Below are 230,686 nucleotides of genomic sequence, written 5' to 3'. Positions count from 1 at the left end.
CGGGAAGATAAAAGTTCCAAATTATGAAGCACCGCCGGATGCTGATACATGTGCACATTCATTGCAGGAGCTAACATAATAGGTGCTTCTGTAGCGAGTAAGGTCGTAGATAACATATCATCGGCAAGCCCGTGGGCCATTTTGCCAATGATATTAGCGGTTGCGGGTGCAATCAGAATGAGGTCAGCCCAATCTGCAAGATCAATATGTGCGATAACGGAGGGATCTTTTTCATCAAACGTATCCGTATAGACGGGATGTTTCGATAAGGATTGAAGGGTCAGCTCGGTAATGAACCTTGTTGCGGATTCGGTCATGATGACCCTAACTTCCGCCCCAGCCTGCGTAAGCTTGCTACATAACGAAGCTGCTTTAAAGGCGGCAATCCCGCCACTTACCCCCAGCAGAATCTTTTTGCCAGTTAACATGATATCCCCTCGCATTTCATTTCTGTATATAGAAAAAAACAACAACCTTGCGGTTGTCGGATTTCAGCCCAAGAGGCTAGCTTTTATTATTTGTCTAAGTTATCTAGATTGGCCAAGCTTTGTCCGTCACGCTTGATACGCACAAGGTCGGTATAAATTTCTTCTAAAGCCACACCAACCTGCTTGTGAGACTTAGGCTGTCTCATATCAGTGGTACCGCCTTCTCTTAATTGTCTTGCTCTACGGGAAGCGGCTACTACTAGCGAATATTTGCTGTCAACTTTCTCCAGCATTTTGTCAATTGACGGATATAGCAATACAGACACCTCTTCTAGTTGGAACGCTGCTGTAGACCTAAATGGCATCTACGCTTGATTCCTTATTTTAAACATGTCGTCCTACCTTACCTATTTCCTTACCTTACAATGTTCGGCAACAATAATAGATTCTATTCTTGTACAAGCCAAGTCAATCTGATCGTTCACTACAGCATAATCATAATATTCCAGTAGATTAATTTCGTCTACCGCTACAGAGAGTCGATGATCTATAGTAGCCTGATTCTCTGTACCCCGACCTTGTATTCGATCTTTCAACTCATCCAGCGAAGGAGGAAGCAGGAATACGAAGACGCCATCCGGGAATTTTTCCTTGACCTTCAGGGCTCCCTGAACCTCAATCTCCAGAATAATGTCTCTGCCGCTATTCAGCGTCTCTTCTACGAAATCACGTGGAGTACCATAATAATTATCTACATACTGAGCATACTCGAGCAGTTGATCTTGTTCTATCATATTCAAAAATTGTTCACGGCTCTTAAAAAAATAGTTCACACCGTGTTCTTCACCAAAACGAGGTACACGTGTAGTAGCAGATACAGAATAAATTAATTCTGGCACGCGCTGACGCAGTGCACTACATACCGTTCCCTTACCTACACCGGAAGGCCCGGACAATACAATCAATAACCCTTTTGCCATTGTTCTCTCCATTTTATTCGTCGTTGTCATCGTCTTTCGTAGATAGCCTGTGGGCCACGGTCTCAGGTTGAACAGCGGATAAAATCACGTGATCGCTATCTGTAATAATAACCGCACGCGTCCGGCGTCCATACGTTGCATCAATCAGCATATGCCGGTCTCTCGCCTCTTGAATAATCCGCTTAATCGGTGCGGATTCAGGACTTACAATAGAAATAATCCGATTCGCTGATACGATATTCCCGAAACCAATATTAATGAGTTTAATGGCCATCTTCAGGTGATCCCCCTATAAATACTTCCTCGTGTGTAACCTGACAAGCTCATTCCAAATTTGCTGCTTGCTCACGAATCTTCTCCAATTCCGCCTTCATCTCCACCACACGGTTGACTAGAGCCAAGTGATTGGCTTTAGACCCAATCGTATTGACTTCCCGGTTCATCTCCTGAATGAGAAAATCCAGCTTGCGTCCGATGGGCCCTTGGGAATACAGCAAACCTCGGCACTGCTCGAAATGACTTCCGAGTCGGGTCAGTTCTTCATCTACGTTGGAACGATCGGCAAAGACCGCTACCTCCATACTGAAACGTTGCTCGTCCATTGTTCCATCAAGCAGTTCCGACAAACGCTGTTTGAGTCGGTTACGATAATCCGTAACTACAGTTGGCGCAAGGACCACCAACTCTGCATGAATGTCCTCAAGCTTCAATAATCGATCTTCCAAATCTTTGGCCAGATGCTGTCCTTCTTTCTCGCGCATCGAGAGCAAACCCTCTAACGCCTGCTTAAGACCAGCTAAGAGGACCTCTTCCCACTCCAAATCAGGATGGACATGATCACTAGATGCATCCGAAGGGACTAAAACATCGGGAAGTCCCAAAATTTGATGTGCTGATAATTGATCATCCACATTCAATCGATTACCGAGCATACGTGCAGCATCCAGATAAGCTTGAGCTGCTGCCATATTCACTACAAACGGCCTAGAAGACTCGTCTTCCCTCTCTTTACTTACGTGTACATCAACCCGCCCTCGCTGAATATAGCCTTGTACCATTCGTTTCATCTCGTCTTCATAGCAATTCCATTCCCGCGGAATACGCAGGTTCATCTCGGAATATCTATGATTCACAGATTTAATCTCGAATTGTATCACATAACCGCCAAAACGCTTAGTGGATTGACCGAATCCGGTCATACTGTATGACATCGGCATCACATCCGTTATCCTATTGTAATTGATAATTATAAGTGAAACAAGTGGGCCTTCTGCTCTTTCGACTTCTCCATTGCATATTTCGTCAGGGTTGCGGTCATCTCATAAAACATAAAGGGTGTCATGAGGTAGATTCCATTGAAATGCTCCATGGCAGCATCTACCAATTCACGAGCAATCTCTACCCCTTCTTTTCTCCCCTCTTCCCCTTGAAGTCCTTGCATCCGGGTCAACACTTCTTCAGATAGCTGAATTCCAGGAACTTCATTATGAAGGTACTCTGCATTCTTTCCACTTGCCAGTGGCATAATGCCTATAAATATAGGAATCGTAATATGTGCGGTAGCTCTGCGAATCTCTTTAATCAAATTCTTGTCATAGACCGGTTGGGTCATAATGTAATCGGCACCCGAAGCAATTTTTTTCTCCAGACGCTGAACGGCTTTGTCTAAATATTTTACGTTCGGATTAAAAGCAGCACCGACGACAAAGCTTGCTTTTTGTTTGAGCGGTTTGCCCGAGAAGGCGATGCCTTCGTTCAGTTGCTTGATCATCCGAATAATCTCAAACGAAGTCATATCATACACCGAGCTCGCTCCCGGTAAATCCCCAAACCGAGCAGGGTCTCCAGTAACAGCTAGCACATGATCTATACCTAGAGCGTCAAAGCCCATCATATGAGACTGAGTTCCAATTAAATTGCGATCTCGACAAGCAATATGAATAAGGGGTCTAAGACCTGTTTTAGAATGCACAAGATGGCCTAAAGCCATATTGCTCATTCGTGTAACCGCTAACGAGTTATCCGCTAGGGTGAGAGCATCTGCACCAGCTTCTTTTAAGGCCGCAGCGCCCTTCATAAACTTCGTAATATCTAAGTCTCTTGGAGGATCAAGCTCTACGATAACAGTATGTCTCTCCTTAACCAAGTCCACGATCGAAGGGAAACTCCGATGTCTTTTAGGTATATCTTGCTTTTCCTCCTTATGCTCATGAACGAGTTTGTCCACTGGGTCATAGGAAAGCGGGGAGACTTCAGCAAGAGGAACAGGGACATAACCTCTAAGTGCGCTCGCAACAGCGGCAATGTGTTCCGGCGTTGTACCACAGCACCCTCCAATTAATCTCGAACCCATATCAGCAAAAGATAGTGCGCTTTCCCCAAAATACTTCGGAGTTGCCCCATAAATATATTCACCATCTACGTAATCAGCTAGCCCCGCATTGGGATAGACGGACATTGGAACTTGAAGCGGACCGTGCAGCCTGTCCATGACACTATGTATTCCTTTAGGTCCGGAGTGGCAGTTAAACCCGACCACATCGGCGCCTTCTTGAATTAAGATAGCAAAGGCTTCCTCTATCGCATATCCATCAATAGTACGACCGATATCATCGACAGCAAATTGACAGATGACCGGAACGTCCTGAAGGTTACGAACTACGTTTAAGCCAATACGCATTTCCTCTAAGTCAAAAAATGTTTCAAATAAAATTCCATCCACGCCTTCAGACAAAAGAGCGCCAATTTGCTCTTCGAAATACATTTTCAGCTCTCTAGAAGAAATATTCATTCGCTTTCCGCCTTGAATCGATCCAACCGTACCTAGCACATATCCGTCACTTCCAGCAGCTTGACGCGCGATCCGGACACCCTCCCGATTGATATCTTCCACCTTGTGTTCCAAACCAAATTTGGATAATTTATAGTAGTTAGCTGAGAACGTATTCGTCTCAATTACTTGTGCTCCTGCTTCTACATAGCGACGATGAACATCTCTGATGACATCGGGACGAATCAAGTTGAATTCCTCGAAAGAAATACCTACTGGAAATCCTAACGTGTATAAATACGTCCCCATAGCTCCATCGCCAACAAGAACTTCATTTTTCCACTTTGAACGTAAATCCTGCTTCATGGTTGGTCCCCCCCAGCTAAAGCTTACAAATTCACATTATTCCATCTAATCATCCTATTTTGCAGTGCGGTAAGAGCAAAGATTGTCCTTCAAAGAAACAGCCCTTTCTCCTCAGAGAAGGGCTGTATACTCAGAGCAATGACTGCCTTGCTTAAGCTTCGATATAACCTTGATATACTTCCGCAGCAGGGCCACTCATATAGACATGATTATCTTGCTCATCCCATTCAATATAGAGGTCCCCCCCCTTTAGCCCTACCCATGCTGCTCGATCAGTAAATCCATTCAGTACAGATGAGACGAGAGTAGCACATGCGCCCGTTCCACAAGCAAGCGTCGGACCAGCTCCCCGTTCCCATACGCGCATTTCTACCCGGTCGCGGGACGTAATAGTAGTGAACTCCACATTAATTTTCCTTGGGAAATAAGGGTGTACTTCTAACAAAGGCCCCCAAGTTGCTAGATCAAAGTGTGGCGCATCTTCTACGTAAATAACACAATGCGGGTTACCCATAGACACCGCGGTAAAATGAAACTCTCTCCCATCTGCCTCAATAGGCTGATTCTGTACAGGATTAGCATTTAGCGTGGTAGGAACAGTTAAGCCATCCAAAATAGGCTCTCCCATGTCTACACGAACCGTTTGCACTTTCCCTTGGTCTATGCTCAAACTAACTTGCTGTACACCTGCACCTAACGTCTCGATTGTAATGTGCTCTTGATTCGTTAAGCCTTTATCATATACATACTTGGCTACACAGCGAATAGCATTTCCGCATTGTTCAGCTTCAGTTCCATCGGAATTAATAATTCGCATCCGGAAGTCTGCCTGCTCAGAGGGAAGAATAAACACTAACCCATCTGCTCCTACGCCAAAATATCGATTACACCAATCTATCGCAAGTTCGGATACGTTATCCGGTAATGTCTCATGACCATGAAAGACTAGGAAGTCATTCCCGAGTCCGTGCATTTTTGTAAATTCCATAGCTATCCCTCTCTCTTACGTCTTCATAGCCTTTAGTCTATAATTTTCAGAGAGGAAAAGCTATTCATTTTATGCCCGAATATTTGTACTTTTCACCGATACCGTTCGGCCCGTACCCGTTCTACGTCTTCTTCCAGACCATACGCTACCTATTCCTAATAAGAATGTTGGAATTCCGCCCGCCACAAATGCAAGGCACCATTCCCGTACACCTAAAGGAACCGTCTTAAATATAGGCTGTAAAGGTTCAATGTAAAATACAGCTAGCATTAATAAGAGTGACGAAAGTACAGCGAAGACTAAATATTTATTTTGCAGCATATTCCGGTGAAAAATGGATCTTGAGCTCCTGCAGTCAAATACATGAATAAGCTGGGCTAGCACAAGTGTGGCAAAAGCTACCGATTGGGCTAGCTTAAGCTGAGTCATATTATCCGGATCTATCCGGAGTGTAATCCAAAATGCCCCTAGCGTGCATACGCCGATAAGAATACCACGGCTTATGATTTTCCAGCCTAATCTTCGTGCAAAGATATTCTCATTTCGCCCTCTTGGCTTATGTTCCATTAAGTCTTTCTCGGGCTGATCTACACCAAGTGCCATAGCAGGAAGGCCATCCGTAACCAAGTTCACCCATAAGATCTGAATCGGAAGCAGCGGCAAGGGAAGACCTGCCAACATAGCAAAAAACATGGTCAGAATCTCTCCGACATTGGAAGCCAGCAAGTAGCGGATGAATTTCCGTATGTTCTCATAGATGTTTCTTCCCTCTTCTATAGCTGCCACAATAGTTGAAAAATTATCGTCATTCAGGATAAGTGCCGAAGCTTCTTTGGAGACGTCCGTTCCGGTAATACCCATCGCTATACCTATATCCGAAGCTTTGATCGCTGGCGCATCATTTACCCCATCACCCGTCATTGCTACAACATGCCCTTTGCGTTGCAAAGATTTCACGATGCGTAATTTATGCTCAGGTGAGACCCGTGAATACACATAAATATTGTCTACTTCTTTATCAAGTTGATCATCGGTTATACTCTCTAGTTGTTGTCCAGTAAGAGATTTCCCGCCTCGCACTAAAATGCCCAGTTCTTGTGCAATCGCTTCGGCTGTAAGTCCATGATCTCCTGTAATCATAACCGTCTTAATGCCTGCTCTACGGCAGATGGAAATGGCTTCTCTAGCTTCCCGGCGAGGTGGATCGATCATACCTGTCAGACCCACGAACACCAGTTGAGATTCCATTTGATCCATGGACGACACATTGTCCTGTGGACGGACATCGCGGTATGCTAGACCCAATACACGTAGGGCAGAACGCGCCATATCTTCGTTTGCCTTAGCTACCTTTTGTCGAAGCGTTCCCGTAAGAGGGACAATATTCCCATCCCATAACATATAAGAACAACGATCTAAAAGCACATCTGGAGCGCCCTTCACATAAGACAGTCGTCCTCCCTGATGACTCACAACGACGGACATTCGTTTGCGATCGGAATCGAACGGATATTCCATATCTCGTTGATATAACCCTTCAAGAGACTGCGGGGTGAACCCAGCTTTGGAGGCGAGTGTCACAAGAGCTCCTTCCGTTGGATCTCCTTTTAGCACCCAGTGAAGTATGTCCTCCTCCTTCCCTTTCTTTTTACCACTCTCTTCTGTCACATTAGATTCATAGATCTCTGCATTATTACAAAGCGCACTGATCTGGAGCATGCGGCGCAGACTAGAGTCTTTTTTGAGATCAGTAGATTTGCCGTGTGATAAAATGTGGCCTGACGGTTCATACCCATCTCCGGTGACTTCCAAAATGCGTCCTTCCAGCCAGAGCTGTTTTACAGTCATTTTATTTTGGGTAAGTGTCCCCGTCTTATCTGAACAAATGACAGAGGCACATCCTAAAGTTTCTACCGAAGGCAATTTGCGAACGATGGCTTTCCGTTTGATCATCCGCTGTACGCCAAGCGCTAGTGCAATCGTAACGATGGCTGGAAGACCCTCAGGAATAGCCGCTACAGCCAAGCTCACTCCTGCAAAGAACATGCTAGCCGGAGGCTGTCCATGCAAAATACCTGCCAAAACCACAAGCACAGTTAACGCAAGAGAAAGACCAATTAATATTTTGCCTAGTTGTTCTAAACGATGTTGCAGCGGAGTTTCTTGCGACTCTGTGTTCTGAATAAGGTCGGCTATCTTCCCCATTTCGCTATCCATCCCTGTGCGAATGACCACACCCTTACCACTGCCACGGGTAACCATCGTTCCCATAAAACCTAAATTTTTCTGATCGCCTAGAGGAACTTCAGCTTCACGAATCGCCGTTATTATTTTGCCCGATGGATGTGACTCACCCGTGAGTGCTGATTCTTCGACGTCACAACCACTTACCTTAAGCCAACGAATATCCGCAGGAATGCGGTCCCCACTCTCCAAGATGACAATATCACCAGGTACTAGGAATCGAGCAGGAATACTTTGTTCCTCCCCCCCTCGTATGACGGTCGCATTAGGAGCCGATAATTGCTTTAAAGCGCGAAGCGATCGTTCTGCACGATATTCTTGGATGAATCCAAGAACCCCATTTAACACAATAATAGCCACAATCGTAATAGCATCTAGGTATTCACCTAGTAGCCCAGAAATGAGCGTTGCGCCCATAAGAACAAGCATCATAAAGTCTTTGAACTGGTTCAAAAAGAGGATGAATGGAGAGATTCGCTTCGCTTCAGATAACTCGTTGTATCCGCTGACCTCACGCCTTACATCCGCTTCCTCTGGCGTTAAACCTTGATTCCGCTCCACGCTGAACCGTTGCAAGAGTTCCTCCGCACTCCACTGGTGCCAGTTTTTTTGTTCCATGTCCGCATTTCCCTCCCGTAATGTTCCGCGTTTTTTTGCAGTATGACGGCTTATCCAACCTCTACTAGGGTAAATGTATTCAGACAAGTCTTAAATTATCACAGCCCGAGCTTAAGTTTTTGCTCGAACTTATGTATCATAGAGACTACGGACTCACCGTGTTAAGATTTCAGCAATTACTATTCAAGCAGTGTAGACAGGAGAAACGACTATGGCATTAGATGGCATTGTAACCCGTGCGATTGTGCATGAGCTTCAGATCTGCGTCGGCGCACGTATTAATAAAATTCACCAACCCTCTCCCCACGACATCATCTTTAACTTGCGAGCAGATCGAGAAAATCGTAGATTGATTCTTTCCGCCAATCCCACCTATCCAAGAGTTCAATTAACGGATCAGACCTTTGTAAATCCTCAAGAAGCACCGATGTTCTGTATGTTGCTTCGGAAATACTGTGAGGGCGGAGTAATTGAGGCTATTACACAAAGTAGTCTGGAGCGAATTATTCATATAGATATTCGCCAGCGCGATGAGCTAGGAGATATCTCGAACAAACGAATCATCATTGAACTTATGGGCCGTCACAGCAACATTATTCTTGTAGACCCTGCAACAGGAGTACAGCTCGATGGCATTCACCATGTAACGCCATCCATTAGTAGCTACCGCATTGTTATGCCTGGCTTCCAATATACAGAGCCTCCAGAGCAGCATAAGCTGAATCCTCTAGAAACAGATGAATCGACTTTTTTAGAATCGTTCCGTGGAGTAGATCCAGAACCTTCTCCTTCGGAACAAGGAAGTTGGCTTGTTAGTACGTTTAGCGGATTCAGTCCTTTAATTGGACAAGAAATTCAGCTATTAGCTAGAACTATGGAAGACTCTTCTCCTGAACAAGATGCAGGGGTCTTACTTTGGACAGCATTTGAGCAGTTGATGACAAAAGTCAAAGCACATGATTACAATCCTGTCATTGGCGATAATGCGAAAGGAAAAAGCATCTTCTCCGTGCTTCCCTTAGCTCAAATCGTGGGAGAGACGGCTCACTATAATTCCATTAGTGAATGTCTGGAAGATTATTACGGACATAAAGCAGAACGGGATACCGTAAAGCAAAAAGTCAGTGACTTAATAAGATTTCTACAGAACGAACGCAGCAAAAATGTGAAGAAGCTTACGAATTTGGCAAAAGATCAGGACGAAGCTAAGGATGCCGAACATTTCCGCATCTGGGGCGAATTGCTACTCCCTGCATTACATCAGCTCCATAAAGGCGCTACAACGGCAGAGTTAGTCAATTACTATGATGAAGATCAAAAGACAGAGACGATCCCTTTAGATCCGCTCCTGACGCCCTCAGAAAATGCACAACGTTATTTCAAAAAATACAATAAATTCAAGAACAGTCTTGTAGTGATTGATGAGCAACTGATCAAAACCCATGAAGAAATCGCTTATGTAGAGGGGCTGCTCCAGCAGCTTGCTTTTGCTTCCTTAAGTGATGTCGATGAAATTCGGGATGAACTGATTCAACAAGGCTACTTACGTGATCGGAGCAAGAAGACTAAAAAGAAGAAGAAAAATGATCGCCCAACCCTTCATGTGTACACCTCATCCGAAGGGATCGAGATCTATGTAGGAAAAAATAATCTTCAAAACGAATATGTGACGAACCGACTAGGAAATCCCAATGATACCTGGTTGCATACCAAGGATATTCCTGGATCACACGTACTCATTCGCAGTGTAGAATACGGAGAAGACACGCTGGAAGAAGCCGCACAGCTTGCTGCCTATTTCAGTCAGGCTAAAGAATCAAGCAGCGTTCCTGTAGACTCCACTCGCATTCGCCACGTGCGGAAGCCAAGTGGAGCCAAACCAGGTTATGTCATTTATGATCATCAAAAAACGCTCTTTATCACTCCAAACGAACAACTTATCAAACGTCTTCCGCACACTTTAAAAAATGGCTAAATAACATTTAAAAGACTTTAGATAAGACTACGTGTATATATACATGCTTCCTAAAGGAATTCTGCTAATATGCTAATTTGGTTTTAAAGACCTCTTAAAGACAAAGAGATACTCTAATCGCCTCTATCTAGAGAAGTGGAGTATCTCTTTGCTTTGCTAAGGCTGAATTTAAACTTATGTGTGATGCTAATTGTTTACTATCTATTATGATATTTGGGGTGCATATTGTTCTATAAGGGTGCATCTTATCACTTAGCTTAATAGTATATTTCTTGTTGTATCTAAAGTACTTACTTAGTAACTTTTTAGAAACTCACCTTAACCTGTTAACAATTGCTCATCTCATTAGTTAGTGGGTAATAGTAGCCAAAAAATCCCCTCTGCTAGACTTGTCGGTTTGGTAGAATACCACATCACCATCTTGTAAATGAAATGTATTCCCATAAGGATCTATGAACTCTCGCTGAAACCCCTCAAGCAGCCATTGATTCATATGATAGGCATGAATATATTGCAAGCGAGGGGTCTGTTTATTTCCTCCCTCCAACGTCTCTACATTGAAATTAACAACAAAGTACCCTTTTTTGAGGAAAATCGGACTCTTATCGGTTAATCCCTGATGGGTTCGCCCATACTCAGCTAGATTCGTCCCACTAGGAACACCGTACAGATCTGAAGGCAGGCTATATTCGCCATACCATTTCTGAATAGAAGCGCTTGCCCGATCAATTTCAACGTTATTTGGAATACTGTCCTTCGGTCCCACTAACGTCCGTATAGATGAAGGCAGTTCAAGCACACTAAATTTCCCTACAGGCGTTTTTTTGCGAGTCAGTACATTAGCATATTGACTTACATACAAATTACGGCTAATATTACCAATCTGTCCAAAATGAAAATTATGATCGTATTCATAAAGCGCCGTATCGTTCAGCTCTTGTGAAGGTACATTTCTCAATCGATCATTAAGAATAACATATCGCTGCACCACATCAGCAGGAGAACCAATTCGGACAAAATTCTGATCACGAGAGCGATAATAGAGATCTACTGGTATTCTCGTTTTCCCATCTTCACTCATGTAAAAGAAGCGTGGTGTTATGCGAATGTGATCCGCTACATCGAACATATTCCCTTTTGTTTTGACATCAAATTTGAAGTGATAGCCTGTCTTTATGGCTATATTTTTGAATCCAATGAACGGATGGCTCCCTTGGCGGATAGGTAGCATATAAGGGAACAAGTTCCCTCTTGCATCCCCGTCTATCCCGTCTGCGCCGACCCAATAAGAATTCCCGGTAGACATGGAACGGCCTGTCTGTGTACGGAACACATTTTCCCATAAATAATCGCCCACATCCGTTATATGAAAATCATATAGACGTCCAATGACTTCAACATCCGCCGTATCCGATGCCGCATGATTCAACAAACTCAGATTGGCATTTTGCTCTGCATTAAAAGAATTAGGCGCATTCTCCGCAACGCTTCTAAACTCTACCGTATAGTTTCCTTCATCTACCCAAACAGGCATAAAAAAATTACTTGTCTGTTCTTCCACAGGGATATCGATCCAGTTACCTTTAGTAATATAACTACGCTTACCTTCTGTATAGACATCAAAGGGGAAACGCACTTGCTTCATGCGGGTGTATTTAGCATAATCTCGGTTTCCATAGCCTGAGTAATCTGTATGTTTTCCTGTGGTAGGAATATGGATCGAAAACGGGCGATCCAGAACAAATGCCGAGCGATTTGCCAGAGGGATCGTCTTTTGATTATGTGCTGTATCGTCTGACACGGATGAATCATTTACAACAGGAGTATGGACAGTTACCGAGTTGATTCCCTCTATTGCATATTCTTTATCACCTCCTCCATTAATTTGTTCAGATAAGAGATTGTATTTGATGATACCCGTACTAAGATTGTTAGCTTGATTCAAGAGATGACTACTGACAAGCTGATGATCCTGATATAGTGTAGCGTCACCAATTAGAGATGCTGGAGGGATGGACCCGGGATCTGGACCAGATGAGCTTACTGTAGTACTATCCATAATCGTCTGACCATTAAATGAAAAATAATCGTTTTTCACATCAGGTTCCTTAGTCTGAGCCTCTGCTAACCCTATAAGCTTGCTCGTATCATCTGGAACCGAGGGCTTAACATTTCCTCCATCAATCACAAGTGGAGTATAATTAATCGTGCCTGAAGCTTTTGGGAATACATGTTCATCTACTTCATTGCTGTATACAAAATCAACGGATGGAGTATTGTATCCTTGGGGAAATAAGGTTACGGACCCTCCAGGAAGCGCATAATTATGTAATTCCGCTTGTTCTATCCCATATATGTCCAATTGTTCCATCTGCCAATACGCATAGGACCTTGGCGTAAGATTAAATTCATAAGTCTTCGGAACGATCATGGACATATCTTTGTCGGGTTGTGGGATTGGCTTTCCATCCGCTCCAGGTATGGGATCTTGTTTCTCTTTCCAGATAAGATGATAATTCAGATCTACACGACAGCGATAGTCTATCGTCCCTCTCATATTTGCGAACGTATGCTGATACAAATAACTAAGAGCACGAACTTGTGAATATAGATACTCACTGGTTGGAATAGCCGTTTGGGCATTAAAATGACGTCCATTCGACGCATCATCCCCCAAAATTGATCCGGTCACCTTGGGATCCATTGCGGTAGTTATAGGTTTGGCAGCTGGAGAAGGCGAGTGAATTGTCGGTTCGCAAGCTCCTCCTGATGGAGAGATAGGCCCCGTCCCTCCTCCGTTCTGACTCACACTTATTTTAGTCATAGCCATCAGGGTATAAGGGCCTTTGGTCCACTTCACTTTGATTTCTGCGGTGCCTGTTTTTTTGGCTGTCACTATGCCCGTATGCTCTTCAACTTTAATCACAGACTCATTACTAGATTCCCACTGGGATTCTGCACGAGTCGTAATATCCGTATTTGAAATTGAAGTAGTATTTGTACTAACGTCCACAGGCTCCGTGGTAGCAATCATCCCTTTTAGATTAGCAGTTGCCCCTACCTTTAAACTATTGACGCCGACAATAGAAATTTTCTTTTTCTCGACATACTCTCCCCGCCACGTCACATTGACTGAAGTCGTATATCCTACGTTAAACTTTTCATTATTAGCGCCGAATCGGTTGTGGCTGTTGGGTTCATAAAAAGGTGACCTTCCATCTGCATTACCTCCAACTTCTGAATCAATTATTAAGTTGGCTTCATCTGGAATGGTTAACTTTAATGTTGTACTAGTCTTACCTTCATTTTTAGTTGCATTATTTGCTCCTACTAATTTAACATTTGCCATTTGATTTAGAGTCCTACCAATTGTTTTATCGACTAACGTAAAATAGGTTGTTGGTCGATACACAGGAAGATTCAAATTTATCTTATTTTCAAAACTATCTATGCCAGGATAATCACTTTTAGGTACAGTATTAGGAAATCTTTTATCTCCACGCCAACTTTCAGCAATCCATGTATGATTTGAATCATTATCTTGATATAAATACACACCTGGATTTGCTTGTGCAACGGTTTCTCCCTCTCGGATCCAAGTTTGCTGACTAACATATATACCTTTATTTGTTATTTTTTCACTTAAAGGCACTAAACCTTTTAGCGTTGCACTCTGTTCACTTTTATAAGCTAATATTTCATTGCTGGGCATTATTAAGAGCAATAAGAATAATAGTATTAATGAAATGTTAGTTATAACAATTTTTAACTCTGTTTTCATATTGACTAGTTACCTAACCCCTTTTCTGGGACATACATATAAAAAGACTTGTTCTGAACTGTTGCAGTAGCTCCATTACTTGTTATGCTATTGATATAGTTATTGTTTATAGAACCTACAGTCCAAAATGTAGTTTCCTTATCTTTCTCCAGAAATGCTCCAGATATATCTTTGAACCTTGGTAAAACTCTTATTCCATTCTTAATAACTGCTCCACTCTGAAAACCTGGGAGTACAAACATCCATTGTGTGGATGCATTTAAGTATTTTGAGGAATCCATATTAACTATATGAGATGTATAAGAGATTTCTTCGAATACCTCAAAATGTTCACTACCCATCTGTCTTCCAAAACTATAATCTTTGTCTATAAAAAATTTTCCATATAAATTAACTATTTTTTTAGGATTTGTGCTCATAGCTACAATAAATCGATTTATCTTAGCGGTAGCTATATTATTGTATAAAATTTCTGGTTTATTTCTTATAGATTTAAATGAGGATTCATTTCCCTGTTCATCCAGCCCATATTTATACCCCATACTAATCGCATTAGTCCCTGTCAACCCTACTTCTCGGAACTCTTTTAGATCTTGAAAGCTGTTAGCTTTCTTGTCTTGAATCGCTTCAAAACGTCTGAGAATTACCGCTGCTTCGGCGCGTGATGTAGTCTGCCCGGGTCCAAAGGAACCATCGGGATAACCCGTCATGAGTCCTGTTCCCATTGCAACGGATACGTAGGGGTAATCCTCTTTTTCTAATCCGCCTTTATAATATTCAGCAACAGGAACGAGCGTGTCCGCCGTATCAGACAATGCTGCTTTAAAGTCCGCATCTTTTGCTGCTAATCCAGAAGCTACCCACTTAGCTAATTCTCTTCGAGTTAAGGGCGCATCTGGATGAAATCCCCCTTTGTAATCAGATACTGAAATAAATCCTTTACTAACCGCTGCATTCACTTCCTCCTTGCTCCATCCAGAAAGGTGCTCAAATCCTTGCCTCGCAGCATCTGGGGTATTATCTGAAGCTCTTGCTAAAATAGCGGCAAACTCCGCCCGACTAATTGTTGCATTCGGATTGAACTTACCCTGTTGATCTCCTTTCATGTATCCTTTACTTGCTACATAAGCAATATCTGATTTAGCCCAGATAGGAAGACTATCTGTAAATCCTCCTTCAGCACTTGCCAAGCGGGGAATAGATCCCCATGAGCCGCTAACAACTAATCCTAATAATGCTGCATACATGAACTGTTTTTTCATTTAGACACCTTACTTTCTTATGTATAGTCTTACTTCTTTAGGCAGACCATTTCTCACCTCACATGGAAAAAATAGGTTTTTATATCGTGATTAACGTTCTACATTCTAGGTATTGAGTCCTTCTTTTCACTTAGAAAAAGACAAAAAGAGCCGCATCTTTAAAAAAATAAAGACAGCGACTCTTTCACTGTTAAGATCAAATATTCAGTTATGCTCAGTTAAGTCTAAGTATGAAGAAGAAGGTCAATGACCTCTTTGCTAACCGTGATACTTCCTATATCGCCATGAAATACATGACCTTGTCTCACTCCATGATAATCCGAACCACCCGTAATAATCAAGTTATTTTCTCTCGCCATTGCAAAATATCTTTCTTCGTCTTCCTTCTGATGATCAGAATGATAGACTTCAAGACCTGCGGGTCTTGCTTCTTCAATCAAGTTCTGTATCAGCCAATCCTGATGATACAGCCCCGGATGAGCAATCACAGGAGCACCTCCTGCCTCTCGAATCCACTGACAAGCCTCCGTTGGACTTAACGGAGACAATGAAATGTAAGCAGCCGCGCCTTCTCCAAGATAACGATCAAAGGCATCTCTCAAATCAGAAGCATACCCTTTTTTAACTAATGTATCTGCAATATGGGGTCTTCCTATGCTATTATCGCTATTTACCTTAGCATTCCCCCCAGTTTTTGTCTGAATCACGTCTTGCATAACTATATCTATGCCGAGCTCCCTGAGCTTGTTCAATATCTGATCATTTCGCTGATCTCTAGCCCCTCGAAGACCTGCCAATCTTGTTAGAAATCTTGAATCTTCGTATTGAACCCCGTATCCTAACACATGAATATCATGACCTTCCGAACGCGTACTAATCTCAACACCTGCCACAACCCTAATTCCATACTTTATTCCAGCTTCCATGGCCTCCGCGATCCCCGCTACGGTGTCATGATCAGTTATTGCAAGTCCCGCTAGTCCTTTTTGACTGGCCAGACGTACATTTTCAGTGGGAGAGTTCGTTCCATCAGAAGCTAGCGTGTGAGTATGTAGATCACATCGGCCCTGCCTTTGCATATCATTCATTTCTCCCTATCTATGCATGTAATTTTTGCGATCTCAAAAAGCTCAAAAATGTCACTGCAGACAAAGGCAAAATCGCCGACTTCGAGTGAATCGAATAAAATTTCCGCTTAAAACTAGCATCTTTAATGTCTATAACTTTTAAAAGGCCCAGAGCCACTTCATGCTTGACAGATGAAGGAGATAACATAGTTATTCCCAATCCAGCCTCCACCGCTGATTTAACGGCCCCTGTACTGCCGAGTTCCATTACGGTGCGAATCGCTTCAGGTCTGACGGATAATTTACTGAGCCCATCTTCCATGACCTGACGAGTTCCTGACCCTCTCTCCCTGAGCACAAAAGGATATCCCATAACATGTTCTAGTCCGATAATTTCTTTATTAGCAAGAGGATGATCTGTAGGGACAATGAGTTTCAGTTCATCTTCCATAACGGGTTCCAATACCATATCTGGATGTTCCACTGGTGCTTCTACTAAGCCAAAACTCAGTTGGTTCTGGAGAATTTGTTCTACAATCTCAGCAGTATTCATTACCTTAAGTACAACATGAATATGGGGATATTGCTGCCCAAAAGGTCCAAGTAGTCTCGGCAGTACATATTCTCCAATGGTAAGACTTGCTCCTAATTGAAGCCTTCCTTCAAGCATCTGCGTGTAGTTAGCCATCGTTTCTTCGGTCTCACGCATTAACTTTATACTCATTTTAGCGTAAGGGATGAGCATCTTCCCGGCCTCTGTGGGTTCAATTCTTTTTGTTGATCGAAGTAATAGCTTAGTTCCGAAATATTCTTCAAGTGACTGGATTTGCATAGTAACTGCGGGCTGTGTCATGTGAAGTGCCTGCGCTGCTGCCGAGAAACTGCCTTTCTCTGCAACTGTATGAAATATATGTAGCTGGTGAAAATTAAGCGCCATACATCTTCACTCCTTCTATTTCTTTAACAATAGCATGGGAGCGCACACAAAAAAAGACACGCAGGAAGAGTTCCTAGTGTCCGTGTTACCCCATTTAGTTAGTGAAAGCCGATTATCGCATCTTGCGGCTATTCTTCATTAGTGTCATTCGGCGGGAGTGACGCAACCATGAATAATAAGATTTCAAATCTCTTAGCTCCATAGTCTCGGACATCTTACCCAAGAAAGTAACAACAATCATTTTGTGCAGTGGGTTACCCATAATATCAATCTCACCAGGTAAGTCCGTGAATTCAGCTACAACTACAATATCTTCATCAATAAGATAGACATCTTCTTCATTTCGATAATAAGGTTCTATTCTCCCTTGCTTAAGACATTCCCAGATAAAAGATGCAATCGCATCGGAATCATTCGTCTTCTCCACAATACGATCATTGTAACGAATTTTGGCATGGTTCGTAATAACGATATCGGCGACTTTTTTATCTCCTAGTTGAACATAGAAAGCCTCATAGGTATTCCATCGCTCTGTTATCTTATCTCTCACTACCCCACACCTCCGTTCACAAATAGGTCTTTCTATCTAAGCACATTTACCCATTATATTACAACATTCCGCAAAGAACTACAAGTTACTAAATAGTCATAATTCGTGAAGCATAATATAATTACGCAAGCACGATGCAAATGGTTTCCTTAGTCTATGAATTCTAGAACTAAACTATGACTAGTTTGTTCATAGATTAAAGATTTTATAATATAGATTCAGAATAATTGTATGGAATGAGAGACGAGTCTAAGCTGAAAAAAGCTTCAGGTGAAGTGCATACAGCTTATGGTAAAAGAAGTCTTAAGGTGCGAGGGTATATCCGTTCGATATATACATGTAGTAAAAATATAACATTAGCAGTAAATTAAAGTCAAAACTTTTTGTGCAATTTGTATACTTAATCAAAAAAACCTTATCCTATAGGATAAGGTTTGGGGATAAAATATAACATCGTAGTTCCACTAGACAATCTATAATCCCCCGTAATATTGGGTCTGATCAGGGATATCTTTTGTATATTCTGTCTTGATTTCAGTACGGTAAGAACGCTCAATTTTGCGTACGTAGGAAAGTTTGCGAACATTCTTCATAATATCTTCTGCTCGGTCTGCATTCACATACATCACAACATAATGCATTCTTCTAGATAAGTAGTGTACGCTTCCATACTTCTCCAGATTTCTTGCCGCCTTTAAGTCACTGACCCAAATAATATAACCTGTTCTTTCCGGAAACATGACCCTTTTCCCCGCTTTCTATCGTTCACCTTCCGGTAAAACTTAATAATATACTACTTAGCCGCAGCCACAACTACCACCACTGCCGCAGCCGCCACCTTTGGGACTTGGATCATTACTTGGAACTTTAATGGTGTCTGATACGGAAAAAGCGATCGTCTCCGACATTTGGAACAGGAGATCATCCAATTCTCTCTCTGCCTGCTTAAAACGGCTTACGGCTTCGATCTGTTCCAACTCATGTTCAACTTCAGATACTTTATCCATCGCTTCATGGTAGTTAGGATGAAAATGTCCAAACCGCTGTGTCTCTTCCCACAGTTCCTTGCGAGCATTCAATTTCTTAACCAAAAGCTGTGTATTCTGATCGTTCTCGACTTGTCGCTTCCAATGTAAATAATCTGCGACACATTCTGAACTGTTAATCATATCGCCTAACTCATAGGCGTAAGTAAGCATCTCGGCCATATCGACCGATTTCTTCTCTGATACGCTCATGATATTCAACTCAATTCATTCATGGAGTTCTACCTTCTTGGTAGACCCAATAATCATATCATAAAATAAACAGCAGCAGAAGATAAAAACTAAGAGTTACCCAGTCACCTCCGTAGGCAAAAGTAACTGAATTTGGTCTATATCCTGCTCTTCCAGCCACATTTTTGTTAGCTTGTCTAATGGCGTAATTTCCACTTTCCATTCATTCTCTCCCTCTATAGTTCGTGGAATAGCATCTACGATCTCGCCCTTTTTATCGCTAATTCGCAGCTTAGTTCTCCAGATTAACGCCTGCTCAATAATAGACTTTGCGGTAGAACTATGAACGCGCCTTAATTCTTTCCACCAAACAGCAGGTACCTCCTGAAATCCAGGGAACAATTCTTCATATGCAACAGGAATTTCCGTACTCTGTTTATACACATGGATAGGTACTCCATTATGAATCCACCCTCTTTGTCCACCTTGAATTTCTGCCTCTACGTCTTCGTCTATATGCTTCAGCTCATTTGACGACGCTAAAGCTCTATGGCGCCAATCATTCTCTAATCCTGCTTCAGGATAGAATCCAACTATAGAATGGTCAAGAGTGTCAAGTGGAGATAGATCCATTTGCGTTAGAATCTTTGACATGGCTTTAATGTCCTTTAATTGAACGATGAAATCCTTGGACCCTATAGGCTCTAAGACAATGGCCTCATGATTCGACATATATGTACTAATCGTTCTAGCTGTCGCATCATCCGAACATCTAAGCATATGGACTTCTGCAAATTGTGTTCGTCCCAGTTCCAGTCCCCACTGCTTGATTGCAGATTCTACATTCTCTGGAACTCCGCCTGCTGCATATTTCTCCAAGAAATCTAAGATATCTTTGCTATTTCGCCCGTGCTTTAAAGCTTCACCAATAGATGCGCGACTAAATTTATAAACGGACATTGTATCGTATGTCGAGTTCTCTGCACTGATTTCTAGCTCCCACCTTATAGCAAGAGAGGTCTCAGGGGGGACCAGTACTTCGAAATCAGATTGAATATATAGCATCTGTGAAGATATCGTAGGCATGGAGGATGCTACATCAACGCGCTCTACCTTAGATGTAACTTGGGAGGTAACTTCAGAAGTAATTTTAGAAGTAACTGCTGAAGTAATATCCGGTTTCAGCTTCCAGCGAAACCCGATGATTTTAGAATCTTCAAGTATCAAATCCATAAAGCCCGTTCCATTCAAAAAGTCCAGCCAGCCTTCAATCCATTCTGCTTGCCGCTCATCATACAAGCCTACCCGATTTGATAGGTATAGTAGTTGTGATACATCCTCCACCCTGTACCAAATATCCTGTTCTATAGAATCACTGACTATGCCTATGGCCCACTGCTGAAGCCAGACATCAGGCGGAATATATCTTAATACCATCTGCGTGTATAGCTGATCCTGAAGTTGTTCTGAGCGGGTATTTAGCCAGCGGCGGACTTGACCCTCTTGAATGCTCCAGACACCGCCTGTATTGATAATTAAATCTAAGGCAAATAACATATCTAGAACAATTACAATCGATCCAGTATATAGATCCGAATGTGGATATCTAAGTTTAAGACGAGCAAATTGTTCAGGTTCGAACCCAACTAAAGCATTTAACTTACGAAGCACTTTTTGATGAATGGTCCCTTTTGAAGTTAAAGGAATTCCAGATTTAGCTGTGAATACAAGTGTACGAAATATATCCATTACAAGGCTACCTCCGGCCTCTTTTACAATTTCATTTTGGGGCACATAGCTGGGCACATCTTTTTCGCTCCACAATATCGACTGCAGCTCCGTACAGATAGGAATAGGGACGTAATATAAGTGTTCCCCCCATGCCTTTACAACAGAGGATAGGAGACCCGCTCCTAGTAAAGTCATACAACCAACCCGGAGTTCAGCTCCGCTTAAGTGCACGTTCTCCTTCGCTTGTAGTGCATCCAATGTAAATGGAATTCCGGCATAACTTTTCATGATATATTCAAATGTCTGATGTCCTAGAGGGGTTAACTGTTTCCATGCAGTTACGCATGAGCTATCCTGAACCGTCATCCTTTCAGAACCTCCCTTTCTTTTACACGTACTTCATCCAAATCCCGCAATTCATCCAAACCTCGGCTTATGTAATAATGATATCCTTGTTCTATAAGAAACAGTTGTCTACGCAGCGCAAATTCTTGTTCTTTCGTTCCCTCTGTGACAAGCGTATAAAAATAAGCCCTGTTCTCACCTGATTTTGGCCGTAACAAACGTCCAAGACGCTGAGCCTCCTCTTGACGAGACCCAAAACTACCTGATATTTGGATGCCCACTTTAGCATCAGGCAGATCTACAGCAAAATTCGCTACCTTAGATACAATCAGAACGGGTTCTTGACCTGCTCGAAAGGCATCATATAGACGTACTCGCTCTTGTTGAGGAGTACTGCCTGTAATCAGAGGGACTTGGAGGATGTCTGCTAATAGGATTAACTGGTTGACGTATTGTCCGATAATTAATGTCTTCTCCCCAGCATGAAGTTCAAGAATAGACTGTACGCAAGGAATCTTTGCATCGTTCTCGGAAGCCTCTCGAAACTTCTCTCGATTACTCGCATGAACATATCGTTCTTGAAGCTGCGATGACATGGGAACTCTGACCTCATAACAATCTACAGAAGCAATCCACCCTGCTTGCTCGAGTTCTCTCCACGGCATCTCGTAGCGCTTAGGGCCAATGAGAGAGAAAACATCTTTCTCACAACCATCCTCGCGAATCAAAGTAGCAGTTAGTCCAAGACGACGAGTGGCCTGGATATCGGCTGTTGCACGAAATACAGGAGCAGGTAGCAAATGTACTTCATCGTAAATAATCAGTCCCCAGTCCCGTTCATTGAAAAGACTCATATGGGTGAACGCTTCTTCCTTCGAATTCCGATGAGTCAGGATTTGATAGGTAGAGACCGTTACAGGGCATACTTGCTTATATTCCCCCGAATATTCCCCAATATCGGTATTCAGTAGCGTAGTCTTGTGCTCCAGTTCCTTAATCCATTGCCTTACGGAGGTCACGTTCGAGGTTAGAATCAATGTCTCACATTGAAGAGATTCCATGGCGGCAATCCCAATGATGGTCTTACCTGCTCCGCAAGGGAGAACTAACACCCCACTTCCGCCAAGCCCTGACTTCTCGCCTAGAAAAGCCATGACACTTTCTCTTTGATAAGGTCTCAATTGAAAGCTTGAATCGGGCTTGCTAGGCTCCCCGGATTTTAAGGCGAAGGAGAGCATGCTCCCCTGATGATAACCCGCTTCGTCTAAGACAGGGTATCCCTGCCGAGTAAGTTCTTGTTTGATGGTTCCGCGGTAGCGGGCGTGAAATTTAATCGTATTTGCGTTACTCCGGCGCAAGGCGAACTTCTTCATCGCTGTTATTTTCTCAATCTGATCTAGATCTTCAGAGGCATCACTAATAAGCTCCAATGTAGTTGGATCATAAGGATTTTCCCGAAGATACAGTCTTCCATAGCGCGACAGCCAAAGTGTAACCTCATTTACTACTTTATCAGGGATAGGAAATCGGGATAAACGCCGTAGCGTCTCCGTCACTTCTTGGGGTTGCCAACCTGCAGAAGCTGCATTCCATAAAGACAAGGAAGTAATGCGATAGGTGTGGAACCCTTCCGGGCTTTTAATAAGTTCTGCGAATGCGTTAAGCTGACTCCGAGCTTCCTCAAACCCCTTATGATTCTTTTCTAGAAGCACCGTGCCATCTCGCTGCACAATACAAGATCCTTGATCCATCCTTGCGTCCCTCCTTCACGATAAAAAAAAGCCCGCTCCGCAGCGGACTTGTCACCTTATTTTCACTGCCTCTTTAGATTTCCATAAATCGGAGTGATTATTCGTGGGTATCATTAAAATAAGTCTCTGTCATTTGGACTAACAATTTTGCCGCAAGCAGCATCGCTTCTTCGTCCATATCAAATTTAGGATGATGATGAGGATATATAGCGCCCTTCTCAGGATTCCCAGCTCCAACTAACACAAAGCAACCAGGTACTTGCTGTACATAATAGGCAAAGTCTTCTGCTGGCATAATCGGTAGTGTCTCGACCGCTTTTAGATTAGGTACTTCGGCAGCGCTTCTAAAGAAACGTTCTACTTCGGATACATGATTAACAAGGGGCGGATAACCCATCACATATTGAATATTGGCTTTAGCCCCATAGGTCTCGGCTGTATGATTGGCGATTCTTTCAATTTTTGTTCGAATAAGTTCACGGGTCTCATCACTGAAACATCGCACTGTACCCGATAAATGGCAATGTTCAGCAATCACATTTTGCACCGTTCCCCCATGAATGGAGCCGATCGTCACGACGGCAGGATGTAGAGGATCTACAGATCGACTCACAATACTTTGTAGCTGCATAACTAACGATGCACCAGCCACAACGCTATCTACGGCTTGATGTGGCATCCCTCCGTGTCCACCTTGGCCTTCAATATCTATGAAAAACTCATCTGTAGAAGCCATCATAGGCCCTGCTGTGCTCGCAGCTGTACCAATGGGAATCGGAGTCCATAAGTGAACACCATAAATCACATCTACCCCAGCTAATACCCCATCTTTAATCATTGCGGATGCACCACCAGGGCATACCTCTTCTGCGGGTTGAAATATACATCTCACTTCTCCCGCAAGATCATTACGATGAAGGGAGAAATATTCTGCGACAGCCAGAAGAACAGCAGTATGTCCATCATGCCCGCAAGCATGCATCACTCCGGGAACCTGAGAAGCATACGATGTTATCTTTTCATCCTGAATAGGTAAGGCATCCATATCTGCCCTTATAGCTACAGTCCGCCCTGGCCTAACTCCTTTAATTGAAGCAACCAGTCCGTGTCCACCTACGTGGGTAAGGATGTCTATATTTAGAGGTTCAAGTTGTTCTTTTATATAAGCTGATGTACGTTCCTCTTGGTAAGATAATTCTGGATTTTGGTGCAGATGGCGGCGTCTTTCCACCATTTTCGGGAACATCGAATGAAGTCGTTCCTGATTTAGCATGTTGCCACCTCCCTTAAAGGTATGAATTGGTTCGTAGCTTAGAATAATTGTTCTCATTGTAACATACCCTTGAATTCCCTCTAAAGTCTTTTCCGTCAAGCTTTGGGAGTGCTTGCACAAGTTCCAGAAACATACTATCATGAATGAATATACAGTATGTTAAGGAGGACTTTAACGTAATGATTTTTGAGAACACGGGATTAGATGGATTGAAAAGTGACCTCGTCTTTTTGGATGAGTCTGCAGAGAAAGTCGGATTTGTACGCTGGCAATGGGAATATTACCGCGCTACATATGATTACAAGATCCAAGACAATGACAATGAATACTTCCTTCGCATCAACACGCGTGCCCTTGAAGGTAAGCTCGAACAACCCGACACCGTTCTTGCTATTGAAGCGGTATATCTTGGACGAGCTACTTTCCCGCACGGATTGGAATACGAATCACCGGTGCCATCCCAAGTAATTAGCACAGCGAATGAGAAATTGAATCAACTCAAGAAGCTTCTTGAAGCTTAAGGTCTTCTAACAAATGAGTGATCACAAATCCCAGTCCAAGAAAGGCACCCCCGACTTTCAGCTGCTCATCCTGACCCTGCTGATTGTGGGATTCGGCTTGGTGATGGTGTTCAGTTCAAGTTCAGGCATTGCCGTAGTGAACAAAAAATTTAATTATGATTCCATGTATTTTACAAGCAAACAGATCATTTTTGCTTTTATAGGTCTGATAGCTATGTTCATAACAATGAATATTCGCTATGAGAAATATAAAAAGTTATTTGTCCCTCTGTTTATAATTTCTATTATCTTATTAATACTTGTTCTCATCGTTGGTAGCAAACTTAACAATGCACGAAGTTGGTTTATATTAGGCCCTATTGCATTACAACCTACAGAACTTGCAAAAACAGCAGTCATCTTATATTTAGCCGCTCTTATCTCCAAAAAAGGGGAGCGGTTCCGTGATCTTCGTACAGGTTATATCCCTGTGATGCTAGTAGTAGGCCTCGTTGCTGGCCTAATTATGTTACAACCTGACTTTGGGTCCTGTATGGTACTCGTGGGTACGGCAGGACTTGTTATTTTTGCCGGTGGTGCGAATCTTAAGCATATTCTCGGTTCGTTAGCTCTTCTGATTTTAGGCATCAGCCTTGTACTGGGTACCAAATTTTTGTTTGATAAGATCAGTCCTACTGTAACGACTTCTTCCACCAACTATCAAACAGACCGGATTCAAGCCTATCTGGATCCTATGAAAGATCCGCAAGGGGCAAGTTACAATCTTCTACAATCCCTAGTGGCTATTGGAAATGGGAGCTTAGGTGGAATGGGCTTCGGTCAGAGTATTCAAAAACTTCACTACTTACCCAACCCTTATAATGACTTTATATTCTCCGTCATTGGCGAAGAATTTGGATTCATTGGCACAATGCTATTCCTCTTAATCTATGTATACTTTATCTGGCGAGGTATTTTAGTGTCTTTACGTTGTCCTGACATTTATGGAACTCTCGTAGGTGTAGGCATTATGGGCTTGATCGCCATTCAAGCTTTCATTAATATTGGTGGGGTCACGAACACGATACCTATTACGGGCGTTACCCTTCCCTTTATAAGTGCAGGTGGGTCTTCACTTGTGGTCTTAATGGCAAGTATGGGAATCGTGCTAAGCATTTCTAGGCAAGTGGATGCTCCCGTTCAGCAGGAACGTACAAAATCTGTAGTGGTACGAGAAGCACGCTCCATGGATGAAGGTCCACGCCGCAGATTTTTTGCTAGACGGTAAGCTATATGACAACTTTATCTAACAACTAACAAAGGCTGTCCACTCGCACATCTATGCGAAGGGACAGCCTTTGTTGTATAAAATAAATTAGGTTGTTATAAAATATGTAATCATCTGCACACAACGCTATGTGTCCTATTGCTCGTCATCCTTGAAAGCAACACTCTCTACCTTCACATTGACTTCAACTACACGCAGACCTGTCTGTGACTCTACAGCTACACGTACATTTTGTTGCAACATCCGACATACTTCATGAATGGGTGTCTCATATAGAACAATAATTCGCAAGTCAATGGCCGCTTCTAACTGACCTACTTCAACCGTCACACCACGTTGTACATTTTTGCCACTAAGACGCTTTGCCCAGCCTTCTGAGAGGCCTCCGGTCATTGCTGCAATACCCGGTGTCTCTAAAGCGGCCATGCCCGCAATCTTGGAAACGACATCGTCCGAGATTCGAATGGTTCCCAATTCAAGTTGCATCTGCTCGGTCATGGTCAAACCTCCTCCAAAATTCTCATTATTTCTCATTGTAAACGCTGCCCGATATGAAAGCAACTCTAGACCATTTATTGGGTAAGCGTTTATAATGTCCAAAGTATACATGGAACGTTTATATTGGGCACTATAATGGTTAATTGAGTTAAGTAAAGTGATAAGTCCATTAAATTTAGAAGAGCAGAGGTGTCCCGTTTGAAAAAGTATTGGTTCGAAATTTTGTTAGTTCTTACTTTTGTACTGAGTGCTGTCGGCCACTATGGTCACTGGAACAGTACGCTAGAGTTTATCATGTCTGCCATTTCTGTAGTTTTTGTTGCCGGCTTTTTAGGAAAAGCTACGGAAAGTGTAGCCCATTATGCTGGGCAGCGTCTAGGTGGCTTCCTAAATGCGACGTTTGGGAATGCAGCTGAGTTAATTATAGGCATTATGCTTGTAAGAGACGGTCACTTTGATATGGTAAAAGCAAGTATTACAGGCTCTATTATGGGCAACTTGCTCCTCGTATTAGGTTTAAGTCTTTTCGTTGGAGGTCTGAAATACAAAATTCAGAACTTTAATGTAACCTTGGCTGGCCTGAACGGCTCACTTATGATTTTGGCAGTCATTGCCTTATTCATTCCAGCGATCTTCCTTCAGACCCACGCAATTAACAATGAAGATAAGAATATGATTAGCTTAGTCGTATCTGGCATATTAATCGTAGCCTATCTCCTATGGTTGGTCTTCTCTATGGTTACCCACAAGAAATATTTAGCGGATGTTAGCGTGGATACCGATGAGGAACTTGCCCACGAACATGCTCCAGTATGGTCCAAGGGTAAATCCATTTTATATCTTATCATTGCTACAGTGATGGTTGCTTTCGTAAGTGAGTGGCTTGTGGATACGCTTGATACTTTCACAGAACGATTTGGCTTAACTGAGATCTTTGTAGGGGCATTTGTTGTTGCTATAGTAGGTAACGCAGCAGAACATAGTGCAGCGATTATGCTTGCGCTCAAAAATAAGATTGGGGCTTCTGTTGAGATCGCTGTGGGAAGCAGCCTTCAAATCGCATTGTTCGTTGCTCCTGTACTTATTTTCGTCAGTCATATCTTTGGGCGCCCTATGGATATGGTTTTCTCTGTAATTGAGCTTGCAGCCATCGGGGTCGCAGTTTTCATAGCCAAATCTATTACCCAAGATGGATCTACGAACTGGTATGAAGGACTTCTTTTGCTGGCTGTCTATGCTATTCTAGGTGTCTCCTTCTATCTTGTCTGACCTGCTACATAAGAAATAAACAAAAAGCGTATGGAGAAATGCTCCATACGCTTTATTTCGTTCCTCTTTTTAGTTACGTGTAACTGAGATTCTATGTATGCCTATCCGGAGACAGGCTACTCTTTTGTATTCAATGCTTCATAGAGAAGTGCCAAAGTCCGTTCAAGTTTGCTTAAGATCTGCTTACCTACAAGCGGATTTACTAATCCTGCTCGAACTGCAAAATCTACCTCTTTGGAGAATCCAAACATTTGTGTATCCAATACTTCTTCATACAGAGGGCAGTAACGAGTTGCCAAGTTCTCCATCTGCACTTCTATCAGCTTTTCTATTTTATCTGCGTCTTCTTGCAAAAGACTCAGCGCTTTCATATTCAACTGTTCCTGCAAATCAGATGAAGTCATGCATCTTCCCCCTGTCTACAAAATCTTCGACCACTTCTTCCTCTAATATTAGACGAAATCGCTTGTCAATACAAGAACCTAAACGAAAAACACTCCTACAAATGTAGGAGTGTTCAATGAATGTTATTATTCGCCAACTACGCGAACATGCAAACCATGTTTTGCGAAGACTTCAGATACTGCTGCCTTTGCTTCTTCTTCGTCTGGACCATGTACATGAAGTTCATAGCTCTCAGAATTCACCAAAGTAGTGAATAATCCTAAAATACTTTTCACATCAATATATTTGCTGTCTGCTTGTAGAACGATAGATGAAGTGAATTTACCCGCAGTCTGGGCAATTTCAACTACTGCTGCGTTATTGTTCGTCATGGAAAAGTCCTCCATTTTCTGAGTTTGATATATGTCCATAATACCTTGAATCCGTTTTCGAGGCAACTAAAATATGGATAGATTAGATCAATTGCTCGGGATTCAGAGCCTCTAACTCTGGAATGACGAACAAGCCATCTTTACGAATGAGGCGATCATCAAAATAAATTTCTCCGCCACCATAATCTGCACGTTGAATCAATACCAAGTCCCAATGAATGGATGAACGGTTGCCGTTATCTGCCACTTCATAAGCTTGACCTGGAGTAAAATGGAAACTTCCCGCAATTTTCTCATCAAATAATGTATCTTTCATCGGATGAAGAATATACGGATTAAAACCTATTGCGAATTCACCAATGTAGCGAGCGCCTTCATCAGAATTTAACAACTCATTGATACGCTCTGTCTCATTACTTGTCGCTTCAACAATTTTTCCTTGTTCAAAACGGAATTTAATATTATCAAAAGTTATCCCATTATAAAGGGAAGCCGTATTAAAGCTAATGGTTCCATTTACAGAATCTCTTACTGGAGCAGTATATACCTCACCATCTGGGATATTATTTTGACCCGAACATTTAATAGCAGGAATATCTTTAATAGAGAACTGCAAGTCTGTGCCTGGAGCTACCAAACGCACTTTGTCTGTACGGTTCATCAAATCAGCCAATGCATCTTGGGCACGGTCCATTTTAGCATAGTCTAGATTACATACGTTAAAGTAGAAGTTCTCAAATGCCTCGGTACTTTGATTCGCCAGTTGAGCCATACTCGCATTAGGATAACGAAGCACGACCCATTTCGTATGCTTTACCCGTTGTTCACTATGTACAGCATGGTTATAAATGGAGTTAAATAACTTCATATTCTCATCAGGAACATCTGCTAGCTCATTCACATTCTCTCCAGCACGAATGCCTATGTAACAGTCCATTTGCTTCATTCGGCTCACATCTTGATCTGCCCATGTCTGAATTTGTTCCCGGTTAGCATATTTCAAAATAGAACGTTGCACCTTCCGGTCCGTCAATTGTACAAAAGCATGTCCACCGCGGTGTGCTACTTCTTCCAGAATAGCGTTAACTAAATCGCGTTCTGTTCCGATCATTTCAACAAGCACATTTTCGCCCGGCTGAACATTGACCGAATAACCTACTAAATTTTGAGCTAATTGCTGAATTCTTGGGTCTTTCATAGATGTAACCTCCTAATAAATACGCATATAATAATTGAACTATGGTTAATTCCTTATTATTGTAGCATTTTGAACTATCCAAGTCAGCAAGCTCTGTAACCTGCTGTTATTTATCATAGGAGTGGAATCGGCAGTTTGTTATCATCGTCTCCGCGTTTCCTGTTGTCCCGCTCACATGTGTCTCTGATGTAATACTCTGTGGAAGCCCCGAGCGTGAATTAATGGTAAGATGATAAGTTGTTTTTACTTTAACGGTGTTAAGCCTTTCTTCCATTTTCTGTTTCCCTTCATTCCAGATGGCATAGGCTTGCTCTTTTCGCTTGGTTTTTTGAGCAGAGGACTCCTTCAGATGAATCTTCTGTTGCTGTCCCTCCCAGTTCACAAGAACTTGGTTCATTTCAGACTCCAGTTCACGTTGGAGCGCAGCTTTCGCCTCTGTTGCTCCAAGTTCTATACGAAGCACTTTCGTTCCTCGAGCCGCCATACTCTCAAGGCTTATCTTTTTATCTTTAGCTTGGTGAATCTCCTCCAGTTGGGAGAGCGGATTAATTCTCTGCACAGGATGACTTTCTTGCTCATCGGAAGGCTTGCTGAGCAGACTCCACTTTCCCATTCTCCATTCCATATGTGATTGCTGCGCCGCATCCGTTGCAGAAGCCATACCCACTTGTCCAACTGCAGAGTGATCAGAATACTGCGTAGTCATTGTCAAAAGTTTATGATTTTGTAGTTGACCTTCATATTGAACAATTCCTTCTGCTTGCTGTTGATTCCCCGCCACTAGTGAGGCTTCCCCGTCAAAACTTAACGTATCACTTCCGGCTAACCCTGCCCATGTAAAATCGAACCATTCCGCGCCAGACCGTGAGTTACCACAAGATGCAAGAAGAAGAGTGCATAGAAGAACACCACATATAGTCAAGCGAATTTTAGTCAAATGCATACTACTAGCCCCCTGCTCTTTTCTATATCTTTGGTTCCTCTTTTAGTTTTTCCTCCCAGTATCTACTTATGCACCCTAGATAGCAAAAAAAGAACATCCATGAATGGATGCTCCTTTTGCTCCTCACACTTTACATTAGGTATTTAAATGATGCTCCCCTATGCGGGTCTGGTTCCGCCCATTGTTTTTAGATTGATACAACGCCATATCTGCACGATAAAATAGAGATTCCACGCTAATCTTATCATCTCTGCGGTTCCACTCCGAAATTCCACAAGATACGGTAACCGATGGGCTCGTCTCAGCCTCTACACGAACTCTAATATCCTCAGCGATATCTCGAGACTTCATAATATCTAGCCCAGGCAAATACACGGCTAATTCTTCACCGCCCCAGCGGGCTGGAATATCAATTTTTCGGATGGCACTACGTATAATTACGCATACTTGCTTAAGAATTTTATCGCCAATTTGATGTCCATAACGGTCATTGATCTGTTTGAAATGATCGATATCCACTACAATAAGAGACCCGTTGGCATCCCGACTTTGTAACTCCTGCACAACATCATCTAAATAATGACGAGCGAACAGGCCTGTAAGCATATCCCGATTGGCCATCCGCCTAACTTCAGCATGTAAAGAGGCATTAGCGATTGCTAGACCAATATGGATGGACAATAATTGTAATAATTTATAGTTATCATAAGAAAAGAAGTAGGGCTGACTGTGAACTAGCAAGATCGTTCCAATAACTTCGCCACGTACAATTAGAGGAGCTCCAATTAATGAACGTGCTCCCGAGAACTCCATAAGCTTTGAATACACTCTGCCATATTCTCTGTAATCGGATAAAATGATAGGTTCCTTGGTTGCATATACTAACCCGTTAAATCCATAATCTCGTGGGAAGACTTCTTTTGCCAACTCAGGAATATTACATGAGACCATCTCAAAAAATTCTTTATCTTTATCTAATTGAGAAATACAACAATGTTCGGCATCAAAGATATGGAGTAACTCTTCCGTTGCAAACTTGAATACTTCTTTCAATTGAAGACTTTGACTAAGCTGCTGAGTAAGTTCATTAATTAAACGAAGTTCATGAATTAGCAGATTAGATTGTTCATACAGTTTGGCATTCTCAAATGAAGTTCCCGCTGTGTCTGCCAGCATATTGATTAATTGCATATCTACCTCTTCGAATTGATCTCTAGGAATATATAGGTGAAACACCCCATATACGCCTTGTTTACCAGACAATGGAACAGCAAGTTCTAGATAAGCTTGCCCATCATCGCCTACATAATCATTACGAAGCATAATTCCTTCCATAAAAGCACGAACACACAGCTGCTCCTCATCATCTTGAAGAGAGAGGGGCTTCACTCTTGCGTTTTTGCTCTGATGATCTTGTGACATGAAAATCTCAAGCTTTGCATTAGGATAAACACCAGCTAAGCTATCGAGAACCTCATTGATGACAGCATCCACATCAATTTTATCTTGTAAACGCTGTATAACCTGAAAAAGAAAAGTACGACGCTGTGTCTCTTTACGAGATTGTACCTGAATACCCAACAGATCTTTAACGAACATATTCTCAAGCTGCTTATAAAAGCATGCCGTAAAGTGTTGACCCACCATTTTGAGAGCGGTAGGCATCCATCCCAGATCAGGTGCTTCTTGAGAATAGACACATCCTAAATAAGCATACGTCTCTTGCTCTTGCCGCGTTCTCAGCGGGATGGTAGAGATCAGCCAATCTTTGCTGTCATGGAGAACCCTCAAAGGTTCCAGTACCGCAATGGACATCCACTCAGAAGATGTGGTAATTGTATCTGAGCATTTAATTGGTCCTTCTGAGGAATCCGCACAATCCGATTGGATCATATCTCCTCTTACATTCGTGACAAACCAAAATCTAAGTTCTTCATGATATGTAGAAGCTGCATGTTGCCACTCTTCAAAAGCTGCTTTTAAAAAATGATCTATGTAGATGAAATCATGAACATTAATATCCATCTGTTCCAACCAGTTCATTTGTGACTCAGGTAAAGTGGCCGGGATGTGATGAACCAGTGGGACCTCTCGTGGATGTTCTGCCATAGGGGGCTCCTTCTGCACCGTGTCTCCGACGGCGTAATAGTAACTTTTATCAACTTCCTTACTTTAACATATTACATAACCAGAATTCCTCAGTCCCAATAATTAAACCTCTACGTTTAGTATTCTACTATGTTAAAATGGATTTTGCATCAAAATTTCAGATTTTAGGCCCATATTTTTAGTTCAAAAGCCCTATCGACAAAATACCCGTTTTTTAAACAAATATAACACCTTGACTTTAACCCTATACTTCATATAGAATTTATTATTGATGAAGACTGGATAGAGTCCTCAATATCGGGCGTAAAAATGTGTCACCCTCACGGCTTTGTTGCTTACTGGACAGCGGCTGAACTCTCCAATAAGTAGTACGGACAACCTATCCCTTCCGTACGACAGACAAACTCGGCGCAAATTGTAGCCCCCCCTCAAAATTCAAATTACGAAGGAGTCTACTATACAATGGCACGTTACACAGGTCCTAAATTTAAACTCAGCCGTCGTCTCGGCATTTCTTTGAGCGGCACAGGAAAAGATTTGAAACGCCCTTTCCCTCCAGGTCAACATGGTGCAAACCAACGGAGAAAAGTAAGCAACTACGGTATGCAACTTCTTGAAAAACAAAAACTTCGTCATATGTACGGTTTGGGCGAAAAACAATTTAAAACATTGTTCACAAGAGCACAAAAAATGCAAGGTATTGCTGGTGAGAACTTCATGTTCTTGCTTGAATCCCGTTTGGATAACTTGGTATACCGTCTTGGATTTGCTAACTCCCGTGCAGGAGCACGTCAGTTGGTATCCCATGGTCATATCACACTTAACGGCAAGAAAGTCAACATTGCTTCTTACCTCGTGAACACTGGTGATGTTATCAGTCTTCGTGAAAGAAGCCTAAGCCTATCTTCTGTTAAAGAAGCTGTGGAAAACCGTTCCCATCTTCCAGCTTACTTGGAATTCAACGATACTTCCCTTGAAGGTAAGTTCATTCGTCTTCCTGAGCGTTCAGAGCTTTCCCAAGATATCGATGAGAAACAAATCGTCGAGTTCTACAACCGTTAATAACATCAATCCCGGAGATTTTATCTCCGGGATTTTTTGTGTACACATTATATATAAATCCGTGAAGCTGCAATAGAATTCGTGCCTTCTCTATACTTTACTTAAGTAAACACTCGCATTGCCCTCCATTGTTCCCTCGAACAAAGCCCTTTTCTCAATTACAATAATATCCCAATACATTCCGAATTCAACAGTATAATCAGATATATTCTAGCTAATTACACAACCTTATTGACCAATTCCATTCGTTAATTTCCCCCATTTTTAGTATGTCATCTTCTGTATTTATAAATGAACCCTTCTTGATATAAGCAGAATAATATAAAATCAAGTACTTCTTAAACAAATGAAAACAGACTAGTAAACCTAGTGAATTCACAGTTCTATACATTTAAATTAAAATTTATAGAGTTTATTTACCACCTTCTACTAGTGTTTCCAAACCTTTATCTTTATGAATATGTAGATAGCAGTATATGTTATATGGTGTAGGCTTATCAAATTGAATGCAATGAATTCCATATATTGTTGATCAGCGAACAGCTGTATGGCGAAAAGAGGTTCAAATTGTCGTTTTTGTGCTATAATGTTGCTGTTAAAAAGGAGGATACCCATGGTTGAAAAAAACGAAAAGGATCCTGGAGAACAGAATCGCCCTCGCGGGAGTTGGGGCAAAACAACCTTGAAAGCGGTTCTATGGTTGGGTCTGGTCGCCTTTGCTGGGATTCTGTTTGTTGGAGGCGTCGTATTAGGTTACGTCTCTTCCATCGTTAAAGATGATCCTGTACGCTCACGTGTGAGCATAGAACAAAAAATTAGCACGAACAATATTACGGGATTTGCTTATTTTCGAGATGGAACTCCGATTGGTCAGCTTAGATCTGAAGAAGACCGCAGACCCGTTACCTTTGACAAGATTCCTCGAAATGTCATCGATGCTGTGTTATCCATTGAAGATAATGATTTTTATAGCCATCCTGGAGTAGATTTTAAAGGCACAATGCGGGCAGTCAAACAAAAAGTGTTAAATGAAAGCACGCAAACTGGAGGAAGTACATTAACTCAACAGCTTGCCCGCCGAGTATTCTTAAATCTAGATCGAACTGACAATCGAAAGGTAAAAGAAATACTACTTTCTTTACGTCTAGAACGATTTCTGAGCAAACAAGAAATACTAACTGCATATTTAAATAAAGTCCCTTTTGGTAATGGTTCCAATGGGTACAATGTATTCGGCATTCAAGCCGCTGCTCGAGGAATTTTTGGTATTGCCGATTTAACGAAGTTAAATACAGCTCAGTCAGCTTATCTAGCTGGCCTGCCGCAGCTTCCTTCTGCCTATTCCGCTTACAACGGGAAAGGTGAGTTTATGAAGGATAATTTTAAGCGTGCTATGAAGAGGCAACATCTTGTATTGCAACGAATGCTAGAAGAGAACAAAATCAATCAAACTCAGTACAGCAAAGCACTTTCTTTTGATATTAAGTCTTCCTTAGCTCCACAAACCAAAAAAGCATATGATACTTATCCGTACCTTATGCTTGAAACCGAGCGCCAAACTGCTCAAGTCCTTGCTTTACTCAAAGATCCCAAACTAGATAAAAATAACATTCCAACTCAAGCGATTGATGAAGCGAAGCAGCAATTAATGGTGGGTGGATACCGGATTTATACAACTATCGATCCTAAAATTTATAGTGCTATGCATAAGGTCTCAGATAACAGCAATAATTTCTCCCCTGCAAGTAAATCTAAGGGACTTGAGCAAGTCGCTGGCATGATGATTGATCATCGCACAGGCGGGATACTAGGCATGATTGAAGGCCGCAGCTTCTATACAGAGCAGATGAACTATGCCACACAAATGGTTAGACAGCCAGGTTCCACAATGAAGCCTATCGCTGCTTATTTGCCCGCTTTGGAGAAAGGTCTTATTCAACCGGCTGGCATCATTGATGACTCCCCTATGATCTTGAGGGATTATCAAAAGGGATTCCATATACCAGTCAACTCCAGCGGTGGCTATAAAGGTTTGGTTACAGCACGTACAGCCCTGAATGAGTCCCGTAATATTCCAGCCCTTAAATTATTCAATCAAGTTGTAGGCATTCCGGATGCATGGGCGTTTACTAAAAAGTTAGGCATCACTACAATACAGAAAAGTGACTATCAATCACAGACAGGGGTTCTTGGAGGGCTCAAAACAGGTGTATCCGTGCAAGAGCTAACTAATGCCTATGGCTCTATTGCGAACCAGGGAGTATACAACGACTCGTATATGATTGATAAAATCACCGACTCCAATGGTAATGTCGTGTATCAACACCAGCTTAAACCTCAGCAAGTGTTCTCCAAACAAACAGCTTTTCTTATGACAGATATGCTTAGAACTGTCATTTCCGAGACAGGTTCTACAGGTCATACTGTAGCCAAAGATTTTAATAAATATGGGCAAATTCCAATCGTAGGAAAAACCGGAACAACACAGAACTACGGCGATGTCTGGTTCATGGGATATTCTCCTGACGTTACGCTTGGGGTCTGGGTAGGCTACAAAGAACCTAAAAATACTTTAGAGACCAAAGCAGCTAAAGGGAGAGCCCGATCGATATGGGCCTTAGTTATGAATGAAGTAACAGCTGCCAAACCCGAGATATTTAAAACGCCTGCATTTAACAAGCCTGAAGGAATTGTAACGCGAACCGTGTCAGGATATAGTGGATTGTTACCCACAGCCTTAACTCGCCAAGCAGGTAAAATGGTGACGGATGTATTCAATATTAAATACGTTCCCACCAAATCAGACAATGTTCTGGTGAGAGCCAAATATATTACTTATAATGGCGTGAATTATATTCCACATGATGAGACACCTTCGGATATGGTTAAAGAAAAAGTTGTGATGCGGCGCGACACATCCATTAAGGACTTGGTAGATGAACTCCAAGCAGCTTTCTCCAAAATGAAGGGAAATCATAAACCTATTAGCTTCTATATGCCAAAAGACGCCGGGGAGGATGCACCTAGCAAGGTAGATCCTAGGATGGACGATGGGCATGCTCCCTCAGCTCCCACTAGTGTCAGAGTCTCTGCGCGTGCAAGTAGTCATACCATTACGTTTGGCGCTAACCCTGAGCGAGACGTAGTAGGCTATCGCGTCTACAAGTCGCTAGACGGTAACGGATTCCAATATGTGAATGCTGTCCTAACTGGAGAAGCAACTCGATTCAATGTGGGGACATCTTACGGACATAATTATTCATTTTATGTTACTGCAGTCGATGTAGGAGGACATGAGTCCGCTCCTAGTACAGTCGTGACCTCTAATGGCATTACATCGCCTCTTCCTGATCCTATAGATCCAGTAGTTCCTGATACAGATTCACCGAATGAAATGCCAGTTGAAGGGACAGGAAATGGTCAGACAGGTGGAGATACAAATGGAGATACCGAAGGAACACTATCTGCTCCTTCAGTTCCCCATCAATTACAAGGTCAAGTCAGCACAGATGGGATACGGATCACTTGGGAGGCCAATAAAATCGCTGAAAAAGTAACCGGATATAATATCTATTTTGCTGACAAAGATAAAGGAATATATACCTTAGTAGCTACCGTTCGAACCAATCAATACAGCTTCATAGCTCCCTCCATTCACGGAAATGTTCGTGTCACTGCCGTCAATAGCTCGGGAGAATCGGTTCCAACCTCTTCATTGACAGTTGAAAAATAAAAGATTTGCACTAACTAAAAATGGCCAACATAATGATGAAGATCATTAGTTGGCCATTTTGGTGTATCTTATGAAAAGATTTACTATCAAATTTGTTGTCATTCACTTCATCTCTACTCCAAATATAACAATGACAAAAGACGAACGGATATCATAGTCCACTCGTCTTTTGTCGTATTCATAAATTATAGATTAGTCCTCAATTGTAGATAAATCGCCTACCGGAAGCTGGAGCTCCCAAGCCTTTAGTACACGGCGCATAATCTTGCCTGAGCGTGTCTTTGGAAGCTTATCCTTAAATTCAATCTCACGAGGTGCTGCATGAGCAGACAGCCCGATTTTGACGAACTTTGCAATTTCTTCTTTCAGTTCATCAGAAGGTTCATATCCTTCACGTAAAGAAATGAAAGCCTTGATAATCTCTCCTCGTGTAGGGTCAGGCTTACCAATAACACCTGCCTCCGCAACAGCTGGATGTTCAACCAACTTACTTTCGACTTCGAAAGGACCAATTCGCTCTCCTGAGGAGTTGATTACATCATCAATACGGCCTTGGAACCAGAAGTAACCATCTTCATCTTGATAAGCAGAATCACCAGAAATGTACCATCCATCAATTCGGAAATACTCTTCATATTTGGTTGGGTTATTCCAGATTTTACGCATCATCGATGGCCATGGCGTCTTAATTGCCAAATTGCCCATTCTATAAGGAGGAAGTACTTTACCGTTATCATCGACGATGGCGGCCTCTACTCCAGGGATAGGTCGTCCCATTGAACCCGGCTTCATGGGAAGGGACGGGTAATTACAAATCAGCTGAGCACCCGTCTCAGTCATCCACCATGTGTCATGTATTCTTTGACCGTAAACTTTAACTCCCCAGCGAACGACTTCAGGGTTAAGAGGTTCTCCTACCGAAAGAATATGACGAAGGCTAGAAAGGTCATATTGCGCAATTATATCTTCTCCTGCTCCCATAAGCATGCGGAATGCTGTAGGTGCACTATACCACACAGTAACTCCATATTTTTGAATCGTCTGATACCAATCAGCTGGACTAAATCGTCCACCCCGCACAACATTCGTAGCGCCGTTAAGCCAAGGAGCAAATATACCATAAGACGTACCCGTTACCCACCCTGGATCTGCTGTACACCAGTATATATCATCCTCTTTAAGGTCAAGGACAACCTTTCCCGTATAATAGTGTTGTATCATATTATTCTGAACATGATATACACCTTTAGGTTTGCCTGTAGATCCTGAGGTATAGTGAATGATAAGACCATCTTCCCGTTCTAGCCATTCAATCTCCGTCTCAGAAGAGGCCTCACTCATTGCCGAACGATAATCCGTTAATCCATCATCCGTAGGCACATCGTTCCCCACGACAATAATATTCTTTAGCTCGGGAAGTTCATCCCGCTTGACTCGCGCAAGCAAGGTAGGCGTAGTAATTAAAGCCACCGCACCACTATCCTCAAGTCGGTCTTTTACAGCCGTCTCCATAAATGCTTCGAATAACGGACCTACCACAGCTCCTACTTTAATGGTGCCTAGAATACTAACATAAAGTTCTGGCGTCCGTGGCATAAAGACGAATACTCGATCACCTTTGCTAACTCCTAAATTACGCAATACATTAGCGAATTTGTTCGATTGTAATTGAAGATCTTCATAAGTATAAGATTCATCACGTTCTGCATCGCTATACAGCAGTGCCGTCTTCCCTCCGCGTCCTGCATCTACATGACGATCAATGGCTTCATAAGCCAAGTTAAGTCGTCCTGTAGTAGACCAAGAGAACTCTTTCTCAACATCTTCCCATTTAAACTCATTATACGTTGTTTCGTAATCACCCAAATTGGATGAGGGTGCCACTGCAGCAATGACTTCCCCTTGAAGTTGATTCATCATTTCATCCTCCTTTAATCCTGTTTGTACTTTGGATAGTGGCAAGTTTGAATTCATGAAAATAGAAACAAGTCGGATTTTAGGACAGCGCTTACAAGAATTTTGTCGAAAAAAATCGAATGCCGTCTTTTTGTGATTCCAACCCTGTCAACAATTTAAATGTGAAGGTTTTATGTCAGAAAATATTATAGCATATGCACCTGAAAGCGGCTACACTTTTCAAATATTGTTTTTTCTGCTATAAGTGAGAGGAAAGAGGAAAGGAGAACGACGATGGAACATCGTAAAGTGTACCACGCCCAGATCCTGTCCCGTCCACCTTATGAAATTACGGTGGAAGGACCCGTATCATCCGAAGAACTCCGTCGTCTTAGCATGCATCCTCAATTGGATGCTTTTCGCAGGCCCTTAGATCAATTCGAAGCGCTTATAGAGATTGCTTCCTTACCAGAAGGACGCATGATCATCGCCCGTCATCATGATGTTATCGTGGGTTATGTAACTTTTCATTATCCGGATGAGATGGAACGCTGGTCACAAGGCGGCATGCAAGACCTAATTGAGCTTGGCGCTATTGAGGTAGCTGATGATTACCGATCTTTAGGACTCGGCTCTAAGATGATTCGCACGGCCTTTAAAGAGGACCAAATGGAGAATTATATCGTATTTACCACAGAGTATTATTGGCATTGGGATTTGAAAAGCAGTGGTCTTGATGTATGGGAATATCGTAAAATGATGGAAAAATTGATGCAAACTGTTGATATGGTTTGGTATGCCACGGATGATCCAGAAATTTGCTCTCATCCTGCCAATTGCTTGATGGTTCGTATTGGTAAAAATGTGCCGCTCGAATCAAAAGAAGAATTCGACCGAATTCGATTCCATCAACGATTCATGTACTAACTCAAGGAGAGGGGGGAATGAACCGTCATGTCCGGGAAGGCCGTATTTGTTCATCATGATCAAAACTTAAATTATCATTTTCATGACAGTCATCCCTTCCATCCCATTCGCCTGCAACTCACGATTGATTTGTTATCTGAAGTAGGTGCTTTACCTTTGGAGGCCAAAATTCTGTCTAGACCTGCGAATGAGGAGGAACTCCTTCGCATCCATCATGTGGATTACATCAAAGCTGTTCAAGAACTCAGTGCTGAAACACCTGCTTCGGAGTGGATTGCTAAAGCAGAGCGCTATGGGCTATTAGATGAAGATACCCCCTATTTCACAGGGATGCACGAAGCCTCCTCTTATATAGCTGGTGGTACACTTACTGCTGCTGAAGCTGTCATGTCTGGGAAGGCAGATCATGCTTTACATCTTGGCGGTGGACTTCATCATGCGCTCATCGGTAAAGCCGCTGGATTTTGTGTCTATAATGATGCAGCTGTAGCTATCGCCCATATTCGTGAAAAGTATCAAGCTCGAGTACTTTACATTGATACAGATGTGCATCATGGAGATGGGGTGCAGTGGAGCTTCTACTCGGACTCAGACATCTGCACCTACTCCATTCATGAGACAGGAAAGTATTTATTCCCGGGAACCGGTTTTGTTCATGAACGCGGTGAACATTTAGGCTTTGGCCACTCCGTCAATCTCCCTCTTGAACCTTATACAGAAGATGCGTCTTGGATGGAGTGCTTCAAAGAGTCTATTACTCGGCTTACTGCTCATTTTAAACCGGATATCATTGTAAGCCAGCACGGATGCGATGCTCATGCTTTTGACCCGCTCTCTCATATGCACTGTAGTATGAATATTTATCAACAAATGCCTGCAATCATTCATGAATTAGCTCATACTCACTGTCAGGGGCGCTGGGTTGCCGTCGGTGGCGGGGGATATGACATTTGGAAAGTTGTTCCTCGGGCTTGGAGTCTGCTTTGGCTAGAGATGAGTTCGGATCCCCTAGTAGAGCAAATCAAACAAGAACCCTTAACCTTGCTGCCTAAGGCATGGATTCAGCGATGGACAATACAGGCTCCTGTCCCCCTCCCAACACAGTGGATGGATGACTTAAGTCAATGGGAACCTATACCACGCAGAAGTGAAATTACAGCAAAAAACCGCGAGATTCTCGCGGTTGCACTACAAGATATCGGATGATATTACGCCTGTTCAACAGTTGAATTCCAATGAACTAGCATGTCATTTACAATTTCATAGGAACGACGGGAAGCCTCTACGGTAAACTCAGCAAAATTCACATGTGCGCTCCCGTCCGCCTTATCGGACATCGAACGAAGAACAACATAAGGAATGTCATTCAAGTAACTCACTTGAGCTAGGGCGGCACCTTCCATTTCGACGCATGCCCCTCCCATTTCCTCATACAGTCTACTTACTACACTATGATCTGCGATGAATTGATCACCTGATAATACTTTGCCTATAATATAGTTATGATTATGACATACTCGGCTGCACGCATCTTTCGCAAGCTTCATCAACTGTGCATCTGTTAGGAAATCAGAGACGGCTTGATAGGGTATAACGCCTCGCTCAAACCCAAGGGCCGTAACATCCATATCATGTTGCTGACAGGAAGAAGAGATGACAATATCTCCAATATTCAACTGAGGATCTACAGCTCCTGCAACTCCTGTAAATATAATAGCCGACACTTGAAAACGGTCCACTAAGATCTGAGTAGTTACAGCGGCATTCACTTTTCCTACGCCTGAACGACATACCACAACGGTAAGACCATGAAGTTGTCCCTCAGTAAAAGTAACGCCCCCTACCACAACGGCTTTCTTCTCTTCCATCGCTCCAAGCAGCAAAGCAATCTCTTCATCCATAGCGCCCATTAACCCTAATTTAATTGTCATCTTCCTTCTCCTCTCATTAAAAAAGCCCCCGTTAAGGAGCTTTTATCCGTTCTATACCCTTTTGACTATATCTCTTTATAGTTCTCTATCTAAACTTCCTTGTTCTCAAGGTGGTTCACCGATAAACGAAGAATTGTCTCATGCGGAAGAATAACTCGGGCATTCTCCACATGTTCCTTTTTCATCAGCTTGGTTAGTAGACGCATAGCTACAGCTCCCAAATCATACATCGGTTGTGCCACTGTAGTGAGCTGAGGACGAACCATTGAAGCCATGCGAATATTATCTACACTAATCACCGAGAAATCATCCGGTACTTTGAGGCCTTCATCTTGAATGCTGTGAATGGCACCTATAGCCATCTCATCTGTAGCTGCAAAGACAGCCGTTGGGCGCTTCTTCAATCCTAAGAAGTATTTCATTGCTTCTACGCCAGATTCATATCTGTAGTTCCCAATTCGAACAAGATCTTCTTGATAATGAATACCTGCAGCTTCAAGTGCACGTTTGTAACCTTGAAAACGAGCAAATCCATTTGCCGGGTCTTGCAACGTGCCACTAATCATCGCAATTTCACGGTGTCCATGGCGAAGCAGAGTATTCACCGCATCAAAAGCAGCAGCTTCATGATCGATGTCCACAGAAGGAATGGTTCCATTTTCTTCGCTAGTAGCGCACAGCACAATCGGTACCGATGAGGTCTGGAATGCTTGAATGTGTTCATCTGTAACGGTTCCACCCATGAAAAGAAGCCCGTCCACTTGTTTCTCAAGCAAGGTGTTAATTACGCGAATTTCTTTCTCTTTACGCTTATCTGCATTACACAAAATAATATTATAGTGATACATATTCGCTATATCTTCAATACCTCTTGCGATTTCTGCAAAAATCGAATTCGATATATCAGGAATAACTACGCCTACAGTAGTTGTCTTCTTACTAGCCAAACCTCTGGCTACAGCATTTGGGCGATATCCTAGACGCTCAATTGCTTCATATACCTTCTTCCGGGTCTGAGGCTTCACGTTCGGGTTGTTGTTCACTACCCTCGAAACCGTAGCCATTGAGACGCCAGCTTCACGTGCCACATCGTAAATGGTAACCGTCACATTATTCTCTCCATTGCCAATAAATTTTTCATTCTGATCGCGTGAATGGCTGATGTATCCGAACGAACTAAAAATCAGCAGCGGCTCTTGATCATGTCGGTCAAAATAGTTATTTTGGGCTGTTGACTTTAGTATACTCTTTAGATTAGTTAGATTTATGATACGACAATTCTATACATTGTGCAATGATAACGCCATCATCTATAAGAACCTAACCTTATTATAAAGGCAGGTAATACTAATCTTGCGATCTCTATATTCCCTAACTCCTAATTTCAAATCGCTATATGCTAATTTAAAATTTAATTACCGATTGTCATATCGTAACAAAAAGTAAGGAAAAAATCCACGATTCGTGAAAATTCCAGCTTTTTTTTCATAACAGAGGCTCAAGGAGCCTGAATCTTTTGTCGATTTTTTGCAAATTGTGTTAACTGACAAAGCCTTCCTTTTACATCTTCCATCCAAAAATCGTCCTTGTTATCTTTAGCATAGCCATATAAATCTAAGAGAAGATTAATTCGTTCTTGTCTACGCTCATTCAACATACCTTCCAGATTATCCATGTCCAAGTCAGGAACTTGTCTGAAAATTCCATAGAGCAAATCGGCAATTTCATTGTATTCATTGAAGTAAATCAGTTGTGAACCTTCTGCAGTTCTCCAATCTTTCAAAAGAGTAAGCAAATGAGGCTTCACTTCAGAAATCACTTCGTAATTAGAGCAATATTCACACTCCAATATTGGCACATTCTCAATTTGAATTCGTCCTTCGAAGATGACATGACGAAATCCAAGGTTCATATCTAGTCCGCAATCACAGACTTTGCGCACACCAATCACCTCATTCATATTATGTACACTGCATGAAACCGTATAACAACAACATGCAGAATGTGAAAAAAGTTTTGGTTTTTGATACAATTAAATAATTGAAATGACTTTTCGTCAAGACTTGTCATGCAGAGGAGGAACTTCATTTGAGACTAACTGGTAAAAAGATCATTGCTTTAGTAGATGAAGAATTTGAGGATCTTGAGCTATGGTATCCGATCTATCGCGTCCGAGAAGAAGGAGCAGAAGTTCATCTAGCAGGTGCGGAGAAAGGCAAAAAATACATCGGAAAATATGGCGTTCCCGCCATCGCAGATTATGCTTTTGATGAACTGAATGCTCAAGATTATGATGGAATTCTAGTTCCAGGTGGATGGGCACCAGACAAGCTGCGTAGATATCCCAAGGTTCTTGAACTCGTTAGAGAACATCATGCTTCCAAAAAGCCAATCGGTCAAATCTGCCACGCAGGATGGGTGTTAATCTCCGCTGGCATTCTAGAGGGAATTACAGTAACCTCAACCCCAGGTATTAAGGATGACATGGAGAATGCAGGTGCAATTTGGGAAGACAAAGATGTCGTTATTGATGGGCACATCATCTCCGCTCGTCGTCCACCGGATCTTCCCCCTTATGGTAAAGCATTCTGTGATGCATTGGCCAAGCATTAGAAGCATAAAAACATTAAAATAAATAAAACCGCTGAAAGCTTTATGCTCTTCAGCGGTTTTTATTATGGCTAAATACATTTCTGAATAGTGGGTGTATTAGAAGTCACTTGAACGGAAGCTTGCTCTAGATAGGCCTCGACTTCTTGACTTGTACGTAACCGATAACACTGTTCTCCAATGATTGCGGCTCCTGTCGACTCGGTGTTCAAAATACGATGCTTCACACGGAGTAACGACTGAGGCGACATGCTCAGGTCCCTAATGCCTAAATGTAACCACAGGGGTACCGCTCGTTCGTCACCGGCCATCTCCCCGCATACGCTCACAGGAATGTGCGCCGCATTAGCGGCTTCTACTGTAGAGCGAATCATTCGTAACACAGCAGGATGATAAGGAGTATAGAGATGAGCAATTTGTTCGTTCATGCGATCGACAGCCAAAACATATTGCACCAGATCATTTGTTCCAATACTAAAGAAATCTGCTTCCTCTGCTAATAAGTCAGCGATGGCCGCAGCAGCAGGAACTTCAATCATAATTCCTACTTGAATATCTGGATCATAAGGTAGACCTCTGTAGTCTAAATCTCTCATTACTTCTCGAAGTATTCCATTCGCGGTTTGAAGCTCTTCGACAGAAGAGATCATGGGATACATCAGTTTTACATTCCCAACTGCGCTCGCTCTTAGAATAGCCGACAACTGCGTACGAAACAAATCTGTACGATCCAGACTAATCCTTATTGCGCGATAACCGAGAAATGGATTGTCTTCTTCTGAAAGAGGAAGATATTCTAATTCTTTGTCTCCTCCGATATCCAGCGTACGAATGACTACAGGGTGTCCCGAAGCTTTTTCAGCTACTTGACGATAGGCCTCATACTGTTCTTCTTCATCTGGTAGTGATGAACGGTGCATATAAAGGAACTCCGTGCGAAATAACCCCGCACCCTCTGCCCCATGCTTAAGTGCAGCATCAAAATCTTTGAGCGAGCTAATATTGCCAGCTAATCGAATCTTGACCCCATCCAACGTGCGACCTTCCTCAGAAGCTAGAAGCTGAAGTTGCTCTTTGCGCTTAGTTTGTTGTTTTAAGATTATTCCGTATCGTTCAATCATTTCTACATCTGGATTCTGAGATAGTTCTCCACTATCCCCATCGATAATTAGCATATCCCCCGTCTGAACCGGAATTTCTAGCTTGTTATCCAAACCAGAAATAAGGGGGATTCCTAAAGCTCTAGCCATAATGGCTGAATGAGAAGTCTTCCCCCCCGTCATCGTGACCATGCCAAGTACGTTGCTTGGATTCAAATGCACTAGTTGCGAAGGAGATAACTCTTTGGCAACTAGAATATAGGGCTGCGTATCCGCAGGAAGTGTAATATCGGGTGTCCCCAATAAATGTTTTAGTAACCTGTTCCCTACATCTTTAATATCTAAAGCACGTTCTTTCATATATTCATCATCGAGTAAATCAAACATCGTAACAAAATGATCAATGGCTTCTTTTACTGCAACTTCGGCCGCTTTGTATTGACGTTCAATAATACCCTGAATTTCGCTCATAAATACAGGATCTTCAAGAATGGCTAGATGGGCATCAAAAATATTAGATTCTTCCGTACCTACCATCTCTCTAATCTCGTTCTTAATCATCTCAATTTCACTCTTCGAGGTGCGTATGCCTTCATTTAACCGTTCGAATTCTTTGGTGAGGTCCATACTCTCCATTCGGCGATCTGGAACATCCCACTCCCACGAAGGCAGTACAAAAGCTTTACCGATGGCAACCCCGCTTGAAGCGCCGATCCCTTGAATCATATAGCATCCTCCAAATCCCTAGCAATAATCCTCTCTATCCTGTTAAACATGGTAATCGTCACCCTTAGTCTTGTCAAAGGAAAAAAAACTTTTCTATCTCTCTAAGGAAGATCTATCCATCATTTTAGCTCCATATGGAAGAAAGGGTACTCCTAGGAGTACCCTTTCCAAAATATGATGGACTCATGCTTATTTATTACTTCGATTGGGAGCAGTTACTGCATCCTCCACTTTGATACAGCGATCCATAATGACGGTTAGCCCTTGATCTGCAGCAATTCGATTTGCCTCATCACTGAAGACACCTAACTGCAGCCAAAGCACCTTAGCTCCAATCTCTGTAGCTTCTTGTGCTACTTCAGGTGTGAATTCACTTCTACGAAACACGTTGACGATATCTACTGGCTCGGGAATATCTTTAAGGGAGGCATACGTCTTCTCGCCTAAAATATCGGCCTTTACGGTAGGATTCACCGGAATGATACGATATCCTCTAAGTTGCAGTGCTTCAGACACCATATATGAAGTACGATCACTTTTATCAGATAACCCGACCACAGCAATGTTACCTGCTGCTTCTAGAATGGCCTTAATTTCCTCGCGACTTGGATTCTCAAAAGATGACATGGATACAACCCCTTTCAATACTTAGATAAATAACATGGTTCTCAACCATACCTTTCTTTATTCTTGTACCCATTCTACCAAAGCTCCAAGCGCAGTCATATGTTCAAAGAACTGCGGATATGATTTAGCCACATGATGAGCATCTCGAATACGAAGAGGTTGCTTAGCACCCAGACCCACAATTGTTAAGGCCATAATTACGCGGTGGTCATAGTGAGCATTGATCTCTACGCCACCTTCGACCCCTTCCGGACGACCATGTACAATAATCTCAGCTTGGCGCTCCTCGACATGAGCTCCTGCCTTCTTGAGTTCATTTAAGTAATCTGTGATTCGATCACATTCTTTGTATCTTAAATTCTCTACATTATAGAATCTAGAAGTGCCTTCAGCAAATACAGCAGCCGCTACCATAGCAAGTACTGCATCTGTAGCAGCATCACCATCAAACTCTATAGCTTTAAGTTTCCCTTGGCTTTGAATACGTACAATTCCCTTGTCATGCGTAAGCGGAACCTCCATCATGCGCAAGACATCTACTATAGCCCGCTCCCCTTGCTTGCTCTGCTCTTCCAGACGGTGTACGGTTACATCAGATCTAGTCACTGCAGCGGCCGCTAGAATCGCTGCTGACCCCGGATAGTCTCCTTGAACGGTGTAAGTCGTTGGCTGATAGGCCTGCCGCCCTTGAACATGGAAGTGAACATAATCATCTTGGAACTCAATATGAATACCCGCTTGCTTCAGAACTTCTAATGTCTGTCCTACAACTACTTTAGACTTCAAGTCACCAAGTACTTCAATATGACTGTCTTCTTGCAGCAAAGGGGTGAGAAAGAGGAGTGCACTAAGATATTGAGAACTGACTTCTCCCGAGACCTGAATATGTCCACCTTTAGGTGATCCACCTTGAATCCGAATTGGCAGACGTCCTTGCTCATGCTCTACGTGCACCCCAAGCTGCTGAAGTGCATCAATAAGATCATCATGGGGACGTTTTCCTAAAGAGTCAGGATAAGTATTTACAAAGGTAACATCTGGGCTTAATGCTGTTACGGCCATTAAAAATCTTAGAACCGCCCCCGCATTTCCCACATTGAGTTCTTTCACATCACGAGGATGAGCACCAAAACCAGTAATCACAATTTTCTCTTCATCTTCATCTAGGGTTGCACCTAGGTCCGAAATACACCGACGCATGGCATCGCTATCTTCACTATGTGCGGGATAAAAAATAGTACTTGTGCCCTCGGCTAAAGCCGCTGCAAGCAAATAACGTGTCGTATAATTCTTAGAAGAAAGAGCCTGAATTTCACCCTTAAGTTCAGGTGTAGGCCTAACTAGAATATCCATATGTACACTCCCTCAATGCGCTCGATTATTTAATGAACGTTTAATATTTTAAGTATAACACTTTTATAATGTTTTGGCACAAAGCTTAGACGCGGTAATGCATTAAAATATTCATTGTGACTTCTTCAGCACATAACCCTGCAGTATCTATGGACTGATGAGCAAAATTATAGGAAGACTTTCGTTCCTCCAGCAGCTCAATAATGCGTTCTCTAGCTCCCCCAGCTAAAAGCGGCCGATTGGGGTCCTCTCCTACACGTCTCATTATACTTTCAGCATCCGCCTGTAAAGCGACGACCCAGCCCCGATTCAACATAACTGTACAGTTCTCATGTCTCAGCACTGCGCCACCTCCTGTGGCTACAACTAGACCATCCTGTTCCATCAGTTCGGCAAGCACTTCACTTTCTAAATCTCGGAAATATAACTCGCCTTCGTCTTCAAATATCTCAGGAATGGATTTCCCAGCCTTGACTTGAATAAGATGATCTAAGTCTACCATGTGGTGCCCTGTCTGCCTTGCAAGCAACTCACCTACGGTTGATTTTCCCGTTCCCATCATCCCAATTAATATGATATTGCCTTTGGGTTGGTTCATGTTCATCACCTACTTTATTAACTTTTGCATTATCATATCATATTCTTTTGGCGGCCAAAAGACAGGTTGTGTCAACAAAAAAAGGCAGCTCTTTTAGGGCTGCCTTGGTTAAATCGTTCAATCCATATGGAAAAGCTATTCGTTAGAACCAGTGATGATGGAACACGCCTTCTTTGTCCACACGCTTGAAGGTATGAGCACCGAAGTAATCCCGCTGAGCTTGCAACAAGTTCGCAGGCAACCTCTCTGTACGGTAGCTGTCGTAATAGGACAAAGCGCTAGAGAAACCTGGAACAGGAATGCCATTTGTCACTGCTGACGCGATAACTTTACGCCATGCATCTTGATAATTCTCTACAACGTCTTTGAAGTATTCATCTAATAGCAAATTCTTCAGCGCCGCATCGCGATCATAAGCATCCTTAATATTTTGCAAGAATTGGGAGCGAATAATGCATCCACCACGGAAGATCATGGCAATATTGCCGTATTTCAAATCCCAACCATATTCGTCAGAAGCAGCACGCATTTGAGCAAAACCTTGTGCGTAAGATACAATTTTACTTGCAAATAGCGCTTTACGTACATTTTCAATGAATTCCTCTTTGTTGCCATCAAATGAAGGCGTAGGACCTGTAAGGATCTTGCTAGCCGCTACACGCTCTTCTTTCATAGCGGATAGGAAACGAGAGAATACGGATTCCGTAATCATAGATAGCGGCACACCTAAATCTAATGCGCTTTGGCTTGTCCATTTTCCAGTACCTTTTTGTCCAGCCGCGTCAAGAATCACATCGACCATTGGTTTGCCTGTCTCTTCATCATATTGCGAGAAGATGTCTGCGGTAATCTCGATCAAATAGCTATCAAGTTCCCCTTTATTCCACTCTGTAAAAATGCTGTGCAGTTCTTTGGCATCTAGATGAAGAACATCTTTTAGCAAATGATAAGCTTCACCAATAAGCTGCATGTCTCCATATTCAATTCCATTGTGCACCATTTTCACATAATGACCGGCACCATCTGGCCCAATATATGTGCAACATGGGTCACCGTTAACTTTAGCTGAAATTGCTGTAAAAATAGGTTTTACAATTTCATATGCACTTTCTTGCCCCCCTGGCATAATGGCAGGTCCAAGTAAAGCGCCTTCTTCCCCACCGGATACGCCTGTCCCAATGAATCGCAAGCCTTTGGCTTCCAAATCCTTGCTGCGACGCTGTGTATCCGGGAAAAAGGCATTACCGCCATCAATAATGATGTCGCCTTCATCCAAATGAGGTACCAGTTGATCAATCGTTGCATCCGTAGCGGCACCCGCTTGAACCATAATAAGAATTTTACGCGGCTTCTCTAAAGATTCAACAAATTCCTCAATTGAGAATGTGCCGTGCATGTTTTTGCCTTTTGCTTCATTCTCCAGTAAATCATGTGTCTTTTGCGGGGAACGATTAAATACAGATACCGCAAAACCTTTGCTTTCAATATTCAGTGCCAGATTTTTGCCCATAACGGCTAATCCAACGACACCAATTTGTTGTTTTGACATCGGTTCTTCATCCTTTGCAGACTATATTTTTGACAATAATATCATTTTAACGCTTTTGAGGAAGAAAGTGAATAGCACCGGGTAGCTCTCACGGAACCTTCACCCAATCTTCACTAAGAAACCACCTCATTTCTATGAAATAGAGGTGGTTATAAAAGAGATGGGGGAGCTTACCACTCTAGCTCAAATAGTTGACGGTGGAGCTTTCTCAGCTTCTCTTTGATTACATCTACTTGTTCTGCATCTCCTGCCTGTATCGCCGCATGGAGTCTTAATAATTCCTCATCGAGTTCTGCTTGTATGGCTTCCATTTGATGCTCCGCTGATCTAGAATTATACATATGTGACATCCGCTCCGAACTAGGCTCCGCCCCTTTTTGATATAATACCCGGTGCTCCAAGCCTGAAATTTCAACCATTCGAATCACTTCACCAAATAATATATTCTCAATTAAAATCTGGCGGTCTTTGAAACGCTTAACTACGGCATGACCTCTTAAATCTCCGATTAATTTCTCCAACCATTCTGCTAACTTTGCATCTTTAATAATATAATCTCCCACTAATTTATAGCTCTGTCCGGATTGTTGAAATCGCAGTTTGGTTAGTTTGCGGCCCGTACGAACAGATACAATAAAGATGGATTCACTCTCACTCCAATATAGAGAATACCCGTCTTGGATTAAGTCACGGATCAATTGCTGAATATGCTTGCGTTCAAAACGAAGTTCCAGATTACAGTACTCCACTTCGTAGCTTTTGTTCATGGCACTCCCTCCTTCAAGTGTTGCTTGGTAAAACTGCTTGAAAGTTTGGCTTTACAAGCTGTGGAACGCTGATTGTCCTCATCGTCCTGGCTACTGTTTACAATATCTTATACTTCATCCTATGTAACGGTAACTTGGATTATGGATTATTTTTACTTGAAAGTGGACAGCTCTTAGACAGTGCTGATCAGATTTTGATATAATTAAATCTAATGCATCTCACAGAATGAATAATGATGCTGACCAGGAGGCTTAATCATGACGTTTCAAGGATTTACTTCACAAGATTTTGATGTGTTTACCGTTCCAGGTCTTGAAGCCAGAATGGAGGTCCTGATCTCAGAACTTCGGCCCAAGCTTACTGAACTCGGGACAACACTTACCCCATATCTTTCTGCCATCTGTGGCGAAGAGATGTATCCCCATGTAGCCAAACATGCGAGAAGAACGGTGAATCCTCCCCATGACAGCTGGGTAGCTTGGGGCAACAGCAAGCGTGGATATAAAGCACTACCTCATTTTCAAGTAGGACTCTTCTCCTCTCATGTGTTCATCATCATGGCCGTGATCTATGAGAGTTCCAATAAGCTTATTCTCGCCAAATATTTGAAAAAACACGCAGATGAACTGAAAAAAAATATACCTGATTACTTTTATTGGTCCATGGATCACATGGACGCCGGGGGCACATTGCATAAGGATCTATCGTCTACAAATTTCAAGGAATACGCAGAGAAGCTGCAATCTGTGAAGAAGTCAGAACTATTGTGCGGTCTACGCATTGAACGAGAGGACCCCATTTTAAAAGATGGTACACAACTTTTAGAGCGAATCGAACAAACATTCGAAACCTTGCTTCCTTTATACAAAGCTTCTTTCTAACCTATGTGATTGTCAATTAAGAAAGGCACGTTGTACAGCTGCTATAAGCAGATGTATAACGTGCCTTTCTTGCAAAACAAATATTATATTAAGCTTGAATATGGAGCTTAGCCGCTTCTTGCCGGGTCAACTGCAAATGAATTACGAACAAGATCACCATAACGATGGCACTAGTCATAAAAGGAGCCGTAGGGCCGAACAGATCCCATAGACCTCCAGATACCATCGGTCCAAATACCATACCTGTACCTTGAACAGTTAGGAAAAGGCCCCACACCGCTCCTTTTTCCCCCTTAGGCAGCATATGAGAAATCATGGTATCCCATGTAGGCAAGATGAAAGAATAACTGATCCCAATCATAATGACAAGAACCCACAAAATTGGCACTGAGCGATTAACAGCGAAACACCCAATAGAAATGGCGGCCATAATAAAGCCGATATGAAGGAACCATTTTGTCCCGTGCCGATCCGCTAGCTTCCCAATCGGAATTAAGCCGAGCACAGTGATACCTCCTCCTACAATTAGCAAAATACTGTAACTAGCCGGTGAGAGATGAAGTACGGTCCGAATAAACAAAGTAATGACTGGTGTTAACAGACCTATAGCAAAGGATTGAAGGAATAAAGCTGGATATAGGAGCCAACTTACATTGAGATTTTTACGAATTTCCCCAATCGTATGCTTGAGGTTGGTCAAAATATGGGTAATTCCGCCTTTCATCAGGGCAGATTCGCCTTCAGGATGAAGCACTTTCGCATCTAATTTTCCTGTCTTATTCCGTCCGGGTAGGAAGAGAGATACGATGATAACTAGAGCCATACATCCTAGCAGTGTCAAAAATACTGGGCGATACGATCCCCCTACAAAGAAATTGATGACAATGGGGCCGCCTCCAGCTCCACCGAGACTTGACATCTGAATAATACCCATACTAGTAGCAAAGTTTTTATTTTCCCCGCTATTTGCAGACAAACCCATCATAATGCATGGCCACAATGGTGCCGTGCCCATACCTAACAGAGCACAACCGAGCACAATCCACAGCGTCTGACTTGTAAAGGCAATAAGTGCCACACCTGCGAACATAATTACTAAACCAATTGCCATCGTGAGCCTAAAACCAGCTCGCTCTATTAACCAACCCGAAGGGCTTCTAAATAAATTGTCTCCTATGTACTGCATGGAAATGGACAGACCTATAGCAAAGGTAGTCAGATGTAGTACATCCCCCATATATACAGGAAGGATAGTTACTAACATAGCTCCTTTTACAAATTCAACCAAGAACATGATGATCCATAGGTAAATAAATATCGGGGTAATAAGTTTTTTGGATCCATCCTTTGAATGTGTAAGTTCCATATTCAGCCTCCTCATTCGTATATATCCAGAGATTCTTCTATAAAAGCAATCTAAAAACACTCTAAAGTATGTTCATCGTCGCAGACTTTGTCGATTGTATGCTTGCATTCCCCTCTCGATTTGCTATACTCAACCTTGTTTATATATTACACAAGAAAGGCTGTGACGGCACAACATGGATCATAACCGTACGCCGCTTTTTACGGCTCTTAAGCAACATGCGGCAAACAATCCGGTTCAGTTCCATATTCCTGGGCATAAAAAGGGAGTAGGATCCGACCAAGAATTTCGAGAATTTATAGGCGATAACGCATTATCCATAGATCTCATTAATATCGCACCCCTCGATGATTTACATCAACCTACCGGAGTTATTGAAGAAGCACAAAAACTTGCTGCGGATGCGTTTGGCGCAGATTACACCTATTTCTCTGTTCAAGGGACAAGCGGTGCCATTATGACTATGATTATGTCTATTTGTTCGCCCGGTGACAAAATTATCGTTCCCCGCAACATTCACAAATCTGTTATGTCCGCTATCATTTTTGCCGGGGCCAAACCTGTATTTGTATCCCCAGCTCAGGACGAGAATCTTGGGATAGATCACGGGATTACAACATCGTCAGTGCATCGGGCCTTGAAGCGGCATCCTGATGCCAAAGCCGTTCTTGTTATTAATCCTACTTATTTCGGAGTTAGTGCTCATCTTGAAGAGATCGTAGAACTTGCCCATAGCTTCCATGTTCCTGTCCTTGTAGATGAAGCACATGGCGTGCACATTCATTTCCATGATGAACTCCCCATCTCTGCGATGGAAGCCGGTGCGGATATGGCTGCAACCAGCGTGCATAAGCTTGGTGGATCGATGACCCAAAGTTCTGTGCTGAACTTAAATGTAAAAAATGGTTACGTCAATCCTCAACGTGTACAGACTATTATTAGTATGCTGACAACCACGTCAACATCATACATTTTACTGGCATCTCTAGATACAGCACGTCGTAATCTAGCCTTAAATGGTAAGCAGATGATCAAAGAGACTCTGGAGCTTGCTCATTATGCAAGAGAAGTCATTAACACCATAGACGGACTTTATTGCTTCGGCAAAGAAATTCTTGGAACAGAGGCTACCTATGCTCATGATCCTACGAAACTTACCATTCATGTGCGCCATTTAGGCATTACAGGTTACGAAACGGAAAATTGGTTACGCGAACATTACAATATTGAAGTTGAACTAAGTGATATGTACAACATTCTCTGCTTTATTACCCCAGGGGATAGCCGGGAAACCGTAGATATCCTTCTTACCGCACTTCGTGAACTTGCAGCTAAGTATTATATTGAGAACAATGCTAATGAACTTGTAGTCAAAACACCGGAACTGCCTCAGCTTTCGCTTATTCCACGCGATGCATTCTATGCAGATACCGAAGTTATTCCATTCAAAGAATCGGCTGGACGGATCATTGCAGAGTTCATTTATGTATATCCACCAGGTATCCCTATCCTTCTGCCCGGTGAAGTTATCTCCCAAGAGAATATTAACTATATTGTAGATCACGTGGAAGTTGGACTTCCTGTAAAAGGGCCTGAGGATCGCTATATTAATCAGGTTAAAGTTATCGTAGAAGCAGATGCCATATTCTAGAAAACAAAAAGGCTCCCCTAGGGGAGCCTTTTTTGTTTTGATCTATCTTAAGATTCTTCGTGTTGTGCCACAAGTTCATTGTAAGCTTCTTCCACTTGTGCCCATTCTTCTTCGTCTTCGATATTGTAGAGCACCATTTGCTCGTCTTCTTCTTCCAGACGAAGAATGATACCATCAGCTTCAGGATTGTTACGCTCAAGTAAAAGAGCATAGACTTTCTCATTGACGTCAAAAGTTTCAACAAGAACCATTTCTACGTCTTTACCATTCTCATCGGTCAAAGTTAGCACAAACTCTTCGTGTTCGTGATCATGGTCATGGCCGCATGTGTCGTCATGTTCATGTTTGTGATCGCTCATGTAAGATACCTCACTTCGGATTGATTTATAGAAAAACTGTCATATACCCTCGTATCGTATCATTTTAGCTCATATAGGTCAATTTGGAGACTACCTTAACAAACCCTAATCTTGAGTGGAAACGACCTTTTCGGATACGAGAACGTAATCTGCGTTTTTCCCTTGCTTCATATAGAAACCAATCGAGTATTTACCTGAGGTCTTGAATTCATACGTGTAATCATTCGTAATGAACCAGAAATTATCCTTCTGATTCGTAATATCCTGGGATTGTATCGATTTGATTGATCCATCTGGTGCTTTGATAGCCACTTTAACCGATGAGATGTCGGCTTTGAGACTATCGATTTGACAGAAGACTTTGAATTTCAACTTACCTGTATTTACAATGCCAAATGGCGTGTCACCTTTGAACAAAAACATACTAACATTAGGCAGATTATAGGTCACTTTTTTGCTAGAATCATCATAATTGATTAATCCATTCAGCTCTCGGACTGGAACATAGGTCTTACCGTCAATCATTACGCCGCCATCCTCAACTTCTTTTCCGTTCAAAATTAGCCTAACCTTTTGCATGGCTCCATCCGCAAACATCATCGTCCCGCCTAAGAGGGAAAATGTAAGAACCAACACAGCAACTTTTTTCCATTTCATTTTCGTAAATTCCCTCCCACTTCATCATGTTGTTATATATGTATACTTCTATTTTTCGAGCAAGTTGCGGTAGATTTCCATGAAAATTATTAAAATGTAAGTTTTGGATTTGCATCTTGGACATGGTACATTAAAAGAAAAATTCGCTTTCATAACAGGAGGTTCATAGTGACACTGACTCTACAAATGCTGGGCACAGGCAGTGCTTTTGCAAAAACGTATTTTAACAACAATGCCCTTCTCCATCAAGGCGACTTTACTCTAATGATTGACTGTGGAATTACCGCACCTCTTGCTTTACATCAGCTAGGCTATGCATGGGAGGATATCGATGCAGTCCTCATTACCCATCTTCATGCCGATCATGTGGGTGGGCTTGAAGAATTTGCTTTCCAGATGAAGTATCGATATCATCGTAAACCTGTGCTGTATATTGCCGAACCTCTTGCTACCCCCCTCTGGGAGCATACGCTTAGCGGCGGTCTATCCCAAGATGAGATCCGTGTGTTAGATGATGCTTTTGAGGTAAGGAAGATTACAGAGGGAACAATCGTTACTCTTACGGAAAATTTGGATGTCGAGTTGATTCAGACTCCACACATTGAAGGCAAGCTCAGCTATTCACTATATATAAATGGTGGCATTTTCTATAGTGCAGATCTTAGATTTCAACCTGATCTTCTTCATAAGCTTGTGAATGAACGCTCTTGCCACACAATACTGCATGAAGTTCAGCTTACAGGAGAAGGATTTGTACACACTACGCTGAATGAATTACTTACTCTGCCTGTTGCCTTGCAGCAACAGATTTCTCTTATGCATTATGGGGATGAGAAAGAAGACTTTGTCGGTAAAACAGGCCCTATGCAGTTCTTGCAGCAGCATCAACTGTATGAGCTATAAAGCCTACAGTAAAGAGAGGCCATCTCCAAATGGCCCCTCTTTTTCTATATTAATTATATCGAATTCAACCTATTCAAAAGAAGGTAATGCATCCAAATTGTTGCTTGGATCGCCATCTGCATCGCCCCGCAAGTAAGTCTCTCCATCTTTGCCTTTAAAGGCATTTACGCCTGCAATTGATCCAGCCTGAACTTCCTGAAGGGCCTCTTGATAAGATAACGTTCGTCCAGCAGATGTTTTGAACGCGTGCAGGTCCCCGTCTCCATCTTTCTGTACGGCAACAAACGTTTCTCTTGCTGAATTCGCCATGGTCTCACAGCTCCTTTTGAGTTTGCCTGATGCTCATCCTCTGTAAGGATATGAGCTCAACTATAGCATGCCCATTAAGCTGCAATGTCATGAGGCCGTCTTACAATTACAATTTTTTCTCCATTCGTACATGGAGAATCCCTGCGTCGTAGAATGGCTCTTTGGAGATCACTTCGTATCCAAGCTTACGGTAAAATTCCTCAGCTTGACACTGACCATCCAGTACCGCTTTTTCAAACCCCAATTCTCTTGCCGTCTGCTCTAAAGCTAGCATAAGCACACGCCCTGTTCCCTTGGAGCGATAAGCACTACGTACGGCTACTCGTTGAACTTTTGCCGCATTATCCTTGTAATATGTAATTCGGCCAGTTGCCGCTGGCAAACCTTCTACTTCGAGCAAGATGTGATTGACATCCGGACTAATGACATCAAATTGATCTACTTCTTCTTCTAATGGAACATTCTGTTCTCCTACAAAAACTTCTTTGCGAATCTCCAGACATTGCTCCAATTGCTCTGCCGTCTGCACTAGTATAATTGTTGCTGCCACTGTAGTTCCCCCTCTATTCATGTTACATCCTCGGCTGCAATAGTATACAAAAAAATGAGGGGTTCGTATACCTTATCTGCATAGAGATTCACAATGTTTTATTGATCTGTCCCGTACACATCTTCCTGAACGGACGGTGTGTCATAAACGTCTTCATTAACAGGTAGGTCAAATGAAGTCATTGGTGCGGGGGACAACATGACCTCTTGTTTTTGCAACGTCTCTGGGGATTGTGTAAGCCCACATCCGGATATCAACAAAATACAACTTACTCCTATTGAAATCTGAGCGATATATCGTGGATTCAACTTTCTCAAAGTCATTCACCTCCGGTTAAGATCATCAATGAACCGTTTTCTAATTTTGTCCAAAGAAATATTAATTATACAAAAGACCTTACTCTGCTAAGCGAAAAATAAGGTCTCATTCCTATTGTTACTTTCAATTACTTGTTAAAGTAATATCGCCTTCATAGTCTTGTTGTTCAAATAGTAGGTTGGCATCACCACGATGATAGACTAGGGTTGTATTTTCGATACTGTCCCGTACGTTTTTCGATCAATTGGCATCTACTATAGGAATCCTAGAAAAGAGGTGATTTCCATGGCTCGCATTAAGGCTACTCGTCAACCGGACCTGGTATTGATTCAATGGACACGCAATCCTTTGATTGCTGGCTCTTCACGTAGAATTACTGCTGCACGATTAATTGGCAATTCCTCACCTTGTCAATTTGATCTCAAACCGAAGGCCTTGCTTAGCACAGCGTTAGCCTGTCTACAAGACAACGACGTTGGCTTTCGGATTGTGTATAGAAAAAGAACTTCTGCGATTAGTGGATATTTGTTGTTACAGCGGTAGAGAGGTAGGAGGAGGCTTATAGAAGTCTTCTCCTCTTATTCATTTTAATACTGGATACCTATATCGGATATCCAACATGAAACAATATTATATCCTTTAAATGAAAAAGACCACTTTGGCTATTCGGCCTTTGTGTTTCATATCTTTTAATTTGTTTTTTACATGCGGTAATATCTTCTATAGATTTAATAGAAATTTTATCAGAATGAATACTATGTAAAATATTACAATTATCTCTTATAATGACTTGCTTATCGTTTTCGTAAACTCTAATACCTTCTATAGTTTGATTACCGTTTACCTCATAATTAACTTGAACATAGTCAATATCATAATTTGCTAAACTTTTCCCAAGGTTACCCGGCTCAAAAATGGTATGTAAAATTATTATGCAGAAAACTAGAGAGAATAAAGCAATTAAAAATGTGCTATATATCACCGCATTAATTTTCTTTTTAATTATATAAATAGATTAAGTAAAAGATTTTCAAAAATAACTGAATACTTTACTCTATTAAAAAAATAATCGTAACTTATATACTGAATATTGTTTGGAATTTCTTCTCCACTTAAATATCTTATGCTTAATTCAATTAAACTTTGAAATTTGGATTGATAAAGCATTAGATAAGGAACATAAGGTCCATACTTTATTAAGAATAAGGAAGAGCAAATAATTATTACTAAAAACATAAAAAATAAAATTATCAAGTTTGATATCCTTTTTTGTTTATTTTTTAAATGTATCATCACCCAAGTAAGTAGCGCGAGAATAATGAAAGGAACTAAACATATAAATAATAGAAAAAAATAAATTAAAGAATAGCTATAAACAAGAGCACCAGAAATTTATGGGATTATTATATACAGTTATTAAAGATAGAATCTCATTTTTAGCTTTACTTTGCAGAACTATAAAACCAACCATATACATTAATTTTGCTGTAAGTAGGCCTATTGACAAATTGAAGCCTAATCTAATGTAGAAAGGTACCTTTAAATAAAATATTAATAACTTTGAAAACGGTATGTAGTTACGTTTATCTTCAAGAAATACAATTAATCTTTCAATTTAACCTTTGTATAAATTTAATATAACCATGAAAAACCATCCATTCATTCATTCATTCATTCATTCAAAAGTTTAAGCCTTAATACTATAATAAACTAAATATTGGAATTATATTAGTGCATATTACTATAAATATATCCTGAATAATCCAACAAATCATTCCTACCAACTGAAATCAGTAGGGCTTATTATTATCCCTTCTATTACGCTTCTCTTGATCAAAGACAGCTTAACCAACCCTGTAGCTAAACCCTCTATTCCTGACAACGTTTTATAAGCGAAATATTTTTGGGAATTTAATTAATATTTTAATAATTATTTACATTTTAGTAGTTTACTTACATCATACGCTGTGATAGCTTTATATAAGCTGGCCAGCTAATTAATCTATTGGAGGTAACGAGAGATGAAGAAAAAAATTTCTATTGTGACTCTACTTACTGCAATACTGTTATCTTTAGCTGCTGGATCTGCTTCTGCTCAATATGGATATGGTGATACCTTTGAAAGTCCAATGGAGATTTGGAATCCATACACATCTAGTACGAATACCGTAATCCTTCCCATTGACAGTCCAAATGATAATGATTGGTATGTTGTTAATAATGCAAGTGGTTCTAAATACATTAATTTTTCTGTTGCTGTAACTCCTCCATCTGGCATCGATCTTACTTTACAATTAGTAAGAACTGATTCGAATAATAATATAACAGGCACCAGTTATATTAATTATAATGGTAAGGGAGAAGTTGAAGCTGTTGGCACAGATGTTCAAGCTGGTAAAAAAGTGTATATCCGAGTGATTTCTACTGGTAGAGATGATTATGATCCTAACAGACCTTACACATTGCAATTCACTAAATTTTAAAATTATAACAAGCCCCATCTTAACACAGGTGGGGCTTGTTACAATTAATTATTCTTGTTATCCCATACCTCTTGCTAAACGCTAGCACGAACAACTCCGTCAATCCTCCTGACCAAAGTCTGTGGATCAAATCTAGATAGTAAAAGGTCTGCCGCAGCACCAACCCCTAATCCAATAAATAAGTCAATTACAGGTAATGCATTTTTAGGAACATTGACAGTCTGCTTTAATAATTTGGACCTCAGCCAACTCGGAAACGAAGGACAATTTATCTATTAAATTGGTGTTTTTTACTTATTTACCTTCTTTGTGATTAAGCGGTTTTTGTTTTGCTATCCCATTCAACACTTGCTCCCAGCGTATCGGCAACAGCCTGTAGAGGTACATAGGTTACTCCTGCCTTTTTTCCTAGTAGACCATCTGCAATGATTTTACCGTCTACCTTTACGCTCACCTTGTCCATGTTTTCATCATCTTTTTCAACTTTTGGAACATCAAGCACTTTATCCGTATAATAGCCTTTTTACTTAAATTCTAAATTTGGCTTACACTAGCTTCCCGATTTCTTTTGTCATATCTCATCTCAACCCCTACTTTCCTAAAGACATATTGGCTACCATTAAACCGATTGTAATTCCAAGTACATATTTAAGTAGTTCAAGTCCTATCTTCCGTTCAGCACCGCTATCTTGCCTACTTGTTGAAACAATGAAAATATTTTATTATCGATCTCCATTTTTATTGTGGACTCTTTAATTTGTTTGATGTCTCTTCATGTCGTAGGTCGTTTTTTTCCAGAAGCTTGATTTTAGTAGAAGTAGCTCTATTTTCTGTTGCAATTCTTGCGGATATCTTCAATCCGCTCTATAGGCATTTATCTATCAGAGAGCAAAATAGAGCAAAATAAAAAGCACCCCATGTAATGAGTGCTTAATTTCTTTTAATATTGATAAAAATCTAATTCATATGATTTAGATGATACAAATCCTACTGTATCTACAACGGTATACACTGTAACTCCAGGCGGTAAACAAAAATTAAATAATGATTGAACCCCAGGTTGTCAAAAATCCGAATAAAAAATACTTGTTAAAGGTGTTCCGTCATTATAATTTATCTGCAAACTCAGTCTATAGGAATTTTGACCATCAGCTCCAGTTACTATATGTGTAGTTATCTTTTTTGCTGTTCCAGATGTATTTTTCCACGTAGACCAATCTTTATAATTAGAGGATTGCATGAACAAAGTATAAAAATAATTACCACTTTTTGTGATTATTGACTTAAAAAAAGCAAAAACCCCTTGATAATCAAGGGGTTTTCAGTATAGGACGGATGGGGATCGAACCCATGACCCCTACCCTGTCAAGGTAGTGCTCTCCCGCTGAGCTACCGTCCTGCAACGAATTTCATTCTACCATCGTGAAACATATTTAGCAACAAAAAAAAGGAGAATTCACATCCATTCTCCTTTTTTTTCCTTTTACCTTGTAGGTTCTAGAAATAGATTCTAATTAGAGAAAGACACTAAAATATCATTGGTGAAATACAAATAATCATTTGCATAACTTGAATGCTCATATACCCACATGTCTGCCGATCCCCAACTGTAGTAATCTTTATAATGTTGATCATAATCACCCCAAGCCAGATAGACCATATCGGTATTCATTCCAATTTTTTCATCTAAATAGATGCAATTTCTTTACATGATTATACCAAATAGTACTCTGTCTTGAGCATTTCACATAGGTACGATACACTACAGGGAATGAGTATGAATACATAAGACAGAATCGGGAGGCATACGTTTGAACAAAAAATGGATGATTATCTTATCCAGTATTGCATTATTATTTATTGTTATAATCGTAGGAGCTACGTTTTATTTCTATGGGGTAGCCATTGCAAGGGCAGATAAAGGCTTTTTGGACGACAATCCAGATCTTAAAGTGGACCCCGCCTTGCAGACCTCAGAACAGGAACGTATGGCATGGTGGAACACCCAACCTTTTGAAGACTGGATACTGACTTCGGGGGATGGTTTGAAGCTGCATGCTTATTTTTTGAAATCCAAATCTTCTTCCGCCAAAACGGTCATTCTAGCTCATGGGTACGCTGGTAAACCCGAACAAATGGGCGATCTTGCTCAAATGTACAGTGAAGATCTTGGGTATAACGTTCTCATCCCTGACGCCAGAGGACATGGAAAAAGCGAAGGTAACTATATAGGTTTTGGGTGGCCGGAGCGTAAAGATTATGTACAATGGATCCATCAGGTCCTTACAACCTTAGGTAACGAACAACAAATTGTTCTACATGGAGTCTCTATGGGTGGTGCAACTGTCATGATGACTAGTGGCGAAGACCTCCCTTCTAATGTAAAAGCTATTGTAGAGGATTGTGGCTATACCTCAGCAGAAGATGAACTGAAGTATCAACTCAAACGGATGTATCATTTACCTACGTTCCCACTCGTACAAACCACAAGTCTGATGACCCAAATTAGGGCTGGCTATTCCTTTGCCGAGGCTTCAGCCTTAGAACAAGTGAAGAAATCAAAAACACCAATGCTATTCATTCACGGGGATGCCGACTTATTTGTACCCTCTGAAATGGTCTATGAACTCTATAAAATTGGTCCCGAACCCAAGAAGCTTTATATTGCTAAGGGAGCTGGACATGGATTAGCACGTAAAGTAGATCCCACCGCTTATGATGCAGAAGTTACAAATTTCATCGCACACTATGTAAAATAATCGTTATTCGTGAAAGGTGACAGACAAATGATCGAAGTGAAAATTTCTAATCTTAGCAATGGAGAATTCAACCGAGGCGTATTTGCCACACAGGATATTGCGAAAGGGACCTTGATCCATGAAGCTCCCGTAGTTCCTTATGAGAATGAAGATCACGAGCATATAGAGAAAACTATTCTTGCGGATTATGTGTTCCAGTATGGGGCGAATCACACAGCCATTCTGCTTGGGTACGGAAGCTTGTTCAATCATTCCTATACGCCTAATGCTACTTATGATATTAGTTTTGAGAAGCACACCTTTGATTTCTATGCTTACACTGATATTAAGGCTGGTGAAGAGATTCTTATTAACTATAATGGCGATGTCGATTGTGATGATATTCTGTGGTTCTTGGAGCAAGACGAAGATATTGAGTAAAGAAGGCTATTGCTCTTCTAAACAAGTTAACAAGATTACTTTACACTTTGTGGCATGCCCATTGCTCTATATGACATTCAATCATTTGGATGTCATTTTTTTATATCTAGAACCATGTATTGCTCTAACTAATCTGAATTAAGGAGTGTATACAAAATGAAATATCCATTATTAGAACCAGGAGCAACCATAGGGATAACTGCATCCTCCTCTGGCGTAAAGCCGGAATTGCATGATTTGCTACATCAAACCTCTAATCGTTTGAGGACACAAGGATTCAATGTGATTTACGGAGACACCGTTTGGAATCAACACAAGTCTACATCAGCGCCAGCCCTTGTGCGTGCATCTGAATTTAATGAAATGATGCTCGATGATGATATTAATATCATTATCCCACCTTGGGGCGGAGAACTATTAATTGAAATCTTAGAATATGTAGATTTTGAACATATCCCTATGAAATGGATTTTAGGTTATTCAGATATTAGCTTATTATTGTTAGCCATCACGTTAAAGACAGGCATTGCCACTGCCCATGGCACGAATGTTATGGATCTTAGGGGAGAATTTTCAGATCCTACAACTGCAATGTGGCTGCCTACATTATCTACAAGGACTGGCGAAGCAATCAGGCAACATTCCTCATTAAATTATCAAAAGGAGTGGAATTTTAATGATCCTTCACCATCTATATTCCATTTAACAGAACCGACCTTTTGGAAGATCATTTCGCAGGCCTCTGTGAACATACAAGGTCGTCTGCTTGGAGGGTGTATCGATGTTATCAGACATGTAATCGGTACCCCATATGGAGATGTCCAATATTTCCAGCAGACTTATATCCATAATGAACCCATTCTATGGTATTTGGAGAATTGCGAATTATCCACCACAGATTTGCGAAGAACGTTAGTTCAAATGAAATTAGCAGGTTGGTTTGAGCATTGTTCAGGAATTATGTTCGGTAGAAGCGAAGCAAATCAGCCGTTCGACGGCTACACGGTAGAGGACGTATACACTGAACTTTCAAATGAATTAAAGCTTCCTATTATCTATGATATAGACTGCGGTCATCTCCCTCCACAGAACACTCTCATTAACGGTGCATGGGCTGAGGTACACGTGGAAGCTGACGGCACAGCATCCGTAACGCAATATTTCAGACCTTAGTGAGCTTCTTCATCTAAAAGTAAATTTACTTCTTCACAGTATAGAATGAAGAGCCCCTCTCATCTTTTTAAAGAAAGGGGCTCTGTCTGCTACTATTAAAGTTAAATCAAAGCTAAAGCTAACAAGGAAAACAAACTAAGCGATAGAATTCCAGCACCGGCACCATAACCATACCCATATCCATATCCCGGATAAAATCCAGATGTCTGAACTGTTCTACCCTCTCCCCGTGTATCTAAATATACATTTTCACGGTCCACATTGGTAATTACACCTTCATAATGATTCCCATCCACGGTCATAATTCGAACTCTCTTATTCATACATCGCATGCAATTATAATAAGCCTCCATCTTCATCACTCCTCTCAACTAATGTATAGTATGAGGAATCCGTAGCTCTTGAAACGGCAAACATACCTATCTTTTCAAAATATATACTAGGAACATAAGCTTATGAATGAAGTAGGACATCCCATCATATCTATGAAAAGGTCCTAGTAAAGGAGGTTTCCTGTGATTCCACTCGTCTTGTTTCAGATCGCTCTGGTTATCATTATTATTCGTTCTATCTATTCCATAGCTCAGCTTAGTAATAGCTTTGATCGAAATTGGCTGGAACTTCTTTACCATCTTGCTGTCATCATTGTAACCTTGCGCTTTTTGTTCTAGCAAGTTACAAAAAAGGTGTTCCTAAAGCCCGTAGACGGGCAGTAGAAACACCTTTGTTTGTTAATGATCTTTCTTCTGTTCACTTAATTTCTTGAGAGCATTGCGAAAGTCCTGATCTTTCGATGCCGAATTAGGAGCATCTACAGGTTTTTCTTGAGGAGGCTCCAAGAGCCGCTGAATAGCTGCTCGGTAATCTTGATCCGTAATGGAAGCTGCTGGTTGAGCAGAAGGCGTTTTTGCCAGCTTTTCTTGATCTATTGTGATCCGCTGCGATGGCTCTACAATAGACGCTTTCTGTAAGCCAATATCTGTCTGTGTGTGTTCTGTAGATTCTGAATGATGATGCGCAGCCAGTTGTTCTGAAAGAATGTAAGGATCTGAGACAGGTTCCTCCAGATGATCATGCATAGTATCAGATACTTTTGGAGCATCCGTTTCTTGTTCTGGTTGCTCCGTTACTTGTTGCTCCTCGTTCGAGCTTACACGCTCCTTGGCGAGGTTTGCCGATTTGTTACGGACATTTAAGGATATAAGAATCGCTAAGACAATAATCGCAGTGATTGCAAAGGTAATGAAGATCATAACGGCTTCCTCCTTGATTTAGGACTGCTGAACAAAAGTTGCAGTCAAGTTGGCTACCCGTTCTCCCAGCGCCATACCTAGAACTCTACCTTTTTCGCTTAGAAGTTCTGTACTGTCAATTGGACATGAGATACCTACGCCGTAATAAGAACCATAGGTGGCATTCTCAGGAATGTTACCGGGCAGACCCGCAATAATCATCCCTTGATGGAGCATAGGGGTAATCAGATTCAAGAGAGTAGCTTCAAGACCCCCATGTTCTGTTGCCGTTGTGCAAAAGACGGCTCCAATTTTATTTACTAACTGGCCTGCAGCCCATAAATAACCGAGTTTATCAATCCACTGTTTGAGTCCAGAACTAATCGTACCAAAATGTCCTGGAGATCCCCATATAATAGCATCCATTGTAGGAAGAGTATACACATCGGCTTCTGCAACAGAATGAAGGTGAATCGTTGCCCCTTCCACCTTTGCAGCCCCTTCGGCAATCGCCTTAGCCAAGGCTTCTGTATGTCCACCTTCTGAATCATATACGATGCAAATATTCATTAAAATCATCCCTTCTCAGCTGCTATGACCTGCTGTGGTGCAGGAAGCATCAGAAGTTCCACATTCTCATCCTTCTTCGCTTGCCGCACCTTGTCTTTCCGCACATCTCTTAAGAAGAAGCTCAGAACAAGACCTACGACCGAAATCATCGTTGCCCAGAAGAAGGCATCATTAATTCCTTGAACCGAAGATTCCAGTTTCACTTGCCCCGCTAGAGCGGTAGCTGCCTGCGTTTTGGCTTGTGCAAGTGGAATATGTGCTGCGCTTGCTATCTTATTCACAAGTTCCATGAATCCCTGCATAAATCCAGGATCTGTAGTATCCATACGATCGGTTAAAGCTGCCCCATGAAAGCTGGCCCGCGTCGTAAAAATGGTCGTAATAATACTTGTACCGATGGATCCACTCACTTGTCTTAACGTATTAGACATGGCCGTACCATGCTTATTCAAATCTCTTGGAAGCTGATTCATCCCTGCAGTCATAATAGGCATCATTAGGAAGGACATCCCAAAGTAACGAATCATATATACTACCAGAATATAATTGTACGAAGTGTCCAGAGTTAATTTCGTAAATTCCCAAGTGGTAAGGGTTGTAATAATCATCCCGGTTATGGCTAGCGGTCTAGGCCCTATTTTATCAAATAGAATCCCTGAGATCGGAGACATAATCAGCATCACTAGTGCACCCGGGAGCATAAGCAGTCCTGAGTTAAGCGGAGTGATTCCGCGTAAGTTCTGCAAGTAAATCGGAAGCAAGAGCATCCCTGCAAACATACTCGCCGTAACAAAAATATTAATGACATTGGACAAAGAGAAAATACCGTAACGGAATACACCCATATTAAGCAAAGGATTCTTACTCCGCATCTCCCAAATAACAAAGAACGTAACAAGAATCGCTCCTGCTACAATACAGGATACAACCTCCATATCTCCCCAGCCTTTAGATCCTGCTTCACTTAATCCATAAAGAAGCAATCCTACCCCAGCTAAAGAAGAGAAGGTTCCTAAGTAATCGAGTTTGATCATCTTAGGTTGCTCAATATTGCGCATTTTAAATAGGGCAACAAAGAAAATAATCACGCCAAAAGGAATCATACCTGTGAACAAGATATGCCAGTCGTAGTTCTGAACCACCCAACCTGAAAGCGTCGGACCTACAGCTGGAGCAAACATCATGGCTAAGCCGAAGATGCCCATTCCTTTCCCCCGCATTTCTGGAGGGAATATAAATAAGATAACGCTCATGACCAGTGGAGAGAGTACGCCCCCACCTACGGCTTGAATTAGACGGCCAATAAGAAGAACAGAAAAGCTATCTGCCAATCCACAAATTAGCGCACCTAAAGTAAAGCTAAACATGGCAGCAAGGAACAGAACCCGAACGCCAAATCGTTCAATGAGGAAAGCAGAGAGCGGGATAAGCACCCCGTTCACTAACATGTATCCTGTTAAAAGCCACTGAGCTGTATTCGTTGTAATTCCGTATTCGTTCGTAATATGTGGTAGTGCCACGTTCAACAGCGTTTGATTAAGAATGGCTAAAAATAAGCCCACCATTAATACGATAAGTAGCGGTAAATGCTGCTTAAAGCTGGGCGTATCGGCACCCGTTGATACTTGCGCGGAGGCCATGGGCCCATCTCCTTTCTGCAAAAGCTGCAAGCTCTGCAGGGTACATCAGTAACCTGTTTTATTTCGTAATGACGATTTCTGCATTCATGCCCGGAAGGACATTTTTGGAATAACTGCTAATAGCAATTTTAAGTTGCACTTTTTGTGTTACTTTTGTGTAGCTTCCGCTTGTGTTGGTGCTAGCTAACAAAGAAAATACTGAGTTTGTTGCATAACCAATTTGTTCTACAGATCCTTGGATCTTAGTACCTGGATCGCCATCTACAACGACATCGACTTTGGAACCTACGCTGATGTCTTTAATCTGATCTTCATCCACATTGGCTACAATATATAGGTTCTTCATATCTACAATCTGTCCGAGCTGTGTGCCCGCTTGAACCAATTCACCATTCTTCGCCTGATTCTTAATCAGTGTTCCACCCATAGGTGCCGTAACTGGAACAGAAGTACCTGCCGCTGTTACTTGACCGAGTGTTCCTTTCTCATTCAACACTTCGCCTTCTTTACCTGTCCAAGAAGAGACAACCCCTGCTGCTGGCGCAGACACAGGAACAATATCCGCAGCTACCCTTGCGTCATCTGTCTTGATATATGTGGCACCTTGATAATAATAGTAGGCACCGCCCACAATCACTGCCGCAAGCACAATGATCCCTAAAACATTTGTTAAAATTAATCGACCTTTCATCTTCTCTCTTTCTCCCTCCACCAAATCCATGATTATTACTTTACTATAAAGTAATTTTAATATAAAGTTAATTTATCATATCCTGTTTCAACTTACAATCCTAAATTTGTGAAACAATTTTGTCCGTCATTCGTATATTAATAGGATTGAAATTTTTTGGGCGATACTGAAGTTAGATTACACATATCAGACAACCTACCGACCTGTAGAGGTCAGGATATGGCTGGGCAAGGTTGTTTCGACAAGGAGGGGGAACACGTGGAATCCCAAAAGGATGACATGGAGCAAGTCGAGGCCGTGGAACGCATTATGGAGACTTTTTATCGATTCAAAAATAAACTTTATGATAAACAATACAAGAAACGGAATGATAAGCTAAACAATACGAAGTGCCGTATGTTAATGATTATTTACCGTCAACACAAATCTATGGTCGTGCATATTTCGCGTCAATTAAGTCTTTCCAGTGGTGCAACGACAATTATGCTGAATCAACTTGAAGCGGATGGTTATATCATTCGTGTACGTAGCGAAGAAGATCGCCGGATCGTCTGGTTATCATTAACAGAAGAAGGCGCTCTACTGGCCAAGAGAATTATCGATTTCCGTTACCGTTTCACGGGGGACATGCTTGGTTTGTTATCAGATGATGAACAAGAAGACTTTTTGAGACTTCTTCGTAAGATCGAGACACGTATGGAAGAACGAATATCCTCCGATACGTTTGATGATAACGTTTACACTAATTCCTAATTACACCGTTTCAAAATGGTCCCATCGGGTTTATCCTACATATAGCGACTCTTTTGGAGACATTCTAAAGAAGAGTAAAAGGAGATGAACTCATGAATTCAGATCAAGACAAACGCGGATCCGGTGTTGATCCTATTCCAAGTGTAGATAAAGAGCGTCCAGCAGCCACCGATCATCTAGAAGATCTTGTCGGCGGGATTATGGACGGGCTTACCCAAGAAAATGATGACAAGACGGGTAATAAAGAACACAACAACGACTAAATTTATTTACACCAAAAAGCGCCCTGAGAAACCTCAGGACGCTTTTTTAATACGAGCAATTATATCTTATCTTTGCCGCGATACATAGGACGGTTCTCTAGAGCTCGCACTGGTGCGGACCAACTGCCACTTTCAGCAACGCCCATGACCGCATCTTCTGCCGCTTGAAGTTTGGCATCCATTTGATCAATCAGATGCAGCGCAATAGCCTCGGGAAGTTGAGGCTGAATCGGGCTCCCCCACTCCCCTAGATTATGATGCGAGAGAATAAGATGCTGAAGCATCACAAGCTTCTCGTCGTTCAGATCTATTCCTCGCTTTATAGCGGACTCAGTAATCCAGTTCACAGCTAGTGAAATATGACCAATTAATTTGCCAGTGAAGCTATATTCGGATACGATTCCTAGCTCTGCTGTAAGTTCTTCGGTTTTTGCAATATCATGAAGTATAATACCTGTAATTAAGAGGTCTCGATTAAGAAAAGGACGCTGGGTTACAATGAATTCAGCAAGTTCCAGCATACGCACCATATGATAGGCTAATCCAGCATAAAAGGCATGGTGCATCGTTTTGGCGGCAGGATAATGAAGTAGTTTATCCCCCACTTTAGCAAGACACTGATCTACAATCCATTTATAGTCTGCATCTTGAATTGTCGCAGCTGCGGCACTAATTGTAGAGACTAGATCGGTGGGTGCAACCGGTGCCGATCGAAGAAAATCAGTAATTTGATGACCATCTTCGGCGTTTGCAGGGCGAATCTGCACCACTTTAAACTGCAATTTATCTCTGTATAAATGTACATGCCCCTTAATTTTGACTAACATGGGTGCAAAAAACGTCTCTTTATCCGTAGCTGAAGCTTCCCAGAACTTAGCTACAATCTCTCCGGTAGAATCTCCAAGTATTAGATCAAAATAATCTTTGGGTGAATTCCCATTCGTTTGCTTGATATTTACTGACTTGAGCAAATAAAATCCAGTTACTTCTTCGCCTTCAATAAACGTGTTGATCGGTTTCATTAGACATCTCCCGTATCGATGTGGTAGTAGGAATTACAATAATAACATCATACAATAGTAAGCCTAAGTTATAAAGTTAACTAGTTAATCGATTCCCAACGCATGATGTTTTTGGAAAATTTTGCTTACTTGCTCCGCTTGCTCTGGTGGGCATTCAGCCATAACTAGCAAACGATCTTCCATTAAATGAGCTTCATAGGCCTTTGCATCTTCCTCAGGAATTCCTGCACCAACAAGCGCCACGACGAGATCATCTGATCCCGCTCCAATTTCAGCACCAGCTAATCTTTTTGATACTGGCCCTGTTGTAACTACTTCTTGAGGAACATCTTCCATAGTCCCTGCTACACTTTTTAGCAGACCAAAAATACTTTTGCCCGCGTTCCCTGCATCCGGTTTGGGTGTGCCTGCCGTTTCACTTAATCTATGTAGATGGCCGATTTTTTTGGATAAAATAGACACATGCTTATTATCTAACCCTTCTTTCTCTAATTCTCCAATCAAGATCGACACATCTTGTATAGCTCTAAAGACCCCTATAATTAATTTGGCCATAACCAAACCTCCTCAAATAAATTTTGTATACGCTCTTATTACACTAATCTTGGTTATTGTCAAACATATATCTATGATGTATGCTGATTAATATAACAAAAATGTAACTTAATTGTATTTATTAAAATTAATGTAATATTCCACTTGCAAGAAGCTTTATTTCGAACGACACACATAATTTACATAAATAAGGGTCCACATGCCAAATTCAAAAAAAGGAGTGGGAACACCTGTTAAATTATTGGTTACGGAACAACAAGGTTGCTATGGTGATCTTGACTATCATTCGAGTCTATTTAGGCTATGAATGGATCAAGGGAGGTTGGAGTAAGGTAACTGAAGGTTTTGATGCAAGTGGATTTCTTTCGGGGGCACTAGCTAAAAGCACGGGCGAATATCCTGACGTACAGACTTGGTGGGCTTCATTCCTGCAACATGTCGCAATACCCGGAGTTGGGTTCTTCAACGTATTAGTCTCGTACGGAGAGTTTCTTGTAGGACTCGGTCTCATTCTAGGAACTTTCACAACATTTGCTGCACTTATGGGATTTGTAATGAACCTAGCGTATCTGTTATCGGGAAGTGTTAGTACGAACGCGCAGATGCTTGTACTGGAAGTCATTATCATCGCTGCAGGTATGAATGCCGCCCGGCTGGGGCTCGATTATTGGTTAATTCCCCTTCTCTTCAAGCGTAAGCGGAACACGCTCGATTCTCCGTCCCTTGGTCTGAGAAATGACCAAAGCGAGGCCGTCTAAACCTTTGCTTGAATCATTGATCTTGTAATGAAATAACTTTTTCAGGGCTGTCCCTCATGGGTCAGCTTTTTTCTTTGGGCTTTAACGGAACCTCCACCTAGGCATTTGTATATAGTGTTATTAAGAAGGCTTTAATTTAAGGAGGAACTAGTATGACACTAAATACAGAGCAAAACAGTCAAATTGTGTATCAAGCACATCCAAACACACTGCAACATCTTCAAAATGTAAAAGATCAAATTCGTCAAGCTTGCGCCGTTCATGCCAATCGCCCTGTGTATGTGAAGACTTTAGATGGTCAATCTTTTGAAGGGGTTATTGTAAATACCGATGACAAATACTTGTATATCAGCATTTCACATGGACCGGCCAACAACCGCTATCTAGGTGGCCCAGGTGGATATTATTATAACAACAGTATCTTACCCTTGGTTTTGTATGAACTGCTTGTCATTTCCCTAGTATCTTAGTCCACCCAAAAAAGCCTGCGGACGAATTTCTCGTCTAGCAGGCTTATTATCCATCAAGCTTTCCCGTAGGGTGATGCTTCCATTTTGCTTCAGGACGTTCTGGTTGATACGCAGACATCATCTGAAATAGCGTATGAGCATCATTTGCTACGATTAACAAATTTTCACTCGAACTATGGGCAAAACCTTGCTCTACACTATGCTTAATCAGTTCAATTAAAGGGTCATAATACCCATTCACATTTAAAAGTCCAATCGGTTTCTGATGAATACCAATTTGTGACCAACATAATACTTCAAACAGCTCTTCCAGCGTTCCTAATCCACCTGGCAAAGCTATAAAGCCATCTGCCATTTCATTCATCATAGCCTTCCGTTCATGCATACTTTCGACTTCCACGAAAGCCGTCAATTCTTGATGGACATTCTCCCCACGCAGTAATCCCCTAGGCATAATTCCCGTTACACTTCCATTCAAACTCAACACCTCGTTCGCAATTTCACCCATTAGACCTAATCGCGATCCTCCGTATATAAGACGAACCTTGGATTTGGCAAGCACATTGCCTAACTGAATAGCTTGGTGCGTATACTCGGGATTATTGCCGGGTGCCGAACCTGCAAACACACATACAGCCTGCATTTTAAATCCCCTTTCTATTCTTATCACCTAAATCTACACCTTATTCTATTGTACTATGTCAGGTAAAACCTATGTAAGAATTTCCAAAGAAAAAAGCTACTTTTAAAAAAGTAGCTTGTGCGGTAATGTTCCCTGCCCTATTTAGCGATAGCCCACGCCAAAAACAACATAGGGACATACTATAGGATGATGATAAAAGTCATTTGTACACAAGGGAGGTCCTCTTCAATGAAACAAGTAAAAATTAAACAGTCAAATTCAGCCAAACTAACAAAAGCCCAAATCACTAATAATATCAATCTTTGGGCTATTGTTGCTGCTATTTTATCTCTTTTGGCCTCTATTATTGGTCTATATATTGCTTATGCTGCATTCATTACAGACACGGATGACATTGATGTACTAAATGGATCTTTAAAATAAAAGCTTTTTTTAATAATGTTAGTCTATTTATCCATGTGGAATGGAACAGTAGCTACTACAACATCCTTTCGGTTCAGTAGATATGCCCGAATCATAAAGCTGGACTGATTATGCAATAAATTTTGCCACCAGTGCTTCGTAATAAACTGTGGAATCAGGATCGTAATATGATCACTTTCTGCTTTTTTCCACTCTACTGTATCTATGAATTTACGAAGCGGCCCCATAATACTACGATATCTGGATTTCAAAATGATTAAACGTACGCCAGGGTTCCATTCATTCCAGCGCTGTTCGATCTTACGAACAGATTCATCATCAAATCCCACGTATACGGCGACTACATTATCGGATAATGTCTTCGCATAACTTACAGTGTTCAGGACTACACGGGTTACGCCCGCCACAGGAATAATAACAGTATTTCCCTTGGGGTTAGGTTTATCATGGAAAAGATCAATCCGAAGTTGGTCAGCTGTGTTCACATAATGCTGCTTAATCCTTATAAAAACATATACGACGATAGGTAAGAATATAAAAATGAACCATATTTGCGTAAACTTAGTAAAAATAAAGATGAGTGTAATGGATAAGGTGGTAAGCATCCCCACCGTATTAATGGTAAGTTTGATCACCCAACCTGAAGGTTTTAGTTTGATCCAGCGGATCATCATTCCTAGCTGCGATAAGGTAAAGGGTATAAATACACCTACTGCATATAACGGTATAAGATTACCCGTGTTCCCTTGGAAAATGACGACTAGCACAGCAGACAAGATACTTAAGAAGATAATCCCGTTAGAGAATCCTAGACGGTCACCACGCACCATGAAAGCATGCGGCATATATTTATCCTTGGCTAACATGAAAGCGAGCAATGGGAAAGCAGAGTAAGCCGTATTGGCAGCCAGAATCAAAATAATAGCTGTGATACCTTGAATAAAGTAATACAAAATACCACGTCCAAAAGTCGATTCAGCAATTTGGGACACGACCGTTTCTTTTAGCTCAGGACGAATACCGTACCAATATGCCAGTAAACTAATCCCGATAAACATACCTGCAAGCAAGGTACCCATCATAACAAGCGTAGCTGCTGCGTTTTTCTCCGCCGGCTTCTTGAAATTAGGAATCGCGTTAGATACCGCTTCAACCCCTGTTAAAGCTGAGCAACCTGAGCTAAATGCTTTGAGGAGTAAGAACAAACTTACGTTCGAAACAGCTCTCCCGAACTCGGGTGCGGCTGAATGGGCCCCACCCAGAATGAAATTAATTACACCCGAGAAAATAAGTACATAAATGGAAATAACGAACAAATAAATCGGAATGGCGAGTACAGAAGCAGATTCTGTTACCCCACGTAAATTCATAATCGTCAAGAGGAGAATCATTAATAAGGCAATCACTACCCGGTAATCATGCAAAGCGGGAAAGGCCGATATGATGGCATCTGTTCCCGCTGAGGAACTTACCGCTACCGTAAGAATATAATCGACTAATAAAGAGCCGCCGGCGATTAGACTCGGAGACAATCCTAGGTTGTCTTTGGCAACGATATAGGCGCCGCCTCCACCTGGATAAGCAAAAATGGTCTGTCTATACGATACAATGAGAATGACAAGTAGTCCGAGTACCGCAATTGAAATAGGGATGGAATACCATAGAGCCGCAAAACCAGCCGCCATTAAGACAAGTAAAATCTGTTCTGTACCATAAGCTACAGAAGATAATGCATCGGAAGATAGGATAGCTAGGGCTTTTAATTTGCCGAGTTTTTCATCTTCAAGTTGTGTTGATTTCATAGGTCTACCGATAAGCAGACGTTTTAACTTTCCAGCCATTGCTCAACTTCCTTTACGTGGATCAAAATGGGTGCAACCAAGACACAAACCGTATTGTATATCGTTCCACAAAATTTATCCAGTATGTATTAAAGCTTTTGTGATATTTTTTACCCCACTTATCGCTAGATGTAACAATTAACCAAAAAAACCCTCTTTCCTAAGAAAGAAGGCGATTGATTTTACACTTTTAATTCCGAGGACGTACTTCTTCTGTACCTTTTTTAGATAAATACGGAATGGTAAGAGCCACGATAAAACAAAATAGCATTAACAAGCGGAATGGCCAACTAGCGAAGTCTTTTATAGCTAATACAGGAGCAAGGACAGCTATCCGGGCTATAACAAGCAGCAGTTCACGCCAGACTAATATTCGAGACTTTGCCGCAGCGTCTAGGTGGTTAATAGCTATAAATTGACGTGCATTCCAAATCGTCATGAAAAAAAACATTCCGACGGTAGTTAATATATTAGATAAGATTAATATAGGAGCCTTTGGATATAACGCAATCCCGAACCCTATAGAGGCCATGATCATCCCCAACATAAGCCAAAAGGAATTATGGAACCTTCCTTCATTTCGTAGCCTTCTATACAGAACCATCGCAAGAATAGTACATACCGTATACGTGATTTGCAAGATCGCAATGATTAACTTATTCTCTGTGACCGAGAATGTGAAGATTAGGGAGAATAAACCCTGAAATTGCATGAAAAATCCTGCTGCAATAATGGACGGGATCATCCAGCGAAGTGTAGGTGTGAAGAATACGTTAGATATAGCATAAGAAGCTACAGATTTCGTCTGCTGGCTTGCTAAAGTCGCATTCGGGATAAAGAATGCGCAAGCCACCATAACGCCTACAAATCCAAGCATGACGGCGAAGGACCCAGTATACCCTATCGTCTGAATAACGATGGCAAACACAATGGGATTCACGATTTGTATAACTTGACCAATGATATTAGATGTAGAGAAATACGCTGCGAAATCATCACTTTTTCCAAATAAAGAAACACCTAAATTTTGTGCACAGGAGTTCAATCCATTAGTTATCCCTACGGGAAGCGCTAATAGGGCGAGGTACAAAAACTTAGGTTCAATATGAAGGACACTGACCACCCCAAAAGTGATTGCAGCGAATATAGCAGAAGCTAGAAAGACAAATCTTAATGAATACGAATTCAAAAGCTTTACACCCCATACAAAAGCAGCCCCCCAAAACAAAAATTGGACTAAATTGTACCAAGCTACATCAGCAATACTCTGCCCTTTCTCCCAGATAAATAGATTAATAAATAAATTAATATAATTAAAAATAATTCCTGCCGCAGTGTTCATCAGCAGAAGCTTGCGCATACTGTTCACGGGACAACTCCTCTTCACGTTAAAGTCTAGTCTGTAATGTTCTTATCTACCTTTGACACCTTAACAGATTATATGGCGAAGGAACATATACGATACAGCTAACGACATGGAGGATTTATTCAAAAGCCTGCAACCTCAAAAAAAAAAAAGAACTTACCTCAAGTAAGTTCTAACGCATACTACATTTTCACAGATTCCAAATCCTATACCAGATACTTCTCAACAATTATTTGATGATGATGGGCTGCATGACCTGCAATAATATAGGCTAGTGCTCTGAATGTTGTTATTCTTTCTCCCATACATCATTCATCAACGATTTAATCTCTTTAATCCTTGCTTCGGTCTGCTTATGATTGGTTAGCCAAGTATGCCCGTCCCATTCCACTATGTCTCCTGTTTTTACACCTGTCTGCACTTGATGTTTGGGTATATCCTTGGACTCTCCATTAATTTCAATAATACAAAATTCATCTTCAAAGCCATCTACGATTCCTTTCATTATCTCATCACCTCTCAGTTGTAATCTGTATGTTGGTACCATTGGAGGATAAATCAATAATTCCTTGTGTATCGTTCCTGTACACTATGATCCCAGCTTTCTTCAATCGGCCGAGAATGGTTGGTGTAGGATGTCCGTACTTATTGTCGACCCCAGATTGAATGATGGCATATTTAGGGGCAACCTGCTTTAAGAAAGCGGGAGTGGTTGAGGACTTGGAACCATGATGCCCTACTAGTAAAACATCGGCATGGAGCTCTTGCCTAGATGCTATCATATCTTTCTCGCTAACCGACTCTGCATCCCCTGTAAAAAGAAAAGATGTCTTACCGTAAGCAACTCGCATTACAGCGCTCATATTATTGTTGTCCTCATAGGTTTGCAAGGGAGCTAACATCTTGACCTCTACTTGCGGATCCCAATCTAGGATTACTCCTGATTTCGCGGTAGCTACCTTTAATCCCTTCTTTTGTATGGAACGAAGTACAGATTCGAAGGTTTTCGTTGTTGACGATATTCTAGGCATGTAGACTTTGCCTATATCTAATTGATCAATTACTTTGTCTAGACCACCAATGTGATCTGCATCCGGGTGGGTACCCACTACAATATCAAGTCTTTTAATTCCATAACGCTTCAGATCATCCAATACCACTTGTTCTTGATCGTTGTTCCCTGCATCAATTAGCATGGTCTTGCCAGAAGGACTGATTAATAACTGCGATGCTCCTTGGCCAACATTTAAATAAACAATGCGAAGTCCACCCTTTACAGGTGTGGGATCAGGTTTACTTGAGAATGTGCAGGAAGATAAGAGGATAGATACGAGGAGGAAGACGACAAAAAGAAACATTCTATTCCAAGTAGATTTGAACTTTACACGCGCGCCTAACGTTGAACCTTTTGGACCTATAAAGCTTGTCATAGTTGTAATTCCTTTACGATAAGATTTGGGAACGCATGTTCCAATTATAAACGGAAGCTGCATTCCAAATCAATCCAGGAATTATACACGTCGCTGCTTAGCTTTAAATTGCTTGTATTGAAAATAAACTGTACATCCGATGCAGTATCCTGACAGAGCAACGAAAGCCGCAATAAGCAGCATCGTGGCGAATATGTAGCCTAACGTATTCCAGCCCACTATAAATGCAAGAAGTGAACAAGTCAGAAAGCCGACAGCCAGACTATTGTTAAACCGCTGAAGTTCTAATGCCTGTGTGCCTTTACTCTTCTTAACCCAAGTTTTTGCAGTCCCTACAAACAGATTGAAGCCCGTGGTCAAACCAATCACCTGGATAAGCCAAAGAGCAAAAAGAATCCATGGCTGATGTGACACAAAAGATAAGATTACAAATAGAACAATCCCAGCTTGATTTATTTTTACATAAGATTCCGGTATTTCTCTCATCCTAGCCATCCCTTCGTCTTGAACTTATTTAAATCAATATAAAGCTTTATTCCGATAAATTCAATGAGGATTAATTCTTCTATACAAAAAAACCTCCTTTACAGGAGGCTTTATGTGTTCATTATTTTACGGTAATTGTTATGCTGATGGTTTTATTTAGATATTTGGCTTTAATCGTGGTGGTTCCTTTTGATATAGCTTCAATTTTCCCAGCAGATACAGTCGCCACAGAAGGCTTAGAGCTAGTCCATATAGCACTCCCTACAATAGAAGGTTCTGCTCCTGTATCATAAAGCGCCGTGAGCGCAACTGTCTTCACTCCACCTATCGCTAGCATTAGCTTTTTGTCCGGCGTAGCGATCTTAAGAAGCGTAGGTACTACTTTGATATCCAGCTTCACAGCCATATCTTGATAAGATCCTTTTAGTGTAGCCGAACCTTCTCCGATAGATTTCACCGTGGAACCCGATACCGTCACTACGTTCAGATCTGAGGAAACCCAATCGATTTTGTTACTAAGCGTTATTTTAGTTCCATTCGTATAAATCCCTGTAACTTTGATGGATTTTGTTTTTTTCAAGGCTAACTCCATTGAAATGGGTTCTACAATAATTTTGCTAATCTGAGGTTCCACCGTTACTGGGATTTTGATACTTAGATTCAGATACGTTCCCTTAAGGATCACGTTACCTTTAACGAGGCCTTTGATTTTATTGTTTTTTAGAACAGCACTTGTCCCGCTAAGACTCCATTCAATCTTATCTGTGATGTTCTCTTCGTCACCATTCTCGCGAACGGCGTTCACTTTGGGTAGATCATATTCTTTACCTATCACAACATTCAGCGAATCATCCGCCGGAAGAAGTACGAGTGCTTTCTCTTGCACCATCACCTCAACCACAATAGGACTTGCCGTACCGATCTTACCCGTAAGTGTTGCCTTCCCTGTTCCCACGGCAGTCAGTTTATTGTTATCGATCTTGATGATGTCCTGGTTGCTGCTTTTCCACTGCATTAATGACGAGATATCTTGCGATTTATCGTCGAGCGTAGTCCCCGTAACTTTAGGCAAACTTTCCGTTTCTCCCTTGAACATGTCGATAGAAGTCTTATCAGCTGTAATCTTCGTTAGCGTAGGGAAAACTGTTACTTTAAATTCCTTGGTAAGCCCCAAATATTTCACTTTAATGACTGCTGTACCTGCCTGCTTGGGAGTAACCACACCTTTGGTTACCGTAGCAGCTAGCGGGTTAGAGGAGGTCCAATCTGCTTCTTCTGTCACTACAAGACGCGTGTTCACATCATTTCTAACGGAAGCTTCTACTTTGAGAGGAGCATCACTTAGGAATAATGTCTGCTCTTCCGAAGGGTTTAGCAGTATTACTTCATATTTAGTACGTACTAATACTGTAACCTGAGCAGTTGCTCCACGGTAAGATGCTGTGATAATGGAGCTACCTGTGGATACAGCCGTAATCTTTCCTTTATCAACCGTAACTACACCCGGATCTGATGACTTCCAATCCGCATTTGCTGCAATATCTTGAACGGTGTCATCTGAAGCTAATTCCGCATTTGCTTTAATTTGAATAGGATTATCACCGACTAACATTTCTACATCCCCATCGGGTTGACCTACAGCTTCAAGATCCAGATCGCTATAAGGAGAGGATACTGTCAATTTGAAAGACGTAGCAAAGCCTTTGTACTTGGCCGTTATCGTTGTTTCACCTTTGCTTATAAGCGTTAGTTTGCCTGCTGAGATTGTGGCTACCGAGGTAGCAGAAGAGGTCCAATCTGCACTAGTGGTGACATCATTGCTTGTCCCATCGTTCTCAATGGCTTGAGCTTTAACTGTGAGATTGTCATCTCCTAGTTTGTATTCCACATTGTCCGGCTTATCAAGTTTGAGTTCCTTAAATAAATAAGCAGCGTCTGCTGTTAGACTTAAATTAAGATTTTTGTATTTCGCTGTAATGGTGACCTTTCCGTTCTTGAGTGGAGTTAGAAGACCCTTATCCACCTTAATAATGAGAGGATCAGACGAAATCCAAGTGGTATCGCTCGTGACATCCTTCTTGTCCGTAGTCCCTTCAATCTTAGCTAACACTTTCAATTGCTGCGTCGTCTCGGATACATACAGATGAACAGCAGATGCGTTATCGAATTCAATAGAAGTTACATCGCCGGAGGCGGCAAAGACGTTCGCTGGAAATACGGCTGCGGCTAGCAGCATGATGACAAGAAACCATTTACTTATTTTCCTGTTCCCCATAATTCTTTTTCTCTCCTTTGTTGGTCTTGATGATAATTATTAGTTCATAAATATGGCTTTCCCCTCTATGTATCGACACGATAAGAGCATTTGTTAACCTTTTACACGGAAAAGCCTTCAATATAAGTAAAAAGACCCATTCAGCCACGAATGGATCTTACAACAAATACGTGATTTGTTTTATCTAAAGTCTCGCCACTTGCTAGAACTACTTCTTGATCCGTATGAACATGAATTACGGTACGGAAGTATAGAAGCTTGTCCCCTTTCCATATCGTTACCGGAGATTTAAAATAGATGGCGTTATCAAATTGCACGTGATTCTTCATGACATAGCCTACTGAATGCGCAGATGCTTTATCCGTCTTGGACTTTATGGCTCTACGTGCATTCTTCCTTCCCCGGCTTCCGGGCTGGATACGAATAATATCATCAATGGGTATCGCCATAGGTCTGGGCCCTAATAAAAGTCTACGTGCTGCTCGATCCCAGCCTTCGATGGTTCCACTATAAATGTCATCCTGCTGCTGACAATACACAATGACGTCCTGCCCAATCCAATCTTCATAACGCATGTGAGGTCCCCCCCTTGGGCTAAATCCTAATAGAAGATAAGTATCTAAATATTCCACTGAATGGGCACTTGCCCATGGTGCTCTAGGAACCGATTCGTCGCTGAAAAAGGTCTACTTCCAAAAAAGCCACGTCTTGCTGACAGAGGACTAGGATGTACTGACTTAATTACCTCATGCCTCGTATTATCGATACTTGAGCCTTTTCTCTGAGCATGAGATCCCCACAGTATAAATACAAGAGGATTCTGCCTTGCATTCAAAGCTTGAATTACAGTATCCGTAAAAGACTCCCATCCTTTACCTTGATGTGACCCAGCTGCGCCCTCTCGCACAGTAAGCACATTATTTAATAATAATACGCCTTGCTCAGCCCATGGCGTAAGTGTTCCCGTATGCGGAACGGGAATACTCAGATCACTCGATAATTCTTTGTAGATATTCCTAAGTGAAGGAGGAATTCTAACACCAGGGCGTACAGAGAAGCTTAAGCCATGTGCCTGACCTTGACCATGATAAGGATCTTGACCAAGGATAACCACTCTGGTGTTTTGATGAGAAGTCAGTCGCAATGCTTCATACACACACTCTCGAGGTGGATATACCACATGTTCTTCATATTCCTGATTCAGCCATTGCTGAAGATGTATAAAATAAGGTTTCTTTAACTCCTCTTCGAGAACCTGATCCCAGTCATTTCCGAACATTTTATCCCCCCTAAGATGATGAATTTCTAAACTTATGCCTATGATAAATATAGTCCATTGATGCCAAAAATGCAGACTCCTATTAAATTTAACATCAGCCTGTATTTTACAGTATTATCCTCATAATTTATAGATGTAAATTAAAATAAGTTTAAGAAAATTACTTTGCCGTATAGATACATTTTTCTGAAAATTTGATGTAAAAGCAAAGACGCTCCCTCATTTGTGATGAGGAAGCGTCTTTGTGAAAAGTTATATGCCGAGGACCGGGATCGAACCGGTACGGTAGTCACCTACCGCAGGATTTTAAGTCCTGTGCGTCTGCCAATTCCGCCACCCCGGCAGAATAGTGAAGCTCTGATACAAATATGTACGTTGTGTTCAAGGCACTATTTAAATCATTGGCGACGAGATAGATCATATCATGAATATTGAATAAGTGTCAACACTATTTTGAAAATTAATAAAATAATTTATTAATCATCATACTATATCTTATATTAGGACGAGCCAAAGGAGATCAGCATGAACATAAAACGTATTGTTTCCCTTTTGCTCTTGGGCATGACAGCTAGTGGAATCTTTTCCTTCGCTCACGCAGATGCCATAAAACCTACGGGAAGAGATTATTATGAACCCCGAGGCGAGATTGTATGGGAAGTACCTACTGACAAAAAAGTGGTTGCTCTAACTTTTGATGATGGTCCTGATCCCAAGCAGACGCCAGCCATACTCCATTTGTTAGAACAGTATCATGCCAAGGCTACGTTCTTTGTTGTTGGCAATCGCGTCGAAAGATTCCCCGATATATTGAAGCTTACGGCCAAACAAGGCCACGAGATTGGCAACCATACTTACAACCACACTTATTTTAATAAGAATAATTCTGCACGTCTGGATCAAGAGATCCTATCTACTGAAGATGCGATCTTTAAAGTAACGGGTATTCACACCATGTTATTCCGCCCGCCCGGTGGCTTTTATAACAACCGTATTGTTCAAAAAAGTCATAGCAAGGGATATCAAGTGGTCTTATGGTCTTGGCATCAAGATACAAGAGATTGGGCACGTCCCGGTGTCCAACGTATCGTAAATAAAGTGCTCAACAACCTACGTAATGGGGACATTATTTTAATGCATGATCATGTAGAAGGTCCTACTCAAACTGTGGCTGCTCTGAAGGCAATATTGCCGGAGATTGAAAAACGTGGCTACACATGTATCACGGTAAGTGAATTAATAAAGTTGAAAAAACATGCAGAACCCGTAAAAAAATAAGAAATGATGGAAAGCCAGCAGTTTCTCCTTAGAACCTCTCTTTAGAACACTAATTATTTTAAATCGCATACACAAATAAGCGGTTTCGCTAAGAAAACCGCTTTTTGTGTATTCATTTACCTCAACTTAAGCAATTAATAAGAACCGAGACCCCGGCTTATAATTACAAGCAAAATAAATAAAACGAGTATATATCCACTTGAACCCCAGAAATCTTGTGAAGGTGGACAAGCTGGAGCATAAGGGGCAGGAGCTGGATAATGATGCTTATGGTGGTGGCTATACTGTGGAGCAATTTTGTGTGTAGGTATAGTGTACATATTACTGGTGTATACCTGCCCTGCTTCAATCTCAACTGTAGTGTTCGATGGTGCCGTATACGTCGTTTGAGGTGCTACCAAATGGGGAGTATGGGGCACCGACCCTGTTGAACTATTCATGAATATTCCTCCTTGAAATGGTTATATCCCACCTTATGCCTGCACCTCTGCATTAGGCTGGGTATATGCCTTGTTCTCAAAGAAATATATTAGAGATACATTCCATAGCTACATTTTCTTTGTTAAAAGTCGAACTGTATCTTTAATTCGATCTAGATAAATTACGATGATTGTATGGATATCTAGACTCTTCAAGCCTTACTTATTTCCTGAATGTTGATTAACCCGCTCGATAGAAATTCTGCCCATGCATTAGTATGATTCACAGTAGTATCATCAGATCCGTAGTTCTTAAAGTCTGACATGTGTGGGGCTTTCCTTTTTCTTATAAAAGAGACTAATCACCCATTCGATTTATTTTCTAATCCTCTATCAATTCCCATGATCTAGTCGTTCTTCGAGGTATAATCTTGCTTCAAATGCTTAACCATGTCCAATAACGGATTCATGAACCCCTCCCGCTCCCGATCCAATATGGCTTGAAGTCGATCCCGATCCTCTTCTGCTCGCTCTAACATACTCCGCGGCACAAGATCCCCTCTCACAATCATGCGAACCACCATGCCTACAAATAACAATAATATGAACGAAAGCACGACAGACAGGCCATATTTCTCCGCTAGAGGCAACCATTTCTCTAAATTCACCATGTCTGCTGTTCCCATCACCTGTCCTCCTCTTTTTCTATTTTTAAAATATATTCTCATTTTAAGGCAACAATTTGTTTCCTTATGCCCTCATTATACGCAGTTATAATATCCTGTCAATATATTACAGGAAACAAAATGTTGCATAAGCATTTTTTTGATATATACTTAATGTACCGGGGGTGTTGTAGTGTTAACGGAACGTTTAAGTAAGCTTAGGTTGGATCGTAATTTTACACATCAAGATATGGCCGACCAACTGGGCATGACTCGCCAAGGATATGGCCATTATGAATCTGGCAAACGAGCTATTGATTCCGACACCTTATCTAAACTCGCTGATATTTTACGTGTAGATACTGATTATTTGCTTGGTAGAACGGAGGTTCCTAAAGAACCCTCCGAAGAAAATTTAAATATAGGCCTTGCTTTTTATGGTGGGCCTGAATCGTATAGTGCTGAGGAAATTAAAGTTATGCAAGCGGCTCTTCGAGCCTATCGGGAACACAAAGAAAAAAGGTCTTAACACCGCCACACTTCTTTCAACTTTATTTATATGCCCTTCTAAAGAAGGGCCATATTTTTAATCATATAGCGAACATATATTCCTATTCAGAGGTGAATATGATGGATTTATCTTTATATCGAGAGACCGAGTTGGAACATTGGATTAGTATACGCTATCAACAGCATGGTATCCTCACTGCAAATGACTTAGAGATTGAACATGTCGCTGAAGCATTCGGGATCGATATCGTTATATATCAAGGGAAGCCTTTTTCATGCAATATATCGAATGTAATCTTTTTGCCACACTGCATCGATAAGGAGACTCAGCGGCTTATTTTTTTCCATGAACTATGCCATGTCCTTCGCCATGCCGGCGATCAAACTCAAATGCATGAACTTTTTCATCAACAGCAGGAAATGGAAGCCGAGAGATTTTTGGCTTATGCCGCGGCTCCCTTTTTTATGATTGCGGCTATTGACCTGGAGGAATCCTTAAAAGATGCCGTTGAACAGATTAGCTCAGAGTTCCATCTCCCTCACACCATTGCGCATGCTCGCCTGATTCAGATTCAGAATCGGATTCTGCACCATATTCTATGGATGGATGATTTCCAAAGGAACTTGGTCTCCAAAACATTAACATTGTCTGAGGCCACGCAAAGCTTATTACAAAAGTTACACACCCAATTGAATAAGGAGTGAACAATGATGCGTATCGGAGTTATCCATGAGTTTGCTACGGAACATCAAGCCCCTACTTTAGTATTAGTCAAGCTCTCGGGAGACGAGATTGATTACAGCCAGACGCTTCGCCTAGACATTCCTTTAGTTTGGAATTCATTTGATATGGAAGAGTATGGAGATGGCACTACGCTCAGCATTACGCTTGAAGATTTAATAGTTCCTAGATTAAAAGGACTAGGCCACAGTGTTGCCATTGATCTACCCCGAATTCTCGCACGTTATGGACCAGAACTTTCCCTTGATCAACTTGTAATTCGTTTACAGGATATTGAAGAAGTGATTGAAGCTTATACTAAGCAGTAGAAGATGATTTCTTTATACACAAAAAACAGAGACACAAAAAACAGAGACACAAAAAACCGGGAAAGCCTAAGCTCCCCCGGTTATCTTCCAAATGTGTTAACGGTGCTCAATTAAATCAATGGTACCGAGAACAATATGAGCTAGACCAAACCCTAATACGCCGGTTGCAGCCAACTTATACTTACTTCCGAGCAGTGAAGCGGCAGAAGCAGAGACAACAGTTCCTAGAACAGTTGGGATCAATCCTTCACGCATGCGTAACACTCCCTTAAGTGATTTGAAAGACCTGATTATTTTCCTACAAGATCCACTTATTTATGCATTGTGAATTAAATTCTAAAATCTACGTGGATAATTATGTGTTTTTTTGCTCCCGTAAATCATCTTTAGTTCACTAATTGCTTTAGGATCTTCATGATCCATTGCCCACTCCCGTAGTGCCTCAATGGCCTTAAGCTTGCCATGTCCTTCATCTCTCCACGTCAACAATTCGGCCACCTTAATCATCAGAGCTACAAGACTGGAATTGTCTTGATTCGATTTTTCGGCTTTTATTTTATGATAGAGTGCTTCTCTTTCCCAATCCAACAATATTTCTTCACCAATGGTGGGTTTTAGTAAAGAATATACCTTGTTACATTTGGAACAATGAATGGCCTCTACCTGTTGATTGTGAAAAATAACCTGAATTTCTTCATCGCAGTCTGGGCAACTGAACTGCACTTTAATTTCTGGAATTAGATTCTTCATACCTAGCCCCCTACCGTTCTATAAAAATGTCTTCAGTCAAAAGTAAAATATGTTTACCCAAATCTATGAAAAAGGAACCTTAAAAGATAAAACATGCAACGAATGAGTCAGGCATGAAATGGATAAATTATGACGAAACGGTTATAAGGAAAGGAATCCTTCTTATGCATATAGACACGAATGAGTATAAGGTGGCTCAGCTTCAACAATCTCCTCAAGCTTTAGAGCTTTTACAAAAAACTGAAGAAGCAATGAAGGAACTTACGGGACGCACCATTACCTTAATAGCTTACCAGAAATCAAGAGAAGACGAACAATATTCTAATCAATACTAGGCGGCAGCCTATACACCAAACTGGGCAATGGCATAGGTTAGGATATAACGAATTGAGGAGTGAAACTGTGAATAGCTACACGTATCCCATGAACTATGCGCCAGGTTCCCAATACCCCATTACTGTGAATCCTTCAGATCTATTTGTTGTGGAAGCCTTGAAGACTACGAAGGGCAAATGTGTCTTATTCGAGACTACTCGTGGACGTCTAGAAGGCGTTGTGTGTGAAGTAAAACCCGATCATGTCGTGCTTCAAAATCGAGGCAAAAACTTTTATCTTCGTATTGCTGAGATCGTATGGATCATGCCTGATTAGCCTAAAATATCCAAAAACAGACACCTTTCGAGGTGTTTTTTTGGCGTATACACTTCAATATTTTATTTTTTTGTTGTATTAGGTATTCAGCAAGCATTGGTCTGGGTAAACATACAATAAGAACTTAACTTAAAGGAGTGGTACACATGAGTAACACATTGCTAATTATCATTATTATTGTCATCCTCGCTGGTGGCGGATATGGTTTCTTCGGTAGACGTCGCTAGAATTCATTAACATCGAATAAGAAGCAGTCACTTCTCATGGGGAAGAGGCTGCTTTTTTGTGTATTCCAATACGCAACATGATCAGACTGGATACGGTACAATAGTGCCGTGATATGACCTCGCATTACATAGCATTACATTACATCACATCACATCACATCACATCACATCACATCACATCACATCACTAACATGCTACTCAGAAAAACTTAATCATTCAAGCCTTTGCCCTCAAGAATGTGCTGTATATATTTTTCTATCCTAGATTCTCTAGTCTTAGACTGCTTAGCTTCAGAAAAGTAGAACAAATAGGCCCTTTGTCGGCCAGGAGTTAATGCTGCAAAAGCAGTTTTGAGGGAAGTATTGGCATCCATTTTCCTTTGTAATTCTTCTGGAATGGTATACTCTGTACTTTTTTTCATATCGACCTTCAAGCCAGCTTGTTCTATTTCAATGGCTTCGTAGATATATTCTTTTATTTTAGATACTTGCTCTACAATATCCTGAAGATTCGTGAACCTGATTTGGCGCGCCGCTTGTACATTTTCCGTCTGCTGAATTAAAATGCCATGGGGATCTTTTAACAAAGCTCCTTTGGGGAAAAGAATTGCACAATATTCTTTGAATCCATGAATTAATACAATATTTTTCTTCTTAGATGTATAACAGGGGACGCCCCACTTCAGTTCTTCGGTTAAAGGACACTCCAGCATAATCATTCTTAATTTCTCAAATTCCCCTTGCCAGCTCTTAGCAGAGCTAAAAAACCAATCCACTTTAGGATTTGTACTTCCCTCGGACATCAAAGGCACACCCTCTTCATTGTAATTATAATGCCGTTGCTCATTGCTCTATTTTATAAGTTCTTCATGCTCGCTCAAATATCCTATACCATTTATTATTACTGTTTTTTTATTTATTGTACAGGTTATTAGACCCCTCAATTGTTAATGGATAACTTCGTAGTAAAATTAACTTGCCGTTTTTATAGTTCTTAAAAAACAATGCAATAGACACACAAAAAAGAACCTTCGCGTTAGCGAAGGTTCTTTTTTGTTGCTAGTAATGGGCCCTGAGGGACTCGAACCCCCGACCAATCGGTTATGAGCCGACCGCTCTAACCAACTGAGCTAAGGGCCCTAATTATCTATGTCTTATGTAACATATATTGCGGGGGCAGGATTTGAACCTGCGGCCTTCGGGTTATGAGCCCGACGAGCTACCGGGCTGCTCCACCCCGCGTCAGTAAATAGCGACATATAATAATATACCTTATGATGGTCGAGGGAGTCAAGAACTTATTTTAAAGTATAAATCTTACTCCGTATTTTCCCCGGCGAGAGCGATATATCTCAACTTCTCTTAGTTCATCTAAACCGTAAATCCAACCGTCATGTTCTAATCTTTTAGCAAGACAACCTGCTTGAAATTTTGTTCTATATAGTTTATTAAAGTATACCCAGTTAATCATAACCTTCTCTCGCTTTCCTATAATTATGCCTTTACCTTTCTTATCATGCCCATTTCGTCCATAAAAAACCGCATACCTAATCTAATTTCTTGGACACCTACCTACAACCTATGAACAGAACAAAAAATAGAACAGCCGCTAATGCGGCTGCCCTCTTCTTTATGGAAAAACATATAGATATGAATATACAGAATCTAATTCCCGAATGAAGCCGGATCTTGTCTCCACGATTGCAACAGATTCAAGTCTTCTCCACTTATAATACCCTCTTCTACAGCTACCTTCAAAAGTGCTGAGTAGTTAGATAAGGTCTGAAGATGAATCCGTGCATCGCTAAAAGCCTGATTGGCTTTATCTAGCTGGTAGCTAAAGATCGCTAATACTACTAAAGGTTCAGCTCCTGCTTCTTTTACAGCCAATGCTGCTTTTAATGAGCTACCCCCTGTAGAAATCAGATCTTCGATTACGACCACTTTTTGGCCAGGTGCAATAATTCCTTCGATCATGTTTTCTTTCCCGTGACCTTTAGCTTTATCGCGTATATAGGCCATGGGCAAGTTCAACTTCTGGGCAACAAAAGCGGCATGAGGTATACCTGCTGTTGAAGTGCCCGCAATAACATCTGCATCTGGATACTGAGTGCGGATGATCTCTGCAAACGATGTAGCGATGAGATCTCTCACCTTGGGATGCGAGATGGTTAGACGATTGTCGCAATAGATTGGAGACTTCAGGCCAGAAGTCCATGTAAAGGGTTGATGAGGCCGAAGTGCAACAGATCCAATTTGCAAAAGTTCCTTAGCAATCGAACCTTCGATATGTTCTAAATTAAGCATGCAAAGTCATCTCCTCTAAAATAAGCTCAGCCGCTTGTCTTGGGTTCTCATGGGAAGTGATGGGACGCCCTACTACGATGTAGTCCGTACCTTGAGCTATCGCCTCACCTGGGGTGAGCGTCCTAGATTGATCCCCTTGAGCTGCACCTGCTGGGCGTATGCCTGGGGTCACGGTTCTAAAGGCTTGTCCACAAGCCTCCTTAATCGATGCTACTTCTAAGGGTGAGGCCACGACGCCGTGCAAGCCAGCTTCACGTGTAAGTTCTGCATAACGAACTACAGTCTGCTCAACAGTTCCTTCAATACCGATTTCTTCATTCATTACATACTTATCCGTGCTAGTAAGCTGAGTCACTGCAATAATTATAGGTGGTTGTAATGTGGAGTTCTCTGCAAGAGCTGTTTGAGCCCCTTGATAAGCAGCCTTCATCATATCTAACCCACCAGCCGCATGAACATTGAACATATCGACACCGAGGTGCGTTACACTATGTGCACCACCTCGAACGGTATTGGGAATATCATGCATTTTTACATCTAAAAATACGGAGTATCCCTTAGCCTTAAGGTCTCTGATGAAGTCAGGTCCTGCACTATAGAAGAGTTGCATCCCTACTTTAAGAAAGCAGGGAATCCCCTCTAATTGTTCAATCAATGTTCTTGCTTCCCCAGCCGAGGAGTAATCTAAGGCCACCATCAGACGATGGGCCATTTCTTTGCTATAACTCATCGCATAATAGCTCCCTTCTATTTATGAATTATATTTTATACAATTAATCATTTTATTTAAGATTAGGCATTAGGTAGTGAAGGCATAGCTTGGGATGTAAAGTTCAAAGACTGCAACATGGTCAAAAGTGCTCTTACTGTATCTAAAGAAGTCATACATACAATTCCATTCTCCACTGCTTCACGGCGAATTCGGAATCCGTCACGCTCAGGTTCTTTCCCTTTGGTTAATGTATTGACTACGAAGTGTGCTTTTCCTCCGCGAATTAGATCCAGTATGTTCGGTGTACCTTCACTTAGTTTGTTGACGGTAGTCACATGAATGCCTGCTTCTCTTAGCGCATCCGCTGTCCCGCCTGTAGCGATGATGTTATATCCCATGGCATTAAATCCACGGAACAACTCGATCGCTTCATCCTTATCTTTATCCGCAATCGTAGCAATCATAGAACCTGTTGCCGGAATTTTCATTCCCGCGCCAATGAGGCCTTTATAGAGGGCTTTGGCATACTGCTGGTCGCGACCCATCACTTCACCCGTCGACTTCATCTCCGGTCCAAGCGTAGGCTCTACACGGCGAAGCTTCGCAAAGGAGAACACAGGTACTTTCACCGACACATAGTCACTTTCAGGCCAAAGTCCATCTTCGTATCCGAGGTCTTTGAGCTTGGTTCCCAAAATGGCCTGTGTCGCCACATTAGCCATAGGGATATTGGTCACTTTACTTAAGAACGGTACCGTCCGGGATGAACGTGGATTGACTTCAATGACATAGACTTCATCTTTGTAGATGACGAACTGAATGTTCACAAGACCCATCGTTTTTAGTTCCCGTGCGATTTTCGTAGTCACTTCCACAATTTTCTCTTTCAGCGTCTGGGTTAGATATTGCGGAGGGTAGACTGCGATTGAGTCCCCGGAGTGAACCCCTGCACGTTCCACATGTTCCATGATTCCTGGAATCAGAACCGTCTCTCCATCACAGATGGCATCCACTTCTACTTCTTTACCCATCATATAACGGTCGATTAAAACCGGGTGTTCCGGGTTAATTTTAACCGCATGTTCCATGTATTTGAGTAGCTCACTATCGGAGTATACGATCTCCATAGCACGACCACCCAGTACATAAGAAGGTCGAACTAATACCGGATAGCCTAAACCTTGCGCCGTCTCTACAGCTTCATCTACAGAGATAATGGTCTTACCTTTAGGTTGTGCAATATCGAGTCTAGACAAGAGAGCTTCGAATTTCTTGCGATCTTCTGCTTCATCGATGCTTTCCAGACTCGTTCCTAAAATATTCACGCCTGCTGCTTGGAGTGGTGCGGCAAGATTAATTGCGGTCTGTCCACCAAACTGTACGATAACACCAATCGGCTTCTCTTGTTCAATCACGTTCATGACATCCTCGAAGAATAGAGGCTCAAAATACAGGCGATCTGATGTATTGAAATCCGTGGAGACCGTTTCTGGGTTGTTGTTAATAATAACTGCTTCGTACCCAGCTTTTTGAATAGCCCACACCGCATGTACTGTGGAGTAATCGAACTCAATCCCTTGCCCAATCCGGATGGGTCCCGATCCAAGAACAATAATTTTCTCTTTGGAAGACGCGGTCACTTCATTTTCTGTCTCATACGTTGAGTAGTAATAAGGTGTAGTGGCTTCAAACTCTGCTGCACAAGTATCAACCATTTTGTATACCGGGCGTAGTCCTTGATCCAAACGGTAGGTGCGAACTTCTTTCTCTGCTGTGTATCCACTTTGGCCTGCGCCTGCTCGTAGTTCAGCAATGGCACGGTCTGTGAATCCCATACGCTTCGCTTCATACAGTGTCTCGTAGCTAAGTGTCTCTTCTGCAGCAATCAGACGTTCGAATTCAATAATCCGCTCGACTTTATCCAAGAACCACCAGTCCACTTGAGTTAAATCTTGAATGTGTTGAAGTTCATATCCACGGCGGAAGGCTTCCGCAATTAAGAACAGGCGTTCATCGTCAGCATGAATTAGACGTTTATCCAGCTCTTCTTGTTCTAGAAGCTCTGCGTCTTTTAGGAACAAGCGGTGTGTGCCAATTTCCAAAGAACGAACCGCTTTATGAATGGACTCTTCAAACGTACGACCGATGGCCATAACTTCGCCCGTGGCTTTCATTTGTGTGCCTAGTTTACGATTGGCATTTACGAACTTGTCGAAAGGCCAGCGTGGGATCTTGCTCACAATATAGTCTAGTGTAGGCTCAAAGCAAGCATAAGTCTGACCCGTTACTGGGTTGACAATTTCATCCAATGTGTAGCCAAGTGCTATCTTTGCCGCCATTTTAGCAATCGGATAGCCGGTTGCTTTAGAGGCTAGCGCTGAAGAACGGCTCACCCGCGGGTTCACTTCAATAACATAATATTGATAACTTTGAGGATCTAGTGCGAACTGTACGTTACATCCACCTTCAATGTTCAGTGCACGGATAATTTTGAGCGAAGCGGAACGAAGCATTTGATATTCACGGTCTGACAGGGTCTGGCTTGGTGCAACTACGATACTGTCGCCCGTATGTACGCCAACCGGATCAAAGTTCTCCATGTTACATACAACGATACAGTTATCGTTCGCATCGCGCATGACTTCGTACTCGACTTCCTTCATCCCAGCAATGCTGCGTTCAACTAGACATTGACCAATCGGACTATAACGAATTCCTGCGGCTACAGTCTCACGCAACTCCTCTTCGTCTGCACAGATTCCGCCTCCCGTTCCACCTAACGTGTAAGCTGGACGCACGATTAGAGGGTAGCCAATCTCATTGGCAAAATCGAGCGCTTCTTCAAGCGTAGTAATGATAGTGGATTGAGGTACAGGCTGATCCAGTTCGCGCATTAAGTCACGGAACAAATCGCGATCTTCTGCTTTCTCTATAGAAGTCAGTTGGGTCCCTAATAGCTTCACATTCTCACGTTCTAGCACTCCAGCACGAGCAAGCTCAACCGCCATATTAAGTCCCGTCTGTCCACCCAAGGTAGGCAGTAGTCCATCAGGACGTTCTTGCCGAATAATTTGGGATACGAAATCCAATGTAATAGGCTCGATATATACTTTGTCTGCCATATTGGTATCGGTCATAATTGTTGCGGGGTTACTGTTAATAAGAACAACTTCTACGCCCTCTTCTTTGAGCGCTTGACAAGCCTGCGTTCCCGCATAGTCAAACTCTGCGGCCTGACCGATTACAATAGGGCCTGATCCGATAACTAAAATTTTCTTTAACTCACGATTAATTGGCATCTTAACGTGCTCCCTTCGATGCAGCCATAATAAGTGCTTGGCGCGGTTGTTGTGGATGATCTTGTTTGTGTGTGCGAATCATGTCTAGGAATCGATCAAACAGGTAGCTGTTATCATAAGGGCCTGGCGCCGCCTCTGGATGATACTGTACAGAAAATACAGGGTACTTCGTATGTTTGAGTCCTTCAATCGTTTTATCATTATTGTTGATGTGCGTTACTTCTAGAGGAGTACCCACGATGGAATCTTCATTCACAGTGTAGCCATGATTTTGAGAAGTGATGAAGCAACGGCCTGATTCCAGTTCCTTCACCGGATGATTTCCCCCACGGTGACCGAACTTCAAGCTTTCCGTATCTGCTCCACAAGCTAAAGCGAACAATTGATGTCCAAGACAAATGCCGAAGATTGGATATTCTCCCATCAGTTCTTTGATCATATCAACCGCGTAAGGCACATCTTTCGGGTCCCCAGGACCATTAGAAAGTTGAATACCATCGGGATGAAGCTGACGGATCTCGTCTGCGGTCGTATCATGTGGCACAACAACTACATCACACCCACGTTTGGTAAGTTCACGCAGAATGCCACTTTTCGCTCCAAAATCTACGAGTACGATCCGCTCTTTTGCACCTGGACTACTGTAAATATGGTTCGTGGATGTATGAGCTACCTGATTACGAAGCGCAGTGATGCTAGTAGCTTGAATCATTTCGGTTAGTTCTGCGACGGATTTATTACTTGTCGTAATAATGCCCTTCATCGTACCGTGTTGACGAAGAATACGAGTTAACATGCGTGTGTCAATCTCACTAATGCCAGGTATCTCATATTCCTTAAGCAGATCACCAACGCTGTATTGTGCACGCCAGTTACTAGGAACGGGTTCGTAGCGACGAACCACAAATCCATGAATAGAAGGAGCAACCGACTCGAAGTCGTCACGGGTAATTCCATAATTCCCAATAAGAGGGAAAGTCATCGTAACGATCTGTCCGCAATATGAAGGATCCGACAGAACTTCTTGATAACCGGTAATCCCCGTGTTGAACACAACTTCTCCCGTCTTTTCTGTTTCTGATCCAAATGATTTACCCGTGAATAATGTGCCATCTTCGAGCAGTAATCTTGCTTGCATGATTTCATCCTCCTATATATTCGAGCTAGCTTAATTGATTAACATCTATTTTTAGTCCAAGGATTGGTGTAATTCTTTCGATTCTAGGATTCGCAGTATACTACCTTACCACTCACAATCGTAGTCACAGGCCATCCTTGCAATACCCATCCTGTAAAGGGGGTGTTCCGACCCTTCGTAGCAAAAGTAGCGGGATCTACGGAATGTTCTTCCTCTAAGTCAATGAGGGTAAGATCCGCGGGCGCACCCACTTCAAGGCGTCCACTTTTCAGTCCGAAAACTCGAGCTGGATCTGAAGTCATCCGCTGAATTAGATGGCTTAGTGTCCACTTGCCTGTTGCCACAAACTTCGTGTAGAGCAAGGGGAACGCTGTCTCAAATCCAACAATACCGAAAGGTGCAAGCTGCATTCCTTTTGCTTTTTCCTCTTCACTATGAGGTGCATGGTCGGTCACAATAATATCAATTGTTCCGTCTTCGACTGCCTGAATGCAGGCTTCAACATCCCTTTTGGAGCGTAGTGGAGGATTCATTTTCCAATTGGCATCCATCCCCGGAATATCTTCTTCGGAGAGAAGCAAATGGTGGGGACAAACCTCAGCTGTCACTTTAATGCCGATTTCTTTGGCTTGGCGAATGAGCCGAATGGATTGTTCTGTGCTGACATGACATACATGATAATGAACACCGGTTGCTTCAGCTAGTAAAATATCTCTTCCTACGTGGATAGCTTCGGATTCGTTAGGAATTCCTTTGAGTCCGTGCTTGCGAGCAAATGTCCCCTCATTAACGGGAGCTCCTTCCACCAGTGTGTTATCCTCACAGTGCGCAATTACCGGCATTCCAATACGAGCTGCACGGGCCATAGCATCTTTCATCATTTGCGCGCTTTGCACGCCTACTCCATCGTCCGTGAATCCAATAGCACCCGCTTCTTTTAGCGCCTCAAAATCTGTCAATTCCCGTCCCAGTTCATTTTTCGTAATCGCAGCGTAAGGCAGCACATGTACTAAGTTCGCTTCCTTCGCTTTATCTAGCACGAGACGAACTGTATCTGGATTATCAATTACCGGCCTAGTGTTGGGCATGCAGGCGATCGTGGTGAAGCCCCCTTTAGCCGCTGAGCGTGCACCAGTCTCAATCGTTTCTTTATGTTCAAAACCTGGCTCGCGTAAATGCACATGCATATCGATAAAGCCAGCCGTGATTAGTTTGCCTCCAGCATCTATGACTTGGGTATCTTCGCTTACTTGACGAGTAGACTCATCTGCTTTCTCAATAGACTCGATTAGGCCGTTGTCTATAAATATGTCGTGAAGCTGCAATTCGCCATCTGACTTTAGCATTTTTGCATTTTTAATTAAAAGTTGCATACGAACCTCCGCTTGTGTTTGTTTAATTTACACTGTGTTCTCTTGCTATATCATAACGGCTGAGCCGTTTATTCACTTATTTCATCGCTCGTTCTATAACCGCCATGCGGATCGGAACTCCATTTTGCATCTGTGTAAAGATTTTGGATTGTGGACTTTCCACAATAGCATCATCAATCTCCACATTTCGGTTAATTGGCGCAGGGTGCATAATGATTGTACCTGCGTTCAGCTTCGCTGCACGTTCTTCGGTTAGGCCATATTGAACTCGGTAAGTATCCGCCGATTTAAGTACGCCTTCTCCATGTCGCTCCAGCTGAACTCGCAGCATCATCACTACATCAGCCTGTAAGGCTTCTTCCATTGATACATACGGAGCATACTTAGCAAGCTCAGGCGCTTGCATATTCGCTGGTGCACAGAATTTCACATCCACTCCAAACTTCTGAAGAGCCCATAAGTTCGAACGAGCTACCCGGCTATGAAGAATGTCTCCTATAATAGAGACGCGAAGTCCTTTTAACTCTCCAAAATGCTGCTTCATTGTATAGAGATCTAAAAGAGCTTGTGTTGGATGCTCGTTGTTCCCATCACCCGCATTAATGAGCGGCACGGATACTTTCTTCGCAAGTTCCGCTAACAGTCCGATAGGCTTGAGCCGAATAACACCAGCGTCAATACCCATGGATTCCAATGTACGAACCGTATCATAGATCGATTCACCTTTTTCAACGCTTGATGCCGCAGCCGCAAAATTAAGTACTTGTGCGCCCAATCGTTTCTCAGCCATTTCGAAAGAAAATCTTGTTCGTGTGCTATTTTCGAAAAACATATTGGCCACAAAATGTTTGTTGAGAATCGGCGACATCTTCTCCTGCTGGCGATCCCAGTGAGCTGCTCGATCCAAGATCGAAGCTATCTCATCTCGGCTAAGCTCTTTAAGTCCAAGCAAACTGCGTTCTTTCACTGTAGCTGTAGAAATACTCATTTGCTTGTCCCCTCTCGCTTCTGAATTATCCGCACTTGATCCTGACCATCATACTCTGTCAAAAGCACTTCAATTTCTTCCGATTTAGAGGTGGGAACGTTCTTGCCGATGAAATCCGCTCGGATGGGAAGTTCTCTGTGACCCCTGTCTGCAAGTACAGCCAGTTGAATCGATTCAGGTCTCCCACAATCCATGATGGCATCCATAGCCGCCCTTATGGTACGGCCCGTATACAATACATCATCGAAAAGGATGATTTTTTTGCCCAACATATTTTGATCTGGTATAGGCTGTGTAAGAACGTCTACTTTTTCTAACGATGCCCGATCATCTCGGTACGTAGTAACATCAATCTCGCCCCATGGAATTTCAGTTCCTTCAATCTCTTCTAGTCTTTCGGCTAAGCGTTTGGCCAGAAATACACCCCGTGTCCGAATACCCACCAGCATACATCCTTCGATCCCTTTGTTCTTCTCTATAATCTCGTGGGCAATTCTAGTGAGTGCCCGGCGGATTGCTGTCTCATCCATAATGACATGATCTACATTGCTCATAGCATAAGCCTCCTAATGATGTAAATTCATCAGGTTCCGTGGGGGGCTATAAAAAAAACTCCTCACCCGAATTCGGGCAAGGAGTTCTCCCGTCAAAGAAATGTCTTTGACGGTATTCAGCTATACTCAAGGGTATACAGCGCAGAGCGTTGCATACTTCTTGAATGTGGCTTCATTCACGTTACCTTGCCAGCCTCACGGGACTGATTTAAAGGTTCTTATTCATTTACATGAATTATGACAGACTGCTGCCAACGTGTCAAGAAAATCTCCCGGGTAATGTCGGATTTTGTCGAAATTATTTCATGTCTCTTGTAATCTTAATTATTTCAATGAACTTACTATGAACTAAACCTCCAGTTACATACTAATAATTATACAATATAAATGAATAATTATCCACATTATAAATTATTAATGAATGATTTTATCAAGCAATATAACAAAAAACCGCCTGCATCATGCAGACGGCGTGTAACATTTTATTTATAATCTGATATTTACTTAAAATTCAAATTTCACATCGCCTAAACGACGTTTAATTTCAGAAATGACTCGCTTCTCTTCTTCTTCTCCTTGAGCAATGAAAGTAACGGAGAAACGTACAAATGAACCTGCATCATCCCAAGGCACCGTAGAAATTAACTTCTCACGAATCAGGAATTGAGAGAAGGCTTCCCCACTCTCAAAGCTAGGTCCACCTACAACCCCTTTAGGAGCAGCTACATACAAGAAGAAGGAGCCTTTAGGCTTTTTAGCTTCGAAACCAAGCTCATTCAGCGCTTCTACAAGCAAGTTGTGACGACGGGAGTATTTATCGGCGATTTTCTCAGTGATTTGTGGATTAGCTAAGCCATAAGCTGCCGCTTTTTGAATCGCCATGAATTGGCCTGAATCATTGTTGTCTTTTACATCACTAAATGCTTTAACTACAAGCGGATTCCCTGCAACGAAACCTATTCTCCAACCGGTCATGTTATAAGACTTGGATAAGGAATGAAGCTCTACACCGACATCTTTTGCTCCAGGTACGGATAGGAAGCTAAGTGGCTTAACTCCATCATACGTCAGAGCTGCATAAGGCGCATCGTGAACTACAACAACATCATATTTCTTCGCCCATGCTACAACCTCAGCAAAAAATTCAGGTGTTGCACTTGCCCCAGTTGGGTTATTAGGATAATTCAGATATAACAATTTCGCTTTCTTGGCAATATCTTCGGGGATAGCACTAAGATCTGGCAGGAAGTTGTTCGCCTCAGTCAACTGTACGTTGAAGACTTCTCCGCCCAGGTATTTGGTATGCGTTCCAAGTACAGGATATCCCGGAACCGTCATGATGGTGATGTCACCTGGATTAATGAAGCAAGATGGCAACATAGCTAGAGCAGGTTTGGATCCGATAGAGTGAACGATCTCGTTAACAGGATCAATACCCTCTACTTGAAACACCTCTTGTAGATATTTTGCAGCCGCTTCTTTAAATTCTACAATGCCGTTATCTGCGTATCCACGGTTCTCCGGTTTAGCAGCTTCTTCTGCTAATTTGGCTACAATTCCTGCATCCGCCATTTCATCCGGTTCGCCAACGCCCATATCAATAAGTTCTACATCCGGGAATGCGCTTTTGGCTGCTGCTTTAGCCCGTTTGATTTTTTCAAATTTATAGATCGCTGTATCTTTACCATAATTAGCTCCACCGATACGATCTGCAAAACTATTCTGAATATATGTCTGTTGATATTGTTCAATACTCATGCCTGTCCATCTCCTTCATGAAATCTATGGTTATAATATGCTGTAATCCGAGCCCGATGAGAATGGATTTTGTATCGGATCGTTTGTACTTTTTAGAACTAGTCGCTGTTTATTCCATACAAAAAAGCAGCCTGAGACTCCTCTATCCCATACTGACGAAGAATATTCCCTTACGTATACATGACCTAGTCCTTATTTAGTTTAACGGTTTCGTAAGCTGTGAAGCAACTCTTCCATATCCGATGGGATCGGTGCAGAGAATTCGAGATATTCCCCACTTACGGGATGCACAAATCCAAGAACGGCGGCATGAAGTGCTTGCCCATCCATCCGAATACCTTTGCTTCTTCCATACATGGGATCACCGACTAAAGGATGATCAATGAACTTCATATGAACTCTAATCTGATGCGTACGGCCTGTCTCTAACTTCAACTCAAGTAATGAATAGTCACCAAATCGTTCTACCACATGAAAATGAGTTACAGCTTCCTTACTGTTGCGCTCGGTTACTGCGAACATTTTGCGATCATTAGAATCACGGCCTATAGGTGCGTCAACGGTACCATGGTCATGCGTGACATTTCCGTGAACTAGAGCATAATATTTGCGGGTGACCGTGTGATCTTTGAGCTGCGCTGCAAGTGAGGTATGTGCTTTATCATTTTTAGCAGCCATAATCAGACCCGATGTGTCCTTGTCTATCCGATGTACAATACCAGGACGAAGTTCTCCATTAATTCCAGATAGGTCCTTGCAATGGAACATGAGTGCATTAACTAGTGTACCTGAAGAATGACCTGGTGCGGGATGCACAACCATACCTCTGGCTTTGTTAACAACAATGACATCTTTATCTTCGTAAGCCACTTCTAATGGAATATTCTCAGGTTCAATCATGACTTCTGCAGCTAAGGGAATATGAAGCGTAATTTGATCCCCCATTGATAATTTGTAATTCGACTTAATCTGAACATCATTGACTTTAACTTGTCCATCTTCAATCCATAGTTGGATCTGGCTACGGGAATATTCCTCTCCCACTTGCTCTTTAATGTACTTATCTATACGTGCTTTGGCAGCGTCTTCCGCTACCTTCCATTCCATCATTTCATTCATGAAATCGTGTCGCTCCCTGTGTGTGTCTGTTTCTTCTGTCTGTTCATATCAAATAGCGAATCTAAGATAATCATGGCTACGCCAACTACAATGCAGGAATCGGCCACATTAAATATGGGGAACGTATAGCTACCAAAATTAAATTGCAGAAAATCCACGACTTCACCATTGAGAGCGCGGTCCAGAAAATTACCAATCGCCCCCCCAAGCACTAATCCTAGTGCTGTAGGCAAAAACTTGCTGGAAGCATGCCGGATCTTTTGCAAATACCAAATGATTGCTACCACTACAGCAATTGTAATCAAAATAAAGAACCAACGTTGATTCTCCAATATGCCAAATGCTGCGCCGCGATTGCGGTGAGACGTAATAACAAAGAAATCGCCAATCACTGGAATCTGGTCATGGAGCTGCATTTGAGTTGCAATGATATACTTGGTTCCTTGGTCCACTAAAAAAACAATAAATGCGATTAAGTAATAAATCACTGCAGAATCACCTCAATTTATGGTATGGACTCGCCAGACAGTCCGGCAGAATTACCCACGATTTAGACTTGTATATTGTAGCACAGCCATGAAGAGACCGTCCATGTACGATAGGATTTTCCTCCTTTAAAAGCCTGTTGCTTAGAGCAAACTACATAAAGACCACTTAGCAGTGATTACTTAAGAGGAGTGTGTACTCATGACTCATTTAAGCAAAAAGCAAATCGAGCAACTACAGCATAATTTGCTGGAGCAGCGCAAAGACATTACTCATAGATTAGAAGAGAATGATCATTATGGAATTTCAGATACCACTCGTCAAAATACAGGCGAACTTTCTACACTGGATAATCATCCTGCTGATCTTGGAACCGAAGTATTCGAGCGAGGCAAGGATTTAGCTTTGGCTGAACATGATGAACTCCATTTACAGCGAATCGAAGGCGCTTTAGAACGCATACAAGATGGAACCTACGGAATCTGTGAGACGTGCCGTAGACCCATCAAGTTAGATCGCCTTCAAGCTCTTCCTGAGACAGCTTACTGTAAAGAACATAGTCCCCAGACTTTCGTAGCTTCGAACAGGCCCATAGAAGAAATGAATATGTATCCTGCTTTTGGCCGCACCAGCAGAGATGAACGAGATGATTTTAATGGTTTTGACGGCGAGGATACTTGGCAAATTGTTGAAAGCTATGGCTCTTCCAACTCTCCGGCCATGGCCGAAGATTCTAATGTGGACAGCTATAACGATATGGAGATTGAAGCAAGTGACGAATTAGATGGATTCTGTGAACCCTTTGAAAGTTATGTAGCTACAGATATTTACGGCAAGAACGTATTCTTTTTCCGTAATGACGTCTATCGTAAACACATGGACAATGTAAAACACTTGGCCGTTGAAGATTCCTTGGGCACCGGTTCTAATACGTATTAAGTTCTAACTGACGCTGTACAATGCGAACGATATCCGCAATATAGTCTCCAATGATCGGCAGATTGAGCGCACCCAGCAATTGAAGCAAGTAAATAATTGTCGCGGCAAAAAAAGTAAATCCAATTGCAATTCCTACACCTCTTGATGCCCCAGATATTAAATTTAACCATACCAGTCGCCAAGGCTTTTGCATGAGCTGCGTATATTCCATAATCTTCGATTTTTCCAATTGATGAGCCCAATGAAGCGTAAGTTTATACATGGCACTCATTTTTTCTTCATCCGTACCTTGTAGTTCCACTTGTTCAGAGGGTAAAGAAGTAGTCATTTCTGTTGAAGGATGTGGCATGCGCCGTCTAATCAAAATCGGGTCACTCCCTTAAATTGCATAAGTATTGAAAAAATACAAACGAGCTTTGTCCTTCCCTTGATTAGCGGGAAGAGACAAAAGCTCGTTTATATTTTTGCTATTTAGTATAGCCTATAGAACCCCTAAACATGCTTCATTATCCATTCAGCCCCTATTGGCTGATGTAGATCCCGATTCGTTTGCCACCAATATCTATCACTTCCGCAGTTTCTTCGCTTCCAAATGTGACATCATCCACAAGTACATTCTCACGTAGTACATGATCGAAGGCTGTAATGGCAGCTTGCAGTTCAGCGTCGATATCGAGTTTTAACTGAATCCGTTTCTCAATTGGAAGATCTTGTTTTTTCCGTGTATCTTGCACGGCGCGAACGATCTCGCGTACCCATCCCTCTTGTTCAAGTTCAGGTGTGATTTCGGTATTTAGTGCTACGGTAATTCCGTAACCTGAAGCCGAGGCAAAACCGGATTTAGCTATTTTTTCTATTAGCAATTCATCCGCTGTAATCTCAAGAACATCACCTTCCGGCGAAGTAATATTTAGCTGTCCATTCTCCACAATATGCCGCGTCTCGGATGCATCTAGACCTTTGAGATACGTCTGTAAGAAACCAATATTTTTGCCATATTTCTTACCTGCCACTTTTAAGTTCATTTTCAAGGCAAAATCAACAAATCCGCTGTCACTCTGTTCAATGACAATCTTCTTGATATTAATCTCATCTTTGATAATGTCTTCGTAAGCAGCTACGTCGAAGTTATGGTCAAGAGAGACAATAAGTTCTGACAATGGTTGGCGTGTCTTAATTCCCGTCTCGTTCCGAACGTTCCGCGCGAGCTCCACGATTTGTCTTGCCATCTCCATATTTTTTTCCAGCTCTGCATCAATGAGAGACAGATCAGCCTTCGGATAATCTGCAAAATGCACACTTTCACCGCCATCTAAATTCAAATAGATATCTTCAGCTAGTAGCGGTGTGTAGGGTGCTGTCAACTTAGCCAGGGTTACGAGAACGTGAGTTAACGTCTGATAAGCCGAAATTTTATCTTCACTAAGGCCATTTCCCCAGAAGCGGTCTCGAGAACGACGAATATACCAGTTACTCAGTTCATCCACAAAATTTTCGATAGCTTTGGCAGGATTCAAGAAGTCATTCACTTGAAGCCCTTTATCCACAGTGACAATCAAGCTATTCAGACGAGACAATACCCAACGATCTAGTTTACTGTCTGAAGTACGATAAGCATGATCTTCTGAACGGTATCCATCGATATTGGCATACAAAGTTAAAAAGGCATGCGTGTTCACCAATGTATCGACAACTTTAGATTTAGCCTCCGCAACGATACCTTTGGAGAATCGTTTACTCGTCCAAGGTGCACTATCGGATAACAATGCCCAGCGGAAAGCATCTGTACCATATTCTTCAATGATCTCCCAAGGGTCGATAACATTCCCTTTGGACTTGGACATCTTCTGTCCATTCTCATCTAGAATATGTCCTGTAGCAATAACGGCTTTATAAGGAGCTTTGCCTGTAAAGAGGGTAGATACGGCTAGCAAGCTGTAGAACCAACCCCGAGTCTGGTCAATACCTTCGCAGATCATATCGGCTGGGAATTGCTCTTCAAAAGTATCTTTTCCTTCAAACGGATAGTGATGCTGCGCAAAAGGCATGGACCCACTGTCGAACCATACATCAATAACCTCAGGTGTACGGGTCATGATGCCATCTTCATGGAATGGTGATTGCAGTTTAATCTCATCTACATAAGGCTTGTGAAGCTCAATGTCTTCAGGAACATCGCCAATGGCATGGGCTCTTAAGTCTTCAATACTATGTGGGGCGTATTCTTTGCCTGTTTTGTCACATACCCATACGTTCAGAGGTGTTCCCCAGTACCGATTACGGCTGATATTCCAGTCCACCAAATCCTCTAGGAATTTACCAAAGCGCCCTTCTCTTACATGTCCAGGATACCAGTTCACGGTGTTATTGTTAGCAATGAGTTGCTCTTTCACCGCTGTAGTCTGAATGAACCAACTGTCCATCGCATAGTACAGTAGTGGAGATTTACAGCGCCAGCAGAACGGATAACTATGCTCATACTTCTCTTTGCTATACAGCAAGCCCCGATCTGATAACAGCTTCACAATATCTACATCACAGTCTTTAACAAAACGTCCGGCCAAGTCTGTAACAACTTCTGTATACTTCCCTTGCAGATCTACTACACTGATGAACTCAATGCCATGATCTCGGCATGTCTTGTAGTCATCTTCCCCGTGGGCAGGCGCTAAATGTACGATCCCTGTACCGCTTGAGTCGGTAACAAAGTCAGCACTAACGATAACTAGACCTTTGTTCGGATGAATGTAGTCAAAAGGTGCGTCATATTGTTGCCCAACTAGCTCAGAACCTTGAAGGGAGGAAAGTACTTCAAAGTCGCCCTTAAGCACCTTGTCAACCAAGTTTTTGGAAACAATGTAGATTCCATCTTCTTGCTTCACTCGAACATACTCAATCTTAGCATTCACAGCGAGCGCTGTATGCGCAGGCAAGGTCCAAGGTGTTGTTGTCCAAGCGAGAACATACTCGCCACTTTCCTTCAGTTTGAACTTCGCAGTAGCACTCAGATCTTTCACATCTTCGTAACCTTGGGCTACTTCGTGGGAACTAAGTGTAGTCTGACAGCAAGGACAGTATGGACTCACGCGATGTCCTCTATACAGAAGACCTTTGCCATGAATCGTAGAAAGAATGTTCCACACACTCTCAATATAGCTGTTCTTTAATGTGATATAAGGATGATCCAGATCGGTCCAGTACCCGATGGCCTCAGTTAATTCTCTCCATTGTTTTTCGTATTCGAAGACACTATCTTTACATTTCGTGATAAATTTCTCAATGCCGTAATTCTCAATATCCTGCTTTCCCGAAATACCAAGTTGCTTCTCCACGCCAAGTTCCACCGGAAGACCATGGGTATCCCAGCCTGCTTTACGTACAACACGGAATCCATTCATGGTCTGGTAACGACCAATAAAGTCCTTAATTACTCGGCCTAGAACGTGCCCAATATGCGGTTTACCGTTGGCTGTAGGGGGACCTTCATAAAATACATAGTTCGGTTTGCCTTCACGACGCTCCATGCTTTTGCGGAACGTGTCCTCTTCATTCCATTTAGCGAGGATCCGCTGCTCCCGAGCGCGGGCCTTTTCTTTTACATCTACTTTTTTCATAACGACACTCTCCTTTTATGCAGTAGCTAAACGTTGAAACAACAAAAAAAGCCCGCCCCTAAAAGGGACGAGACTTTGAACTCGCGTTACCACCCTTGTTTCATCTCTTCTAGTCTGCCAGACAGACTTCATAAGAATGACACTTAGTCCCATACGCTTCATATGGGTCCGGTATAACGGCCGGCAACCGGTAAGACTTACATGTTCATCGATACATCATCGAAAAAGAACGTTTGGGTATTACTTCTCCGGGAGGATAGATCGCGCGCGTCCTGAACGTTAGTTTTCAGCTAAAAACCTAACTCTCTGGGGACCAGGGTTCACTGCGTTTTTTGTTCCCATCATCAAAAAAATAATTTAGTTATCATGATTATGATACTATTTATACTCGTTTTGAATCGTGCTGTCAACCGATACGACGGACTTAATAAATTTCCCGTACTTCCCGCTCTTCGCGTGAGTTCGCTCGTTCAGCCTCTAAGGATTCCCATCCTTCTTGACTCAACAGCTCTAATTGAGCTTCTACCAACACACGGAAGCGTGCTCTATAGACAGAAGCCTGCTTCTTGAGCTCTTCAACTTCTAGAGACACTCTTCTTGACTTAGATAAAGACTCATTAATAATTCGATCCGCATTCTTTTCCGCTTCTTTCAGGATCAATTGAGCTTCCTTCTTCGCGTTGTTGCGAACTTCATCTGCGGCTTCTTGAGCTACGATAATGGTCTTGCTTAAAGACTCTTCAATATTAGAGAAGTGATCTAACTTCTCTTGAATATTTATTAACTGATTCTGAAAATCTTTGTTCTCCCGAATGACGCTCTCGTAGTCCTTAATAATCTGATCCAAAAACTCATTCACTTCGTCTTCATCATATCCACGTAGACGACGTGAGAACTCTTTATTATGTATATCCAGCGGCGTTAATGGCATGCTGTGCACCTCCTAGAAATTTCAAAACGCAAAAGTCGGATACCGTCTTACTCTCTTAGGGTACTACAATTCGACAGAAGTTCAATGAACTCCTGCCTGTACATTACACAAATTTCCCGATTTTCAAGCGGTATCTTCCCTTTTTCGTCACGCCCTCAAGTTCAAGCACTTTAAAACGCCCAAAACCTTGAAGAGAGACGATATCGCTTTCTTTCAGAGGTTTGGAAGGATCTTCCTCCGTTTTCCAATTGACACGGCAACGACCTGCTTTAATTGGAATAAGAATTTTGCTCCTACTCAGCCGATATACGTCACTAGCTATACCATCTAAGCGAAGAGAGGCGACGGATAATTCAAGGGTCTGGATATCTGCCTCAGAAGTTCTAAGCGACGTAATATCTAGAATTTCTGTGCTCACCGATACGCGATGTACTTGATGCAAATGAATACTTAGATAAGACGCCACTTCTTCTGCTACAACCACATGACACCCATCTTCTAGAACATGAATATCCCCTATCTTGTCTCTTTTTAAGCCTAGACTAAGTAGCGCACCCATGTAATCCCCGTGATCTACTTGTGTGAATTTTTGATCCACAGGCTGAATTGAAAGAACCTTAAGTCTTAGCGACTCTTCGGTGAGATCCCTATAATCCGGAGCAATTACTGCACGCTGTCTCTCTGCCACGGAAGTGCCTCCATCATATTTGACAGCAACATCCGCATTGCGTCTAACTAAGCTCTCCAAGATGAAAGTCTGCCGGGGATCTAGAAAGTCCGTAAGCCTCAGTTCATGATACTGAGCCGCATTCACGACCCACTCCCAAGCCTTATCTACAAAAGCACGCTCCTCCGGACGAAAGTGCTCATACATATCCATTTTCATTTCATTACCATACCTTTATAACGCAAAGTTTATACTGCGAAGTATCGAACAATGCTATCAAGCCCCGACACAGCAAGTTGAAGAACAAATAGGGCTACGATTGGAGAAATATCAATCATTCCCATAATGGGTGGAATAAATCTTCTAAAAGGTGCTAAGTAAGGTTCAACCAATTTAGCTAACCATGCGCCCACAGAGCTATCTCTTGCCCCGGGCAACCAAGACATCAAGATATAAGCAATAATCATGTAAAAGTAAATTCGGTACAGGATATAAATAATACCCAGCAAGTAAGCGCTCAAAATCCGGTCACCTCATTCTGTTATAATCTGGATCCTCCGCAAGAATCTCAGTGATAGATCCTTGAATCTCCACTGTATCTGGGGTGCAGAGGAAGATGTTACCGCCAATCTTGGAAATACTGCCTCCCAAAGCATAAATGGTGCCGCTTAGAAAATCAATAATACGCAGAGCTTGGTCATTTCGTACTCGCTGTAGATTCACAACAACCGTGCGATGTGATTTAAGATGATCTGCAATATCTTGAGCTTCATCGTAAGAACGCGGTTCATTCAGTATAAGTTTTACATTTTTTTGGGAATGAATACTGACCACATTATTTCCTCTTAGGTTCTTACGCGCGTCGAAGCTTGGGGTTTCATATTCTTCCTCATCCGGGGACTGAAATTTTTCCCGTTCTACAATTTCTTCCTCTTCTTGCAGGCCTAGAAAATTCATAAATTTATTCATGACTCCCATCCCTCTTCCTCCTCTTTACCGACTAATAGCGTCCCGAGGCGAAGCCATGTCGCCCCCTCTTCTACTGCCACTTCGAAATCATTCGACATACCCATGGACAAGTGTTCTAACGGTTGCTCGGTTACCGCCATCGTGTTCAGTTCATCTCGAAGTTCCCGCAAACCACGAAAAATGGGACGAGTATCTTCAGGATCTCCTTCAAAAGGAGCCATGGTCATTAAGCCAATGACATGAATGTGCTTCAGATCCTTAATCTCGCTGAGGAATCCAGCCACCTGATCTGGACTCATCCCCATCTTCGTCTGCTCTCCGGATATATTAACCTGTACGAACGCTTGTATAACACTGTTCCCTTGAGCCGCTTTTTTATCCAGCTCTTGTGCCAAGGAAATTCGATCTAAAGAGTGTATATATGTGAATTTTCCAATGATATCTTTGACTTTATTCGTCTGTAAATGACCTATAAAATGCCAGACTCCTCGGTCTCCCAAAGCTTCCCACTTCGGCTTGACTACCTGAAGACGATTCTCCCCAATATGATGCAGTCCATGATCTAGCACCTGCTTCGTTGCTTCAATGGATACATACTTAGTTACCGCAACAACATGAACATCTTCGGAATTCCGACCAGTACGTTCACATGCCTGATCAATACGTAATTGAACCTCATTTATCCGTTCTTGCAGGGACAAAGATGATTCACCTCTCCTTCATGCCAATCCAGCTTGCCATCCGTCCAGTGACTCCATTCTCCTTACGATAAGAGAAAAAGCGATCACTATGACAGCTTGTACACCACCTGCTACATTCGATATGACTCGGCAAAATTCCTGCTTTTCTCATAAGAATTCGATTTAGTTCTTTTAAATCCAGCTTGCTTTTATCGGGTGTATGCGAAGGCTCAGCAACTTTATCTAATTGTTCCAGATGAAGATCTGGTACTAGACATGCGCGAACTTGACCCATGACGGTCTCATCTACTTCATAGCAACAGGCTCCAATGGAGGGCCCAATAGCAGCATGAATATTTGCTTCCTTACAGCCATATTCACTCTTCATAGTCCGTACCATTTCACCCGCTATATTCTGAACAGTTCCCTTCCAACCTGCATGCGCCAGCCCTACCACGCTTCTCACAGGGTCCCAAAAATAGAGGGGGACGCAATCTGCATAAAATGAAGTGAGCAATACGCCAGGCTCATCCGTTAATAGTCCATCGGTTCCTTGGAAAGCATCCGTTCTATCTATACGTCCGCGCCCCGCATCGCTTGCGCTTACTAGAGCGACCCGGTGACTATGCACTTGCTCTCCACAAGTCCACTGATCAAAACTAAATTCCAGCGCTTCTGCTAATCGCTTACGATTAGCTATCACCGTGTCTGGATCATCCCCTACATGCAAAGCAAGATTAAAACTCTCAAAAGACCCGCTCCCCAGTCCGCCTGAACGTCCTGTGAATCCTGCACGAATAGCTATATGGTTATCCTGCCAAGTTGTAAGTTCATACCGCGCAGGATCTTCATTGTTTATATTTACCCTAATAAACGGTTCCATATCCAGCCTCCCTTCCCATATCTATAGTGTATCACAGGTATCCTGTAACAATCTAAACTACACAAGCAACAGAACCACCTACAAAATATGAAAAACCGCAGTTATAAACTGCGGCGGTCTAAATTTCGTTCTCGATCAATATAAATTGTGTTATCCAGATCTGAAGACTGAATTCGGGCTTCATCCAATCTTACGAGGATTACGTCTGTGCCTATTTTTATAATATTCCGCCAGGGAATTACCATGTCAGTTCCGTTCCCGAAAATCCCCATGAATTTGCTATAACCAGGAACCACGATAGCCTCAATCAGCCCTTGTCTAAGATCCAGTTCTAAATCACTAATTTGTCCAAGTCTTTTTCCATCCACAATGTTAATTACATCTTTGGTCTGAAAATCGGAGATTTTCACCATACAAGCTCCCCCTCTTTCAAGTGACATACTCTTCCATGCCCCACGACCTTTTGTCCTGCTCCCTCATGTATATGAGAAGAAGACTTAAAAAATAAACGATGGCATAAAAAAAACGATCCTAAAGGATCGTTATGATTTGACATGCTTCTGCATCTGCAGAATGGCAGACTTCTCAAGCCTGGATACCTGAGCTTGTGAAATGCCAATTTCTTCAGCTACTTCCATTTGAGTTTTACCTTCAAAGAAGCGCATGGATAGGATCATTTTTTCGCGTCGGTTCAGTTTGTGCATAGCTTCACGAAGAGCAATCTCTTCAATCCATGACACGTCCTTATTTCTGTCATCGCTAATTTGATCCATGACATATATCGGATCTCCGCCATCATGATAGATGGGCTCGAATAACGAGACCGGATCTTGTATAGCATCTAAGGCAAATACTACATCTTCTTTAGGTAAATTCAACGCTTGCGAAATTTCTAATACTGTCGGTTCTCTACAATTGAGATTCGTTAGACTGTCCCGCATTTGCAGGGCTTTATAAGCAATATCGCGAAGAGAGCGGGATACACGAATCGGATTATTGTCGCGTAAGTAACGCCGAATCTCCCCAATAATCATGGGAACTGCGTACGTAGAGAATTTTACATTCTGGGACAAATCAAAATTATCAATCGCCTTCATCAATCCAATGCAGCCCACCTGGAATAAATCGTCTACAAATTCCCCTCGATTGTTGAAACGTTGAATGACGCTGAGGACCAGTCTCAGATTCCCATTCACCAACTTTTCTCTCGCTGCACGCACTTTATCTTGTTGCAAAGAAGTGAACAATTCACGCATTTCTACGTTAGTTAGAACCGGCAGCTTTGAGGTGTCAACACCGCAAATTTCGACTTTGTTTCGTGTCATCGTGTCTTACCTCCCAAGGAATACAGAACGCTGGGTCAAGCCCTAAAGCTTGAAACCATCTGTAGAGAAACATTAATGTTCATTATCTCCGTGGGAGGTGTTTTTATTCCTGTTAAGAAAGTTTAGACCATTTTATTGAACTCTTTGCGAAGTCGTTTGATGATCCTTTTTTCAAGCCTAGAGATGTAAGATTGAGAGATTCCAAGCATATCTGCTACGTCTTTTTGCGTTTTTTCTTCGCCATCTGTAAGCCCGAATCGAAGCTCCATAATCATGCGTTCTCGGTCACTTAATTTGTCCAAAGCTTTATGAAGCAGCTTACGATCGACTTGTTCCTCAATGTTCCGATAAATGGTATCGTTCTCCGTCCCTAACACGTCAGAAAGGAGCAGTTCATTTCCATCCCAATCAATATTTAGAGGTTCATCGAAAGAGACTTCAGAACGAATTTTACTATTACGCCGTAAATACATTAGAATCTCATTCTCGATACAGCGCGATGCATACGTAGCAAGCTTGATTTTTTTCTCAGGATCAAAAGTATTGACGGCTTTAATCAGCCCAATCGCACCGATGGATACCAAATCTTCAATGTTAATTCCGGTATTCTCAAACTTTCGCGCGATATAGACGACAAGCCGCAGGTTGCGCTCAATCAGCATGGCCCTAATGGCAGCGTCTCCGCTAGAGAGCTTTTGCAGTAAAAATTCTTCTTCTTCACGAGTTAATGGAGGGGGTAAAGCCTCACTACCTCCGATGTAATAAATCTCTTCACTCTTTAAACCTAGTACAAACAACACACGGTAGTACTGGAGTTGAAGTGTCAGTTTTAATTTTACAAGCATGCTTGCCCCTCCTATATCGCGTTGGCACTGTTTTTATCGATGGACTCCGACTCTTCTGTAAGTGCGGGATGAATAATAGCTTGATATGCTCCTTCTGCAGACAATCTACCACCATCTAATCCCACTAGTACTCTCGTACATCTACTTTCCATCCCATTCATCTGGACCGATACTTCATCTGGTTTTAGCGCTAACATAAACTGTGTCCCTTTGTTAATGCCTCGGTAGGGCACCAGACGAAGCCGCTCTCTCCATGGAAAACGATCATCTTCACTAAGCTCCATAATAAGGTTGTCCGCCCCTTCACTCGACAAGCGCTCCGCCCATGACGGCGGCAAATAAGTCTCCCAGAGCGAAGCTTCCATAACCATAACTGGCATTCTAGTAAGGGGGTCGGTCAACTGATTGCCGGTGTCCAGCAAGCCCGTACACGCAATACTCGCTTCTCCAATAGAGACCTTCACCTCTCCCAAAAAGGAAACTAGACGCTCCTGACGCTTCTTTGAAGATTGAACGGATCGGAACCAGAATAGCACTACAAAGAACACTACAATGATGAAAAAGGCACCAATTTTAATATCAAAATGGATTCCACCGGTCGAAGTATAAAGCATCCCATTCCAAATTTCAGATGAACTCTGCAAAAAGTAGTGAATTCCAATAATTCCTCCGGCAGCAACAAAGTTCACCATGTAGAAGGCCCCCATATTACGAAGATAATGCTGGAGACTTCCAAATCCGAAAGCAATCCATAACATTACAATAGAAAAAAGAGACTTCGTAAGAAAGGTATACATGAAGGACAACTGAGGTAAAAACATCATCAGGACATATAAGGCTCCAATTCCTGCTGATGCGGTGATTCTCCATTTACGCGGCTTTAGCTTGCGCATCCATGCAGTGACAATCAGTAGACTCCCATCAATTAGAAGGTTCATTAAAAAAATGAGATCAATATATACAACCATAGATTGCACCTACCTGCGCATGTCCCTGAAGCTACGTTAATAAGTCCTTAGGACGAGTGATGTTAATCTCTCAATGGAAGCAATGTAATCAGTATAAAGTTCTACACTTAGGAAGTCTGTCTAATATTGAAGGCTAAGATCAACTTTTTTTGTCGAGCGCAGAGAGATCTTGCACAGGCAATAAAAAGATAGATTTACTAAATCCCCTAATTAAATTGGCATTTTCAACGCAAAAAAAGGACTTATATGCCTAGGGCATACAAGTCCTTTACACTAGATCTATTCGTTATTGTTGTTGCGGCGATTCCGAAGGAACGTTGGAATATCCAATTGGTCACTGCTTGGTTGCGCACCAAACGGCTTCAAGTTAGTGTTGGCTCGGGCATCCTGTTGAGGTTCTGCACCTACAACAGGTTTGCGAATCACAGGAGGAAGTTGAGCCGCTGGTTTATGTTCGAAACCTGTTGCAATCACGGTTACCTTGATCTCTTCCTTCATCGTCTCATCAATAATGGCCCCAAAGATCATATTCACTTCAGGATCAGAAGCAGAAATTACGATTTCAGCTGCTTCATTTACCTCATACAAAGAAAGGTTAGAACCACCTGTAATATTCATAATTACACCACGTGCACCTTCAATGGTTGTTTCTAGCAAAGGACTCATAATAGCTTTGCGAGCTGCTTCTGCTGCACGATTCTCACCTGTAGCAAGTCCAATTCCCATTAGGGCAGATCCACGTTCGGTCATGATGGTCTTCACATCGGCAAAGTCAAGGTTGATAAGACCCGGAACAGCAATCAAATCTGAAATGCCCTGTACTGCTTGACGAAGAACATTATCCGCTTCACGGAATGCTTCTAGCATAGGCGTTTTCTTATCTACCATTTCGAGGAGACGGTCATTTGGAATAACAATGAGGGTGTCTACCTTTTCTTTGAGGCCTTCAATGCCCAGTTCCGCATGAGAAGAACGTTTGCGACCTTCAAATGTGAATGGCCGTGTAACTACACCAACAGTTAAGGCTCCACATTCTCTAGCAATCTCCGCAATGACAGGAGCTGCACCAGTACCTGTACCTCCGCCCATACCTGCGGTAACGAAGACCATATCTGCACCTTTTAGTGTATTTGCAATCAGATCACGGGATTCTTCTGCTGCTTTCTTACCCACATCTGGATTTGCACCTGCACCAAGACCACGCGTTAGTTTGTCACCAATTTGTAGTTTGTGTTCAGATTTAGCTAAATGAAGTGCTTGTGCATCAGTATTTACGGTGATAAAGTCAACACCTTGAACTCCATTCTCGATCATACGATTCACAGCATTGCTACCGCCGCCGCCAACCCCAATGACCTTTATTTGAGCCAAGCTCTCCATTTCAAAATCAAATTCCAACATACTCTTCCATCTCCCCCTCAGTTTGCGTGGATGGCCTGTCCATCACTGGGTCTTGTGTGGATTGAACATGAGACAGACGTTCCTCCTGCTAAGGTAAAATCACCGCAAGCAGCACATCACGCAAATCTTCAGTTCATTCCGATCCTTATATAAACTCTTTGAAAATGTTCTTGATATTTCCCCAAAGTCCCGCTTTTGGAGCGGTTTCCTGAGTAGGACTAGACTTACTACGGTTCGTATTCTTCTTATTGGATGAAGTGCGAATGCGTATGTTACGTATTACATTATACAGGATACCGACTCCACTTGTGAAACCGGGGTCCCGAACACCAATATAATCAGGTACTGCGATACGAACCGAAGCCGATAATTCCTGCTGAGCCACTTGCAACAGACCCGGCATAGAGACGGTTCCTCCCGTAAGTATATAACCTCCAGGAAGATCAGTATAACCCAAACGCTTCACTTCTTGCTGAATCAGATGGAAAATCTCCTGAACCCGAGGTTCAGCTATAGCCGCCAAATCTTCTTGGCTAAATTCTTTATCTACGTTGCTACCAATTCTAGTTACTTTGAAAGTCACATCATGCGCAGCATCTTCGATAAGAGCACAACCATACTTTAATTTAACCTTCTCAGCTTGATCTGTTAGTGTTCTAAGACCGTAAGCAATATCATTCGTAATAAATTCTCCGCCAATTGGAAGCGTGGAAGTAGCTACAATGGTACCATTCTCAAAAACTGCTAAAGTTGAAGATCCAGCACCGACATCTACCAGTACAGAACCCATTACTTTCTCATCCTTGGATAGTGCCAATTGGCCTGCTCCCAGTGAAAGAAGTACAAGGTCAGTGACTTTGAGTCCGGCTTTCTCAACACAACGAAGTAAATTATGTATCGCCGTCTTGGCCCCCGTAATAATCGTTGCTTCCACTTCAAGTCGGACGCCAATCATACCACGCGGATCTTGTATACCTTCCAGACCATCTACTACATACTGCTTTGCTACTACATCGATAATTTCTCGTTCGGGTGGGAGTGCAATCACTTCAGCAGCCTTCATGACCCGCTCAATATCTTCCTCGCCAATCTCCCGATCCTCGTTCGATACAGCCACTACGCCGTGACTAGATTGAAGTCCAATATGATTGCCCGATATGCCGACGTACACTTCCGATATTTGAATGCCCACCATGCGCTCTGCATGATCTACCGCACTTTTGATAGACTGTACGGTCTGGTCAATATCTACAATCGCACCTTTTCGGATTCCTTCCGAGTCGGCAGATCCAACCCCAATAATATTAAAGGTTCCATTCGTAATTTCCCCAATAATAGCACGAACTTTGGATGTACCGATGTCCAAACTAACAATGATGTCATTGTTGCTCAAGCCCCTGGCACCTCCTATTGTATAATAAAAAAATTAGGCTTTAGATAAACAGACTCTCTACTAATTCAACGCCGCTTATAATTCCCCTCTTTTTTCTACAAATTTTTTAATTGCCAACTTTTACTTAATCCCATGTGTATCAAGACTTTGAAGCGTATCACAACTGGGAAAACATTGGCAAAAATGTTCAGAAAAAAGAGGGAGATTGTTAGATAGTCCATAAAATGTATTTTATCATTTTTGATCATTGATTAGTAGTCTCTTTTTGTGGATCTTCTTGCTTTGTCTCAGGAACAAAAGGAACATACGAATCTGCATCAAGCATCGTTAACGTTCCTGGTTGCTGAGATTCCACAATAGAATTCAAATACTCAACTTTGGATGAAAGCATCGATATCGCTGTAATAATCTCGAAGTGGGAACGAGTGTACATCTTAATTCGATCTGGATAAGATAAAGTTGGTGAAGGAACAATTTCAGAAATATCTGACGTTAATTCTTTTGGGATAGTGGCCAGCACCGCACACAGTTTGGCCAAATTCGCATCCTTCGCTCCCCAATTTGTTAAGATGGGTTTCTCTAGCATCGAAGGAGTATTTGCAATGATGACTTGCGTACCATTAGCTAAAAAGGCTTGCAATGAGCCGTTAATATCTTCTTTTCCGATAGAGTAAGCCACGGCAGGATATTCAACAATGGAGATATGAATAACCCCAGGGAACTGCTTGTCCACTTTAACTTTATCAATCGAAGGAATTTGCTTAAGTCGGGTACTTAACGTCTCTGCACTTATACTGAAATAAGATCCTCCTACTGCAATTCCACTTTTATGAAGAAGTTCTTCTTGCGTAGTGTACGTGCTTCCTTGAAAAGAAATCTCTGAAATTTTGCTCATCTGCGAACGAAAGAATAAAATAGCCCCCAGCACTAAAAATAAAAGGAACAGTATCCCTATTATTTTGCGGCTAGTCCGCATTTTGGGTCTAGCTTTTTTTAGGACAGGCACATTGGATTTTGGCATCGTATGATCTCCATTAAAGCCGGATATCCCCCCCGGTACGGAGAGGATTCCAAGCATTTATTCAAGCTAAGTCGAGCTGTTTCATTGCTGGGGATTGCCTATGCATATTCGCACCTAGGTGTTGAAACAAGTTCTCTATATGATCGTAACCTCGATCGATATGATGTACCTGCTCTACTACCGTTGTTCCATGGGCTGCCAGACCTGCAATAACCAAGGCCGCACCGGCTCTTAAATCTGTAGCCTCAACTGTAGCCCCATATAACCTTGGCACACCTCGTATAAAAGCAGAAGTATGATTGACTGTTATATCCGCACCCATTCTCACAAGCTCATCCACATGTTTGAATCTGCCTTCAAATACAGTCTCTTTCATCAGACTTAACCCTTCTGCAAGAGAAAGTAAAACCATGACTTGAGACTGCAAATCTGTAGGAAAAGCTGGATAAGGGGACGTCACAATCCGATCCACAGCTTTGGGACGGGTAAGGCTACTAACATTGATTATATCATTGCAAGCCCCTATTTGAACACCGGCGCGCCTAAGCACATGAAGAAGAGATACAAGATGGGAAGGATTACTATTTGTTAGCGTTACTGTTCCCCGCGTAGCGGCAGCAGCAAGCAAAACGGTACCAGCCACAATGCGGTCAGGAATAATCTCATAATCACAAGGTGAGAGTTCTTTTACACCACGAATTCTGATCGTATCCGTCCCTGCCCCAATGATGCTGGCTCCCATACTGTTGAGAAAGTTCTGAAGATCTCCAATCTCCGGTTCTCGCGCGGCATTCGTGATAATCGTCGTACCCTCGGCCTTCACGGCAGCCATCATAATATTCTCTGTTGCTCCTACACTCGGAAAATCGAGATGAATCTCGGCCCCCACTAATTTCTTAGCACGGCACCAAATTTGCTCTTCATTCTCTTCGATCTCCGCTCCTAGCGCTTTCAAACCTTCTAGATGTAGATCAATCTTGCGCTCCCCAATAGCACAGCCGCCAGGCTGATACACACAAACCTCTCCGAACTTAGCTAACAAGGGCCCCATCAAAAATATGGAAGACCTCATCAGCTTCATCAGGTCCTCAGGCACCTGACAAGAATCAGCCCCTGACGAATCAATAACCACGGTGTCCCCTCTATGAATCGTATGACATCCCAGACGATTCAAAATGCGCAGCATAACATCAATGTCCAGCAACTTTGGAACATTGCGTAACTGGACTTTACCGCCAGACAGCAGACTTGCTGCCAGAATTGGCAGTGCGGCATTTTTTGCTCCATGGATACGAATGGTTCCTGACAGGGGTTTCCCTCCCTCAATCACCAATTTGTCCAATGTCTCACCTCCGAGTTTACCGCTCACCCACTAGAAACACTTCTGGTACTAAGTCCACTCCGAACTTGGAAGTTACCGTCGATTGGATATGTTTCATTAAGGTAAGTACGTCCTCTGCTGTCGCTTGCCCGGTATTCACAATAAAATTGGCATGCATCTCGGAAACCTGAGCCCCGCCTTGATGTGTACCTTTGAGTCCCGCCGCTTCAATTAGCCTCGCAGCGTGATCTCCTGTCGGATTGCGGAACACGCTTCCGGCGCAAGGCATCTGAAGTGGCTGCGTGTTTCGTCTGCGCTCTTTGAAAGCTGCCATCGAAGACGAAATCTCTTCTCTAGCTCCTTGTGTCAACTCAAATATCGCTTTCGTGACGATTCCGCTACGCTCATGTAAAATCGAATGACGATAGGCAAACTCCATTTGTTCCGGACCATATGTTACCAACTCGCCTGTGTTCAGTACAATTTCAGCGGATTTAAATATGCGTGACACATCAGACCCATGTGCTCCGGCGTTCATGTAGACAGCACCACCCACAGTCCCCGGAATGCCTGAAGCGAACTCCAGACCGGTTAAACCTTTTTTGCTGGCCAATATACTGAGACTTACAAAGCTAGCTCCGCCGCCAGCTTCAACTTCCGTCTCCCGGAATTCTGTAGCCTCTAGTTCTTTGCCGAACTTAATGACTACCCCCCGGATTCCTTTATCCGATACCAGCATATTGGAGCCTTTCCCTACAATCATCCATGGAATTTGCTCCTCGTGGAGCTGCGTGATGAGATGTTGTAGCTGTTCCTGATTATGCGGAATAACTACCGCATCTGCAGGGCCTCCAATTTTCCATGTTGTATATTTAGATAAAGGTTCATTGGGTAGAATGGTGCCAACCTCGTTCTCGGATAATTTTGATATCCACTGCTGCATCTTAAATTCCCTCCCTAGTCCGTAACCTGTGTCAACGTGTTGGTTGTGTCATCTGTTGATTCGATAGCTTAACCTTGCGAATACCTTACAAAAATACCGGCACCCTCAGGTTGATTGTCACGAGTATACGGTATCTTATGTTGAGTCTATATAGAGTGTGACACGGGCCCAAATGGAACCTAATCATGTCTTATGTGTGAATAATACGCATGATTTCCTCTACAAGAATATCTGCAGAATCGGGTTTGCCCAGACGCCGGGAGGCTGTAGACATGGTAATCTGTCTAGAGGAGTCTTTCATCACTTCAGCAATCGTATCGAACAGCTTAGATCCTGTTAATTGAGATTCAAGAATGACTTCTGCTGCTCCCGCTTTCTCTAACGTTCTAGCATTCTTCTCCTGATGGTTATTGGTTACGTTCGGAGAAGGGATGAGAATAGAAGGAATACCTAATGATGTGATCTCAGCCAAGAAAGATGCACCTGCACGATTTACAATCAATGAGGTACTCGCAAGCACTTCAGGCATATTGTGAACATACGGCAGCACTTGCAGATTCCTTGGTAACGTTCCTGTTTTCTCTTGAATGGCTGTGCGCGTCGGCTCATAATAGCTTTCGCCTGTTACATATACGAACTGAATAGGATCAAGTTGCTTCAAAAAAGGAGCCATGTCAATCATCGCCTGATTAATCGCTTTTGCTCCGCGGCTTCCCCCTACCACAAGTACGATCGGTGTACCTGGATGGAATCCTAGAGTCGCAAAACCTTTGGTTTTATCAGCATGATAGACCGTAGTAGCTCTTGGATTACCTGTATAAATCACATGTTTAGCTGCGGGGAATGGATTCGTCTCTGCCTCAAAACTTAACGCAACCGTATCTACGTATTTACTTAGAAAACGATTGGTTAAGCCTGGAATCGCATTTTGTTCATGAATTAGACAAGGGATACCTAGCTTGGCCGCCGCATACACGACAGGCCCACAGACATACCCCCCTGTTCCGACAACAACATCCGGTTTGAAAGCCCGAAGCAATCGCTTTGAAGTTCTTACACCACGTAAGAATCGTACGACCGTCTTCATATTTTCTGGAGAGAGCGATCTGCGAAACCCCGTAATATCAATGGATTCAAATCTGATATTTTCTTTGGGAACCAAAGTTGTCTCCAGTCCCCTTTTGCCACCAATATATAAAATTTCCGTATCCGGATATTCTGATTTGCACTGTTTGGCGATAGCTAATGCGGGATAGATATGTCCTCCCGTGCCACCGCCACTAAAAACGATACGCATGTTGTTTCACCTCGAATGACGGGATAAGTTAAGCAAAATTCCTAAGGCCGTTAACATGAGCGTAAGAGAGGATCCTCCATAGCTGATAAGCGGCAGGGTAATACCTGTTACAGGCATAAGACCAATAACTACGCCAATATTAATAACTACTTGTACCGCTACAATGCCAACAATGCCCACTGCTAATAGACTGCCGAACGTATCCGGCACGGTCATGGCTACACGAATACCTCGCCATACCAATAGTATGAACAGCATCAGTACCAGCATGCCGCCAATAAAACCTAATTCCTCTGCTAGAATGGAGAAAATAAAATCTGTCTGAGGTTCAGGTACGTAACTGTATTTCTGACGGCTCATGCCAAGACCTAACCCCGCAAGTCCACCTGGCCCAATCGCGTATAACGATTGAATAATTTGATACCCGGTGCCTAGCGGATCAGACCATGGATCAAGGAAGCCCGTTATTCTTTTGAGACGATATGGAGCTGCCAAAATCAGACCTATAAACCCTGTGATACCTACAAGAGCAAGTCCCAGCAAATGCTTCATTTGTGCCCCCGCCGTAAAAACAATGAGCAGAGAAGCACCAAGCATAACCGTTCCCGTTCCTAAATCGGGCTGTAACATAATTAATCCCATAGCTAGACCAATAAGGCCCAAAGGAGGCAGTAATCCTCTCGTAAATCTAGTAATGTCTGTAGTCTCGCGGCTCAGCCAATCAGAGAGAAATAAGACCATACCTAACTTCATGAACTCAGACGGCTGGATTCCAAATGAACTGATTCCAAGCCAACTTCTTGCACCGCCGCGTACAACCCCCACGCCTGGAATCAATACGATAACCAGTAAGATAAAGCAAAAAATGAGAAGGGGTTTGGTGTATTTCCTAAGATTTCGATAATCCAAATTCATAGTAAAAAACATAGCAATTAGCCCAAACGAAGCGAAGAGAAGCTGTCTTTTCACAAAATAAAAAGAATCCCCATAATCGTGAAATGCGAGAACAGATCCTGCACTGTATACCATGACCATACCAATCGTCAGTAGACCAAGTATACTAACAATCAGCCAGATGTCAGGCGCATGGCGTGTCTTGCTCATAACGGAAGCCACCTCTACTTCATAGGAGTAGGGGCTTTTCCACCCCTCTACTAAAGGGTATGCACCGCCTCTTTAAAAATGCGTCCACGCTCTTCATAGGAAGAAAACATGTCCCAGCTTGCGCAGGCCGGAGATAACAATACGATATCCCCTGGACTTGCAAGAACTGTGGCTTCCTGAAGGGCCTTGCGGAGCACAGAAGCAGCATCTTCCTCAGTATCGACGAGCACGATGTCCGTTAATCCTGCTAACGCTGCGACCTGGCCTATTTTTTCCTTGGTCTCCCCAATAGCGACAACGGCTTTCACTTTACCTTCAAATACCGACAACAATTCCATATAATCCGAACCCCGATCAAGTCCGCCAGCGATTAACACCACGGGCGCATGCAACGCGTCTAATGCCATGATGGTAGCTTTGGAATTCGTAGCCTTAGAATTGTTATAGTAAGTAATTTCTTGCTTCTCTTCTACATATTCCAGTCTGTGTTCAACGCCTCTGAAGGCTCGAAGCGGTTCAGCTAACTGTTCAGGGGACACGCCTACTGCAATCGAAATAGCCGCGGCGGCGAGTGCATTCTCTACATTGAACCGTCCTGGCAGCGCAATTTCTCCTATGGTTACAATGGGATGTATTTGTCCGGATTGTTCTTTGTAAATTATAGTACGTGTTATCCCCTCCGCATCGCCATCGATATAGGGCGGATCAATATAAAGGCCTTCCAGCAAAATTTCACTAGATGAGAACGGTAAAATTCCCGCTTTTATATAAGGAATTAATTCACGACAGACCGGATCATCCCAGTTAAGTATGGCTGTGTCCGTGTCCTGCTGATTAGCGAACAGTTTGGCTTTAGAACTGACATAATCTTCAAGATTGCCATGGTAATCTAAATGAGTCTCGGCTACATTCAATAGGCAAGCTACTCGTGGACGGAAATCTGATGTCCCTTTTAATTGGAAACTGCTTAATTCTACGACCATCCAATCCTTGTCTTCAGCATGCGTGGCTGCTTCCGTCAAAGGAGTTCCAATATTTCCTGCTACAATAGGGTGTAAACCTGAAGCTTCAAGGATCTTTCCCACCCAAGTCGTCGTCGTAGTCTTGCCATTGGAACCTGTAATTCCAATCATAGGTGCTTTGCAAAGATGATAGGCCACTTCCACTTCAGTTACGATTTCTATACCTAATTCTATTGCTTTTTGAACCGGAGGAACCGTATAAGGAATACCTGGATTTTTCACTAAAAGGGCTACACCCGGATGAATCAGATCATCTGGATGACCACCGCATAGAACAGAAATTCCCAAAGCCTCCAACTCGGATGCTTCGGGAGATTCATCTCTACTTTTCTTATCGTTAACTATGACCGTTGCTCCAGCTTGATGAAGGGCTAAAGCAACTTGAACTCCACTTCTAGCTAGCCCTAATACTACGACCTCAAGACCTTTATAGGCTTCTGGATGTTTCATATGACTACAACCCCTTGTTGATATAGATGCCGAACCCTGCAAGTATAAGCCCTACGATCCAGAACGTTACCACTACACGCCACTCAGACCAACCCGATAGTTCGAAATGATGATGAATGGGACTCATTTTAAATATACGTTTGCCTCGTGTCTTAAAAGAAGCCACCTGCAACACTACCGATAACAGTTCAATAACGAAGATGCCGCCAATGATCAGGAACAACAATTCACTCTTGGTGACTATAGCAATCGCTGAGATTGCTCCACCGATACCTAATGAACCTGCATCTCCCATGAATACACGAGCCGGATAAGCATTGAACACAAGGAAGCCGAGGACAGCACCAATCATTGCGCCTGCACATACCGCAGCAGACAAGGAAGTCCCTTGCATAGCCACTACCGCGAAAGCTCCCAGAGCTATAGCACTTACACCTGACAAAAGACCATCTAATCCGTCGGTAAAGTTAACAGCGTTGGTTATGGCAAGCATCATAATAATGATGAAAGGATAATAGAACCATCCACTCCAGTCAAACGAATACGCTGTACCTGGAATACTAATTGCTGTGCTGTGACCTGCGTTGATTAGCAAGATACATACGATGACTGCGAATAAGAGCTGTCCAAATAGTTTTTGTTTGGCCGTTAGTCCCAAGGATCTTTTGAAGACGATCTTAATATAGTCATCTAAAAAACCTACCAGTCCAAAACCTAATGTGGCTACGAGCATGACGTAAAAGTCGGTATTCTTCACAGAGAATTTCACAAAAGCCAAGGTGAATGCCAGCATGATGATAATGCCGCCCATGGTAGGAGTACCTGCTTTTTTCAAATGACTCTGTGGCCCTTCTGTTCGAATCTGTTGTCCAAATTTAAGACGCCGCAGCAGAGGGATACACAGGGGTGCCGCAATGACTGCAAGAATGAAAGAAACGCCAATGGTCAAAAGTACAAGTGAGAAGTCCAAGGGATCACCCCCCTTTCTTTAGTTTAATGTGATAAATGAATATCTCTAATAGCAAATGCTACTTCCTCTAACTTCATTCCACGTGAAGCTTTGAATAATACAATATCTTTGGATGTAAGGAAGTGTCCAAGATCTTGAATTAGCGCAGATTTGTCAATATATGCATGGATATGTTCAGGTGGAAGATGCGATGCAGCTCCGCGCGCAATATATTCCGCAAGAGGGCCATACGTAAATACATGATCGGCCTTTTCCCGGGTAATAAATGCACCGATACTCTCGTGATACTCCTCTTCTCTATCCCCCAGCTCCAGCATATCACCAAGAACTGCAATTTTGCGCCGATAGCCCTTCATGCTCTCTAATACTCCAAGGGCAGCTTTGACAGAGGTTGGGCTAGCGTTATAAGCATCGTTCAGGATCGTGATTCCGCTAATTCCCTCGATCATCTCAATTCGCATACTCGTGAGTTCCAAGTGGGCAAACCCCTCGCGGATTTTATCCTCGGGTACATCATAGTGCCTAGCGATCAGTAAAGCTCCTAGAGCATTAATTACATTATGTTCTCCAAGAAGCGGTATCCGGTAGGCCTCTTCATCACTTCCTGAATAAGAGGTAAACACTGTGCCTGCACTTTGAAACAGCATGCCCGTAGGATAATCATCGTGGTCAGGCCCAAATCCATAGGTTAGTGTGTTCATTCCTTCAGGCTGGATGGTAGTCGGTTCGTTCATTACCTGTCTTATTAGAGGTTCGTCTCCGTTGTAGACTAGCAAGCCTCCGGGTCGCAACCCAGCTAGAATCTCAAGCTTGGCTCTAGCAATTTCTTCGCGTGAACCCAGCTGCAACAAGTGAGATTCACCAATGTTCGTAATAATGACAGTCTCTGGCCGAGCTAATTTGGAAAGCAGCTCAATTTCGTGACGTCCACTCATCCCCATCTCCAGTACAACGATTTCAGTAGACTCAGGCATTGATAGAAGGGTTAAAGGCAGCCCAATATGATTATTAAAATTCCCCTGCGTCTTGTGTACACTATAGGTTGTTGACAGAACCGCATAGAGAATATCTTTTGTTGTTGTCTTGCCGTTGCTACCTGTAATCCCAATCACACGTGCTCCCGTTTCTTCCAAATAACCTTGCGCCAGTTGCTGTAGCGCTAGGAGAGTATCTTTCACAACAATAGCTGGACCTGGGGGAGGTGTTCCATGATCTTCTTGCCAGAAGAATCCACCTGCTCCCTTTTCTATGACTTGAGCTACATAATCATGTCCATCGAACTGATCCCCGACTAATGGGATGAATAGCAAATCAGCTTCAATGTTCCGTGAGTCGGTTCCAACGCCCTTTATTACACGATTTGCATCAGCTTCATTATTTAGTTGCCCACCTGCTAATTGTGCGGTCTGCTGCAAAGTTCTATTGATCACGACGAGCACTCCTTATGGCCTCTTTAGCTACAATACGATCATCAAAATCAAGGACCTCTTTGCCTACGAGCTGATAAGTTTCATGCCCTTTTCCCGCAATCAATACTACATCTTCAGAGCTTGCCATTTCAATAGCTTGCTGTATAGCCTCGCGTCGATCCACTATCAATTGATAACGATTTGAAGGGACATGCTGATCTTGAAGTCCCTGCTCGATATCACTAAGAATTTGATCCGGATTCTCAGTTCTTGGATTATCCGAAGTGACAAATACATAGTCCGAATATTTGGATGCAATCTGTCCCATAATTGGACGTTTGGTTTTATCCCGGTCACCACCACAGCCGAATACAGTAATAACCCGTCCTACTGCAAATTCTTTTACCGTCCGCAGCACGTTCTCCAGACCATCCGGGGTATGGGCATAGTCTACAATCACAGCGAAAGATTGTCCTTCATCCACGGCTTCCACTCGGCCATCTACACCGGCTAGTGCTTCAAGACTAGCCTGAATCGCAGTTAAGGCAATGCCTTCAAGTAGCGCGGCACTGATCGCAGCCAAGGCATTGTACACATTGAATTTACCCACCATGCGAAGGGTAATATCTGCACTTCCGCTAAATGTATCCACATGGAACGAGGTTCCTTTAGCTGTAATTGAGATCTCTGAAGCTCGCACATCAGCTTCTTGTTCCACGCCATACGTGATGACTTCAGCTGCAGTCAGACTAGCAAAATAATTCGAAGCTGCGTCATCCGCATTAAGTACTACATAGCTGCGATCCTTCTCTGCTGCCGCATAATCGTTCCCAAGACGCGAAAAGAACAGCCCCTTGGCCGCCCGATAATCCTCCATTGTCTTGTGATAATCGAGATGGTCCTGCGTCAGATTGGTGAAGATCGCTGTGCGGAATTTGGTCCCTTTAACTCGCCCTTGCTCCAAGGCATGCGAAGAAACCTCCATAACACAGTAGTCTGAATTTGCTGATGCCATCTCATGAAGATACCCTTGTAGATCAAGGGATTCTGGTGTTGTTCCTGACATCGGATATGTACGTCCATCACATTTACGTTGAATGGTACCGATCAACCCCGGCTTGTGTCCTTGATCTTGAAGAATTTGTTCAATTAAATACGTGGTTGTAGTCTTGCCATTTGTACCTGTAATTCCGATTACTTTCAATTGATTGCTAGGATATTCGTAAAATACATTACCTAGAATAGCCATGGCCAAACGGGAATCTTTCACTTTTAATTGTGGAATTTGAATACCTTCAAGTTTTCTTTCTACCACGATCGCGGCCGCTCCAAGAGCTTCGGCCTTCTCGGCAAAATCATGCCCATCTACGGTATGACCAGGTAGACAGATGAATAGATCACCTGTTTTTATTTTACGGGAATCAATCTGAATCCCTGTGATTTCTGTAGTTGTCTCTCCCATAATGTGTGAAGAGATTAAGTGAGCAGCTAATTGTTCCAAACGCATGTAAATCCCTCCATATCCATGTGCTGTAGGAGTCGAACCGTATCGATACAGTCCGATCCTCCCACTTATTATATAATATCGTCCAAAATACAAGTTTTAGGCATATCTATCTTATTCTCATTCATGAATCTGATTCGCATCTGGATCACTTCCCATATAGATACGAATGGTAGAACCCCGATCCACTCGTGCTCCAGGCTTTGGAGCCTGATTCATGACTATTGTGCCAGAGCCCGATTTGGCAAGGTTAAAATTCATATTTAGATCTTCATAGAGATCCTGAATATTTGCACCCACAAGATCTGGAACGGTGACAATGGGAGACTCCCCATATTTATACGTCTTGGGTACTTGATCTTTACGAGGCGGGACTTTCAAATAGTGCAGGGAGTCTTCTAGAATATTCTTTACTATAGGTGCCGCTACGACACCCCCAAATTGTATCCCTTCAGGATTGTCCACCGCGGTATACACTATAATCTGCGGGTCGTCTGCTGGGGCAAAACCAATGAAGGATACAATGTGTTCGCTAGCGGAATATCGTCCATTGATTACTTTCTGCGCTGTACCTGTCTTGCCCCCGACTCGGTATCCATCAATAAAAGCAGGACGGCCTGTGCCAAGGGCTACTACACTTTCAAGAGCAGAACGTACTTGTGTGGACGTGTCCTCCGAAATGACTCTCCTTACGAGTTGAGGCTGAATCTCTTCGACTTTTTGTCCCGATTCCGAATTAATCCATGCTTTGCCTACGTGAGGCGTAAATAAATTACCACCGTTTATGGCGGCGGATATCGCGGCTACTTGCTGAATCGGTGTGACGGATACCCCTTGGCCAAAAGCTGTGGTAGCTAGCTCCACGGGACCGACCTGTGGAAGCTTGAACAGAATTCCGTTCTCCTCCCCGCCAAGGTCAATACCTGTTTTGCTGCCAAATCCGAAACTTTTGATATACTCAAACAACTTTTCTTTTCCCAGACGCTGACCTAGTGCTACAAAGCCAGGGTTGCAAGAATTCTCCACGACTTGAAGAAATGTCTGACTGCCATGTCCACCCTTCTTCCAGCAACGAAGCGTGGCTCCGCCCACTTTGGTGTAACCCGGATCAAAGAAGTGATCGTTATGCAGATTCACCTTCTTCTCTTCCAGTGCAGCAGACAACGTAATAATCTTGAACGTAGATCCGGGCTCATACGTCATCCAAATCGGAAGATTTCGATTATACACCTGTGCAGGATATTCTTGATAGTCTGAAGGCTCATATCCAGGACGACTAGCCATCGCTAAAATCTCACCATTCTTGGGATTCATTGCTATAGACCATGCACCATCAGCACCCGTACGCGTCATCGCCTGATCTAACTCACGTTCCATAATGCTCTGTATGTTCTTATCAATCGTGAGCTCGAGGTTCAATCCATCTCTAGGCTGAACATACTTTTCAGAAGAATTAGGCATAATCCGGCCACTAGCATCGGATAGAAAAGAGATACTTCCGTTCAATCCCTCTAGCTTGTCATTGTATTTACTCTCCACACCGGTAAGTCCCTGATTATCGATACCTGTAAATCCTAGAATATGTGCCGCAAGCCCTTCATAAGGATAATACCTTTTGTTATCCTCAGCAACAGCAATACCCGGCAGATTCAAATCACGAATTGCTTGGGCTTTCTCCATCGTAATTTTTCGCCCGCCGGGCTGCAGTTTGACAATCATCTTCTTCGTTTTAATCGATTTTAAAATGACCTCTTCCTGCATGCCTAGAAGCGGCGCCAATTTCCTTGCAGTAGTCTCCTTGTCCTTAATTTGAACTGGAATAGCCATAATGGTAGGCATCGTAATATTATAGGCCAGAGATACACCGTTTCTGTCCAGGATTTCACCACGTTTGGCTGAAAAAGGAATATTTCTACGCCACAAATCTTCGGCCTCAGCTGATAGTTCTGCACCTTTACCTAGCTGGACATAAGCTAATCTTATCGCCAATGCTAGAAACAAAAAGCTAAGAATAACTAATAGCCAGAGCAATCTACGTCTAATCAATAATCTCGAGATCTTCATCACCATCCTCCTGTCCGCCATCACTCCATGACATAGTTGTTATCATGAATATTCAGGACAAACAGGGGATAGAACAAGCTTATGAAGATAATAATCTAAGGATTCTCATCCTTATCACTAGTAGATGATGATGTCTTTGTAGGTATGGTTGAAGGTTCGGGTGGCTTTAACTGCAGGGTCACTCGTCGTTTGCCATCCACCATAGCTACCTTTTGACTGGTAACATAGCCTTCACCCGAAGCTGCTACCTCTACATTTAAGAAGGTCAGGATCTGTGTAACATCCCTGAGAGATTGCCCAGTAAAGTCTGGCATCTCCATAGTTTTGCTATCCTCGGTCAATAGATACATCCTCTGAGCTGAGGTAAGAACCGTTCCGGCGTCAGGATATTGCCCTATAATTTTACCACCTTTGCCTAGAACAACATATTCTACTTCTCTTTTATCCAAATCGGACTTTGCTTCTTTTAAGAGATTACCCTTGAGATTCGGAGCCGTAGCCGCTTCTTTTTGCTGTTGTTGACTTTCCTTAACGTTCGTCTTCTTCACTTGCATATATTGCAAAGATTGTTCCACAATTTCTTTGAATACCGGGGCAGCATCACGTCCACCACTAACTAGATCCGATGCAGGTTGGTCAATGACAACCAATACTAAAATCTTAGGGTCCTCTACAGGAGCATACCCGATAAAAGAAATAACTTGCTTACTATAATCATAACCCGCTTCCCCATTCGTCTTGGGTTTGACGGCAGTTCCCGTCTTACCTGCAACACGGTAGCCTTCAATATACGCTTTGTGTCCTGTACCAATCTTCGCATCAGATACGACTTGTTCTAGATAACTACTTACTTCTTTGGCCTTGGCCGAATCTAACACTCGCCGCCCAGGACTTTGCTCCACAGGAGTAACTTTACCCGTAGTAGGATCTATTGTACTCTTTACGATTTGGGGTTTCAGAAGCATCCCCCCGTTAGCTACGGCAGCGACCGCAGCAACCTGCTGAATCGGTGTAACGGTAATGCCGTGACCGAACGTAGTCGTGGCGTACTCAATATCCCGCTGCGGGTTAATGATCCCTTTATTCTCTAGAGGAAGATCAATGCCCGTCTTCACGCCAAAACCAAAATTATGAATATATTGAAGGAGTCGTTCCTTGCCCAACATTTCAAAACCCATTTTGACAAAGGCTACATTACTTGAATGCTTCACGCCTTGCAAATAGGTTAATGTTCCCCATCCATCACGCTTCACATCATACAAAGGGGTCTTGTATCCTGGTATATGAATACTTCCGGATTGATAAGTAGCATTAGGGTTAAATAATCCTTCTTGCACCACACCTGCCAACGTCACGATCTTAAAAGTCGACCCTGGCTCATACGTCGAGCTGAGAGCATGATTGATGAAATTTTTAGGATCTACATTCGCATAGAACTTATTAGGGTCATACGTAGGCATATTCGCCATCCCTAAAATTTCCATTGTCTTCGGATCTGCTGCTATAACCGTCATACTGATCGGTTTCAGTCGATCAAACGCTTTTTTCATAGCCGTCTCCGTAAAGAACTGGATGGTATCATCAATGGTCAGCTTGATATCACTGCCGTCTTTAGGGGCTTGGTAGACTTCTTTTGTCTTCGGAATCTTGACCCCTTGTTTGTCGCTTTGGTAACTGATGAACCCATCCGCACCCGCTAGAACTTTGTTGAAAGAGCTCTCCACACCATATACGGGGTCACCCTGGCGGTTGATATAACCAAGAACATGCGCAGCCATAGTAGTCTTAGGATAAGAACGTTTTTCTGTGGTCTTAAATGATATGCCTGCATCTACCAATTTTTTTTTCGTTTTTTGTTTGTAATCAGCTTTGATCTGTACAATTAATTGATCCACTTGTGTTTTTGTATCTTGGTCAATCATCCATCCCTCACTACGAACTTCACGATAGGAATAAAACTTTCCATTTTTCGGCTGCTTCGCATTGACAAGGGTTAAAAGTTCATTTGCTGGTTTTCCTAAAATCTTATGAAGACCCTCTACTACCTGATCTTGCAACTTAGAGTCATTGATGGCCTTAGGATTTAGAATTACATTATAGGCCGGTGCATTATCTGCTAGAACATCGCCATTGCGATCCATAATTTTGCCTCTGGAAGCAGGGAGTTCTTCTTTGCGGGACCATATATTCTCAGTAGCATAAGTACGCCAAAATGAACTATCTATGACTTGAATCCAAAAAACTTTACCCATAATAACAATAAAAAAGAGGGTGATTATGCCCCCTATAAGTAACGTACGCATTTTTATTCTTTTATTCATAGTTCCCCTACCTTTTTTGTACGGAAGGATTATTTAAGTGAAGTCTTTGTCCCTTCAGCCACATCGGATGTAGGTACAGGTACTACCTGTCTTTGTGCATAGATCGGATTTTTCTCATCTGCTACTTTTAGTTCACCTGAACTTATTAATTTATCCATAGCGGCTTTCTCAAGCTGTTGTTGCTTATTCGAGAGCACAGACATCGACTGCTTTAGATCTGCAATGTTGTTATCTGTCTGTACAATCTTATATTTCACTTGATATAACGAAGCATTTTGCCAAATCAGCATCCCAGCGATCGCTACAACAATCATCACGGTCAACATATATAGCAACTTCTCACCTACAGGTAGAGCTGCTCTTTTGGTGACGACTTTGGTGGTTTCTTTGTATCGCGGCGCAGCATAACTGCGCTCAGATGGTTTCTCTTTAACAGCCAGGTTACCCCTTGTATATGCCATATCACAATGCCTCCGCTAATCTTTACAATTTCTCCGCTACGCGCAATTTGGCTGAGCGCGCCCGAAGATTCTGAGCCAACTCCTCTTCCGAAGGAACTAGCGGTTTACGGTTAATCAACTTTAACGTTCCAACGCCTCCACACACACACATAGGAAAATCAGGAGGACATGTACATTTCTCCAGATAACTTGCAAAAATATGTTTGCAAATCCGATCCTCTAAGGAGTGGAACGTGATGACTGAAATGCGGCCCCCTTGTGCCGTGCATTTTACAGCTTGATGAAGTCCATCTTCAAAAGCACCAAGCTCATCGTTGACTGCAATCCGTAACGCTTGAAAACTACGCTTAGCTGGGTGACCGCCTGTTCTTCTTGCCGCTGCGGGAATCCCTTGCTTAATCAGTTCAACAAGCTGACCCGTAGTCTCAATGGGAGCTTCCGCTCTCTGGTCGATAATTACTTTCGCAATTCGGCGAGAGAATTTCTCATCCCCATAATGGAAAAGGACTCGTGCAATTTCTTTTTCAGGCCATTCATTCACGATTTCTTTGGCTGTTAATTCAGCGGATTGATCCATACGCATGTCCAAAGGAGCATCTGAATTGTAACTAAACCCTCTCTCTCCTTCATCGAACTGGGGAGAAGAGACTCCTAAATCGTATAAAATACCATCAACTTGAGGAATTCCATCTTTCATAGGAATCCCTTCAATCTTTCTCAGCTCTTCTTCTAGATGTCTAAAGTTACTTTTCACTAACGTTAGACGTCCTTCGTAACCAGTAAGGGTAAGCTTAGCATTCTCATGAGCCCATTCATCTTGGTCAAAGGCAATTAATCTTCCTTGTTCCCCAAGCTTGGACAAAATCACGGAGCTATGCCCGCCTCCCCCTAGGGTGCAATCTACATAAATGCCATCCGGCTTAATACGCAGCCCCTCTGTCGCCTCTTCCTTGAGTACCGTGATGTGATGAAACAAGCTGCAGCCCTCCAGACTTTCATGTTCAAATGTTGTTCTTCTACATTAAAATTCAAAATTAAGGTCAACCAGCTTCTCCGCGATCTCATTAAATGCATCTTCTGATTGCTGGAAATATTGTTCCCATAGCTCGCGACTCCAAATTTCAACGCGATTGGATACACCAAGAACGACACATTCCTTCTCAAGCTTGGCATATTTCTTAAGATTTGCGGGTAAATTTACCCTTCCCTGCTTATCCCATTCACATTCAGTCGCTCCGGAGAAAAAAAACCGGCTAAATGCACGGGCATCGGATTTCATAAGTGGCAGTGTCTTCAACTTTTGCTCAAGTAAACCCCATTCTTCTTCAGGGTATACAAAAAGGCATTGGTCTAAGCCACGGGTAACGACAAAAGAAGACCCTAAAAGTTCGCGAAATTTAGCCGGGATAATCATCCGACCCTTATCATCAATGCTATGTTGGAATTCCCCCATAAACATCGTGTCGCTCACCCCTTGTCTATCCGCTTCCCACCACTTTACACCACTTTTCACCACTATGAGTTATACTTATTCGCTATATCGCTAAGATTTCCTGCTTAGCAAGCAGAATTTTTTTATAGTAAATAAAGGGAATAATACAAAAAAGCCCTCCTTCTCCTTAAGAGAAAGAGGACTTCATAGATTACATGATTATTGCCAGCTATCTAAATATTTCTTTTGCGACTCGGATAATGTATCAATATGGATACCTAGACCATCAAGCTTGTACCGTGCAACTTGCTCATCTAGCTCATAAGGGACGTTAACAACAGCCCGTCCAATAGATTCATAATGTTCATTCACATATTTTAGAGATAACGCCTGAAGCGCAAAGGTCGTATCCATAATCTCAGCAGGATGTCCATCCGCCGCTGCAAGATTCACTAGTCTTCCTTCTGCAATGAGATAGACTTTACGTCCATCTTCAAATTTATATTCTTCAATATTACGGCGTACTGTGCGTACGGATACTGCACGTTCAGCGAGTTCCGGTTTGTTCACTTCCACGTCAAAATGACCTGCATTAGACAGAATAGCTCCATCTTTGATCACATCATAATGTTCACCCCGGATAACCGAGTGATTCCCCGTCACTGTGATAAAGAAATCCCCAACTTTAGCCGCTTCGATCATGGGCAGCACTCCGAACCCATCCATATGTGCTTCGACGGCACGAATCGCGTCTACTTCTGTAACGACTACATTCGCTCCAAGTCCCTTTGCACGCATGGCGACTCCTTTACCTACCCAACCGTATCCTACCACGACTACCGTCTTGCCAGACACAACTAAGTTCGTCGTGCGTATGATGCCATCCCAAGCTGATTGTCCCGTACCGTAACGATTATCGAACAGATATTTGCAATAAGCATCGTTGACAGCAACCATAGGAAACTTAAGAATACCTTCTTTATGAAGTGCTTTGAGACGAATAATTCCCGTGGTTGTCTCCTCTGCCCCTCCGCGAATGTTAACGGCTAGATCGGGTCTTTCAGCATGAAGGATAGAGGCGAAATCACTTCCATCATCAATGATTAGATCCGGTTTAGACTCAAGGGCACGAATAATCAGTGCCTTGAATTCATCGGGTTCTGGATTATATTTAGCAAAAACCGTAATGCCATCTTCAACAAGCGCCGCACACACATCATCTTGCGTAGAGAGGGGGTTGCTCCCCGTAATCGTAACCTCTGCACCACCAGCTTGCACAACCTTCGCTAGATAAGCCGTCTTCGCCTCTAAATGTAGACAAATGGATACTTTTAGCCCCTTAAAAGGTTGCTCTACTTCAAATTGCTTGCGAATTTTATTCAGTACAGGCATATGAGCCTCCACCCAATCGATCTTAAGGTGGCCTTCAGATGCAAGAGATAGATTGGTGATCATACTCTCTTGAATGGCTTTTGTTGTCATAGTGGATACGGTTCCTCCTTAGTGATTCTCCATATTCTAAGCTTCAATAATCCGATGTTCAATCGCAGTTAAATAAGGCAATTCCATCATACTATCAATCCAATTCGGACCATATCTGTTGAGATAAGTGAACACATTATACACACGTTCTTGCAGTGAATCTTGCGGGAACAGAGACTGCTGGACACGATCCCACTGGCGAAGAACGGCTTCATGTTTGTGTTCCATAGCTTGAGCTGATTTGTCGCGCAGATAATCAACCTGCTGTAAAATCCGATGCAAATTTGCATCTCCAATACGGCTTAAACCCTTTTCCATAGAACCCAGTTCCTGAATTAGTGGAGTATATAGTTGCTCTATGTCCCCTTTTAATTCGGCAAAGCGCGTATCGATCGGTACAGGCTCCTGCGAAGTAAGCCAAGTCTGACGTAGTTCCTTGAAATGTTGCCTAGCTTCTACGAATGAGAAGCCGTACTGCTTCATATGACGCTGAACTTTAGGCTCCATAATGGTAAACGACATTCTTGGCAGAAGAAGGGGCATCTGAAGCCCCATTACATGAAAAGCCTGACCCGTAAGAGCCCAGTAAGCAATTTCTCCATCTCCAAGAACAGTTCCTAATACGGGAAGTAACATATCTTGCATGAGAGGCCGGGTGAGCACATTGTTACTGAAGCGCTCAGGATGCAGCTGGGATTCTTCAATTAACTCTTCTTTGCTTAGTGAAATAATCCCTTTGCGATCTTCAAATCGTCCCTCTTTCTTAAAGAGAAGCAATCGCTGACCTTCATATATGTAAAACAGATTTGCCGCATCCTCTGCGACGTCAGCTTGTGGATCTATGCCTTGTTCTTGAAGCTGAGCAGCCGACTTTTTATAAGCCACTTCTAACTCATCATTCTTGATAATAATTTGTTCAAATACTTCAGACTCCAATTGGCGAAGCTCTGGATCAGACGAATCCAGAAGAATTAATCCATACTTTCCGAACCACAGACCCATCAGTTTGGCAAAACAATCTGTTAACGTAGCGGACTTGGCCACCGCATCCTCAAGTTGATGCAACAGACCTTGTTTATGCTCAGAGTCCGGTAAAAGATCAGCTAATTGTTGAAGAGCTGATCTCCATTCACTTTTCTCAACGGATGTGTATCCCACAGAATTTTTGTTTAATTGATCTTTTACAATTCGAATTCGTTCAACATCCAACGCTGAATCAAGAAAATAAGCATGATTTACTTCTTCCCAGTCATGATCCTCACCTGCAATCCAAAAAATTGGAACAACGGGTATGCTCAATTCATGACTCGCTTGTCTTGCTGCTTGAATGATCGTCATTGCCTTGTAAATTACAAGCAAAGGGCCAGTAAAAAGGCCGGATTGCTGTCCTCCCGAGATGACGAGCGTCTCCTTTCGTTCTAATAGGTCTAGAGCATCTTCCACTTCGCTCGCTGGATTATGCTGCTGATTATACAATCGAAGCTTCTCCACAAGAGCCTTACGATTAATCCGCTGATCTTCGTGTTCATGCAGCCATTGGGCCCGCGCTGTCCAGCTTTCTGTTTCAAGCGCACTACCTGTATATAAATGACGCACCGCATCGAAATCCGATATCAGCGCTTCTGCCAGTGGCTGCTGGGAAGCCAGTGGCTCAGAGATCAAATTCATGATGCGTTACCCTCCCTGTCTTTACTAAATGAACCTCTTTTTGATTGTACTCAAGTACAGCATTTACGTCAAAAGAAAACAAAGCCGCCGAGAAATCCGGCGGCTTGTTATATCATTACATAGCAACCCAGTGGCCTTTAGAAACTTCCACCAGTTGCGAGTTATCCAGATTAAATAGATCTTGCGAAGGTGCGCCATCCTTTGAATGAATCGGCCCTGCCGCTTCGTCATTTAGTAAGATGTGCTTTTTATTCGCCTCAATTTCAGGGTCTGGAACAGGAATAGCAGATAACAATGTCTTAGTATAAGCATGAAGTGGATTGGCATATAGTTCTTCACTAGGTGCTAGTTCCACTACTCGGCCCATGTACATTACTGCAACACGGTCACTAATATGCTTCACCATCGAAAGATCATGCGCAATGAACAAATACGTGAGTCCTAGACGCTTCTGAAGATCTTGAAGCAAGTTAACAACCTGCGCCTGGATAGATACATCTAATGCGGAAATCGGCTCATCACAGATAATGAACTTCGGATTCACCGCAAGTGCACGGGCGATACCAATCCGCTGACGTTGACCACCAGAGAATTCATGCGGATAGCGAGTAGCATGGTCTGGATTCAGTCCAACCAAATCTAGCAATTCTTCTACACGCTTTTTCCGTTCTTTACGACTTCCAGCCATGTTATGAATATCCAGCGCTTCGCCGATAATATCGGTAACAGTAAACCGAGGATTAAGTGAAGCATAAGGATCTTGGAAGATCATCTGCATATCACGGCGCATCGCCTTCATTTTACTTGGAGAGAGCTTGTAAATATCCGTACCGTTAAATCGCACACTACCTGCGGTAGGTTCATATAATCTAAGAATCGTACGACCCGCAGTAGATTTACCACAACCTGACTCACCAACAACACCGAGCGTCTCTCCTTCATTAATGGAGAAATCGATACCGTTCACAGCTTTAAGAATATTACCACGGCCGAGATTAAAATACTTTTTCAGCCCTTCAACTTCGATTAAAGGTTGACTCATGATGTTGTAACCTCCTGTGCCATCGGATGCAGCAACCAGCAACGAGACATATGCGTGTCACTTAAATGGGTCGCTGCAGGATCAATCTTCTCACATACACTCATGGCATGATCACAGCGAGCCGCAAAAGGACATCCGATTGGAGGCTTGATAAGGTCCGGCGGTGTACCGATAATCGGAACCAGAGGCTCATCTTTACGTTGATCGATTCTTGGCAGAGATCTGAGCAAACCGCGTGTATAAGGATGTTGGGGATTTTTAAAAATCTCCATGCTTGTACCTGTCTCAACTACTTCACCTGCATACATAACCATCACACGATCTGCCATACCTGCTACAACTCCAAGATCATGCGTAATCATGATGATTGATGTGCCGAAGCGTTGCTGCATATCTTTCATAACGCTGATAATTTGTGCTTGAATCGTAACGTCAAGCGCTGTTGTAGGCTCATCAGCAATGAGGAGCGCAGGCTGACAAGACAAAGCTATCGCAATCATAACCCGTTGGCGCATACCACCTGAGAATTCATGGGGATACTGATTAAAGCGGGCTTCTGCATTTTTGATTCCAACAAGTTTTAGCATTTCGACGCCACGTTTTTTGGCATCAGCAGCAGACAAGTTTTGATGCTTGATCAAACCTTCGGTAATCTGTTTTCCTACTTTAATCGTAGGATTCAAAGAAGTCATCGGATCTTGAAAGATCATCCCGATATCTTTTCCCCGTACCGCTTCCATATCTTTATTAGATTTAGCTAAGAGATTTTGTCCATTGAAGATGATCTCACCTTGCTTAATCATAGAGGGAGGCGAAGGGATCAGTCGCATGATCGTCTGAGCCGTCACACTTTTACCACTTCCCGATTCCCCAACGATTGCAATGGTCTCGCCTCTACCAACAGTAAAGTTCACACCCCGAACGGCTTTGACTTCACCTCCACGAACAGAGAAAGACACATGCAAATCTTTAACTTCCAAAATGGGTTCCATACGGCTTCACCTCCTATTTTTTCAATTTTGGATCCAGTGCATCGCGTAGACCGTCACCGAATATGTTGAATGCAAGCATGGTTAAGCTGATCAAAATCGCTGGGAACAACATGCGCCAAGGGTACAAATTCCAAGCGGACATGGAAGCATTAATCATCGAACCAAGTGAAGCGATAGGCTCTTGTACACCTAGGCCCAAATAACTCAAGAAAGCTTCAGAGAAAATGGCATTAGGTACAGATAAGGTCAAAGTTACAATAATCGGTCCCATCGCATTTGGAAGTAAATGACGGAACAACAATCGGCCAGAGCCGGCACCCATCGAGCGTGAAGCTAGAACGTATTCTCTATTTTTCAGCTGAATAATCTCGCCTCGAACAATCCAAGACATGTTAATCCAGCCTGTAATCGTCAATGCCAAAATAATCGTTCCCATGCTGGGTTCAAATACAACCAACAATAGGATGGTTACTAGCAAATAAGGAACAGAATATAGAATTTCAGCAAACTTGTTCATAATTTCATCTACTCGGCCACCGAAGTAACCCATAATCCCACCGTAAATTACACCAATCATTAAATCGATTAACGCTGCTGCTAAACCTACAGTCAAAGAGATTCTAGCACCCATCCATGTTCTAACGAACATATCTCGGCCCAAATCGTCAGTTCCGAACCAGTGCACGGAGTTAGGGGCTTTATTCGTATTCATCAAATCATTGGTTTGGTAATCAAAATTAGAAATCATAGGTCCAATGATAGACATGATAATAATAATTAACATGACAATCATTGCTGTAACCGCTAGTTTGTTTTGAAGCAAACGTTCCCAAGAATCTCTCCAAGCCGAGAGGCTTTCACGTTGAATCACTTCCGATTGTTTCTCGTTCGCACCAATCTTTCGGAAGTCTTCCGGAGACAGTTGAGCCGCATCCGCTTGTGGTATCAATTCGTTGTGCAGTGCCACTGTCTACCCCTCCTTTCCATTATTCAGCTTGATCCGAGGATCTACAAATACATAAGCGATATCTGTTAAGAAACGAGCCAACATAAGGATGATACCGTAGAAAATAGTTACGCCCATAATTAAGGTGTAATCCCGGTTGCTGATACTGGTAACAAACACTTTACCTAGTCCACCAATACCAAAAATCTGTTCAATGACGACGGACCCTGTAATAATGTTTGCTGTCATTGGTCCGAGATACGTAACTACAGGAAGAATACCGTTTCGAACAACGTGGCGGAAAAGAATCGTAAACCAGTTCAGACCTTTTGCTCTAGCTGTTTTAATATAATCCGCATGCAAAACTTCTAGCATACTAGAACGCGTGAGCCTAGCAATGAACGCAATCGGTTGCGCGGAAAGGGCGACCACAGGCAGGACGTAATCTAAAGGACCACTAAATCCGGACACGTGGAACCAGCCAGCCTTTTGTGCAAATACAAATTGAAGCATGGCAGCTATAACAAAGCTGGGTACAGCAATACCTAGTACCGCAAGAACCATGGCAATGTTATCAATGAGTTTCCTGTGATATAGCGCAGCCACAAGACCCAGTAGTACACCAACAATTACGGAGACCACAATGGCGATTAGACCTAATTTCAGCGATGCACCAAAAGTATCCGTGATCAGTTCGGTAACCTCTTTATTTTGCATTTTCATGGAGATTCCGAAATTACCTTGAGCAATATTTTTCAGATATTGTCCATATTGTTCAATAACGGGCTTATTCAGTCCGTACTGTTCCATCAGACGTTCTCTGATTTGAGGAGGGACTGCTTTTTCAGACATAAACGGATTTCCCGGTATGGCTTTCATCAAGAAAAATGTAGCTGAAATCAAAATGAACAACGATACAAGCATGTAAAAAAACTTGCTGGCCACATATCTTACCATGAGCATTCACCCCTAACTCTTCAAAATTCTTCTCTACAATTGTACTCAAACCCTAAGAGGCTTGTCTAAGCTTAATCCAATCCAAACTATACAAGATATGGAAGTTACCTTTGTAAACAAAAAATCGGGATATATATGAGGACATCCACATATATATCCCGAAGCAATCACCTGACTAGACTAGCAGAAGATTACTATTAATGCTCAAGCAATTTAACATGCGTTACGTCCAATTGGCCACCATAATCAATAACTACATCTTTAACATATGGTTTAACCAATTGGATGTTTGTGTAGTAGTAAATTGGAAGGATAACTTGATTTTGTTTGATCAAGAGATCTTCAGCTTTTTTCATAGCCTCGTTACGAACGTTGTTGTCGCTGTTAGAGTAAGCTTCTTTTACAAGCTTGTCATACTCAGCATTTTTGAAGCCCGTATCGTTATTACCACTTGTGGAAGTGAACAGATCGATGAACGTCATTGGATCGTTATAGTCTGCGCCAAATCCTGCACGAGCCACTTGATAGTTCAAGTTTCTACGGTTTTGCAAGAATACTCCCCACTCTTGGTTTTGAACAGTTACTTCAGCACCTAGAGTTTGTTTCCACATATCGCCAATAGCTAGAGCAGCCTTTTTGTGGTTGTCATTTGTATTGTAAATCAAAGTGATTTTAGGAAGTTTGTCTAATCCTTCTTCTTTCAAACCTTCAGCAAGAAGTGCTTTTGCTTCATTTGCATCTTCTTTACCATAAGCACTATCTGGATTTTCTTTACGGAATTCATCTTTAATGCCTTTGATTCCTGGAGGTACTAGACCGAAAGCTGGAATTTGGTTACCTAAAGTAACATTGTCAATTAATGCTTGACGGTTGATAGCTTTCGTGAAAGCTTGACGAATCTTCAAATTGTTGAAAGGCTTTTCAGTTACATTAAACAAATAGTAATACGTAGAAGCAATCCCTTTGATCGTAAGTTCGTTAGGAATTTCAGATTTCAAAGATGCGATTTGATCTGTAGGAATTTCACCAATAGGTTGTCCAGCAAGATCAAGTTGTCCACTCTTATAGCTGCTAACTTCCGTTGCAGCGGAATCTACGATGGAAGCAGTAATTTTTGTAAGTGTGATGTTTTTGTTATCCCAGTACTTGTCGTTCTTGGATACTTCAAGTGTTTGTCCTGTTGTCCAAGTGGAAAGTTTGAAAGGACCATTGCCAACAAGGCTATCTGGAGAAGTAGCCCATTTAGCATTCGCTACAACTTTTTCGTTAACTGGGTAATATGTTGTAAAGGAAGTCAGACCAAGCCAATAAGGTGTAGCGTTTTCAAGCGATACTTTTAACGTTTTATCGTCAACTGCTTTTACGCCAACATCTTCAACTTTAGCTTTACCTTCATTGTAAGCTTGAGCATTTTTGATGTAATACAATTGGTATGCATAAGGTGGAGCTGGTTGAGTCTTAGGATCAAGAACACGTTTCCAAGCATATTCAAAGTCTTTAGCTGTTACAGGGTCACCATTGCTCCATTTTGCATCAGAACGCAATGTGAATGTGTATTCTTTACCGTCTGCACTTGGTTCCCATTTCTCTGCAACACCTGGAGTGATATTACCATCTTTATCTTTGTTCGTAAGACCCTCAAACAAAGTTCTGATAATGGAACTAGATACGTTGTCCTGTGATTGTGCAGGATCAAGCGTTGGAGGCTCGGAGGCCAAATTAATGTGGAACGTTTGGTCTGCTGCAAGTTTAGTTGTTGCCGTGCCTTCAGTGCTGCCTGCTTCTTTCTTGTCGCCACAAGCCGCAAGGATTGTGCTAAGAGCAAGAATCAGTGTCAAAAGAACTATGGATCTCTTTTTCATCTACAAGTATCCCCCTATAAAATTGGTATATGCTTTCTGATTATACAACCAGCGGTCAAAAAATCAATATTTTTTTTCTAAAAATAGATAGTCGTTTACAAAAATATAGTAATATTTTAACAAAACTGTGCTATCCCGCCTATTGACCTGACCCCTTTTCTGATACTTTAGACTGTTCTTTTCGAGTCTATATCCAAGAGTTGGATTCGCTTCATAATTTAAGTATGTCGCACTTATACACTTAATATGTATGGGAAAATCCCTATAAAAATAAACAAAATATACATAATTACTGTACCTAAGAAAGCCAGCCGCCATACTGCTCTTATTAATCTTTTGGGATCTAATCTACCTTTCAGGCGATTTTGAGCCCCCCCAATGAATCCACCAATAATAAGTAAGATAAGTAGGATCAAATAAATACCGAACGTAGAGTTAAAAATGTGGTTAAACAAAGCCGCTACAGAAAGAATCAGAAAAAAAGTGGTAACATCCATGGCGAGCATTATAGATTGCTTACGTCCACCTTTCCAGAAATAATGGATGAAATACACCAGAATGAACGGCACAATCGGTGCAATACTGAACGCAATAATTGGAGCAAACAACATATTCAAATCCGCTCGCCTCCAGTTCATAATAGAATGAAATCAGTGATTCTATATTGCGGCTACAAGTCTGTAGATGTCGCGGAGCAACGGAACTTCTACATGAACAGAATCGGCCATGCTCAGTAAATGCCCAACAATTTGATCAATTTCTGTAGGCTCTCCAGCTAATATATCTTTCAACATCGAGGACGTATTGTTCTGCGTATCCTTACATACTTGAAAGACGAGATCAATCATCGATTCTTCATAGTAAAGACCGTTGCAATCATAGATGGTTAAGATTTCTTGAATCAGCGAAGTCAGAACCTCTCTTCTTTGGTCATTGCCTAGTAATTCTCCGTTGGGAACCCTCCAAATCGCCGTGAGCGGGTTAATTGCAGCATTAATCAACAGTTTACGATAAATTTCCTTATCGATGTCATTCGACGAAATCGAGGGAATTCCTGCCAATGTTAAAGCTTCAGCTAAAATTTCAATGGATTGTGGTACGCTTCTTAACTCGCCCTGACTATGATTAAAAGGTTGCTTAGGAACCCCTAAGCGAGTGTAGCCTGGCTTGGATCTTTTGATGCTTGTCGCACCCAATCGTTTGGAGCCTTCGGTAGTGATTGCAGCGATAAGCATACTCTCTGGAAAAGCGATTCCAAGACGTTCCATATGCCCTACCCCATTTAGTAAACATATTATTTTTGTTGTAGGACCTATTCGCTTTTGCATATGTTGAATGATGGCATCATTTAAATGCCTTTGTTTTAGAGCTACAATCATCCAGTCGGGATATGTGAGAGGACTATTCACCTTTACTTCAGATGTGGATGAAGCAGAGAGGCCTTCGATATAATGTCTGTCTATTGTTGAATCTATCTCTATCTCTAAGCCATGGGTATGTAAATAATCCGCCTGCTCTTTGGTTCTAGTCCAAAAGTGCACTTCATGCCCACTGTATGCAAGCTCTCCGCCAAACAATAAGCCAATTGCACCTGCACCTATAACTTCAAATTTCATGTCTTTCACTCCATTTCATACCGTCTCTATAGTAGTTTATAACAAACATTTGATTAAAAAACACAAAAACTCCACCAGCTTGGCGGAGTTTTGTATTCATTCGTAGCGCTAAAGTTATTCAATACGTTCCAAATTCCCATTGGCGTCCATTTTAAACCTTGATTTTTGCTCGTCTTCCTCTTCATTTAAAAACGCTAATCGCCGAGCTCGATCCATAATCTGAATGAGCGCCTTATAATCATCATTAACTACTCTATAATCGGTTTGGACCTCATTGACATGTAAAGATAGTCGTCTGTTCTCGTCACGCAAGATAGATAACTCTTCCTCTTTGTCACGAATCTTCTTTTCCAAAGATCTCACATGTCTACTACTATCCTGATAGCTGTTCTTCCATTGCTTAAGAAACCGAATAACGGCATCGATGGAGATGGTCTCTTCAGATACGCCTTCACTCTTGTAAAAGCTTTCTTCCAAATCTACTGATGCTAAAGAAGCAACGGCTGTTGTTCCCATTAAAGGACTTTGTTTTTTCAAATAATTGCGTTTCTGACGTTGGGCTTTGGCAATCTGAATGGCGGCCTCATATTTTTTGCGAACACAACTATTCCACCGAAATCCACAAGCAGCTGACGTTCTCGAAATTCGATCCCCCACTTCTTCAAAGGCAGTTAGTTGCGTACTGCCCTCTCGAATATGGCGCAATGTAACCTCAGCTAGTATTAAATCATCTTCGGCACTCCATGCATCCTGTCTTACTGCTGTCATGCGATACAAACCCTCCTAACGACATCCTAGTATAACCGTCTTCATAAACCGGCGATTCCCGGCAGGTGAATAAGGTAAAAAACTGCATACTCCATTTCTATGCCTCTCGTAGAGTTCATAGAATCTATTTGATACTAAAATGTATTTCCAAAAATCTAGCTTGTCATACCTCCGAAAATGAATTCATAATTGTTATTAAATATTCACTTTTCGTTTACACACCTGAATAATTTGGTTATAATTAACTTAAAATATGAGGTCGCTTACATACGAGGGGGGGATTACATCATGGCACGCATGTTCCGTGTCCTTGGTTTCTTCACACTAGCTATCGGATTGATGGCTTTTGCCGGGAATTTAACTGAAATGGCTCTGTTATTCTTCATGCAGACCGCCTTTTTCGTCCTTTTCGGCTACCTGAAATTTACGGAGAGAACTTATATCCTCTTATTCTGGGGATACATGATAGTTACTTTTACCGGATTCAGCTATTGGACGGTTTTCAAGATGGGTCTTCCTCTCTAGAAAATCAAAGCGAAACACTATGTACGAAGAAAGGCGATTCGGCTCATGCCGGATCGTCTTTTATTTTTAGCAACAACTATTTCAGCCTATTATACGTAGTATTGACATATATATTTAAAATATTCCCATGGACTGAAGGAGAGGATTATATTGTTTCGCCGTGCATTGATTGGTCTTATGCTCTCTACACTCGTATACGGTGTTATCTTATTTCCTTATCCCGTGTTAGCTGAGCCCTTATCCGCTGAAACCCAGCAAATTCTAGAACAAAGTCTCTCCATCGTAGAGCTAGATCGAGAAATAGGAAAAATATCAGATCAACAAGCTCGATCGGAGACGGAGCTCCAGCAGATCCAACAAGAAATGCTGAGGATCCAGCGCACATTGAATTCAACCCAAGCCATCACGGATCAACGTGTACGTGCTTACTATATGGGGGAGAGAGAAGAGTTAATCGGTACATTATTTACGGCGAATAATTTAAGAGATTTTATTTCAATCTTAGATTATATCGATCTTATTTTTGGACAAGACCAAGAAATTTTGACCCGCCATCAGAGTGCCTATCGCGCATTAAAGAAGGCGCAAAGCAAACAACAACAGAGTTCCTCAGAACTTTTAGAGCTCAAAAATCGCTTAGTTCAACAACGCAACCGCGTTGAAGCTTTGCACAAGAAAGTGGATGCTTCTGTTGAGAATAGTGGAGATCCAGAAAAAATGAGACTATTCATTCAGGAAATGAATGCTTATTGGGAGAACATCGGCCTCTATGAGGTGCGTCGACACTTCAAAGCATTAGCCGCTGCGATGGTAGATTTGCCTGAATTTCTAAAAAATAACGGTCAAAGCATTTCGGCTTCAGGCGGCACGTATACAATTGCCATCAAACAGGAAGATCTCAATCAATTCTTGCGTTCTAAAGATGAAATTTTCAATCAGTTTGCGTTTACTTTTACAGAGGGGAAGATCATAGCTGAAGGAACTCGTGATTCTCTGAATATTAGAGTGGAGGGCCATTATACTGTGGAAAATCAACCTGAGAACTCCATTGTGTTTCACGTTGATCAATTAGTCTTTAATGGGATGGTATTGCCAGATACAACTTGCAGAGAATTGGAAGAAGATTTTGATCTAGGCTTCTATCCCAAAAAAATAATCCCTTTAGTAGAAGCCACCGATGTGACTCTTCAAAAAGGAATACTGCTCATTCATCTAAAATTATCTTTGTAGATCCATTATGGTTTGCTGGGAAATGGCTTTTGAATCCCCTGGGAAAATAGTTCTAACGTGGCCATCATTTCTTTGAGCGTAGTCTGCCTTTCTAGGAATGGTGAGACAAGCCCACTTAACTGCTCCAACCATGAATGTACATTTTCATGAACCGGCAGATAGGCCGTCTTGGTCACAATTTGAAAGTTAGCGCCCCATTCTCTTAAGTTAGCTACATCTGCGTTCGTATATAGCGTTTTTAGTGTAGGTAAGCGTCCTTCTTCTGTAAAAGCCTGTAGTTGTATGGATGGACTAGTTATCGCTGTAATCCAGTTATTCGCTGTCTTAGCGTAAGGGGTCTGTGCCGCAACCGAATAGCTGCGTCCTTCAAACCATAACAGATGTCCTCCTTCCGGAAGTTCTATGATCAGTTCTCTAGATGGATTAGAAATGATCGTTGATCTTGGCACTATAGCAAATAGCATCTCTCGCTGAGCTAATTTAGCTAGAAGCTGACTTTCCCGATCTTCGTCCCCTAATGATTTATTGTAGAATTTCATATCTTGTATTTGCACCAAAGCTTGTCTTGCTTCAGCAGACAGGGCAAACATATCTGTGTCCTTATTCGCATTCATATTCCCTAGTCTCCAGAAGAGAGAAATGAAAGCGTAAGGATCAGCGGGATCCATCCCTAACATATACGGTACAGTCTTGTTTGTTTTAAGTTTCGAAAGTAACGCAGACCATTCCATTGTATTATGAGGCATCGTCTTCAAGCCTAAAGAATCGAGAACCTTGGAATTATAGACTAGCGTATAGGGGTTCAAATCTTTGGGAATTCCCCACGTGTAACCATTCCATTCGTTCTGCCCTAGCGTGGAACCGATGGCATCCATGCCTACCTGCCCTGAATAATAACTTTCAGATGGTAAAAGAAATCCTTTCGATGCGAACTCTCGAATCCAGCTATTATCTAGCAACAAAACATCAGGCGAATCTCCCAATGCTAGGCGATTCTTAAAAGTTGTATAAGCTTGTTCTACTGGAATATTCATTAGGTCAACTTGTATGTGATGTTCTTTCATGAATGTATTATTCGTCTCTTTCAATCGTTCAAACTCTTCAGGAGAGAGAGATACAGCTACTTTTATTGGACCTGTCTCTTCTTCCATTTTTTGCTTCGGCTGTGACACAAAACTAGTATCCCCTTGATCCTCTGGCTGTATTAGTGCTGAATCCTCTCCCGGGGATAAGCTTATTAAGGCCAATAGCAGAATAGCAAAAAGGACCCACTGGTTTTTTCGCTTCACAGCCGCTCTTCCTCTCGTGCCTAGTTCTACACTCACCTAGTATTGTAGCAAATAATCTGTGTCCTTGTCCCTATTTACTTAAAAAATGGTAGGATCTACATCCACTGTATTATAACAGTAGCAAGAACTTATTTTAAATAAAAGACCGTTACCTCTCGGATTGAAATTTCCCGAAAGTAACGATCTTTTGAAATAAACTTTATAGCAGATCTGCCGCAATTTGCGCCAGTTTGGATCGCTCTCCCTTTTCCAGCGTAATATGTCCGCTTATGCCTTCTTTTTGAAATCTTTCAACCAGGTAAGTTAACCCATTGCTGGAAGAATCGAGATAGGGATGATCAATTTGTTCAGGATCGCCCATCAGTATAATTTTGCTTCCTTCTCCTACTCTTGACACGATCGTCTTCACTTCATGACTGGATAGATTTTGAGCTTCGTCGATAATAATGAACTGACCTGGGATAGATCGGCCCCGAATATAAGTCAGTGCTTCAACCTGAATGCTACCGAGCCCCATCAATATTTTATCAATATCGCCTGACTTCTTAGTATCAAATAAATACTCTAAGTTATCATAAATAGGCTGCATCCATGGACGAAGTTTCTCTTCTTTCTCGCCTGGAAGGTAGCCAATATCTTTCCCCATTGGAACGACAGGCCTTGCAATAAGCAGCTTCTTATACTTGTGTTCATCCTCGGTTTTGAGTAGGCCTGCCGCTAAAGCTAATAATGTCTTCCCCGTACCCGCTTTACCTGTAATGGTTACCAAAGGAATATCATCATTTAACAATAGTTCTAGGGCCATCCTTTGCTGTGCATTTCGAGCTGCAATGCCCCATACGGGTTCATTGCTCATATAAAGCGGCTCTAGCCGCGAAGCTTCTTCGTTAACCTTCAGAAGAGCAGATTTCCCGCTTCCCATCTCATCCTTTAAAATAACAAATTCATGCGGATACAGGGTATAGGGAAGGGATAGCGGTTTGATGGCGAGCGTGCGATAAGTATAAAATTCATCGATGACTGAAGGATGTACTTTTATATTGGAATAGCCTGCATATAAGTCTCCGGGTCCCGCAGTACGATCCGTTAAATAGTCCTGTGTTGTCAAGCCAACCACATCAGCTTTAATACGAACCAGCACATCTTTACTGACAAGCACAACAGCTCTTGGATTGCTTTGTTGCTGCTCCTCTATATGATAATTCAGTGCAACAGCTAAAATCCGATTATCATTTGTAATTTCGCCAAACATCTCTTGTACTTTTACAAAGCTACGATGATTGAGTTCCACTTTCAGACTACCACCATGATCAAGCTGAACTCCACTATGAAGATGTCCTTTCTCTCTGAGTCCATCGAGTAATCGTGACACCACTCTTGCATTGCGTCCAATCTCTTCAGGATTTCGCTTCTTAGAATCCATCTCTTCTAAGACTACTGCAGGGATGACTACCTCATGTTCTTCAAAAGCAAAAATCGCATTGGGGTCATGCAGCAACACGTTCGTGTCTAGTACAAATATTTTTCTCATCGATTTCCCCTCCACCGCGCTCTTTGCAGCCGAATGATCACATACATATTTTTCTCCTGCCCGGGCAAGTCTAAACGATATTAAGGCACATCAGAGAACTTAGAAAGGACGAAACCTTATGCGAACTTGGCTGTGTTTTCTATTAACGGCATTACTGCTTACAGGCTGCGGTTCAGCAGCCAAACAGGCATCACCCTCTCCACAGAGTCAACAGAACTACAATGCCCGTATGAGCAGTGAACAATCGGGAGGAACGGGTCAGACGTTGCAAGGATCATCTCAAACCCAACAAGTTCCCCTCCAGACTCATTTAGAGACTCTAGTTAAACAGGTACCCGGTGTAAACAATGCACATTGTGTAGTGTTTGGAAAAACAGCTGTAGTAGGATTAGACGTGGATGCTAACCTTGACCGTTCCCGTGTGGGAACCATTAAATATTCGGTAGCAGAAGCGCTCAGAAAAGATCCTCGTGGGGTAAATGCCATTGTTACAGCAGATATAGGACTTTCGACGCGTCTGTCTGAAATCGGAAAAAGTATTCGAGAGGGGCACCCGATCTCTGGATTTGGCAACGAACTTTCGGATATTGTTGGAAGAATTATTCCACAGCTCCCTAGAGATGTGAATCCAGTAGAGCGACCTGCCCAAAACACTAAAAGCGAAAATACGAAACAGCTCAAACAGCAGCAACAAACTCATGAAAAGAGCAACAAACTACCAAGCAACATGGATGATTCTGCAAACAATGGACACCGTTAGACCAGAATAAAACACAGAAAGCCTAGTGAGATGATCTCACTAGGCTTTCTGCTTGTGTTCATGTTAAGCCCTTGTCCATAAGACATAAGGGTAATGGATATTTGTACATGGGGAATGAAACAGAGAATCAACCTCCATGCATGACCAGATCTAAATCTCGTTAGGTTGGACAATTGAGCAATGACATCTGGCATCTGGTCAGTCCTCCAGTACAAGTGGAATGGATCTATATATTTATATTATAGCATGACTCAAAACTTGCCATCAATTGTTGGCAGCTGTGGCACCTTTGCCAGACAATTCATCTTGCAATGCTTGCTTCGCTTTGGTTAGTTCATCATCATTAATATATACATATGGACTCTTCCATTCCCCTGTGACTGGCATGAACTGTACATTTTCTTTGGAAATATTCCAGTAGGTACTAATCATATTCTTCATTTGTTCGGATTCCAGATCGGTATCCATATTTTTACCAACAGCTTGAATGACTCCGGTCGCTCCCATGATTCCATTGAAGGATTTTGCCTGATCTAACAAGGCATGTAGCACTTCATTTTGTCTACGGTTACGATCAAAATCATCTGAACCTTTGGTTTTTGGATGACAGTTGGATTTACGGTAGCGTACATAATCTAGGGCTTCTTTCCCCGGAAGAAGCTGCGCTCCCTTTTTCAGATTAATATCTGTTCCATCTGCTGTGTCCCGATAACACATGTCCATATCCACATTAACATTTACACCATTTAATGCGTCTACCACGTCCCGGAAACCCTGGAAATTCAGCACTGTAGCATAATCAATCTTCAGATCAAAGTAATCGCCAATAAGCTGCTTCATCGTATCCCCAGCTTTCACAGTGTCCTTCGTCTCAGCTAATATACTCGGATATAACGAGTTAATCTTATTTGTCCCGTACCCTTTAGCTTTGAACCTAGTATCCCGTGGAAGTGATACAATTGTTGCCGATTTTGTCTTTGGATTGAATGCAATGACCATCATTACATCGGTAAGGTGAGTTCCTGTCTCAGGCCGGTAATCTGTGCCTAATAAGAGCATAGACAACGGTTTGACTTGAGCGGAATTTTCTTGAGGAACCGGTTTGGAGATACCCGTCTCCTTAATTACCTTATCTGCTGTAAGCCATAAATTTGCAAAGTAAAGACCTAACGCAAGTCCAGCAATCACTAAAATGATTATAAATAATTTCAGAAAACGCTTGCCGCTGCTAGGCTTTTTCTTCTTCCCTGGAGAACGGCCTGAAGATCTCTGTAGGCCGCTCTCTCTAGGAGGAAGATTACCGCTGGATTTAGAACTCATGAATCGAACACCTTTTTCTGTGACAGTCTATCCCTGATTAACAGGTGGAACTTCACGTTTCTTCTTCTGACGGGCCTCCACAAAGTAACGGATTCGCACCATCAGCATAAGCCCTACAGCTACAAGTAAACACTGTATAATCGGAAGCTTATCAATTTGGAAGATCAATAGCAGGAACGAGCCCATCGCCATCAATACGTATAAAATCAATTCTTTCCATAGTGGTAACTTTTGCTGAGCCCGGAACACTTTGTTGTACACATAAGTCACGAGTACAAAAATGAAAATATAAGCAATCCAAGGATGATGTGCGAACCAGTTCTGCATGAACGTCCCCCCTTAAGTTCCATATACTCAAATACAGACTGGATTAGATGCTAGCTTCTGCATTTTTGCGGTGTTTCTCCGCACGTTCACGCTCACTCTTATTCAAGATTTTCTTACGAATACGCACGGATTTAGGTGTGATTTCACAATACTCATCATCATTCAAATATTCAAGTGCCTGTTCCAAAGAGTGGAGACGAGGTGTCTTCATCTTAACAGTCTCTTCTTTATTAGCAGAACGGATGTTATTTACTGCTTTTTCTTTACAAATGTTAACGACAATGTCGTTATCACGTGTGTGTTCGCCGACAATCATACCTTCGTAGATATCAGCACCAGGCTCTAGGAAAAGAATGCCACGGTCTTCAATGGAAAGAATGCCGTAAAGTGTAGATGATCCATTTTCACTAGATACGAGCACGCCTTCATGACGTCCACCCACTTGACCTACGTGCAATGGGCCATAGCTATCGAAAGCATGGTTCATAATGCCGTAACCACGTGTTAGTGTCAAGAAGTGAGTACGGTAACCAATTAGGCCACGTGCAGGAATTAAGAACTCAAGACGGACTTGACCACTGCCTGTATTGATCATGTTGACCATTTCAGCCTTACGTGAACCCAAGCTTTCCATAACTGCGCCCATGCTTTCTTCGGGTACGTCAATCATTAGACGCTCAATTGGCTCCATACGATGTCCGTCAATTTCACGAACGATAACTTCAGGTTTGGATACTTGAAGCTCAAAACCTTCACGGCGCATATTCTCAATCAAGATACCCAAGTGAAGCTCACCACGTCCAGATACGATAAATGCATCCGGGCTAGCAGTTTCTTCTACACGCAAACTTACATCGGTCTCAAGCTCTTTGAACAGACGCTCACGAATTTTACGGGATGTTACCCATTTACCTTCACGACCTGCAAATGGACTATTGTTCACGAGGAACGTCATTTGTAGAGTTGGCTCATCAATCTTAAGAACCGGCAATGCTTCTGGGTTCGTTGGATCTGCAATAGTCTCACCGATATTAATATCTTTGATTCCTGCAATCGCAACGATATCCCCTGCACCCGCTTGTTCAATCTCAACACGGCGTAGACCTTGGAAGCCAAATAACTTCTCAATACGAGCAGCCTTTTTACCACCTTCACGAGTCATGACCGCAACGGGTTGTCCTTGTTTGATTACACCACGGTTCACACGACCAATAGCGATACGTCCCAAGTACTCATTGTAGTCCATAAGTGTTACTAAGAATTGAAGCGGCTCTTCTACATTTTCAGTAGGAGCTGGAATATGATCTATAATAGTCTCATACATAGCAAGCATGTTATCATCTTGTTTCTCAGCAACATGACTGGATGTACCATTCAAAGCAGAAGCATAGACTACAGGGAATTCAAGCTGCTCATCATTCGCACCTAATTCGATGAACAAATCAAGTACTTCATCAATAACCTCAGCCGGGCGTGCCGCTGGACGGTCAATTTTGTTCAATACTACGATTGGAGTCAGGTTAGACTCAAGCGCTTTACGAAGTACGAACTTCGTCTGTGGCATACAACCTTCATAAGCATCCACCACAAGCAATACACCATCGACCATTTTCATGATCCGTTCTACTTCACCACCGAAATCGGCGTGACCAGGTGTATCTACGATATTAATTAAATAGTCTTTGTACGTAATGGCAGTGTTCTTCGCCAGAATCGTAATGCCGCGTTCACGCTCCAAATCATTGGAATCCATGGCGCGCTCCTGTACAGCTTCGTGGTCACGGAAAATACCGGATTGTTGAAGCAGCTTGTCTACCAGGGTGGTTTTGCCGTGGTCAACGTGGGCAATGATTGCGATGTTACGAATTTGATCTCTAGAATGCATGGTTATGTTCCATATCCCTTCTGGTTCTATTTCTTTTCTCTACTTCAATGAAGCAGGAATGATGTTCATCAAAAGAAGCGCCGGATCTCTATACAGGCCGACGCTTGACATATCCATTATATTATACGCTAAATTAAAGAAAATTCAAGAACTTCCATTGTTTCACCAACCACGTGAACTTCTTCCCCGGGCCAAGATGATCCAGATTCCTCCAATCATAAGCATAATAGCAAGCAGAGTAATCAAAGAAACCGACGTTAATGTAAAGAATAACAGTACAATTGTTACTAACATAAGGATGAGTGCGATTAGTAAAATACCCTGTGGTCTAGGTGAACCGAGCGCATCATATTCGAACAATCCTACCGCAATACCTAAGATGAATAAAGGCCAAATATAGCTAAAGACATCACTGCCCGCGAAGTTCCCGATGAAAAATAAAATACCGTATACACTTAATATCCCGGCGGGGACAAGCCATATCGCAGCTTCTCTTTTTCTGAAATAATACAGATGCAGGAGAATGCCTGGAATAAGAAAGACAAGAGGCCAAAATGCACGCCCAATGAAACTAAAGACTCCCCATTTTCCAAGTAGAATGACAATGCCCGCTACGAGAATGAATATGCCAGTGACCAGCCTATTATTTTGCGACATTCTTACCACTCACCTTCCGCCAAAGAGATAACTTTCAAGAATATTATACCAAAAACGACAGCATCTAACCTTAACATGATGTAAAAATTAGCAAAAAACTGCAAACAAAAAATCGGCTTGCGCCGATTTCTAATCTAACTTTTATGAATATATCTCATTTCGTTTTTTGAGCATCCCTATTAACATAATTAATCCTGCAAAAATCCAGGGTAACCAAATCGCCCAACCTTGAATGCAGTCTTGTATAAATGGACCCAGCTTCGGATCATGAAGCATCATTTTCCCTGCGGTCAAACCTAGAATTCCTGCTCCCGCATAGACAAGAAAAGGAAAACGCTGAAGCCAATTTGCAATTATATTACTTCCCCAGACCACAATGGGAATACTAAGCACAATACCGATTACCAAAATGGCTACATCTCCGTTGGCTAGAGCAGCAATAGCAAGAACGTTATCCAAGCTCATAATAAAATCGGCTGCTAGAATAGTCTGTACGGCTTTCCATAAAGTCGAAGCCCCTTGAACCTTCGACTCTGCACTATGCTCTAATAATAATTTAAAAGCAATAATTAAAAGCAAAATGCCCCCTGCCGCTTGAATATAAGGAACCTTCAAAAGAACAACAGCAATCCAAGTTAAAATTAGCCTTAGGATCACAGCGCCCATAGCACCTAGCCATACCGCTTTTTTTCGTTGATGAACCGGCAAATTTTTACTGGCCATGGCAATGACAACTGCATTATCTCCACTGAGTACCAGATTGACCATCAGAATTTCACCTAAAAGCACTAAGGTATCCACGTACATCCCTCCCTCTTCCTATTTATGTAGAAAAGGGTCTGGCTATAACCTCTTGTCCAAAAATCAATTCAAAATAGGTTTGAAAAGTGCGATTTATGCTTAAGGATATCCTGACGATTGCAAAAATGAATTAACTAGATATGAATCATTTTCGTTACTCGTACGTATATACCTCTCGAAGGAAGTGACAGACGTGGAATTGTTCAGTGGTGCTTTTTTTCTAGCCCTTCTAAATATCGTTTTTATTGATTTGATTTTGGCAGGTGATAACGCAATTGTCATTGGAATGGCAGCGAAAAAACTTCCTCAGACTGTGCAAAAGAAAGCAATTTTGTACGGAACCGCAGGAGCTGTGGTGCTTCGAATTGCCGCTACCTTAGTTGTAGTCTGGCTTCTCAATATTCCTTGGCTTCTCGCAGCAGGGGGGACTTTGCTGATCTACATCGCATATAAAGTACTTACCGATGAAGGCGATCATAGTTCCGTAGAAGCGAAAAGCTCCCTCTGGCCTGCTGTACGGACTATCGTAATTGCAGATGCAGCTATGGGGCTAGACAATGTAATTGCGGTAGCTGGTGCTTCTAATCAGCACACGTTACTTGTAATATTAGGGCTGTTCATCAGTGTTCCCATTGTGATTTGGGGAAGTACTTTATTCATCAAGCTGCTTAATCAATTCCCATGGATCGCTTATGTGGGTGCAGCTGTGCTGGCTTATACTGCGGCTCATATGATCACTACCGAACCTAGACTTGATAGCCTTTTTGAAGACAAGCCCATCGTTGTATCCATCTTTATTATTATCGTAGTAGCTGCGGTCATTTTACTTGGACATCGTAAAAAAAGATTGAATGCACAAGGCGTGCATAAACCGGCAACGCATTAGCATTAATGTAAGAAAAGACCGTTCTCCTCAGAGAACGGTCTTTTCTTACATTAATTAAGGAATACTGGATTAAAACCATTGTTCTTGTTCAACTTCTTGATCAAACGTAAGCTTGTCTCCTGCCTGGATTACGATCGTCCGCGTGCCCTCAACGGCAGCTTTTATATGATCATCTAATCCAGGAAGAACAGATTCAATCTTATTTATAATACGTAAATTAGGATTGGTAGATGGTGATTTCGGTATAAATAAACTGCAACAATCCTCGTAGGGTAGTATAGAGAGATCGAACGTACCAATTTGCTTGGATAATTCAATAATCTCGGCTTTGTCCATCATGACGAGAGGACGAAGAAGGGGTAAATCCGTTGCTCTTCCAATAACATTCATGCTCGGCAGAGTCTGGCTAGCTACTTGGCCAAGACTATCTCCCGTAACTAGTGCTAATGCACTTTCTTGCTCGGCAATATTTGAAGCTATACGCAGCATCGCTCTACGCATCAAGGTAATCATCAGGTTGTCTTGCTTGGCCTGTGTGAACAAGGTTTGTACCTCTGTAAAAGGGACTAGATGTAGTCGAATGCTCCCAGCATAACTAGCTAAGACATGCGCAAGACGGATGACTTTCTCTTCCGCCTTTTTACTAGTGAAGGGGTAACTATGAAAATGTACACATTCAACCTCTAACCCTCTACGCATAGCCGACCATCCTGCAACAGGGCTATCAATCCCTCCCGACAATAAAAGTACTGCTTTTCCATTTGTGCCTAGCGGATAGCCGCCAGCCCCAGGTAAAACCTCACTGAAAATGTAGGTCTGATCCTCCCGAACCTCTACACGTAGTTCAAAATCGGGGTGATGTACGTCCACTTTCAAATGAATTTGATCATGAAGGAGTGGGCCACTCACTAACCGATTCATCTCGTGAGAAGAATGTTCAAACCCCTTCCACACTCGTCTCGCATTGACTTTAAATAAAGTAGGTGCCTGCAGATTATACTCGCTTAGATACTGTCTGGCGGCTGCAATAATGGCAGAAAGCTCCGAAGGTACTGCGATAACCGGAGACACAGATTCAATGCCAAATACTTTTTGTAATTCAGGAACCATGCGCTCGGCAGACTCCCCGTGTAGTTCAATATAAAAGCGTCCAAATTCCTTACGTATAACCGCCTTAGGAAAAGCACTAAGCAGAGATTGAATGTGCATATAAGCTGCTTTTTCAAAACGTTTTCGATTCTTCCCTTTAATTGCAATCTCTCCAAAACGAAGAAGAATTAAATCATATGTTCTTATCACCTATCGTTGTCCACCTTTCCAATGACGCAACCTTGCTACAATAGAGCGTATCGCCTCCATTAACAACCCGACTTCATAATCTGTATGTTCATTTCCAAGACTTATTCGAATGCCACTCGTAGCCGCCGCTGAAGTACGTCCCATAGCTAATAATACCCCGCTAGGCTCGGATTTTTTGGAGGAACAAGCGGATCTTGTGGATACCATGAAGCCTGCCTCCTCCAGCATATGGAGCAGCACTTCTCCCTTCATGCCTGGATAGGAGAAATTGATAATATGCGGAGCCGTTAGCTCGCGTGGTGTATTAATAACCAGCTCAGGAATAAGCTCAAGCTGATCCATAATAGATTCTTTAAGGTGGCTCATTCGTTCCGCAACGGTAATTCTACCTTCTACAGCCATCCGCATGGACTTCGCCATCCCCACAATTTGCGGAACATTCTCGGTTCCTGCGCGGAACCCATGTTCCTGACTTCCTCCAGAAAGAAGAGGCGTAAGCTGTACCCCTTCTCTTACAAATAACAGACCCGTTCCTTTAGGCCCGTAAATTTTATGAGCTGACAGACTATATAGATCGATACCGCTACCCTTGATATTGAGCGGCACTTTTCCAAAACCCTGTACGCCGTCCACGTGAAACAGAACACGAGGATATTTCGTCTTCAGTTGTAATCCTATATCTTGAATAGGCATAATCGTGCCTACTTCATTGTTCACATGCATCACAGATACAATCGTGGTATCGGGTCTAATCGCATCAAGCACTTGCTTGGGGGTAATTCTTCCCTCTTGGTCTACAGGTAGAATTGTAATTTCATATCCCCAGGCTTCCAACTGCTTCACAGATTCATACACAGAAGCATGCTCTATCGCTGTCGTCACAATGTGCCTACCCCGTTTGCTATATTGCAGCGCGGCCCCTTTTATCGCCAAATTATTGCTTTCCGTTGCTCCCGAAGTAAATAGAATCGTACGAGGTGGAACATCCAGCGCTTCCGCGCACACTTCCCGCGCTTTTCTCAAGAGTTGCACACTTGCCTCTCCCAATTGGTGAAGTGAGGACGGATTGCCATAATGCTGCATCATAATCTCAGCTATGGTTCGTGTAACGTCTGGATGAGGCGGGGTAGTAGCTGCTTGATCAAAGTAATAGTTCATATTCATTCCCCCTCCCTTTATTGTAACAGATTTAGCTTAGGCTTCTAAACCCACAAAAAAAGGCGTTCCGTCACCGGATCGCCTTAAGCACCTTATACCTCGTATTTGGCCTGTGCTCGCGCAATTTTCGTAATATACTTCTGGGTTTCTTTTGGTAACAAACTCAATTTATCTAACAACTGTTGATCGTTGGTAATTCCAAGTTTTTGGAGTGTACCCGGACCTGCATTATAGGCAGCCATAGCTGTACTGATGTTCCCGTTATATCGTTTGAGCTGATAGGCAATGTATTTGGTGCCCCCATCAATATTTTGAGCAGGATCAAATGAATTACTAACGCCTAACCCCTGAGCTGTTCCGTCCATGAGCTGCATGAGTCCTTTAGCTCCAGCGGATGATAGAGAATTAGGATCAAATGAAGATTCTGTATCAATCACTGCCTTAATCAGAGACTCCGGTACACCGTACGTTGTACTTGCTTGCTTAATATAATTATCGTAAGCAGTTGCTGAAACTGCATGGTTATTAGTTGTATTAGTTATATGTGGATTAGAGCTGGATTCAGAAATTGCTGAGGCTGCATTTACTTTTGCTTGTAATAGCTGCCACAATTGGCCGTTAATTGTCACCGAGGCTAGGTCAGTTGATTCTGACTCAAGGGTACTAGTTGCATCCGTACTTGTTGAATTTACCATCTGCTGAAGAATCTGATTAAATGATGAGTCCTCACTGCTACTGGTTGAAGCGCTTTGAAGGGCTGTCCCCTGCAAATCTATACTGTTCATCATTTGAAGCTGAATGAGCTGCTTTGCAGTGCGGGGATCAATCTGTATAGTCATCCTTCTTTCCTCCATCTATATTACTTATGTACTGGTTCTTATTGTACACGCCTCCATTCAAGTTCACCAGTATTATTGGAAAAGCTATCAAAAAACAGGCCCTTCTACCTAGGTAGAGGACCTGTTTTCAACATTCAATTTAACGTGTAAATGGAATCAGAACAAAATATGCCAGTATTGAAATGACACCTAATGCCGCAGCCCACATTCCTGTTGTTTTACTCCCTTGGCTATAGGCATAGAACCCCAGCACCGCAGCAATAGGGCCGAGGATAATGGACCATACGAATAAAGAGGCAATACCTAGAGCTAACCCGATATATGCACTGGTTCTCCCACCCGCGTCTGCGTGGTTATCATAGGAAGGATCGGCTTTCTCTTCATTACTTTGTGTAAATGATGTTGTTGGAGCGATATCTGCTGCGTATTCTTCTTGATGGATACGCCTAGGATAATCTATTCTCCGTTTCTCATTTATCGGATGGCCTAGACGTTCGTCAGGTGTGAACTTGGAATGATCTTCATTCATGTCCATGTAACCTCCCTCATTGATGAGCTTCGCGTGCCCGCTCTTACGATGTGTAAGATTTTGGCTTGAATGTGTGGCAACACGTTGCTGCTGACGTCGCTACAGCATCTTTGTGCTCAGAATCAAAGGACTCTCCTGCAATTTCCGCATTGTACCGAGTTCGAGCATGCTGATCAATATCAATCATGATTTGTTCGGCTCTGCAAAAGTTATTTTCTCCCCAGAACGAACAGTTGGACACACTGCATTTAACTACGGGTTTATCGCCATTTGGCATCTTCATCACCTCAGTACCATGTTCCCCGATCGCTAGTTGCCCTATGCACCTTAAGCTATTGTTAAATCACGACAAAAAAAGACACCTTGTTCACAAGGCATCCGGGGTTGAACTTTGCATTAAGCGTTAGCTTTTTGCATACGGCGCTGAGTTAAGTAATCACTTTCGTAATACGTGAGCTCATCGCGAAGTTCTTCATATATTTTAGTTACTTCGAGAATAACGTCACGTGCAATGCGTACGGGCTTAATCCGGAACCGAATTGCATCTTGACCTGTATAGGCATAACGTCCATCCTCAGAATAGCTTTCATTTTTAGGGTAGAAGAAACTGTTCACAACATCATGGTATACGCTGTACAGTATCTTTTCGGCAAGTTCCTTATCAAAATTACTTCTACGCAGTACCGTACCCAATTTCTCAACTACGACTTCCGAATACACAAGAAGGTGTCTTAAATCTGTCAAAAAACCTTTGGAGAAATGAATTGATTCCTCATCTTGTTCAGGAGCGAGCTGGGAGAGTGCATTCTCATTCAAAAATTTCTCAATCGTAGGAATAGCCATTTTTAATTTTTCTTTTACGTCTTCGCATAGTTGTTGGACATGGGTCTCAGGCATAAAGCTGTTCTCCTTCCGTTCTGTCAAACGAGAGCAATAGTATGACTCAAATTCAGTGGGAATTTGTGTCTAAATCATAGTATCACAAAAAAGTTCAAAACGATATCCTTTCTTGTCCCGATTTTTCCAGTTTATTTGATCACTTACCAGCATTTACTGAGCATTCTTCTATACGTCGCTGGAATACTAATGTAAGCAAGTTAAAGGCTTGTCAGCAACGCAATTCAGAACAAATTGGAGGCCTGTCCACAATGTCTAGACATATATGGTTCGCAGTACTTTTGGCGGGGACTGTTGCCTGCCTTGCTATAATTATGATGCCCTTCTCCAAGGAGAAACCTCGAACAGCCGTTCAGCAGCCTTCCGCTGCGGCCCCTGCACAGGAACAACAGCTTAAGCAGGAAATCATGCTACGAGATATGTCTGCTACGGATAGTCTTGCTAGGAAAGACGCTCAGCAACATTTGAAGACGATGAGCAACACAATGAAATCCACTACCCTCAGGCAAAGAGATGCTTATACCAAAAAAATGCTGGATGATCATCAGCACCTGCTTTCAGCCATTTGGATTGATGATCATAATGACAATCACAGCAAGCTTGGTTTTCGATCGATTAAACCAGGCACTTCTTTAGCTAGACAACTTGAAACTTATAGTCAATCTGCAAGAAAGGCGCTACAAGAGCAAAGATCCTATGAGTCACCTGCCTTTCCTGCAGACCATCCTGAGTATTTTGTAGCTGCTGAACCTGCCAAACAAGGAGATCAAGGCGTAATCGCACTATATAGTATGGATATTTTGAAGGAAGTACAGAACCATCAACGCAAAAATTTGCGGTTGACCCCCTATCCCAAAGAGGGACGTTATAAGATGGAGTCTTTTCATCCTGAAACCTTAAAAGACACGACCGTAAAAACAGGACAAGACAATGAAAATGCCAGTCACTACTATGAGAACGAGATTGTAGTAACCTTTCATCGTGATCCCACGTCTAAGGACATGGCTTTGATACGTAAAGACCTCAGTTGCAAGCTTCCCCCTCATCAAATTGGAAATACCTATATTTTTCATGCAGACGGCAAAAATATGACTCAGCTCAAAGCTTATTTCCTGGATAAATGGAATCCTAAGTATGTTGAACCCCATTATTTATATCTTACAAATGATCTCTCACCCAATGAGACTCCTACAGAACAAGACACACTAGACACAAGCGAAGTCCCTAATGATATTTTGTTCTCTGAGTACCAATGGAACCTTCCAATTATTGAGACCACACGAGGTTGGAAATTGAACAAGGGTGCAAGCGATGTTATTGTCGCCGTTGTAGACACAGGGGCAGATTTAGATCACCCTGATCTTAAAGGTAGAGTACTCCCGGGTTACAATGTCATTGCGCCGGGTACACGACCGATGGATGATGTGGGCCATGGAACTCACGTGACAGGCATCATTTCCGCGCAAGTGAACAATAATGAGGGCGTTGCAGGTATGACTTGGGGCAACAAAGTCCTGCCCGTCAAGGCCCTCGACAAATCAGGTTCAGGTACGACCTACTCGGTATCTCAAGGGATCATCTGGGCTGCCGATCATGGGGCTAAGGTGATTAATCTCAGCTTAGGCAATTACGCCGACGCCCAGTTCCTACATGAAGCGATAAAGTATGCCTATAACAAAGACATCGTTATTGTCGCAGCAACTGGTAATGACAATACAGAGCGTCCAGGTTACCCCGCCGCTTATCCCGAGGTGCTATCCGTATCCGCTACAGATGTGAATCTGAAGCGTGCTTCGTTCTCTAACTACGGTTCCTATATCGATGTCATGGCCCCGGGAGAAAGTATAGCGAGCACCTATCCGAACAATCAGTACGCCGCTCTCTCCGGAACCTCTATGGCTAGCCCTCATGTGGCTGCCCTTGCCGGGCTCATTCGTTCAGTTAATCCATCCCTACACAACACGGAGGTTATGGATATCATACGTAAAAATGTCATTGATCTCGGGAACCCTGGCAGAGATAAATATTTTGGTTATGGACAAATTGATGTACTCGCATCTCTTAAGGCAGCTGGGGGAGGATCAAATCCCCTTCAACTCTTTCCGCAGTACATGCAGAAAAAACTGGATTCTCTAAAATAATATCTTTTTAGCATAGAACAGAAAGAAGCCTTCGCGTCAGGAATCATCATTCTGCTATAAGCAGAACCATGCTTCTTCACGCGAAGGCTTCGATTTGTTGAGTAGTGCAGAAAGTTATCCATAAGCCGGGTTCTGTGCTCTTTGTGGTTCAGACGGGAACTACCCTCCCACCAATGAGCGACAATCATCTATCTAGGCCATACATTGCTGTACAGCTCAAGCGACCAACCTAGACGCGTCTCGGGCTAAGACTTGGCTCCGAAGAGCCCGGCGTCCCTTTAGGTCTTGCTCCAGATGGGGTTTACCAGGAACGAAGTCACCAGCGTTCCTCGGGGTCTCTTACACCTCGGTTCCATCCTTGCCTGATCTGCTCTAACGAGCAGCCATCGGCGGTCCATTTCTGTGGCACTATCCTTCAGCTCGCGCTGACTGGACGTTATCCAGCATCCTGCCCTGTGGAGCCCGGACTTTCCTCCCGCAGCATTAGCTACCGGCGATTGTCCGTCTAACTTTCCAAAACAACACTTGCTAGTATACAGCGATTTCCCTCGTGACACAACCTTTATTCCTACTACATAAATTGAAATGGCTCAGTATCAGCGCTAAACACATGAACCTCGGTGTCATAACGATTCTCCTGAAGTTTGGACTTCATCCATTCCGCAACCTTTTTCTTCATGATCTTCTCTGCATGATGGCCCGGATCAATCAAAGTAATTCCTGCAGCAAGTGCATCTTGTGCTGTGTGAAAATCAATATCCCCGGTTACGAGAACATCAGCACCACGGAACTGAGCTTTTTTCCAGTACCGCCCTCCAGAGCCCCCAAGTACTGCGGCCTTGCGAATAGGGCGCTCCAAATCACCCACAACCCTAACATTGGGCACATCCAGACCATTTTTCACCCGAGTGACGAATTCTCTTAAAGTTACGGGCTCTGTAAGTCTGCCTGTGCGACCTAGTCCTAGCGTACGGCCCTTCAAATCCATAGCATACAGATCATATGCTACCTCTTCATAAGGATGTGCTTTAAGCATAGCTTGAATTACTTTAGCTCGAATGCTGCTAGGTACAATGGTCTCCATTCTAACTTCTTCCACTCTCTCCAGCTGCCCTTGCTTTCCAATAAAAGGCGTAGTTCCTTCCTGCGGAACGAAGGTGCCAAATCCTTCTACATTAAAACTACAATGACTATAGTTCCCAATCCAACCTGCTCCGGCTTGAAGTGTTGCATGAAGTACTTGTTCATGATGGGATTTGGGTACGAACACCGCAAGTTTATATAACTCGTCAGTGTGAACATCTTCCAACGAATCGGAAGCCTCTATTCCGAGCGCTTCCGCCATCCAATTGTTAATTCCGCCTTCCGCTACATCTAGATTCGTATGACTAATATAGACGGCGATATCATGTTTAATCAGCTTTTCATAAAGTTTCCCCGCAGGTGTATCCGTCTGCAATTGTGCAAGGGGACGAAAAATAATCGCATGGTGAGCTATAATCAAATCAGCCTGACAAGCTATTGCCTCGTCAACTACGGCTTCCGTCACATCTAAAGTAATGAGTACATGCTTGATTTCCTTTTGCAGCGTACCCAGTTGCAAGCCTATTTTGTCATCAGGCACAGCCAGATACTTAGGAGCAAGTTGCTCCATATACTGAATTACCGTCTGTCCTTTTGCATACATGATAGTACCTCCTCCAATTCCCGGATGTGAATATTCATCTCTGCTGCTTTAGATTTGGATGACTCTAGATCGGACTTGGCAATTTGCCCATAGACCTTGTGCAGCTTCTCCACTTCCGAGTGCCACTTGGCAAAAAAGACATCTTGGGGTTGTTGCGTTAGTCTCGGACCCATCTCAATGAGCCTTTCACGAGTTAAGCGAAGTTCTGTAGAGGGGTTAATCACGCGTTCCTCATAAAGATCCTGATTCAACTCTTGTGCATCATCCCGCCAATCGGCCGTAAGAATTTCGTAAATTTTGCCGTCTTCCTCTAGGATCTGCTCGGCACTTAAATACCAGCGATGCTCAAGCAACCAGCGACGAACGAGATCTTCTCCCACATTAGGCTGAAGAATAAGACGCTGCACCCCTGCAAGTTTGTCCGCTCCTGCAGAAAGTATAGATACGATTAATGCCCCACCCATGCCTGCAATGGTAATAACATCTACTTCATTACGTTTTAATACTTCAAGCCCATTGCCTTTACGTACAGAAACTTTTCTTTGAAGGCCAGACTCCATAACCTGACGCTGTGCTGACTCATAGGGACCTTCGTTCACTTCACCAGCAATGGCACTTCGCGCTCGTCCACTAAAAACAGAGGCAACCGGAAGCATGGCATGATCGGATCCAATATCCGCGAAGGTGCATCCTTCTGGCAATTGATCGCTAATTTGTTGTAGTCGTGCTGACAGTTTCATTCGATATCCACACCATCCATTTTTTTCGTAGTACGTATAATATCACAAAAGCTAATGCTAATTTAACCATAACCCATAACATAAAGGGTTTAGGATAGATTTGCAAGATTAAGCGCAGATCAAGTTCTGGCATGAACCAAATGGTTATGGCAGCCGCGAACCACACCGGAGCCATGAATTTTATTTTATAGTGAGAGAACCAGCTCAGCCACCCTAAGATGCCTGAAAGTGGCAACCAATACAGTTGAAGCAATAGCCATGATGAATCCGTATGTAGATGTTTTAACAATAGCGCGTACAGCAATATGAAGCATAGCAAACCTGTATATGTAATGAATTCCAATTGAAGAAAGTGTCCTGTCACCCACCACAAAATGCCACAACATAATATTAATATGGCAACATTCTGAGGAAGTATAGCCTGATGAAGCTGTAACATCCACCCTCCTAACCCTAACAAAAGTACATTTCCGCCAAATGCCCAAAAAAGCGAAATCCGTTTGTCTCTTGGCCGTTTCACGGCTGCAAAGGTATAACTTACTGAAGTGACGAGCAAGGTTGTAGCCATTTGCAATGGCCATGGAAAAAGACTAAAATAAAATCCAATACCACAAATCAAGGAAAAAATGAGAAAACCAAGCAGCCACACTTTTGAATTTCCTTGCTTCATTGCCTGTATTGAAAAAGTACTGTTCTTGTTAGCCGTACCCGCTTGTTCAATATATAAGTTCTGCAAAAAATCACAATAGTGCTCTGGAAGAAGCCGGTTCTGTCTCCAATAGTCAATTTCTTTCAGTATTATGTCAACACGGTTCTCACTATTCAATAGAGGTACCCACCTTCTCTTGGAATGAGCAGATCATATATATAAAAAAGACCTTGCTGCCTACCGCAGAAGGTCTCGCAAATGAAATCTTATTCTAGGAAATCTTTAAGGCGCTTGCTACGGCTCGGATGACGAAGCTTACGTAGCGCCTTAGCTTCTATCTGACGAATTCGCTCTCTGGTAACACCGAATACTTTGCCCACTTCCTCTAAGGTCCGAGTCCGCCCATCATCCAGACCGAAGCGCAGACGAAGCACGTTTTCTTCCCTTTCGGTTAACGTATCGAGCACATCTTCAAGCTGTTCCTTTAACAGTTCATAAGCGGCTGCATCTGCAGGTGCTAGTGCATCTTGATCCTCGATGAAATCACCCAGATGTGAATCGTCTTCTTCCCCTATAGGGGTCTCTAAGGAGACGGGTTCTTGAGCAATTTTCATGATTTCTCGAACCTTTTCTACACTAAGTTCCATTTCCGCAGCAATTTCCTCTGGTGATGGCTCACGGCCTAATTCTTGCAGGAGCTGACGAGATACGCGAATCAGTTTGTTAATCGTCTCCACCATATGAACTGGAATCCGAATGGTTCTGGCTTGGTCTGCAATCGCCCGTGTAATTGCTTGACGAATCCACCAAGTTGCATATGTACTGAATTTAAAGCCTTTTTTGAAGTCGAATTTCTCCACGGCTTTAATTAGGCCCATATTCCCCTCTTGTATCAAATCCAGGAATAACATCCCACGTCCTACATATCGTTTGGCGATGCTCACAACCAACCTGAGGTTAGCCTCTGCTAAGCGTCTTTTAGCCTCTTCATCCCCATCTTCAATCCGTTTGGCCAATTCTATCTCGTCGTCTGCTGACAGCAGGGGAACACGTCCAATTTCTTTCAGGTACATCCGAACCGGATCGTTAATCTTGATGCCTGGAGGTAAGCTTAAATCATCATCAAAATTAAAGTCATCTGAATCTCTTCTTCCCCGTTCCTGATCATCGCCAGATCTAGAGACGAGTTCTTCATCACTCTCATTGGAGATATCAATTCCTAGATCCCCTAATTGTTCAAAAAACTCATCCATCTGTTCAGGATCTTGATCAAACGGGGAAAGTTTTTCTACAATTTCTTTGTAAGTTAAAGAGGATCTTTTCTTTCCTTTTTCCAAGAGCTGATCTTTGACCTGGTCTAACGTAAGTTCTGATTCTAATTCGGTGTGCTGATCCTGTGCCATACGCGACTCCTTTCTTCCCTGAAGATTGGGGGACCTGCTGTCCCCTATCCTATTGTCTTTCCAGGGCAATAATCTCACTTGCAATATGCGCGGCCCGGAGGAAATCTCCGGCTCGTTCAGCCGAGACCATTTCTTCTTTTTTCTGTTCAATCTCAAGCTTCATGGGCACCTTGCGAATCTCACGGATGCAATCATCCAGCTCTTCATTCGTCCATGCTAATGGCACGTCCATCATCGCGATTGAACTGACTGCCTTTTCCAGCCGATCATCATGTAGCGAGGCAATAAACCGACTAGCGTCGGGTGTCTTGCCCTGTGCATAATAAGCGTATAGATAAGCAGCTATGGCTGCATATTCCTCGATGTTAAATGCATCATCCAGATGTTTTTCTACATAACGTGCAACCTCATCGTCCTGTAGCATAAAGGACAGCAATCGTCGTTCCGCAGCATGATAAGCGGGTAAGAGTACAGGCGTCTGTACCTTCCCTTTTTTATGCCTACCATTATTCCACCTTTCTGGGTTATTATCCCCAGCCGATTGCTTTTTTTGTAGTTCTGTTCGAATCTGGTTACATTCTTGCTTCAGACTATCGAATGAAATATTCATATCTGAAGACAATTCTTTCAAATAAATTTCACGTTCCGTAGGAGAAGGAAGAGGAGTTATGATACGCAGAGCTTCCTGAATATAAGCTACTTTTGCACCTTCGCCCGATCCGGGCGTAATATGATTCTTCTTTAACTTCATCAGCTTAAACTTAGTTGATGTAACAGCGCCCTCTACCATTTGGCGAGCGAACCGTTCTCCCCCATGCTTTTGAATGAAATCGTCTGGATCTAAGCCTTCAGGTAGCACAGAGATCTTCACTTGAAGTCCTACGGTCTCCAATATAGGGATGCTTTTCAAAGCAGCAGCCTGTCCCGCATTATCGCCATCAAAACTGATTACGACTTGGTCTGCCATACTCTTAAGCATTGCAGCATGGCTTTCTGTAAGCGCAGTCCCCATCGTTGCCACAGCATTGTGGACACCACCTTCAGAAGCACTGATTACATCTCCGTACCCTTCGAACAGAACGACTTGACTTGTTTTGCGAATAGCCGTCTTAGCTTGATGCAGATTGTAAAGCGTTCTACTCTTACTGAACAGCTTACTTTCTGGAGTATTTAAATATTTAGGCTGTCCTTCGCCCAAAATTCTTCCCCCAAAAGCAATGACTTTACCCGATCGATTATGAATTGGAAACATGACCCGATCCCTAAAACGGTCTACATAACCCGAGGCGTCCTGTTTGGCAGCAAGTAAGCCACCCTTCTCCATCGATCCAAGATCAAAAGAACGCTTCTCCAGAAATTGAACAAGCGTATCCCACCGAGCTGGAGCATATCCAATTTGAAAGTGGTCAATCGCTTTATCTGTGAATCCGCGTGCTTTAAGATATTCCATTGCGGGCTTTCCATGCTCTGTATTCTTTAATAGAAAATGGTACAGCTTTGCGCTCCATTCATGAGCTTGAATTACGGCGTCTAACTCTGGATCACGGGTAGCGCCCCCATGCGATCCTACGCTTTCGTCTACCTGAATATTAACTTCTTCCGCCATAATTCTGACCGCTTCAGGGAAGGACAGGCCTTCGATTTCCATCCTGAATTTGATGGCATTACCACCCATACCGCAGCCATAACAATGAAAAATTTGCTTCTCAGGTGTTACTGTGAAAGATGGAGTCTTCTCAGAATGAAAAGGACAGAGGCCCTTCATATACTTCCCCTGCTTGGATAAATGAACGTGTCTGCTTACCGTGTCTACGATGTCATGCTGTCTAAGTACAGATTCAATGGTCTCTTCGGGAATGCTTCCGCGTCCGTTACTCATGTCTACCACCTTCATCTCTTAACACGTAAATTATAATTCGCTATAATTAATCGTTCTCCTGCAAGTCAAGCAAAACTTTTGTCAATTCCTGTTGAAAAAAATGACGATCTTCTTCCGTAAAAGGTCTAGGGCCCTTGGCATACTTGCCACCTCTTCTAGCCTTAGCATGATGATGTCTGCGTTCGAGGAGATACTCAATGTTGCCTGCATGAAAGGTGTCACCTCTTGGAGAAAGAACAGCGCAGGACTTGGCCAGCGCTAATGCGGCAAGGCCATAGTCCTGCGTGATGACAACATCTCCTGATGCAATATAGTTGGCAATAAAGAGATCCGCACTTTGTGAGCTGCGGTCCACTTGAACTACCGTAACACCCTCTTCAGCCCGAAGGAAGTGGTCATAGGAAGAGACCATCAGCACCGGGACGTTATGCGCTCTAGCTGTATTAGCAATCTCTGCCTTAACTGGACAAGAGTCCCCGTCCACTACAATTCGAACTTCCTTCGTTCTCACTTAAGGTCCTCACTCATTTCAAATGAAATTTAAGACCATACCAATTTGTTAAAGTCAGCAAAAGCCTTGAGATCTGCATCAATGGCCGCCAGAAGCGCCAAACGGTTCGCACGAATTTGCTCATCTTCAGCCATTACCATTACGGAATCAAAGAATCCCGTTACCGACTCTTTGAGTCCACTGATCAAAGTCAGTGCAGCTTGTGCATCTCTTGCCTGAAGAGCATTTCGATATGCATCTTGATTCTCATTCCAAGCTATGAACAGACGGCTCTCGGCTTCTTCTTGGAATAGATCTGATCTCACACGTTCCATAGATGCCTTTGCCGCCAGATTACTAACACGATTAAAGGATTCTACAGTTGCTTTGAATTCGGCGTTTTGTTGCAGGACCTGATTCAGCGCCTTACCACGCGCAATGACCGATACAACATCATCAAATCCTGCAGCAATAACTGCATCCACCACATCATATCTTAACTCATCCGATAGAGCTTTTTTGACACGTAGACCGAAAAACTCATATAAATCCTTACGAATTTCATCAGCTGATCGCTTCAAAGTACCCATATTCTCGTGCACATCTAACGCGATACCAAAGATATCGGATAACTGAATGTTCAACTGGTGATCTAATACGATTTGCACCACTCCTGCCGCTTGACGACGCAGTGCGTAAGGATCTTGGGATCCTGTAGGGATAATACCAATGGAAAAGCATCCTGCAATGGTATCCATTTTATCCGCCATACTTACTACAGCTCCAACGATGGATGCAGGTACAACATCCCCTGCGAAGCGCGGTTGATAATGCTCATTAATTCCTTTAGCCACCGCTTCAGATTCCCCAGCCTTGCGTGCATAATCTTCACCCATGACCCCTTGAAGTTCTGGGAATTCATAGACCATTTGTGTTACTAGATCAAATTTGCAGATTTCTGCTGTACGGGTAATGTGGGCTAACTGTTGACTATCCACTTGCAGTTTAGAAGCGATATTTTCTGCGATTTTACGAATGCGGCGAACTTTATCCCCTACTGTTCCTAATTCTTCATGGAATACAATGCTTTCAAGTTTGGATAGAGCATCTTTAATTTGAAGCTTTTGATCTTCCTGATAGAAGAACTTGGCATCGGATAATCGCGCACGTAGAACTTTTTCATTTCCTTTTGCAATGACATCCAAAGACTCAGATCCACCATTGCGTACAGTTACAAAGAAAGGTAGCAAAGTACCATTATGGTCTAAAACGGGGAAGTAGCGCTGGTGCTCACGCATCGATGTAATTAATACATCCTGCGGAATGGCTAAGAACGACTCGTCAAACGTACCAAACAATACGGTTGGTAATTCTACGAGGAATAGCACTTCCTCAAGCAAGTCTTCTTTGACCGCAATATTCCACTGTTTTTCTTGGGCCAGAGCTTCGATTTGAGAAGAAATTAAAGCTTGGCGTTCTTTAACATCTACAATGACGGATTGAGCACGAAGTGCCTCCACATAGTGCGCTGGTTGTGCAATCACGGCTTCTGTACCCAGGAATCGATGCCCTCTAGTACTATTCCCCGATTGAACGCCCGTAATTTCTATATCGATAACTTCTGTTCCGAAGAGTGCAACCATCCAGCGAATAGGGCGAACAAATTTAAAATCGTAATTTCCCCAACGCATGTTTTTCGGGAAAGTCATGGACTGAACGATTTGAAGCAGACCGTCTGCGACGATAGAAGAAGTCTCTACCCCTGTCGTACTTTTGTTTACATAAATATACTCTGTGCCTGATAATTCTTTGAATGTGAATTGTTCGGGGTCCACACCTTGACTACGGCCAAATCCTAAAGCAGCCTTGCTCCAATTGCCACTGTCATCCAAAGCAATTTTTCTTGAAGGACCTTTCACTTCTTCATGAACATCTTCTTGTCTCTCTGCTACATCACGAACCAGTATAGCAAGACGTCTTGGCGTTGCATAAGCTTCTACTTCCCCATGCGGAATAACAGAATCCGTTAGCCATTTCACCGTACGTTCTTTTAGTTGGTTCATTGCCGCTCTAATAAACCTAGCAGGGACCTCTTCTAGACCAATCTCAAATAATAAATCTTTAGCCATGGTTCGTATCCCCTTTCTTAAGCAACGGGAAGCCTAGCTTCTCGCGTTCTTCCAAAAACGTTGCCGCTACCTGCCTAGCTAAGTTACGCACACGCGTAATATAACCTGTTCTTTCGGTCACACTGATCGCCCCGCGGGCATCCAACAAATTGAAGGTATGGGAACATTTTAAGACATAGTCATAAGCCGGAAATACCAAATGTTCCTCCATCGCTTTGTTCGCTTCTTGCTCATACATGTTGAACAAAGTGAACAGCATCTTGGCATCGGATACTTCAAACGTATATTTGGAATGTTCGAATTCAGGTTGCTGGAATACATCTCCGTAATTAATTCCTTCCACCCACTCTAGATCGAACACATTCTCTTTATCTTGAATATAGGAAGCCAGTCGCTCCATACCATATGTAATCTCTACGGCTACTGGATTCGTCTCGATTCCGCCCACTTGCTGGAAGTAAGTGAACTGGGTAATCTCCATTCCATCGAGCCATACTTCCCAACCGAGTCCTGCGCATCCAAGAGAGGGATTCTCCCAGTTATCTTCAACAAAACGAATATCGTGCTTCAGCGCATCAATCCCGAGCTCCTTCAGACTCTCCAAATAGATCTCCTGAATATTATCTGGGGATGGTTTAATAATGACTTGAAATTGGTGATGCTGATACAACCGGTTCGGATTCTCTCCATAACGTCCATCCGATGGACGACGGGAAGGTTCTACATAAGCTACTTTCCAAGGTTCTGGTCCCAAAGATCTTAGAAACGTCATCGGATTCATGGTTCCGGCACCTTTTTCGGTGTCATAAGGCTGTACAAGAATACAGTTATGTCTGGCCCAGAACTGTTGCAAGGTCAAAATCATTTGTTGAAAGTTCATTTTTTGCCATCTCCTTGTCACTTGGTGCAGTGGACGGGACTGCCCTAATATTGGGTTCTGCACAGCAAAAAGCTCTCGTCCCTACGTCTGTGCTGTACAGACGTAGGGACGAGAGCTAATCCCGCGGTTCCACCCTACTTGATTCTGCCGTCCCTCACGGATTACTCCGGAGCCCTTCGGCTGAATCCACTTTTCCGATTAATCATGCTCCAGGGTGCCTGTTCATGTAGACATTCTATCAGGCTTCCACCATCCCCGATTCGCTTGATACTTAGAAGAACGCTATACATTACTTTCCCATTCAACGCATGTTCTCCTACAAGAGGAGAATTTGTTTTTATAATATAGGATTTTATATAGTACGTCAAATGAATCCATACCCGTTCAAGCTTTGAATTGATCTAATTGATCAATAAAGCGTTGGGATTTCAAGTTGTGCCCTAACTGCATGTCCATGAACGCGCGCATGATTGTTTTCATTTCTGCCTTGGTTGTATCTTTTACACTGATGTTACCTAGGCGTCTTAGATCAATCTTTACTAACAATTGAAGCAGCTTTAATGTCCCCGCAGACACTCGTATCGCCGCAGGATCTAGATGTTTGCATCGTGGACATAGTGCGCCTCCTAGCCTTGGGCTAATCATTTCTGTGACTTCGTCTCTACTACAGGAGACACATGACTCGAAGACCGGAGCATAACCCGCTGCCTGAAGCACTTTCAGTTCGAACAAATGGATTGTAATTTGAATATCTTTTCCCGAAGATAATGCTTCTAGACAAGCCTTTAGCTGATGGAACCAGAACGATCCCACTTCTTCATCTTGCAGCGTACGATCTAATAACTCACAGGCATATGAAGCATATGCCGTTAAGTTCAGATCTTCACGTAAAAGATGGTGAGACTCTAGAATTTCACCTTGGTTCAAGTTACCCAAACCGGTCCCTTGACGATAGAACAAGTATTCCGCATCCGTAAACAACTGAGTTAACGCAGCATGGCGACTTTTTAATTTTTTGGCTCCTTTGACAAGAACACCAATTTTGCCATGGGATTCGGTGCACAAAGTAATGATCTTGTTGCTCTCTCCATAATCCATGCTGCGAATGACGATTCCTTCCAGTCTATACAGCATGACGCTCCTCCAGATCTCCTGGAGATGAGGGTCAGATAATTGCCTCTTCTTCCAGGATCATTTCATTCTGAGCTAGTGGTTCCTTTTCCGAAGGATCACTAACCTCTTTGTACAACATATAAGCATCGACATCTCCACTATTCGCAAAAACGTTCCACGAGAAATCACGCATACAGCTCATCCTCTCTTTGAACATGGATACTTGATCGTACAAGAGTAGGATGTGCGCTGCGCTTTGAACTATGCGATGCAATAACTCCCATTGAAGCTACAGCATATTATGAGTTTTTATGGAAACCTAGATCTTTTAGAACCCTGTCTTGGTTGCGCCAATCTTTCTTAACTTTAACCCATAACTCCAAGAAAATTTTGGAACCTAGTAAATTCTCAATATCATGTCTAGCTAAGCGACCTACTTCTTTAAGAAGCGCTCCTTGCTTGCCTATAATAATGCCCTTTTGAGAATCCCGTTCTACAAAAATCACGGCTGAGATATGAACCACTCCATTATCCTGTACCTTCATATCTTCAATCGTGACGGCGATAGAGTGAGGCACCTCTTCTCGGGTATTAATAAGAATTTTCTCACGGATTAGCTCTGCACAGACGAACTGCTCTGGGTGGTCCGTGATTTGATCGTCCGGATAATACTTGGGCCCTTCAGGCAAATATTTAGAGATTTGTTGGAGTAACGTATCGACATTACTTCCAAGCTTAGCCGAAATCGGAATGATCTCTGCAAAATCATTGCGTTTACGGTATTCATCAATCATCGGTAGTAGCTCATCAGGTTGAATTTTATCAATTTTGTTCAAGATGAGAATGACAGGAGTGTTCACATTTTTCAGACGCTCAATGATAAATCGGTCGCCCCCACCAAAACCTTCAGATGCATCTGCTAAAAATAAAACGGCCTCCACTTCACCAAACGTATTAAAAGCAGTTTGGTTCATGAAATCGCCTAGCTTGGATTGCCGTTTATGAATACCCGGAGTATCTAGAAAAACGATCTGCATATCTTGCGTCGTATACACTCCGTGAATTTTGTTTCTTGTAGTTTGAGGCTTGTCTGACATAATCGCAATTTTCTGACCAATCACATGATTCATGAGTGTCGATTTCCCTACATTAGGGCGTCCTACGATTGCGACAAAACCTGATTTGAATTTCGGCATAGTTAAGTTGTTCCTTCTTTCAATTTTGAATTACATATACTCTGGGGCCCTCCCTGCTTAGAGATGGCCCCAAAAGGCTTCGCCCTCTGGACACCCAGTAATTGGCGATTAGAGGATGGTAAGTGCACACGAGATAGATTAGAGTAGGATCACTTCTATCTCTGCGGAATCCGCTGGAATGTGTTGCGGTTGCGGTGTTTACCTATTGTTCTGCTTGGCGGGCTGTCCCTACAGGATGCACCTTAAATTATATAGAGACATTGTTACTGGTTTCTTAACCTAGTACTAGCTATTATACTTGAAAAAATAGATAACGGGATGGAAGAACAGGCATAATGCGATGAATACAGAAGCAATAGCGCAGACAAGGACCGCACCTGCAGCGGTGTCTTTCGCCACCTTCGCCAGAGGGTGGTAGTCCGGAGAGACCATGTCCACAACAGCCTCTATAGCAGTATTCACTAATTCGGCGGCTATTACCAGGGAAATAATTAAGATGAGGATAGCCCATTTCATCAGTGATAAATGGAAAAAGGCGGCCGCTCCGGCCGCCAGCAGGGCGCATACTAGATGAATACGCAGATTACGCTGGGTTCTTATACCATATCGAATGCCTTCCCAGGCATACCGGAAGGTCCAAATCCATCGCTCATCCTTCTTCATCAGCGAATCAAGCCAACCTGTGCCAGAACTGCTTCTTGTTTCCCCATCATTTCTGCTTCACTTGGCTCATCTTGATGGTCATAGCCAAGCAAATGAAGGAAACCATGCACGAACAAAAAACCAATTTCTCGCTCCAGAGAGTGACCATATTCTACACTCTGCTCCTTCGCACGCTCCACAGAGATTATAATATCCCCAAGCATATCAGGAATACCTTCCAATTGCTGCCCTTCTTCTAGAATGTATACAATGTCGAGATCTTCATCTACCGTATCATTCATGGCAAAGGACAGCACATCTGTAGGACGATCAATATTTCGATATTCCTTATTTAACTCATGGATAGCTTGATTATTTACAAATGTGAGCGCAATCTCACCCTCTTCAATACCTTCAACTGCCGCAGCTTTATCCAAAGCCGACTCCAACAAAGCAATCAACGATTCACTGATTTCGTATTCTTCCTGTTCATTGCTCCACGCTAGTTGTAGACTCATTGACTTCACGCCCCTTGTCGTTATCATGAATAAGCTTTGGTTTCTTAACCTCTTCTGGATACTCTATTCGAGAATGAAATATACCCATCACGGTCTCTTTGAGAGTCTGCGCAACTATATCTAATTCCCGCATCGTGAGATCACACTCATTGAATTGATGATCATCCAGACGGTTTTTTATAATTTTCTCGATCATCGTCTCGACCTGTTCCACTGTAGGCTTTCGCAAGGAACGTACTGCTGCCTCTACACTATCTGCTATGCCGACCACAGCCGCTTCCTTCGACTGGGCATTCGGTCCCGGATAACGAAAATCATCCTCCGTAAATTCGGGTTCAATTCCTTGCTCTTCCGCTTGCTTCATAGCTTTGTGGTAGAAGAAATGCAGGAACGTGGTGCCATGATGCTGCTCAGCAATATCACGAATAGGCTTAGGCAATTTGTAATCTTTCAACATTTCCACACCGTCCCGCGCGTGGGCGACGATAATGGACTTGCTGAGCTTCGGATCTATAAAATCATGCGGATTCTCCATATTGTTCTGATTCTCTATGAAATAGCTAGGGCGCTTCGTTTTGCCAATATCATGATAATACGAACCTACACGACATAGTAGACCATTCGCTCCAATGGCTTCTGCCGCTGCTTCAGACAGATTACCGACCATAACGCTATGATGATAAGTTCCCGGTGTCTCCGTTAGTAATTTACGAAGTAAAGGGTGATTCGGATTAGACAATTCCACTAATTTTAGCGCGGACATAATTCCAAATGTTGCTTCAAAAAATGGCATTAATCCTACTACCAAAATGGAAGTCAGTAATCCGCCCGCAAGCGCACAACCGACGGCATACAATGTATTTGTCTGATTCCAACCATTATTATTAAGAAGAACTAACGTAAATACAGACAATGCACCGAATAAACATACCATGAAACCTGCTTTGAGAATGGTTGAACGCTGACTTGCTCGGTGGATAGCAAAGATAGATACAAAGGAGATTACCATAGCAAAAAATCCAAAGTAAAAATCAAACACTTGTCCTTGATGCGTATTGAGTACAATACTTGCTATAATGCCAAGCACGATAGAACTAAAGTAAGCCAGCGGAATATCGATTAATAGCGTAATCAACATCGCTCCTATGGCTACAGGAGCAAGGTAACCCATATAACTTCGCTGCGGTGTTTGCACAAAGTGTACGACGTGCATGAATACAATCGTAATCGTACAAATGAGTAGAAGCATAAGTAACTGTACGTTATTATACTTAAATCTCGCCGCTCCTTCGGATTGTCTCATATACATGACAAGACCAAATCCTAACAGGGCCGATAGCAGGAATAGACCCAATTGGGGCCAGTAGTTCACTTCATCCTTAAGTAGACCATTCTCATTCAGAAGAGCATACATTTCCTCCGTGATTCGGTCCCCTTTGTTGACCAATATATCCCCTTGCTTAATATATACAGGAGGCGTACTTTCTCTGGCTTGAACTTTAGCAGCAGTTGTAGCCTCTTCGTCCAAAAACTTGTTCGGCGTAATCACAAGGCGTATAAGTTCTTGAGCCACTTCTCGGGATACGCGGCTATCAATAGAACTAGAGCTAACCAGCTCAGCCACTTTTACACGTACGGCTTGCGCATCCATAATCTGGTCGCTCATCAACCGTTGCACAATATCAGTAACAACAGGTCTCATTTTGTTAATCGTATCCGGTGTAATGCTTGGGAGCTTAATATATGTCTCTTCCGATACATGATACGCCTGCTTACTTGTCTCGTCCTCTAATTCTTTGAGTAACTTCTCACCGTAATTGAACTGATTGTTCTGGATAAAATTCTGGACATAATCTTGTACCTTGACAGGAATTTCCTGCCGGTAAATGGCACGTTTGTCCATCACACCCACTTGATCATCTTGATTCAGACGTAAGATGCGATCTAACAATTGATTAATTATCTGTTCATTACGAACCGTTATAATACGGTAACTGTTCTTCTGACGTTCTGCCGCCTGCTCTTGAGCTTTTAACGTAGCCTTAGTATTGGGAAGCTGGACGGGTGCAAGGATTTCTTTTTCACTAGGCTGCCCGACCACAATATCGTAGCGCTCTGGAAGAAGCTGGGGCGACATACTAACATAGAACACAATAATAAACAGCAAAAACAGAACATAGCGTACAGGTACGCTATGCTTCCATCCTGCCGTCTTCGTATGAAGTGCGCTGCCTTTCGGCGTTTCTTTCGAGGTCATCGAATTAACAGCCCTCTCTATCCTTTGAAAGTACCTGAACATAAGTGTAGATCTCTCGTTAGATGGGAATGGGAACGGTCGCTCTTAACCTCAAGGCTTCTTTTAGCTCTCCGAGGCCTTCTCATAAGCAACAATAATTTTCTGTACTAGGGAATGACGAACCACATCGGATTCATCAAAATATACAAATCCAATCTCATTAATATTGCGAAGAATCGACTTCGCTTCTACGAGACCAGATTTTTTTCCTCGAGGAAGGTCAATCTGAGTAACATCTCCGGTAATGACCATCTTCGAACCAAACCCTAGACGCGTCAAAAACATTTTCATTTGTTCCGGTGTCGTATTCTGCGCTTCGTCTAAGATAATAAAAGAGTCATCAAGCGTTCTTCCCCGCATGTAAGCAAGCGGAGCAATTTCAATAATTCCTCGCTCCAAAGCTTTAGCGACCTGATCTTGTCCCATCACATCATAGAGGGCATCATATAATGGCCGCAAATAGGGGTCAACTTTCTCCTGAAGATCACCAGGGAGGAACCCTAGACTTTCGCCTGCTTCCACAGCCGGCCGGGTAAGCACAATCTTCTTCGCAGTACCTTCCTTAAGCGCGGCTATAGCCAGTACGACGGCCAAATAAGTCTTACCTGTACCTGCGGGTCCAATGCCGAAGACAATGTCCCTTTTCTTGATTGTCGTAACATAATGTTTCTGTCCGATGGTCTTCACCCGTATAGGCTTACCACGATAAGTTACGGCGATTTCACCTTTATATAAATCAAGTAACTGATCGGCTCGAAGTTCTAGCGCTAAATCAATCGCATAGAGTATATCTCGCTCGGTTAACACATATCCATTCCGAATGAGCTGTAATAGAACATCAAATAACTGCTGCGCAGACTCTACTTGACGGCTCTCGCCCTTAATTGTTATCTCTGATTCTCTAAATAATACCTGAACTTGAATATGCTCTTCTACTCGCTTCAGAAAAATATCCTGAGGTCCGAATAAAGATAAGCCTTCCGCTGCACTAGGCAGGGGGATTTTGGTACTGATCATTTGCTCTGACAAATTAGCCTCATTCTCCTTGATGGTGAACTATCGGAAGTTCTTCCGCAATATTCTGTTCCACTTCAAAAAGCACTTTCATATAAACTTTACCATTGTCTGACTTCTCATGCAAAATTTTTTGTTTCAAAACTACAGCATCTGCCCCATTTTTTACTTTAATATCAAGCTTAGCCCCTTCCATTCCTCGGGCCGCAGCTTGCTCCATCGTTTGCTGAGTTTCGATCTCTGTAGCTTCCAAAATATTTTCGGACATCCATCCAATGGGAAGTTTCCACGATCTCCATGTTAAAGGATCAAGTCTCGTTAAAGTCTGCATTTTATCATAGCTCACTTTGCCATATCCCCAGACCTGAATAGCCGTATTTCCAAAGTATAGATAGCCTTTCTCTTTCTTCTCCCCAGTGTACACAAACTCTTTGCGAACCAAAGGGCTCTCAATGTCATACTCATGCCATACGATTCCTCTTACTTCACCTTGGGCTACAACCGAAAGATCTCCTTGCTGACCCGTGATTAGAACGCTCCCCTTACGCACACGATCATGTATACCCACTTCAGGTTGTCCTCGCTCTGCAAAAATGTGTGTTACTACAGCATCTGCTTTACTAATCAAGTGTCTTGGACTGAGGAGTTCCGTATTTTTAGGCTGTGCCGCCTCGACCACTTCGATGGTCACTTTTGTACCGGACCTCGATACCCCTACCCAAGAAGTTCCCGGCAGTCTTCGTGTCATGTCTTTCGAAAGCTTGTCCTGATCTGGCATACGAAAAGTCCACTGAAATGGATAGATTCCTTCTTCTCGTGCTGTTTGCAATATATCTTCTTTATTAAGCTTTACATTCCCCTTCACTTCCACATCCCAAACTAAAGAAGTTAGGCAAAACATCCCTGCACAAAATAATAAAAACCCAATCAGAAACCACTTTCGTCTATACATTTGGTTCCAAAAAAAGGGTAACCCCGCTCTTCCGTCCACATGAGCACGACTGCCTGTCCGTTTTAAGAGAGGACGAAGACGGAAATAATCAGCTACAACAATCTCCATCCGCATATGGTCTACCGAAATTGGCGTAAGATTCCACACTTCAATCTGCTCTTTAGCTAATGCATTAATGAATTGTTCGAGTTGCTCTCCGCGTACTGTAACCGTCACCGATCCGCGGAGCTTGGTCAGTCCTGGCGTTTTCATGGTTTCGCCCCCGTTCCAAGATACTGAATATTTGAGATGAATCCCTCTATTAACACCTCATCCGGCATAATTGCTTTTATCATAAGCCCGGTGCCATCCACTTCCAGATGTCCTTGGTTTATTTCAAGTCTCAACTTCTCGGATGAAAAATGTAGTACGCCCAGATGATTCTCGATTAACAACTGTTTGTTACCGATCATCGTGAGCCTAGGGAGATCAAATACGAGATCCTGAGGAAGGTCAAGCACATCGACCGACCATTTGCGAAGTTTGCGGGTGAATCGGCTCATCGGCAGTCCTCCTTCTCATACTTTACAAAGTATGCGGGAGGCCTTTATTTTATGAGGGCGCAGTATATTCTTTCGGCAGAGTAACAAAAATAAGGCTGCTGCTCGTTAAGAGCAACAACCTGATAAGTGTATTTATCAGTGAAATTGGAAGAAAAGAAGATACCATTACCTCGCTGAACGAAAAGGTTTTTTGGATCGAGGAGGTCCTAGAATTTCTGCCCATACTACTCCTGCTCGTAAGTCCTTAGCATCCAAAAAAGAATCTGCCTTTTGTCCCGTTCCGGGCGAATGGGTAGAGGAAACTGATCCTCGATGTAATTCGCGTTGCAGACTCGCATTTTGACGTTCTAACCTTTGCAGTTTACGTTCCATCATGCTCCGCTCTGCAGTTTCATGTACAGCATCAGAACCTAAGATGGATTGTTCCTCATCACTCCACACCGGTCCAACCGAATCAAAATGGCGCGTCTCATGGTCCGTTTCTGACCAAGATGTAGGAGAATCCAGACGATTCTCCTTTTCAGGGAAGGAAGAAGTGATGTCCCGTGTACGTGAATCAGCAGGAATTTCTGCACGTGCCATAGGAGTATTCCCTGGCTTTTGGAGGGTTCTTCCTCTGTCCCCCCCAAAACTTGGCATCTGACTTTCACCTCGTGGCGTGTTCTTGCTTTTCCTCAGTACCGAGAACAGGGCAAATAGAATGACGATTACGAAGTATAAATGCCCGAAAAGCCAACTTAGCAGCTCTTGCATTTAAAACACCATCCTATTCTTGTTTTTTCCCATTTGTGCCGGACTCCCCGGGTTTACCGATCGAATCACGCATATGGGTATCCGCTTCAATATTCTTCAAGTTCATATAATCCATCACACCGATCTGTCCACCACGAAGCGCTTCTGCCATAGCCAGAGGAACAGCCGATTCAGATTCTACAACGCGTGCACGCATTTCTACGACTCGAGCTTTCATCTCTTGCTCATGCGCCACAGCCATTGCTCTACGTTCTTCCGCTTTCGCCTGAGCGATTTGCTTATCAGCCTCAGCCTGTTCGGTTTGAAGGAAGGCGCCAATGTTCTTGCCTACATCCACATCCGCAATATCAATAGACAGAATTTCAAAAGCTGTTCCTGAATCCAGACCTTTGTTCAGAACCGTTCTAGAGATCATATCTGGATTCTCTAACACATCTTTGTGGGAGTTACTTGAGCCTACGGTAGTAACAATCCCTTCACCTACCCGAGCAATAATGGTCTCTTCACCGGCCCCCCCGACAAGGCGATCAATATTCGCACGCACGGTTACCCGAGCTTTAACTTTCACTTCAATCCCGTTCTTCGCTACCGCTGCAACGACAGGCGTCTCAATTACACGAGGATTAACACTCATTTGAACGGCTTGAAGTACGTCACGTCCTGCCAAATCAATCGCTGCAGCTCGTTCGAATTCAAGTGGGATATTCGCACGTTGGGCTGCAATTAACGCATTAACCACCCGGTCCACATTACCTCCAGCCAAATAGTGACTTTCTAGCTGATTAATACTAAGCCCAAGTCCTGCTTTATGCGCTTTAATCATCGGATTAACGATCCGAGAAGGAGTAACTCGGCGCAGACGCATAGCCACCAATGTGATAATGCTTATTCTTACGCCTGAAGCTAGTGCTGAGATCCAGAGCATAATAGGGAAAAAACTCAAAAATACGCTAAGTACAATAATAACGACAACAACAATCAGTAAAATCCCTACGGTAGAAGACTCAAACATTACAATGATCCACTCCTGATTCATATTTTCAGTCCTGTGTTACGTCTTCAAATTTCATACATCCTCTATCCTAAAATCCAGCGACAACCACGACACGTGATCCTTCCACTTTAATGACCTTCACAGGGGTGTTCGCTTGGATAAAGACACCTTCAGTAACTACATCAATTCGTTCATCACCAAACTGGGCCATACCAGATGGACGTAGTATCGTAAGCGATGATCCCACTTGACCCAACAATTCTAATCGTTCATCTGATGCGCTATATCCTTTTTCTTTGGTCAATTCATCTTTTAGCATGAATCGATTCCATATCCCTTTTTCCTTGAACATCCATACTACGATGATGATAACCACAAGAGCTGCACCAAAAGCAATCGCAAGGGACCGGAAAGCATCCTGTGTGTCATAAGCAGCGCGCACTACGCCTGCTATCAAACTTGCTGAACCTAATAGTCCTAGGATTCCGAAGCTTGGTACAAACAATTCCAGAGCTAACAAAATCAATCCGATAACGAACAGTAGACCCGTCTCCCAGCCAGCAAATCCAGCGATATAATTCCCGAAAAAATAGAGTCCGAAACTAGCCACCCCCAAAATACCGGGAACTCCAAAACCGGGAATAAGCAGTTCAATGACAACGCCCGCTATACCCAGAAGAAGAAGTACTGTGCTAACTACTGGATGGGTAAGTACAGCAGCAAGCTTCTCCGCCCAAGTCTGTTCTACATAAATGGTATTTTCTCCGTTATACCCCATCCATTTAATCACATCTTCGGTTGAAGTAGCGATTTTGTCTGCATAACCTACTTGAATAGCTTCGCTACTGCTTAAAGAAATAATCTGATCCTTCACTTTGGTTTTGCCAATATTCGGCATATCTACCGTGATAGCGCTATCTACCATACCTTCAGCAATACGTGCATCCCGTCCATGAAGCTCAGCGGCCGCTCTCATTCTGCTTTTCCAATAGGATATCTCCTTCGGGTTACTCACGGTGCGCCCTGATCCGTCAACTAAAGCCGCAGCACCAATCATACTATCCGGTTTCATAGCAATTTTGTCCGCATGAAGTGAGATATAACTGCCTGCCGAGGCCGCATCTCCCATAATAAAAGCTACGGTGGGAATACCACTATCCGTAATAAGGCTTGCTATCTTCTCCGCACTATCAATCCTTCCTCCTGGCGTGTTCACTTCCAGAACAACCAATGCGGCTTCCTGCTTTTTAGCCTCTTGGAATCCCCTCTCCATGAAGCTGAATAAACCTGATTCAATTTTTTGTGTCACTGAGATTACATACACCGATCCTGACTTTAGAGCCCCAGCAGTTGTGGAGGAGTTCGCTAATGCAGAGACGGACCCAAGGGGGAGCAAGGTCATGATACAAAATAACATCATTATTGCAATTACAGGCCAGCGAGCTTTGTTCAATTTTCACCCTCCCTGTTATCGTATTATCTATACTATTTACTATGTTCTACGTTCCATACGCCCATCCGTTTCAAGGAGTCGGTCTTTAGGAAGTCCGAAACCAAGCGTTATAGAAACACCAGAATCAGAAACTATGGCTAAAATAGACATAAGAAAAAACACCTTCCATTACTGGAAGGTGTCTTGTGTACAACTTAGGTTATTGCAATAACTCCTGTACTGCCTGGTTAACGAGTCTTCCATCTGCCCGGCCTTTGACCTTAGGCATCAAGGCACTCATTACTTTCCCGATATCGGCTTTCGAAGAAGCACCGGATTCCTGGATGGTCTGCTGTACAATGACTTTAATTTCTTCTTCGGTAAGCTGTTCGGGAAGATACTCGGCAATAATCTTGATCTCATCTACTAGACTAGCAGTGAGATCATCGCGACCTGCTTTTTGAAATTCTTGGAGGGCATCTTTGCGCTGTTTGATTTCACGACTTAGGATATCAAGCACTTCATTATCATCCAAAGTTCTCTTCAAATCTATTTCAAGATTTTTGATCGTAGCACGAACCATTCGAATGGTGGAGAGCTTGAACTTGTCTTTACTCCTCATCGCTTGCTTCATATCTTCGTTCAATCGCTCGCTCAGATTCATGTTGTTAAAATCCTCCTAAAACTTTCTCTTACGAGCAGCCTCGGACTTTTTCTTGCGCTTCACGCTTGGCTTCTCATAATGCTTACGTTTTTTCACCTCAGCCAAGACACCATCTTTTGCAATGGAACGCTTAAAGCGGCGAAGTGCAGCATCAATAGTTTCGTTTTTGCGAACTTTAGTTTCAGACACCAGTTTTCCCTCCCTCCGACCAGACCGTCCAGAGCATAACACGGTTCATCAACTTTCATTATAGGTGAAACGTAAATAAGGTGTCAACCGTGAGTCACTTTCTTTTTTATATCTTATTCATTTCACACTTAAATTAAGCATGAGATCCAGATATTCCCGTAAGTGCTCCAAGATGAGCTCCACCTAACAAGTGATAATGAATATGGTGAACCGTCTGTCCACCATCCGGGCCACAGTTATTAATTAAGCGATACCCACTCTCCGCTACACCGAGCTTCACGGCCGTTTCCTGTGCTATTTTATGTAACTTGCTTATCATGTCTAGGTCTTCGGCAGTCGCATCATTCAAATTTGCAATATGCTTTTTCGGAATAAGGAGTACATGGGTAGGTGCAGCAGGCTGAATGTCATGAAACACCAAAAACGTATCATCCTCAAAAACTTTATTTGAGGGTATTGTGCCTTCAGCAATTTTGCAAAATAAGCAGTTGTCCATCACGGCAAGCCTCCTAATTAGTGTTGACGTATTCTCATGATCTAAACCGTTCTCCATTCTATCATAACGAATGGTTCACCAAAAAAGAAGCACCTTCCCTCATAAAAAGGAGAAAGATGCTTCAGGATTGCTGTACTATAAATGCTCCATCTGGATTCGCGAACCCGCCCCCGCATGCTCGGCTGGAATGACCACAAGCTTCCTAGGAAGACGCGCTCGAAGTTCAGCCACATGACTTATAACCCCAACAGCCAAGTGATCATGATGAAGTTGTTCTAAGGATGTAATTACTGTATCTAACAATTCAGGGTCAAGCGTACCGAATCCCTCATCTAAGAAGAAAAATTGTAATGGGTACTGACCGCGTAGCTGGATTTGAGCCGAAAGAGCTAAGGCCAGTGCAAGTGAAGTGAGAAAGGTCTCCCCTCCAGATAGTGAGGATACCGGACGCTTAACCCCACCGTTCGCATCATCACAAATAACAAAGCCTCCACCGGAGTCCGTCTCAAGTGAATACCGTTGTTTGGTCAGATCTCGAAGACGCTGACTTGCCGCTTGACTGACATGTATTAGTTGTTCTTCGGCCATGTATTCTACAAAAGCATTTCCCCGTAGAGCAGACTGCAGCTTGGATAAAAGAGCAGCCTCATGCTCTTGCACCAAACGAGCCTCCTCTAGCACTTTCCAGCGACTATGCCGCTGCTCTACATCTTCTACGTCCCGCTCGGCCCGGGCTTTAGCTTGAACGGAAAGTTCATCTGCTGCCTTAGCCGTTTGAAGCGCCTGCGTGCTCTCGATCCACTGCTCTTCAGAAACCTGCTGACCCTCCAGTTTCTCAGTAAGATCCCTAATAGAGACAGTCAGCTCTCTTTCTTGTTCCCGGTGTTCCTGCACTTCAGACTCCATGCTTGATGCTTTTGTTGGTTCGAGCAAAGCCTTAGTCACGCTTGATTCATCGGTGAATGGACTATCTAAGAGGGATTGGTTCCAGACCTTACGTAGTTCTGTCTCTTGATCCGCTGCGGACTGAGCTGCATGTTGGGCTACTAACTCCACAGAAGTTGCATCCTGACTAGCTTGTTCCTGCTGCACATGATGTTCTTTGAACTTTTCTTCCTCACGAAGAAGGATTTGCACGTGTTCTTCCGCTTGTCCAATAAGTACATCAACAGAGGCGTCACCAATCCAAGCTTGAAGTCGCAGTTTCTTCTCCTGCAGGAGATCTGTCTTCCCTTGCATCTGTGTAGTCTGTTGAATCCAATCTTTATCAAGCTCTGCACTTTCCTGCTCGAGTCGCTTAAGTAACTGTTGCTTTTCATCTATAAAAGGGCCACTGCGAATTAATCGGGCCTTGAGCTCATCAGCCAAATTATCTTTCGCAAGGATATCTTGTTGAAGTTCATCTACACGTGCTTCATCAAATCCAGCACACTCCCGCTCCCACTGCTGTTGGAGCTGAATGTGCTCTTGCTGTAATTCTTGGAGCTGGGTACGCAAGCCCTCCTGCTGCTGCTGCATCAGTTCCTGCTGAGATTGAAGCGAAGTCAGACGCGCACTTTGTTCTCTGCGATCTGTTTGAACTTTTTTTACCTCACTATAAAGTGCCTCCATCTCTGCCTGCCATCGCTGTAGATGAACATGATCAAGTTCGGTAGATGTACGTATTTTGACAACTGTATCAGGGTCCGATGTTCTAAAAGGCCTAGATTGCTCCGCAGGATTCAATGAAGAAACTTGAGGATCCGTTAAGGAATTTGCAGCAGCGACTTGCCTGAAAGAATCTTCCGTGGAATGGATCTGTGAACTCATTTGCTCATGTTCCGAGAGTTCAACTATACGCTTAGCGTTATCTTGCTCACGCTGAATTACATATCTTCGTTCTCTAAGTTCAATCAGCAAGGCGGCAATGTCCTCGTGTATGTGTTCTGATGGAGTATCCTCTATAACTCTTTTTGCTAGATGAGGGTGATGCTCCGATCCACATACGGGGCACGGATCCCCTTGAACGAGTCCTGTCGCAAGCTTAACCGCACTAAGTTCATTAATCTGCGACTGCCCCCGAGCCTTAAGCTCCGCATCATATTGTTCTAGTTCAAGGATATACGATTTGCAGGAGTGCTCTGCTTCATTAAGCCCCTCAAGTAGGATAACACTTTGATTCCTCGCTTGTTGAATCTGTGTGGTGAAGATATGTTCTTGCTCAGTCCGTTGCTTTATTTCCGCTTGCGTCCTTGCGATTCTGTCTGTGAGTTCCTGTTCAGAGGCCGCTATTTTGGCTACTCTTAGTCTGACTTGTGCCGATTTATCTTTCAGCAAGCTAGCCGTCTGCAGGGCAAGGCGATCCGCAGCCTTAACTTCTGTGCCAGCCAACTGCTGCTGTAACTCTGCACGTAGCTGCTCTCCTTTAGCAAGGAGCGCTTCTTCCTTAAGCTTCTGCGCTGCAATCTCACTTCGTCTGATGGAAGCGTGCTCTACCCGGTTCTGGAGCTGAGCCCACTCCGCTTGCAGCGTATTGTACTCAGCCTGCAGCGCCTTAGCTTGCGCCAGCTGGTCCAGCCGGACCCGCAGCGCGGGCTCCTGCGCAGACCGTGCCTCTTGCGCCTCAGCAGCGGCAGCGGCGGTCTGCTTCGCCGCCGCCCTAAGCTGCGCGGCGGCGGTCTGCGCCTCGGCGGCGCGCTGGCTGCGCTCCGCCGCTAGGCGCTGGGCGCCCTGCCACGCGCTTAGCGCAGGGCGCAGGCGCTCCGCGCAAGCCGCGAGCGCGAGCTGCTCTGCAAGTGCGGCGATGGCCTCGCCGCGCAGGTGCAGCTTCGTAAGCGCCAGCTCGCGCTGCAGAAGCTCGCGGCTCAGTTCGCGCAGCTTGCCAAGCTGCTGCGCATTCGTCTCCGCCGCGAGCAGATGGCTGCGTCGCTGCGCGGCTTCGTCAGCGGCAACCTTCACGCGCTCGATCGCTTCCTTCAGGTCCTGCTCGGAGGCAGAGCCTAGACCTTGCTGCTCTGCGCTCAGCTGGGCAAGTAAGCTGTCCGTGTCTTTTACTCGGCAACTAAGTTTTTGACCGAGTAGGTCACCATACTGCTCCAAATGAAAGAGCCGCTGCAACATTTGGCGCCGCTCACTGCCTTTAAGAGATAAAAATTCGGCGAATTTCCCCTGCGGCAGGACAACAGCTCGTGTGAAATCATCCATTTTCAGTCCAATTTTCTCTTCCACAGCGCGTGTAACTTCAGCCAGCTTGTCCGCCTTTACCTGCTCACCATCAGGGGTAATCTCAATAAATCGACTGATGGTATTACTGACCGACACATCCCCAGTACGTTTGAACCGTCGCTCTACGCGGTATCGCTCTGGCCCCCCAGCCGAAGTAAGCTCAAAGGTAAATGCTACAAAAAGTGTATCCTCTGAATGATTCATAATGCCCTGGGTTCCATTTACAGCTCTTTCTACCTTGCCATACAACGCAAGAGTGATCGCATCCAACAACGTAGATTTTCCGCTTCCCGTTGGCCCAAAAATTCCGAAAAATCCCGTTTCACATAGAGCCGTAAAATCAATCTCTTGGGCTTCCCGGTAACTTTGAAGTCCAGCTAACTTTAATCGGATCGGTCTCATGATTCTCCCTCCCCGGTGGTCGCGATCTCATCGTGAGCAACTAAATGCATGAACAAATCTACCATTTCCTGTTCAGCTTCTGCCCCGCCAGTCTGACGTTGATAAAATTTACGGAACATATCCTGAATAGGCATCTGGGAACGTCCTACTGCAGACAAGGAAGCTTCACGTTCAGGGAAGACGGGGCGAATATGGATGATCCCCTCATGCGCCTTCCGCAAAGCTTGAATGTCTCCCAGTGACATCGCCTTCGTGAGTCGAATCTCTAAATCTATAAAAGCCTGCGCATCTCTACCTTCTTCCAACCAGCGTTGCACTTCTTGCAGCCCATTAGTGCAAGACCATCTGACCAGCGGACGACCACTACTTAAAAAAATCTCTTCCTGTATGACCTCGCCGCAAGGTTTCACGTCTAACATCATAACGGACTTGGCTTGCCCTGCTTCGGAGAAACTATAGGCAAGTGGTGATCCACTATATCGAATCGGTCCTTTAGAATGACTCTTCACCGCTTGGGCACGATGTAAATGTCCTAGCGCCGTATACTGTGCTCCAATATCCAGAGCCGATGGATCTACCGTGTAGGCTCCTCCAATCTGGATGGGTCGTTCGGAATCACTTTCAAGTCCTCCAAGTACATAGATGTGACTCATAGCTAAGTTCACTGTATGCGGTGTAAAGGATGAAGCTAACTGACGCATCATTTGCCCTACCCGTTCACTATAAGCAAGACGAAGTCCTTGTTCATCCTCGTCCCCAGCAAGCAATTCTTGCAATCTAGCTTCTGATGGATATGGAAGACAAGCGATGACAGCTTCTTCATCTGTGCGCGGAATGTGTACACGAACCGCTTCTTTGGTAGGTAAGCCCGTGAGTATAATTCCACTTTGTGTAACTAAGGGAGTTACCGAAGCTATTCGTTCAGGTTGATCATGGTTACCCGCAATAGCAACCAATTTTCTACCGTGCTGCGATAGGCGCGCTGCCGCATCGTAGAAGAGCATTTCCGCGGCTGCAGGAGGATTCACACTGTCATAGACATCTCCTGCCATTAAGATTAGATCCGCTTTTGTCTCATTTGCAATCAGAACCAATTCATCTAAGAACCGTTCTTGTTCTGCAAGTCGGCTTCGGCCTTCAAGCGTTCGTCCCAGATGCCAGTCCGCTGTATGCAAAATACGCATCGTCTTCCTCCTCTCTGTTCAATTTGTAATAGACACTTTATATTTTGTAATGAATTCAATCTAGCTTCACTGCTTCTCCCGCCTCAAAAAAGTACAGCCACAACTCATCCACCTGCTGACCGATAATGTGTTCGATAGCTTCAGCATAGATTTCTAGTTGGAACCGATATCGTTCCTTTAGTGCAGGAATGCCTCCTTGGTGTTCCAAGATTCGATCACTCTTGTAATCTAGCAAAATCCATTTCCCTTCATGGCAGAACAAACAGTCAATCACGCCCTGAATTAACACCTTTTCTTCTTCCAATTCCCTGAACATCTGAGCTGCAAGTCGCTCTGGCTCATCAAAAGCACTCTCTAACAAGGGTACGATAACGGGACGTGCTGATATCGCAGGTAAGCCATAGCTAAAGGGGATTTCTCGTCGTACCCATGTAGCCTCACTTGCCCTCTGTCCCAATGGACTTCGAAGGAAGCCAGCTATTTGATCTTTATTTAGCTCCAGTACTTGCCCTTCGGGAAGAATCTGAAGTTCAGCCAATCTAGCTAACGTATCGGATGCGGTCTTTTCGGGCTCTGCTGGATGAAACGGAAGGTGCTGCATGACCATGTGGTATGCTGTTCCTCGCTCGGTTGGCGTCATCTTGCGTTGTTCCATGAATTTGGGTCTATGCATGTGCAGACTAAAGACAGGTTCCTGCTGCTTCAGCTGAGCAGACTCCATCTCACCTTGCATAGCCATATGTTCGAATACATTGGAAGATGGCTGTTCTTCGGAAAAAGCTTGCTTCATCTCCGTGACCGAAGTTTTGGCTGAAATTTGTGTAGCCATCGTATGTTGATATTTCCATTCCAGTCTTGAGGCGGCTTCTTCTGTATACTTAGAAGTAGTAAGCTTCTGTACCACTTCCGGCTTCCCTGAGAGGAAGGATCTAAGCTGTGCCAAGTCGCCCCCCTCCTGTTCAGAAAGCTCTAAGGTAGGAGCTGCCATAAGCATATCTCTGGAACTTACGGTCATAATACGCCATGGGAAATCCATTCCGGGCACTGTACTGAGGGAGACTTGAGATTCTTCCAATCCCGCCAAGGCTCTTAAAGTATAAGCATCCGGATGACGAATTAAGGCAGGACCAATCCAGTCCATGTAACTACGACCTCGGGCCAGCATATAATCGGGTAAAACAGTCGTTTGCGATTGAATTGCTTGACTCCATACCGATGCACTTTTCGTCAAATCCTTTACTGATGAGACTAGAACAAGCTTGTCCTTCGGACGGGTTAGCGCTACATACAGCACACGTAGTTCTTCAGCCAGTAGTTCCATTTGGGCTCTACGACGGATCGCTAGATTCGGAAGGGTCGGATAACTCACTCGGGTCTTCGCATCCACATATTTCGGCCCAAATCCTAATTCCTTATGAACCAGGAATGAAGCATTCATATCTTGGCGATTGAACATTTTAGATAATCCCGCTACAAAAACTACGGGGAACTCTAAACCCTTACTTTTGTGAATAGTCATGATTCTTATTCCGTCCGCTTGCTCCCCCGTACCCGGTGCCCCGAAATCACTACCACTTTGACGCATCCGATCTACATGGCGCAGGAATCGGAATAACCCTCTAGAGCCTGTAGATTGCTCATATTGAAGCGCTCTGTCATGTAGAGCTCTTAAATTAGCTTGACGCTGCTCTCCACCCGGCAATCCTCCTACCCATTCCACATACCGTGTCTGCTGATATACATTTCGAATCAGACGACCTAACTCGCCCTGCCTAGCTAAGGTCCTCCAACTCTCGAGTTGCTTGAGGAATGATTGTAGTTTGTATGAGAGTGAAGGCTGGCTAGCTGACGTTGGCCTTGCAGGACCCTCGATCGTGTCCTCAATTTCCGTGCTTGCTAGCTCGGTCTCATGTTCCGATAGCTTTTGGCTATGTGTTCGGTCTGGCATCTTCTCATGAACCCAACCCGCTGCTACCTGCACAGCTTCATAGAAGCCCCCTTGCGGTCTAGCAAGACGAATCTCAGCGAGCTCTTCTTCGGATAATCCATACATGGGTGATCTTAAGACGGAAGCCATTGCAATGTCCTGCTGAGGATTATCAATAACATGCAGCAAAGACAGCATAATTTCTACTTCTGAAGCTTGGAAATATCCCTTGTTCACCTCACCATAGGCTGGTATACCTTCCATACGAAGTTCCTGAATAATCGCTGGCGCCCAAGATAAAGTTGAGCGAAGCAAGATCACCATATCTTTGTATACTGCGGGCCTTGTAGTTCCAAGATGCTTGTCATACACACGCAGCGCATCTCGTCCCTCTCCGGTCATCTCCCGAATACGAGCTGCGATCATGCGGGCTTCAAGTCTTACCGCCTCTAGTTCTTCGGCTTCCTCCAAGCTTGCATCTTCTCCTGTAGGCCCGGCTGATTCTCCAAAGTCCTGATTCGATTCCCCACGTGCATTCTCTTCTTCTGATCTGCTTCGATCAATTAATAATAACTCTGGAGCATAGGCCATGGATTGAACTTCTGCGCTCTCCGGAAATCCTTCTCCGTACACAAGTTCTGCGCGTTCATCATAGGTGATCTCAGCTATATTTTCGTTCATCAGTTGTCTAAATAAAAGATTCACAGCCTGCACCACTTCGCGTCGGCTACGGAAATTCCTTGCCAAATCTATACGCAACCCTTTTCCAGTAAAGTCTTCGTCATATGTTTTGTACTTGTCCAAGAATAGACCAGGTTCCGCCAATCTAAAACGGTAAATACTCTGTTTGACATCGCCGACCATGAACCGATTTCCTTGTTCTTTTTTTGCTATGAGCTCTACGATACTCTCTTGTACTGTATTCGTATCTTGATATTCATCCAGAAGCACTTCTTCATATTGTGCCTGATATTCAAGAGCTGCGGCTGAAGGAAGCGTCGAGTCTGGAGTAGAAGCTGGCGATCTCAAAATGTGTAGACAATAATGCTCTAAGTCTGAGAAATCTAACCACCCTTTAGCCTGCTTCTCCGCTTGATAGCGGCGGCCAAATTCAATAATGAGTTCGGACAATTCCCGCATTAGGGGAGCTGCATTTAAGAGTTCTTCTACGAAAGCCTCCGCGGAACGCCCAAAGAGCTGTCCACGAAGTTCCGCTAGCGTTTTCTTCGCTTCTTCTCTAAGACCCTTGACTCTGTCTTGAAGAAGAGGATCGGCTTGATCTTTTTTGCAAGGCTTCAATTTACCAAAATTCGCATACTGAAATACATGATATAAATGATCCCATGGCTGATATTCCAGCGCTTCTCTTAGACCCTCAATCACTTCTAGGTCTTCATTGAGACTGATTGCATAAGGCGCAGGACCACCAGGAGATAGAGAAATCGTCTTAGCTTGTTGCAATAGATCATATACCCCGCTAAGCGTAAGCCGTGTATCTGCCAAAATCGACTTGACCCATAGACTTTCCGATAAAGTGTTAATATCCGCCCGTTCGAATTGCTCCGCCATGTGCATGAGCCAATGATCGGGCCATGCATGACTCCGTGAGAAATCGTATAATTTGTGAACCAATAAGAACATGGCATCGTCACTACGTTCTCCACTGAACCAATCTACAAGCTGCAAAAAGCGACTATCTTTGTCTTCCGTCCCGTACTTCTCCTCAAACAAAGCCTCCAGCACTTCTTGCCGAAGTAGCTTCACTTCAATTTCTGAAGCAATCCGAAAACCTGGATCTAATGGAATGAGGGTATAGTAGCGCTGAATTACTTCAAGGCAGAAGGAATGAAGTGTCGTAATGGAAGCTTTGCCTAACATAGCGAGTTGTGCACCCAAATGCTCATTGCTTGGATCTTGATCTAACGCTTCTTCCAAGGCCACACGAATCCGCTCACGCATTTCTGAAGCCGCTGCCTTCGTGAACGTAGCCACGAGCAATCGATCTACATCAAGTGGGCTCTCTTTGTCCAGTATTTTTCGAATAATGCGCTCCACCAAGACGGCGGTTTTGCCAGACCCCGCTGCAGCGGCAATAAGCATATTCCCTCCAGACATGGCAATGGCTTTCCACTGATCATCACTCCACTTACTGCCTAACGGCTTAGATAACATCGTCATTCTATACCCTCTCCTTTCTTCAGTAGATTGCCAATATCATAGTCCGTGAGCACCTCTTCATGCGTTCGAACACCGCTGCGCTCTCCAAGCAAATTCCATGTCTTTTCTTTATCTGGTTTGGTTAGGATATGGTAGCGATCCGCGTCCATCGTCTCATCGATTTGGCAGACCGACTTGTAGGAACAATACGTACATGCCGTCTCTTGACCCATTTTGTAGGGCTTGATCGCCACATCGCCGTCGGTAATTCCTGTTCCAATCTCTTGGATCTTATTTCGAACAGAGTGAAGGAGCGTATCCCACTGGTCTGGGGTCGCTACAGCCGAGGCGCTGTAGAAGCTACCATCCGTTTTTAGACCGACTGGAATAATCTCGGAATATCCTTTTTCCAATTGACCATCCATATGTCCAATAACTTCTTTGTCTGCGAGTAGCAGGCCCTTCATTTTGAAGCGTTTGAGCATCTCCTGCTCGGCCGCTGCAGCCTCCATCGCATTGGGGGATTGAAGCAGCGGATTATGAACATGAAAATATAATGCTCCTGCCGGGAGGGCGGATTGCCCTAGCCACTGCTCGGCCGACTGAACAATGACGTCTAAGTACGTCAACATTTGTAGGGACAGCCCATAATATACTTCGTGGAGCAATAGATCAGTCTGACTTGATTTATAGTCAATGACTCTCAGCAATATCCCTTGTTCTCCCTGCGCCAGATCCACACGATCTATACGGCCTACGATCTCCATGACACACCCGTTCTCCAGTTCGAACACGAGGGGAGGAAGTGTCTTATCTGGACCGAAATCTAGTTCTAACCCTATCGGTTCAAAGCTGCCTCGGCGCGATTGCTCCCCCAGAATAATAGAAGCTCGGCCTACAATGTTTTTTAGTTTGCGTGAGATATATCCATATCGTTTGGTGCTTAGTAGAATCTCTCCTTGAAGCCTAGGAGCCAGCTTATCCACAGCCACTTCCGCTTCGTACACACATTCCTCTGCCGATAGACTCCCCCAGCTTCGATTCTGTTCTTTCAAAGTTAAAGCCATTGAGCCGAGAGCCGCATGGAAAAGCTGACCGATATCCGGCGCTTGAAGCCGGTACATCTGACGTTCTTTCAGCTTTAGGCCATGGGATGCAAAATGGGAAAATGGACAAGCTGCATATCGCTCCATGCGAGATACACTGGTGCGCAGTTTACGACCATATAATTTGCGGCTGGTAGACTCGGTAAGACTATGCGTGCGATTACGGTAGTCTAAGGATCCTAACAGGTTCTCCAATACGCCTCGATACTGCGGACTCATCCTGAACCATTCAAGTACACTCCACCATACGGGGGAGATTGGCACGCCCGCTTTCCAGCTCCTTAACCTTGAAATTAAGACTTGCAAGGTAGCGTCCGGATGCGTAATCCACTTCAATTCCTCCTCATCCGATAGGGTTGGTGGAACGTCCATTCGATCTTCTTGTAAAGCAGGGAAACACCCTCGAACCTGACGAATCACTTCCGAAGGAGGGAATGCTTTTCCTTCCCCGTCGGTTGTAGGATAGCTAATCCATAGAGAACGGCTTGCCGAAGAGAGCGCATGATAAATTAAGAATCGCTCATCTAGCAGTTGACGTGTAATTCCCGGGGCAAATACAATGCCGGCTTCGGTTAACTTACTACGTTCTTGTTCCGTGAGAATTCCTTCCTCGGTATAGACAGCAGGCATAACGCCTTCATTCACCCCAAGCAAAAATACATGCTGCACATGACTGCTGCGAGTGCGGTCCGTACTTCCTAAAAGAACCTGATCTAATGAAGGAGGTACAAGGGCTAATTGCATGCTAGCCATCCCGGTCTCTAGCATCCCTCGGAACAACTCCAGGTTGACCGTCTCTTTGCCCATCATCTCTACCATCTGATCGAGTAAATCTAGCATTGCCCCCCAAATTTGACGATGTTCGAAAGCCTGCTGAGGTTTACCCTCTACTAAAGCCTGATGCGCCAGTTGATCCAGACGCTGCGGTGCTCCGGTGTCTTCTAATAGATAATAGAGTGCTTCACATTTCTCTCGTACACTTTTTGCCTGCTTCATCCTTCTCTCTAATGCGGACAGAGGCAACACAACAGCTTCTCTACATTCTTCTAGTCTCGCCATACCGGTGATTCTACCTTCTGCAGCTGGATCTTGCTGTATTTCTAGGGATAGATTCGGTCTCGCCCTCCAAGGACGACCATCATACCAACGAGCACCATGAATTCCGCTTGCCAGCACATAATTCTCTAGAACATCCATATCTGTACGAGATATACTGCCATCCATAGGCAACACAAAATCCGTCTTCACACAGCGAAAAACATCTTCATATCTCCAGTACTTGCTCACGACATCCACAGCGCCGCGAACATATTCAAGTAAGGGGTGATGCAGTACCGTACGTTTTTTATCTAGGAAAAAAGGAATATCATGCTCTTCCAGAACCGAAACAGCCACATGCTCATACGCATCTATGTCTCTAACGAAAATAGCCATGTCTCTCCATCTTGCGCCTTGCTCCGAAGCTAAGCGACGCATGTCCCGAGCTACGCCTGCCAGTTCCTCTCGTCGATCAAGAAAGGCTTGAACTTTAAGCGAAGACTCCACTTCTTGCCTGTCTACCGCAAGATTTGCTGTTCCTTGTTGGCCTCGGGTACCATAGGAGGATTCCAATTGAGCAAGTACAGGTGAATCTTTAAATCTAGGAAGAGGCTGCTCCTGCATAATCTGTGTAGCTTCCAGCTCTATTCCAAGTGCCTCTGCCATCTTGCGTAGCTTCATATAGACCATGGCCGTGGGATGAAATAAATTCAGTTCATGTGGAGCGATGCCATCGTCATAAGGACGGTCTAGCGTGAGACAGATCTTTACTCTTTTTGCTGTGAGCAGCAGTTGTCCTATCGCTTCCATTTCCTTCGGGGTGAACGTATAGAATCCATCGATATAAATCTCAGAACCTCTCAAGTAGTGCGACTGAGCAGCGCCTTCTGCTAACTTCGTAATATGATCTTCAGCATCTACGTAATGACCAGATAATTCATGTTCAAATTCCTTGTACACCAAAGAAAGATCATGCAATTTATCTTGCAGTAGAGGAGTCTCGCCTTCGGCCATAGTCATTTGCTTTAACTGCTGTTCCAAAGCTGCTGGATCTCCGCCGTACATTTTCACTTCGGAATATAACGTATTGATTCGTTCAATTAAGCCAAGGTGATCTCCCGCATTCTGATAGAGTTTCAACTCTTTTTTGCGGCGGTTAATGATGCGGTAGAGAAGCATCTTTTTCCCTTCAACACTAATAGGAATCAGCGCCGAGCCCCCAGTCTCCTGCATAATACGAAGAGCTAATCTTCGAAAACCTAGTATTTGAAGACGAATCGTCCCTTGGATATGTTCCATATGAATGAAATTGCGTTCCAATTGAAATGTTCCTTGTTCAGGAGCTAGCATAATGATCGGCTCACCTGTTGGATTGTGCTGAAGTGAGGTATGTATCTCTTCTAACACTCTGCTACTTTTCCCACTGCCCGAGCGTCCAATAATAAATTGTAATGACATCATTTAACCCCTCCTACTCATCCGTATGCGTCCAGATGGACGAACTGTTCGATAAAGACTAGTATAGCATAACCTCCCTCCAAAAGAGAGAACGTACGTTTGTCATTTATCGGCAGCAGACATTGCTGTAGGACCCTTATGCCATACAAAAAAGGCACCCGCCTGGGTGCCTTAATTATGGAAGGATTTACTTTTTGCTGCGAACTTCAAAAATCGCAAATTTCAAATAGTGCCCTTCATCAACCCCAAGAATCTGAGGATGATCTTTGCCTGCGGCACGCCATTCAATTAACCTTAAAATTTTACCTGCATCTTCAGCCGCATCCATAATCGTGTCCAAAAATAATTCTGGACGCATATGATAAGAACAACTCGCCGTAACGAGGTATCCCCCTTCGTTTACCAGCTTCATGCCGTGTAGATTAATATCTTTGTAGCCACGAACCGCCCCAGGTACGGCACTCTTGGTCTTAGCAAAGGCCGGCGGATCAAGAATAACGACATCCCATGTGCGCCCACCGCCTGCGGTCATCGGTACGGAAGTATCCGCTTTGCCTTGCGCCCTTTTATGCCGCTCATCTACACCTTTGACTTGGGTTCTTAGGTAATCAAAAGCATCGGCCACTACGAACTCTACACGCTCAATAAATCCATTGAGTTCCACGTTTTCCTTCGCACTCTCAATCGCATGTTCTGAAATGTCTAGACAAGTCACTTTCTTGGCGCCGTACTTACAAGCATGAAGCGTAAAACTACCCGTGTGTGAAAAGCATTCCAATACTGTTGCCCCATCCCAGAAAGGGAAGGTGACTTCTTTGCCTTTGCTATTGGTAGGAACTACAGCAAGTTCGCCAGATTCACGAGTGACCTCCTGCATGGAAATTCCACTGCGTCCTCCCCATCCTGTCATTAACGGTTCGATGGAAGCACGATTTTCCCGTTGGTCGAAGAAATAGCCTGTCTTCTGGCCTTCCTCGATATCTACAGTGATGGATAGACCATTCTCTTTCACAGTCACATGACGAGGACAAGTCCCATATAATGGTCCTTTCTTCTGTTCTAGCCCTTCCATCTCCCGTACACTAACGTCACTTCGTTCATAAATCCCTTGCGGACCCACTACTTCAACTAAAGCTTGTACAATAAGGTCTTTACGCTGATCCATAGCTAGAGTAAGGAGCTGAAGCACTAACACATCTCCAAATCGATCGACAATAAGTCCTGGAAGGAAATCTGCCTCTCCATAGACAAGTCGATATGCATTTTCTTTTACAAAGCGATTTCTATGCTCCAGGCAAGCTTGGAAACGGCTCATGAAAAAGGCGAGATCCATCTCTTCTAATGCAGGATAAGATACAACACGCACGGTAATTTGAGACTTAGGATTATAGTATCCCGTAGCCAAATATCGCTGTTGATGGTTCAGAATCTGAACCAATTGACCCGGCACCGGTTCTCCTGTGGTCGACTCAATCTCGTTGCTATAGACCCAGGGATGAGCCTTTTCCAATCTCTTTTTTCGACTACGCTTTAATATTACAGATGCCACTGCATCATCACTCCTTCAGGTTACTTCATCTTGATGCCTGTCATGCCTTGTAGCCAATCCGCATAACGTTATATTAAGTCTTCATTTCTAAAGGAAAAGAAGGGATTGAAATTGCTTATACTCCGTGAAATTGTTATTCCACTTCTGTTTGGACTTGCTCTCTTCTTATTTGGTATGAAGATTATGGAATCTTCTTTGCAAGCTTGGGCTGGACCTAGACTCGTTCGCGTACTAAATGCATCCACCACCACACCGCTGAGAGGCCTGTTATTCAGTACAGGGATTACAGCCATCCTACAGAGCAGCACAGCGGTCACCGTTATGACCATGGGGCTTGTGAATGCAGGGATTCTTACTTATGCCCGCAGCCTTGGCATTATTCTAGGCGGTAACATCGGGACTTGTCTAACCACGGAACTGATCGCCTTCAATTTCACCACACTTGGGTTACCCTTATTGCTTTTCTCTGTCAGTCTATGGACTGCCACTATTATCGCTAGCGAAATGTTAGCTAATTATCCGCAGCTGTGGTTACATCGTTTACGCTCGTTACAACATGCCGCCCTTGCCAGTGCAGGGTTCAGCATAATTATGATTGCCATACGGTGGATGCAATCGATCAGCCCAACTCTTCAAGCCGCTGGTGTACTAGAGTGGTTCACTACTCGTGCTGCGGATAGTGTACTATGGGGAGCTGCGGCTGGCGCAATCCTAACCGCACTTATCCACAGTAGTGCTGCGGTTATAGGAATGACGATGACGCTCGTGGGTACGGGCGCCTTACCTGTGGAATTAGGCATTGCTATGGTCATTGGATCAAATGTCGGTACTTGTGTCACTGCACTTCTTGCCTCGATTGGAGGTACCAGATCCGGCAGTTTTGTGGCATGGTCACATGTTGCACTCAATGTAGGGGGAGCCCTGCTCTTCTTGCCCATGATATCCGCGCTACAGCATATGTCTGCTCTATTCTCAGACGATCCAGCCACGCAAATTGCCCACAGTCAGACCTTGTTCAATATCATCTGTTCTGTGGGTGCGCTACCTTTATGTTATCTGCCCATGTGGAGACATCCTAGATTTAAAATGAGTGAGAGTTAAACTGGACTATGTAAGATTTTCTCCTATATAGTTCTGCTTATATATGGATTGCCTAAAAATCAAAGCCGAGTAATTTTAAACCTTTTTCCAATATAAAATCATTGTTATCATAACCCGACTTCTGTTGCTTCTCCCAAGCTTCCTTGGGTTCATACCAAGCCACACCGCGAATTTCTTCAATTTGAGGACGCAGTTCTCCGCCTTTACTTTCCACAAGGTAGTAATGAACTTCCTTATCTACTTCACCATGTTCCGAATGCTGATACGTATAAGCAATAATATCAATAGACTGAATGATTCTTCCCTCTACTCCAGTCTCTTCTACAATCTCACGAAGTGCGGTTTGTTCAATCGTCTCCCCGGCTTCTCTCTTTCCCTTCGCAAAAGAGATCTTACCATAACGATCTGTAATTAACTGAACCTCAATGCCTTGCGAAGTGTTACGGTACACGACCCCACCGGCCGAAATTTCTTTCATTCGCATAATGATGTGCCTCCCTTATAAGCCAGTTTCTCTTCCTATGTGAACAACAAGGACTCCATCCTGCGGCGCAGGCGAAATCCTTGCTGTAAGATCTTACTGTACGACAAGTTCAGGCATACCTTCAAGAACGCGAACTAATTGTCCTTCACAAGTATTAACCCCTGCTTTCGTTAATTGCACCAAGCATACTTGACCTCGAAGTTCTTCGGGCCCATCAAATAGAATCTGCAGATAGTTATCACTATAACCCATCAGCTTACCCTCACCGCAAAGTCCTTTGTCATCCCGCTCAGGAATTACACTAAGCACCTGACCTACAAATTTTTCAGCATAAGCGAGCTGCATTTGTTCAGATAGATCAATAAGATTGTGAACACGAGCATTCTTTACCTCTTCGTCCACCTGATCTTCCATCCGAGCCGCTGGAGTACCAGTACGCTTGGAATATGGGAAGACATGCATTTCAGAGAATCCAATGCGCTTCATTGCTTCAAAACCTTGCTGGAACAAAACATCCGTCTCTCCAGGGAAACCTACGATAATGTCCGTTGTTATGGCCACCTCTGGCATAAATTCACGAATCAGTCTGATTTTCTCTTCGAATTCCGCGATTGTATATTTACGTCGCATCCGCTTCAAGACTTCATCACTCCCCGCCTGCAAAGGAATATGAAAATGACGCGACATCTTCGATGAATTCTTCAACACATCCAGCATCTTCTCATCAATCTGACTTGCTTCAATGGAGCTGATACGAATGCGTTCAAGACCCTCTATTTTATCCAGATCCCATAACAAATCAGCTAAGCGATAATGATCCAAGTCATCTCCATACCCACCGGTATGAATTCCTGTTAATACAATTTCCTTAAATCCTGCTTGGACCAAAGACCGGGCTTGCTTTATGACACTTTCGGGGTCCCGACTACGCGAGAGGCCTCTGGACCATGGAATAATGCAGAAGGTGCAGAAATTGTTACAGCCCTCCTGAATTTTGAGGAATGCCCGGGTTCGATCCGCAAAATCAGGTACGTCCAGCTCTTCAAATTCACGTGTCTTCATAATGTTATGTACCGCATTAATAGGCTTACGCTCATGTTGAATTTGCTTAATGAATGGCATAATGTTCTCTCGATCTTGAGTTCCAATTACGAGATCTACGCCTGGAATATCTAATATCTCCGCAGGAGAAGTCTGAGCATAACAACCCGTAACAGCTACAATCGCATCCGGATTCCGGCGAACAGCTCGGCGGATAATTTGACGGCTTTTCTTATCTCCAGTATTGGTTACTGTACAGGTATTTATCAAATAGACATCGGCTGTCTGTTCAAAATCAACCTGTTCATATCCCTCATTTTTGAAGAGTTGCCAAATGGCTTCCGTATCATAGAAATTAACTTTGCATCCCAATGTGTAAAAGGCTACGGATGGCATATGCTCACACTCCCCCCATTTCTCCGGTTTCATACAGCATACAGGTCAGAGCTGCCATAGCAGCCGTCTCTGTTCTAAGAATTCTTCGGCCAAGCCCAATACTAAGGGCTCCTGAGGTTTCTGCTTGCTGTACTTCCTTCTCCGTTAGTCCACCTTCGGGGCCTACTGCAATAAGCATGCGGTAGGTTCGGCTTCGATCCATATTCTCTACAAAAGGCTGCAGTACATCTCTTAACTGCCGTCCTTCTTCTTTCTCGTAGCACAACAGCACTAGATCATAGCTCTCAAACGTCTGAAGTAATTGCTTCCATGAGTGTGAAAACTCTATATCTGGCACTTTGCTTCGGTGAGCTTGTTCCGCTGCTTCCTTGGCAATCTTGCGCCACCGCGTTACCCGTTTATCTTCTTTACGCTCATCGTATTGTACAATCGTTCGTTCAGAGAGGAAGGGTACAAAGGCTGTAGCACCAATCTCCGTGCACTTCTGAATTACCAGTTCCATTTTGTCCCCTTTGGGTAAACTTTGGGCTACTGTAACTTGTAACCAAGCTTCTTGGGACATATCCATTGTCTCGATAATCACAGCCGTAACTTCGAGAGGATCTACGAGTACAAGCTCCACTACCGCTTCCCGGGAAATCCCGTCGCTGACAATCACCTGATCTTTCGGCTTACCGCGCATGACTCTAGCAATATGCCTAGCATCCTCACCTGTAATGACAACTTCTGAATCTCCAAACTGATCTGTTGGAATAAAATATCGCTGCATCTTTAACCATCCTTGTCCAAAAATGACCAGAGTCCATCATACAACGTTTGACATCCACTGACCAGAATAAATACGTTGAAATCAGGAGGATTTAACCTCCTATTAAGTATTGAAAAGCATAGAAGAATTCCAGATACATATAGTTAGCAAAGGCATATAAAGGTCTAATCGTATAGTTCTGAAGAGGCGGAACAATCATAATTAATAAAAATATAAAAACAGCCCACTGTTCTAAGCGCTTCAAGTCTCCTAATATCGAGCGAGGCGCCAAATCTTCAATAATTCTATATCCATCTAGAGGAGGAAGCGGAATTAAATTAAACAGGAACAAGAAAAAATTCATTAAATTGAATGTATTGAAGAAAATTCGAATAGCTGACAGTAATTTTTCGTTATCAATGGATTCCAGTGCTCCGAAATGATTTAGCATCGCATAGACGAGCGTTCCAATTACTGCAAGCAGCAAATTGCTAAGCGGTCCCGCCGCAGATACAATAATCCCCATCAGTCTAGGTTTGCTGAAATTGTCCCGATTCACAGGCACGGGCCTTGCCCAACCAAATCCGGCGATCAGGAGAAGGATAATCCCAAATAAATCAAAGTGTACGGCTGGATTAAGGGTAACTCTACCCAGCAATTTGGCCGTCGGATCTCCAAACTTATTCGCAAAGTAGGCATGACTGAATTCATGTATTGTAAAGGCAATAATCAAAGTAATTAAATAAAAGGGTAACCGGTCAAGCGGGATATATAATATTCGGTCCAAAAAATCCATCATTACCTCTTTCTGGCTACAAAAGCAACCCAGTCTTCTTCACGCGCAGCTTCAACAATTTCAAATCCGGAGGCAATCAAAGCCTCTTGCACTAACGCTTCTTTATTTTTATATATGCCCGAAGTGATATAGTATCCACCAGGTTCAAGCGCTTGATAGACATCATCAATAAATAGCAAAATCACTTCAGCCAATATATTCGCAACTACAATGCGAACAGGTAACTTTACACCAAGGCCTTCTGTACCTTGATTCAGCACAGCAAGCAGATCACTTTCATGAACCGTAATGTGATCATCTAATTGGTTCAATAAAGTATTCTCTTTCGCGCTGGCTACCGCTACGGGATCCAAATCAATAGCAAGAACATGCTTTGCTCCAAGAAGAATGGAGCCAATTGCAAGAATTCCTGAGCCTGTTCCTACATCTACTACTTCATCACCTTCACGAATAATACCTTCTAATGCACGAAGACATAGCGCTGTTGTAGGATGAGTGCCTGTTCCAAAGGCCATTCCCGGGTCGATCTCGATGATGCGCTCATCAGGACTTGATGGCGTGTACGCTTCCCACGTTGGCTTAATGGTAAGACGCTCTGAGACACGAATCGGCTTGAAATACTGTTTCCAATTATTAGCCCAATCATCTTCATGTACATCTTTCACTTGGTAATCCACTTCGCCTGTATCAATCCCAAAATCACTTAGTTCCTCAATTCGGGGCTTAATTTGGGCTATAACCCCATTAATCTCAGAGGTCTCAGGGAAATAACCTTTAATTCTAGCTTCACCTTCAGCAATTCCATTCGGCTGGAGTTCATAGAACTGTCCAAATGAAGTATCTTGCAGTTTGCTATAGTTAACGGCTTCTTCAATAGTGACCCCGCCTGCTCCCGCTTCGTGCAGGAAATTCGTAATCATCTCTACTGCTTGTTCCGAAGTATGTATTGTAAGCTCTTTCCAATTCATGTAAAAAAAGTCCTCCTCATTCTTATGCGTAACATTTATTGTACTATACATTGTGAATGGAGACAAAAATACTTTACACACAAAAAAACCGCCCCTGGCCTAGGGCGGCTTACTTCGATATCACGAGTGCAATTACACTTTGCGATTCCCTTTTTGACGTGCATCTGCCCGTTCACTACGCTGAAGTGCTTCCCAGTCTTCATGATCAGCACGATCCTCAGAAAATTCTACGTCTTCGGCACTTCCCTTAAGCGTGCTTGGTACTTTACCAGAGAAACGCTGGGTATAATCGGATTGTTTGGTCATTGCGAACTCCTTCTTCCCTTGAAATATAGTTAAATTCGCTTATTGGCTAAATTGTTCAGATCAAGCCGCCCGCGTCTTCAATAATCCTAAGCGCTTGATGGTGTGTCTCTTCCCCTACAATAACAGTAAGCAAAATATCTCTACCTGTCGGACCCCCAGCTCCTCCATCACTCATGCCACTTGCGGCTGGATCAGCTGCAGCCATAATACTGCTCGACGCATCAAACAATCCCGCATCCTGCGTAATAGCGGCTAGACTAGTGAAGCTGCCTGCTAACATATTCACCGGCGAGTATCCTCTACCCGGATATTTACCGAAACGATCAATCGATATTTCCTCTACTCTAATAGCCTGCAATTTATGTGCGGCTTCTTCCGCTTCTTCAGGACTTTTGAAATAAGCCAAAATGTTTTTTTCACCCATTGGTTGGAGAACACCTGCCTTTTCTACAAGAAAACTTATAGAGATTTATTCCTTTTGTAGATTGCGATAAAAAGGCGTTCATTATACCTAAGATTAAGGGTCCAATACTTGGGTAAAATAAAATGTATATTCTTGAAACCAATCCTACACTAGCTCCGTATTACTCTAGTGTAGACAAACATAATTCTAGGAGGTTCAATTACACCAATGATGAAAAAAATGATGCTTGTCGTCATGGCATTTACTTTGTTCTTTGCTTTTGTGGCTCCACATAGTGCCGATGCACGACGCGGCGGTGGCGGTGGTTTCAAGTCAGGAACGAAATCGTATACGACAACACCGAAGAAATCTACGAAAGATTCTAATGTGAGCAACAGTACTAACAAATCTAATACAGGACAAACTGCAAAGCGCGGATTTTTTAGCGGCGGCGGGCTGATGAAAGGTCTTATGATCGGTGGTATTGCCGGGTTGCTGTTCGGCGGAATGTTCTCAAATATGGGCGCCATGGGTAATATTTTCGGTTTTCTAATTAATATGCTTGTCATTTATGCCGTAGTGATGGTAGGTATTGCACTCTTCCGCCGCTTTAAGAAACCAAGATATGATGACAACCGCGGAAGAAGATACTAAGTATGACGCTAAGTATGGACGAAATCATTAATGCTATCTGTCTTCATACTGCTCAAAGGAAGCAAGTAAAGCCAGCGGATGTACAAGTAGAATTAAGCTGGGATGAAGACACCGGATACACGGGTGAAGTATGGGTCAGCGGAAGAAATATGTACCTAGTCGAATCTAACATTATTGAAGCAATTCTTCTCTATATGCATACAGAGTACGGAGTGCGTGCTTTCCGCGAGGACGTTACCCTAGATCTGGATGAAGAAATTATTGCTTATGTGGCTAGCTAATGAATAGCACAATATAAAAAAGAAGCCTTCGAGAAATCGAGGGCTTCTTTTTTTGGACTCATAGATCGGACTAATAGATCTGTATATTAAACTTAAACTTATCAATCTATAACTAAGGATCAACTCAAAAAAAAGCTATTCCCTTAAGCCTAAGCCACGGGAATAGCTTTCTTAGTTTGCATCCGTTCAGTCTCCACGGAACGCCTTTTTCATGCGGTCAAAGAAGGACTGTTCGTTCTCATGGGTATGCTCACCGTCTAGACCGGCAAACTGACGAAGCAAATCCTTTTGTTCATCTGTAAGCTTGCTAGGCGTCACTACGACTACCTTCACATGCTGGTCACCTTGGCCCACACCACGCAGTTTCGGTACTCCTTTGCCTTTGAGGCGGAAATACGTTCCGGTCTGTGTTCCAGCTGGAATCTTCAATTTCACCTTCTCGGTTAAGGTAGGAATTTCAATCTCATCCCCCAGAGCCGCTTGAGCGAAGGTTAATGGAATCTCACAATAGATATCATCGTTCTCTCGTTCGAAGAATTCATGAGACTTCACTCGAATAACAATATACAAGTCGCCCGCTGGACCGCCACGGAGGCCCCCTTCACCTTCGCCACTCATACGTAATTGTGCGCCATCATCTACGCCCGCAGGAATGCGAACATGAATCTTACGCTGTTTTTTCACTTGACCATTTCCATGACAAGTTGGGCATTTTTCTTTGATAATCTTGCCTGTACCTGAGCAGTTGCTGCAAGGACGGCGATTGACCATTCTGCCAAATGGCGTATTCTGAACTACTTCTTGCTGACCTGCACCATGACAGACCGAGCACGTCTCTGGCTTAGTGCCTGGTTTAGCTCCAGAACCAAAACAAGTGTCACAAGACTCGGTACGCGGAATCGTAATATCGGATTCTTTGCCGAATACCGCCTCTTTGAACTCAATGGTCATCGTGTATTGAAGATCATTGCCTCGTTGCGGAGCATTAGGATCACGACGCCCCCCGTTGCCTCCACCACCAAAGAACATATCGAAGATATCACCAAGTCCCCCACTGCCGCCAAAATCCCCAGAAAAGCCACCGCCCATTCCCTGGTTCGGGTCTACATGACCATATTGATCGTAGCGAGCACGCTGCTGAGAATCACTCAACGTGTCATAAGCTTCTTTGACTTCTTTGAACTTGGTCTCTGCATCGGCAGCTTTGTTCACATCCGGATGATACTGGCGAGCCATCTTACGATAAGCTTTCTTAATCTCTTCCTCAGAAGCACCTTTACCGAGGCCTAACACCTCATAGTAATCGCGTTTCTCAGCCAATGCTTCCACCCCCCATATTCTCAAGACTTAGCAAAAGGAAAGCCAAAGCGCGGGACGCCTGTGCGCTTTGACCTTCCTACTCATTCTCTAACTATAAACGATATGTCTATAATTTAGTTGTTCTTTTTGTCTTCGTCAACCACTTCATAGTCTGCATCGACTACATTGTCTCTACCCGCTGTAGTGCCATTAGCTTCCGGTGCTTCTGCACCTTGAGCATCTTGAGCAGCTTGCTCGTAGAGCTTCATGGACAATTGTTGAACGATCTCAGTCAACTTTTCAGTAGCCGCTGTAATCTCTTCTAAGTTGTCTCCTTCTAGAGCTTTTTTCAATTCTTCTTTAGCTGTATTCGCATTTTCTACTTCAGCAGCATCTGCTTTTTCGCCAAGATCTTTGATCGTTTTGTCTACGGAGTATACCAATTGATCTCCAGCATTTTTAGCTTCAACCAATTCTTTACGTTTTTTATCTTCATCTGCATGAAGTTCAGCATCTTTAACCATTTGCTCGATTTCCGTATCGCTCAAACCGCTGGAAGAAGTGATCGTAATTTTTTGGCTCTTATTCGTACCTTTATCGGTAGCAGATACGTTCACGATACCATTTGCGTCAATATCAAATGTAACTTCGATTTGCGGAATACCGCGTTGTGCTGGAGGAATATCTCCGAGCATGAAGCGACCCAATGTTTTGTTGCCTGCTGCCATTTCACGCTCTCCTTGAAGAACATGAATCTCAACGCTAGGCTGATTATCAGCATAGGTGGAGAACACTTGGGATTTACTTGTTGGAATCGTTGTATTGCGGTCGATCATCTTCGTGAACACACCACCAGCTGTCTCAATACCTAGGGACAATGGAGTGACATCCAGCAAGACTACATCTTTCACATCACCAGTCAATACGCCCGCTTGTACGGCTGCACCAAGGGCTACCACTTCATCCGGGTTTACACCTTTATGCGGATCTTTGCCTGTAAGCTTCTTAATGGCTTCTTGTACCGCTGGAATACGAGTTGAACCACCCACAAGTACAATTTTATCAATATCTGCTGGTGTCATTCCTGCATCGGTAAGCGCACGACGAGTCGGTCCGAGTGTTCTCTCAACAAGATCCGCTGTGATCTCATCAAATTTCGCACGAGTCAAGTTCAACTCCAAATGCTGAGGAACGCCATCGACTACAGTAATAAACGGAAGTGAAATTGTAGTTGTAAGTACGCCAGAAAGTTCTTTTTTAGCTTTCTCTGCAGCATCTTTCAGACGTTGTACAGCTGCTTTATCTTTGCTCAAATCGATTCCTTGTTCTTTTTTAAATTCAGCTACAAGGTAATCCATAACTACTTGGTCAAAGTCATCGCCGCCTAGCTTGTTATCCCCACTAGTTGCTTTAACTTCGAAAAATCCATCACCTAATTCAAGAATAGATACGTCGAATGTACCACCACCCAGGTCATAGACAAGGATCGTGTGATCTTCAGATTTCTCAAGTCCGTAAGCTAGTGCAGCAGCGGTAGGCTCGTTGACGATACGCAGTACTTCAAGACCTGCTACTTTACCGGCATCTTTGGTAGCTTGACGCTGACTGTCATTGAAATAAGCAGGAACGGTAATAACCGCTTGCGTTACAGTTTGACCTAGGTAAGCTTCTGCATCAGATTTCAACTTTTGCAAGATAATCGCAGAAATTTCTTGTGGTGTATAGTCTTTGCCATCGATGGTTTCTTTGTGATTTGTACCCATATGTCTCTTAATGGAGCTGATCGTGCGATCCGGGTTCGTGATTGCTTGACGTTTAGCTGTCTCGCCGACTACACGCTCTCCATCTTTCTTAAAACCTACTACGGAAGGGGTTGTACGCGCGCCCTCTGGATTAGGAATAACTACTGCTTCTCCACCCTCCATAACAGCTACGCAAGAGTTCGTGGTTCCAAGGTCAATACCGATAACTTTACTCATTGAAAATTTCCTCCTTATATACTTATATTGTGGTGTGCTTATGTGTGTGTACGTGGCGTGTTATGCGTTACCGCTAACTTTAACCATCGCAGGACGAAGAACTTTGTCTTTTAGAAGATAGCCCTTTTGCAATTCTTCTACAACAATACCTTCTTCATATTCATCTGTTTCTACCGTCATAATCGCTTGATGATATTCTGGATTAAAAGGTTGACCTACAGTCTCCATAACTTGAAGACCTTCGTTCTTAAGGATGCCCTCCAATTGACGGAAGATCATATCTACACCTTTGGCAAAAGATTCTCCTTCAGCTTGAACTTGAACAGCGGACAAAGCTCGGTCTAGATTATCAACAACCGGAATTAACTCCGTGATCAATTTGGAAGACGCGTACTTGGCAAAGTCTTCTTTTTCCTTCAAAGTACGTCTGCGGAAATTATCGAAATCTGCCTGTGCACGAAGACTTCTTGCTTGATGTTCTTGAACCTCAGCACGAAGTTGCTCAAGTTCGGAATTGCCTGCAACTTCAATCGCTTCTCCTTCCGCTGAATCTGCGCCAGGAATATCGTTCTCTGCATTTACGGGAACTTCATTCTCATTTAGTTCAGCGTCATTGTGAAGTTCTTCTGAATTTGTTGTGTGTTCACTCAAGATTTCTTCACCTCCTGAAGTTATATTTAGTGTGGCTTGGATAAAAACTTAGTCATGTCTCTAGATAAAATCGTAAGAATGCCCATCACTCTGGCATATTCCATCCGGGTCGGACCCAGTATACCAATGGTGCCAAGCGCTTGACCTTCCACAGCATAAGTGGCTGTAATCAAGCTGCAATTTGCAAAAGCTTCATGGCTATTCTCAGTGCCAATCCGGACCTGAATACCTGTACCGGAGGAGGCGGAACTCATCATTTTCATCAAGGTAGGTGTCTCTTCAAGTAAATCGAGAATGCTCTTCACCTTGTCTACATCTTTGAACTCCGGCTGGGTCAGCATATTCGTTGTTCCGCTAAGGAATACACGAGGCCCTTCCTGTCCACTTCCTAAAGCTTGATCCAATACAGTCATAAGATCCTCAAAGTGGGAGACGTGGCGCTGTAACTCCTGACCCATTTCGGCATAAAGTGCAGATTTGAGCTTATATATGGGTACCCCAGTCAGCTTGCGATTAAGCAGGTTGACCACTTTCTCCATTTCGGAGATGGATAATCCTGGCGGAATGGATACCGTTTTGTTCTCCACATGCCCAGTATTCGTCACTACGATGGCAACGGCTGTATCCTCCCCGAGTGGGAGAAGTTGGAAATGTCGTAATGAAGTATGAAAAACCTCCGGTCCCAGAAGGATGGAAGTGTAATTCGTCATATGAGAGAGGATGGTACCTGCGTGTTGTACCACTTGTTCAAGTACATTCAACTTCTCTGCATAAAACGTCTTAAGCTGCTTCAATTCTTCGGCGCCTAAGGACTCCACAGGAACTAGGTGATCGACATAGTATCGGTAACCTTTATGTGATGGTATACGCCCTGCTGAAGTATGAGGTTGCTCTAAAAATCCCAGTTCTTCAAGATCCGACATTTCATTCCGTATCGTAGCCGGACTATAGCCGACATCGCCGCGCTTGGAGATACTTCGGGAACCCACAGGTTCCGCAGAACGGATATAGTCATCCACAATAGCTGTTAGAATCATTCTTTGACGTTCTGTTAACATGATGTTCCCCCCTAGCTGCATTCAATGTCATGAAGTACAATCCGTTCGTTAGCACTCACTTACATCGAGTGCTAATCGATACTACAAAAATACCAAACTGACATGGCAATTGTCAAGTCAGTTCAGCATCTTAAGTACAGCTATTTCATCACATGCATGTTGCTTCGCACAGTTTACGCAATCCGTCCATACTTTCTCAGGGAAAATTTCCTTTTCGACAACAGTAAAGCCATTCTTCTGAAAAAATGAAACTTCATAAGTAAGTGCCATAATTTTGATAATGTTTCTAGCTCTCGCTTGCTTGGTCAGCTCGTCAATGATCTTGGAGCCAATCCCCAGCCCTTTGTATCCATCACTGATGCCGAGTGAGCGAACCTCTACAAGATCCTGCCCTAGCATACATAATGAACCGCAGCCCACCACAACCCCATCAATCTCAGCCACAACAAAATCATGAATTTGGCGTTCTAGTATTGTCCGTGAGCGGGGAAGCATAATGCCCAGCCGTGCGTACTCTTCAATCATTTCGTATAAAGGCCCCACATCTTGATGCTCTGCTTGTCGACATACTACAGTAGCTGTCATTACCCTTCCTCCCCGTCCTCCATTTCAATATGAATAAATATACAATAATGCGTATAACATTTCAATATGAAATTAACATGAATGAGGACGGTGTTCATGGCATTTACCGTTAAGAAGTGGCAGTTAAGTATCCAATGAACTCACCAAACACATCATTACCAAACAAAATTCCTTTTTCGGTAAGTCTATACCCTTCGGGTGTTGATATTTTTTCAAGCAAACCGAGCTTCAGCATTTTAGTTAAAGGCGCTTCAAACTTCTCTTCAATTGCCACACCAAACTGCGTGAAGAAGCTCTGGCTGCTGAAACCATCTAACACACGGAGGCCCACCATAACAAAATCCTCCATAGCTTCCGCTGCAGGAACGTCGAAATGATCCAGTCGAGGTAGGCCCTTGGCAGCTCCTTCATTGTATGCATTAACGCCTTTAATGTTAATATGCCGCTCGCCGCCTACATATCCATGCGCCCCTGCTCCAAGTCCGTAGTAGTCCTCATTACGCCAATAAGTCATATTATGACGACTCTCGAATCCAGGTTTGGCGAAATTGCTTATCTCATACTGCTTATAGCCCGCTTCCTTCATACGGCGCATTAAGAGCAAATACATCTCTAATTCATCTTCTTCATCAGGCAGAGGCAGCTGATTTTTTTGATACATCGTATGGAATAGGGTGTTCTCTTCTACTTTCAAGCTATAAATCGAATAGTGCGGAAGATCAAGGGCAAGAGCTTTTGTAATACTTTGATCTAGCATCTCCACCGTCTGATTAGGTAGACCAAACATAAGATCAATAGACATATTGCTGATGCCTGCATTGCGTGCATTGTCTAGACTGCGATATACATCATCTGTATTGTGAATTCGGCCGATACCGCTAAGTAATTCATTTTGAAAAGCCTGTACACCAAAGCTCACGCGGTTCACACCGCCTTGTCTCATCACCGATAGCTTCTCTAGATCGGTTGTACCTGGATTAGCCTCCATAGTAAACTCGATATCCTCTGCCCACTGGGGGAAATGTCTACGTACCGAATTCAAGAAATACTCCATCTCTGAAGCGCTAAGTACCGTAGGCGTTCCTCCACCGACAAAAATGGTCTTAATGATACCGGGAGGATGCTGCTGCACCGTAAGCTCCATTTCGTGATCAAGCGCACGCAAATAATCCATTACAGGCTGATCTTTCAGGACGTAAGAATTGAAATCACAGTAAAAGCATTTGTTCGTGCAAAATGGGATGTGTATATAAACGGCCTCCGGAGCCGATTGTCTAGCCATGGGCTGAGCGTCTTGTACATCTGTAGGTTGCATCCTTCTATCTCCTTAACAACATCATTATAATTGGAAAAAGGAAAGCCATGACGGCTTTCCCTTCAATGTATTCCGCCCTAAGACGGATGTAATCTTAATCTTCGTCAATCTTCAGCACTGCCATGAACGCTTCTTGCGGCACTTCAACACTGCCGACTTGCTTCATGCGCTTCTTACCTTCCTTCTGCTTCTCAAGGAGCTTCCGCTTCCGCGAAATGTCGCCTCCGTAGCACTTGGCAAGTACGTTCTTACGCATAGCTTTAACGGTCTCACGCGCCACGACTTTGGTACCAATTGATGCCTGAATCGGCACTTCGAACATTTGACGTGGAATCAGCTTCTGCAATTTCTGGCAGATCAGACGTCCGCGGTGGAATGCACGATCACGGTGAACAATGAACGATAGAGCATCGACCTGCTCACTATTGAGGAGGATCTCCATTTTCACGAGATTCGAAGTACGATAACCGGAAATTTCGTAGTCAAAGGAAGCATACCCTTTGGTTCCTGATTTCAATTGATCGAAGAAATCATATACTATTTCGGAAAGAGGCACTTGATACGTAATCGTTACCCGTGTCGTATCCAGATACTCCATGTTCACGAACTCTCCGCGTTTGTTCTGACAAAGTTCCATAACCGTACCCACATAATCATTAGGTACAATAATAGCAGCTTTGACATAAGGCTCTTCCACATGGTCGATTTTGCCTACATCGGGATAGTTCGATGGATTATCAATCGTAAGAACTTCACCATTAGTAAGTGTCACCTTATAAATAACACTCGGAGCAGTGGTTATCAACGGAATGTTGAACTCACGTTCAATTCGCTCTTGGATGACATCCATATGAAGCAGTCCTAAGAATCCACAGCGGAATCCAAATCCTAACGCACTTGAAGTCTCCGGTTCAAAACTCAGGGAAGCATCGTTAAGTTGTAATTTCTCCAGTGCTTCACGCAGATCAATATAGTCCGAAGTCTCAATCGGGTACAATCCGCAATAGACCATCGGATTAATCTTACGATAACCTGGAAGTGGTTCCAATGTGGGATTCTTCGCATCTGTTACGGTATCGCCGACACGAGTATCTCCCACGGTCTTGATACCCGCCACAATAAATCCTACATCGCCAACGTTTAGCTCGTCCACAATCGTCATTCTCGGCATGAAGGCTCCTACTTCAATAACCTCAAAGGTTTTGTCTGTAGCCATCATCTTGATCTTCGATCCCGGTTTGATTTTACCGTCAATTACACGTACATAGACGATAACCCCTTTGTACGGGTCATAATGGGAGTCAAAAATCAATGCTTTGAGCGGTTGATCTGGATCACCTGTCGGTGCAGGTACCTGACTTACAACTTGCTCCAAAATCTCTTTAATTCCAATTCCAGCTTTGGCAGAAGCATGAACAGCTTCACTTGCGTCGAGCCCAATAACATCTTCAATCTCCTGCTTAACCCGCTCCGGGTCCGCACTAGGAAGATCAATTTTGTTAATGACAGGCAATATCTCTAAGTTATTGTCCAATGCAAGATATACATTCGCAAGCGTCTGGGCTTCAATACCTTGGGCCGCATCCACTACAAGCAGTGCTCCCTCACACGCAGCCAAACTACGAGATACCTCGTAAGTGAAATCTACGTGCCCTGGTGTATCAATTAGATTCAATAGATATTCTACACCGTCATCTGCACGATACGTAAGTCTAACTGCCTGTAACTTAATCGTAATTCCGCGCTCTCGTTCGAGGTCCATTTGATCCAAAACCTGTTCTTGCATTTCGCGTGATGTTAGTGCGCCGGTGTACTCCAAAATTCGGTCGGCTAAAGTAGATTTTCCATGGTCTATATGTGCAATAATACTGAAATTCCTGATTTTCTCCTGCCTTGCCTTAATATCTGTCATGCCTTACCCCCACAAATAAACCTTAGTACAATCAATTCATTATATCAGTTAAGGGGTGAGGCATCAATGGCAAGCCTTCAGATCACTCCAATAAGCCTGACGCTTAGTCCGTAAGAGAGCTGAACAAAGATACTACCCATTTCATACTTTTTTGTGAGGCATTCTGAAGCAGTTCCCCTGTTCGATCCGCAAGACGATCTACTGCCGGTTGATTGGCTTCAGGGAGCAAGAGCGTGCCAGGTGTCTGCAATTTAGGTAGGGGTTGAGAAGTCGCTGTTGTACTCTGCACACTTGGATTTACTTCTATATTGGATTGACTTGAACTGACTGGAGCCCACTGTACAATTTGCCCCGCTTGAACAAGTTGATTACCCTGCACTTCATATAGAATCTGACCTGAATTTGATTGCTGAGCCCCTCCAGAAATGAACTTGCCTGATTGTTGCTGAACAACAACCTGCTGTCTTCCGTCTATAGCATTCGGCACCGAAGCTAAAGCAACATTGGTCTGTGTGTTATTTGCTAGTTGAAAACCTAATGATGTACCTGCGACCATAAGTACTCCGTATATGATCGTCTTTTTCATCGTTTTTTTCATTCTAATCCCTCCACAACTGTATTGATTATGTTCCAGGCACTGCTTCTTCTGCTGGGACGGTATCTTTCGGTGCTATTTTTTTATTTTTAGATTCCTTTTTTGGAGAGGTGTCAACTTTATTTGCTTTTTGTTGGCTCCAGTACACCTCTGCAATTGTATCCGCTAAAATTTTGGAAGTCCGATCTAGTTCCTCTTGGGTATTATCAATGCCTCCTACTTCAATTAAGACACTGTTAGGTGAGAAGGATTGATTGTACTCCCCATTTCCTTGCGCGGATGTCTTGCCCCATATCCCCCGGGAAATGCCAGGATATTTCTTCTCGATTCGTTCATGAATCGCTGTTGCAAAGGCTTCATTTTTTCGCCAATTTGGATTGGCATATCCAATAATGAAGAATAATTTAGCGTAACTTACTCCATTAATAACATTCGTCGTTTTTTTGTAATGAGCAGAGTCTCTATGAATATCGATGAAATATTTGAGGTCTTTGTTCTGGGTCATCGCAGCTTTAACGGTAGCTTTTGAATATTTATATGAAAAATTATAATTGTAGCCTTGAACAGAAGATGCGTAGTCCGCGAGTGTATGCAGCGCACCTAACCCCTTTTTCTCCAGTTCTTTAGATACTTTTGTTCCTACTATTCCTACATTTTTATCAAATGCTGCAGTACTAGGGTTATCTCCCAGTGTACCCAGCAGAGGATTATATGATTCCTGCGGATGAGAGTGATAGATCATCACCACTTTGTCTGTGATCGGTCTAGTACCATGATCTTCACTTGTCGAAGGAGGATCGGAAGATTCAGGGGGTGTCGTTGCCTCATTAGGAATCTCGATCTGCTTACTACTATCGGGATGGTAGTCTTGAGGAGCGTCTGCGTCTTTGTTACCCGATCCATTTCTAAGGAGTACAGCATTATTAGCAGCTAGACCCGGTACTTCTCTTGCCAAGAGACTTTTAGGGTCGGAGGGATTCACATTCGTCAATAACTGAAATACAAAGTTTGTCATATGCTGCCCTGAGAACGTGGATGCTTCTTTTTTACCTTTATCCAAGTGCGGGATCTCCATACCCACCATATCCACAAAAAATCTACTTGATAAGGAAGCCGCCAATCCTTTCATCGATGATACGGGTGAGGTGTTGAGACTTTGTTCAGCAAGTCCCCCAATGCCGAGTAAAATAAAAAATACTATAGACAGCCCCATCAGGAGTACGAACGTACGACCCATGGCAAGCATTTGAATCAGATTTTGCCTAATTCGACCAATATTCCATGTCCTAAACGATTTCATTGTTGTTCGCTCCTCCTCTTTGCCGGTTTAAGTCCAAGCTCTTATACTTCAAATCTATGAACCTCGGCAAAAAGGTAGAACCTCCAATTCTCACAAAAAAGAAGAAGTTCGCTAGAATCGCGAACTTCTTCTGGAGGAGTCTTGGTTAATGCGTGTATGCCGCAACATTATCGCCATTCACTGCTTCATGCAGCGCAGCATTGAGGCCACTTGCGATAATATTCGCGATATCTTCGATAAATTCATCAATCTCTTTAGGTGTTACAATCACATCATGTCCAAGAGGGGAGAGAACCTCTTTCACAAGACCTAGACGTTCATTTTCACTCAGTTCGGACAGCAATCCTAGGATCTGCTTGGTCTGACTGCTGTTGCCTCCGCCCTCTTTGTTGAAATGATCTCTCATCAAATCAAAAGTGTGATTTACGATGGTCGAAGCGTAACAAACCGTAGGTACACCGATACCAATACAGGGTACACCTAAAATTTCTTTAGTTAGTCCGCGGCGCTTATTGCCAATTCCAGAGCCAGGGTGTATTCCAATATCAGCAATCTGAATCGTAGTATTGAGGCGGTCTAAGGATTTGGATGCTAAAGCATCAATCGCAATAATGAGATCCGGCTTCGTTCGCTCGACTATGCTCTGCACAATTTCACTGGATTCTATCCCGGTGATGCCGAGCACCCCCGGAGCAATCGCACTGACTTCGCGGTAACCCGGGGATACTTGATCCGGCGCTAATTCAAAATAGTGCCGCGTAACTAGGGAATTCTCCACTACTAGTGGACCTAGAGAATCGGGTGTCACATTCCAGTTACCGAGTCCTACAATGAGCACCTTATTTTTTGAAGAGATCCCAATCTTAATGAGAAAAGCACTAAATTCCTTCACAAAATCTCTGGTTACCTTCTCTTGAAGCGTCGTATCCTGATTTCGAAGTCCAGGCACTTCTATCGTTACATAATGACCCTTAATTCGCCCGATTCGGTTGGAGGCCTCTTCACTTTGTACATCTAATCGGGTGATCTTGATTCCATCATGTTCAGTTATATCTTCTACCAATCCCGGAATCGGTCCACCCTCTGCTTTCTCGGCCATTTCCTTCAACTCTACAGCCAAATCTGTTCTCACCATATAGGAACTTAAATCTAGTGTCATCTCGCTGTAACCTCCCTGAGCCATTTTCTATAGTGTGCTGGAGTGTCCTATAGATTATGCAGAGATTGTTTTATCATGATTTGATTGCTTTTTAAGTGTGCCCATGCTAAAATATTTTAAGTTGTGAATCATCTGGATTCGTAAATGCTTACAGGAGGTGAATGCAATGCCTAACATTAAATCCGCCATTAAACGTGTAAAAACTAACGACAAACGTCGCGCGCTTAACGCTTCTCAGAAATCTGCGCTTCGTACAGTTGTTAAAGCCGCTGATTCTGCGCTGGCTAACAACGAAGTGGATACAGCTAAAGCAGCTTTCGCCGCAGCTTCCAAGAAATTGGACAAAGCTGTAACGAAAGGTTTGATCCATAAAAATGCAGCTGCCCGCAAGAAATCCCGCTTGGCAAAAAAATTGAACGCTCTTACAACGCAAGCGTAAGGCGCTATTATATGTCAACTGCAAAAAACGGATGTTTCCTTTATGGAAGCATCCGTTTTTTGTGTTTGTTCTTTTTCACTCTTACTCCATTGAACAAGGAGCTTAGATCTTATCGACAATTAAGCCCCTAGCTTAAGTAAAAACATTTCGATGCTGAGTACTTTGTCTATACGCCCTGATTTCATTCGATAATCTAGCTCTGCTAGTTCCGACAGAGAAGTGCGTAACTTCGCTCCGTCGAATTTGCGCGCTTGCTCTCCAGCAATCTTTACCGCATATGGATGCAAACCTAACTGAGAAGCTATTTGCTGCTGGGAGTAGCTTTGACTTCCTAACTCTTTCACTTGTAGCATAATGCGGAACTGACGAGCAATTAGAGCCGCGATTTTAATTGGCTCCTCCCGCTGTTTTAGAAGTTCATAAAATGTGGACAAAGCTTTATCTAATTTCAAGTTCGCTATATCTTCCACCATACCAAACACATTCTGTTCCGTTGTCTTCGAGACAAGCTCCGCTATGTCTTCTTGCTGAATAGTCCCGCCCTCGCCTGTATACAAGCAAAGCTTATTGATCTCTGCGGAGAGAGCTGCCATTTGCACACCTGCACTGTGAATTAGGACCTTAGCGGTAGGGGCATCGATATGACAATGTCTTGTCTTGACTTGACTTACTACCCACTGAATAAGCTCTTGGCCCCCTAAAGGCATGAAAGAAAGCACTTGTCCTGAAGCTTTCATAGCTTTGACCGTCTTCTTCCGTTCATCGAGCTTGTCTCCCTGTACAACAAAGATGACTACGCTGTGATCTGCAGGATTACTTATATATTGAAGTAACGTATCCACTTTATGTTCCATCTTCGCATTATCTCTAGCCGCGGAGAACAAAGAAGTATCACGGACGATAATTAGTTTGCGTTCTACTAGAAAAGGGAGGGTCTCGGCCTCTTCAATTACTTGCTCAATGAGAGTCTCGGATAAATCATAATGAACTAAGGCAAGATCCCGATTCTCGGGTTCAACAACCACTTGCTGGATAGCTTGAATAAACTCTTGAATTTGATACTTCTCCGAACCAAAGCACAAATAAAGCGGTGCTAATTGACCCTTCTTAATTTCTTTCATTGCTGCTCTGGCATCCAATCGTAAATCCCCCCTAAGACTATATTGTACTCAAACTAGCAGATTCCGTCCATCTAGGCACATAACAAAGAGACCTCCAGCCTTGTTGGCTATACGGAGGTCTCTATTGTTCCGGAACATCTATATAAACGTCGGAAAAATAAGCTCTAGAAACTTACCTTCCAGCGGTCATACGACGAACACGTTCAGGATATTGCTCGTTCTATACTTCATTCTATTCCTTAGGAAAAGAAATGGTTCCTTATTCTTATTAATTAGACAAATTCGTTATTTAACCTCGATCTCGTCTGCTTTTATACTATGTTCATTGATTTTGTCTTGGCTTGAGGTCTTATAGATAAAGGTCTTGCTATCATCTGACCATGTGCCTTGAACCCAACTACCATCTAGAACTTGTTCCGAAATAAGGGTAGGATCTTGAGGACCATTCCTAAATAACTTCACCTGATTTTTGTCTAAGATTACCGTATACAGACCATCCGTGGAGGTCCATTCATTCGCAAGACTCTTTTGTGAAGTTATAGATTGAAGACTATCTGGATTCAGAGGTGTGGTAATTGAAGTTTCTGGTCTCAGCATCTCGGGAGCTGTATCTGCCGTTACCCCAGTGCCTGTTACACCCATCGTTGTGAGTGAATCGCTTGCATCCGGATTAATATCCTTCTTAGGCGTTGTCACAGGAGCAGTGCTTTTATTATCCGTATTCCTCGTATTATCACTATTCCTCGTATACCCCGTAGTTCCCTTATTCTCCGTAGCAGGAACTTTTGATTTCGTGGTTGGAGAAGAGGAAGCATAAGTCTTAGGTTCCTCTACTTTTTGTTCGGATGATGAACTCCGGCTCTTGCCTTCAGGGATGGACTTCTCTTCTTTCGCTACAAATAAGGAATCTTCAAGAATTGAAGTAGCTGTACTAGATCCTCCAGAAGACTCGTCTACTTTTGCTGGAGGGGCAGATTGAGGTGAAGATGGATTAGCAGCGAGATCATATGCACTGCCTTTTTTTTCTAATGCATTGGTATCATAAGAAGCCGTCGTAGGTTTGTCTGCACTAGGGAACTGCTTAGGTTCATGTTGGAGCATGAAAAAGCCAATAATCATTATGGCTGCGGCAACGGCGCCACCCATTGCACCAAAGCGCTGCCAACGGGCAACAACCCGCTTTTGAGAACGCTGAGCAACGCTTGTCATTTCTTTGTCTCGAGATGATTCGAGGGTTAATTCTCCTTGTATAGCTAGATCCCTTGTTTGTTCTATCGCTTCCAGACGTGGAAGAATGGAATCCACTAGATTAAATCTAGGGGTTACTTCTGGCAGCTGGTAGAGATCATTGGATAGCCGTTTGAGCAAGTCGAATTCTTCATAGCAATCCGAGCAATCGTTGATATGTTGCAAAAATTCCGATTCTTCCGCATTGGACAGTTCCCCATCCAAATAACGATGCATGCATGCTGCTGCCTCCGGGCATTTCATCCTGATACACCACCTTTCTGATAGTCTTGGAGTAAGTTTTGCAGCTGCTGTCTAGCTCTAAATAAGTACGATTTGACCGTGTTCAAAGGAAGATCCAGACAATCTGCAATCTCATTGTATGAAAGATCCTGCACGTATCTCAGAACGACGACCGAACGGTGATGCTCTGGAAGCTTATTAATGGCCTCTTGAATATCTTGTGCCAAATATGTAGATAATACGGCTCGTTCCACATTCTCCTTTCCTTGAAAAACAAGCTCGTGTTCTTCAATAGATACGGAAGGTTTGGTTCGTCGAAATTTATCAATACATATGTTGGTTACAATCCGTTGGACCCAGGTCTTGAATTGCGCCTTCTCTTCATAAGAATCAATTTTAGTATAAATCCGAATGAGAGCTTCCTGTGAGGCATCATGCGCATCTTGCTCATTATTAAGAATATAATAAGCCGTGCGATATACCTGCTGTTCGATTTCACGCAATAGGGTGATTAGAGCGTCGCGATCGCCCGATTGAGCGGCTCTGATGAGTCCCTGCTCGACCACAAGTGATCCCCCTTCCTTGCAACTATACAGACGTTGCAGTTCAGTAATATGTTGCATTCATTTTATATAATTTCATTTGTAAAATTGAGGATATTTAATGGGCCAATATGCCATAAGTCTCACTTTACCATAACAGAAATACTAGGCCCCGTCATCTTAGCTGCATGCCTGGTCTCTAAGCCGCCTTTCCCCGTCTGAAATTGGACTTCCCCCTCTTGATCTGTCCGTTCAATACGAATGTGTTCTTTTTGAAGTTTCTCCAGAGTAGGAAGACTCGGATGTCCATACGTATTGGAAGCGCCAACAGATATTACTGCTACTGAAGGATGTAAACGGTCCAGCCATTTTTCAGAGGTGGATGTCTTGCTGCCGTGATGCGCCACTTTAAGCACATCGACTTTTAATATATCGGCTTCCTTTTTATTCTGTGTCAAATTACCTTGGGCAGTCCATGATGATAAGACAAATGTATCTAGTGCGGCTTGTTCAGAGGCTTCGTCCATATCCCCTGTAAACATGAATCGATAGCTATCCATTTCAAGTACAAATGCTACAGAAGCATGGTTTTGATTCTGTTCAAATCTAATCGAATTTGGCACATCTTGCGAGATTACAGTAGGAGCGATGAACGTCATCGACGTTCGCACATCAGGCTGTATTTGCATGCCCGCCTCCACTTCGAAGATAGGCACGTCTTGTTCCAAAGCTCTACGCATTAAGTTATTCTCTGTAGCTGTTCCTGATCGTGTTCCATTCATCAGTATGGATTCAACAGGGAATGTATCAAGTACAGCTTGCAATCCTCCTATGTGGTCCTGATCTCCATGAGTGATAACAAGCGCATCAATCTGATGAATTCCTCGCTTTTTCAGTAGAGGAACCACAAGTTTTTCCCCCACTTCATAAGGATCTTTGCGAATTTTCCACGCTTCTTTGGGTTTGCCAAAGGTAACCGTTCCTCCACCATCTACGAGTATATTTTTTCCTGTAGGTGTAGTGATAAGTATACAATCTCCTTGCCCCACATCTAATACCTGAACTCTACCCATTCCGCTCGGGTTCTCGGATCTATACCCAATGTACAACAATGAAATGAGGAATATAAAGAGAAGTAGCTGCACTCCCCACTTCCGACTAAGCCATGTTTTTCTAAGATGATCTCCCTCTCCTTTTATATGCTTGAAATGAAGAGGCTGCGTCTCAAAGTCTACTAACGTTATAGATTCTCTGTGCTGCTTGATGGATAAGCTCATTATTGCGCCGATGCATCCATAATAAAACACGATCCAAAGAAGAGAAGGTGATGTCCAAAATGTCATAAATCCACTTCGAGACTGGAGCCAATTTACCATCGCAAAAGCTATATGATTCACCCAAGTGATCGGATAAGCGATCCAGCTACCTAGCTTAATCGATAGCAAACTGGTAAGGAGAGCCGCAGTGCCTCCCGAAAGAGAGAGTACCCCAACAATAGGAACGATTAAGAAGTTAGCGACTACACTCAGCAAGGAAAACTGATTGAAATAATAGATAGATAAGGGAAACGAGATCACTTGTGCTACTGCGGTCATGGCTACCGGCATTCGTAGAATTCTAGGCAGGGCAGACAGATGAGGGAGGGTTAGAGGCACTCCAACAATTAATCCAGCAGTCACTGCGAAAGATAATTGAAAACTTACATCAAATAAAAAGTAAGGTTCCATTACGAGCATGAGCATCGCCGCAGCCGCCAGTACATTCAGAGCATCTTTGAATAGACCTTGCCGCATCAAATATACGCCAATCATCGACATGATGCCTGAGCGAATAACCGAAGGAGTGAATCCTGTAAAAAGTACGTATAGTGGGATGAACGTAAGAATGACTAGATATGCATGTTCTCTGTTAACTCTGAATCTTCTAAGTATCCAATAGAGTATGCTCATATTAATAGCAACATGACTGCCCGAGATTGCAAGAATGTGGGTGAGACCAAGCTGGGTGAATCCAGTATAGATTTCTGTATCCAAATCATTCGTATCGCCTATAAGAAGACCCTTCATAAAACCAGCATCTAAGGTGCCAAAGATCTTTTCTAATCGCTGACCCATAACCACTCGAACCCGATCATTCCATGCTAAAATCTTATGGATGCTCCATGGACCTTCACTTGATTCAACTTGTGAAGCTCCGTTCACTTTCAACAAATTGTGAATTCTATGGCGGTGCAAATATGTAGCGTAATCAAAGCCACCAAAATTTCGAATACCTGCTGGCTCGGACCACTGTCCTTCGAGTTGAACATGCCCACCTCTTTTCCATTGTTGGATCTTATTCAATTCTTTCTGTTCCAATAACTTCACTTGAACGGCAACTTTCTCTCCCGAAATAGTTGTCGCAAGCGATGTTGAACCTTTAAGCGACAGGGAAGATACTTGAACCGTAAATTCTACACGATCCCCATCCCTTTCCACCGCTGATACAATGATTCCTTGTGTGATAATGCTTCCCTTCGTCCACGACTCTTGCTGGATCGACTTGCTAATTTCACTACGATTCTGGGATTCTGTATAGTTCCAATATAGAGCCGCTACAGTAAAAATAAGCAATCCCACCCCCATCTTCCTTAGTGAAATTCGGAGTAATAAACCAGTGAGCGGAAGACAAAAGAGCACTCCTGCCCACCAGAGCCAAAATTCTGTACCTTGGACTAAATAAGCTAAAGTGGCGCCTAATATCCAGCAAATTAATACATATACTAGCGGTCTCGAATTCATGCCAATCCCCTCCTTCCCTCATCTTTGAATAATTCTAGTCAACAAAAAGAACCCCCACATTATATTGTGGAGGTTCTTCCTCTTGAAAAATTATAGCAATCCTGCTTAATCCTGCACTTGATGCAATGTCTCGGAAGGAGGAATATAGCTTTCTAACTGCCGAAATACAATTCCCTTTTGATTCATCATATCCGTTACTTTTCTCGAGTCCTTCAGGTAAGCTCTATGAAAGACAACCTCAATTATACCACTATTAGCAAGCATATTAGCACAAGTCCAGCAAGGTTCATCAGTTACATAGACACTTGAACCTTCTCGGTCGACTCGATCTGTGAACAACAGTAGATTTTGCTCCGCATGAATAGTCCGAATACAGCGTTGTTTCTTGATCATCTGCTCCTGACCTTCTACGGTAAGGAGTTCATAATCCTCAGCAATCATACATCCGGCCTCTGAACAATCGGGCACTCCTGAGGGAGCTCCATTGTAAGCTGTTCCTAAAAGCTTCTTTCCTTGGACTAGAACCGCACCCACATGACGTCGACTGCATCTAGAGCGAGTAGACACCATATAAGCGATATCCATAAAGTAAGTATCCCAATCCTTGCGTTGATCGGAAGGCATGGTCGCTCACCTCCTTGTCCTTACAGCCCAATATAAGGCCTCATTTTCTCTAACATTTTATTTCCGATACCCTTAACCTCAGTAAGCTCATTAATGCTCTTAAAGGCACCATGCTGTTCACGATAGGCCAAAATGGCCGCTGCCTTCTTCGCTCCAATCCCTGGAATATTCATCAAGTCTTGGACCGTAGCAGAATTGATATGAATCTTTTTTTCTATCAGCGTGGCGGGTTGATCCTTCGAACTAGACTTTGCACCCGCTACAGAACCAGAAGGGGCAATACCTGCCTCCATCTGTTGGTTGGTTGGTCTGTTGGTTGGCTTGATTGGTCTGTTGATGACTCATTTGGTTAGTCTGCTCTACAGGCTTCTTCTCCGCCTTCTCTTGATTCATCGCTGAGGCCACTTGCGCATTTATAGGAACCCAACCTTCAAGCCCCTTCGGCTCACTTCCTCCAACAGCTAGAAGCATAAGACCTGCACCCATAACTGCGGAGACTAGCACAGTTCCTAAAGTTTTCAAGTTCATTTCCATCTAAAAATCCTTCCCTCCAATTTCACGAGTAAAAATGATTGTCATGAAGCCTTGATGCTCAAGCATACATTGTAAACGACGGCATACGGTGTTCAAGGAACACACGATTCGTGATGACAAGCGGCGCCTTCGCGCAAGAAGGAGAGAGATCTTAGATGCAAATTGCATTTATAGGAACAGGAAGTATGGGTGGACTGTTAATCGAATCTTTTCTGCGTTCCGGTGCGCTCCAGCCAAAGCAAATTACGGCTAGCAGCCGAACATTGTCCAAAGTTGAACGTCTATCGGCCAGATATCCCGGACTCAAGACAGCTAGCAGTAATGTTCAAGCAGCTCTACACAGCGATATTATCTTCCTCTGCGTTAAACCTCTAGATTTCCAAAGCGTACTTTCAGAATTAAAAGATGTGGTGACCGAGGAGCAAATTGTGGTCTCTATTACGAGTCCCATTCTTCTAGCTCACTTAGAGAGTATTCTCCCCTCCAAAGCAGCCAAAATCATTCCTACGATCACCCACTCCGTCTTAAGCGGTGCCTCTCTATGCATGTATGGAGAGCGCATACGTCCCGAAGATCGCTTATTACTCGAGCAACTCTTCTCATCGGTTGGTACTCCTGTGCCCATTCCTGAAACCCAAGTTCGAACGGCTTCCGATATATCAAGTTGTGGGCCAGCTTTTCTAGCCTACATCCTTGCCTTATGGGCCGATGCTGCGGAAAGCCGAAGCGGACTAGACCGCAACACCGCCATACAATTGGGGGCTCAGATGCTACTAGGAACAGGTAGACTTCTGACAGAAGGCGGGTTCACCGTAGAACAATTACAACAACGTGTCGCTGTTCCTGGCGGTGTAACCGCGGAAGGACTGCAAGTGCTTCAAGAACACCTATTTCAGGTATTCCCTGAACTCATTAAGACCACCACACGCAAGCATGAGCATGATCTGATTAAGCTAGATAAACTGTTTGAGAATATAGAAGCCTAACCTACTACAATGTTTACAAGTTTGCCAGGTACAGCAATGACTTTGCGAATCGTTTTGCCTTCAATAGCTTTCTGAACGTTAGCCAGTTCAAGGGTGAATTTCTCCATCGCGGCTTGATCCAAATCTTTGGATATTTTGGCACGTTCTACGATCTTGCCATTCACTTGAACCACAATCTCCACTTCTGCATCTACTGTCCATTTCTCATTATAAGACGGCCATGCCACGTAGGTAATGCTATCTTGATGACCAAACCGCTGCCAAAGCTCCTCTGCTAAGTGGGGAGCCAGCGGGGACAAGAGCTGAACAAAATTCTCTGCGGCTTCGCGTGGAATCACATCAGTCTTATACGCTTCATTAATGAATATCATCAATTGGCTAATTGCTGTATTGAAGCGAAGGGCTTCCATATCTTCTGTAACTTTTTTGACTGTCTTGTGCCAAGTACGATTGAATTCCTCGCTACCTTCACCGTTCACAATCTTCGGACTGATCGTTCCATCTTCACTAATGAATAGACGCCACACACGGGAAAGGAAACGATACGTACCTTCCACACCGTTGGAATTCCAAGGTTTTGTCGCCTCTAGAGGACCCATGAACATTTCGTAAATACGCAGGGTATCTGCACCATATTCATTCACAATGACATCTGGATTGATGACGTTGCCACGAGACTTGCTCATTTTCTCATTATTAGTTCCTAAAATCATACCTTGGTTCACTAGCTTATGGAAAGGTTCTTTGGTGGATACCATTCCCAGGTCATACAGCACTTTATGCCAGAACCTTGCATACAGCAAATGAAGTACAGCATGCTCTGCTCCACCAATGTAAAGGTCGACTGGCAGCCACTGCTGTTGTTTCTCTTGGGAGCAAAGTTCTTGATCATTATGTGGATCAATAAAGCGCAAGTAATACCAGCAGCTTCCCGCCCATTGCGGCATCGTATTCGTCTCGCGGCGCGCTGGAAGACCCGTCTCTGGATCGGTAGTATTTACCCATTCTGTCACATTCGCAAGTGGAGATTCCCCCGTACCGGAAGGTCTAATCTGATCAACATCCGGCAGCACGACAGGGAGTTGATCTACAGGAACAGGCTTCATTGTGCCATCTTCCAAATGTAAAATAGGAATTGGCTCACCCCAATACCGCTGACGACTGAACAACCAGTCACGCAGACGATAAGTTACTTTCCCTTGACCTTTACCCTGCTCTTCCAACCACACAATAGCTTTTTTGCCTGCTTCTTCATTCGTTAGACCGTTCAAAAACTCCGAATTCACATGAGCTCCGTCGCCTGCATATGCTTCGGTACTAACGTCTCCACCAGATACCACTTCAATAATAGGCAGGTCGAATTGCTTCGCAAATTCATAATCACGCTCATCATGACCCGGAACGGCCATAATTGCGCCCGTACCATACCCCGCAAGTACATAATCAGCAATCCAGATTGGAACTTTCGCGCCATTGATTGGATTGATCGCATAAGCACCTGTAAATACACCTGTCTTATGCTTAGCCAGATCTGTACGTTCTAGATCACTCTTGCGAGAAGCTTGTTCTTGGTAGGCTTTGACTTCTTCCTGCTGGCTTGGCTGGGTGATCACAGCAACCAATTCATGTTCTGGTGCCAGAACGGCATAGGTTGCACCGAACAATGTATCCGGACGGGTTGTGAATACTTTGAGAGATTCCTCAAAACCATCCATGGCAAATACAACTTCTGCCCCTTCGGATTTACCAATCCAATTCCGCTGCATATCCTTAATACTTTCAGACCAATCCAGCTCTTCCAAATCTTCAAGAAGACGCTCAGCATATTCTGTAATCTTCAGCACCCATTGGCGCATAGGCTTGCGGACAACGGGATGGCCTCCGCGCTCACTCAGTCCATCGATGACCTCTTCATTAGCAAGCACCGTTCCCAGCGCCTCACACCAGTTCACAGGCACTTCTGCGACGTAAGCTAATCCTTTATTATAGAGCTGAATGAAAATCCATTGGGTCCATTTGTAATAGTCTGGGTCTGTCGTACTGATCTCCCGTTCCCAGTCATATGAGAATCCCAGGGATTTAATCTGGCGGCGGAAATTGTTGATATTCTTGACTGTAATCTCTCTTGGATGCTCCCCTGTATCCAGCGCATGCTGCTCCGCAGGTAAACCAAAAGCGTCCCAGCCCATCGGATGAAGCACATTGTATCCACGCATTCTCTTATAACGCGATACAATATCCGTAGCGGTATATCCTTCTGGATGACCTACGTGCAGACCTGCTCCTGAAGGGTACGGGAACATATCCAGCGCGTAAAATTTAGGGGAACCCGATTCTTCACGCGTCTTAAAGGTCTGCTGCTCATCCCAATAAGCCTGCCATTTGGGTTCAAGCTCTTGCGGATGATACGTATGGCTTACATTTTTGTTATCTGTCATTGTCTTGTACTCCTCCTTGAAATCCTTAATGATCCTATTCTTGTTTCTATGCACAAAAAATCCCCCCATCCATAGCGATATTCACGCTAGGGACGAGAGGAGGAATTCCCGTGGTACCACCCTAGTTAGCACAGGGCATTCTT

At 43.1% G+C, this 230,686-nt stretch carries 217 protein-coding genes, 4 tRNA genes, 1 other RNA gene and 1 other annotated feature (2 of these 223 cut by a window edge); of the genes, 40 read left to right on the top strand and 182 right to left on the bottom strand.

Annotated elements, in window-relative coordinates:
* From coaBC to J2Z69_RS01790, 8 genes are all read right to left on the bottom strand, one after another.
* A protein-coding gene (gene coaBC, locus J2Z69_RS01825; protein WP_209858633.1) for a bifunctional phosphopantothenoylcysteine decarboxylase/phosphopantothenate--cysteine ligase CoaBC crosses the window boundary here: on the bottom strand, nt 1-428 show its start. It extends 814 nt beyond the left edge of the window; 428 of the gene's 1,242 nt are visible here — the first part of the coding sequence; its start codon is at nt 426-428; the stop codon falls past the left edge of the window.
* 86 nt (nt 429-514) lie between these two features.
* Nucleotides 515-745 carry a DNA-directed RNA polymerase subunit omega gene (gene rpoZ, locus J2Z69_RS01820; protein WP_209860426.1) on the bottom strand — a complete coding sequence of 77 codons (231 nt, stop codon included), beginning with the start codon at nt 743-745 and terminating at the stop codon, nt 515-517.
* Nucleotides 746-835: 90 nt separating this feature from the next.
* Nucleotides 836-1,408, bottom strand: a complete 573-nt coding sequence (gene gmk, locus J2Z69_RS01815) for a guanylate kinase (protein ID WP_209860424.1) — start codon at nt 1,406-1,408, stop codon at nt 836-838.
* Nucleotides 1,409-1,421: 13 nt separating this feature from the next.
* The gene (remA, locus tag J2Z69_RS01810) at nt 1,422-1,682 is read right to left on the bottom strand and encodes an extracellular matrix/biofilm regulator RemA (protein ID WP_005548256.1); all 261 of its coding nucleotides are present in this window, start codon (nt 1,680-1,682) and stop codon (nt 1,422-1,424) included.
* A 49-nt stretch (nt 1,683-1,731) separates the two neighbouring features.
* Nucleotides 1,732-2,619, bottom strand: coding sequence for a YicC/YloC family endoribonuclease (locus J2Z69_RS01805; protein WP_209858631.1), 888 nt, complete (start codon nt 2,617-2,619; stop codon nt 1,732-1,734).
* A 35-nt stretch (nt 2,620-2,654) separates the two neighbouring features.
* Nucleotides 2,655-4,544, bottom strand: a complete 1,890-nt coding sequence (locus J2Z69_RS01800) for a bifunctional homocysteine S-methyltransferase/methylenetetrahydrofolate reductase (protein WP_209858629.1) — start codon at nt 4,542-4,544, stop codon at nt 2,655-2,657.
* 151 nt (nt 4,545-4,695) lie between these two features.
* Nucleotides 4,696-5,532: a diaminopimelate epimerase gene (dapF, locus tag J2Z69_RS01795; RefSeq protein ID WP_209858628.1), complete on the bottom strand. Its 837-nt coding sequence runs from the start codon at nt 5,530-5,532 to the stop codon at nt 4,696-4,698.
* 69 nt (nt 5,533-5,601) lie between these two features.
* Nucleotides 5,602-8,394, bottom strand: coding sequence for a cation-translocating P-type ATPase (locus tag J2Z69_RS01790; RefSeq protein WP_209858626.1), 2,793 nt, complete (start codon nt 8,392-8,394; stop codon nt 5,602-5,604).
* Nucleotides 8,395-8,605: 211 nt separating this feature from the next.
* On the opposite strand from J2Z69_RS01790, the gene J2Z69_RS01785 reads away from it, so the two are divergent.
* Nucleotides 8,606-10,369, top strand: a complete 1,764-nt coding sequence (locus J2Z69_RS01785; RefSeq protein ID WP_209858624.1) for an Rqc2 family fibronectin-binding protein — start codon at nt 8,606-8,608, stop codon at nt 10,367-10,369.
* Between the two features lie 349 nt (nt 10,370-10,718).
* Here J2Z69_RS01785 and J2Z69_RS01780 read toward each other — a convergent pair whose 3' ends face one another.
* The 10 genes from J2Z69_RS01780 to J2Z69_RS01735 form a co-directional block, all read right to left on the bottom strand.
* The gene (locus J2Z69_RS01780) at nt 10,719-13,718 is read right to left on the bottom strand and encodes a DUF5704 domain-containing protein (RefSeq protein WP_209858622.1); all 3,000 of its coding nucleotides are present in this window, start codon (nt 13,716-13,718) and stop codon (nt 10,719-10,721) included.
* A 437-nt stretch (nt 13,719-14,155) separates the two neighbouring features.
* Complete coding sequence (locus J2Z69_RS01775) at nt 14,156-15,412, bottom strand: S-layer homology domain-containing protein (RefSeq protein WP_209858620.1); 1,257 nt, start codon at nt 15,410-15,412, stop codon at nt 14,156-14,158.
* A 224-nt stretch (nt 15,413-15,636) separates the two neighbouring features.
* Nucleotides 15,637-16,500: a PHP domain-containing protein gene (locus J2Z69_RS01770; protein WP_209858618.1), complete on the bottom strand. Its 864-nt coding sequence runs from the start codon at nt 16,498-16,500 to the stop codon at nt 15,637-15,639.
* Nucleotides 16,501-16,510: 10 nt separating this feature from the next.
* Nucleotides 16,511-17,416 carry a selenium metabolism-associated LysR family transcriptional regulator gene (locus J2Z69_RS01765; RefSeq protein ID WP_209858616.1) on the bottom strand — a complete coding sequence of 302 codons (906 nt, stop codon included), beginning with the start codon at nt 17,414-17,416 and terminating at the stop codon, nt 16,511-16,513.
* 112 nt (nt 17,417-17,528) lie between these two features.
* A complete protein-coding gene (locus tag J2Z69_RS01760) occupies nt 17,529-17,966 on the bottom strand; it encodes a hypothetical protein (protein WP_209858614.1) in 438 nt (145 codons plus the stop codon).
* A gap of 473 nt (nt 17,967-18,439) precedes the next feature.
* The gene (locus J2Z69_RS01755; RefSeq protein WP_209858612.1) at nt 18,440-18,706 is read right to left on the bottom strand and encodes a YlbG family protein; all 267 of its coding nucleotides are present in this window, start codon (nt 18,704-18,706) and stop codon (nt 18,440-18,442) included.
* A 57-nt stretch (nt 18,707-18,763) separates the two neighbouring features.
* Nucleotides 18,764-19,204: a YlbF/YmcA family competence regulator gene (locus J2Z69_RS01750; protein ID WP_209858610.1), complete on the bottom strand. Its 441-nt coding sequence runs from the start codon at nt 19,202-19,204 to the stop codon at nt 18,764-18,766.
* Nucleotides 19,205-19,300: 96 nt separating this feature from the next.
* On the bottom strand, nt 19,301-21,280 hold the full coding sequence (locus J2Z69_RS01745; protein ID WP_209858608.1) for a helicase-associated domain-containing protein: 1,980 nt from the start codon (nt 21,278-21,280) through the stop codon (nt 19,301-19,303).
* The gene (locus J2Z69_RS01740; RefSeq protein WP_209858606.1) at nt 21,277-23,010 is read right to left on the bottom strand and encodes a DNA repair helicase XPB; all 1,734 of its coding nucleotides are present in this window, start codon (nt 23,008-23,010) and stop codon (nt 21,277-21,279) included. The genes J2Z69_RS01745 and J2Z69_RS01740 overlap by 4 nt, the downstream gene beginning before the upstream one ends.
* Nucleotides 23,011-23,107: 97 nt before the next feature.
* Complete coding sequence (locus J2Z69_RS01735) at nt 23,108-24,283, bottom strand: M20 metallopeptidase family protein (protein ID WP_209858604.1); 1,176 nt, start codon at nt 24,281-24,283, stop codon at nt 23,108-23,110.
* Nucleotides 24,284-24,462: 179 nt separating this feature from the next.
* Between J2Z69_RS01735 and J2Z69_RS01730 the strand changes: the two genes are divergently transcribed.
* Together J2Z69_RS01730 and ftsW are read left to right on the top strand one after the other, a co-directional pair.
* Complete coding sequence (locus J2Z69_RS01730; protein ID WP_209858602.1) at nt 24,463-24,804, top strand: YugN family protein; 342 nt, start codon at nt 24,463-24,465, stop codon at nt 24,802-24,804.
* Between the two features lie 13 nt (nt 24,805-24,817).
* A complete protein-coding gene (gene ftsW, locus J2Z69_RS01725; protein WP_209858600.1) occupies nt 24,818-26,071 on the top strand; it encodes a putative lipid II flippase FtsW in 1,254 nt (417 codons plus the stop codon).
* A gap of 135 nt (nt 26,072-26,206) precedes the next feature.
* Here ftsW and J2Z69_RS01720 read toward each other — a convergent pair whose 3' ends face one another.
* Complete coding sequence (locus tag J2Z69_RS01720) at nt 26,207-26,569, bottom strand: Asp23/Gls24 family envelope stress response protein (protein WP_209858597.1); 363 nt, start codon at nt 26,567-26,569, stop codon at nt 26,207-26,209.
* A 198-nt stretch (nt 26,570-26,767) separates the two neighbouring features.
* Here J2Z69_RS01720 and cax point away from each other — a divergent pair, with 198 nt between their 5' ends.
* Nucleotides 26,768-27,838, top strand: coding sequence for a calcium/proton exchanger (cax, locus tag J2Z69_RS01715; RefSeq protein ID WP_209858595.1), 1,071 nt, complete (start codon nt 26,768-26,770; stop codon nt 27,836-27,838).
* A 116-nt stretch (nt 27,839-27,954) separates the two neighbouring features.
* Here the strand turns inward: cax and J2Z69_RS01710 are convergent, their stop codons facing one another.
* The 5 genes from J2Z69_RS01710 to J2Z69_RS01690 form a co-directional block, all read right to left on the bottom strand.
* The gene (locus tag J2Z69_RS01710) at nt 27,955-28,242 is read right to left on the bottom strand and encodes an Fpa/YlaN family protein (RefSeq protein WP_209858593.1); all 288 of its coding nucleotides are present in this window, start codon (nt 28,240-28,242) and stop codon (nt 27,955-27,957) included.
* 126 nt (nt 28,243-28,368) lie between these two features.
* A complete protein-coding gene (locus J2Z69_RS01705; RefSeq protein ID WP_209858591.1) occupies nt 28,369-28,614 on the bottom strand; it encodes an HPr family phosphocarrier protein in 246 nt (81 codons plus the stop codon).
* 82 nt (nt 28,615-28,696) lie between these two features.
* On the bottom strand, nt 28,697-29,812 hold the full coding sequence (locus J2Z69_RS01700) for an aminopeptidase (protein ID WP_209858589.1): 1,116 nt from the start codon (nt 29,810-29,812) through the stop codon (nt 28,697-28,699).
* 106 nt (nt 29,813-29,918) lie between these two features.
* Nucleotides 29,919-30,755: a hypothetical protein gene (locus J2Z69_RS01695; RefSeq protein WP_209858587.1), complete on the bottom strand. Its 837-nt coding sequence runs from the start codon at nt 30,753-30,755 to the stop codon at nt 29,919-29,921.
* A 135-nt stretch (nt 30,756-30,890) separates the two neighbouring features.
* Complete coding sequence (locus J2Z69_RS01690) at nt 30,891-32,864, bottom strand: sensor domain-containing diguanylate cyclase (protein ID WP_209858584.1); 1,974 nt, start codon at nt 32,862-32,864, stop codon at nt 30,891-30,893.
* Nucleotides 32,865-33,326: 462 nt separating this feature from the next.
* Between J2Z69_RS01690 and rpsD the strand changes: the two genes are divergently transcribed.
* Both rpsD and J2Z69_RS01680 read left to right on the top strand, forming a co-directional pair.
* Nucleotides 33,327-33,926, top strand: coding sequence for a 30S ribosomal protein S4 (gene rpsD, locus J2Z69_RS01685; RefSeq protein ID WP_209858582.1), 600 nt, complete (start codon nt 33,327-33,329; stop codon nt 33,924-33,926).
* Nucleotides 33,927-34,539: 613 nt separating this feature from the next.
* Nucleotides 34,540-37,659 (top strand): transglycosylase domain-containing protein, encoded by a 3,120-nt coding sequence (locus J2Z69_RS01680; RefSeq protein WP_209858580.1) that lies wholly within the window; start codon nt 34,540-34,542, stop codon nt 37,657-37,659.
* 192 nt (nt 37,660-37,851) lie between these two features.
* Here J2Z69_RS01680 and acsA read toward each other — a convergent pair whose 3' ends face one another.
* Nucleotides 37,852-39,576, bottom strand: a complete 1,725-nt coding sequence (gene acsA / locus J2Z69_RS01675) for an acetate--CoA ligase (protein WP_209858578.1) — start codon at nt 39,574-39,576, stop codon at nt 37,852-37,854.
* 273 nt (nt 39,577-39,849) lie between these two features.
* Between acsA and J2Z69_RS01670 the strand changes: the two genes are divergently transcribed.
* On the top strand, nt 39,850-40,482 hold the full coding sequence (locus J2Z69_RS01670) for a GNAT family N-acetyltransferase (RefSeq protein WP_209858576.1): 633 nt from the start codon (nt 39,850-39,852) through the stop codon (nt 40,480-40,482).
* 27 nt (nt 40,483-40,509) lie between these two features.
* Nucleotides 40,510-41,688, top strand: a complete 1,179-nt coding sequence (locus J2Z69_RS01665) for an acetoin utilization protein AcuC (RefSeq protein WP_209858574.1) — start codon at nt 40,510-40,512, stop codon at nt 41,686-41,688.
* A gap of 2 nt (nt 41,689-41,690) precedes the next feature.
* Here the strand turns inward: J2Z69_RS01665 and J2Z69_RS01660 are convergent, their stop codons facing one another.
* The 3 genes from J2Z69_RS01660 to J2Z69_RS01650 form a co-directional block, all read right to left on the bottom strand.
* Nucleotides 41,691-42,413: a 5'-methylthioadenosine/adenosylhomocysteine nucleosidase gene (locus tag J2Z69_RS01660; RefSeq protein WP_209858572.1), complete on the bottom strand. Its 723-nt coding sequence runs from the start codon at nt 42,411-42,413 to the stop codon at nt 41,691-41,693.
* Nucleotides 42,414-42,502: 89 nt separating this feature from the next.
* Complete coding sequence (ccpA, locus tag J2Z69_RS01655) at nt 42,503-43,522, bottom strand: catabolite control protein A (RefSeq protein WP_209858570.1); 1,020 nt, start codon at nt 43,520-43,522, stop codon at nt 42,503-42,505.
* A 389-nt stretch (nt 43,523-43,911) separates the two neighbouring features.
* Nucleotides 43,912-44,355 carry a hypothetical protein gene (locus J2Z69_RS01650; protein WP_209858568.1) on the bottom strand — a complete coding sequence of 148 codons (444 nt, stop codon included), beginning with the start codon at nt 44,353-44,355 and terminating at the stop codon, nt 43,912-43,914.
* A gap of 146 nt (nt 44,356-44,501) precedes the next feature.
* On the opposite strand from J2Z69_RS01650, the gene J2Z69_RS01645 reads away from it, so the two are divergent.
* The gene (locus J2Z69_RS01645) at nt 44,502-45,026 is read left to right on the top strand and encodes a type 1 glutamine amidotransferase domain-containing protein (RefSeq protein ID WP_209858567.1); all 525 of its coding nucleotides are present in this window, start codon (nt 44,502-44,504) and stop codon (nt 45,024-45,026) included.
* Nucleotides 45,027-45,094: 68 nt separating this feature from the next.
* Here the strand turns inward: J2Z69_RS01645 and ptsP are convergent, their stop codons facing one another.
* The 6 genes from ptsP to J2Z69_RS01615 form a co-directional block, all read right to left on the bottom strand.
* The gene (ptsP, locus tag J2Z69_RS01640; protein ID WP_209858566.1) at nt 45,095-46,849 is read right to left on the bottom strand and encodes a phosphoenolpyruvate--protein phosphotransferase; all 1,755 of its coding nucleotides are present in this window, start codon (nt 46,847-46,849) and stop codon (nt 45,095-45,097) included.
* 189 nt (nt 46,850-47,038) lie between these two features.
* The gene (locus J2Z69_RS01635; protein WP_209858565.1) at nt 47,039-47,476 is read right to left on the bottom strand and encodes a CoA-binding protein; all 438 of its coding nucleotides are present in this window, start codon (nt 47,474-47,476) and stop codon (nt 47,039-47,041) included.
* A gap of 57 nt (nt 47,477-47,533) precedes the next feature.
* Nucleotides 47,534-48,829 carry a 3-phosphoshikimate 1-carboxyvinyltransferase gene (aroA, locus tag J2Z69_RS01630; RefSeq protein WP_209858564.1) on the bottom strand — a complete coding sequence of 432 codons (1,296 nt, stop codon included), beginning with the start codon at nt 48,827-48,829 and terminating at the stop codon, nt 47,534-47,536.
* 85 nt (nt 48,830-48,914) lie between these two features.
* Entirely contained in the window at nt 48,915-49,427 is a 513-nt protein-coding gene (locus J2Z69_RS01625) for a shikimate kinase (RefSeq protein ID WP_209858563.1), read from the bottom strand.
* A gap of 142 nt (nt 49,428-49,569) precedes the next feature.
* Nucleotides 49,570-50,976: an NADP-dependent phosphogluconate dehydrogenase gene (gene gndA, locus J2Z69_RS01620; protein ID WP_209858562.1), complete on the bottom strand. Its 1,407-nt coding sequence runs from the start codon at nt 50,974-50,976 to the stop codon at nt 49,570-49,572.
* A 170-nt stretch (nt 50,977-51,146) separates the two neighbouring features.
* Nucleotides 51,147-51,743 carry a hypothetical protein gene (locus tag J2Z69_RS01615; RefSeq protein WP_209858561.1) on the bottom strand — a complete coding sequence of 199 codons (597 nt, stop codon included), beginning with the start codon at nt 51,741-51,743 and terminating at the stop codon, nt 51,147-51,149.
* Nucleotides 51,744-52,001: 258 nt separating this feature from the next.
* Here J2Z69_RS01615 and J2Z69_RS01610 point away from each other — a divergent pair, with 258 nt between their 5' ends.
* Nucleotides 52,002-52,625, top strand: a complete 624-nt coding sequence (locus J2Z69_RS01610; protein WP_209858560.1) for a YktB family protein — start codon at nt 52,002-52,004, stop codon at nt 52,623-52,625.
* 88 nt (nt 52,626-52,713) lie between these two features.
* Here the strand turns inward: J2Z69_RS01610 and J2Z69_RS01605 are convergent, their stop codons facing one another.
* On the bottom strand, nt 52,714-53,991 hold the full coding sequence (locus J2Z69_RS01605) for an MFS transporter (RefSeq protein WP_209858558.1): 1,278 nt from the start codon (nt 53,989-53,991) through the stop codon (nt 52,714-52,716).
* A gap of 175 nt (nt 53,992-54,166) precedes the next feature.
* On the opposite strand from J2Z69_RS01605, the gene J2Z69_RS01600 reads away from it, so the two are divergent.
* Entirely contained in the window at nt 54,167-55,642 is a 1,476-nt protein-coding gene (locus J2Z69_RS01600; RefSeq protein ID WP_209858556.1) for an aminotransferase class I/II-fold pyridoxal phosphate-dependent enzyme, read from the top strand.
* Nucleotides 55,643-55,689: 47 nt separating this feature from the next.
* Here J2Z69_RS01600 and J2Z69_RS01595 read toward each other — a convergent pair whose 3' ends face one another.
* The gene (locus J2Z69_RS01595; protein ID WP_209858554.1) at nt 55,690-56,001 is read right to left on the bottom strand and encodes a DUF1292 domain-containing protein; all 312 of its coding nucleotides are present in this window, start codon (nt 55,999-56,001) and stop codon (nt 55,690-55,692) included.
* A gap of 105 nt (nt 56,002-56,106) precedes the next feature.
* On the bottom strand, nt 56,107-56,658 hold the full coding sequence (locus J2Z69_RS01590) for a copper amine oxidase (RefSeq protein WP_209858552.1): 552 nt from the start codon (nt 56,656-56,658) through the stop codon (nt 56,107-56,109).
* A gap of 168 nt (nt 56,659-56,826) precedes the next feature.
* Here J2Z69_RS01590 and J2Z69_RS01585 point away from each other — a divergent pair, with 168 nt between their 5' ends.
* Complete coding sequence (locus J2Z69_RS01585; RefSeq protein ID WP_209858550.1) at nt 56,827-57,561, top strand: MBL fold metallo-hydrolase; 735 nt, start codon at nt 56,827-56,829, stop codon at nt 57,559-57,561.
* A gap of 69 nt (nt 57,562-57,630) precedes the next feature.
* Here J2Z69_RS01585 and J2Z69_RS01580 read toward each other — a convergent pair whose 3' ends face one another.
* The 3 genes from J2Z69_RS01580 to J2Z69_RS01570 all read right to left on the bottom strand — a co-directional run bounded on the left by J2Z69_RS01580 (nt 57,631) and on the right by J2Z69_RS01570 (nt 58,737).
* A complete protein-coding gene (locus J2Z69_RS01580) occupies nt 57,631-57,870 on the bottom strand; it encodes a DUF3892 domain-containing protein (RefSeq protein WP_209858548.1) in 240 nt (79 codons plus the stop codon).
* A gap of 106 nt (nt 57,871-57,976) precedes the next feature.
* The gene (locus J2Z69_RS01575; protein WP_209858546.1) at nt 57,977-58,420 is read right to left on the bottom strand and encodes a GNAT family N-acetyltransferase; all 444 of its coding nucleotides are present in this window, start codon (nt 58,418-58,420) and stop codon (nt 57,977-57,979) included.
* 98 nt (nt 58,421-58,518) lie between these two features.
* Nucleotides 58,519-58,737: a hypothetical protein gene (locus tag J2Z69_RS01570; protein WP_209858544.1), complete on the bottom strand. Its 219-nt coding sequence runs from the start codon at nt 58,735-58,737 to the stop codon at nt 58,519-58,521.
* Between the two features lie 286 nt (nt 58,738-59,023).
* Between J2Z69_RS01570 and J2Z69_RS01565 the strand changes: the two genes are divergently transcribed.
* Nucleotides 59,024-59,281: a hypothetical protein gene (locus tag J2Z69_RS01565; protein WP_209858542.1), complete on the top strand. Its 258-nt coding sequence runs from the start codon at nt 59,024-59,026 to the stop codon at nt 59,279-59,281.
* A 1,478-nt stretch (nt 59,282-60,759) separates the two neighbouring features.
* Nucleotides 60,760-61,221: a hypothetical protein gene (locus J2Z69_RS01560; RefSeq protein WP_209858540.1), complete on the top strand. Its 462-nt coding sequence runs from the start codon at nt 60,760-60,762 to the stop codon at nt 61,219-61,221.
* A gap of 313 nt (nt 61,222-61,534) precedes the next feature.
* Here J2Z69_RS01560 and J2Z69_RS01555 read toward each other — a convergent pair whose 3' ends face one another.
* From J2Z69_RS01555 to J2Z69_RS01545, 3 genes are all read right to left on the bottom strand, one after another.
* Nucleotides 61,535-61,684, bottom strand: coding sequence for a stalk domain-containing protein (locus tag J2Z69_RS01555; RefSeq protein ID WP_209858539.1), 150 nt, complete (start codon nt 61,682-61,684; stop codon nt 61,535-61,537).
* A gap of 864 nt (nt 61,685-62,548) precedes the next feature.
* Nucleotides 62,549-62,620, bottom strand: a tRNA-Val gene (locus J2Z69_RS01550).
* A gap of 111 nt (nt 62,621-62,731) precedes the next feature.
* Entirely contained in the window at nt 62,732-62,893 is a 162-nt protein-coding gene (locus J2Z69_RS01545; RefSeq protein ID WP_209858538.1) for a hypothetical protein, read from the bottom strand.
* Between the two features lie 139 nt (nt 62,894-63,032).
* On the opposite strand from J2Z69_RS01545, the gene J2Z69_RS01540 reads away from it, so the two are divergent.
* From J2Z69_RS01540 to J2Z69_RS01530, 3 genes are all read left to right on the top strand, one after another.
* The gene (locus tag J2Z69_RS01540; RefSeq protein WP_245338912.1) at nt 63,033-63,980 is read left to right on the top strand and encodes an alpha/beta hydrolase; all 948 of its coding nucleotides are present in this window, start codon (nt 63,033-63,035) and stop codon (nt 63,978-63,980) included.
* A gap of 27 nt (nt 63,981-64,007) precedes the next feature.
* Nucleotides 64,008-64,400 carry an SET domain-containing protein gene (locus J2Z69_RS01535; RefSeq protein WP_209858537.1) on the top strand — a complete coding sequence of 131 codons (393 nt, stop codon included), beginning with the start codon at nt 64,008-64,010 and terminating at the stop codon, nt 64,398-64,400.
* A 156-nt stretch (nt 64,401-64,556) separates the two neighbouring features.
* Nucleotides 64,557-65,573, top strand: a complete 1,017-nt coding sequence (locus J2Z69_RS01530; protein WP_209858536.1) for a S66 family peptidase — start codon at nt 64,557-64,559, stop codon at nt 65,571-65,573.
* Nucleotides 65,574-65,674: 101 nt separating this feature from the next.
* Here J2Z69_RS01530 and J2Z69_RS01525 read toward each other — a convergent pair whose 3' ends face one another.
* On the bottom strand, nt 65,675-65,926 hold the full coding sequence (locus tag J2Z69_RS01525) for a hypothetical protein (RefSeq protein WP_209858535.1): 252 nt from the start codon (nt 65,924-65,926) through the stop codon (nt 65,675-65,677).
* A 162-nt stretch (nt 65,927-66,088) separates the two neighbouring features.
* On the opposite strand from J2Z69_RS01525, the gene J2Z69_RS01520 reads away from it, so the two are divergent.
* Complete coding sequence (locus J2Z69_RS01520) at nt 66,089-66,244, top strand: hypothetical protein (RefSeq protein ID WP_209860578.1); 156 nt, start codon at nt 66,089-66,091, stop codon at nt 66,242-66,244.
* 60 nt (nt 66,245-66,304) lie between these two features.
* On the opposite strand, the gene J2Z69_RS01515 is transcribed toward J2Z69_RS01520, so the two are convergent.
* The 4 genes from J2Z69_RS01515 to J2Z69_RS01500 are packed head-to-tail and all read right to left on the bottom strand — an operon-like array spanning nt 66,305 to nt 69,706.
* Complete coding sequence (locus J2Z69_RS01515; RefSeq protein ID WP_209858533.1) at nt 66,305-66,826, bottom strand: hypothetical protein; 522 nt, start codon at nt 66,824-66,826, stop codon at nt 66,305-66,307.
* 18 nt (nt 66,827-66,844) lie between these two features.
* Entirely contained in the window at nt 66,845-67,375 is a 531-nt protein-coding gene (locus tag J2Z69_RS01510) for an NAD(P)H-dependent oxidoreductase (RefSeq protein ID WP_209858531.1), read from the bottom strand.
* Nucleotides 67,376-67,380: 5 nt separating this feature from the next.
* Nucleotides 67,381-69,015, bottom strand: a complete 1,635-nt coding sequence (locus J2Z69_RS01505; RefSeq protein WP_209858529.1) for a DHA2 family efflux MFS transporter permease subunit — start codon at nt 69,013-69,015, stop codon at nt 67,381-67,383.
* Nucleotides 69,016-69,073: 58 nt separating this feature from the next.
* Nucleotides 69,074-69,706 carry an HlyD family secretion protein gene (locus tag J2Z69_RS01500; RefSeq protein WP_209858527.1) on the bottom strand — a complete coding sequence of 211 codons (633 nt, stop codon included), beginning with the start codon at nt 69,704-69,706 and terminating at the stop codon, nt 69,074-69,076.
* Nucleotides 69,707-69,964: 258 nt separating this feature from the next.
* On the opposite strand from J2Z69_RS01500, the gene J2Z69_RS01495 reads away from it, so the two are divergent.
* Both J2Z69_RS01495 and J2Z69_RS01490 read left to right on the top strand, forming a co-directional pair.
* A complete protein-coding gene (locus tag J2Z69_RS01495; RefSeq protein WP_209858525.1) occupies nt 69,965-70,459 on the top strand; it encodes a MarR family winged helix-turn-helix transcriptional regulator in 495 nt (164 codons plus the stop codon).
* 92 nt (nt 70,460-70,551) lie between these two features.
* Complete coding sequence (locus J2Z69_RS01490) at nt 70,552-70,722, top strand: hypothetical protein (RefSeq protein WP_209858523.1); 171 nt, start codon at nt 70,552-70,554, stop codon at nt 70,720-70,722.
* A gap of 59 nt (nt 70,723-70,781) precedes the next feature.
* On the opposite strand, the gene J2Z69_RS01485 is transcribed toward J2Z69_RS01490, so the two are convergent.
* A complete protein-coding gene (locus J2Z69_RS01485; protein ID WP_209858521.1) occupies nt 70,782-71,744 on the bottom strand; it encodes a 3'-5' exoribonuclease YhaM family protein in 963 nt (320 codons plus the stop codon).
* Between the two features lie 84 nt (nt 71,745-71,828).
* Entirely contained in the window at nt 71,829-72,299 is a 471-nt protein-coding gene (locus J2Z69_RS01480; RefSeq protein ID WP_209858519.1) for a general stress protein, read from the bottom strand.
* Between the two features lie 230 nt (nt 72,300-72,529).
* On the opposite strand from J2Z69_RS01480, the gene J2Z69_RS01475 reads away from it, so the two are divergent.
* Together J2Z69_RS01475 and J2Z69_RS01470 are read left to right on the top strand one after the other, a co-directional pair.
* Nucleotides 72,530-73,057 carry a DoxX family protein gene (locus J2Z69_RS01475; protein WP_209860422.1) on the top strand — a complete coding sequence of 176 codons (528 nt, stop codon included), beginning with the start codon at nt 72,530-72,532 and terminating at the stop codon, nt 73,055-73,057.
* 152 nt (nt 73,058-73,209) lie between these two features.
* Nucleotides 73,210-73,527, top strand: coding sequence for an acetyl-CoA acetyltransferase (locus J2Z69_RS01470; protein ID WP_209858517.1), 318 nt, complete (start codon nt 73,210-73,212; stop codon nt 73,525-73,527).
* 46 nt (nt 73,528-73,573) lie between these two features.
* On the opposite strand, the gene J2Z69_RS01465 is transcribed toward J2Z69_RS01470, so the two are convergent.
* Nucleotides 73,574-74,170, bottom strand: a complete 597-nt coding sequence (locus tag J2Z69_RS01465; RefSeq protein ID WP_209858515.1) for an LOG family protein — start codon at nt 74,168-74,170, stop codon at nt 73,574-73,576.
* Nucleotides 74,171-74,398: 228 nt separating this feature from the next.
* Here J2Z69_RS01465 and J2Z69_RS01460 point away from each other — a divergent pair, with 228 nt between their 5' ends.
* Nucleotides 74,399-74,593, top strand: coding sequence for a hypothetical protein (locus J2Z69_RS01460; protein WP_209858513.1), 195 nt, complete (start codon nt 74,399-74,401; stop codon nt 74,591-74,593).
* 23 nt (nt 74,594-74,616) lie between these two features.
* Here J2Z69_RS01460 and J2Z69_RS01455 read toward each other — a convergent pair whose 3' ends face one another.
* From J2Z69_RS01455 to J2Z69_RS01415, 9 genes are all read right to left on the bottom strand, one after another.
* Entirely contained in the window at nt 74,617-76,434 is a 1,818-nt protein-coding gene (locus tag J2Z69_RS01455; protein ID WP_209858511.1) for an APC family permease, read from the bottom strand.
* 190 nt (nt 76,435-76,624) lie between these two features.
* Nucleotides 76,625-77,803, bottom strand: a complete 1,179-nt coding sequence (locus J2Z69_RS01450; protein ID WP_209858509.1) for an MFS transporter — start codon at nt 77,801-77,803, stop codon at nt 76,625-76,627.
* A 286-nt stretch (nt 77,804-78,089) separates the two neighbouring features.
* Nucleotides 78,090-78,305, bottom strand: a complete 216-nt coding sequence (locus J2Z69_RS01445; protein ID WP_209858507.1) for a DUF3006 domain-containing protein — start codon at nt 78,303-78,305, stop codon at nt 78,090-78,092.
* 7 nt (nt 78,306-78,312) lie between these two features.
* Nucleotides 78,313-79,230 (bottom strand): ComEC/Rec2 family competence protein, encoded by a 918-nt coding sequence (locus J2Z69_RS01440; protein WP_209858505.1) that lies wholly within the window; start codon nt 79,228-79,230, stop codon nt 78,313-78,315.
* A gap of 81 nt (nt 79,231-79,311) precedes the next feature.
* A complete protein-coding gene (locus tag J2Z69_RS01435; RefSeq protein ID WP_209858503.1) occupies nt 79,312-79,716 on the bottom strand; it encodes a DUF4395 domain-containing protein in 405 nt (134 codons plus the stop codon).
* A 121-nt stretch (nt 79,717-79,837) separates the two neighbouring features.
* The gene (locus J2Z69_RS01430; RefSeq protein WP_245338911.1) at nt 79,838-81,991 is read right to left on the bottom strand and encodes a hypothetical protein; all 2,154 of its coding nucleotides are present in this window, start codon (nt 81,989-81,991) and stop codon (nt 79,838-79,840) included.
* A gap of 140 nt (nt 81,992-82,131) precedes the next feature.
* A complete protein-coding gene (locus J2Z69_RS01425; protein ID WP_209858502.1) occupies nt 82,132-82,566 on the bottom strand; it encodes a hypothetical protein in 435 nt (144 codons plus the stop codon).
* 44 nt (nt 82,567-82,610) lie between these two features.
* Complete coding sequence (locus tag J2Z69_RS01420; protein ID WP_209858501.1) at nt 82,611-83,270, bottom strand: uracil-DNA glycosylase; 660 nt, start codon at nt 83,268-83,270, stop codon at nt 82,611-82,613.
* Nucleotides 83,271-83,527: 257 nt separating this feature from the next.
* A tRNA-Leu gene (locus tag J2Z69_RS01415) sits at nt 83,528-83,613 on the bottom strand.
* 182 nt (nt 83,614-83,795) lie between these two features.
* Here J2Z69_RS01415 and J2Z69_RS01410 point away from each other — a divergent pair.
* Nucleotides 83,796-84,548 carry a polysaccharide deacetylase family protein gene (locus tag J2Z69_RS01410; protein ID WP_209858500.1) on the top strand — a complete coding sequence of 251 codons (753 nt, stop codon included), beginning with the start codon at nt 83,796-83,798 and terminating at the stop codon, nt 84,546-84,548.
* Between the two features lie 134 nt (nt 84,549-84,682).
* Here the strand turns inward: J2Z69_RS01410 and J2Z69_RS01405 are convergent, their stop codons facing one another.
* Together J2Z69_RS01405 and J2Z69_RS01400 are read right to left on the bottom strand one after the other, a co-directional pair.
* Nucleotides 84,683-84,988 (bottom strand): hypothetical protein, encoded by a 306-nt coding sequence (locus tag J2Z69_RS01405; RefSeq protein WP_209860577.1) that lies wholly within the window; start codon nt 84,986-84,988, stop codon nt 84,683-84,685.
* Between the two features lie 386 nt (nt 84,989-85,374).
* On the bottom strand, nt 85,375-85,653 hold the full coding sequence (locus tag J2Z69_RS01400) for a hypothetical protein (protein WP_209858499.1): 279 nt from the start codon (nt 85,651-85,653) through the stop codon (nt 85,375-85,377).
* Nucleotides 85,654-85,825: 172 nt separating this feature from the next.
* Between J2Z69_RS01400 and J2Z69_RS01395 the strand changes: the two genes are divergently transcribed.
* From J2Z69_RS01395 to J2Z69_RS01385, 3 genes are all read left to right on the top strand, one after another.
* Nucleotides 85,826-86,161 (top strand): helix-turn-helix domain-containing protein, encoded by a 336-nt coding sequence (locus J2Z69_RS01395; protein ID WP_209858498.1) that lies wholly within the window; start codon nt 85,826-85,828, stop codon nt 86,159-86,161.
* A 101-nt stretch (nt 86,162-86,262) separates the two neighbouring features.
* A complete protein-coding gene (locus J2Z69_RS01390) occupies nt 86,263-86,847 on the top strand; it encodes an ImmA/IrrE family metallo-endopeptidase (protein ID WP_209858497.1) in 585 nt (194 codons plus the stop codon).
* A gap of 6 nt (nt 86,848-86,853) precedes the next feature.
* Nucleotides 86,854-87,192: a hypothetical protein gene (locus tag J2Z69_RS01385; RefSeq protein WP_209858495.1), complete on the top strand. Its 339-nt coding sequence runs from the start codon at nt 86,854-86,856 to the stop codon at nt 87,190-87,192.
* A gap of 96 nt (nt 87,193-87,288) precedes the next feature.
* On the opposite strand, the gene J2Z69_RS01380 is transcribed toward J2Z69_RS01385, so the two are convergent.
* Both J2Z69_RS01380 and J2Z69_RS01375 read right to left on the bottom strand, forming a co-directional pair.
* The gene (locus J2Z69_RS01380) at nt 87,289-87,447 is read right to left on the bottom strand and encodes an asparagine synthase (RefSeq protein WP_209858494.1); all 159 of its coding nucleotides are present in this window, start codon (nt 87,445-87,447) and stop codon (nt 87,289-87,291) included.
* Between the two features lie 81 nt (nt 87,448-87,528).
* On the bottom strand, nt 87,529-87,942 hold the full coding sequence (locus J2Z69_RS01375; protein WP_209858493.1) for a hypothetical protein: 414 nt from the start codon (nt 87,940-87,942) through the stop codon (nt 87,529-87,531).
* Nucleotides 87,943-88,106: 164 nt separating this feature from the next.
* Here J2Z69_RS01375 and J2Z69_RS01370 point away from each other — a divergent pair, with 164 nt between their 5' ends.
* Nucleotides 88,107-88,277 (top strand): hypothetical protein, encoded by a 171-nt coding sequence (locus J2Z69_RS01370; protein WP_209858492.1) that lies wholly within the window; start codon nt 88,107-88,109, stop codon nt 88,275-88,277.
* Between the two features lie 67 nt (nt 88,278-88,344).
* A complete protein-coding gene (locus J2Z69_RS01365) occupies nt 88,345-88,593 on the top strand; it encodes a DUF2642 domain-containing protein (RefSeq protein ID WP_342591543.1) in 249 nt (82 codons plus the stop codon).
* Nucleotides 88,594-89,029: 436 nt separating this feature from the next.
* Here the strand turns inward: J2Z69_RS01365 and J2Z69_RS01360 are convergent, their stop codons facing one another.
* The 13 genes from J2Z69_RS01360 to lspA form a co-directional block, all read right to left on the bottom strand.
* Entirely contained in the window at nt 89,030-89,623 is a 594-nt protein-coding gene (locus J2Z69_RS01360) for a YdeI/OmpD-associated family protein (protein ID WP_209860419.1), read from the bottom strand.
* Nucleotides 89,624-89,886: 263 nt separating this feature from the next.
* A tRNA-Ile gene (locus J2Z69_RS01355) sits at nt 89,887-89,960 on the bottom strand.
* Nucleotides 89,961-89,988: 28 nt separating this feature from the next.
* A tRNA-Met gene (locus J2Z69_RS01350) sits at nt 89,989-90,062 on the bottom strand.
* 423 nt (nt 90,063-90,485) lie between these two features.
* Nucleotides 90,486-91,127 (bottom strand): orotate phosphoribosyltransferase, encoded by a 642-nt coding sequence (gene pyrE, locus J2Z69_RS01345; RefSeq protein WP_209858491.1) that lies wholly within the window; start codon nt 91,125-91,127, stop codon nt 90,486-90,488.
* Complete coding sequence (gene pyrF, locus J2Z69_RS01340) at nt 91,120-91,857, bottom strand: orotidine-5'-phosphate decarboxylase (RefSeq protein ID WP_281069359.1); 738 nt, start codon at nt 91,855-91,857, stop codon at nt 91,120-91,122. Before pyrF ends, pyrE begins: the two co-directional genes overlap by 8 nt.
* Nucleotides 91,858-91,919: 62 nt before the next feature.
* Nucleotides 91,920-95,138, bottom strand: coding sequence for a carbamoyl-phosphate synthase large subunit (gene carB, locus J2Z69_RS01335; protein ID WP_209858488.1), 3,219 nt, complete (start codon nt 95,136-95,138; stop codon nt 91,920-91,922).
* Nucleotide 95,139: 1 nt separating this feature from the next.
* Nucleotides 95,140-96,276 carry a carbamoyl phosphate synthase small subunit gene (locus J2Z69_RS01330; protein WP_209858485.1) on the bottom strand — a complete coding sequence of 379 codons (1,137 nt, stop codon included), beginning with the start codon at nt 96,274-96,276 and terminating at the stop codon, nt 95,140-95,142.
* 83 nt (nt 96,277-96,359) lie between these two features.
* Complete coding sequence (locus J2Z69_RS01325; protein WP_209858484.1) at nt 96,360-97,649, bottom strand: dihydroorotase; 1,290 nt, start codon at nt 97,647-97,649, stop codon at nt 96,360-96,362.
* A gap of 76 nt (nt 97,650-97,725) precedes the next feature.
* On the bottom strand, nt 97,726-98,637 hold the full coding sequence (locus tag J2Z69_RS01320) for an aspartate carbamoyltransferase catalytic subunit (protein WP_209858483.1): 912 nt from the start codon (nt 98,635-98,637) through the stop codon (nt 97,726-97,728).
* Nucleotides 98,634-99,191, bottom strand: coding sequence for a bifunctional pyr operon transcriptional regulator/uracil phosphoribosyltransferase PyrR (pyrR, locus tag J2Z69_RS01315; RefSeq protein ID WP_209858482.1), 558 nt, complete (start codon nt 99,189-99,191; stop codon nt 98,634-98,636). The genes J2Z69_RS01320 and pyrR overlap by 4 nt, the downstream gene beginning before the upstream one ends.
* A 504-nt stretch (nt 99,192-99,695) precedes the next feature.
* Nucleotides 99,696-100,949, bottom strand: a complete 1,254-nt coding sequence (locus tag J2Z69_RS01310; protein WP_209858480.1) for an LL-diaminopimelate aminotransferase — start codon at nt 100,947-100,949, stop codon at nt 99,696-99,698.
* 201 nt (nt 100,950-101,150) lie between these two features.
* On the bottom strand, nt 101,151-102,068 hold the full coding sequence (locus tag J2Z69_RS01305) for an RluA family pseudouridine synthase (RefSeq protein WP_209858478.1): 918 nt from the start codon (nt 102,066-102,068) through the stop codon (nt 101,151-101,153).
* Nucleotides 102,065-102,556, bottom strand: a complete 492-nt coding sequence (gene lspA, locus J2Z69_RS01300) for a signal peptidase II (protein ID WP_209858476.1) — start codon at nt 102,554-102,556, stop codon at nt 102,065-102,067. Before lspA ends, J2Z69_RS01305 begins: the two co-directional genes overlap by 4 nt.
* A gap of 199 nt (nt 102,557-102,755) precedes the next feature.
* On the opposite strand from lspA, the gene J2Z69_RS01295 reads away from it, so the two are divergent.
* On the top strand, nt 102,756-103,493 hold the full coding sequence (locus J2Z69_RS01295) for a TraR/DksA C4-type zinc finger protein (RefSeq protein ID WP_209858474.1): 738 nt from the start codon (nt 102,756-102,758) through the stop codon (nt 103,491-103,493).
* Here the strand turns inward: J2Z69_RS01295 and J2Z69_RS01290 are convergent.
* The 38 genes from J2Z69_RS01290 to J2Z69_RS01105 all read right to left on the bottom strand — a co-directional run bounded on the left by J2Z69_RS01290 (nt 103,480) and on the right by J2Z69_RS01105 (nt 145,821).
* A complete protein-coding gene (locus J2Z69_RS01290; RefSeq protein WP_209860417.1) occupies nt 103,480-103,821 on the bottom strand; it encodes a DUF5665 domain-containing protein in 342 nt (113 codons plus the stop codon). The two genes, J2Z69_RS01295 and J2Z69_RS01290, sit on opposite strands and share 14 nt — an antisense overlap.
* Before the next feature lie 193 nt (nt 103,822-104,014).
* On the bottom strand, nt 104,015-107,107 hold the full coding sequence (gene ileS / locus J2Z69_RS01285; protein ID WP_209858473.1) for an isoleucine--tRNA ligase: 3,093 nt from the start codon (nt 107,105-107,107) through the stop codon (nt 104,015-104,017).
* Nucleotides 107,108-107,531: 424 nt separating this feature from the next.
* Nucleotides 107,532-108,038 carry a DivIVA domain-containing protein gene (locus J2Z69_RS01280; RefSeq protein WP_209858469.1) on the bottom strand — a complete coding sequence of 169 codons (507 nt, stop codon included), beginning with the start codon at nt 108,036-108,038 and terminating at the stop codon, nt 107,532-107,534.
* 103 nt (nt 108,039-108,141) lie between these two features.
* A complete protein-coding gene (locus tag J2Z69_RS01275; protein ID WP_209858467.1) occupies nt 108,142-108,924 on the bottom strand; it encodes a YlmH family RNA-binding protein in 783 nt (260 codons plus the stop codon).
* A 29-nt stretch (nt 108,925-108,953) separates the two neighbouring features.
* Nucleotides 108,954-109,226 (bottom strand): YggT family protein, encoded by a 273-nt coding sequence (locus J2Z69_RS01270; RefSeq protein WP_209858465.1) that lies wholly within the window; start codon nt 109,224-109,226, stop codon nt 108,954-108,956.
* A 7-nt stretch (nt 109,227-109,233) separates the two neighbouring features.
* Nucleotides 109,234-109,683, bottom strand: coding sequence for a cell division protein SepF (locus J2Z69_RS01265; protein WP_209858463.1), 450 nt, complete (start codon nt 109,681-109,683; stop codon nt 109,234-109,236).
* On the bottom strand, nt 109,671-110,375 hold the full coding sequence (locus J2Z69_RS01260; protein ID WP_209858461.1) for a YggS family pyridoxal phosphate-dependent enzyme: 705 nt from the start codon (nt 110,373-110,375) through the stop codon (nt 109,671-109,673). Before J2Z69_RS01260 ends, J2Z69_RS01265 begins: the two co-directional genes overlap by 13 nt.
* Nucleotides 110,376-110,382: 7 nt before the next feature.
* Entirely contained in the window at nt 110,383-111,237 is an 855-nt protein-coding gene (gene pgeF, locus J2Z69_RS01255; protein ID WP_209858459.1) for a peptidoglycan editing factor PgeF, read from the bottom strand.
* A 101-nt stretch (nt 111,238-111,338) separates the two neighbouring features.
* The gene (locus J2Z69_RS01250) at nt 111,339-111,650 is read right to left on the bottom strand and encodes a YlmC/YmxH family sporulation protein (RefSeq protein ID WP_209858457.1); all 312 of its coding nucleotides are present in this window, start codon (nt 111,648-111,650) and stop codon (nt 111,339-111,341) included.
* A 129-nt stretch (nt 111,651-111,779) separates the two neighbouring features.
* Nucleotides 111,780-112,562: an RNA polymerase sporulation sigma factor SigG gene (gene sigG / locus J2Z69_RS01245; RefSeq protein ID WP_209858449.1), complete on the bottom strand. Its 783-nt coding sequence runs from the start codon at nt 112,560-112,562 to the stop codon at nt 111,780-111,782.
* Nucleotides 112,563-112,684: 122 nt separating this feature from the next.
* Nucleotides 112,685-113,407 carry an RNA polymerase sporulation sigma factor SigE gene (gene sigE, locus J2Z69_RS01240; RefSeq protein WP_209858448.1) on the bottom strand — a complete coding sequence of 241 codons (723 nt, stop codon included), beginning with the start codon at nt 113,405-113,407 and terminating at the stop codon, nt 112,685-112,687.
* A gap of 11 nt (nt 113,408-113,418) precedes the next feature.
* Entirely contained in the window at nt 113,419-114,375 is a 957-nt protein-coding gene (gene spoIIGA, locus J2Z69_RS01235) for a sigma-E processing peptidase SpoIIGA (RefSeq protein WP_209860416.1), read from the bottom strand.
* 279 nt (nt 114,376-114,654) lie between these two features.
* Nucleotides 114,655-115,776, bottom strand: a complete 1,122-nt coding sequence (gene ftsZ, locus J2Z69_RS01230) for a cell division protein FtsZ (protein ID WP_209858447.1) — start codon at nt 115,774-115,776, stop codon at nt 114,655-114,657.
* A 145-nt stretch (nt 115,777-115,921) separates the two neighbouring features.
* Nucleotides 115,922-117,169 carry a cell division protein FtsA gene (gene ftsA, locus J2Z69_RS01225; RefSeq protein ID WP_209858446.1) on the bottom strand — a complete coding sequence of 416 codons (1,248 nt, stop codon included), beginning with the start codon at nt 117,167-117,169 and terminating at the stop codon, nt 115,922-115,924.
* Nucleotides 117,170-117,413: 244 nt separating this feature from the next.
* Nucleotides 117,414-118,190: a cell division protein FtsQ/DivIB gene (locus J2Z69_RS01220; protein ID WP_209858445.1), complete on the bottom strand. Its 777-nt coding sequence runs from the start codon at nt 118,188-118,190 to the stop codon at nt 117,414-117,416.
* Between the two features lie 61 nt (nt 118,191-118,251).
* Nucleotides 118,252-119,532, bottom strand: a complete 1,281-nt coding sequence (murA, locus tag J2Z69_RS01215) for a UDP-N-acetylglucosamine 1-carboxyvinyltransferase (RefSeq protein ID WP_245338910.1) — start codon at nt 119,530-119,532, stop codon at nt 118,252-118,254.
* Nucleotides 119,533-119,548: 16 nt separating this feature from the next.
* A complete protein-coding gene (gene murB, locus J2Z69_RS01210) occupies nt 119,549-120,454 on the bottom strand; it encodes a UDP-N-acetylmuramate dehydrogenase (RefSeq protein WP_209858442.1) in 906 nt (301 codons plus the stop codon).
* Nucleotides 120,455-120,644: 190 nt separating this feature from the next.
* Nucleotides 120,645-121,751 (bottom strand): undecaprenyldiphospho-muramoylpentapeptide beta-N-acetylglucosaminyltransferase, encoded by a 1,107-nt coding sequence (murG, locus tag J2Z69_RS01205; RefSeq protein ID WP_209858441.1) that lies wholly within the window; start codon nt 121,749-121,751, stop codon nt 120,645-120,647.
* A 6-nt stretch (nt 121,752-121,757) separates the two neighbouring features.
* On the bottom strand, nt 121,758-122,855 hold the full coding sequence (gene spoVE / locus J2Z69_RS01200; RefSeq protein ID WP_209858440.1) for a stage V sporulation protein E: 1,098 nt from the start codon (nt 122,853-122,855) through the stop codon (nt 121,758-121,760).
* Between the two features lie 50 nt (nt 122,856-122,905).
* A complete protein-coding gene (gene murD, locus J2Z69_RS01195; protein WP_209858439.1) occupies nt 122,906-124,327 on the bottom strand; it encodes a UDP-N-acetylmuramoyl-L-alanine--D-glutamate ligase in 1,422 nt (473 codons plus the stop codon).
* Between the two features lie 4 nt (nt 124,328-124,331).
* Complete coding sequence (gene mraY, locus J2Z69_RS01190) at nt 124,332-125,297, bottom strand: phospho-N-acetylmuramoyl-pentapeptide-transferase (RefSeq protein WP_209858438.1); 966 nt, start codon at nt 125,295-125,297, stop codon at nt 124,332-124,334.
* A 23-nt stretch (nt 125,298-125,320) separates the two neighbouring features.
* The gene (locus tag J2Z69_RS01185; RefSeq protein ID WP_342591558.1) at nt 125,321-126,724 is read right to left on the bottom strand and encodes a UDP-N-acetylmuramoyl-tripeptide--D-alanyl-D-alanine ligase; all 1,404 of its coding nucleotides are present in this window, start codon (nt 126,722-126,724) and stop codon (nt 125,321-125,323) included.
* On the bottom strand, nt 126,717-128,213 hold the full coding sequence (locus J2Z69_RS01180) for a UDP-N-acetylmuramoyl-L-alanyl-D-glutamate--2,6-diaminopimelate ligase (RefSeq protein WP_209858436.1): 1,497 nt from the start codon (nt 128,211-128,213) through the stop codon (nt 126,717-126,719). Before J2Z69_RS01180 ends, J2Z69_RS01185 begins: the two co-directional genes overlap by 8 nt.
* A 117-nt stretch (nt 128,214-128,330) precedes the next feature.
* Nucleotides 128,331-130,274: a stage V sporulation protein D gene (locus tag J2Z69_RS01175; RefSeq protein WP_209858435.1), complete on the bottom strand. Its 1,944-nt coding sequence runs from the start codon at nt 130,272-130,274 to the stop codon at nt 128,331-128,333.
* 95 nt (nt 130,275-130,369) lie between these two features.
* Entirely contained in the window at nt 130,370-132,595 is a 2,226-nt protein-coding gene (locus J2Z69_RS01170; protein ID WP_209858434.1) for a penicillin-binding transpeptidase domain-containing protein, read from the bottom strand.
* Between the two features lie 29 nt (nt 132,596-132,624).
* On the bottom strand, nt 132,625-133,056 hold the full coding sequence (locus tag J2Z69_RS01165; protein WP_209858432.1) for a hypothetical protein: 432 nt from the start codon (nt 133,054-133,056) through the stop codon (nt 132,625-132,627).
* Nucleotides 133,057-133,078: 22 nt separating this feature from the next.
* The gene (gene rsmH, locus J2Z69_RS01160; protein WP_209858430.1) at nt 133,079-134,032 is read right to left on the bottom strand and encodes a 16S rRNA (cytosine(1402)-N(4))-methyltransferase RsmH; all 954 of its coding nucleotides are present in this window, start codon (nt 134,030-134,032) and stop codon (nt 133,079-133,081) included.
* A 45-nt stretch (nt 134,033-134,077) separates the two neighbouring features.
* Complete coding sequence (gene mraZ, locus J2Z69_RS01155; protein WP_209860415.1) at nt 134,078-134,515, bottom strand: division/cell wall cluster transcriptional repressor MraZ; 438 nt, start codon at nt 134,513-134,515, stop codon at nt 134,078-134,080.
* 192 nt (nt 134,516-134,707) lie between these two features.
* Nucleotides 134,708-135,970 carry an adenosylhomocysteinase gene (locus J2Z69_RS01150; RefSeq protein WP_209858429.1) on the bottom strand — a complete coding sequence of 421 codons (1,263 nt, stop codon included), beginning with the start codon at nt 135,968-135,970 and terminating at the stop codon, nt 134,708-134,710.
* Nucleotides 135,971-136,006: 36 nt separating this feature from the next.
* Complete coding sequence (bshC, locus tag J2Z69_RS01145; protein ID WP_209858427.1) at nt 136,007-137,638, bottom strand: bacillithiol biosynthesis cysteine-adding enzyme BshC; 1,632 nt, start codon at nt 137,636-137,638, stop codon at nt 136,007-136,009.
* A gap of 115 nt (nt 137,639-137,753) precedes the next feature.
* Complete coding sequence (locus tag J2Z69_RS01140; protein ID WP_209858424.1) at nt 137,754-138,680, bottom strand: ABC transporter ATP-binding protein; 927 nt, start codon at nt 138,678-138,680, stop codon at nt 137,754-137,756.
* Nucleotides 138,677-139,672 (bottom strand): ABC transporter ATP-binding protein, encoded by a 996-nt coding sequence (locus tag J2Z69_RS01135; protein ID WP_209858422.1) that lies wholly within the window; start codon nt 139,670-139,672, stop codon nt 138,677-138,679. The genes J2Z69_RS01140 and J2Z69_RS01135 overlap by 4 nt, the downstream gene beginning before the upstream one ends.
* Before the next feature lie 13 nt (nt 139,673-139,685).
* Complete coding sequence (locus tag J2Z69_RS01130; RefSeq protein WP_281069372.1) at nt 139,686-140,633, bottom strand: ABC transporter permease; 948 nt, start codon at nt 140,631-140,633, stop codon at nt 139,686-139,688.
* A gap of 9 nt (nt 140,634-140,642) precedes the next feature.
* On the bottom strand, nt 140,643-141,575 hold the full coding sequence (locus tag J2Z69_RS01125) for an ABC transporter permease (RefSeq protein ID WP_209858420.1): 933 nt from the start codon (nt 141,573-141,575) through the stop codon (nt 140,643-140,645).
* Nucleotides 141,576-141,772: 197 nt separating this feature from the next.
* Nucleotides 141,773-143,437 carry a peptide ABC transporter substrate-binding protein gene (locus J2Z69_RS01120; RefSeq protein ID WP_209858418.1) on the bottom strand — a complete coding sequence of 555 codons (1,665 nt, stop codon included), beginning with the start codon at nt 143,435-143,437 and terminating at the stop codon, nt 141,773-141,775.
* Nucleotides 143,438-143,670: 233 nt separating this feature from the next.
* On the bottom strand, nt 143,671-144,048 hold the full coding sequence (locus tag J2Z69_RS01115; protein ID WP_209860411.1) for a DUF3397 domain-containing protein: 378 nt from the start codon (nt 144,046-144,048) through the stop codon (nt 143,671-143,673).
* Nucleotides 144,049-144,096: 48 nt separating this feature from the next.
* On the bottom strand, nt 144,097-145,053 hold the full coding sequence (locus J2Z69_RS01110; RefSeq protein WP_209858417.1) for a ketopantoate reductase family protein: 957 nt from the start codon (nt 145,051-145,053) through the stop codon (nt 144,097-144,099).
* A 114-nt stretch (nt 145,054-145,167) separates the two neighbouring features.
* Nucleotides 145,168-145,821: an RsfA family transcriptional regulator gene (locus J2Z69_RS01105; protein WP_209858415.1), complete on the bottom strand. Its 654-nt coding sequence runs from the start codon at nt 145,819-145,821 to the stop codon at nt 145,168-145,170.
* 288 nt (nt 145,822-146,109) lie between these two features.
* On the opposite strand from J2Z69_RS01105, the gene J2Z69_RS01100 reads away from it, so the two are divergent.
* Nucleotides 146,110-146,346 carry a DUF2626 family protein gene (locus J2Z69_RS01100; RefSeq protein ID WP_209858413.1) on the top strand — a complete coding sequence of 79 codons (237 nt, stop codon included), beginning with the start codon at nt 146,110-146,112 and terminating at the stop codon, nt 146,344-146,346.
* A 150-nt stretch (nt 146,347-146,496) separates the two neighbouring features.
* Entirely contained in the window at nt 146,497-147,576 is a 1,080-nt protein-coding gene (locus tag J2Z69_RS01095) for a coiled-coil domain-containing protein (RefSeq protein WP_209858412.1), read from the top strand.
* A gap of 5 nt (nt 147,577-147,581) precedes the next feature.
* Here the strand turns inward: J2Z69_RS01095 and J2Z69_RS01090 are convergent, their stop codons facing one another.
* Together J2Z69_RS01090 and J2Z69_RS01085 are read right to left on the bottom strand one after the other, a co-directional pair.
* Entirely contained in the window at nt 147,582-148,901 is a 1,320-nt protein-coding gene (locus tag J2Z69_RS01090; protein WP_209858411.1) for an extracellular solute-binding protein, read from the bottom strand.
* Nucleotides 148,902-149,064: 163 nt separating this feature from the next.
* Nucleotides 149,065-150,396 (bottom strand): PhoH family protein, encoded by a 1,332-nt coding sequence (locus J2Z69_RS01085; protein ID WP_209858410.1) that lies wholly within the window; start codon nt 150,394-150,396, stop codon nt 149,065-149,067.
* Nucleotides 150,397-150,514: 118 nt separating this feature from the next.
* Here J2Z69_RS01085 and J2Z69_RS01080 point away from each other — a divergent pair, with 118 nt between their 5' ends.
* Nucleotides 150,515-151,156 (top strand): YhcN/YlaJ family sporulation lipoprotein, encoded by a 642-nt coding sequence (locus J2Z69_RS01080; RefSeq protein WP_209858409.1) that lies wholly within the window; start codon nt 150,515-150,517, stop codon nt 151,154-151,156.
* A gap of 264 nt (nt 151,157-151,420) precedes the next feature.
* Here the strand turns inward: J2Z69_RS01080 and J2Z69_RS01075 are convergent, their stop codons facing one another.
* The 5 genes from J2Z69_RS01075 to J2Z69_RS01055 form a co-directional block, all read right to left on the bottom strand.
* The gene (locus J2Z69_RS01075; protein WP_209858408.1) at nt 151,421-152,476 is read right to left on the bottom strand and encodes an LCP family protein; all 1,056 of its coding nucleotides are present in this window, start codon (nt 152,474-152,476) and stop codon (nt 151,421-151,423) included.
* Between the two features lie 27 nt (nt 152,477-152,503).
* Nucleotides 152,504-152,803 carry a YlaH-like family protein gene (locus J2Z69_RS01070; protein WP_209858407.1) on the bottom strand — a complete coding sequence of 100 codons (300 nt, stop codon included), beginning with the start codon at nt 152,801-152,803 and terminating at the stop codon, nt 152,504-152,506.
* A 43-nt stretch (nt 152,804-152,846) separates the two neighbouring features.
* Nucleotides 152,847-154,688, bottom strand: a complete 1,842-nt coding sequence (gene typA / locus J2Z69_RS01065) for a translational GTPase TypA (protein ID WP_209858406.1) — start codon at nt 154,686-154,688, stop codon at nt 152,847-152,849.
* Between the two features lie 162 nt (nt 154,689-154,850).
* Entirely contained in the window at nt 154,851-155,345 is a 495-nt protein-coding gene (locus tag J2Z69_RS01060) for a LiaF transmembrane domain-containing protein (RefSeq protein ID WP_209858404.1), read from the bottom strand.
* 141 nt (nt 155,346-155,486) lie between these two features.
* Nucleotides 155,487-156,146: a TerC family protein gene (locus J2Z69_RS01055; protein ID WP_209858402.1), complete on the bottom strand. Its 660-nt coding sequence runs from the start codon at nt 156,144-156,146 to the stop codon at nt 155,487-155,489.
* Between the two features lie 193 nt (nt 156,147-156,339).
* On the opposite strand from J2Z69_RS01055, the gene J2Z69_RS01050 reads away from it, so the two are divergent.
* Nucleotides 156,340-157,032, top strand: a complete 693-nt coding sequence (locus J2Z69_RS01050) for a TerC family protein (protein ID WP_209858400.1) — start codon at nt 156,340-156,342, stop codon at nt 157,030-157,032.
* Nucleotides 157,033-157,101: 69 nt separating this feature from the next.
* Here J2Z69_RS01050 and thiI read toward each other — a convergent pair whose 3' ends face one another.
* From thiI to J2Z69_RS01020, 6 genes are all read right to left on the bottom strand, one after another.
* Complete coding sequence (gene thiI, locus J2Z69_RS01045; RefSeq protein WP_209860409.1) at nt 157,102-158,328, bottom strand: tRNA uracil 4-sulfurtransferase ThiI; 1,227 nt, start codon at nt 158,326-158,328, stop codon at nt 157,102-157,104.
* Between the two features lie 3 nt (nt 158,329-158,331).
* Nucleotides 158,332-159,489 (bottom strand): cysteine desulfurase family protein, encoded by a 1,158-nt coding sequence (locus J2Z69_RS01040; protein ID WP_209858398.1) that lies wholly within the window; start codon nt 159,487-159,489, stop codon nt 158,332-158,334.
* Between the two features lie 92 nt (nt 159,490-159,581).
* Nucleotides 159,582-160,322 (bottom strand): lytic transglycosylase domain-containing protein, encoded by a 741-nt coding sequence (locus J2Z69_RS01035; protein WP_209860407.1) that lies wholly within the window; start codon nt 160,320-160,322, stop codon nt 159,582-159,584.
* A gap of 145 nt (nt 160,323-160,467) precedes the next feature.
* On the bottom strand, nt 160,468-160,857 hold the full coding sequence (locus tag J2Z69_RS01030) for a hypothetical protein (protein ID WP_209858396.1): 390 nt from the start codon (nt 160,855-160,857) through the stop codon (nt 160,468-160,470).
* A gap of 43 nt (nt 160,858-160,900) precedes the next feature.
* Nucleotides 160,901-161,140 (bottom strand): DUF1540 domain-containing protein, encoded by a 240-nt coding sequence (locus J2Z69_RS01025; RefSeq protein ID WP_425354972.1) that lies wholly within the window; start codon nt 161,138-161,140, stop codon nt 160,901-160,903.
* A gap of 113 nt (nt 161,141-161,253) precedes the next feature.
* The gene (locus J2Z69_RS01020) at nt 161,254-161,754 is read right to left on the bottom strand and encodes a DUF3907 family protein (protein ID WP_209858393.1); all 501 of its coding nucleotides are present in this window, start codon (nt 161,752-161,754) and stop codon (nt 161,254-161,256) included.
* A gap of 251 nt (nt 161,755-162,005) precedes the next feature.
* Between J2Z69_RS01020 and J2Z69_RS01015 the strand changes: the two genes are divergently transcribed.
* Nucleotides 162,006-163,895 carry a S8 family peptidase gene (locus J2Z69_RS01015; RefSeq protein WP_209858391.1) on the top strand — a complete coding sequence of 630 codons (1,890 nt, stop codon included), beginning with the start codon at nt 162,006-162,008 and terminating at the stop codon, nt 163,893-163,895.
* A gap of 106 nt (nt 163,896-164,001) precedes the next feature.
* Here the strand turns inward: J2Z69_RS01015 and rnpB are convergent.
* The 29 genes from rnpB to J2Z69_RS00870 all read right to left on the bottom strand — a co-directional run bounded on the left by rnpB (nt 164,002) and on the right by J2Z69_RS00870 (nt 200,578).
* Nucleotides 164,002-164,408, bottom strand: an RNA gene (rnpB, locus tag J2Z69_RS01010) — RNase P RNA component class A.
* Between the two features lie 58 nt (nt 164,409-164,466).
* Nucleotides 164,467-165,582, bottom strand: a complete 1,116-nt coding sequence (locus J2Z69_RS01005; protein WP_209858389.1) for a Nif3-like dinuclear metal center hexameric protein — start codon at nt 165,580-165,582, stop codon at nt 164,467-164,469.
* The gene (locus tag J2Z69_RS01000) at nt 165,558-166,322 is read right to left on the bottom strand and encodes a tRNA (adenine(22)-N(1))-methyltransferase (protein WP_209858382.1); all 765 of its coding nucleotides are present in this window, start codon (nt 166,320-166,322) and stop codon (nt 165,558-165,560) included. The genes J2Z69_RS01005 and J2Z69_RS01000 overlap by 25 nt, the downstream gene beginning before the upstream one ends.
* A complete protein-coding gene (locus J2Z69_RS00995; RefSeq protein ID WP_209858380.1) occupies nt 166,291-167,148 on the bottom strand; it encodes a hypothetical protein in 858 nt (285 codons plus the stop codon). Before J2Z69_RS00995 ends, J2Z69_RS01000 begins: the two co-directional genes overlap by 32 nt.
* Before the next feature lie 89 nt (nt 167,149-167,237).
* On the bottom strand, nt 167,238-168,374 hold the full coding sequence (gene rpoD, locus J2Z69_RS00990) for an RNA polymerase sigma factor RpoD (RefSeq protein ID WP_209858378.1): 1,137 nt from the start codon (nt 168,372-168,374) through the stop codon (nt 167,238-167,240).
* A gap of 49 nt (nt 168,375-168,423) precedes the next feature.
* On the bottom strand, nt 168,424-170,253 hold the full coding sequence (dnaG, locus tag J2Z69_RS00985; protein ID WP_209858376.1) for a DNA primase: 1,830 nt from the start codon (nt 170,251-170,253) through the stop codon (nt 168,424-168,426).
* Nucleotides 170,254-170,299: 46 nt separating this feature from the next.
* Nucleotides 170,300-170,764: a YaiI/YqxD family protein gene (locus tag J2Z69_RS00980; RefSeq protein WP_209858374.1), complete on the bottom strand. Its 465-nt coding sequence runs from the start codon at nt 170,762-170,764 to the stop codon at nt 170,300-170,302.
* 29 nt (nt 170,765-170,793) lie between these two features.
* Nucleotides 170,794-172,872 carry a glycine--tRNA ligase subunit beta gene (gene glyS, locus J2Z69_RS00975; protein WP_209858372.1) on the bottom strand — a complete coding sequence of 693 codons (2,079 nt, stop codon included), beginning with the start codon at nt 172,870-172,872 and terminating at the stop codon, nt 170,794-170,796.
* On the bottom strand, nt 172,865-173,752 hold the full coding sequence (gene glyQ, locus J2Z69_RS00970; protein ID WP_209858371.1) for a glycine--tRNA ligase subunit alpha: 888 nt from the start codon (nt 173,750-173,752) through the stop codon (nt 172,865-172,867). The genes glyS and glyQ overlap by 8 nt, the downstream gene beginning before the upstream one ends.
* A 384-nt stretch (nt 173,753-174,136) precedes the next feature.
* Nucleotides 174,137-174,886 (bottom strand): DNA repair protein RecO, encoded by a 750-nt coding sequence (gene recO, locus J2Z69_RS00965; protein WP_209858370.1) that lies wholly within the window; start codon nt 174,884-174,886, stop codon nt 174,137-174,139.
* A 31-nt stretch (nt 174,887-174,917) separates the two neighbouring features.
* Nucleotides 174,918-175,058 (bottom strand): YqzL family protein, encoded by a 141-nt coding sequence (locus J2Z69_RS00960; protein ID WP_209858369.1) that lies wholly within the window; start codon nt 175,056-175,058, stop codon nt 174,918-174,920.
* Nucleotides 175,059-175,164: 106 nt separating this feature from the next.
* Nucleotides 175,165-176,061 (bottom strand): GTPase Era, encoded by an 897-nt coding sequence (gene era / locus J2Z69_RS00955; RefSeq protein WP_209858368.1) that lies wholly within the window; start codon nt 176,059-176,061, stop codon nt 175,165-175,167.
* Between the two features lie 285 nt (nt 176,062-176,346).
* The gene (locus tag J2Z69_RS00950; RefSeq protein WP_209858367.1) at nt 176,347-176,724 is read right to left on the bottom strand and encodes a diacylglycerol kinase family protein; all 378 of its coding nucleotides are present in this window, start codon (nt 176,722-176,724) and stop codon (nt 176,347-176,349) included.
* Complete coding sequence (gene ybeY, locus J2Z69_RS00945) at nt 176,724-177,221, bottom strand: rRNA maturation RNase YbeY (RefSeq protein ID WP_209858366.1); 498 nt, start codon at nt 177,219-177,221, stop codon at nt 176,724-176,726. The genes J2Z69_RS00950 and ybeY overlap by 1 nt, the downstream gene beginning before the upstream one ends.
* Nucleotides 177,193-179,478, bottom strand: a complete 2,286-nt coding sequence (locus J2Z69_RS00940; RefSeq protein WP_209858365.1) for an HD family phosphohydrolase — start codon at nt 179,476-179,478, stop codon at nt 177,193-177,195. Before J2Z69_RS00940 ends, ybeY begins: the two co-directional genes overlap by 29 nt.
* Nucleotides 179,479-179,580: 102 nt before the next feature.
* Nucleotides 179,581-180,546, bottom strand: a complete 966-nt coding sequence (locus J2Z69_RS00935; protein WP_209858363.1) for a PhoH family protein — start codon at nt 180,544-180,546, stop codon at nt 179,581-179,583.
* Between the two features lie 7 nt (nt 180,547-180,553).
* Nucleotides 180,554-181,735 (bottom strand): sporulation protein YqfD, encoded by a 1,182-nt coding sequence (yqfD, locus tag J2Z69_RS00930; protein WP_209858362.1) that lies wholly within the window; start codon nt 181,733-181,735, stop codon nt 180,554-180,556.
* Entirely contained in the window at nt 181,732-182,025 is a 294-nt protein-coding gene (gene yqfC, locus J2Z69_RS00925; RefSeq protein WP_209858361.1) for a sporulation protein YqfC, read from the bottom strand. Before yqfC ends, yqfD begins: the two co-directional genes overlap by 4 nt.
* A 165-nt stretch (nt 182,026-182,190) precedes the next feature.
* On the bottom strand, nt 182,191-182,778 hold the full coding sequence (locus tag J2Z69_RS00920; RefSeq protein WP_209858358.1) for a hypothetical protein: 588 nt from the start codon (nt 182,776-182,778) through the stop codon (nt 182,191-182,193).
* A gap of 13 nt (nt 182,779-182,791) precedes the next feature.
* Nucleotides 182,792-183,790 (bottom strand): flotillin-like protein FloA, encoded by a 999-nt coding sequence (floA, locus tag J2Z69_RS00915; protein ID WP_209860403.1) that lies wholly within the window; start codon nt 183,788-183,790, stop codon nt 182,792-182,794.
* Nucleotides 183,791-183,860: 70 nt separating this feature from the next.
* Nucleotides 183,861-185,192 carry an NfeD family protein gene (locus J2Z69_RS00910; RefSeq protein ID WP_209860401.1) on the bottom strand — a complete coding sequence of 444 codons (1,332 nt, stop codon included), beginning with the start codon at nt 185,190-185,192 and terminating at the stop codon, nt 183,861-183,863.
* A 232-nt stretch (nt 185,193-185,424) separates the two neighbouring features.
* Entirely contained in the window at nt 185,425-185,868 is a 444-nt protein-coding gene (locus tag J2Z69_RS00905) for a GatB/YqeY domain-containing protein (protein WP_209858357.1), read from the bottom strand.
* 15 nt (nt 185,869-185,883) lie between these two features.
* Complete coding sequence (rpsU, locus tag J2Z69_RS00900) at nt 185,884-186,057, bottom strand: 30S ribosomal protein S21 (RefSeq protein WP_005547957.1); 174 nt, start codon at nt 186,055-186,057, stop codon at nt 185,884-185,886.
* 133 nt (nt 186,058-186,190) lie between these two features.
* Nucleotides 186,191-186,553, bottom strand: coding sequence for a histidine triad nucleotide-binding protein (locus tag J2Z69_RS00895; protein WP_209858355.1), 363 nt, complete (start codon nt 186,551-186,553; stop codon nt 186,191-186,193).
* 135 nt (nt 186,554-186,688) lie between these two features.
* Complete coding sequence (locus J2Z69_RS00890) at nt 186,689-190,159, bottom strand: AAA family ATPase (RefSeq protein WP_209858353.1); 3,471 nt, start codon at nt 190,157-190,159, stop codon at nt 186,689-186,691.
* On the bottom strand, nt 190,156-191,343 hold the full coding sequence (locus J2Z69_RS00885; protein WP_209858351.1) for an exonuclease SbcCD subunit D: 1,188 nt from the start codon (nt 191,341-191,343) through the stop codon (nt 190,156-190,158). The genes J2Z69_RS00890 and J2Z69_RS00885 overlap by 4 nt, the downstream gene beginning before the upstream one ends.
* A 55-nt stretch (nt 191,344-191,398) precedes the next feature.
* The gene (addA, locus tag J2Z69_RS00880; RefSeq protein WP_209858349.1) at nt 191,399-195,448 is read right to left on the bottom strand and encodes a helicase-exonuclease AddAB subunit AddA; all 4,050 of its coding nucleotides are present in this window, start codon (nt 195,446-195,448) and stop codon (nt 191,399-191,401) included.
* Entirely contained in the window at nt 195,445-199,029 is a 3,585-nt protein-coding gene (gene addB, locus J2Z69_RS00875; RefSeq protein ID WP_209860399.1) for a helicase-exonuclease AddAB subunit AddB, read from the bottom strand. Before addB ends, addA begins: the two co-directional genes overlap by 4 nt.
* A gap of 187 nt (nt 199,030-199,216) precedes the next feature.
* Nucleotides 199,217-200,578: a class I SAM-dependent rRNA methyltransferase gene (locus J2Z69_RS00870; RefSeq protein WP_209858347.1), complete on the bottom strand. Its 1,362-nt coding sequence runs from the start codon at nt 200,576-200,578 to the stop codon at nt 199,217-199,219.
* 111 nt (nt 200,579-200,689) lie between these two features.
* Here J2Z69_RS00870 and J2Z69_RS00865 point away from each other — a divergent pair, with 111 nt between their 5' ends.
* Nucleotides 200,690-201,679 (top strand): Na/Pi cotransporter family protein, encoded by a 990-nt coding sequence (locus J2Z69_RS00865; protein ID WP_281069357.1) that lies wholly within the window; start codon nt 200,690-200,692, stop codon nt 201,677-201,679.
* Between the two features lie 52 nt (nt 201,680-201,731).
* On the opposite strand, the gene J2Z69_RS00860 is transcribed toward J2Z69_RS00865, so the two are convergent.
* The 7 genes from J2Z69_RS00860 to J2Z69_RS00830 form a co-directional block, all read right to left on the bottom strand.
* Nucleotides 201,732-202,166: an NUDIX hydrolase gene (locus J2Z69_RS00860; protein WP_209860395.1), complete on the bottom strand. Its 435-nt coding sequence runs from the start codon at nt 202,164-202,166 to the stop codon at nt 201,732-201,734.
* Between the two features lie 90 nt (nt 202,167-202,256).
* Nucleotides 202,257-203,600, bottom strand: a complete 1,344-nt coding sequence (gene mtaB / locus J2Z69_RS00855; RefSeq protein WP_209858345.1) for a tRNA (N(6)-L-threonylcarbamoyladenosine(37)-C(2))-methylthiotransferase MtaB — start codon at nt 203,598-203,600, stop codon at nt 202,257-202,259.
* 4 nt (nt 203,601-203,604) lie between these two features.
* Nucleotides 203,605-204,369: an RsmE family RNA methyltransferase gene (locus tag J2Z69_RS00850; protein WP_209858343.1), complete on the bottom strand. Its 765-nt coding sequence runs from the start codon at nt 204,367-204,369 to the stop codon at nt 203,605-203,607.
* A 91-nt stretch (nt 204,370-204,460) separates the two neighbouring features.
* Nucleotides 204,461-205,144, bottom strand: coding sequence for a site-2 protease family protein (locus J2Z69_RS00845; protein WP_209858341.1), 684 nt, complete (start codon nt 205,142-205,144; stop codon nt 204,461-204,463).
* A 2-nt stretch (nt 205,145-205,146) separates the two neighbouring features.
* Nucleotides 205,147-206,112 (bottom strand): 50S ribosomal protein L11 methyltransferase, encoded by a 966-nt coding sequence (gene prmA / locus J2Z69_RS00840; RefSeq protein ID WP_209858339.1) that lies wholly within the window; start codon nt 206,110-206,112, stop codon nt 205,147-205,149.
* A gap of 132 nt (nt 206,113-206,244) precedes the next feature.
* Nucleotides 206,245-206,418, bottom strand: coding sequence for a YfhD family protein (locus tag J2Z69_RS00835; RefSeq protein ID WP_209858338.1), 174 nt, complete (start codon nt 206,416-206,418; stop codon nt 206,245-206,247).
* A gap of 55 nt (nt 206,419-206,473) precedes the next feature.
* Entirely contained in the window at nt 206,474-206,842 is a 369-nt protein-coding gene (locus J2Z69_RS00830; protein WP_209858336.1) for a hypothetical protein, read from the bottom strand.
* A 210-nt stretch (nt 206,843-207,052) separates the two neighbouring features.
* On the opposite strand from J2Z69_RS00830, the gene J2Z69_RS00825 reads away from it, so the two are divergent.
* Nucleotides 207,053-207,475 carry a hypothetical protein gene (locus J2Z69_RS00825; protein WP_245338981.1) on the top strand — a complete coding sequence of 141 codons (423 nt, stop codon included), beginning with the start codon at nt 207,053-207,055 and terminating at the stop codon, nt 207,473-207,475.
* A 2-nt stretch (nt 207,476-207,477) separates the two neighbouring features.
* A complete protein-coding gene (locus tag J2Z69_RS00820; RefSeq protein WP_209858332.1) occupies nt 207,478-207,756 on the top strand; it encodes a YxcD family protein in 279 nt (92 codons plus the stop codon).
* Nucleotides 207,757-207,942: 186 nt separating this feature from the next.
* Here the strand turns inward: J2Z69_RS00820 and dnaJ are convergent, their stop codons facing one another.
* The 10 genes from dnaJ to gpr all read right to left on the bottom strand — a co-directional run bounded on the left by dnaJ (nt 207,943) and on the right by gpr (nt 219,609).
* A complete protein-coding gene (gene dnaJ / locus J2Z69_RS00815; RefSeq protein ID WP_209858330.1) occupies nt 207,943-209,076 on the bottom strand; it encodes a molecular chaperone DnaJ in 1,134 nt (377 codons plus the stop codon).
* Nucleotides 209,077-209,189: 113 nt separating this feature from the next.
* Nucleotides 209,190-211,034: a molecular chaperone DnaK gene (gene dnaK / locus J2Z69_RS00810; RefSeq protein ID WP_209858328.1), complete on the bottom strand. Its 1,845-nt coding sequence runs from the start codon at nt 211,032-211,034 to the stop codon at nt 209,190-209,192.
* A gap of 60 nt (nt 211,035-211,094) precedes the next feature.
* Complete coding sequence (gene grpE / locus J2Z69_RS00805) at nt 211,095-211,685, bottom strand: nucleotide exchange factor GrpE (protein WP_245338906.1); 591 nt, start codon at nt 211,683-211,685, stop codon at nt 211,095-211,097.
* A 26-nt stretch (nt 211,686-211,711) separates the two neighbouring features.
* Nucleotides 211,712-212,743 carry a heat-inducible transcriptional repressor HrcA gene (gene hrcA / locus J2Z69_RS00800; RefSeq protein WP_209858326.1) on the bottom strand — a complete coding sequence of 344 codons (1,032 nt, stop codon included), beginning with the start codon at nt 212,741-212,743 and terminating at the stop codon, nt 211,712-211,714.
* Between the two features lie 117 nt (nt 212,744-212,860).
* Nucleotides 212,861-213,328 carry an N-acetyltransferase gene (locus J2Z69_RS00795; protein ID WP_209858324.1) on the bottom strand — a complete coding sequence of 156 codons (468 nt, stop codon included), beginning with the start codon at nt 213,326-213,328 and terminating at the stop codon, nt 212,861-212,863.
* A 109-nt stretch (nt 213,329-213,437) separates the two neighbouring features.
* Nucleotides 213,438-214,643, bottom strand: a complete 1,206-nt coding sequence (gene hemW / locus J2Z69_RS00790; RefSeq protein WP_245338905.1) for a radical SAM family heme chaperone HemW — start codon at nt 214,641-214,643, stop codon at nt 213,438-213,440.
* A gap of 94 nt (nt 214,644-214,737) precedes the next feature.
* Complete coding sequence (gene lepA, locus J2Z69_RS00785; protein ID WP_209858323.1) at nt 214,738-216,555, bottom strand: translation elongation factor 4; 1,818 nt, start codon at nt 216,553-216,555, stop codon at nt 214,738-214,740.
* Between the two features lie 103 nt (nt 216,556-216,658).
* Nucleotides 216,659-217,153, bottom strand: coding sequence for a hypothetical protein (locus J2Z69_RS00780; protein ID WP_209858316.1), 495 nt, complete (start codon nt 217,151-217,153; stop codon nt 216,659-216,661).
* Between the two features lie 25 nt (nt 217,154-217,178).
* Nucleotides 217,179-218,450 carry a stage II sporulation protein P gene (locus J2Z69_RS00775; protein WP_209858314.1) on the bottom strand — a complete coding sequence of 424 codons (1,272 nt, stop codon included), beginning with the start codon at nt 218,448-218,450 and terminating at the stop codon, nt 217,179-217,181.
* A gap of 145 nt (nt 218,451-218,595) precedes the next feature.
* Entirely contained in the window at nt 218,596-219,609 is a 1,014-nt protein-coding gene (gene gpr, locus J2Z69_RS00770; RefSeq protein WP_209858312.1) for a GPR endopeptidase, read from the bottom strand.
* Between the two features lie 166 nt (nt 219,610-219,775).
* On the opposite strand from gpr, the gene rpsT reads away from it, so the two are divergent.
* Nucleotides 219,776-220,048, top strand: coding sequence for a 30S ribosomal protein S20 (gene rpsT / locus J2Z69_RS00765; protein WP_209858310.1), 273 nt, complete (start codon nt 219,776-219,778; stop codon nt 220,046-220,048).
* Between the two features lie 119 nt (nt 220,049-220,167).
* Here the strand turns inward: rpsT and holA are convergent, their stop codons facing one another.
* The 7 genes from holA to J2Z69_RS00730 all read right to left on the bottom strand — a co-directional run bounded on the left by holA (nt 220,168) and on the right by J2Z69_RS00730 (nt 227,119).
* Nucleotides 220,168-221,187 carry a DNA polymerase III subunit delta gene (gene holA, locus J2Z69_RS00760; protein ID WP_209858308.1) on the bottom strand — a complete coding sequence of 340 codons (1,020 nt, stop codon included), beginning with the start codon at nt 221,185-221,187 and terminating at the stop codon, nt 220,168-220,170.
* A 267-nt stretch (nt 221,188-221,454) separates the two neighbouring features.
* Nucleotides 221,455-222,660, bottom strand: coding sequence for an anti-sigma factor family protein (locus tag J2Z69_RS00755; RefSeq protein ID WP_209858306.1), 1,206 nt, complete (start codon nt 222,658-222,660; stop codon nt 221,455-221,457).
* Entirely contained in the window at nt 222,657-223,205 is a 549-nt protein-coding gene (locus tag J2Z69_RS00750; RefSeq protein ID WP_209860391.1) for an RNA polymerase sigma factor, read from the bottom strand. The genes J2Z69_RS00755 and J2Z69_RS00750 overlap by 4 nt, the downstream gene beginning before the upstream one ends.
* Before the next feature lie 119 nt (nt 223,206-223,324).
* Nucleotides 223,325-225,961: a DNA internalization-related competence protein ComEC/Rec2 gene (locus tag J2Z69_RS00745; protein WP_209858304.1), complete on the bottom strand. Its 2,637-nt coding sequence runs from the start codon at nt 225,959-225,961 to the stop codon at nt 223,325-223,327.
* A 105-nt stretch (nt 225,962-226,066) separates the two neighbouring features.
* Nucleotides 226,067-226,585, bottom strand: coding sequence for a deoxycytidylate deaminase (locus tag J2Z69_RS00740; protein WP_209858295.1), 519 nt, complete (start codon nt 226,583-226,585; stop codon nt 226,067-226,069).
* A 20-nt stretch (nt 226,586-226,605) separates the two neighbouring features.
* The gene (locus tag J2Z69_RS00735) at nt 226,606-226,878 is read right to left on the bottom strand and encodes a ComEA family DNA-binding protein (protein ID WP_209858294.1); all 273 of its coding nucleotides are present in this window, start codon (nt 226,876-226,878) and stop codon (nt 226,606-226,608) included.
* A complete protein-coding gene (locus J2Z69_RS00730) occupies nt 226,829-227,119 on the bottom strand; it encodes a hypothetical protein (RefSeq protein ID WP_209858292.1) in 291 nt (96 codons plus the stop codon). The genes J2Z69_RS00735 and J2Z69_RS00730 overlap by 50 nt, the downstream gene beginning before the upstream one ends.
* Nucleotides 227,120-227,274: 155 nt before the next feature.
* On the opposite strand from J2Z69_RS00730, the gene comER reads away from it, so the two are divergent.
* The gene (gene comER / locus J2Z69_RS00725) at nt 227,275-228,105 is read left to right on the top strand and encodes a late competence protein ComER (RefSeq protein ID WP_209858291.1); all 831 of its coding nucleotides are present in this window, start codon (nt 227,275-227,277) and stop codon (nt 228,103-228,105) included.
* On the opposite strand, the gene leuS is transcribed toward comER, so the two are convergent.
* Nucleotides 228,102-230,543: a leucine--tRNA ligase gene (gene leuS / locus J2Z69_RS00720; protein ID WP_209858289.1), complete on the bottom strand. Its 2,442-nt coding sequence runs from the start codon at nt 230,541-230,543 to the stop codon at nt 228,102-228,104. The genes comER and leuS overlap by 4 nt on opposite strands.
* 85 nt (nt 230,544-230,628) lie before the next feature.
* Nucleotides 230,629-230,686, bottom strand: a binding site (T-box leader); it runs 202 nt beyond the window's last position.

The organism is Paenibacillus shirakamiensis (genome assembly GCF_017874255.1).
Taxonomy (GTDB): domain Bacteria; phylum Bacillota; class Bacilli; order Paenibacillales; family Paenibacillaceae; genus Fontibacillus; species Fontibacillus shirakamiensis.
This window is presented reverse-complemented; position numbering and strand designations above follow the sequence as displayed.

Excerpts from the sequence above, each read along its gene's own strand:
- murD (WP_209858439.1), bottom strand. The coding sequence starts at position 124,327 with ATGAAACATCCAGAAGCCTATAAAGGTCTTGAGGTCGTAGTATTAGGG.
- J2Z69_RS01460 (WP_209858513.1), top strand. The coding sequence starts at position 74,399 with ATGAAACAAGTAAAAATTAAACAGTCAAATTCAGCCAAACTAACAAAA.
- J2Z69_RS01295 (WP_209858474.1), top strand. The coding sequence starts at position 102,756 with ATGACTCATTTAAGCAAAAAGCAAATCGAGCAACTACAGCATAATTTG.
- J2Z69_RS01555 (WP_209858539.1), bottom strand. The coding sequence starts at position 61,684 with ATGGACAAGGTGAGCGTAAAGGTAGACGGTAAAATCATTGCAGATGGT.
- J2Z69_RS01700 (WP_209858589.1), bottom strand. The coding sequence starts at position 29,812 with ATGAAAGACCCAAGAATTCAGCAATTAGCTCAAAATTTAGTAGGTTAT.
- J2Z69_RS00780 (WP_209858316.1), bottom strand. The coding sequence starts at position 217,153 with ATGAAAAAAACGATGAAAAAGACGATCATATACGGAGTACTTATGGTC.
- J2Z69_RS01425 (WP_209858502.1), bottom strand. The coding sequence starts at position 82,566 with ATGCGTTATGAAGATTGGATTGGGCAGGACGTCATTGTGTATTGTCAG.
- J2Z69_RS01745 (WP_209858608.1), bottom strand. The coding sequence starts at position 21,280 with ATGACGGTTCAGGATAGCTCATGCGTAACTGCATGGAAACAGTTAACC.
- J2Z69_RS01560 (WP_209858540.1), top strand. The coding sequence starts at position 60,760 with ATGAAGAAAAAAATTTCTATTGTGACTCTACTTACTGCAATACTGTTA.
- J2Z69_RS01405 (WP_209860577.1), bottom strand. The coding sequence starts at position 84,988 with ATGAATAGTTCAACAGGGTCGGTGCCCCATACTCCCCATTTGGTAGCA.
- J2Z69_RS01115 (WP_209860411.1), bottom strand. The coding sequence starts at position 144,048 with ATGTTGTTTGCTCCAATTATTGCGTTCAGTATTGCACCGATTGTGCCG.
- J2Z69_RS01635 (WP_209858565.1), bottom strand. The coding sequence starts at position 47,476 with ATGTCATCTTTTGAGAATCCAAGTCGCGAGGAAATTAAGGCCATTCTA.
- J2Z69_RS01710 (WP_209858593.1), bottom strand. The coding sequence starts at position 28,242 with ATGACTTCATCTGATTTGCAGGAACAGTTGAATATGAAAGCGCTGAGT.
- J2Z69_RS01320 (WP_209858483.1), bottom strand. The coding sequence starts at position 98,637 with ATGAGTATTTCTACAGCTACAGTGAAAGAACGCAGTTTGCTTGGACTT.
- sigE (WP_209858448.1), bottom strand. The coding sequence starts at position 113,407 with ATGCTTGTAAAATTAAAACTGACACTTCAACTCCAGTACTACCGTGTG.
- J2Z69_RS00940 (WP_209858365.1), bottom strand. The coding sequence starts at position 179,478 with ATGACCTCGAAAGAAACGCCGAAAGGCAGCGCACTTCATACGAAGACG.
- J2Z69_RS01605 (WP_209858558.1), bottom strand. The coding sequence starts at position 53,991 with ATGGAACTTACACATTCAAAGGATGGATCCAAAAAACTTATTACCCCG.
- ftsW (WP_209858600.1), top strand. The coding sequence starts at position 24,818 with ATGAGTGATCACAAATCCCAGTCCAAGAAAGGCACCCCCGACTTTCAG.
- J2Z69_RS01110 (WP_209858417.1), bottom strand. The coding sequence starts at position 145,053 with ATGAAATTTGAAGTTATAGGTGCAGGTGCAATTGGCTTATTGTTTGGC.
- J2Z69_RS01505 (WP_209858529.1), bottom strand. The coding sequence starts at position 69,015 with ATGGCCTCCGCGCAAGTATCAACGGGTGCCGATACGCCCAGCTTTAAG.
- J2Z69_RS01380 (WP_209858494.1), bottom strand. The coding sequence starts at position 87,447 with ATGCGTGAAGGATTGATCCCAACTGTTCTAGGAACTGTTGTCTCTGCT.
- J2Z69_RS01525 (WP_209858535.1), bottom strand. The coding sequence starts at position 65,926 with ATGGAGGCTTATTATAATTGCATGCGATGTATGAATAAGAGAGTTCGA.
- J2Z69_RS00890 (WP_209858353.1), bottom strand. The coding sequence starts at position 190,159 with ATGAGACCGATCCGATTAAAGTTAGCTGGACTTCAAAGTTACCGGGAA.
- J2Z69_RS01480 (WP_209858519.1), bottom strand. The coding sequence starts at position 72,299 with ATGGCCAAATTAATTATAGGGGTCTTTAGAGCTATACAAGATGTGTCG.
- ybeY (WP_209858366.1), bottom strand. The coding sequence starts at position 177,221 with ATGAGTCTACAACTAGCGTGGAGCAATGAACAGGAAGAATACGAAATC.
- ptsP (WP_209858566.1), bottom strand. The coding sequence starts at position 46,849 with ATGATTCAAGGGATCGGCGCTTCAAGCGGGGTTGCCATCGGTAAAGCT.
- J2Z69_RS01580 (WP_209858548.1), bottom strand. The coding sequence starts at position 57,870 with ATGGCGAATTCAGCAAGAGAAACGTTTGTTGCCGTACAGAAAGATGGA.
- J2Z69_RS01490 (WP_209858523.1), top strand. The coding sequence starts at position 70,552 with ATGAATTCAGATCAAGACAAACGCGGATCCGGTGTTGATCCTATTCCA.
- J2Z69_RS01410 (WP_209858500.1), top strand. The coding sequence starts at position 83,796 with ATGAACATAAAACGTATTGTTTCCCTTTTGCTCTTGGGCATGACAGCT.
- J2Z69_RS01445 (WP_209858507.1), bottom strand. The coding sequence starts at position 78,305 with ATGAAAGGAATCGTAGATGGCTTTGAAGATGAATTTTGTATTATTGAA.
- J2Z69_RS01015 (WP_209858391.1), top strand. The coding sequence starts at position 162,006 with ATGTCTAGACATATATGGTTCGCAGTACTTTTGGCGGGGACTGTTGCC.
- murG (WP_209858441.1), bottom strand. The coding sequence starts at position 121,751 with ATGCGTATCGTTTTTAGTGGCGGTGGCACGGGAGGACATATCTATCCC.
- ileS (WP_209858473.1), bottom strand. The coding sequence starts at position 107,107 with ATGAAAAAAGTAGATGTAAAAGAAAAGGCCCGCGCTCGGGAGCAGCGG.
- pyrR (WP_209858482.1), bottom strand. The coding sequence starts at position 99,191 with ATGAGCAATGTAGATCATGTCATTATGGATGAGACAGCAATCCGCCGG.
- era (WP_209858368.1), bottom strand. The coding sequence starts at position 176,061 with ATGCCGAAATTCAAATCAGGTTTTGTCGCAATCGTAGGACGCCCTAAT.
- J2Z69_RS01440 (WP_209858505.1), bottom strand. The coding sequence starts at position 79,230 with ATGACAAGCTTTATAGGTCCAAAAGGTTCAACGTTAGGCGCGCGTGTA.
- J2Z69_RS01530 (WP_209858536.1), top strand. The coding sequence starts at position 64,557 with ATGAAATATCCATTATTAGAACCAGGAGCAACCATAGGGATAACTGCA.
- J2Z69_RS01600 (WP_209858556.1), top strand. The coding sequence starts at position 54,167 with ATGGATCATAACCGTACGCCGCTTTTTACGGCTCTTAAGCAACATGCG.
- J2Z69_RS01800 (WP_209858629.1), bottom strand. The coding sequence starts at position 4,544 with ATGAAGCAGGATTTACGTTCAAAGTGGAAAAATGAAGTTCTTGTTGGC.
- J2Z69_RS01075 (WP_209858408.1), bottom strand. The coding sequence starts at position 152,476 with ATGAGTTCTAAATCCAGCGGTAATCTTCCTCCTAGAGAGAGCGGCCTA.
- J2Z69_RS01030 (WP_209858396.1), bottom strand. The coding sequence starts at position 160,857 with ATGAATGAAGATCATTCCAAGTTCACACCTGACGAACGTCTAGGCCAT.
- rpoD (WP_209858378.1), bottom strand. The coding sequence starts at position 168,374 with ATGGCACAGGATCAGCACACCGAATTAGAATCAGAACTTACGTTAGAC.
- J2Z69_RS01765 (WP_209858616.1), bottom strand. The coding sequence starts at position 17,416 with ATGGCGCTTAATTTTCACCAGCTACATATATTTCATACAGTTGCAGAG.
- J2Z69_RS00905 (WP_209858357.1), bottom strand. The coding sequence starts at position 185,868 with ATGAATCTGAGCGAGCGATTGAACGAAGATATGAAGCAAGCGATGAGG.
- J2Z69_RS01100 (WP_209858413.1), top strand. The coding sequence starts at position 146,110 with ATGGCACGCATGTTCCGTGTCCTTGGTTTCTTCACACTAGCTATCGGA.
- J2Z69_RS01770 (WP_209858618.1), bottom strand. The coding sequence starts at position 16,500 with ATGAATGATATGCAAAGGCAGGGCCGATGTGATCTACATACTCACACG.
- J2Z69_RS01070 (WP_209858407.1), bottom strand. The coding sequence starts at position 152,803 with ATGCAGAACTGGTTCGCACATCATCCTTGGATTGCTTATATTTTCATT.
- J2Z69_RS01615 (WP_209858561.1), bottom strand. The coding sequence starts at position 51,743 with ATGAACAAAAGCTACGAAGTGGAGTACTGTAATCTGGAACTTCGTTTT.
- J2Z69_RS01595 (WP_209858554.1), bottom strand. The coding sequence starts at position 56,001 with ATGAGCGATCACAAACATGAACATGACGACACATGCGGCCATGACCAT.
- acsA (WP_209858578.1), bottom strand. The coding sequence starts at position 39,576 with ATGAATCAACTTCAAGGGGAAGTCATTGCTGCAGTGGCACCCTCATCC.
- glyQ (WP_209858371.1), bottom strand. The coding sequence starts at position 173,752 with ATGAACTTTCAACAAATGATTTTGACCTTGCAACAGTTCTGGGCCAGA.
- hrcA (WP_209858326.1), bottom strand. The coding sequence starts at position 212,743 with ATGTTAACAGAACGTCAAAGAATGATTCTAACAGCTATTGTGGATGAC.
- J2Z69_RS01660 (WP_209858572.1), bottom strand. The coding sequence starts at position 42,413 with ATGACAATTAAATTAGGGTTAATGGGCGCTATGGATGAAGAGATTGCT.
- J2Z69_RS00820 (WP_209858332.1), top strand. The coding sequence starts at position 207,478 with ATGACGCTAAGTATGGACGAAATCATTAATGCTATCTGTCTTCATACT.
- gndA (WP_209858562.1), bottom strand. The coding sequence starts at position 50,976 with ATGTCAAAACAACAAATTGGTGTCGTTGGATTAGCCGTTATGGGCAAA.
- J2Z69_RS00795 (WP_209858324.1), bottom strand. The coding sequence starts at position 213,328 with ATGACAGCTACTGTAGTATGTCGACAAGCAGAGCATCAAGATGTGGGG.
- dnaK (WP_209858328.1), bottom strand. The coding sequence starts at position 211,034 with ATGAGTAAAGTTATCGGTATTGACCTTGGAACCACGAACTCTTGCGTA.
- J2Z69_RS01790 (WP_209858626.1), bottom strand. The coding sequence starts at position 8,394 with ATGGAACAAAAAAACTGGCACCAGTGGAGTGCGGAGGAACTCTTGCAA.
- J2Z69_RS01670 (WP_209858576.1), top strand. The coding sequence starts at position 39,850 with ATGGAACATCGTAAAGTGTACCACGCCCAGATCCTGTCCCGTCCACCT.
- J2Z69_RS00910 (WP_209860401.1), bottom strand. The coding sequence starts at position 185,192 with ATGATGTTATTTTGTATCATGACCTTGCTCCCCCTTGGGTCCGTCTCT.
- J2Z69_RS01175 (WP_209858435.1), bottom strand. The coding sequence starts at position 130,274 with ATGAAGATCTCGAGATTATTGATTAGACGTAGATTGCTCTGGCTATTA.
- dapF (WP_209858628.1), bottom strand. The coding sequence starts at position 5,532 with ATGGAATTTACAAAAATGCACGGACTCGGGAATGACTTCCTAGTCTTT.
- J2Z69_RS01060 (WP_209858404.1), bottom strand. The coding sequence starts at position 155,345 with ATGTCGCAAAATAATAGGCTGGTCACTGGCATATTCATTCTCGTAGCG.
- J2Z69_RS01025 (WP_425354972.1), bottom strand. The coding sequence starts at position 161,140 with ATGAAGATGCCAAATGGCGATAAACCCGTAGTTAAATGCAGTGTGTCC.
- J2Z69_RS01170 (WP_209858434.1), bottom strand. The coding sequence starts at position 132,595 with ATGAATAAAAGAATAAAAATGCGTACGTTACTTATAGGGGGCATAATC.
- carB (WP_209858488.1), bottom strand. The coding sequence starts at position 95,138 with ATGCCAATTAATCGTGAGTTAAAGAAAATTTTAGTTATCGGATCAGGC.
- J2Z69_RS01705 (WP_209858591.1), bottom strand. The coding sequence starts at position 28,614 with ATGACGAACAATAACGCAGCAGTAGTTGAAATTGCCCAGACTGCGGGT.
- J2Z69_RS01430 (WP_245338911.1), bottom strand. The coding sequence starts at position 81,991 with ATGGGGAACAGGAAAATAAGTAAATGGTTTCTTGTCATCATGCTGCTA.
- recO (WP_209858370.1), bottom strand. The coding sequence starts at position 174,886 with ATGCTGTATAGACTGGAAGGAATCGTCATTCGCAGCATGGATTATGGA.
- J2Z69_RS00950 (WP_209858367.1), bottom strand. The coding sequence starts at position 176,724 with ATGAAGAAGGATGAGCGATGGATTTGGACCTTCCGGTATGCCTGGGAA.
- addB (WP_209860399.1), bottom strand. The coding sequence starts at position 199,029 with ATGTCATTACAATTTATTATTGGACGCTCGGGCAGTGGGAAAAGTAGC.
- J2Z69_RS01275 (WP_209858467.1), bottom strand. The coding sequence starts at position 108,924 with ATGAAAATGGATATGTATGAGCACTTTCGTCCGGAGGAGCGTGCTTTT.
- yqfC (WP_209858361.1), bottom strand. The coding sequence starts at position 182,025 with ATGAGCCGATTCACCCGCAAACTTCGCAAATGGTCGGTCGATGTGCTT.
- J2Z69_RS01435 (WP_209858503.1), bottom strand. The coding sequence starts at position 79,716 with ATGAGAGAAATACCGGAATCTTATGTAAAAATAAATCAAGCTGGGATT.
- J2Z69_RS00960 (WP_209858369.1), bottom strand. The coding sequence starts at position 175,058 with ATGCGTGATTTCTCGTGGAACGTTTTTGCGAATAGTGGAGATGTCGAT.
- J2Z69_RS01250 (WP_209858457.1), bottom strand. The coding sequence starts at position 111,650 with ATGGTGAAAATCTCCGATTTTCAGACCAAAGATGTAATTAACATTGTG.
- J2Z69_RS01510 (WP_209858531.1), bottom strand. The coding sequence starts at position 67,375 with ATGAATATTTGCATCGTATATGATTCAGAAGGTGGACATACAGAAGCC.
- sigG (WP_209858449.1), bottom strand. The coding sequence starts at position 112,562 with ATGACACGAAACAAAGTCGAAATTTGCGGTGTTGACACCTCAAAGCTG.
- J2Z69_RS01370 (WP_209858492.1), top strand. The coding sequence starts at position 88,107 with ATGCATATAGACACGAATGAGTATAAGGTGGCTCAGCTTCAACAATCT.
- spoIIGA (WP_209860416.1), bottom strand. The coding sequence starts at position 114,375 with ATGGTTGTATATATTGATCTCATTTTTTTAATGAACCTTCTAATTGAT.
- J2Z69_RS01105 (WP_209858415.1), bottom strand. The coding sequence starts at position 145,821 with ATGACAGCAGTAAGACAGGATGCATGGAGTGCCGAAGATGATTTAATA.
- J2Z69_RS01375 (WP_209858493.1), bottom strand. The coding sequence starts at position 87,942 with ATGAAGAATCTAATTCCAGAAATTAAAGTGCAGTTCAGTTGCCCAGAC.
- J2Z69_RS01455 (WP_209858511.1), bottom strand. The coding sequence starts at position 76,434 with ATGGCTGGAAAGTTAAAACGTCTGCTTATCGGTAGACCTATGAAATCA.
- J2Z69_RS01720 (WP_209858597.1), bottom strand. The coding sequence starts at position 26,569 with ATGACCGAGCAGATGCAACTTGAATTGGGAACCATTCGAATCTCGGAC.
- J2Z69_RS01665 (WP_209858574.1), top strand. The coding sequence starts at position 40,510 with ATGTCCGGGAAGGCCGTATTTGTTCATCATGATCAAAACTTAAATTAT.
- J2Z69_RS01180 (WP_209858436.1), bottom strand. The coding sequence starts at position 128,213 with ATGCGTTTGGAACAATTAGCTGCTCACTTAATCTCTTCACACATTATG.
- murB (WP_209858442.1), bottom strand. The coding sequence starts at position 120,454 with ATGCAGCAGTGGATATCAAAATTATCCGAGAACGAGGTTGGCACCATT.
- yqfD (WP_209858362.1), bottom strand. The coding sequence starts at position 181,735 with ATGAAAACGCCAGGACTGACCAAGCTCCGCGGATCGGTGACGGTTACA.
- J2Z69_RS01695 (WP_209858587.1), bottom strand. The coding sequence starts at position 30,755 with ATGCATTTGACTAAAATTCGCTTGACTATATGTGGTGTTCTTCTATGC.
- pgeF (WP_209858459.1), bottom strand. The coding sequence starts at position 111,237 with ATGGAACCGTTTATTAGGGTAAATATAAACAATGAAGATCCTGCGCGG.
- J2Z69_RS01785 (WP_209858624.1), top strand. The coding sequence starts at position 8,606 with ATGGCATTAGATGGCATTGTAACCCGTGCGATTGTGCATGAGCTTCAG.
- J2Z69_RS01740 (WP_209858606.1), bottom strand. The coding sequence starts at position 23,010 with ATGGATCAAGGATCTTGTATTGTGCAGCGAGATGGCACGGTGCTTCTA.
- pyrF (WP_281069359.1), bottom strand. The coding sequence starts at position 91,857 with ATGAGTTATAGCAAAGAAATGGCCCATCGTCTGATGGTGGCCTTAGAT.
- spoVE (WP_209858440.1), bottom strand. The coding sequence starts at position 122,855 with ATGAGCAAGACACGCCATGCGCCTGACATCTGGCTGATTGTTAGTATA.
- J2Z69_RS00895 (WP_209858355.1), bottom strand. The coding sequence starts at position 186,553 with ATGGACAACTGCTTATTTTGCAAAATTGCTGAAGGCACAATACCCTCA.
- J2Z69_RS00730 (WP_209858292.1), bottom strand. The coding sequence starts at position 227,119 with ATGGAAATGAACTTGAAAACTTTAGGAACTGTGCTAGTCTCCGCAGTT.
- J2Z69_RS01755 (WP_209858612.1), bottom strand. The coding sequence starts at position 18,706 with ATGTTTCCGGAAAGAACAGGTTATATTATTTGGGTCAGTGACTTAAAG.
- J2Z69_RS01545 (WP_209858538.1), bottom strand. The coding sequence starts at position 62,893 with ATGAATACCGATATGGTCTATCTGGCTTGGGGTGATTATGATCAACAT.
- J2Z69_RS01590 (WP_209858552.1), bottom strand. The coding sequence starts at position 56,658 with ATGAAATGGAAAAAAGTTGCTGTGTTGGTTCTTACATTTTCCCTCTTA.
- J2Z69_RS01420 (WP_209858501.1), bottom strand. The coding sequence starts at position 83,270 with ATGTTCGGAAATGACTGGGATCAGGTTCTCGAAGAGGAGTTAAAGAAA.
- pyrE (WP_209858491.1), bottom strand. The coding sequence starts at position 91,127 with ATGCTTAATTTAGAACATATCGAAGGTTCGATTGCTAAGGAACTTTTG.
- J2Z69_RS00885 (WP_209858351.1), bottom strand. The coding sequence starts at position 191,343 with ATGCGTATTTTGCATACAGCGGACTGGCATCTGGGACGAACGCTTGAA.
- mtaB (WP_209858345.1), bottom strand. The coding sequence starts at position 203,600 with ATGCCATCCGTAGCCTTTTACACATTGGGATGCAAAGTTAATTTCTAT.
- J2Z69_RS01535 (WP_209858537.1), top strand. The coding sequence starts at position 64,008 with ATGATCGAAGTGAAAATTTCTAATCTTAGCAATGGAGAATTCAACCGA.
- glyS (WP_209858372.1), bottom strand. The coding sequence starts at position 172,872 with ATGGCTAAAGATTTATTATTTGAGATTGGTCTAGAAGAGGTCCCTGCT.
- J2Z69_RS00825 (WP_245338981.1), top strand. The coding sequence starts at position 207,053 with ATGAAAAAAATGATGCTTGTCGTCATGGCATTTACTTTGTTCTTTGCT.
- J2Z69_RS01775 (WP_209858620.1), bottom strand. The coding sequence starts at position 15,412 with ATGAAAAAACAGTTCATGTATGCAGCATTATTAGGATTAGTTGTTAGC.
- J2Z69_RS01000 (WP_209858382.1), bottom strand. The coding sequence starts at position 166,322 with ATGAAACTGTCAGCACGACTACAACAAATTAGCGATCAATTGCCAGAA.
- J2Z69_RS01465 (WP_209858515.1), bottom strand. The coding sequence starts at position 74,170 with ATGCAGGCTGTATGTGTGTTTGCAGGTTCGGCACCCGGCAATAATCCC.
- J2Z69_RS00845 (WP_209858341.1), bottom strand. The coding sequence starts at position 205,144 with ATGGATTTTTTGGACCGAATATTATATATCCCGCTTGACCGGTTACCC.
- comER (WP_209858291.1), top strand. The coding sequence starts at position 227,275 with ATGCAAATTGCATTTATAGGAACAGGAAGTATGGGTGGACTGTTAATC.
- J2Z69_RS01390 (WP_209858497.1), top strand. The coding sequence starts at position 86,263 with ATGGATTTATCTTTATATCGAGAGACCGAGTTGGAACATTGGATTAGT.
- rpsD (WP_209858582.1), top strand. The coding sequence starts at position 33,327 with ATGGCACGTTACACAGGTCCTAAATTTAAACTCAGCCGTCGTCTCGGC.
- J2Z69_RS00735 (WP_209858294.1), bottom strand. The coding sequence starts at position 226,878 with ATGGAGGCAGGTATTGCCCCTTCTGGTTCTGTAGCGGGTGCAAAGTCT.
- J2Z69_RS01565 (WP_209858542.1), top strand. The coding sequence starts at position 59,024 with ATGGCTCGCATTAAGGCTACTCGTCAACCGGACCTGGTATTGATTCAA.
- J2Z69_RS00755 (WP_209858306.1), bottom strand. The coding sequence starts at position 222,660 with ATGAAATGCCCGGAGGCAGCAGCATGCATGCATCGTTATTTGGATGGG.
- J2Z69_RS01325 (WP_209858484.1), bottom strand. The coding sequence starts at position 97,649 with ATGCAACTTTTAATTAAAAATGCAAAAATGCTAAAGTCAGATGGCGAA.
- J2Z69_RS01310 (WP_209858480.1), bottom strand. The coding sequence starts at position 100,949 with ATGAGTATTGAACAATATCAACAGACATATATTCAGAATAGTTTTGCA.
- J2Z69_RS01360 (WP_209860419.1), bottom strand. The coding sequence starts at position 89,623 with ATGTCCGAGGGAAGTACAAATCCTAAAGTGGATTGGTTTTTTAGCTCT.
- J2Z69_RS01305 (WP_209858478.1), bottom strand. The coding sequence starts at position 102,068 with ATGAATGAAATGATGGAATGGAAGGTAGCGGAAGACGCTGCCAAAGCA.
- aroA (WP_209858564.1), bottom strand. The coding sequence starts at position 48,829 with ATGGATATTCTAGTTAGGCCTACACCTGAACTTAAGGGTGAAATTCAG.
- J2Z69_RS01485 (WP_209858521.1), bottom strand. The coding sequence starts at position 71,744 with ATGAAACCGATCAACACGTTTATTGAAGGCGAAGAAGTAACTGGATTT.
- J2Z69_RS00745 (WP_209858304.1), bottom strand. The coding sequence starts at position 225,961 with ATGAATTCGAGACCGCTAGTATATGTATTAATTTGCTGGATATTAGGC.
- floA (WP_209860403.1), bottom strand. The coding sequence starts at position 183,790 with ATGTTTGAGTCTTCTACCGTAGGGATTTTACTGATTGTTGTTGTCGTT.
- J2Z69_RS01280 (WP_209858469.1), bottom strand. The coding sequence starts at position 108,038 with ATGCCATTAACGCCGCTGGATATACATAATAAAGAGTTCTCACGTCGT.
- J2Z69_RS01265 (WP_209858463.1), bottom strand. The coding sequence starts at position 109,683 with ATGGGAGTCATGAATAAATTTATGAATTTTCTAGGCCTGCAAGAAGAG.
- typA (WP_209858406.1), bottom strand. The coding sequence starts at position 154,688 with ATGCATTCTAGAGATCAAATTCGTAACATCGCAATCATTGCCCACGTT.
- gmk (WP_209860424.1), bottom strand. The coding sequence starts at position 1,408 with ATGGCAAAAGGGTTATTGATTGTATTGTCCGGGCCTTCCGGTGTAGGT.
- J2Z69_RS01470 (WP_209858517.1), top strand. The coding sequence starts at position 73,210 with ATGACACTAAATACAGAGCAAAACAGTCAAATTGTGTATCAAGCACAT.
- bshC (WP_209858427.1), bottom strand. The coding sequence starts at position 137,638 with ATGAATTTGATCTCTGAGCCACTGGCTTCCCAGCAGCCACTGGCAGAA.
- J2Z69_RS01735 (WP_209858604.1), bottom strand. The coding sequence starts at position 24,283 with ATGCTAAATCAGGAACGACTTCATTCGATGTTCCCGAAAATGGTGGAA.
- J2Z69_RS01005 (WP_209858389.1), bottom strand. The coding sequence starts at position 165,582 with ATGTATGCAAAAGGACAGACGGTAATTCAGTATATGGAGCAACTTGCT.
- prmA (WP_209858339.1), bottom strand. The coding sequence starts at position 206,112 with ATGAATTGGAAAGAGCTTACAATACATACTTCGGAACAAGCAGTAGAG.
- mraZ (WP_209860415.1), bottom strand. The coding sequence starts at position 134,515 with ATGTTTATGGGGGAATTCCAACATAGCATTGATGATAAGGGTCGGATG.
- J2Z69_RS01125 (WP_209858420.1), bottom strand. The coding sequence starts at position 141,575 with ATGGTAAGATATGTGGCCAGCAAGTTTTTTTACATGCTTGTATCGTTG.
- J2Z69_RS01750 (WP_209858610.1), bottom strand. The coding sequence starts at position 19,204 with ATGAGCGTATCAGAGAAGAAATCGGTCGATATGGCCGAGATGCTTACT.
- J2Z69_RS01290 (WP_209860417.1), bottom strand. The coding sequence starts at position 103,821 with ATGACTACTTCTTTACCCTCTGAACAAGTGGAACTACAAGGTACGGAT.
- J2Z69_RS01385 (WP_209858495.1), top strand. The coding sequence starts at position 86,854 with ATGCGTATCGGAGTTATCCATGAGTTTGCTACGGAACATCAAGCCCCT.
- J2Z69_RS00775 (WP_209858314.1), bottom strand. The coding sequence starts at position 218,450 with ATGAAATCGTTTAGGACATGGAATATTGGTCGAATTAGGCAAAATCTG.
- J2Z69_RS00830 (WP_209858336.1), bottom strand. The coding sequence starts at position 206,842 with ATGGGTGAAAAAAACATTTTGGCTTATTTCAAAAGTCCTGAAGAAGCG.
- rpsT (WP_209858310.1), top strand. The coding sequence starts at position 219,776 with ATGCCTAACATTAAATCCGCCATTAAACGTGTAAAAACTAACGACAAA.
- J2Z69_RS01040 (WP_209858398.1), bottom strand. The coding sequence starts at position 159,489 with ATGAACTATTACTTTGATCAAGCAGCTACTACCCCGCCTCATCCAGAC.
- gpr (WP_209858312.1), bottom strand. The coding sequence starts at position 219,609 with ATGACACTAGATTTAAGTTCCTATATGGTGAGAACAGATTTGGCTGTA.
- remA (WP_005548256.1), bottom strand. The coding sequence starts at position 1,682 with ATGGCCATTAAACTCATTAATATTGGTTTCGGGAATATCGTATCAGCG.
- lepA (WP_209858323.1), bottom strand. The coding sequence starts at position 216,555 with ATGACAGATATTAAGGCAAGGCAGGAGAAAATCAGGAATTTCAGTATT.
- addA (WP_209858349.1), bottom strand. The coding sequence starts at position 195,448 with ATGACGATGTTATCTAAGCCGTTAGGCAGTAAGTGGAGTGATGATCAG.
- J2Z69_RS01085 (WP_209858410.1), bottom strand. The coding sequence starts at position 150,396 with ATGAGAAAAATATTTGTACTAGACACGAACGTGTTGCTGCATGACCCC.
- J2Z69_RS01400 (WP_209858499.1), bottom strand. The coding sequence starts at position 85,653 with ATGGGAACAGCAGACATGGTGAATTTAGAGAAATGGTTGCCTCTAGCG.
- J2Z69_RS01730 (WP_209858602.1), top strand. The coding sequence starts at position 24,463 with ATGATTTTTGAGAACACGGGATTAGATGGATTGAAAAGTGACCTCGTC.
- J2Z69_RS01165 (WP_209858432.1), bottom strand. The coding sequence starts at position 133,056 with ATGGCATATACAAGGGGTAACCTGGCTGTTAAAGAGAAACCATCTGAG.
- leuS (WP_209858289.1), bottom strand. The coding sequence starts at position 230,543 with ATGACAGATAACAAAAATGTAAGCCATACGTATCATCCGCAAGAGCTT.
- J2Z69_RS01610 (WP_209858560.1), top strand. The coding sequence starts at position 52,002 with ATGACGTTTCAAGGATTTACTTCACAAGATTTTGATGTGTTTACCGTT.
- J2Z69_RS00740 (WP_209858295.1), bottom strand. The coding sequence starts at position 226,585 with ATGCCTTCCGATCAACGCAAGGATTGGGATACTTACTTTATGGATATC.
- J2Z69_RS00920 (WP_209858358.1), bottom strand. The coding sequence starts at position 182,778 with ATGCAAGAGCTGCTAAGTTGGCTTTTCGGGCATTTATACTTCGTAATC.
- J2Z69_RS01150 (WP_209858429.1), bottom strand. The coding sequence starts at position 135,970 with ATGACAACAAAAGCCATTCAAGAGAGTATGATCACCAATCTATCTCTT.
- J2Z69_RS01080 (WP_209858409.1), top strand. The coding sequence starts at position 150,515 with ATGCGAACTTGGCTGTGTTTTCTATTAACGGCATTACTGCTTACAGGC.
- J2Z69_RS01220 (WP_209858445.1), bottom strand. The coding sequence starts at position 118,190 with ATGCCAAAATCCAATGTGCCTGTCCTAAAAAAAGCTAGACCCAAAATG.
- J2Z69_RS01135 (WP_209858422.1), bottom strand. The coding sequence starts at position 139,672 with ATGGAACCCATTTTGGAAGTTAAAGATTTGCATGTGTCTTTCTCTGTT.
- J2Z69_RS01515 (WP_209858533.1), bottom strand. The coding sequence starts at position 66,826 with ATGATCTTCATTACCTTTGCAATCACTGCGATTATTGTCTTAGCGATT.
- J2Z69_RS01140 (WP_209858424.1), bottom strand. The coding sequence starts at position 138,680 with ATGAGTCAACCTTTAATCGAAGTTGAAGGGCTGAAAAAGTATTTTAAT.
- J2Z69_RS01805 (WP_209858631.1), bottom strand. The coding sequence starts at position 2,619 with ATGTCATACAGTATGACCGGATTCGGTCAATCCACTAAGCGTTTTGGC.
- dnaG (WP_209858376.1), bottom strand. The coding sequence starts at position 170,253 with ATGAGTAACGGACGCGGAAGCATTCCCGAAGAGACCATTGAATCTGTA.
- J2Z69_RS01120 (WP_209858418.1), bottom strand. The coding sequence starts at position 143,437 with ATGAAAAAGAGATCCATAGTTCTTTTGACACTGATTCTTGCTCTTAGC.
- J2Z69_RS01020 (WP_209858393.1), bottom strand. The coding sequence starts at position 161,754 with ATGCCTGAGACCCATGTCCAACAACTATGCGAAGACGTAAAAGAAAAA.
- J2Z69_RS01330 (WP_209858485.1), bottom strand. The coding sequence starts at position 96,276 with ATGCAAGCAAGATTACTGCTCGAAGATGGCACATTATTCACGGGTAAA.
- J2Z69_RS01680 (WP_209858580.1), top strand. The coding sequence starts at position 34,540 with ATGGTTGAAAAAAACGAAAAGGATCCTGGAGAACAGAATCGCCCTCGC.
- J2Z69_RS00835 (WP_209858338.1), bottom strand. The coding sequence starts at position 206,418 with ATGACCAAACAATCCGATTATACCCAGCGTTTCTCTGGTAAAGTACCA.
- J2Z69_RS01690 (WP_209858584.1), bottom strand. The coding sequence starts at position 32,864 with ATGGCAGAACATCCACGAGAGGTCCCACTGGTTCATCACATCCCGGCC.
- hemW (WP_245338905.1), bottom strand. The coding sequence starts at position 214,643 with ATGCAACCTACAGATGTACAAGACGCTCAGCCCATGGCTAGACAATCG.
- J2Z69_RS01780 (WP_209858622.1), bottom strand. The coding sequence starts at position 13,718 with ATGGCAAATGTTAAATTAGTAGGAGCAAATAATGCAACTAAAAATGAA.
- ftsZ (WP_209858447.1), bottom strand. The coding sequence starts at position 115,776 with ATGTTGGAATTTGATTTTGAAATGGAGAGCTTGGCTCAAATAAAGGTC.
- J2Z69_RS00850 (WP_209858343.1), bottom strand. The coding sequence starts at position 204,369 with ATGCAGCGATATTTTATTCCAACAGATCAGTTTGGAGATTCAGAAGTT.
- J2Z69_RS01625 (WP_209858563.1), bottom strand. The coding sequence starts at position 49,427 with ATGAACCAACCCAAAGGCAATATCATATTAATTGGGATGATGGGAACG.
- J2Z69_RS01500 (WP_209858527.1), bottom strand. The coding sequence starts at position 69,706 with ATGAAAGGTCGATTAATTTTAACAAATGTTTTAGGGATCATTGTGCTT.